General features: G+C 58.2%; 152 protein-coding genes and 1 tRNA gene (1 of these 153 running past the window's edge). 90 read left to right on the forward strand and 63 right to left on the reverse strand.

Annotation, left to right across the window (positions count from 1 at the left end; all coding sequences use genetic code 11):
* The 5 genes from J0X19_RS08870 to J0X19_RS08890 all read right to left on the reverse strand — a co-directional run.
* Positions 1–945, reverse strand: partial view of a glycosyltransferase family 2 protein gene (locus J0X19_RS08870; RefSeq protein WP_206983970.1) — the 5' portion only. It extends 36 nt beyond the left edge of the window; 945 of the gene's 981 nt are visible here — the first part of the coding sequence; it begins with the start codon at positions 943–945; the stop codon falls past the left edge of the window.
* A 223-nt stretch (positions 946–1,168) separates the two neighbouring features.
* The gene (locus J0X19_RS08875) at positions 1,169–2,470 is read right to left on the reverse strand and encodes an ABC transporter ATP-binding protein (protein WP_206983972.1); all 1,302 of its coding nucleotides are present in this window, start codon (positions 2,468–2,470) and stop codon (positions 1,169–1,171) included.
* 6 nt (positions 2,471–2,476) lie between these two features.
* Positions 2,477–3,295, reverse strand: a complete 819-nt coding sequence (locus tag J0X19_RS08880; protein WP_317194760.1) for an ABC transporter permease — start codon at positions 3,293–3,295, stop codon at positions 2,477–2,479.
* 192 nt (positions 3,296–3,487) lie between these two features.
* Positions 3,488–4,414 (reverse strand): glycosyltransferase family 2 protein, encoded by a 927-nt coding sequence (locus tag J0X19_RS08885; RefSeq protein ID WP_242582312.1) that lies wholly within the window; start codon positions 4,412–4,414, stop codon positions 3,488–3,490.
* A gap of 729 nt (positions 4,415–5,143) precedes the next feature.
* Positions 5,144–5,989 carry an SDR family oxidoreductase gene (locus J0X19_RS08890; protein ID WP_206983976.1) on the reverse strand — a complete coding sequence of 282 codons (846 nt, stop codon included), beginning with the start codon at positions 5,987–5,989 and terminating at the stop codon, positions 5,144–5,146.
* Positions 5,990–6,068: 79 nt separating this feature from the next.
* Between J0X19_RS08890 and J0X19_RS08895 the strand changes: the two genes are divergently transcribed.
* The 3 genes from J0X19_RS08895 to J0X19_RS08905 all read left to right on the forward strand — a co-directional run bounded on the left by J0X19_RS08895 (position 6,069) and on the right by J0X19_RS08905 (position 9,652).
* The gene (locus J0X19_RS08895; protein ID WP_206983978.1) at positions 6,069–6,479 is read left to right on the forward strand and encodes a winged helix-turn-helix transcriptional regulator; all 411 of its coding nucleotides are present in this window, start codon (positions 6,069–6,071) and stop codon (positions 6,477–6,479) included.
* Between the two features lie 228 nt (positions 6,480–6,707).
* Entirely contained in the window at positions 6,708–8,501 is a 1,794-nt protein-coding gene (locus J0X19_RS08900; protein WP_206983980.1) for an ABC transporter ATP-binding protein, read from the forward strand.
* A 188-nt stretch (positions 8,502–8,689) separates the two neighbouring features.
* On the forward strand, positions 8,690–9,652 hold the full coding sequence (locus J0X19_RS08905; RefSeq protein ID WP_206983981.1) for a M48 family metalloprotease: 963 nt from the start codon (positions 8,690–8,692) through the stop codon (positions 9,650–9,652).
* 78 nt (positions 9,653–9,730) lie between these two features.
* On the opposite strand, the gene J0X19_RS08910 is transcribed toward J0X19_RS08905, so the two are convergent.
* Complete coding sequence (locus J0X19_RS08910) at positions 9,731–11,287, reverse strand: DUF4394 domain-containing protein (protein ID WP_242582315.1); 1,557 nt, start codon at positions 11,285–11,287, stop codon at positions 9,731–9,733.
* A 538-nt stretch (positions 11,288–11,825) separates the two neighbouring features.
* On the opposite strand from J0X19_RS08910, the gene mutM reads away from it, so the two are divergent.
* Positions 11,826–12,653, forward strand: a complete 828-nt coding sequence (gene mutM / locus J0X19_RS08915; RefSeq protein ID WP_206983983.1) for a DNA-formamidopyrimidine glycosylase — start codon at positions 11,826–11,828, stop codon at positions 12,651–12,653.
* 280 nt (positions 12,654–12,933) lie between these two features.
* Here mutM and J0X19_RS08920 read toward each other — a convergent pair whose 3' ends face one another.
* The 5 genes from J0X19_RS08920 to J0X19_RS08940 all read right to left on the reverse strand — a co-directional run bounded on the left by J0X19_RS08920 (position 12,934) and on the right by J0X19_RS08940 (position 17,533).
* Positions 12,934–13,233 (reverse strand): hypothetical protein, encoded by a 300-nt coding sequence (locus J0X19_RS08920; protein WP_206983985.1) that lies wholly within the window; start codon positions 13,231–13,233, stop codon positions 12,934–12,936.
* A gap of 447 nt (positions 13,234–13,680) precedes the next feature.
* Positions 13,681–15,087 carry a radical SAM protein gene (locus J0X19_RS08925; RefSeq protein WP_206983987.1) on the reverse strand — a complete coding sequence of 469 codons (1,407 nt, stop codon included), beginning with the start codon at positions 15,085–15,087 and terminating at the stop codon, positions 13,681–13,683.
* A 35-nt stretch (positions 15,088–15,122) separates the two neighbouring features.
* On the reverse strand, positions 15,123–15,497 hold the full coding sequence (locus J0X19_RS08930) for a pentapeptide repeat-containing protein (protein WP_206983989.1): 375 nt from the start codon (positions 15,495–15,497) through the stop codon (positions 15,123–15,125).
* A gap of 6 nt (positions 15,498–15,503) precedes the next feature.
* Complete coding sequence (locus J0X19_RS08935) at positions 15,504–16,271, reverse strand: prolipoprotein diacylglyceryl transferase family protein (RefSeq protein WP_206983991.1); 768 nt, start codon at positions 16,269–16,271, stop codon at positions 15,504–15,506.
* 242 nt (positions 16,272–16,513) lie between these two features.
* Complete coding sequence (locus J0X19_RS08940) at positions 16,514–17,533, reverse strand: SDR family NAD(P)-dependent oxidoreductase (protein WP_206983993.1); 1,020 nt, start codon at positions 17,531–17,533, stop codon at positions 16,514–16,516.
* Positions 17,534–17,827: 294 nt separating this feature from the next.
* On the opposite strand from J0X19_RS08940, the gene J0X19_RS08945 reads away from it, so the two are divergent.
* The gene (locus J0X19_RS08945; protein WP_206983995.1) at positions 17,828–18,328 is read left to right on the forward strand and encodes a hypothetical protein; all 501 of its coding nucleotides are present in this window, start codon (positions 17,828–17,830) and stop codon (positions 18,326–18,328) included.
* Positions 18,329–18,429: 101 nt separating this feature from the next.
* On the opposite strand, the gene J0X19_RS08950 is transcribed toward J0X19_RS08945, so the two are convergent.
* Positions 18,430–19,197: a sulfite exporter TauE/SafE family protein gene (locus J0X19_RS08950; protein WP_206983997.1), complete on the reverse strand. Its 768-nt coding sequence runs from the start codon at positions 19,195–19,197 to the stop codon at positions 18,430–18,432.
* Positions 19,198–19,484: 287 nt separating this feature from the next.
* Between J0X19_RS08950 and J0X19_RS08955 the strand changes: the two genes are divergently transcribed.
* The 15 genes from J0X19_RS08955 to ureG all read left to right on the forward strand — a co-directional run bounded on the left by J0X19_RS08955 (position 19,485) and on the right by ureG (position 39,318).
* Positions 19,485–20,372, forward strand: a complete 888-nt coding sequence (locus tag J0X19_RS08955; protein WP_206983998.1) for an aldolase/citrate lyase family protein — start codon at positions 19,485–19,487, stop codon at positions 20,370–20,372.
* Positions 20,373–20,378: 6 nt separating this feature from the next.
* Positions 20,379–21,158, forward strand: a complete 780-nt coding sequence (locus tag J0X19_RS08960; protein WP_206983999.1) for an SGNH/GDSL hydrolase family protein — start codon at positions 20,379–20,381, stop codon at positions 21,156–21,158.
* Between the two features lie 55 nt (positions 21,159–21,213).
* A complete protein-coding gene (locus J0X19_RS08965; protein ID WP_242582319.1) occupies positions 21,214–22,782 on the forward strand; it encodes an MDR family MFS transporter in 1,569 nt (522 codons plus the stop codon).
* A gap of 349 nt (positions 22,783–23,131) precedes the next feature.
* Positions 23,132–25,768 carry a T9SS-dependent M36 family metallopeptidase gene (locus tag J0X19_RS08970; RefSeq protein ID WP_206984000.1) on the forward strand — a complete coding sequence of 879 codons (2,637 nt, stop codon included), beginning with the start codon at positions 23,132–23,134 and terminating at the stop codon, positions 25,766–25,768.
* A 345-nt stretch (positions 25,769–26,113) separates the two neighbouring features.
* Positions 26,114–27,166 (forward strand): LLM class flavin-dependent oxidoreductase, encoded by a 1,053-nt coding sequence (locus tag J0X19_RS08975; RefSeq protein ID WP_206984001.1) that lies wholly within the window; start codon positions 26,114–26,116, stop codon positions 27,164–27,166.
* 275 nt (positions 27,167–27,441) lie between these two features.
* Complete coding sequence (locus J0X19_RS08980) at positions 27,442–29,943, forward strand: TonB-dependent receptor (protein WP_317194761.1); 2,502 nt, start codon at positions 27,442–27,444, stop codon at positions 29,941–29,943.
* 142 nt (positions 29,944–30,085) lie between these two features.
* Entirely contained in the window at positions 30,086–31,393 is a 1,308-nt protein-coding gene (locus tag J0X19_RS08985) for a PepSY-associated TM helix domain-containing protein (RefSeq protein ID WP_206984003.1), read from the forward strand.
* A 205-nt stretch (positions 31,394–31,598) separates the two neighbouring features.
* A complete protein-coding gene (locus J0X19_RS08990; RefSeq protein WP_242582322.1) occupies positions 31,599–32,612 on the forward strand; it encodes a bile acid:sodium symporter family protein in 1,014 nt (337 codons plus the stop codon).
* Between the two features lie 209 nt (positions 32,613–32,821).
* Positions 32,822–33,268, forward strand: a complete 447-nt coding sequence (locus J0X19_RS08995; RefSeq protein ID WP_206984004.1) for an ankyrin repeat domain-containing protein — start codon at positions 32,822–32,824, stop codon at positions 33,266–33,268.
* Between the two features lie 280 nt (positions 33,269–33,548).
* On the forward strand, positions 33,549–34,148 hold the full coding sequence (locus J0X19_RS09000; protein ID WP_206984005.1) for a sulfite exporter TauE/SafE family protein: 600 nt from the start codon (positions 33,549–33,551) through the stop codon (positions 34,146–34,148).
* A gap of 160 nt (positions 34,149–34,308) precedes the next feature.
* Complete coding sequence (locus J0X19_RS09005; RefSeq protein WP_206984006.1) at positions 34,309–35,046, forward strand: urease subunit beta; 738 nt, start codon at positions 34,309–34,311, stop codon at positions 35,044–35,046.
* A gap of 5 nt (positions 35,047–35,051) precedes the next feature.
* Positions 35,052–35,792, forward strand: coding sequence for a Holliday junction resolvase-like protein (locus J0X19_RS09010; protein WP_206984007.1), 741 nt, complete (start codon positions 35,052–35,054; stop codon positions 35,790–35,792).
* A 50-nt stretch (positions 35,793–35,842) separates the two neighbouring features.
* A complete protein-coding gene (gene ureC / locus J0X19_RS09015; RefSeq protein WP_206984008.1) occupies positions 35,843–37,558 on the forward strand; it encodes an urease subunit alpha in 1,716 nt (571 codons plus the stop codon).
* Positions 37,559–37,722: 164 nt separating this feature from the next.
* A complete protein-coding gene (locus tag J0X19_RS09020; protein WP_206984009.1) occupies positions 37,723–38,394 on the forward strand; it encodes an urease accessory protein UreF in 672 nt (223 codons plus the stop codon).
* Positions 38,395–38,562: 168 nt separating this feature from the next.
* The gene (gene ureG / locus J0X19_RS09025; protein WP_242582325.1) at positions 38,563–39,318 is read left to right on the forward strand and encodes an urease accessory protein UreG; all 756 of its coding nucleotides are present in this window, start codon (positions 38,563–38,565) and stop codon (positions 39,316–39,318) included.
* A 98-nt stretch (positions 39,319–39,416) separates the two neighbouring features.
* Here ureG and J0X19_RS09030 read toward each other — a convergent pair whose 3' ends face one another.
* The gene (locus J0X19_RS09030) at positions 39,417–40,274 is read right to left on the reverse strand and encodes an urease accessory protein UreD (protein WP_206984010.1); all 858 of its coding nucleotides are present in this window, start codon (positions 40,272–40,274) and stop codon (positions 39,417–39,419) included.
* 203 nt (positions 40,275–40,477) lie between these two features.
* Here J0X19_RS09030 and J0X19_RS09035 point away from each other — a divergent pair, with 203 nt between their 5' ends.
* The 3 genes from J0X19_RS09035 (at position 40,478) to J0X19_RS09045 (ending at position 42,313) form a co-directional block, all read left to right on the forward strand.
* Positions 40,478–41,401 (forward strand): helix-turn-helix domain-containing protein, encoded by a 924-nt coding sequence (locus J0X19_RS09035; protein WP_206984011.1) that lies wholly within the window; start codon positions 40,478–40,480, stop codon positions 41,399–41,401.
* Between the two features lie 127 nt (positions 41,402–41,528).
* On the forward strand, positions 41,529–41,990 hold the full coding sequence (locus J0X19_RS09040; RefSeq protein ID WP_206984012.1) for a hypothetical protein: 462 nt from the start codon (positions 41,529–41,531) through the stop codon (positions 41,988–41,990).
* A gap of 8 nt (positions 41,991–41,998) precedes the next feature.
* Complete coding sequence (locus J0X19_RS09045; RefSeq protein WP_206984013.1) at positions 41,999–42,313, forward strand: DUF3817 domain-containing protein; 315 nt, start codon at positions 41,999–42,001, stop codon at positions 42,311–42,313.
* 148 nt (positions 42,314–42,461) lie between these two features.
* Here the strand turns inward: J0X19_RS09045 and J0X19_RS09050 are convergent, their stop codons facing one another.
* On the reverse strand, positions 42,462–43,166 hold the full coding sequence (locus tag J0X19_RS09050; protein ID WP_206984014.1) for a dienelactone hydrolase family protein: 705 nt from the start codon (positions 43,164–43,166) through the stop codon (positions 42,462–42,464).
* A gap of 305 nt (positions 43,167–43,471) precedes the next feature.
* Between J0X19_RS09050 and J0X19_RS09055 the strand changes: the two genes are divergently transcribed.
* From J0X19_RS09055 to J0X19_RS09075, 5 genes are all read left to right on the forward strand, one after another.
* The gene (locus J0X19_RS09055) at positions 43,472–43,783 is read left to right on the forward strand and encodes a hypothetical protein (RefSeq protein ID WP_206984015.1); all 312 of its coding nucleotides are present in this window, start codon (positions 43,472–43,474) and stop codon (positions 43,781–43,783) included.
* Positions 43,784–44,068: 285 nt separating this feature from the next.
* Positions 44,069–46,498, forward strand: a complete 2,430-nt coding sequence (locus J0X19_RS09060; RefSeq protein ID WP_206984016.1) for a TonB-dependent receptor — start codon at positions 44,069–44,071, stop codon at positions 46,496–46,498.
* Between the two features lie 190 nt (positions 46,499–46,688).
* The gene (locus J0X19_RS09065) at positions 46,689–47,396 is read left to right on the forward strand and encodes an ABC transporter ATP-binding protein (protein ID WP_206984017.1); all 708 of its coding nucleotides are present in this window, start codon (positions 46,689–46,691) and stop codon (positions 47,394–47,396) included.
* A 7-nt stretch (positions 47,397–47,403) separates the two neighbouring features.
* Positions 47,404–48,822, forward strand: coding sequence for an ABC transporter permease (locus tag J0X19_RS09070; protein ID WP_206984018.1), 1,419 nt, complete (start codon positions 47,404–47,406; stop codon positions 48,820–48,822).
* Between the two features lie 4 nt (positions 48,823–48,826).
* A complete protein-coding gene (locus J0X19_RS09075; RefSeq protein ID WP_206984019.1) occupies positions 48,827–50,209 on the forward strand; it encodes an ABC transporter permease in 1,383 nt (460 codons plus the stop codon).
* A gap of 40 nt (positions 50,210–50,249) precedes the next feature.
* On the opposite strand, the gene J0X19_RS09080 is transcribed toward J0X19_RS09075, so the two are convergent.
* Positions 50,250–52,916, reverse strand: coding sequence for an MGH1-like glycoside hydrolase domain-containing protein (locus J0X19_RS09080; protein WP_206984020.1), 2,667 nt, complete (start codon positions 52,914–52,916; stop codon positions 50,250–50,252).
* Positions 52,917–53,135: 219 nt separating this feature from the next.
* On the opposite strand from J0X19_RS09080, the gene J0X19_RS09085 reads away from it, so the two are divergent.
* Positions 53,136–53,693 carry a hypothetical protein gene (locus tag J0X19_RS09085; RefSeq protein ID WP_206984021.1) on the forward strand — a complete coding sequence of 186 codons (558 nt, stop codon included), beginning with the start codon at positions 53,136–53,138 and terminating at the stop codon, positions 53,691–53,693.
* A 29-nt stretch (positions 53,694–53,722) separates the two neighbouring features.
* Here J0X19_RS09085 and J0X19_RS09090 read toward each other — a convergent pair whose 3' ends face one another.
* From J0X19_RS09090 to ygiD, 3 genes are all read right to left on the reverse strand, one after another.
* On the reverse strand, positions 53,723–56,182 hold the full coding sequence (locus J0X19_RS09090; protein ID WP_206984022.1) for a M1 family aminopeptidase: 2,460 nt from the start codon (positions 56,180–56,182) through the stop codon (positions 53,723–53,725).
* Between the two features lie 201 nt (positions 56,183–56,383).
* Positions 56,384–62,287, reverse strand: coding sequence for an Ig-like domain-containing protein (locus tag J0X19_RS09095; RefSeq protein WP_206984023.1), 5,904 nt, complete (start codon positions 62,285–62,287; stop codon positions 56,384–56,386).
* Positions 62,288–62,902: 615 nt separating this feature from the next.
* A complete protein-coding gene (ygiD, locus tag J0X19_RS09100; RefSeq protein ID WP_206984024.1) occupies positions 62,903–63,802 on the reverse strand; it encodes a 4,5-DOPA-extradiol-dioxygenase in 900 nt (299 codons plus the stop codon).
* 330 nt (positions 63,803–64,132) lie between these two features.
* Between ygiD and J0X19_RS09105 the strand changes: the two genes are divergently transcribed.
* From J0X19_RS09105 to J0X19_RS09125, 5 genes are all read left to right on the forward strand, one after another.
* Positions 64,133–64,744: a hypothetical protein gene (locus J0X19_RS09105; RefSeq protein WP_206984025.1), complete on the forward strand. Its 612-nt coding sequence runs from the start codon at positions 64,133–64,135 to the stop codon at positions 64,742–64,744.
* Positions 64,745–64,807: 63 nt separating this feature from the next.
* The gene (locus J0X19_RS09110; protein WP_206984026.1) at positions 64,808–65,956 is read left to right on the forward strand and encodes an AAA family ATPase; all 1,149 of its coding nucleotides are present in this window, start codon (positions 64,808–64,810) and stop codon (positions 65,954–65,956) included.
* A complete protein-coding gene (locus J0X19_RS09115; protein WP_206984027.1) occupies positions 65,953–66,678 on the forward strand; it encodes a hypothetical protein in 726 nt (241 codons plus the stop codon). Before J0X19_RS09110 ends, J0X19_RS09115 begins: the two co-directional genes overlap by 4 nt.
* Positions 66,671–69,097 (forward strand): hypothetical protein, encoded by a 2,427-nt coding sequence (locus tag J0X19_RS09120; protein WP_206984028.1) that lies wholly within the window; start codon positions 66,671–66,673, stop codon positions 69,095–69,097. Before J0X19_RS09115 ends, J0X19_RS09120 begins: the two co-directional genes overlap by 8 nt.
* Position 69,098: 1 nt before the next feature.
* Positions 69,099–71,870 carry a hypothetical protein gene (locus J0X19_RS09125; RefSeq protein ID WP_206984029.1) on the forward strand — a complete coding sequence of 924 codons (2,772 nt, stop codon included), beginning with the start codon at positions 69,099–69,101 and terminating at the stop codon, positions 71,868–71,870.
* 78 nt (positions 71,871–71,948) lie between these two features.
* On the opposite strand, the gene J0X19_RS09130 is transcribed toward J0X19_RS09125, so the two are convergent.
* The 4 genes from J0X19_RS09130 to J0X19_RS09145 all read right to left on the reverse strand — a co-directional run bounded on the left by J0X19_RS09130 (position 71,949) and on the right by J0X19_RS09145 (position 76,769).
* A complete protein-coding gene (locus J0X19_RS09130; RefSeq protein WP_206984030.1) occupies positions 71,949–74,222 on the reverse strand; it encodes a xanthine dehydrogenase family protein molybdopterin-binding subunit in 2,274 nt (757 codons plus the stop codon).
* Positions 74,219–75,247 carry an FAD binding domain-containing protein gene (locus J0X19_RS09135; protein WP_206984031.1) on the reverse strand — a complete coding sequence of 343 codons (1,029 nt, stop codon included), beginning with the start codon at positions 75,245–75,247 and terminating at the stop codon, positions 74,219–74,221. The genes J0X19_RS09130 and J0X19_RS09135 overlap by 4 nt, the downstream gene beginning before the upstream one ends.
* Before the next feature lie 118 nt (positions 75,248–75,365).
* Positions 75,366–75,902, reverse strand: a complete 537-nt coding sequence (locus tag J0X19_RS09140; protein ID WP_206984032.1) for a (2Fe-2S)-binding protein — start codon at positions 75,900–75,902, stop codon at positions 75,366–75,368.
* Between the two features lie 285 nt (positions 75,903–76,187).
* Positions 76,188–76,769, reverse strand: a complete 582-nt coding sequence (locus J0X19_RS09145) for a Crp/Fnr family transcriptional regulator (RefSeq protein WP_206984033.1) — start codon at positions 76,767–76,769, stop codon at positions 76,188–76,190.
* Positions 76,770–77,149: 380 nt separating this feature from the next.
* On the opposite strand from J0X19_RS09145, the gene J0X19_RS09150 reads away from it, so the two are divergent.
* The gene (locus J0X19_RS09150; protein WP_206984034.1) at positions 77,150–77,821 is read left to right on the forward strand and encodes a HEAT repeat domain-containing protein; all 672 of its coding nucleotides are present in this window, start codon (positions 77,150–77,152) and stop codon (positions 77,819–77,821) included.
* Positions 77,822–77,935: 114 nt separating this feature from the next.
* On the opposite strand, the gene J0X19_RS09155 is transcribed toward J0X19_RS09150, so the two are convergent.
* The 4 genes from J0X19_RS09155 to dnaB form a co-directional block, all read right to left on the reverse strand.
* A complete protein-coding gene (locus J0X19_RS09155; protein ID WP_206984035.1) occupies positions 77,936–80,551 on the reverse strand; it encodes a TonB-dependent receptor in 2,616 nt (871 codons plus the stop codon).
* Positions 80,552–80,648: 97 nt separating this feature from the next.
* The gene (locus J0X19_RS09160) at positions 80,649–81,005 is read right to left on the reverse strand and encodes a winged helix-turn-helix domain-containing protein (protein WP_242582328.1); all 357 of its coding nucleotides are present in this window, start codon (positions 81,003–81,005) and stop codon (positions 80,649–80,651) included.
* A 31-nt stretch (positions 81,006–81,036) separates the two neighbouring features.
* On the reverse strand, positions 81,037–81,435 hold the full coding sequence (locus J0X19_RS09165; protein WP_206984036.1) for an NTF2 fold immunity protein: 399 nt from the start codon (positions 81,433–81,435) through the stop codon (positions 81,037–81,039).
* 59 nt (positions 81,436–81,494) lie between these two features.
* Complete coding sequence (gene dnaB, locus J0X19_RS09170) at positions 81,495–84,140, reverse strand: replicative DNA helicase (RefSeq protein WP_206984140.1); 2,646 nt, start codon at positions 84,138–84,140, stop codon at positions 81,495–81,497.
* 301 nt (positions 84,141–84,441) lie between these two features.
* Between dnaB and J0X19_RS09175 the strand changes: the two genes are divergently transcribed.
* Together J0X19_RS09175 and J0X19_RS09180 are read left to right on the forward strand one after the other, a co-directional pair.
* Complete coding sequence (locus J0X19_RS09175; protein ID WP_206984037.1) at positions 84,442–85,830, forward strand: UDP-N-acetylmuramate--L-alanine ligase; 1,389 nt, start codon at positions 84,442–84,444, stop codon at positions 85,828–85,830.
* Positions 85,831–85,940: 110 nt separating this feature from the next.
* The gene (locus J0X19_RS09180; protein ID WP_206984038.1) at positions 85,941–86,639 is read left to right on the forward strand and encodes an alpha/beta fold hydrolase; all 699 of its coding nucleotides are present in this window, start codon (positions 85,941–85,943) and stop codon (positions 86,637–86,639) included.
* Positions 86,640–86,827: 188 nt separating this feature from the next.
* On the opposite strand, the gene J0X19_RS09185 is transcribed toward J0X19_RS09180, so the two are convergent.
* Positions 86,828–87,391, reverse strand: coding sequence for a hypothetical protein (locus tag J0X19_RS09185; protein WP_206984039.1), 564 nt, complete (start codon positions 87,389–87,391; stop codon positions 86,828–86,830).
* A gap of 26 nt (positions 87,392–87,417) precedes the next feature.
* Positions 87,418–88,209, reverse strand: coding sequence for a M48 family metallopeptidase (locus J0X19_RS09190; RefSeq protein WP_206984040.1), 792 nt, complete (start codon positions 88,207–88,209; stop codon positions 87,418–87,420).
* 297 nt (positions 88,210–88,506) lie between these two features.
* Here J0X19_RS09190 and J0X19_RS09195 point away from each other — a divergent pair, with 297 nt between their 5' ends.
* From J0X19_RS09195 to J0X19_RS09240, 10 genes are all read left to right on the forward strand, one after another.
* Complete coding sequence (locus tag J0X19_RS09195) at positions 88,507–89,121, forward strand: fumarylacetoacetate hydrolase family protein (protein ID WP_206984041.1); 615 nt, start codon at positions 88,507–88,509, stop codon at positions 89,119–89,121.
* 217 nt (positions 89,122–89,338) lie between these two features.
* Positions 89,339–91,342, forward strand: a complete 2,004-nt coding sequence (locus tag J0X19_RS09200) for a M23 family metallopeptidase (protein ID WP_206984042.1) — start codon at positions 89,339–89,341, stop codon at positions 91,340–91,342.
* 86 nt (positions 91,343–91,428) lie between these two features.
* On the forward strand, positions 91,429–93,762 hold the full coding sequence (locus J0X19_RS09205; protein ID WP_206984043.1) for a S9 family peptidase: 2,334 nt from the start codon (positions 91,429–91,431) through the stop codon (positions 93,760–93,762).
* A gap of 120 nt (positions 93,763–93,882) precedes the next feature.
* The gene (locus tag J0X19_RS09210) at positions 93,883–94,458 is read left to right on the forward strand and encodes a lipocalin family protein (protein ID WP_206984044.1); all 576 of its coding nucleotides are present in this window, start codon (positions 93,883–93,885) and stop codon (positions 94,456–94,458) included.
* 452 nt (positions 94,459–94,910) lie between these two features.
* Entirely contained in the window at positions 94,911–98,144 is a 3,234-nt protein-coding gene (locus J0X19_RS09215) for a T9SS type B sorting domain-containing protein (RefSeq protein WP_206984045.1), read from the forward strand.
* Positions 98,145–98,188: 44 nt separating this feature from the next.
* Positions 98,189–99,160 carry a PorP/SprF family type IX secretion system membrane protein gene (locus tag J0X19_RS09220; RefSeq protein WP_206984046.1) on the forward strand — a complete coding sequence of 324 codons (972 nt, stop codon included), beginning with the start codon at positions 98,189–98,191 and terminating at the stop codon, positions 99,158–99,160.
* 96 nt (positions 99,161–99,256) lie between these two features.
* Positions 99,257–99,706, forward strand: coding sequence for a thioredoxin-dependent thiol peroxidase (gene bcp / locus J0X19_RS09225; protein WP_206984047.1), 450 nt, complete (start codon positions 99,257–99,259; stop codon positions 99,704–99,706).
* A gap of 166 nt (positions 99,707–99,872) precedes the next feature.
* Positions 99,873–101,276: a VWA domain-containing protein gene (locus J0X19_RS09230; RefSeq protein WP_206984048.1), complete on the forward strand. Its 1,404-nt coding sequence runs from the start codon at positions 99,873–99,875 to the stop codon at positions 101,274–101,276.
* Positions 101,273–102,007, forward strand: a complete 735-nt coding sequence (locus J0X19_RS09235) for a phytanoyl-CoA dioxygenase family protein (protein ID WP_206984049.1) — start codon at positions 101,273–101,275, stop codon at positions 102,005–102,007. Before J0X19_RS09230 ends, J0X19_RS09235 begins: the two co-directional genes overlap by 4 nt.
* 40 nt (positions 102,008–102,047) lie before the next feature.
* Positions 102,048–102,623 carry a hypothetical protein gene (locus J0X19_RS09240; protein ID WP_206984050.1) on the forward strand — a complete coding sequence of 192 codons (576 nt, stop codon included), beginning with the start codon at positions 102,048–102,050 and terminating at the stop codon, positions 102,621–102,623.
* A 155-nt stretch (positions 102,624–102,778) separates the two neighbouring features.
* On the opposite strand, the gene J0X19_RS09245 is transcribed toward J0X19_RS09240, so the two are convergent.
* Both J0X19_RS09245 and J0X19_RS09250 read right to left on the reverse strand, forming a co-directional pair.
* Positions 102,779–103,423 (reverse strand): zinc ribbon domain-containing protein, encoded by a 645-nt coding sequence (locus J0X19_RS09245; protein ID WP_206984051.1) that lies wholly within the window; start codon positions 103,421–103,423, stop codon positions 102,779–102,781.
* Positions 103,424–103,555: 132 nt separating this feature from the next.
* Entirely contained in the window at positions 103,556–105,841 is a 2,286-nt protein-coding gene (locus J0X19_RS09250) for a DUF5060 domain-containing protein (protein WP_206984052.1), read from the reverse strand.
* A 170-nt stretch (positions 105,842–106,011) separates the two neighbouring features.
* Between J0X19_RS09250 and J0X19_RS09255 the strand changes: the two genes are divergently transcribed.
* The gene (locus tag J0X19_RS09255; RefSeq protein ID WP_206984053.1) at positions 106,012–106,734 is read left to right on the forward strand and encodes a DUF481 domain-containing protein; all 723 of its coding nucleotides are present in this window, start codon (positions 106,012–106,014) and stop codon (positions 106,732–106,734) included.
* Between the two features lie 16 nt (positions 106,735–106,750).
* Here J0X19_RS09255 and J0X19_RS09260 read toward each other — a convergent pair whose 3' ends face one another.
* On the reverse strand, positions 106,751–107,254 hold the full coding sequence (locus tag J0X19_RS09260) for a DUF2628 domain-containing protein (RefSeq protein ID WP_206984054.1): 504 nt from the start codon (positions 107,252–107,254) through the stop codon (positions 106,751–106,753).
* A 162-nt stretch (positions 107,255–107,416) separates the two neighbouring features.
* Between J0X19_RS09260 and J0X19_RS09265 the strand changes: the two genes are divergently transcribed.
* From J0X19_RS09265 to J0X19_RS09280, 4 genes are all read left to right on the forward strand, one after another.
* Complete coding sequence (locus tag J0X19_RS09265; protein ID WP_206984055.1) at positions 107,417–107,959, forward strand: RNA polymerase sigma factor; 543 nt, start codon at positions 107,417–107,419, stop codon at positions 107,957–107,959.
* Positions 107,960–108,064: 105 nt separating this feature from the next.
* On the forward strand, positions 108,065–108,514 hold the full coding sequence (locus tag J0X19_RS09270; RefSeq protein WP_206984056.1) for a hypothetical protein: 450 nt from the start codon (positions 108,065–108,067) through the stop codon (positions 108,512–108,514).
* A gap of 73 nt (positions 108,515–108,587) precedes the next feature.
* Positions 108,588–109,025, forward strand: coding sequence for a Spy/CpxP family protein refolding chaperone (locus J0X19_RS09275; protein WP_206984057.1), 438 nt, complete (start codon positions 108,588–108,590; stop codon positions 109,023–109,025).
* A gap of 99 nt (positions 109,026–109,124) precedes the next feature.
* Positions 109,125–110,318 carry an aspartate aminotransferase family protein gene (locus tag J0X19_RS09280; protein WP_206984058.1) on the forward strand — a complete coding sequence of 398 codons (1,194 nt, stop codon included), beginning with the start codon at positions 109,125–109,127 and terminating at the stop codon, positions 110,316–110,318.
* Between the two features lie 99 nt (positions 110,319–110,417).
* Here the strand turns inward: J0X19_RS09280 and J0X19_RS09285 are convergent, their stop codons facing one another.
* A complete protein-coding gene (locus J0X19_RS09285; protein WP_317194762.1) occupies positions 110,418–110,819 on the reverse strand; it encodes a tellurite resistance TerB family protein in 402 nt (133 codons plus the stop codon).
* Between the two features lie 302 nt (positions 110,820–111,121).
* Between J0X19_RS09285 and pfkA the strand changes: the two genes are divergently transcribed.
* On the forward strand, positions 111,122–112,093 hold the full coding sequence (pfkA, locus tag J0X19_RS09290; protein ID WP_206984141.1) for a 6-phosphofructokinase: 972 nt from the start codon (positions 111,122–111,124) through the stop codon (positions 112,091–112,093).
* Positions 112,094–112,210: 117 nt separating this feature from the next.
* Entirely contained in the window at positions 112,211–112,849 is a 639-nt protein-coding gene (locus tag J0X19_RS09295) for a hypothetical protein (RefSeq protein WP_206984060.1), read from the forward strand.
* A gap of 93 nt (positions 112,850–112,942) precedes the next feature.
* Here J0X19_RS09295 and J0X19_RS09300 read toward each other — a convergent pair whose 3' ends face one another.
* The gene (locus J0X19_RS09300; RefSeq protein WP_206984061.1) at positions 112,943–113,956 is read right to left on the reverse strand and encodes a hypothetical protein; all 1,014 of its coding nucleotides are present in this window, start codon (positions 113,954–113,956) and stop codon (positions 112,943–112,945) included.
* 197 nt (positions 113,957–114,153) lie between these two features.
* On the opposite strand from J0X19_RS09300, the gene J0X19_RS09305 reads away from it, so the two are divergent.
* Positions 114,154–114,690 carry a TetR/AcrR family transcriptional regulator gene (locus tag J0X19_RS09305; RefSeq protein ID WP_206984062.1) on the forward strand — a complete coding sequence of 179 codons (537 nt, stop codon included), beginning with the start codon at positions 114,154–114,156 and terminating at the stop codon, positions 114,688–114,690.
* Positions 114,691–114,974: 284 nt separating this feature from the next.
* Here the strand turns inward: J0X19_RS09305 and miaA are convergent, their stop codons facing one another.
* Together miaA and J0X19_RS09315 are read right to left on the reverse strand one after the other, a co-directional pair.
* Positions 114,975–115,892, reverse strand: coding sequence for a tRNA (adenosine(37)-N6)-dimethylallyltransferase MiaA (gene miaA / locus J0X19_RS09310; RefSeq protein ID WP_394369101.1), 918 nt, complete (start codon positions 115,890–115,892; stop codon positions 114,975–114,977).
* A 68-nt stretch (positions 115,893–115,960) separates the two neighbouring features.
* Positions 115,961–117,091: a glycosyltransferase gene (locus J0X19_RS09315; RefSeq protein ID WP_206984063.1), complete on the reverse strand. Its 1,131-nt coding sequence runs from the start codon at positions 117,089–117,091 to the stop codon at positions 115,961–115,963.
* A 137-nt stretch (positions 117,092–117,228) separates the two neighbouring features.
* Between J0X19_RS09315 and J0X19_RS09320 the strand changes: the two genes are divergently transcribed.
* From J0X19_RS09320 to J0X19_RS09340, 5 genes are all read left to right on the forward strand, one after another.
* Complete coding sequence (locus J0X19_RS09320) at positions 117,229–121,272, forward strand: PAS domain S-box protein (protein ID WP_206984064.1); 4,044 nt, start codon at positions 117,229–117,231, stop codon at positions 121,270–121,272.
* A gap of 72 nt (positions 121,273–121,344) precedes the next feature.
* Positions 121,345–121,722, forward strand: a complete 378-nt coding sequence (locus J0X19_RS09325) for a response regulator (RefSeq protein ID WP_022824573.1) — start codon at positions 121,345–121,347, stop codon at positions 121,720–121,722.
* 111 nt (positions 121,723–121,833) lie between these two features.
* Positions 121,834–122,607, forward strand: a complete 774-nt coding sequence (locus J0X19_RS09330; protein ID WP_206984065.1) for an MBL fold metallo-hydrolase — start codon at positions 121,834–121,836, stop codon at positions 122,605–122,607.
* Positions 122,607–123,113, forward strand: coding sequence for a hypothetical protein (locus J0X19_RS09335; RefSeq protein WP_206984066.1), 507 nt, complete (start codon positions 122,607–122,609; stop codon positions 123,111–123,113). The genes J0X19_RS09330 and J0X19_RS09335 overlap by 1 nt, the downstream gene beginning before the upstream one ends.
* Before the next feature lie 23 nt (positions 123,114–123,136).
* Positions 123,137–124,726, forward strand: a complete 1,590-nt coding sequence (locus J0X19_RS09340; RefSeq protein WP_206984067.1) for an NFACT RNA binding domain-containing protein — start codon at positions 123,137–123,139, stop codon at positions 124,724–124,726.
* Positions 124,727–124,811: 85 nt separating this feature from the next.
* Here the strand turns inward: J0X19_RS09340 and J0X19_RS09345 are convergent.
* Positions 124,812–124,893, reverse strand: a tRNA-Leu gene (locus J0X19_RS09345).
* 271 nt (positions 124,894–125,164) lie between these two features.
* On the opposite strand from J0X19_RS09345, the gene J0X19_RS09350 reads away from it, so the two are divergent.
* The gene (locus J0X19_RS09350; protein ID WP_206984068.1) at positions 125,165–125,641 is read left to right on the forward strand and encodes a low affinity iron permease family protein; all 477 of its coding nucleotides are present in this window, start codon (positions 125,165–125,167) and stop codon (positions 125,639–125,641) included.
* A gap of 80 nt (positions 125,642–125,721) precedes the next feature.
* Here J0X19_RS09350 and J0X19_RS09355 read toward each other — a convergent pair whose 3' ends face one another.
* On the reverse strand, positions 125,722–126,411 hold the full coding sequence (locus tag J0X19_RS09355; protein WP_206984069.1) for a Dps family protein: 690 nt from the start codon (positions 126,409–126,411) through the stop codon (positions 125,722–125,724).
* 128 nt (positions 126,412–126,539) lie between these two features.
* On the opposite strand from J0X19_RS09355, the gene J0X19_RS09360 reads away from it, so the two are divergent.
* From J0X19_RS09360 to J0X19_RS09370, 3 genes are all read left to right on the forward strand, one after another.
* Positions 126,540–127,241: a VIT1/CCC1 transporter family protein gene (locus tag J0X19_RS09360; RefSeq protein ID WP_206984070.1), complete on the forward strand. Its 702-nt coding sequence runs from the start codon at positions 126,540–126,542 to the stop codon at positions 127,239–127,241.
* A gap of 81 nt (positions 127,242–127,322) precedes the next feature.
* Entirely contained in the window at positions 127,323–127,853 is a 531-nt protein-coding gene (locus J0X19_RS09365; protein ID WP_206984071.1) for an MOSC domain-containing protein, read from the forward strand.
* 153 nt (positions 127,854–128,006) lie between these two features.
* The gene (locus J0X19_RS09370; RefSeq protein WP_206984072.1) at positions 128,007–129,341 is read left to right on the forward strand and encodes a T9SS type A sorting domain-containing protein; all 1,335 of its coding nucleotides are present in this window, start codon (positions 128,007–128,009) and stop codon (positions 129,339–129,341) included.
* 56 nt (positions 129,342–129,397) lie between these two features.
* Here the strand turns inward: J0X19_RS09370 and J0X19_RS09375 are convergent, their stop codons facing one another.
* The 5 genes from J0X19_RS09375 to J0X19_RS09395 all read right to left on the reverse strand — a co-directional run bounded on the left by J0X19_RS09375 (position 129,398) and on the right by J0X19_RS09395 (position 137,113).
* Complete coding sequence (locus J0X19_RS09375) at positions 129,398–130,195, reverse strand: DUF2490 domain-containing protein (RefSeq protein WP_206984073.1); 798 nt, start codon at positions 130,193–130,195, stop codon at positions 129,398–129,400.
* 293 nt (positions 130,196–130,488) lie between these two features.
* Positions 130,489–131,892, reverse strand: a complete 1,404-nt coding sequence (locus tag J0X19_RS09380; protein WP_206984074.1) for an RtcB family protein — start codon at positions 131,890–131,892, stop codon at positions 130,489–130,491.
* A 1,192-nt stretch (positions 131,893–133,084) separates the two neighbouring features.
* Positions 133,085–133,930, reverse strand: coding sequence for a TIGR02452 family protein (locus tag J0X19_RS09385; RefSeq protein WP_206984075.1), 846 nt, complete (start codon positions 133,928–133,930; stop codon positions 133,085–133,087).
* A 186-nt stretch (positions 133,931–134,116) separates the two neighbouring features.
* Positions 134,117–135,643: a TROVE domain-containing protein gene (locus J0X19_RS09390; RefSeq protein WP_206984076.1), complete on the reverse strand. Its 1,527-nt coding sequence runs from the start codon at positions 135,641–135,643 to the stop codon at positions 134,117–134,119.
* Positions 135,644–135,799: 156 nt separating this feature from the next.
* On the reverse strand, positions 135,800–137,113 hold the full coding sequence (locus J0X19_RS09395; protein WP_206984077.1) for a PcfJ domain-containing protein: 1,314 nt from the start codon (positions 137,111–137,113) through the stop codon (positions 135,800–135,802).
* Between the two features lie 973 nt (positions 137,114–138,086).
* Here J0X19_RS09395 and J0X19_RS09400 point away from each other — a divergent pair.
* Together J0X19_RS09400 and J0X19_RS09405 are read left to right on the forward strand one after the other, a co-directional pair.
* Entirely contained in the window at positions 138,087–138,989 is a 903-nt protein-coding gene (locus tag J0X19_RS09400; protein WP_206984078.1) for a histone deacetylase family protein, read from the forward strand.
* A gap of 128 nt (positions 138,990–139,117) precedes the next feature.
* A complete protein-coding gene (locus tag J0X19_RS09405; protein WP_206984079.1) occupies positions 139,118–140,140 on the forward strand; it encodes a J domain-containing protein in 1,023 nt (340 codons plus the stop codon).
* A gap of 244 nt (positions 140,141–140,384) precedes the next feature.
* Here J0X19_RS09405 and J0X19_RS09410 read toward each other — a convergent pair whose 3' ends face one another.
* From J0X19_RS09410 to J0X19_RS09440, 7 genes are all read right to left on the reverse strand, one after another.
* Positions 140,385–141,383, reverse strand: a complete 999-nt coding sequence (locus tag J0X19_RS09410) for a pectinesterase family protein (RefSeq protein WP_206984080.1) — start codon at positions 141,381–141,383, stop codon at positions 140,385–140,387.
* Entirely contained in the window at positions 141,383–142,333 is a 951-nt protein-coding gene (locus J0X19_RS09415; protein WP_206984081.1) for a pectinesterase family protein, read from the reverse strand. The genes J0X19_RS09410 and J0X19_RS09415 overlap by 1 nt, the downstream gene beginning before the upstream one ends.
* Positions 142,330–143,163 carry a rhamnogalacturonan acetylesterase gene (locus J0X19_RS09420; protein WP_242582332.1) on the reverse strand — a complete coding sequence of 278 codons (834 nt, stop codon included), beginning with the start codon at positions 143,161–143,163 and terminating at the stop codon, positions 142,330–142,332. The genes J0X19_RS09415 and J0X19_RS09420 overlap by 4 nt, the downstream gene beginning before the upstream one ends.
* A 106-nt stretch (positions 143,164–143,269) precedes the next feature.
* Positions 143,270–144,052 carry a rhamnogalacturonan acetylesterase gene (locus J0X19_RS09425; protein WP_206984082.1) on the reverse strand — a complete coding sequence of 261 codons (783 nt, stop codon included), beginning with the start codon at positions 144,050–144,052 and terminating at the stop codon, positions 143,270–143,272.
* Between the two features lie 359 nt (positions 144,053–144,411).
* Positions 144,412–146,250 (reverse strand): RagB/SusD family nutrient uptake outer membrane protein, encoded by a 1,839-nt coding sequence (locus J0X19_RS09430; RefSeq protein ID WP_206984083.1) that lies wholly within the window; start codon positions 146,248–146,250, stop codon positions 144,412–144,414.
* 21 nt (positions 146,251–146,271) lie between these two features.
* Entirely contained in the window at positions 146,272–149,535 is a 3,264-nt protein-coding gene (locus tag J0X19_RS09435) for a SusC/RagA family TonB-linked outer membrane protein (protein ID WP_206984084.1), read from the reverse strand.
* 102 nt (positions 149,536–149,637) lie between these two features.
* Complete coding sequence (locus tag J0X19_RS09440) at positions 149,638–151,317, reverse strand: T9SS type A sorting domain-containing protein (protein ID WP_206984085.1); 1,680 nt, start codon at positions 151,315–151,317, stop codon at positions 149,638–149,640.
* Positions 151,318–152,030: 713 nt separating this feature from the next.
* Between J0X19_RS09440 and J0X19_RS09445 the strand changes: the two genes are divergently transcribed.
* Positions 152,031–153,581 (forward strand): glycoside hydrolase 43 family protein, encoded by a 1,551-nt coding sequence (locus J0X19_RS09445; protein ID WP_317194763.1) that lies wholly within the window; start codon positions 152,031–152,033, stop codon positions 153,579–153,581.
* Between the two features lie 20 nt (positions 153,582–153,601).
* On the opposite strand, the gene J0X19_RS09450 is transcribed toward J0X19_RS09445, so the two are convergent.
* Positions 153,602–154,663 (reverse strand): LacI family DNA-binding transcriptional regulator, encoded by a 1,062-nt coding sequence (locus J0X19_RS09450; RefSeq protein WP_206984086.1) that lies wholly within the window; start codon positions 154,661–154,663, stop codon positions 153,602–153,604.
* 319 nt (positions 154,664–154,982) lie between these two features.
* On the opposite strand from J0X19_RS09450, the gene J0X19_RS09455 reads away from it, so the two are divergent.
* The 5 genes from J0X19_RS09455 to purU all read left to right on the forward strand — a co-directional run bounded on the left by J0X19_RS09455 (position 154,983) and on the right by purU (position 164,318).
* Complete coding sequence (locus J0X19_RS09455; RefSeq protein ID WP_242582334.1) at positions 154,983–156,026, forward strand: N-acetylmuramoyl-L-alanine amidase family protein; 1,044 nt, start codon at positions 154,983–154,985, stop codon at positions 156,024–156,026.
* A gap of 127 nt (positions 156,027–156,153) precedes the next feature.
* On the forward strand, positions 156,154–159,549 hold the full coding sequence (locus tag J0X19_RS09460; RefSeq protein WP_206984087.1) for a DEAD/DEAH box helicase: 3,396 nt from the start codon (positions 156,154–156,156) through the stop codon (positions 159,547–159,549).
* Positions 159,550–160,071: 522 nt separating this feature from the next.
* Positions 160,072–161,295: a T9SS type A sorting domain-containing protein gene (locus J0X19_RS09465; RefSeq protein WP_206984088.1), complete on the forward strand. Its 1,224-nt coding sequence runs from the start codon at positions 160,072–160,074 to the stop codon at positions 161,293–161,295.
* Positions 161,296–161,566: 271 nt separating this feature from the next.
* A complete protein-coding gene (locus J0X19_RS09470) occupies positions 161,567–163,105 on the forward strand; it encodes a SulP family inorganic anion transporter (protein ID WP_206984089.1) in 1,539 nt (512 codons plus the stop codon).
* 364 nt (positions 163,106–163,469) lie between these two features.
* The gene (gene purU / locus J0X19_RS09475) at positions 163,470–164,318 is read left to right on the forward strand and encodes a formyltetrahydrofolate deformylase (protein ID WP_206984090.1); all 849 of its coding nucleotides are present in this window, start codon (positions 163,470–163,472) and stop codon (positions 164,316–164,318) included.
* 170 nt (positions 164,319–164,488) lie between these two features.
* Here purU and J0X19_RS09480 read toward each other — a convergent pair whose 3' ends face one another.
* The 3 genes from J0X19_RS09480 to uvrA form a co-directional block, all read right to left on the reverse strand.
* Positions 164,489–165,679: a PAS domain-containing sensor histidine kinase gene (locus J0X19_RS09480; protein ID WP_206984091.1), complete on the reverse strand. Its 1,191-nt coding sequence runs from the start codon at positions 165,677–165,679 to the stop codon at positions 164,489–164,491.
* A gap of 2 nt (positions 165,680–165,681) precedes the next feature.
* A complete protein-coding gene (locus J0X19_RS09485) occupies positions 165,682–166,488 on the reverse strand; it encodes an alpha/beta fold hydrolase (protein ID WP_206984092.1) in 807 nt (268 codons plus the stop codon).
* A 168-nt stretch (positions 166,489–166,656) separates the two neighbouring features.
* On the reverse strand, positions 166,657–169,206 hold the full coding sequence (uvrA, locus tag J0X19_RS09490) for an excinuclease ABC subunit UvrA (RefSeq protein WP_206984093.1): 2,550 nt from the start codon (positions 169,204–169,206) through the stop codon (positions 166,657–166,659).
* 134 nt (positions 169,207–169,340) lie between these two features.
* Here uvrA and J0X19_RS09495 point away from each other — a divergent pair, with 134 nt between their 5' ends.
* The 6 genes from J0X19_RS09495 to J0X19_RS25115 all read left to right on the forward strand — a co-directional run bounded on the left by J0X19_RS09495 (position 169,341) and on the right by J0X19_RS25115 (position 174,669).
* Entirely contained in the window at positions 169,341–170,018 is a 678-nt protein-coding gene (locus J0X19_RS09495) for a response regulator (protein ID WP_206984094.1), read from the forward strand.
* 190 nt (positions 170,019–170,208) lie between these two features.
* Complete coding sequence (locus J0X19_RS09500; protein ID WP_206984095.1) at positions 170,209–171,675, forward strand: sensor histidine kinase; 1,467 nt, start codon at positions 170,209–170,211, stop codon at positions 171,673–171,675.
* Between the two features lie 99 nt (positions 171,676–171,774).
* Complete coding sequence (locus J0X19_RS09505; protein ID WP_206984096.1) at positions 171,775–172,095, forward strand: hypothetical protein; 321 nt, start codon at positions 171,775–171,777, stop codon at positions 172,093–172,095.
* A 95-nt stretch (positions 172,096–172,190) separates the two neighbouring features.
* Positions 172,191–172,652 carry a PepSY-like domain-containing protein gene (locus tag J0X19_RS09510; RefSeq protein WP_206984097.1) on the forward strand — a complete coding sequence of 154 codons (462 nt, stop codon included), beginning with the start codon at positions 172,191–172,193 and terminating at the stop codon, positions 172,650–172,652.
* A gap of 351 nt (positions 172,653–173,003) precedes the next feature.
* Entirely contained in the window at positions 173,004–173,804 is an 801-nt protein-coding gene (locus J0X19_RS09515; RefSeq protein WP_206984098.1) for a phosphatase PAP2 family protein, read from the forward strand.
* Between the two features lie 109 nt (positions 173,805–173,913).
* Positions 173,914–174,669, forward strand: a complete 756-nt coding sequence (locus J0X19_RS25115; RefSeq protein WP_206984099.1) for a phosphatase PAP2 family protein — start codon at positions 173,914–173,916, stop codon at positions 174,667–174,669.
* A gap of 74 nt (positions 174,670–174,743) precedes the next feature.
* Here J0X19_RS25115 and msrB read toward each other — a convergent pair whose 3' ends face one another.
* The 6 genes from msrB to J0X19_RS09550 all read right to left on the reverse strand — a co-directional run bounded on the left by msrB (position 174,744) and on the right by J0X19_RS09550 (position 180,164).
* Complete coding sequence (msrB, locus tag J0X19_RS09525) at positions 174,744–175,205, reverse strand: peptide-methionine (R)-S-oxide reductase MsrB (RefSeq protein ID WP_206984100.1); 462 nt, start codon at positions 175,203–175,205, stop codon at positions 174,744–174,746.
* Positions 175,206–175,208: 3 nt separating this feature from the next.
* Positions 175,209–175,541 carry a hypothetical protein gene (locus tag J0X19_RS09530; protein ID WP_206984101.1) on the reverse strand — a complete coding sequence of 111 codons (333 nt, stop codon included), beginning with the start codon at positions 175,539–175,541 and terminating at the stop codon, positions 175,209–175,211.
* Positions 175,542–175,920: 379 nt separating this feature from the next.
* Positions 175,921–177,171 carry a 5-(carboxyamino)imidazole ribonucleotide synthase gene (locus tag J0X19_RS09535; RefSeq protein WP_206984102.1) on the reverse strand — a complete coding sequence of 417 codons (1,251 nt, stop codon included), beginning with the start codon at positions 177,169–177,171 and terminating at the stop codon, positions 175,921–175,923.
* The gene (gene purE, locus J0X19_RS09540) at positions 177,168–177,701 is read right to left on the reverse strand and encodes a 5-(carboxyamino)imidazole ribonucleotide mutase (protein WP_206984103.1); all 534 of its coding nucleotides are present in this window, start codon (positions 177,699–177,701) and stop codon (positions 177,168–177,170) included. The genes J0X19_RS09535 and purE overlap by 4 nt, the downstream gene beginning before the upstream one ends.
* Positions 177,702–177,830: 129 nt before the next feature.
* Complete coding sequence (locus tag J0X19_RS09545; RefSeq protein WP_206984104.1) at positions 177,831–179,108, reverse strand: dihydroorotase; 1,278 nt, start codon at positions 179,106–179,108, stop codon at positions 177,831–177,833.
* Positions 179,109–179,183: 75 nt separating this feature from the next.
* On the reverse strand, positions 179,184–180,164 hold the full coding sequence (locus J0X19_RS09550) for an aspartate carbamoyltransferase catalytic subunit (RefSeq protein ID WP_206984105.1): 981 nt from the start codon (positions 180,162–180,164) through the stop codon (positions 179,184–179,186).
* A 1,033-nt stretch (positions 180,165–181,197) separates the two neighbouring features.
* Here J0X19_RS09550 and J0X19_RS09555 point away from each other — a divergent pair.
* Together J0X19_RS09555 and J0X19_RS09560 are read left to right on the forward strand one after the other, a co-directional pair.
* A complete protein-coding gene (locus J0X19_RS09555; protein WP_206984106.1) occupies positions 181,198–181,524 on the forward strand; it encodes a hypothetical protein in 327 nt (108 codons plus the stop codon).
* 99 nt (positions 181,525–181,623) lie between these two features.
* Positions 181,624–182,502, forward strand: coding sequence for an SDR family oxidoreductase (locus J0X19_RS09560; RefSeq protein WP_206984107.1), 879 nt, complete (start codon positions 181,624–181,626; stop codon positions 182,500–182,502).
* A gap of 208 nt (positions 182,503–182,710) precedes the next feature.
* Here the strand turns inward: J0X19_RS09560 and J0X19_RS09565 are convergent, their stop codons facing one another.
* Entirely contained in the window at positions 182,711–182,953 is a 243-nt protein-coding gene (locus J0X19_RS09565; protein WP_206984108.1) for a hypothetical protein, read from the reverse strand.
* Between J0X19_RS09565 and J0X19_RS09570 the strand changes: the two genes are divergently transcribed.
* Positions 182,952–184,058, forward strand: coding sequence for an LruC domain-containing protein (locus tag J0X19_RS09570; RefSeq protein WP_206984109.1), 1,107 nt, complete (start codon positions 182,952–182,954; stop codon positions 184,056–184,058). The genes J0X19_RS09565 and J0X19_RS09570 overlap by 2 nt on opposite strands.
* A gap of 750 nt (positions 184,059–184,808) precedes the next feature.
* Positions 184,809–186,068: an LruC domain-containing protein gene (locus J0X19_RS09575; RefSeq protein ID WP_206984110.1), complete on the forward strand. Its 1,260-nt coding sequence runs from the start codon at positions 184,809–184,811 to the stop codon at positions 186,066–186,068.
* A 113-nt stretch (positions 186,069–186,181) separates the two neighbouring features.
* On the opposite strand, the gene J0X19_RS09580 is transcribed toward J0X19_RS09575, so the two are convergent.
* On the reverse strand, positions 186,182–186,718 hold the full coding sequence (locus J0X19_RS09580; RefSeq protein ID WP_206984111.1) for a YfiT family bacillithiol transferase: 537 nt from the start codon (positions 186,716–186,718) through the stop codon (positions 186,182–186,184).
* Between the two features lie 255 nt (positions 186,719–186,973).
* Between J0X19_RS09580 and J0X19_RS09585 the strand changes: the two genes are divergently transcribed.
* The 5 genes from J0X19_RS09585 to J0X19_RS09605 all read left to right on the forward strand — a co-directional run bounded on the left by J0X19_RS09585 (position 186,974) and on the right by J0X19_RS09605 (position 195,380).
* Positions 186,974–189,205 (forward strand): nidogen-like domain-containing protein, encoded by a 2,232-nt coding sequence (locus tag J0X19_RS09585; protein ID WP_206984112.1) that lies wholly within the window; start codon positions 186,974–186,976, stop codon positions 189,203–189,205.
* A 113-nt stretch (positions 189,206–189,318) separates the two neighbouring features.
* Entirely contained in the window at positions 189,319–191,220 is a 1,902-nt protein-coding gene (locus tag J0X19_RS09590) for a serine hydrolase domain-containing protein (RefSeq protein ID WP_206984113.1), read from the forward strand.
* A gap of 144 nt (positions 191,221–191,364) precedes the next feature.
* A complete protein-coding gene (locus tag J0X19_RS09595) occupies positions 191,365–192,777 on the forward strand; it encodes a TolB-like translocation protein (RefSeq protein ID WP_242582337.1) in 1,413 nt (470 codons plus the stop codon).
* Positions 192,778–193,116: 339 nt separating this feature from the next.
* Positions 193,117–194,340, forward strand: a complete 1,224-nt coding sequence (locus tag J0X19_RS09600; protein WP_206984114.1) for a multidrug effflux MFS transporter — start codon at positions 193,117–193,119, stop codon at positions 194,338–194,340.
* A gap of 158 nt (positions 194,341–194,498) precedes the next feature.
* Entirely contained in the window at positions 194,499–195,380 is an 882-nt protein-coding gene (locus J0X19_RS09605) for a 3-keto-disaccharide hydrolase (protein WP_206984115.1), read from the forward strand.
* Between the two features lie 201 nt (positions 195,381–195,581).
* Here the strand turns inward: J0X19_RS09605 and J0X19_RS09610 are convergent, their stop codons facing one another.
* The gene (locus J0X19_RS09610; RefSeq protein WP_206984116.1) at positions 195,582–196,904 is read right to left on the reverse strand and encodes a leucine-rich repeat-containing protein kinase family protein; all 1,323 of its coding nucleotides are present in this window, start codon (positions 196,902–196,904) and stop codon (positions 195,582–195,584) included.
* 113 nt (positions 196,905–197,017) lie between these two features.
* On the opposite strand from J0X19_RS09610, the gene J0X19_RS09615 reads away from it, so the two are divergent.
* Together J0X19_RS09615 and J0X19_RS09620 are read left to right on the forward strand one after the other, a co-directional pair.
* A complete protein-coding gene (locus J0X19_RS09615; protein WP_206984117.1) occupies positions 197,018–197,584 on the forward strand; it encodes a hypothetical protein in 567 nt (188 codons plus the stop codon).
* A gap of 75 nt (positions 197,585–197,659) precedes the next feature.
* Positions 197,660–199,894 (forward strand): M3 family metallopeptidase, encoded by a 2,235-nt coding sequence (locus tag J0X19_RS09620; protein ID WP_242582340.1) that lies wholly within the window; start codon positions 197,660–197,662, stop codon positions 199,892–199,894.
* A 216-nt stretch (positions 199,895–200,110) separates the two neighbouring features.
* Here the strand turns inward: J0X19_RS09620 and J0X19_RS09625 are convergent, their stop codons facing one another.
* Complete coding sequence (locus J0X19_RS09625) at positions 200,111–200,803, reverse strand: HAD family hydrolase (RefSeq protein WP_206984118.1); 693 nt, start codon at positions 200,801–200,803, stop codon at positions 200,111–200,113.
* A gap of 102 nt (positions 200,804–200,905) precedes the next feature.
* Between J0X19_RS09625 and J0X19_RS09630 the strand changes: the two genes are divergently transcribed.
* The coding region (locus J0X19_RS09630; protein ID WP_206984119.1) for a chloramphenicol acetyltransferase at positions 200,906–201,532 on the forward strand (627 nt) is incomplete at its 3' end.

Consider the following 201,532-nt stretch of genomic DNA (forward strand, 5'->3'; position numbering starts at 1 on the left):
ACCCAGTAGCGCTTGCCGCATGGCGGCTGCCGCAGCCAGAAGCACAGGGTGTCTTTTAACTAACTGCTTACCCATAGTTGCCAGAGGATGCAAAAGATACAGTAAGGCCAATAGTGGTTTTTCTGTTGTGAGCAACGCAAGTTCTGTGGAGGTAGCTCTTTTGGGGCTCACCAGAAGTCGGTGGTACAACTTGCGGCTGTAAAGTTCTTTCCACGCACGGCGCCCCTGTGAATACGCTTGCAACTCCGCGGCATTTTGCAGGTGCGGCCGTTGCCGGTCCAGCACGGTTAAAGCCGTGGACAACATCATAGCAATATCGTTCGACATATTAGTGTCGTGTTGCCGATAGGCGGCTAGCGGACGGGTATGATGGCTTACTGGATAGCGACGGGCAATTCGCAGGTACACGTCATAGTCTTCACACCCGCGCAGGCTCGAATCAAAGACCAATTCATTGAACACCCAGCGCCGATACATAACCGTTGCGTGCATACCAATGTAGTTAGTCAGCAGTAAGTGGGTGTAATGGTTTGTTGTCACCTCCCATCCCTCCTCTTGGCTATGCCCGTTGGCGGTAAATACCTTGGTGTAACCGCCTGATACAAAGGCCAAGGCAGGATTGGCTACTAAGTACTGTACGTTGTAGGCAAGGGCATCCGGTAAAAGCCAATCGTCGGCGTCTAAAAAGATCAGGCAAGAGCCTATGCTTTGCTTAATCCCGGTATTGCGGGCGGCCGATAGACCTTGGTTAACCTGGTAAATGTAGCGTACTCCGGAGTGCTTCGCCGCAATAATGCTGGTATCGTCGGTAGACCCATCATCAACCACAATAATTTCCACCGCGGGGTACTGCTGGTGCTGCGCACTGACAATAGCCTCCGATAGATATGCTCCATGATTATAACAGGTAATAATTACCGACACTAACGGAGGGGTAGCTACCATGGAGGAACTAGGCATAGTGGCGGGTACTAGCAGGCAAATAGTGGTGACAAACGGCTGTTCCGGACGCTATACCTCCTGACTAGTCCTTGAGCTTCTGGATCAAGCCCGTCTCTTACTACCAAGCTGGCTACAACAAAAATCTGTTCTTCCCGCGCTGCTTTCCACGCACGATTCATAACAACTGGAATGGCGTAGATACAGCCACTGTTGTGATGAAGGAAGCTCATAACCGGGCTTCGAGTTGCGAAAACTCAGTTTGGGTCAGGCGGAAAGGAAATACCGGGCGGACGGCCCCCCACCACTTGCCGAACCACTGAATTTCGCCCCGGTAATCTTCTAATTCAAAGGTGAGGCAGTGCTCGTAGTCAAAAAGGGAAGTGGTGGTGTCTTTGATGACATACAGGGAAATATAGTAAGCGCCATCGTTAAGGAAATTGCCGGGAATGGTACACTCTCCACTAACAATTCCCGCCTGGAACCGAGTCGCTGTCGAGGGTACATCAAAAATGCATTCGCCACCAGCAGAAAATAACACCATACTCGTACTAATTACGGTGTCGCTGGTAAAATTCCAGAATTGAAACTTGACTGTTAGCGGGGTACGAATATCCAAGGGGGCATCCGGCTGCACGAGTTGCGGAATCAACTCAACTTGCTTAAAGCGAATATGCTCGTTGCCAGGAGCCTGAGCTGGGTCGTTCCAGCTTTGCTTTGCATTGCTTTGCTGGGTGCTCACAAGATACTGATTGACAACCTGGCCTACTGTTCCTTGAGCTTTTAGCTGGCCTTGCTGCAGCCACAAGCCATGGTCGCAGAGGCTGGTGATGGCCGCCATGCTGTGGCTAACAAAAAGAATAGTACGGCCTTGGTTATGCGCCACCTCCCGCATCTTGCCTAAGCACTTCTTTTGGAACTCAGCATCTCCCACCGCTAGTACCTCGTCAATAATAAGGATGTCGGGCTCTAGGTGGGCTGCAACGGCAAAGGCCAGCCGCACATACATACCTGACGAATATCGTTTTACCGGCGTATCTAAAAAGTGTTCAACACCAGAGAAGGCAACAATCTCGTCAAACTTGGCCTGGACTTCTCTTTTGCTCATGCCCAGAATGTAGCCGCTCAAAAAGATATTTTCCCGGCCGGAGAGTTCCGGGTGAAATCCGGTACCTACTTCTAGCAAGCTGCTGACTTTACCCTTGCCCCGGATAATTCCGTGGGATGGGCGGATGATACGGGAAATGATTTTGAGCAGTGTGGATTTGCCGGCGCCGTTATTGCCGATGATGCCCCATACCTCGCCGCGTTTTACTTCAAAGTTTAGGTCTTGCAGTGCCCACAGCGCTTGGCTTTGGCCGGACTTGCCAGCTGATACGTGGGTACCAGGTAACTGAAAAAAAGGATCCTGCTGCTTGCGGACCGTCGTTGTCCACCAGCGCTGCAAGTCCTGAATGAGGTAGCCCGTGCCGATGGTACCCAGCCGGTACACTTTCGAGAGCTGCTCCACTTGAATTACGACTTCGGCCATGAGTGCTTACAAAATGTCAATCAGCTTGTCGCCCTGCTTATTGAAGATGAGTAGTGCGGCAAGCAGCAGAACGGAAGTGAACGTGAAGCAGTAAGCAAACTGAGGAACAGAAACCGTACCCTGCCCTAGTAGCGCGCGTCGGAACAACTCGAACAAAGGCGTCAGAGGGTTGAGTTGCACCAGCCACCGCCATTTCTCGGCTACGTAGCTAACAGGATAAATCACGGGAGTTAGGAACATAAACAACCGGATACCTAAGCTAAGCAGATGGCTCATATCCCGATACTTTGCCGTCATTACCGAGAAAAATAAGCCTAATGCTAAACTCAGAGCGCCCACCAGCAGAATGGCTACAGGAACCAGCAGCAGCCAGCGCCCGGAAGGCACAGCAACGTGGTGAAAGAGCACATAGTAGCCCAACACCAAAATCAGTAAGCCGAATTGAATTCCGAAATGAAACAAATACCCCCCAAGACGGGCCACCGGAATGATGAGGCGAGGAAAGTACACCTTACTAAACACCTGCGCATTATCTCGAAAAGTGGATGAGATGCCAGTGAAGGAGTCGTTGAAGAGGTTCCAGAGCACAATACCGGCTAGGTAAAAAAGCACCGGCGGTACTCCGCCAGTTGAGATGCCCACTACCTTGCCAAACACCACTACGTAGGTAACCAGTGTTAGTAAAGGCTGCAACAGTACCCAGAAAGGCCCGAGAATGGTTTGCTGGTAAACAAGCAAAAAGTCTCGGCGCACCAAGCCAATGGCTAAATGGCGGTAGGCCCATAAATCCTGAAAGCTAGTGCCCCACCAACTGGTTTTGTGCACGATTTCCCACTCCCATTCTTCTTTCGTTTCAGAAGAAGTGGTGGTAGAAGAGTCATCTTGAAGGTGAGAATAGAAGTTGGGTGGCAATAGCGGGGAAGTCAGATGATGGAGGATGCTGCGTAGAAAGCAGAGAATCGTAGTGCAATAGCAAATTCAGGGGGTGTGGCCGGGCCGTTGAGGCAGTTGCAGGGCTCAGAACTTAGATAAGTTGATGCCTAATTTATTAAGATAGAATTTAAGATAGAATTTGCTGAGCTCGTAATAAACACTGGGGTGCTGGCTTAGGCGCAATGATTGCCGCATCTGCCACCGCGCCAAAGACCAATCCTTGTATTGTTGCAACAAGCGGTACGCCTCGGTTATATTACTGTACGCATGGTGCTTTCTGGTTTGGGCAAAGATACTCTTTCGTTCTGCTGGGGGCAGGTGCTGTTGGATCCGCAAGATAACTTGCATCAAATCGGGTATCAGCAGGCCCGTTCGGGCTTTCTCGGAGGTAATGGAATCCGGCTGGCGGCGGTACTCAGCTAACACTTCGGGCACGTAGCCTACAGGATAGTAGCGTGCAATTCGAACCCACATTTCCCAGTCCTCTCCGTAGTTGGTGCCATAAAAACTCCCAAGCTTCTCGTACGCTTCCCGCCGCACAACCATGGCCGCGTACTGGGTTCGTTGGTAGAGTGCAATGCGAGGTAGCCAATCAGTTAGTATGCCGGCCGTAGCGGCTTCCAGCGGAGGAACATCCAGTTGCTCTCCGGCTTCATTGATGGAAGCATAATGCGTGAATACCGCACCGGCCTCAGGAGACAAAGTGAAAAGCTCGGTAATCTTCTCGTAGAAGCCAGGCAACACCCGATCATCGCCGTGTAGCAAATGCACGAAATGCCCTCTTGCTCGATTGATACAGGTTTCGAAATTACGCACGCTACCCACATTAACGGGCTGCCGAAAATACTGGACCCGTCCTGCCCCTAACGACGCCACCAAAGCAGCTACTTCTATGTCCGTGCTGGCGTCATCAACCACCTCAATCTGCATAACGGCCGTTCCCATGTCCTGAGCAAGGACACTTACAATTGCTTCTTTTAAATAAGCTGAACAGTTGTAAGCAGGAATCATTACTGACCACAAAGGCCTTACACTATCTTCGCTAAGGGGAGCAATAGGTGGCGGAGAGCTAGGTATCCGAGTATCGACTGATTCGTTGAACGATAACATGGTTAGAACCTTACTAAACCAAGCAATTAAAGCACAAGACACTATGCATATAAAGTGTACTTAATTGATTGATATTGATAGTCAATTCACTCGCAATAAATACAATTTTATGTTATTTTTATTATATTATATAAAATTATTTTCCACTGAATGCCAGCACATTATTCAGCATCACCTGGATTTTAGATAATAGTGGTAATCAGCTACCAGCTAGTTGCACGGTGTTTCACCGCGGTGCGCACTATTTAGCAGAGTCAAAAGCACTTGTATTGCAGCTAATACTCTCACAAAAGAGTTGTTTTTTGCCTGATTGCCGCCCTGCGTTCCTCGAATTCTCTGCGTCGTATATTGGCCGCTCTGCCCCAGGTGCATTAGGGGCTGGGCTGGCTCAAGAACCCGGCGCACCAGCGGTAACATCCCGCACCGTTGCTTCGTCTCCTAACTCAAGGCATACACCCAAACCAGACTCTCCGCTCAAGAGCAGTTGAGCTTAACTTTTGGCAGTTGGGTGCCTGCTGTTTGCTCCGAACTTGATTATGTTGGCTTGCGCGCTTATTTCTCACAGCTTAAAGCATAGTGCGGGAGTAGCCTGCTGAATTGGTCGAAGCATGCTACTCCCGCACTACTTTCTTACTTCAGGGCGGCGGCTACTGCCGTGGCCAATGGCGTGGTGGGGCGGCCAATTAGCTTCGAGAGCTGGTGGCTGTCGTCGAAGAGGGCACCTTCGGCGGCGTTGGCATCCCAGCCGGCCAGGCCGTGCGCGAAACCTGCGGGAATACCGAAACCAGCCAGTGCGGCGGCGTAGTCAGCTACGGGCAGGTCTTTGTAGGGAATGTCTTTGCCGGTTTGGCGCGAAATTTCAGCCGCCAGCTCGGTTAAGGTATACGACTCGTCGCCGGCCAGCTCGTAGGTCTTGCCTTCGTGGCCTTCGCCAGTTAGCACAGCCACGGCGGCATCAGCAAAATCGGCGCGGGTGGCCGACGAAATCTTGCCGTCTTTGGCGCTGCCGATGAACGCCCCACCAGCTACGGCGCCGTGCACCGAGCCCGTGTAATTCTCGGTGTACCAGCCGTTGCGCAGCAGCGTGTACGCCACGCCCGACGCCTTTACGTCGGCCTCCGTGGCGCGGTGTTCCTCGGCCAGGCTGAGCGGCGAATTGTCGGCGTGCAGCACGCTGGTATAGATGATGTGCTTCACCCCGGCCTTTTTGGCGGCTTCAATAACGTTGCGGTGCTGGGTGGCCCGCTGCCCCACTTCACTGGAAGAAATCAGCAGCAGCTTTTCAATGCCGGCCAGGGCCGTTTCCAGGGTTGCGGGAGTATTGTAATCGGCTTCACGGGCTTCCACGCCCAGGTCGGTGGCTTTGGTGGGGTTGCGAACCAGCGCAACAATCTGGTCGGCGGGTAGTTGGGCTTTCAGCTTTTCAATAACGAGGCGGCCCAGTTGGCCGGTGGCTCCGGTGATGGCAATTTTCATGATTTCGTTGGTTAAATGAGTGACACGACAAAAGTATGTGCTATACTTACATAAAGTAAGTACGTACAGAAAGGTAAGTATGAAAAAAGTTGAATTATCTTTACCGGCGGAGCCTCTTACGCTTTCCGACAAGCTGCGGCGTGGTGATTTATTATCGGCGGCCTGCCCTTCGCGCACCGTAATGAAGCACATTACCAGCCGCTGGGGGGTGCTGGTACTCATGGTGTTGGATGGTGAAACCCGCCGTTTCAGTGAGTTGCGCCGCCTGATTGACGGCGTGAGTGAGCGGATGCTGGCCCAAACGCTGCAATGGCTGGAAGCCGACGGCTTGGTGCGCCGCGTAGCCTACGAAGTGGTGCCGCCCCACGTCGAGTACAACCTGACGCCCCTCGGCCAGCAAGCCGCCCACAAAGTGCGCGACCTAGCCGATTGGGTGGAAAGCAGCATCCCGGAAGTAGTGCAGCATTGGAATAAAGCGTCGGCTAGCTAGCGTACGTAAGTGGGCCTCTACAGGACCGTCATGCTGAGCCTGCCGAAGCATGACGGTCTTTTTCTGCTGGCTGCCTCCTCAAGAGTACAGGACCTGACCATTCGCGCTACGGCTCTATACAGCTGGCTTAGTTTCCGGCTCCACTTACTTGCGTGGCATGCAGGGGCCGTGTCGTAGTGAAAACTTTACGGCATACTCGGCGCTTTCTGTACGAACCTTTCTCCTATCATGAAATTACTGTACAGCTACCTGCGCCATTATTGGGGCTTGCTGGTACTGGCGCTGCTGCTGGCCGCCATCAACCAGATTTTCTCGCTGCTCGACCCCTATATCCTGCGCAAAATCATCGACCAGTTTGTGACGCCGGCCGTACGCAAGGCCCAGCATCCCACGTTCTGGCAGTTCATTACCGGCGGGGCCGGCCTCCTGATTTTGCAGGCCCTGGGCGTGGCCATGGTGTCGCGCATTGCCAAAAACTTCCAGGACTACTACACCAACGTCATCACCCAGCGGCTGGGCGCGCAGCTGTATTCCGATGGGCTGCGGCACTCTCTGGAGCTGCCCTACCAAGTCTTTGAGGATCAGCGCTCCGGCGAAACCCTGGGCAAGCTTCAGAAAGTACGCACCGACGTGGAGAAGCTGATTCAGAGCTTCGTGAACATCCTGTTCATCTCGCTGGTGGGCATCATCTTCGTGACCTGGTACGCCATCAGCGTGTACTGGCCCATTGCGGTGGTGTACTTCCTCACCATCCCGATTTTGGGCACGCTGAGCTTGTTTCTGAGCAAGCGCATCAAAGTGATTCAGAAGACCATTGTGGCCGAAACCACGGCGCTGGCCGGTTCTACCACCGAAAGCCTGCGCAACATCGAGCTGATTAAGAGCCTCGGGCTGGCCCAGCAGGAAACCCAGCGCCTGAATACTACCACCGACAAGATTCTGAAGCTGGAGCTGAAAAAGGTGCGCTACCTCCGCTCCTTGTCGTTTGTGCAGGGCACCTTCGTGAATTTGATGCGCAACATCATTCTGATGATGCTGCTGTTTTTGGTGGTGCAGCGCATCATCAGCGTGGGCGAGTTCTTCTCGTTCTTTATTTACTCGTTTGCCATTTTCGGGCCATTGCAGGAAATGGGCACCATCATCAACGTGTACCGCGAAACCGAGGCGTCACTGGCCAACTACCAGCAGATTCTGGACACGCCCAAGGAAGTGAAGCCCGCGCACCCGCAGGTTATCAAGCAGATTGAAACCCTGGCCTTCGCCGATGTGCATTTCAAGCACCTTTCGGCCAGCAGTGCCGCGCTGGATGGCATCACCTTCGAAACTAAGCTTGGCGAAACCATTGCCTTCGTGGGGCCGTCGGGCTCGGGCAAAACCACGCTGGTGAAGCTACTGGTGGGCCTCTACCCGCCCGCCACCGGCCAGATTCTCTACAACAACATCTCCGGCACCGAAATCGACCTGGACACCCTGCGCGAGCAAATCGGCTTCGTCACCCAGGACACCCAGCTCTTTGCCGGCACCATCCGCGAAAACCTGCGGTTTGTGGCCCCCAACGCCACCGACGAGCAGTGCCTGCAAGCCCTGCGCCAAGCCGCCGCCGACTCGTTGCTGGCCCGCGCCCCGCAAGGCCTTGATACGGTGATTGGCGAGGGTGGCGTGAAGGTATCGGGTGGTGAAAAGCAGCGCCTGAGCATCGCCCGAGCCTTGCTGCGCAAACCCACGCTGCTGGTGTTCGACGAGGCCACGTCGGCGCTGGACTCCCTCACCGAAGAGGAAATCAGCCAGACCGTGCGGGAGCTTTCCGGCTCGCGCCAGCACATCACCATTCTGATTGCCCACCGCCTCAGCACCATCTTGCACGCCGATAAAATATTCGTGCTGGAGCGCGGCCACATTGCCGAGCAAGGCCGCCACGACGAGCTACTGGAGCAGAAAGGCCTGTACTACGCCATGTGGCGCCAGCAGATTGGTGAGCGGCCAGCCTCTTCTATTGCCCACAAGCAGTTGGCGCAGGCGTAATTCAGTCTTGAAAAATAAGACCGACATATAGAATGTCATGCTGAGCTTGCCGAAGCATCTCTCCCGCTTCGTTGCGCACGTCAGGGGCTAGTTTGGCAATAGAGATGCTTCGGCAAGCTCAGCATGACGTTCTACGTGATGCAGTTTATTATAGGGCACTAAAAACTGGCTGGCTGCGTTAGTATGGCATGATTCCTGAATTCACAGAATCACACCTCACCGCCACCTACATGACGTTTCAGCCTCGCTTTTTCCGCCATTTCGCCGGCTCTCTGCTGGCCGTGTGGCTGCTTCTGGCCGGTTCGGTCAGTGCCCAATCTTCCACCACTACCAAGCGCGACGTACTGCGCGAAATTACCGACGTAGTTGGCCTCAAGCCCCGCTTCGAGTTACAAGCCACCACTTCAGTGCAAAATGCTGCGGCTGTGGTGTATAGCGGCAAACGATTCCTGCTTTATAACCCCAGCTTCGTGGCCGAGGTGAACCGCGCCGGCCGCACCGACTGGGCCGGCATCAGCATTCTGGCGCACGAAATGGGCCACCACCTCAACGGCCATACCCTGAAAGCCGGCGGCTCCAACCCTACTGATGAACTGGAAGCCGACGAGTTTTCGGGCTTCGTACTGCGCAAAATGGGCGCCAGCTTAGCTGAGGCGCAAGCCGGCATGGCCGTGGTATCCGACGAGGAAGCCTCGCCTACCCACCCAGGCCGCACCACCCGCCTCAAAGCTATTAGCGAAGGATGGCAGCGGGCCAGCCAGCAAATTGTAGCCAGCAACCGCGCCACGGCCCCTTCGGCGGCGCCGGCAGTTGTAGCCGCCCGCCCTGCCGTAACCGCGCCGCGCCGGGCTACTACCGGGGCCGGGGCCCCGGTTATCATGGCCAGCAACGGGCAGATGAGCTTGGTAGGCAAAATCACCTTCCGCAATAAGCCCAACCAGCCGTTCTACCTCACCAACCGCCTCAGTGTCATTCGCCTGGACCACAACGAGCACACAGCCGAAGTGGTGGGCCGCATCACCCGCTCCAACAACGAGGATTTCCCTTATTTCTTGGTTGATGACCAGAATAACCGCCTGGTTATTGATGCCGACGGCGACATATTCGACAGCTACGGCCGCCAGGTAGCCAAGCTCTCCGACCCTTCGTAGCCGCTATTCTGCATGCCAACAAAAACAAACGCCCCCGGCTGGTCAGCCGGGGGCGTTTGTTTTCAGATAAAGCTACAATTAGAAACCTAGCCCTACCGCGAATCCGCTGGCGGGCGCCGGGAAGTCGCCTAGGGGAGTGGCCGCGCCGCTACTGGTGTTGATGCGGTAGAGCTTGGTGCCGCCACCGGAAGCAAGCAGGGCAAACGCCGTGTTGCTGGTGCCGCCAATGTCGAAGCCGGTAGCCGCTTCTACGTTCACGCCCAGGTTACCAACCTCCACCAGCGTCCCGTTATTAGGTGGGTTCTGGATGAAAAGCTTGTCGGAATTCACGTCGATGTCGAACAGTGTGGTGGTGGTAGTGCCCGCAAAATTGTTGGCGTAGGCAGCACCCGTTACGGCCGGAGCACCGGGGTTCAGAGCCGCGTCGACGAGGGTAACGCCATCAACCGGATTCACGCGCAGATTCTGGCCCGTGTTGCTTACAATTCTGATCCGGTCCACTACGGGGTTGAAATCGACCCCAAAGGACGAGCCCGCCAACAGCAGCGGCGTACCGGCGGCGCTCAGCGCCGCCACGAAAGCCGCCGCCCCCGACGAGGTATTGATGGTGTAGATGCGGCTGGCGCTGCTTACGGCGTAAAGCTGACCATTCACGGGCCGGAAATCAATACCTACCAGCGTTTCGCTGGCTTGCAGGCCCGTTATCGGCTTCGACACCGTAGCCGTAGGGTTGTCCAGGTTGAAAATCAGCAGCGCGTTGGTGGCCGTAACGGCGTACGCTACGGGCTGCGTAGGAATAGCAATACCCGTGTACGACAAATCTTTATCGTACTTGGCCAGGATGCGAGTGTCGCCGGTAGCCAGGTCGATGGTGAAGAGGGTCGGCTTTTTGTTGACTTCGAACAGCCCCAGGGCCGTATTGGTACCGGGGGCAATATCGAAGCCGCCTTCGCCGGTTACTTTCAGCTTCAGGTCGCCTACTTCCACCAGCGTGCCGTTGTTGGGTGGGTTCTGAACGTAAAGTTTTTGCCCAGCCACGTCGATGTCGTAGAGCGTGGTAGTGGTGGCGCCGGCCACGTTGTTGGTGTAGGCTACGGCGGCAATGCTGGCGCCGGCCGCGCCGTTGATAGACCCATCCACGGCGGCTACTGTCCCGGTTTCAGGATTCAGACGCAGGTTTTGGCCGGTGTTGGTTACCAACCGAATCCGGTCAACGGTGGGGTTGAAATCGAAGCCGGCAATGGCCCCCGATACGGCGGGGGTAAACGGCCCGGCTCCTACCGCGCGGGCCGCGCCCGTCTGGGGGTTAAGCACGTAGAGGCGGCTGGCACTACTTACGCCGTACAGCTGCCCGGTGGCCGGCCGGAAGTCGATGGACAGAATGGTTTCGCCGGCCTGCAAGCCCGTGATGGTCACGGTGCTGGCAGCCTGCTCGGTGCTGCCGGCCGCAAAAAAAGCCAGCTTACTGCCTCCCGCCAACGCGTAAAACGAGAAGGGTACGTCCCGCTGGTCGCTGCTGATGCTACTGCCCGGCGCACCCTGCGAATAGTCGTCCATCTCCTTTTCGCAGCCAGTCAGCGCGAAAAATACGGCGGCGAGTGCGGCGAGCTTACTCACGTAGAAAGTGGCTTTCATTTTTCCTATTTTTTATGGTGAAATAACATGAAGATGAAAGAGCTACGACGTGCCTTACCGCCTGGATTGCAGGCAATTTAAAACACCGGAATTCTGTTCAGACATTATCACAATCGTTTGCTTAAAACACAGTTTAGCACTTGCGTTAGCGCCCCCCAAACATGGCCATCCAAAGTGCTGCCCCGAGGTGAAGGTGCCATATCATCCGTCTTCCTGCGTGCGAATCTGTTCAATGACGAGACGCAGGATGTGGCGCTTTGTACCTTATTCCGGCCGTTTCCCCCACTGCAACCGCCCCACTTAGCTTCTTTATGCTGACCAAGGAAATTCCGCTGACCAGGCGCAATTTTCGGGCACGTAGCGGGCCAGCCGGTGGCCACCGAGCTAAGGCAAATTGGCGGCGCAGGCGTAGCAGCAAACCGAACATTTGGCATCTGCGGCAACTGAGACGGCTGAAAGTGTGTTACAAGCAGGTGGTGCGCTTCCGGGTGGAAGCCCCCACCCAATAGGCTGTTCTCCCGACCTTAATCATCCTTCCGTGCCCGAGCTACCCGAAGTTGAAACCTACCGCCGCTTCCTCAATGATGTTATTCTGCACCAAACGATTACCGCGTTTGAAGTGAAAGACGCGAAAGTCCTCGTCACCGACGAAGACACGCTGCGCAGGGCGCTGGTCGGCCACCGGGTAGCTGCTACGCACCGCCTCGGCAAAAACTGCTTCCTGGAACTCGACAGCGGCCAAGTGCTGGTGCTGCATTTCGGCATGACCGGCGACGTAGGCGCCTACCGCGACGAGCCCGACGCCCCCCGTTTCACCCGCGTGGCTTTCCACCTGGAGGATGGGCTGCGCGTGGCCTTCATCGACCCGCGCAAGTTCGGCCGTATCCGGCTGGTGGATAGTGTAGCCGATTACCAGAAAGCCAAGAAGCTCGGCCCTGATGCCCTCGACGTAACAGCCGAGCACCTGCAAGCCGTGTTGGGGCCCAAAAAGCAGATGATTAAGCCGCTGCTCCTCGACCAAGGCGTTACGGCGGGCCTCGGCAACTGGATTGTGGATGAGGTGCTGTTCCAAGCCAGGATTCACCCGGAGCGCCGGGCCCATACGCTAACTGCCAAGGAGTTTAAGGCCCTGCACGCGGCTATTCAGCTGGTGCTCACCACTGCCATTCAGCACGAGGCCACCTACCGGCACTTTCCCGCCTCTTTCCTCATCCACGCCCGCGAGTGGGACGACTCCGCCACGCCCGGCACCGATGCCCACACCTTCTGCCCTCGTCACCCCAAAACCCTGATTGAGAAAAGCTACGTGGGCGGCCGCGCCACCTACCACTGCCCCAAGTGCCAGCCCGCGCCCCCTCAGACTTAGCCGAAAGAGCCGGCAAAGCAAGCCCCAAAGCCGATGAGCAGTACCAGTAGAGCACTTAATCAGTATGCTTGCCGCATTCCAGGAGGATGATTGCCAGTCGCCAAAAGCGCGACAACAACCAGTTGTCCAACGATTGCCAGAGTCATTCCAAACGTAAAACCCAATGAGTCATGACGGTAGATGCACCGCACAGCAACTGCCAGTAGCAACAAAACGGTTAAATTGATGCCGATAATACGTGAAAAAGGCACCTTCATAAGTAAGCTCCAGCCGTAGCCGATTAGCGCATGTTGCCTAGGGCGCCGCTCAGCACAAACATGCCGCTGCACGCTCCAAAACCGATAATCAGTACCAGTAAAGCACTCAGGAAATAAGGCGCGGCGCTTTGCCCAACAGCAGCAGGCTTAAACAAATACGCTACACCTATAATCAGATTTACCCCGGCCTGTAGCAGGTAGCCGAATGCAAACAGCATGATACTACCACTATCGGTAACGGGTGCCAGCGCCCCCAGCACTACGGCGGCGAGGAGCAGGCCGAGCAGGTTGTTGCGGATGATGTGTTGAGTGGGCTTTTCCATTGGCAGCAGGTTATCGATTCCAATCAGTGCCTATTAACGTTGGCCGCACATACTCCAGCCTATCAGCAAGATAACCAAAACCACAAGTATGGCTATCATGCAGCCATTCAGCTTAGGCGGCTCACTCGGCGGTGGTAGTGGCTTCTGCACGAGAGGGGTTAGGGGACATGGAATTCAAATACGGTATAGGAAAGCTGCATAACCCGAATCCGACAATCAGAACCAGTAGAATACTTAAGACAAAAGCAGAGCGTGCTTTGGTTGTAATGCTAATCCCGAGCCCGAGAAAATTCAGAGACAATAGTATTCCTATTCCCTTGGCCATCGGTATAGCGAATAGCATATCTTCGTCGAAGCTTCTGGCCACCGGTGCTTGAGAGCGGCAATATGCTGTCCAACTCAGCAGAATCAACAGGTTAATCCCTACGATTATTCCCAGCGGGCTTTTCATACCAGGCCCGTCCGCTCGGCGCGCAGTTCCTCCAGCCGCGCCTGTTTCTCGGCGTCGCGGTAGAAGATGTTCATGGTTTCGAAGGGAATGATTTTCAAATCCTTGCTCACAATGTGGACGCACGACTTCTTCACGGCCCGCACGTCGAAATTGTGGGCGTCCATGAATTGCAGGATGATGATGCGGAACAGGTTGTCGTAGCCCAGGTTGGGGGCCGATACCTGGGGCAAGCAGCACAGCAGCTGGTTGATTTCCGGCACTACGGTATCCACGGTGTTGGCGGTGCTGAACAGCTTGAGCATGTGCTGGCGTAGGCGCGGGTCCCGCTCATACACGATGGTGTTGCCGCCGCTTTGCAGCAAATCGGCGGGGTCAACGTAACGGGTCAGCGGGAAGACCTCACCGTCGAGCTTGAGGGCGTAGGCCATGGCCAGCGCATCGGGGTTGCAGGGCACGGGCAGCAAGTCGGCGGCCGTGAACACCGGGCTTTGCGCTATAATGCCCTGGCGTACTTCGGTGAGCGAGAAGGAGTCGGTTTCGGGGTTGAAGTTGTCGAGGCGGCCGGCGGCCTGGGTGGGCTGAAACGTGACGCCGCGCACGCACCGCTGCTTCAGGGCGTAATCGATGATGGCGCCCATCTCGTCGTCGTTGAGGCCCTTTTGCAGGGTCACGACCAGCGTGGTGCTGAGGTTGTACTTGTTGAGGTTTTCGATGGCCTTTTGGCGCACCTCGCGCAAGTCGCGGCCGCGCATAGTGAGCAGCACGTTTTCACGGAACGAGTCGAACTGCAAATACACCTCGAATGCTCCCGAATAGGTGGCCAGCCGCGCCACAAAGGCTTCGTCTTTGGCCAGGCGCACGCCGTTGGTGTTCACCATCAGGTGCTTGATGGGCTTGCGCTTGCACATATCCAGAATCTCCCAGAACTGCGGGTGCAGCGTGGGCTCACCGCCGGAAATCTGCACCACGTCGGGCTCGCCTTCGTTGGCTACCACCAAATCCACCATGGCTTCCACTTCTTCCAGGGTGCGGTGCCGGCCGTGCGTGGGGCTGCTTTCGGCGTAGCAGGTGGGGCAGGTGAGGTTGCAGCGGTCGGTTATTTCCACTACCGTGAGGCAGCTGTGCTGCTCGTGGTCGGTGCAGAGGCCGCAGTCGTAGGGGCAGCCGTAGTGGGTGGCCATGTTGAAGCGGCGCGGCGTTTCGCTGGGCTTCACGTAGTTGCGGATGCTCTTGTAGTACTCAATGTCGGTGGCGATGCGCACCTTCTGGCGGCCGTGCTCGGGGCAGCGCTTGAGCATGTACACGTTGCCGTCTTCGAAGACGATTTTGGCCTCAATGCGGCGCAGGCATTCCGGGCAGAGGCTCAGCGTGAAATCGTAGTAGGTATAGGGACGTTCAGGCATGGGGTATTAGGATAGAATTGTTGAAGTTTGAAGAATTACTCTTCGTGGTCTTTAATCCATTCTTCGAAATGCTGCTGCGTTACATCCTGCCCGTAACAAGAGTTATTATCGAAGTAAATACCAGTTGTAATTGCTCGTGCGAATTGTGCGCTTTCAATGCATACATTTTCAAAATGGGCATTAGTCAAATTCGCTTCTCTGAAGTCGCAAGTTTTGATACCACCGTTTATAAAATGAGCATTAGACAAATTAGCCTTTCTAAAACTGATATATAAGGAGCATTTGTTAAAAACCACTCCTTCAAGATTTTGCTCCTCTAAACTTTCGTTTTCCATATCTAACCCTTCAAAATAGCGTTGGCCTCGATGATAGGCCTCCAAAATGGAGTTAGCCAAGTTTGTCTTGTTCATAAAGTATTATTTGTGTGAGGGAATAGAAGTATGATATAATTTTTGCCGCGTCCACACCCAAACATAATACCCCAGCCCCGCTACGCAAGCCCACTGAATAGCCGTGAGGCCCAGCCCCGGTAGCGGCGGCGTGGGCTTAATGAACTCCACCAGCAGCCGGAACAGCAGATACGCCGCCAGAAACAGCTGAAACCGCCGGCCATCTGGGAGCGGCTGGCGTCGTTCGAGGAGCCACAGCAGCAGCGCCAGCGCCGCCAGAAACAGGATTTCGTAGAGGTTGGTGGGGTGGCGCTGGATACCGTCGCCGAAGTTGATGCCCCAGGGCAGGGCGGTGGCGGTGCCGAAGGTGCCGTCTTCGAGGCCGCTGAGGTGGCAGCCGAGCCGCCCGATACCCAGGCCCAGGAGCAGCGGGAATACCATCAGGTCGCCGCTGGAGGCCGTTACGCCCAGGCGCTTCTTGGTTAGCTCCACGCCTACCAAGCCCCCCAGGAAGCCCCCGACGATGGTTTTGTTGGTGAAGTAGTACGGCCAGCCCCCGGGCGGATTCATCAGCAAGTCGGGGTGTTCCAGCAGCCCCAACAGGCGCGAACCGAGCAAGGCCCCGGCGGCCGCGCCCACGAAAATCCAGAGCCGGTGCTCGTCGGAAATGGGGTCGGGGGTGCGGGTGCGCAGGCGCTGGTAGAACCGGTAGCCCAGAGTGTAGGCCAGCACCTCGCACAGCAGATGCACCGGCAGAAAAAGCGGCCCTAGCGTAAGGTGGACGGGATAAGTCAAGGTTCGTTTTTTGTTGCTGGTTTTTTGTTTTTGGTGCCTGGCGTGTATTCGTATTAAGAAGCTGTCATTCCGACGCAGGAGGAATCTGGCTAAAGTCGTTGAACGATTACACTCAGATTCCTCCTGCGTCGGAATGACAGGCACCTGGCTGGTAAAAAGCAACGCCCCCACGAACTGCCAAGAAAAGCAGAACGCGGAGGCGTTGCAAACGAACAACAAAAAACCAACAACGAAAAACCAATCTACACCTGGTTGTTTTTCTTTTCGGCTTTGCGGGTGAGCGTGGTAAGCCAGGATTGGGTGATGGGCGATTCGCTTTCGTGGCCGTAGCGGCGGGCGTCGCCTTCCTTGCCGGTGGGGGCCGGCAGCGTGCGGTTCACCCAGCTCAGCATATCGGCGGTGGTGCCGGGCGCCAAGCCATGAATAGCCGACAACAGCTTGGCTGGCAGCCCAATAATAATTTCGGCGTCGCCGCGGCGGCTGGCGTTCCAGATCTGGCGGGCCGCCGACTCGGCGCTGACCGTGAAGGCCGGCAACGAATCGGCAATGGTGAACCAGGCGTACTCCTTAACGTGCTGCCCCTTGATGATGGCATTGCGCGGGCTACCGGTACGCAATAGGCCGGGGCACACCGTAGTTACCTGAATACCATACTGTAACAACTCGGAGCGGAAGCCTTCGGAAAGCCCCACCAAGGCAAACTTACTGGCCGAGTATGGGGCCAGATGGGGCACGGCTACCTTGCCGCCCACCGAGGCAATATTGATGATGCGGCCTTCCCGGCGGCGGCGCATATCGGGCAGCACGGCCTGCATGGCGTGCAGCGGCGCCCAGAAGTGCGTATCCATCGACTCTTCGTATTCGCGCAGCTCCATGTGGTCGAGGGGGCCGCCGGTGATGATGCCGGCGTTGTTGACCAGCACATCAATCGGGCCTAGCTTTTGCTGCACTTCCGCTACTAGGGTGCGCACGTCGGCGGGTTCCATCAGGTTGCGGGAAAGTGCCAGCACTTCGGCCCCGCCGCTGGCCAGCTCCTGCCGAGCGCGCTCCAGCTCGTCGGTGTCGCGGGCGCAGATGGCGACCTTGGCGCCTTCGGCTACGGCCTGGCGGGCCAGAATCAGGCCCAGGCCGCGCGAGCCGCCGGTAATCAGTACCACGCGGCCTTCCAGCGTGTAGGAGCCGCGGCGGTTGCTCCAGAGCGTGGCAGCGGCCAGCAGGGCGCCGGCACCGGCCACAGCCAGCCAATTATTTCGGTTTTTCATTGCAGTAGAAGTTGCGGATGTTCAGTTGCCGGACTACCAGCGCGCCTCGGGGCGGCATTGGCAGTGGCAGTTGCTGACTAGATACTTGTTGTGGGCGGAAGAGGTTGGGGTTGGGAGCCAACCAAGTTCTTGGCAACGGCGCGCAATACATCGGTAGCAGGAAACCAGAACTAGCTCCTGGCTCGTTATGCGCGCAGCTTTCACGAATTGGCATCATATTTACAAGCCGGTTGCCTGGCTTACGCTCCTGCCTTACCAGAAGCGCGGCTTTACTGGCTTATCTACTTTCTGCATATGAAAACCCCTTTCCTTGCGGCGCTGCTGTTACTGGCCGCCCCTACCCTGTTGCTGGCCCAGACTACCACCGCCAAGGTGAAAACGAAAACGCCCGTCGGTGCCACCACCAAAACCAAGACCACTCTACCCGCTGCGGCACCCGCCCAGCCCAAGGCCACCCCGCCCGAGGCGCAGGTGGAGGCCCGCGCCAACGCCCTCACCAGCAACATGCAGAAGGCCCTGGCGCTGAATCCTGATCAGACAGAGAAGGTGCGCCAAATCAACCTGGTGAGTGTGCGCGGCGTGGAATCGGCCCGCCTCAACTACCGCCAGGACGTGCGCAAGATGGCCGCCGTTATCGACGACATTGGGCAGGCCCGCCTGGCCACGCTGAAGAACGTGCTGACGCCCGCGCAATTCGACAAATACCAGCGCAAGCGCGAAGAGAAAATGGGCGTCCCCAATGCGCAGGGCGCCCAAGGAAACCCCGCCCCCGGCTTGCCTTCTCAGGGCGAGTAACTGGTGAAATAGTGAGGTGGTGCACTGGTGAGTTTGATTTTTCAACTGCGCAAATTGCGCCAATAGAACATCAAAACTCACCAGTTCACCACCTCACTATTTCACCGAAATGTTTCCCAAGCCAGCTTGAGGATAATGCCGCTGACGACGACCAGGAATAGGATGCGGACGAAGCCGGTGCCTTTTTTGAGGGCGTAGTTAGCGCCCAGCGTGGAGCCCAGGATGTTGCTGGCGGCCATCGGCAGGGCCACCATCCAGAGCACCTGGCCGGTGTAAGCGAAATACGCCAGCCCGGCCAGGTTGGTGGCTACGTTTACTAGCTTGGCTGAGGCCGAGGCCGTTAGGAAGTCGTAGCCGAACAGCCCCACGAACATGAACAGCAGGAAACTGCCCGTACCAGGACCGAAAAACCCGTCGTAGAAGCCGATAGCCGCGCCCATGATGATGGCCACCCACACCTCGCGGCGAGGCGTGAGGCGCGGGGCGTGGATGCTGCCCAGGTCTTTGCGCCAGAAGGTGTAGAGGGCAATAACGACCAGCAGCCCGAGCACCATGGGCCGCAGCAACTCCGGCGGAAACAAGCTGATAACCCGCGCCCCCAGAAACGCAAACACCCCGGCTACCGCCGCCGCCGTACCCACGGCCCGCCACTGAATGGGCACCTGCCCCGCGTAGCGCCGCAACGCCGCCGCCGTTCCCATCAACGACGAAGCTTTGCCGGTCCCGAAAATGGTGGGTACTGGCATGCCTTTCAGGAGCAGCAGCATGGCGGGTAGCTGAATCAGGCCGCCGCCGCCCACCATCGAATCAATAAAACCCGCCGCGAAGGCAACCAGGCACAGAACGGCAATAGTAGAAACTGTAATCACGGCGGCGAAAGTAGCAGGAAAACAAACCATCTGGCTTTCCCTTGCCTTTTGAGGCGCGTGAACAATAGGCGTTTTGCAATGCCCTACAAGCTGAAAAGCTGCCATTCTCAGGTTCCAGCTCCGCATGGCGGCTTGGCGGCTTGGTGCCTCTGCCATCCACGCATTCTGGCAACGGAGAGCCCAGTACTTTGCTTGAAAGCAGCTGCGCGCCACTTGGTTGTTTGGAGCTTGAGGATTTGCGTACCATCTTACCTGCCAGACCTCTAGCATTATAGCATCATACAACCGTGAAAGCTATCCGACCCTATCATTTCGCGCAGGTGCGGGCCAGTGGCTTTACTACTTACTACCAAGCCATTGTGGCGGCCAACGGCGTGGTCTGCTTTGATTTCGAGGACAGCGTACGGGCCGATACCAGTGAGGCGCACACTGTAGCCCTCAAGCAAGACCAGCGCCAGCAAGTCAGGCAGCTGCTGCAAACACCTGGGCTGGACTACGAGCGGCTGGCGCTACGCCTCAACGCGCCCGACACTCCCTATTACGCGGCCGATATTGCCGCTTTGCGCGGACTGCCAGGCCTGCACGCCGTATTTGTACCCAAGGTTGAACACCCCGCCGCCTTGCGCCAGGTGCTCCGCGAACTGCCCATGCCGGTGCGCCACCTGATTGCGGTAGTGGAAACCCAGGCGGGTTTCGAGGCGCTGCCTGAGCTGCTGGCCGACGCCGACCCACGGCTGGGGCTCGTCGCCTTCGGGCACTGTGACTACAACCTCAGCTTGGGGCACTTCCCGTTTTTCCACCAAGACTCCGAACAATATTGGGAATGGCTGGCGGAGCTGGATATGCACTTACACGCTGCAGGCAAGCAGCTTATCAACTCGCCGGTGCTGCAACTTGCCGATGCTGCCTATTTCGGGACGGTGCTGCACCGGCTGCGCTCCTACCCTAGCGCCACGGGCCAGATTACGTTGTGCTTAAGCCAAACGCTCAGCTGCCACGAACCGGGCCCCGCCGTATTGCCCGACCTACATCAGACACCCCGGCCAGAATGCGTTAGCCACATTACCCATCATTTCGAGCAGCAGCAGTCGGCGGGCCGCTTTTTTGCCGTTGATGCCAACCGCCGCCTCATCAGTCCGCACGAATACCAAGCCGCCCAGCGGTTTACCTCCTAACCGGCCATGCACATCACCATTGTAGGCGGCTGCTTTCCTGTCCAGTATAATATCGAGCCCGACCAGCTCTACCACCACACCTTGCGCAAGCTGCTGGCCACCCACTGCGCGGACCAATGGCCGGCGCTGGAAATTATTCGGTATGAGCGGTTTAGCACCTGCCTGGCCAAGCTGGCAGCGGCGCAGGCCCGACAGCCCACCCAGGTGGTACTCTTCCATCTACGGGCCGAGCCGGTGATGCGCCTCTCTAAGCTTTATTACCGCTTCCTCAACGACCAGAATCAGGTGCGCCACTCCCTCAACTTTTCATGGGGGCCGCACAGCAACCCCGAGCGCTACGACCTGCTAACCCGTTTAAGGCCGGCCCCGGCCCTGCCGCCCCCACCCGAAACGCGCCTGCACCGCTATTTCCGGCAGTTGAATCTGCGGCTAGGTGCCGCCGTGGGCAACCGCCGTCGGGCGCTACGCCAGTACCAAGAGTTAGTAGCAGCTGTAGTGGCTTTCTGCCAGCATGAAGGCATCCGGTTGCTGCTGGTAGGCCCCGTATCGAGGCCGTGCGCGCAGGTGGAGAATCGGTTGTCCTGGCAGTTGGATGCGCATTTCACTCGCTTTGCCCAGCAACACGGCCTCGATTACCTACCCACCTTGGGCGAGACGGATGCCACCGGGCAGCCGCTGTTTTTTTCCAATGGAATTCACGTTAGCCCGGCCGGACACCATCGGATAGGACACCTGCTCTACCAACGGTTACAGCCTGCTTCGGCGCCACCTTGCCAGAATAGCTAGCACCGCTAGCATCTTCGGGTGCTGGTTGCCGTACAGTCAGGCTCACATCCTGCTCATGACTTCAACCCTCACCCAGCGGCAAAAGATGCTCACGTTTGCCGGTATCCTGCTGGCTATGTTTCTGGGCTCCCTCGACCAAACCATTGTAAGCACCGCCCTCCCACGCATTGTAGCCGATTTGCACGGCCTCGACCGATTTACGTGGGTGGCTACGGCCTACCTGGTGGCCAGCACCGCGCTGGTGCCCATCTACGGTAAGCTGGCCGATATGTACTCGCGCCGCCGGATTGAGGTGGTGGCTGTTAGCGTGTTTCTGGTGGGCTCAATGCTGTGTGGGCTAGCTGGCGAATTTGGTACCCTGCCCCTGCTCGGCGACGGAATGACCCAGCTGATTGTGTTTCGGGCGGTGCAGGGCTTTGGCGGCGCGGGGCTGTTTGCTATGGCCTTCATCATCATTGCCGACCTGTTTCCGCCGGCCGAGCGGGGCAAGTACCAAGGCTTTGTGGGGGCGGTGTTTGGCACGTCGTCGGTGCTGGGGCCGTTTCTGGGGGGCTTCCTCACCGACCAAGGCACCAACCTGATTCCGGGGGTGGCGGGCTGGCGGCTGGTGTTCTACGTGAACCTGCCGCTGGGGCTGCTGGCGCTGTGGTTTATCCTGACCCAGATGCCCGCCCTCAAGCCCCGCACCACGCCCAAGCCGCTCGATGTGCTATCCATTGTGCTGTTGCTGCTGGGTTTGATTCCGCTGGTGGTGGGCTTGCAGCTCAACAAAGCCGAATACGGTTGGACCTCGCCGGTTACGCTGGGTTTGCTGGGCGGAGCGGTAGTTTCCCTAGTGCTTTTCGTGCGCCGCAGCCTCCGCTCCGACAACCCGATTCTGGATTTCAGCTTGTTTGAAAATCCGGTTTTTCGCTCGGCCAATGCAGCCCTGTTTCTGCTGGGTGGGGCGTTTCTGGGCATCATCATTTTCGAGCCGCTGTTTATGGTGAACGTGCTGGGTACCACGGCCACTAAAGCCGGCATCAGCTTGATTCCGTTGTCGATGGGGGTGGTAACGGGCTCGTTGCTGGCCGGCCAGATGGTGTCGCGCTTTGGGCACTACAAGCGCTGGATGCTAGGGGGCTTGGTGGTGCTGCTGGGCGGTTTATCGTTGCTGGCTTCTATGCCCATAACCGTTAGCTACGGGCAGGTGCTGTCGTATTTGCTGCTGTGCGGCCTGGGGCTGGGGCCCACTATGCCGCTGTATACGCTGGCTATTCAGAACGCCATTGAGCCCCACCTGATGGGGCAGGCTACCTCGGCCAGCCAGTTTTTCCGGCAGATTGGGGGCGCTGTTACGGCATCGGTGCTGGGCACGGTGCTTACCCTCACGCTGGCGGGCAGCTTGCCGGCGTCGGCAGTGGCGGGGGGCGATGCTGCACCGCCCGTTGTGGCCGAAGGCCCGGCCGTACCGGCCGCGGCAACGGGCGAGGTTTCTCCGGAGCTGAGAGCTGCCTTCTCGAAGGCTATTTCGCGCATCTACTTCCTCAACATTTTCCTGGTGGCCGGCGGCCTCATCATCACGCTGTTTGTGCCGGAGCGGCCCTTGCGCAAAAGCAACGAAGCCATTCCCCCAGTAGAATAAATCTGCCTCATTTCAGGCCGACTTGATTGGACCACTGGACTCAAGCAGAACCATAAAAGCAGCCGTTAACCTTATTTATTGCAATTAGCCTTCATCTGACTGCGGCATTCAGGTAGTAGCCTTTTAGCTGGTTGCACTTTAGCTATTTCATTTACTATTTATCATTATTTTGAAAACAATTCAATTATATAAGCATTTTATTAATATAAATTCAATAAAAACCACTTTTCCGATATATATAATTTTGTCATAACATCGGTTTACTGGTGGTTTTCAGAGCAGAGGACCTAGGTTTAGAAAGTGGCTTCCTGACAGCAGCCATTCCATTCTCTTCACCCTACTATCTTCTATGAAAACATCCTTTACGCCGACTATTTGTCGTCCTTTACTGGTGGCAGCGCTGCTGGCAGCGCCCGGCTTAGCCGCAGCCCAAACCACCCCGCTTACCACTGCCTTGCAGCAGCTCAGCAGTCGTTCTGCCAAGCTCGGCCTTACGGAAGCCGACGTGCTCAATCCGGCCGTTACCAGCTCCTATACCGAAGCCGATGCTGGGGTAACGCACGTGTACCTGCGCCAGCGCTACCAGGGCCTGGAGGTGTACGGCACCGAATCGGACCTGCACCTCGACCGTAGCCAGAAGGTGGTGAGCTTGCACAGCGCCTTTATTGCCAACGTAGCCAACGCTGGTCGGGCGGCGGCCACTACTCCCACCCTAACGCCCGTACAGGCCGTAGCGGCGGCGGCCCGCGCCCTCAACCTGCCCGCGCCCGGCAGCCTCAACGTGGTGAAAGACGGCACGCCCGCAGAAGGACTCACCTTCTCGGAAGGGGGCATTTCGCTCGACCCCATTCCCGTTAAGCTTATGTACCAGGCCCGCCCCAGCGGCGAATTGGTGCTGGTGTGGGACGTAACCATTGCGCCCAAAGCCAATGACCATTACTGGAATGCCCGGGTGGATGCGCGCACCGGCCAACTAGTGGACCGCACCGACCTGACGGTTTCCGAGCCCATCAGCTTTCTGGAACTAACCGAAAAAGCCCTAGCCACCGCCGCCTGGCCCCAGGCCACTCCTACTGGCACCACGGCCGTACCCAACAGCTACAACGTGCTACCCATCACGGTGGAGAGCCCCAACCACGGCAGCCGCCAGCTGGTGGTAAATCCCGCCGACGCTACGTATTCGCCGTTTGGCTGGCACGACACCAACGGCGTAACGGGTCCGGAGTATACCATCACCCGCGGCAACAACGTGCATGCCTACGAAGACCGCGCGGCCCGCAATGGCAACCCCATCGGCTACAGCCCCGATGGCGGCCCCGACCTGTCGTTTGACTTCCCGCTGGACCTGACCCTCTCGCCCCAGGCCAACCAGGATGCTGCCATCACCAACTTGTTCTACTGGAACAACCTGATGCACGACGTAATGGCCTATAAGGGCTTCAACGAAGTGAGCGGCAACTTCCAGGTGAAGAATTACTCCAACACCGGCCTCGGCAACGACGATGTGCGCGCCGAAGCGCAGGACGGCGGCGGCACCAACAACGCCAACTTCTCGACGCCCGTGGACGGCTCGCGCCCCCGCATGCAGATGTACCTCTGGCCCGGCATCATCCGCGCCACCCTCACCGTGGCGCAGCCTTCGCCGGTGGCCGGCAATTACGCGGGCGTAGCGGCGGGCTTCGGCAAGAAGCTTTCCTCGACTACGCCCGTTACCGGCAACCTGGTACTGGTGAATGATGCTGCGGCTACTTCGCTAGGCTGCACCGTGCCCTTTACCAACGCGGCAGCCATGACCGGCAATATTGCCGTGGTAGACCGGGGTTCCTGCGACTTCACGGCCAAGGTGCGCAACGCCCAAAACGCGGGAGCCAAGGCAGTCATCGTGGTGAACAATGTGGCCGGCGACCCGACCGTAATGGGCGGCACCGACACGGTAGGCGTGCGGATTCCGTCCATTATGATTTCACTGGCCGACGGTACCACGCTCAAAAACAACCTGAGTGGTGGCGCTACGCCAGCAGCTTCTTTGATTGGCCAGGTGCCGCCCCCCGACCGGGACGGTGATTATGACAACGGCGTAATTGCCCACGAATACGGCCACGGCATTTCCAACCGTCTCACCGGCGGCCCCGCTGTGGCAAACTGCCTCAACAACGCCGAGCAGATGGGCGAAGGCTGGAGCGACTTTTTCGGCCTCTGGATGACCACCAAGCCCGGCGACCAGGGCGCTACCCCCCGCGGCATTGGCACATACGTATCGTACCAGGCTACCACGGGCGCGGGCATCCGGCCCCAGCGCTACTCCACCGATTTCGCCATCAACAACCAGACCTACGCCATGATTGGCGTGGCTCCCTACACGGCCGTACACGCCGTGGGCTCGGTGTGGTGCGCCACCCTCTGGGATTTGAACTGGAAGCTGGTGGACCGCTACGGCTACAACCGCAACCTGAAAGCCACCACCGGCGGCAACAACATTGCGCTGAAGCTGGTGATGGATGGCTTGAAGCTGCAAAACTGCCGCCCTGGCTTCCTGGATGGCCGCGACGCTATTCTGCGCGCCGACTCCATCTACAACAACAAAGCCAACACTTACCTGATTTGGCAGGTGTTTGCGCGCCGCGGCATGGGTATCGATGCCGAGCAGGGCTCCAGCAACAGCCTCACCGACCAAGTAGCCGGCTACCTGATTCCGACCCGCGTACTGGCCAACCAGCCCCAGCAGGAGCGCGACCAGCTGCTCGACCTCTACCCCAACCCCGCCAGCAACGACCTGACCGTACGCCTGCCGGTAAGCAGCAAGTCGCCGGTGCAGGTAACGGTGCTGACGGTGCTGGGCAAAACGGTGCTAACGCAAGCCGTACGCTCCACCGAGTTGCAGCAAGGCCTGCACCTGAACACGGCCAGCCTCGCGCCCGGCCTCTACATCGTGCAGCTGCGCTCCGATGCCGGCAGCTTCACCAAGAAGGTGCTCATTCAGCACTAAGCTGACTGTTGCCTGCATCCGGCGTTCAACGCTAACCCCAAACCCCGGTAGGCCCACGCCTGCCGGGGTTTGTTTTTGGTTTTTGCTGAGTGACCACAGCCTGTCCTTCCGACATTCCACGCATCAAGTGGAGAGAGGAATCTGGCTAATGGCTAAAGCAGTTCAATAAGCCTACTCAGATTCCTCTCTCCACTTGATGCGTGGAATGCCGGAATGACAAGGCGTAGGCGAATAGCGCAAGAGGCGCTGTATTTAAGGTTAGCAAACCTCTTTTCCATTCGGGCTGTTGTAGCAGTTGCCGTGCGCCGTTGGGCCACGGTTTTCTTTGGCTTAACCTCTGGCATCATGTCCACTCCGAATAGATTACACCTCAGCGTCCTCGACCAGTCGCCGATACGGCAGGGCGGCTCGGCCCGGCAGGCGCTGCAAGAAACCATTGAGCTGGCCCGTCTGGCCGACCGGCTGGGCTACACCCGCTACTGGGTATCGGAGCACCACAACACCGGTACGCTGGCCGGCTCAGCTCCGGAAGTGCTGCTGGCCCGGCTGGGTGCCGAAACCACCCGCATCCGGCTGGGCTCGGGCGGCGTGATGCTGCCGCACTACTCGGCCTTGAAAGTGGCCGAGAACTTCCGCCTGCTCGAAGCCCTGTACCCCGGCCGCATCGACCTGGGCATTGGCCGCGCCCCCGGCACCGACCGGATTACGGCCCACGCTCTCAACCCGCACAACGCCTTCCGCGACGAAGACTTTGCCGAGCAGCTCATGGATCTGCGGGCCTTCCTGCGCGACGACGTAGTGCCCGATACCATCCATGCCAAAGTGAAAGCCGCGCCGTTTGTGGATACCGTGCCGGAGCTGTGGCTGCTAAGTTCCAGTGGCCAAAGCGGCTTGTTTGCGGCGCACGTAGGGGCGGCGTTTTCGTTTGCCCACTTCATCAACCCCAACAACGGCCCGGCCATGGTGAAGCTCTACAAAGAGCGGTTCAAACCCTCGCCGGAACTGGCCGTGCCGCAAGCCAACGTGGCCATTTTCGTGCTTTGCGCCGATACCGAAGCCAAGGCCAACGAGCTAGCCGACGCCTTGGCCTTGCAGATGCTGAAGCTGGAAACCGGCGACCGGACGCCCATCGGCCCCCTTGAAACCGTCCGCCGCTACCAGCAGCACTTAGAGCCCGACCTGCTAGCCCGCCTCGACTACCACCGGACCCGCATGGTTTCCGGCACTCCCGAGCAGGTGCGCGCACAGCTGGAAGAACTAGCCGCCGACTACGGCGTGGACGAGGTAACGGCCGTCACTATCACCCACGACTTCCAGGACCGGCTACGGTCTTACGAGCTGTTGGCCGAGGTATTCGAGCTGAACCCAGTGACGCAGATGCTGGCGCAGGCCGTATAGACCACCACGAGAGCGACAGAACATATTAAAGGGGCTGGCAGCTATCTGCCAGCCCCTTTGCGTTCTACAACACAATCATTAATTAGATTTAATTTAATTAATCTACTGTTTTGAATTCTTCTAAATAGAAGCGTGCTTTGCATTGTTTTTAATCAGTCTAAACAAGCCAAGTGCTTCGGTTTATGCCCCGACCTTCTCTACTCCTGCTTCTTTCGCTACCCATAAGCAGCTTTCTACAGGCTGCACCAGTACCCGTACTAGCTGGTTCATCCTTCGTGCTTGCTACCTCTGGCACCGATGATGTGGCGAAGCGCGGTTGGCTAACGGGCCAGGTGAAAGATGCCGCCGGCAAGCCAGTGGAAGGAGTTTCAGTAGCCTTGAAGGGCACCTCATACGGCGCCACCACCAACGCGGAGGGCACTTTCCGCCTAACGGCGCAGTCGGGTTCTTACGAGCTGGTAGTGAGCAGCATCGGGTACGTAACGCAGGAACTGCCGGTAACGGTAGTGGGCGGCGAAACCACCACGGTACCCACTTTCGCGCTGGCCGTAAGCAACCAGAACCTGTCGGAAGTAACCGTAACCGGCGCTAAGTCGTTGAACCAGCGTGCGGTGAGCGTGGGCAAGCTGCCCGTTGCCACGCTTGATTTGCCGCAGAGTGCCGTAACCGTGGAGCGGGAGGTGCTGGAGCAGCAGCAGGTGCTACGCCTCTCCGACGCGCTGGTAAACGTGAGTGGCCTGTACGTAACCAGCACCACCGGCGGCACGCAGGAAGAGCTGGGCAGCCGCGGTTTTGCGTACGGCTCAAACAACACCTTCAAGAACGGGGTCCGGTTCAACAACGGTGTAATGCCCGAAGCCAGCTCCCTGGAGCGCATGGAAGTGCTGAAAGGCAGCGCGGCCATCCTGTACGGCAACGTAGCGGCCGGTGGCGTATTGAACCTCGTTACCAAGAAGCCCCAGTTTGAGCAGGGCGGCTCGGTGGGGCTGCGCGTGGGCAGCTTCGGTTTCTGGAAGCCGACTGTGGACGTGTACGGCGCCGTTGGCAACAGCGAGAAAGTGGCTTTCCGTTTGAACGGCACCTACGAAAACGCCAACAGCTTCCGCGACGAAGTGAAATCCAACCGGGTGTATGTGAACCCGTCGTTGCTGTTTGAGCTGACGCCGAAAACCACCCTGATTCTGGAAGGCGACTACCTGCGCGACAACCGCACCCCCGACTTCGGGGTGGGTGCCATCGACTACAACATTCTGGAGTCCAGAACCCGGTTCCTGAACGTGCCCGGCGCCAACAACGCCACCCAGCAAACCAGTGCCACCGCCACCCTCAGCAGCCGCCTTTCCGACAAGTGGCAAATACGGGCCGTGGGCGCCTTCCAGCGCTACGACAACGAGCAGCGCACCGGCAACCGCCCTTCAACCATTCGCAACGGAGTGCTGTTGGGTACTCCTGCCGTACCCGCCACGCCTACCAGGCCTGCCATACCTGCCACTCCCAACCGTTACAAGGAAAGCCTGTACGGAAACTTTGGCCGTACGCTCAGCCGCACCGAAACGGCCGAGAACTATTACCTCGCCCAGCTCGACCTGACGGGGCAGTTTCGCACGGGCTTCCTCGGCCACACCGTATTAATTGGGGCTGACGCCGACCAATACAACACCCAGTTGCTGTCGTATGCGGCACAAGCATATGACTCTATCAACGTATTCGACCGGAGCCGGGTATTGAATCAGCCGGCCAACCGAGTAAGCGGCTTCGATGCTCTCTACCGCGCCACTCGTACGCTTAGCAACACCCGCCGGGCTGGCTTCTACGTGCAGGATTTGATGAGCATCAGTGAAAAAGTGAAGTTGCTGGCTGGCGTCCGGTGGAGCTACCAGGAAACGCCGAGCGACGTGTACACCTTTGCTCCTCCTACCGCCGCCGACCAAACCTTGCGCGTAACTGCTCAGAACCGGCGCTACGACAACGCCTTCTCGCCCCGCCTGGGTTTGGTGTATCAGCCTATCAAAACCACTTCGGTATTCGCCTCCTACTCCAATTCGTTCACGCCGCAGGGCAACACCGTCACCAACAACCAGGGCGGGGCTTTGCCTCCTTCCATCATCGACCAGTTCGAAGTCGGTATCAAAAACGACTTGTTTAAAGGTGCTTTGTCGGCCAACGTAACCGCCTACCGCATCGTGAACAGCAATCAAGCCCAGGTTATTCAGCCGAATTTCAACAACGACCCTACTCAACCCAACCCCAATTATAACGTCAACTTCCCGAACGCCCAGGAGCTGGCTGGTGAGGTAACCAGCAAAGGCGTGGAAGTGGATGTGCAAAGCAAGCCCATGATGGGCTGGACGTTCATCACGGGCTACAGCTACAACCACACGGCCTACACCAAGAGCAATATCTACGAAAACGGCAGCCGCCTGCGCTACAACCCCGCGCACACCGCCAACCTGAGCTTGTTCTACAACTTCAGCAACTCGTTCAGCGACAACACCTTCCTGCGCGGCCTGAACGCCGGGGTTACCGCTTACTACGTAGGCGACAAGCTGGCTGGCCGCAACACCCGCCTCACCGTAGCCAACGATGCCTTCCGCCTGATCAGCATCCCTGATTACGTGCTGTTCGATGCCTCGCTGGGCTACACCTACGAGCGGTTTTCGGTGCGCGTGAAGCTGGCTAACATCCTGAATGAGCTGAGCTACAACCTGCACGATGACAACAGCGTGAACCCCATTGCGCCCCGTAACTTTGCCGCCACGGCCAGCTACCGGTTTTAAATTTTAGTGCTTCGTGCCTGGTGCTTCGTGCTTAGGCTGTTCTGTTCTGGAAAATCAGAACAACAGCCTAAGCACGAAGCACATCCAGTTCAGGCAAGACGAGCAACCCAGGCACGAAGCACAACGCACTAATTATTTACATATGAAAGTCTTCTTCCGCCGCATTCACCTATACCTCGGGCTGGCTTCCGGGCTGCTCATTCTTGTGGTGTGCTTCACGGGTGGGATACTGGTTTTTGAAAAAGAGCTGGAACAGGCCTGGCATCCGGAACGCTACTTCGTGACGCCCGCTACCACGCCGCGCCTGTCGTTGGCCCAGCTCACCGATGCCGTAAAAGCCGCCAAGCCCAAAGGCAAAATCAGTGGCTTCAAAGTGTACTCCGACCCCACCCGCACCGTGGAAGTAAACCTGGCCGGCAACGACAAAGGCGGCCCGCAGGGTGGCCCTAGCGGCAAACCGAGTCAGCCAGAGCAGCGAGCCGAAAACCGTGGAGCAGAAGCCCGTGGGCCGCAGCGTGGCGGACCAGACCGTGCCGAAGCCCGTGGCCCAATGGGCGGTGGTGCGGGTGCCGGCGGCAAAAAAGGTGGTCCGGGTGGCCCCGGCGGCAAAGGCCGCAACGTGGGCCCGCGCCTCTTCGTGAATCCGTACACCGGGGCGGTTATCGACGAAATCAACCCGCGCGAAACCTTCTTTCACTTCATGGAAGAAATTCACCGCGGCTTGGTGGCCGGGCGCACCGGCAAGCTCATCATGGGCATCAACTCTATCGTGTTCCTGTTCATTTTGGGTACCGGCATCGTGCTGTGGTGGCCCACCGCCCGCAAGGCCCTCACGCAGCGCCTGAAAGTGAAATGGGGTAGCGGCTGGAAGCGCCTCAACCACGATTTCCACATCGTGCTGGGCTTCTACACCTCGATTTTCCTGCTGATTATGGCCCTGACCGGCGTCGGTATGTCTTTCGATTGGGTGGGCAACACCATCAATACGCTTACCCACTCGCCCAGGCAGCGGCCCGAGCCGCCAACCTCTACCGTCCCAACAACCGGCGGCGCAACGTTTGGGGCTGATGCCGCGCTGCAAGCCGCGCAACGCCAGATTCCGGCGGCCGAAAGCTACTCGGTGCAGGTGCCGAAAGAGCCCACGGGCAGCATTCAGGTGGGCATGCTCCGCCCCGATGCCCTCACCGAGCGCGCCACCGACGACGTGTACTTCGACCAGTATTCGGGCCAGGTGCTGCGCCAGACCACCTACGGGCAGCAGCCGGTGGGGCAGCGCATTCGGGGCCTGTTCAAGCCCGTTCATACCGGCGCTATTTTCGGCTGGCCCACCAAGGTACTGGCTTTCGTGATTGTGGTGCTGGGCTTCACGTTTCCCATCACCGGCACCATTCTGTGGTGGAACCGTACCCGCAAGGCCAAAAAGAAGCCCCGCAAGCTGGTGGCCGCGTAACCCACCGAACCCGAATCCGGCTACATCGTATTTTCAAGAAGCGTCAGGCTATTCCGGCCTGGCGCTTTTCTTTTGCGCTGAGTTTTTTGGTAGCGTGAAGCCCTTGCGTTGCACTCCTACGCGGCTGGTGTCTCAACCTTAAGGCGCAGCGCGGCGCGAAGCAAAGGCTTCGCGCTACACTTCTGCAACTTACTTTGTTTATGGTATGGCCGTTGTTTCCGAAAATCGTATGGTAGCCTTCCTGCGCCGCACCGGCCTGCTCGACTGGTTTCTGTTGGGTCTGGCGGGGGCCGTGCTGCTGGCGTACCTGCTGCCCGACCTGGGGAGCAAGGCCAGCCCCATCCCCTGGAAAGTGGTGACGACGGGTGGCGTGGCCCTGATTTTCTTCTTTTATGGCCTGCGGCTGAATCTGGATAAGATGAAGGCCGGGCTGCGCAACTGGCAGCTGCACACGGTGGTACAGCTTATCACGTTTGTGGCGTTTCCGTTGCTGGCGCTGCTGGTGCGGCCGTTTTTCGGCAGCGAAAAAGCTGACTTGCTGTGGCAGAGTATCTTCTTTCTCTGCACGCTGCCCAGCACGGTGTCTACGTCGGTGGTGATGGTGGGCATTGCGGGCGGCAATCTGCCCGCGGCCATTTTCAACGCCAGTATCAGCAGTCTCATCGGCATCTTCCTCACCCCCATCTGGACCAGCCTCATCCTGAACACCGGCACCGGCGGGAGCCGCCTCTGGCACCTGGCCCTCGACCTGACGTGGCAGGTGGTGCTGCCCGTAGTGGCGGGGGTGCTGCTTAACCGGCGCTTCGGAGGCTTCGCCGACCGCCACAAGCAAAAGCTGCGCGTCTTCGACCAGGTTATCATCCTCTGCATCGTTTTCACTTCCTTCTGCGAGTCGTTTGCCGAGGGCATTTTCCGCAGCTACGTACCCACCGACATAGTGCTACTGGGCCTGGGCATGGTGGCACTGTATTTCGTGATTTTCGGGTTGGTGTGGGGGCTGAGCCGGGTGCTGGGCTTCTCGCGCGAAGACCAGATTGTGGCGCTGTTCTGCGGTTCCAAGAAGTCGTTGGTACACGGCAGCGTTATGGCCAGTCTGCTGTTTCCGGCTACCGCCGCCACCGGGGCGCTGCTGTTGCCGCTCATGCTGTATCATGCGCTGCAAATCATTCTGGCCAGCGTAATGGCGCAGCGGATGGGCCGCCAAGGGGCATTGGTGTAGGTTGCAAGTAACTGCATCACGCGTAGCTACAGGCTTCTGGTACAAGCAGTCAACTACGTGCATAAATAAGATGAAACTAACTTACCGCTGCACTAAGCCCAACTGTGCATAATAAAGCAAAACCAGTATCACCTTAGCTCAATAGTGTTTTATTTAGCCGATATGTTATATTTGAGATTATTCTTTTGCACAAAAGCCCGTTTCTCGGCATGAAAAAACTTATTCTGTCTTTTGTTTTATTTCTAGGCTACACCACCCTTACACTTGCCCAAACCCCTACTCAAAAAGTGTATGCTGCGGTAGTAAAGAATCAACCGGCTGAGGTGGCGGCCCTGCTCAAAGCCGGCGCCGACCCCAACGCCCCGGTGGAAATGATGCCTGGTTTCCCTACCAGCTTCCTGATTCTGGCCGCCGGCCAAAGTCGCACCGAAATCGTGAAGGTGCTACTTCAAAACAAAGCCCTGGTCAACAAGCCCGACAGCTTCAACGCCACCGCTCTGATGGCCGCCGCTGGCGAAGGCAATGCCGAGCTGGTAGCCCTGCTGCTGGCCGCCGGCGCCGACCCCAAGCTCAAGGACAAAGACGGCAAAGATGCCCTGGCCAGCGCCAAGGAAAGCGGCAACGCCGACGTAGTGAAGTTGCTCCAGGGGAAATGAGTTGCGAGTTGTCAGTTGTGAGTTGCGAGTTACCACTTGCCAGTTAAGAGCCACTGACAACCGGCAACTGGTAACTCGCAACTGGCAACTGACAACTCGTAACTGAAAACAAAAGCAGCCCAACCGCAATGTTGGGCTGCTTTTGCGCTTTATTGGGGGCTTGCGCTTATCTTGCCCAACCTCGCTCTGGCAACGCACGCCCCGTTTGGCTACGCTGCCGCCTCCGCCCCACCCCGGATTCTCTGCCTGATACCAGCCCGCTACGCCAGCTTGCTTCTGCATGGAGAACCTCTTGCCTATTGTTTTTGCCTCGGTGGCCGGTGCAGGCCACGCCTTCGAGCCCGACCACCTACTGGCTGTCAGCAGCATGGTTTCCCGGCGCGACAGCACGGTGCTGGCCATGAAAGACGGCCTCTATTGGGGCCTGGGCCACACCACCATGATTGCGCTGGTCGGCTCCGTGATTCTGCTGAGCCGGGCCACGTTTCTGCAATCTGGCTACTTCGAGGCGGCGGTGGGTTTGATGCTGATTATCATGGGGTTGAGCCGACTGGCGGGCAAAGAGCCACTGGGCTTCAAACTTAAAACCACTTCCGAGCACCGCGTAGCGTACACCGTGGGCCTCATTCATGGCTTGGCGGGCAGTGGTGCGCTGGTTTTGCTGGTCATGACCGAAATCAGCAGTCCGCTGCTGGGCATCCTGTATCTGTTGGTGTTTGGGGTGGGCTCCATCCTGGGCATGTTTGGCGTGGCAGGCCTGCTCAGCATCCCCTACACGCCCCGCATGCGCCTAAGCCGCCGCATCCGGCTGGTTACCGGCGTGGTATCGTCGGTGGCCTGCATTGTGTATGGCGGCTATATGATTTACGTGAATGTTTGATCTTACAACGACGGACCTCACCCCCTAGCCCCCTCTCCAAAAGAGAGGGGGGACTAGTTTCTAATTCATAGCTTAGATTTTTTAACGTTTAGAGTTAGAATTAGTCCCCCCTCTCTTTTGGAGAGGGGGCTAGGGGGTGAGGTCCCCCACCAGAACAACTATGCATCTCTCGCCCAAAGACCTTGACAAGCTGGTGCTGCACCAGGCCGGCTTCGTGGCCCAGAAGCGCTACGCCCGCGGCCTCTTGCTCAACTACCCCGAAGCCGTAGCCCTCATTGCCACGCAGCTGCTGGAGTTTATCCGCGACGGGGAGCGGGTGGCCGTGCTCATGGACAAGGGCAAGCAGCTCTTGGGCCTGAACGACGTGCTGCCCGGCGTGGCCGACATGATTGCCGAAGTGCAGGTGGAAGGCACCTTCCCCGACGGCACCAAGCTGGTAACGGTGCACCACCCCGTCTGCCGCGAAACCGGCGACCCGGCCCTGGCCCTCTACGCCTCCGGCCTCACCCGCACCGCCGAGAAGCTGGTCGTCGACAACGTGCTGCACCCCAACCCCGGCGAGTACCTGCTGGCCTCAGCCGACATTACCCTGAACGCCGACCGCGCCACCGTGGAGCTGGACGTAACCAACATGGGCGACCGGCCGGTACAGGTCGGCTCGCACTACCCGTTCTTCGAAACCAACGCCGCCCTGCAATTCGACCGGGCGCTGGCTTACGGGTTCCGCCTCAACATCCCCGCCGGTACGGCCGTCCGCTTCGAGCCCGGCGAGCGGAAACGGGTGACGCTGGTAGCCCTGGCCGGTGAGCGTATCGTGTACGGCGGCAACGGCTGGATTGATGGGAAGCTGGATGAGGAAGGAAGGAAGGGGGCATTAATTTCAATAAACAACAAATAATTACAATGGAAACAAATATATTCTTACAATTTGCAGGCACAATAATTATAACCATACTATTTATACTCTATTATTTTAGAGGAAAAGAAATAGCCAATATAAAATCAAAAGAAGTTACTCTATTAAAATCAACGCAAATAGAACAGGAACGCCTCAAAAGAGAGTTACAAGCATTGCAACATAAAATTCAAGCAAGAGAAGATGTTTTTATTAGGGAAATGAAAATATCTGAGGATACTATGACAGAGAATTTTCGCTTAAAGGAAGACATACTTAGAAAAGACATAGAAAATATTCAACTCAAACTCAACGAATCATATAGTGCCGTACCCCTGTTAGCAAATAAGCAATTTGATGAATTTAAGAAATATGAGCTTAATAATCTCAGAACTATTTTGGCTGAATCAGCGAATAAATCCGCACTTTCTGATTTAGAAAATTGGAAAATCAAATACGAAACTTTTTACAGGCAAGATGCAATTAACAGAAGTCAAGCGGTGATTCTAGGCAAGGTAACAGAACATCTAGTCCCTTTTCAGAAAGATTTTCCTTTCAACCCAAAGGAAGCTAGATTCGTTGGCAGCCCAATTGATATAATAGTATTTGATGGAATTGATAATGAAGATATTGTCAATATCTATATACTTGAAATAAAAACTGGAAGCTCATCATTAAACAAACGGCAACGTTTAATTAGAGATGCTGTTATCAACAAAAGAGTACATTGGCGAGAATTAAATGTTTGAATTGCCAATATTTTGATTCAAAAAATACGAATTAGTCAACAAAGTCTAGTATGTCCCTTCCCATCAACCGGCAGGCGTACGCCGATATGTACGGCCCCACCACCGGCGACAAAGTGCGCCTCGGCGACACCGATTTGCTGATTGAAGTCGAGCAGGACTACACCGTGTACGGCGAGGAATGCAAGTTCGGGGGCGGCAAGGTGCTGCGCGACGGTATGGGCCAGGCCGCCGGTATTGCGCAAGCCGATGCCCTGGACTTGCTGATTACCAACGCGCTGGTCGTGGACTACACCGGCATCTACAAGGCGGATATCGGCATCAGGCACGGGCGGATTGTGGGCATTGGCAAGGCCGGCAACCCGCACATCATGCCCGGCGTCACGCCCGGTATGGTGGTGGGCGTCACCACCGAAGTTATTGCCGGCGAAGGCCAGATTCTGACGGCCGGGGCCATTGACTGCCACATTCACTTCATTAGCCCCCAGCAGATTCCGGAGGCGCTGGCTTCGGGTATTACTACCATGGTGGGCGGCGGCACGGGTCCGGCGGCGGGCACCACGGCTACCACCTGCACGCCGGGCGCGTTCTACCTGGAAATGATGCTGCGCGCCACCGAGGCGTACCCGCTGAACTTCGGCTTCCTGGGCAAAGGCAACACGTCGCGTCCGGAGGGTCTAGTTGAGCAGGTGGAAGCCGGCGCCCTGGGCTTCAAGCTGCACGAAGACTGGGGCACCACTCCCGCTGCCATCGACCAGTGCCTCACCATTGCCGAGCAGTACGACGTGCAGGTGTGCATCCACACCGATACGCTCAACGAAAGCGGCTTCGTGGAAACCAGCACGGCCGCCTTCAAGGGCCGCACCATTCACGCCTACCACACCGAAGGCGCCGGCGGCGGCCACGCCCCCGACATCATCAAAATCTGCGGCGAACCGAACGTCATTCCCTCGTCCACCAACCCCACGCGGCCCTTCACGGTCAACACCATCGATGAGCACCTGGACATGCTGATGGTGTGCCACCACCTCGACAGGAACATTCCCGAGGACGTGGCTTTTGCCGAAAGCCGCATCCGGGGCGAAACCATTGCTGCCGAAGATATTCTGCACGATATGGGCGCCTTGAGCATCATCAGCTCCGACTCGCAGGCCATGGGCCGGGTGGGCGAAGTGCTGACCCGCACCTGGCAAACCGCCCACAAAATGGCCCAGCAGCGCGGCCCCCTCCCCGAGGACGCCGGCCGCGGCCACCACAATTTCCGGGTGAAGCGCTACGTGGCCAAGTACACCATCAACCCCGCCCGCGCCCACGGTTTCGCCAACGAAATAGGCTCCGTGGAGCTGGGCAAGCTAGCTGACCTGGTGCTCTGGAAGCCGCAGTTTTTCGGTGCCCGCCCCGAGATGATTATCAAAGGCGGCGTGATTGTGCAGTCGCAGATGGGCGACGCCAACGCCTCCATCCCGACGCCCCAACCGGCCTTTTCGCGCCCCATGTTCGGCGCCCTGGGCTTGGCCATCGGTGCAACGTCGATGGTGTTTGTCTCGCAGGCTTCGGTGGCGCATGTGCAGGCCAACTACGGCCTCACCAAGCAGGTAGTGGCCGTGAAAGGCTGCCGCACCGTGAGCAAGAAAGACATGGCCCTCAACGACTACCTGCCCAACATCGAAGTGGACCCCGAAACCTACCGCGTGACGGTGGACGGCGTGCATCTGACCTGTGAGCCAGCTACCAAGCTGCCGCTGGCGCAGCTGTATAATTTGTTTTAGAAACTAGTTCCCCTCCTCAGATGAGGATGGGTAAGGGGTGGTTGACCAGTCGTTGAACGATCATTAGATCTGGTTTTCTAGTTCTAGTTTTTCAACCACCCCTAACCCCTCCTCATCTGAGGGGAATCTAGCTTTTAGCTATAACTCCCGTCATCTTTTTCCCCATGCAATTCGTCCGGCTGCTGCACCTTGTGGATTCTGCCTTGCCTACGGGCTCGTTTGCGTATTCGTATGGCTTGGAAAGCAGCTTCACGTTTGGGCTGGTGAAGACACCAGGAGACTTCCGCCAGCAGTTGTACACGTATTTGCAGCAGGCAGCCAGCCTGGAGCTGCCATTCATGCACTCCTGCTTTACGCTGCCGGAGCTAGGCGAGGAAATGCGGCAACTAGCCGAAGAATACGATGCGCAGCTGCTGGTACCGGCGCTGCACCGCGCCAGCATCACGCAGGGCAAAACCTGGCTGAAGCTACTTACCTCGTTTTACCCCGAGGCTCGGCTACCCGCGCTTAGCACTTGGTTTGCAGCGCAGAAGCTGCCGCTACATTTCACGCTCAGCTTCACGCTGGCGCTGAAACGGGCCGGCTTTGCCCTGGCTGATTTACAAGCCGTGTATCTGCACATAGCTTTGCGCGACCAACTCAGCGCCGCCATCCGGCTGGGTTTCCTGGGGCCGTTGGAAGGCCACCGCCTCCAGCACGATTTCTACGCGGTATTCGAGCATTTGCTGGCCGAACACGGCGGCAAGCCCTATCATGAAGCCGCCCGCTCGGCCTTCCTGCTGGATACCGCCCAACTATTGCACGAAGATATTTACTCGAAGCTGTTTCAGAACTGAGTAATGTGCTGATTAAACCGACACGTCATGCTGAGCTTGCCGAAGCATCTCGCGTGCTGAGGTTGCAATAGTAATCCTGTGTCAGCACGCGAGATGCTTCGCAAGCTCAGCATGACGTTCTATTTTGCAGCAATCATTTCACTCATTGAAAATTAGCACATCAATACCATGGCTTTTGCTGATAAACTCGCCCTCTTACTGCACGGTCACACGCACGAGGTAATGGAGTCGCCGGGCGACTTCACCGAGCGGGAAACGCGCCGGCTCCCCTCCTACCGCAACTTCCGCAAGCGCGCTTTCACGGTGGGTATTGGCGGGCCGGTGGGCACAGGCAAAACTGCGCTGCTCAAGGCGCTGTGTGAGCGGCTGCGCAATGAGTTCGAGCTGGGCGTGGTCACCAACGACATTTTCACCCGTGAAGACGCCGAGTTTCTGATTCGCAACAGTGCCCTGAGCGCCGACCGGATTGTGGGCGTGGAAACCGGCGGCTGCCCGCACGCCGCCATCCGGGAAGATATTTCCGTGAACATGGACGCCCTGGAAGCCCTCATGGTGCGCTTCCCCACCCTGGATTTGCTGTTCGTGGAAAGCGGCGGCGACAACCTGGCCGCCCACTTCAGCCGGGAGCTGGTCGACTATTCCATCTACGTTATCGACGTGTCGGGCGGCGACAAAATCCCGCGCAAAGGCGGCCCCGGCATCACCCAGTCGGACCTGCTGGTTATCAACAAAATCGACCTCAAAGACCTGATCCGGGCCGACCTGGGCGTGATGGAGCGCGACTCCCAGCGCATGCGCGGTGAAGGCCCGTTCCTCTTCGCCCGCGCCCTCGACGGCTTCGGCCTCGACGAAATCATCAGCCACATTCACGCTGCCAAAGCCCGCGCCTTTGCTTCCGTGAGCGAAGACCGGCGGCCGCGTTAGGCTGTAGCGCGAAGCCTTTGCTTCGCGTATCGTTGCTGTAGTATAACACCACCCGCCGGTTGTTCAACTGATACGTGAAGCAAAGACTTCGCGCAACGTTAATACTTGCGGGCCAGCGGGTTGTAGCTGAAGAAGGCTTCTTCGGCCAGCACGGCCAATAGCTGGGCGCACAGCGGCTGCAAGGCGTGGCGGCTGTGCGCGCTGGCCCGCAGCACGTACACCTCGGGCCGGACCTGCGCAACAGCTACCAGACAGTCGTGGCCGCTTAGGTCGAACTGGGGCGTGTCGGGCAGGGGCATGCGGAGCTGTTCGAGCAGCTGGGCCAGGCGGGTGAAACGGGGGTCGGTGGGGTTGCCCACCAGGTACAGCGAGAAGGTGGTTTGGTAGGCGCCGAAGTTGGCCGGCGACGTGGCAATGTGCTCGGTTGGGTGAAAACTAAACCGATCCAGCAACACCAGGCGGCCTTCACGGCGCACTTGCAGCTCCGAGAAAAACGAGTGAAACTCGAATTTTTCGCCGATATCCATCCGGCCGGAATGCAGCCAGTCCACTACCAGCAGCAACGAATTGGCGGCCAGGTTCCAGTGCTGAAGCTGGCGGTAGCGGCTGCCGGCCTGCGGTACTACGGGGTCGGGAAACACCACGGCCAGCGCATCATCGGCTAGCGTCCCCGCCACGTGCTGCTCGGCCACCTGCCCGTCAATCGACTTGAATATCTTGGTGTTCGACTGCGAACTGACGAACAGCCGCGTGCCCGCGCCCCCTGTGATACGCAGCCGGATAGTGTCGCCGGCTACCATGCCGCCGCCGTAGCTGGACAGCACCACGTGGCACGAGCCGACTGGCGCGGCAGGATTCAGAAGCTTGAGCGGCTGTAGGTTACGGCAGGTAATGAGGCGGTTGCGGCCCTGCACCTGCGCCACTTCCAGCTCACTCCAATCAGTAACAGAGGGCATTCAGCAGGCGTTAGGCTGCAATATAGCGGACGGACGGTTGCAGCTGGCCCGCTTGCAAACAGCTTCAGGCTTCGATAAGCTTACCGTTTCGCGGATTTCGTTGCGGGCGGCGGGTCATAAAATATAGCAGCTGGTTGCTCGTCTTTACCAAGGAAACTCCCTGCTGGCGCGGGCAAAGCCGACTGCCCGCGCTGTTCAATTCTATGCCAGCCTCTCCTTCCAAGCCCATTACCACTTACCAGACCAGCAACTTCCTGGAGCAGTTTATGCCGGATGCTTCGGCCTTCAAAAAGCTGCGCATGGAAGGGTCGGAGTGGTTTTTTATTGTGGCCGTGGAGCAGATGTACGCGCAATTCAAGCAAGCCATTCCCCCTTCGCGCTCTACGGCGCATAGTTTGCTCTACCTTACGTCGGGGGCCGCGCGCATGCGCATCGGCAACGAGCAGTACACCATTCGGCAGCACGAGCTACTCCTGGTACGGGCCGGGCAGCTCTATTCCTTTGAGCCCGGCGACGAGAATACCGGTTTTCTGATTCACTTCCGCCACGACATGCTGCGGGCCAAGCTCAACGCCACCGATACCCCGCTGGCTTTCGGGTTTCTGGAGTTTTGGGGCCGCCCGTTCATTGCACTCGATGCCGAAACGGCCGGCTTCGTGGAAGACGTGCTGCGGCGCCTGCTGGCCGAGTACAACGCCCGCGAGTTACAGTATCCCGATATTTTGCGGGCTTATCTGCTGGCGCTGCTGCACGAGCTGAACCGGGCGTACGTGGCTACTCCCGTGGCACCGCAGTCAACGGCGCTGGTTATTACCAATCGGTTCAAGCAGCTGGTAGCCACCTCTTTGAAATCGGCGCATTCTGTTCGTGACTATGCCAGTTTGCTGCACATCACGCCCAACCACCTCACCAAATCGGTGCGCAGCGTGACAGGAAAGGCGCCGGCGAAGTGGCTGGAGGAAAGTATCGTGCTGGAGGCTAAGGCCCTGCTTTTTCAGAGTACCCTGGCGGTGAGCGAAATAGCCCTGGAAGTGGGAGTAGCCGACCCATCTTACTTCAGCCGGCTGTTCAAGAAGCACACCGGAATGTCGCCGCTGGCGTTCCGCAGAATGATTGGAAAGTCCTGATTTCGGCTTTTTCTGTGCTAACGGCAGCTAGCAGCAGCCCCGACCTTTGTGGCTCCTAAGTGGCCAGCCCCACGTTTTGTGGGGCGGCCACTTCGGTTTTGCTACTCTTGTTACTGGCTGTTTTCCTGTGTACTCTACGTTGTTGTTTCTGCACTCATTGGGCCGGTGGGCGGTAGTGGGCGGGCTTGTGTACGGCATTGCCCGGGCTTACCGGGGCTGGCTCGGCAACCAGCCGTTCACGCCCCTCGATAACACCATCCGGCATACGGTGGCCACCATTGCGCACGTGCAATTGATGCTTGGCTACGCGCTGTATTTCGTGAGTCCGTTGCTGAAAACCTTTCACTTGCGGGATGCCGAGCACGACCCCGGTACGCTGTTTTTCGGTTTCCAGCACGTAGCCGCCATGACGGTAGCCATTGTGGTCCTCACCATCGGCGCGGCGCGGGCCAAACGCCAACCAACCAGCACCGCTCAATTCCGCACGATGGCGCTCTGGTTTACGGCTGCGCTGCTGCTGATTTTGCTGGCTATTCCGTGGCCCTTTTCGCCGCTTGCCAGCCGCCCCTACTTCCGATTCCCCTTTTAAGTTCACTGATGCTGAAAACCCCTATTGGCCGCCTCCGCCTACTTGGCCTGCTGGAAGGCCTTTCGCTCTTGTTGCTGGTTGGCGTAGCTGTGCCGCTCAAGTATCTGTCCCACGACCCAAGCCTGGTACGGGCCATCGGCCCCATTCACGGCTTGCTGTTCTTGCTTTTCGTGCTGAATACCTTGCGGGTAGGCGTCGAGTATCACTGGCGTTTCGCCACCACCACCTGGAAAGTGCTGCTCGCGTGCATTGTACCTTTCGGCACGTTCTACGTTGACCGCAAAATCCTGGCGCCCATGCAGAAAGACGGAATGAATTCTTAACCAGAAAACCTTGTGTAGCTACGCAACGCCCAAAAGCCTGCACAACAAAGCCGCCGGACTACAGCAGCGCTACCAGTGAGCGGTACTGTGGTCCGGCGGCTTTGCGTGAAACGGATGCCGCATTGCGTTGCTCGTTTCAGGAAGCAGCTTAACCCAGCTTTTCCTGGAAGAAGGTTAGCGTCATAGCCCAGGCTTCGGCGGCGGCCTGTGGGTGGTAGCTGGGCCGTTCGTCGCAGTGGAAACCGTGGTCGGCGTAGGAAATGACGGTGTTGATGTAAGGCTTGCCAGCGGCGTCTATGGCCTCGGTTACTTCCGTGATGTGCGCTTTGCTGATGTGCTGGTCGAGGCCACCCCAGAAGAACAGGTGCGGCGCGTGCAGGTCGGTGGCCCGGTTTTTCAGGTGCTGGGTGCCCCCGCCGTAGTACGACACGGCCGCCGCCAGCGGCAGCACCGCATTAGCCAGAAACGACACCCGCCCACCCAGGCAAAACCCGATGCTCCCAATTTTATCGGTCACGTTGTCCTGCGCTTGCAGCCACGCGTGGGCGGCCTGCAAGTCGGCCGTCAAGCCTTCGGGCGTAATGGCCTGAAAGTGCGGGGCGGCGCTGGGAAAGTCGCTGTAGGGAATTTCCAGGCCTGGCGCGGCGCTCCGGTGAAACAGCTCGGGCGCTATAACCACGTAGCCGGCCGCGGCCAGCCGGTCGGCCACGTTGCGGATGTGGCCGTTTACGCCAAAGGCTTCCTGCAACAAAATAATGCCGGGGTGCGGGCCGGGGCCGGCCGGGAAAGCAGTGTAGGCTTGCAGACTGGTGCCATCAGGGGCGTGCAGCGCAACAGCGTGGGGGTAGCTCATGGAGTTTATAGGGAGTGGTTGGTGTGCGGTAGCGGCTTGCTACTTACTACTTGTACCTCAGTAACCAACGTATTGGGCAGGTAGGTACGTCCTCCTCGGAAGCTGGCAGCCCGGTGTTTTGTTTTGCGGGCGGTTGGGGGCTGACACGAAAATTACCGTCGGAAAAGGCAAGGAGCATTCATTATTATGTTACGCCTTGTTAATGCAGCAATGCTGCATTAACAAGGATTGTTTCTACCTTTGCCGCTCATTGGCAGCAAGCAAGCGTGCAAAACTGGCGTAGAATTACAGCTTGGTGGTTTATTGTGTTGCTCGTCCGGGTGCTTACCCCGGAGGCGGCTATGCTGCGCCTGCACTTTCACCAGCACTCGGAAGATGCGCCACTTGCCGCGCCAACTGTGAAGGCAGGAACCAAAGCCGTTCTCTCGCCCAAGCACCAGCACTGCCACATTGAGCAGCTCTATGATTCGCCCTTCCAGCCAGCGGTACCACTGAGCCTGGAGCCCCCCGTGCAGCTGCTTGCCTACGCCGTGTACCGGCCGCAGGCTCCCGTTTGCCGCGCCTTCCATCTGCTTGATGGCGCCTCCCTGCGCGGCCCTCCCGCTCACCGTGCCTAAACGCTGATTTCACCGCCGCTAGTTGCGGCCGGGTTGGGTTTGCACTGTTCCGTAGTAGCTTCTGCGGGCACTTGCCAATGGTAAGCAGTACTTACCGGCTATGCTTTCTGCTGCTTCAATGAAGCCAGCTGAGCGCCCCTATTCACTTGTCGAGCAAGGCCTTGTGCCTCGCAGCTAGTGTAGCTGCACTGGGCTGCTGTGGGCTAGCCATAGCCTATTTCCCTTTTCTTCTGATTTATCCCGGCACGCGGCGCTGGCCGCCGTGGCCGGGTATGCCCCTTTTTCATGCACCGACTTCTAATGTGTCTGCTGCTGCTCTGGCCGTTGCTGGGAGCAGGACAATCGGCCATGGGCCACCTCGACGGCCACGTGAATGGCCCAGGCGGCCACGGCCTGGAGGGAGTTTCCATTTTGGAAACCACCGGCCGTTTTTCTGCTTTGAGTGGTTCCGATGGGCATTTTTCATTGGCCTTACCACTGGGCGAATACACGCTCGTGACGCGCAGCCTGAGCCACCAGGAGCAACGCCGCACGGTGGTACTCAGCGCCGAAACCCCCAATCTGAGTGTTGATTTCACCTTGCAGCCCGTCACTAATTCCTTGCAGGAAGTGGAAGTGCTGGGCCGCAAGGAAACCACCTACAAGAGCGACTACAGCTTTGTGGGCACCAAAACCGCCACGGCAGCCATCGACGTGCCGCAGTCGATTTCCACCGTCACCAAGGAGCTGATGGAGGACCGACAGGCGCTACGGCTCACGGAAGTGGTAAAGAACGTGGCAGGCGTTACGCAATACTCGCACTACGACGACCTCACGATTCGGGGCTTCCGCAACGGCTACGAAAGCGGCTTCCGGCTGCTGAACGGGCTCCGCTCGGGTTTCAGCTACGGCAACTCGTTTACGCAGGCACCCCTGACGGTGAACCTGGAGCGAGTGGAAGTGCTGAAAGGCCCCGGCGCGGCGCTATACGGCGACATCAACCCCGGTGGCACGGTGAATATGGTAACCAAAAAGCCGCTCGATGTGGCCCGGCAGGCCGTTACCTTTTCCACGGGCAGCTTCAACACCATGCGCACCACCGCCGACCTGACGGGCCCACTCAGTGAGCAGAAAAACGTACTCTACCGTTTCAACGCCGGCTTCGAGAAAACCAACACTTTCCGGGCCGGGAATGATACCCGCTCCCTGATGGTGGCGCCTACGGTCACCTTCCTGCCCACCGACAAAACCACCATCAATGCCGAGGCGGTGTACACCCACATTGATGGCTACCTAGACCGGGGCCTGCCCATCCGCGGGGGCGACTTATACGCCCTGCCCCGTTCCTTCACGCTAAGCCAGCCGAGCGACTATTTCCGCACCAGCACCTACTACTTCAACGCCTCGCTCAACCACAAATTCACGGAGTGGCTGTCGTTTAATGCCTCGTACCTCGACTTCACTTACCACGAAGACCTGAGTGAGCACCGCACCCTGAACACCTACGCTGACGCCCCGGCCAACACAGTGATGAACCTGCGCTACTTCGACCGCCGGGCGGAGGAATACACCAAGAATCTGGCTTCCTATTTTGTGCTGAACGTGGCCACCGGCCCGGTAACGCACAAAGTGGTGGCAGGCGTAGACTACATCCGCTACAACACGGACCCACAAAGTACCATGTTTGAGGCCCGGCAGAAGCTGGTGAACGGCGTAACCTCGCCGCTGACTTTCGACCTTAAAAACCCGGTGTACGAAATCCAGGACCCTACCAAGTACCTCCGCCGGCCGCTGCCCCAGTTCTTTGTTGATTACATCAACTCGGTGTACCATACTACCGGCCTCTACGTGCAGGACCAACTCGACGTGACAGCGCGCCTCGGGTTGCTGCTGGGGGCCCGCTACGAGCTGTTTACTGACGAGCGGGACTACGGCAATGGCAGCCAGAACATCCGGCAAAGCCGCCTGCTGCCCCGGGCCGGCCTCACCTACGCCCTGCGCGACAACCTGAATTACTTTGTTAGCTACAGCGCCGGTTTCCGGCCGCTCAAGCCCGAGTACATCCGCTTTCCGGAGCGCTACGGCCGTAGTGCCGCCTTCGACCCCGAAACCAGCTACCAACTGGAAACCGGCCTGAAGGGCGAGTTTTTCAACAAGGGTTTGCTGGGCACGGTGGCGGTGTACCAGATTGTGAAGCGCAACCAACTGGTTAATACCGGCTCACTCACGCCCGACGGCGCGCCGGTGTACCGGCAAAACGGGCAGGCCCGCTCCCGCGGAGCCGAACTGGAGCTGGTGGGCAACATCTCCACCACCCTGAGTGTCAATGCAAACTATGCCTTCAACCACTCCGAAGTGCTGGAGGCCGATTTGGCGGTGGAAAACGGACAGCCGCTGGCAAATGCCCCGAAGCACTCCGCCGGCCTCTGGACCAAGTACACCTTCGTGACGCCGGCTTTGCGAGGGTTAGGCGTAGCCGTGGGTGGCAACGCCGTGGGCCGGCGCCGCACCGAAAACCAAGTGGTGAACACCACAACCGGCGAGCTGTACTGGGCTTACTGGCCGAGCTACACCACGCTGGACGCGGCCCTATTCTACACCACCGGCAAGTTCAATTTCCATGTGAACGTCAACAACCTGCTCGACAAGTACTACTTCGTCGGCGGCTACGACTTCTTCCGGGCCAGCCCCGGCGCGCCGCGCAACTACATGGCCACGCTGGGCTACACGTTCTAGGCCGGCTTACCTGTGCGCCTCATCCTCTTAGTTCCCTCGCCGATAGGGAGAGGCGGAGCATACAGCAAGAGCCGCGGACAGCCGGCGCAACAAGCCGTCTGGCTCGGCTCCTCTTTTCGGCGAGGGGCCGTTCTGGCGAGGCCCTCGTCAGAACGGCAGCATCACACCTTCTTACCCTTGTTAACACTCAATGACTTACCTCTTAGAAGCCAAGCAACTGCGCAAGCAGTATGCCGATAAGTTGGCCCTGCGCGGACTGAACCTGCAAATTGCCCCCGGCGAAGTGTTTTGCTTGCTGGGCCAGAACGGCGCCGGCAAGTCCACTACCATCAACTTGTTTCTGGGATTTGTGCAGCCTACTTCGGGCGCGGCCTTTGTAAACGGCCTGGAAGTAGCCACCAACTCGCTGCAAATCAAGAAACACCTGGCCTATATTCCGGAAAACGTGATGCTGTATCCGCACCTGACGGGCCTGGAAAACCTGGCGCTGTTCAGCCGCCTGGCGGGCTTCCGGTACCCCGAAAGTGAGTTGCTTACTTACCTCACCGATGCCGGTTTGCCACCTGAAGCGGTACGGCGCCGGGTGGACACCTATTCCAAAGGCATGCGCCAGAAAGTGGGCATTGCCATTGCCGTAGCCAAACACGCCCAGGTGCTGCTGCTCGACGAGCCCACCTCCGGCCTCGACCCCAAGGCCAGCAACGAGTTTTCCGAGCTGCTGCGCCGCCTTAGCGGACAGGGCACGGCCGTGCTCATGGCCACCCACGACATCTTCCGGGCCAAGGAAGTGGGCACCCGCGTGGGCATCATGCGCGAAGGCGAGCTGGTGGACGTGCGCCCCACCGCCGCCCTGAATGCGCAAGAGCTGGAGCAGCTTTACCTCACCTACATGAACTAGCCCGCCCATGATACACAGTATTGCCCAGAAAGAATTTGTCAGCATTCTGCGCGACCGGCGGTTTGGGGTGCTGAGCGTGCTGGTTTTGGCCTTGTTGCTGGCCGCTACGCTGGTCGGGCGCGCGTCCTACCGCACGTTGCAGCAGGAACGGGTATTGGCCCAAAGTACCGTCAATGAGCAGTTTCGTAACCAGCCGGCCCGGCACCCGCACCGGGTAGCACACTACGGCTCGTTTGCCTTCCGCCCCAAATCGGGCCTGAGTTTGCTGGATTCCGGCGTAGACACCTTCACGGGCAGCGCCGTGTACCTGGAAGCCCACCAGCAGAACAGTGTCAATTTCAGCCAGGCCCAGCAGTCCGGCTCCCTGATTCGGTTTGGGGAAATGACGGTGGCTTTCGTGCTGCAACTACTAGTGCCGCTGCTCATCATCTTCCTGTGTTTCGGGGCCTTCACGCAAGAGCGCGAAACCGGTACCCTCAAGCTGCTACTCAGCCAAGGCCTAACCATGCGGCAAGTGGCCTGGGGTAAGGTGCGGGGCTACAGCCAAGCTGTAGCGCTGGTGGTGGCCCCGGCCCTGGCCCTAGCCGCAACACTGCTGTTTACGGGCGAGGAATTTGCTTCCGGTGCCGACCTGGCCGCACGCCTGACGCTGTTTGTGCTAGGCTACGCGGTGTATTTTTTCCTGTTCGTGGTAGGCAGCGTGGTGGTATCGGCCACCCAGGCCAGTTCGCGGGCCGCCCTGATTATGCTGCTGGGTTTCTGGATTGTGAGCGGCATTATTCTGCCCAAAGCCACGGCCAACCTAGGGGCTTCGCTGTACCCTACCATCACCAAAGCGCAGATGGACGCCGATGTGCACGAGCAGGCCCAGCACGGCATCAATGGCCACGATCCGCACGACAAGCGCGCCGAAGCGCTGAAAGCCAGCTTGCTGAAAAAGTACGGTGTCGATTCCGAGGAAAAGCTGCCCGTTAGTTTGGCGGGAGTGCAGATGGCGGCCGGTGAAGAGTACTCGGCCAAGGTATATCAGCAGCACTTTGCAGCCCTCAATGCCACCTACGAGCGCCAAAACCGCCTTTCCGACTGGGCGGGCCTGCTGAATCCCTACCAGGCCATCCGGCCGCTCTCTATGGGCCTGGCCGGCTCCGACTTCACCCATTACGTGCACTTTCAGCAAGCCGCCGAAGCTTACCGCTACGGCTTGGTACAGCGCCTCAACGGCTTGCAGGCCAGCATGGGACCCGGCGACAAAGAGCGCCGCCTTGATGCTCATACGTGGCACGAGCTGCCGGTTTTCAGCTACCAGACTCCGGCTCTGGCCTGGGCACTTCCACACCTGCTATTGCCCATGGGGGCCCTGCTGCTCTGGGCGGGGCTGCTGAGCTGGCTGGGCTTTCGCCTGATTGCTAACACCACTGTTGCTTAATACGATGCATTTATTCTGGATTTTGTTTTCCTACGAGTGGCGGCACTTCCGCGCCGCCAAGGGCCTGGTACTTATGTGTGGGCTGCTGCTGGTTTCCGGGCTGTATGGCATCTACTACGGCACCACCGAAATCGAGCGGCAGCGCCAGCACCTGGCAGCGCTGCCGGAACTCACGCGCCGCAACGTGGCCGAGCTGAAAGTGAAGTTTCCGGGTCCGGCCGATGCCGGCGACATTGGCTACTACCATACCGCCTTCGCCGTGCACCACCCCGACCCGTGGGCGGCCCTCTCCCTGGGCCTGCGCGACGTGAATCCCTCCTACGTGAAGCTGCGCCTGCTAGGCCTGCAAAACCAGCTATACGCTACCGATAACACCAACCCCATGAAGGTGCTCAGCGGCAACTTCGACCTGGCCTTTGTGCTGGTATACTTGTTTCCAATGCTCATCATCGCGCTTAGCTTCAACCTGTTATCCAGTGAGCGGGAAGAGGGAATTCTGGTGTTGCTGCTGGCCCAGCCGGTACGGCCAGCCACAGTGCTAGCGGCCAAGCTGGCTTTCCGGCTCACCTTAGTACTAGCCCTGGCGCTGCTACTCTCGGGGGTGGGCATGCTGTGGGCCGGGGTGCCGCTGGATGGCCGCATCGGCACCTGGCTGGCCCTAACGGTGCTGTATTGCCTGTTCTGGTTGGCGGTGGCTTTGGTTGTGGCGGCGCTGCAACGCCCCTCGGCCGTGAATGCCGTGGCCTTGCTGGGGGTGTGGCTGCTGTTGGTGGTGTTGGTGCCCAGCCTGCTGAACCTGGGCGTGGCCGCCGCCCGCCCCGTGCCCCAGGGCATCGAGCTGACCATCCGGCAGCGTGAGGAAATTCATGCTGGCTGGGACCGACCCAAAGCCCAGACCATGAACCGTTTCTTCGCGCTTTATCCGCAGTGGCGCGATACAGCCACCATCCGGGAGCGGTTTGTATGGCGCTGGTACTACGCCTTCCAACACCTCGGCGACGTAGCCGTGGCTCCGCAGGCCACCGCCTACGCACAGGGCCTGCAACAGCGCTACAACCTGGTGGAGCAGCTTAATCTGCTGTCCCCGGCCATCAACGTGCAAAGCAGCCTCAATGCCCTGGCCGCCACCGACCTGCCCAGCCACTTGGCGTTCCAGCGCAGTGCCACCCGCTACCACGATTCGCTGCGGGCCTTTTACTACCCGTTTCTGTTCCGCAAAGTGGAGTTCACCCACGCCGACTACGCCCAGGAACCCACCCACACCTTCACGAGCCACCCCGAGCTGGCTACCACCTACCGGGGCCTCCTGAAGCTGCTGCTGAGTGTGGCGGCGGTGTACGCGCTGGGCGCGCTACTGCTGCGGGTGCGTTCCATAAACCCACGTTGAGCGTAGCGCGCCCACTTCTTGGCAAGATACGTTTGGGGGCTTACTCTTGCGCTTGCGCCGCTATTTGCCCGCCAGGCACTACAGTGGACGCCTCACCTTGATGCAGCAGGCGCACCACCAGGCCGGTCCAGCCGGTTTGGTGGTTGGCCCCCAGGCCGTGGCCATTGTCGCCGTTGAAGTACTCGTGGAACAATAGGTTGTCCTGGAAGTGCGGGTCGGTTTGGAGCAGCTCGTAGTTGCCGAAGGCCGGCCGCCGTCCATCCGGGTCCTTAAGCAGCAGCCCCGCCAAACGCTGGGCCAGGGCATCGGCCACTTGCCTGAGGTTGAGCTGGTTGCCAGAGCCCGTCGGATATTCCACCAGCAGTGAATCGCCGTAGTAGAAGTGGAATTTCTGCAACGACTCGATGATGAGGTAGTTGATGGGAAACCAGATGGGCCCGCGCCAGTTGCTGTTGCCCCCGAACATGCTCGATTCGGCCTCGCCGGGCACGTAGCCCACCGAGAAATCATCTTCCTCGGTGCTGAACACGTACGGGTGCTCCAGGTGGTAGCGCGACATGCCCCGGACCCCGTGTTCAGCCAGAAACTCGGTTTCGTCGAGCATGCGGGTGAGGATACGGGTGAGGCGCTGGCGGCGCAGCAGCCCCACCATGTGGCGAGTGTTGCGGCCGGGCTCTTCCCAGCGGGCCACCAGCTGCGCCAGATACGGCCGGTTGGCCAGCAGCCAGGTGGCGCGGTTGGTAAATTCGGGCAGGCCATCCAGCACATCCTGCTCCACCACTTCCACCGCAAACAGCGGAATCAGGCCCACAATGGAGCGCACTTTGAGCTTGGTGCGCACGCCGTCGGGGGTGTGCAGCACGTCGTAGTAGAAGCCGTCTTCTTCGTCCCAGAGGTTGAACTGGCCGTCACCGCCACGGGTCATGGCATCGGCAATGTACAGGAAGTGCTCGAAGAACTTGCTGGCCATTTCCTGGTACACCGGGTTGGTTTGGGCCAGCTCCATGGCCATGCGCATCATGTTCAAGGCAAACATGGCCATCCAACTCGTACCGTCGCTCTGCTCGATGAAACCGCCAGTCGGCAGCGGCGCGCTTCTATCGAACACCCCAATGTTGTCGAGGCCCAGGAAGCCGCCCTCAAAGATGTTCCGCTCGCTCTTGTCTTTGCGGTTCACCCACCAGGCAAAGTTCAGGGCCAGCTTATGGAACATGGCTTCCAGAAACACCCGGTCGGCGGTGCCGGTGCGCTTTTTGTCCATCTGGTACACGCGCCAGGTGGCCCAGGCGTGCACCGGCGGGTTCACGTCGGAGAGGTTCCACTCGTAGGCGGGCAATTGGCCGTTGGGGTGCATGTACCAGTCGCGGGTGAAGAGGCGCAGCTGCTGCTTGGCAAACTCCGAGTCGAGCATGGCCAGCGGCAGGCAGTGAAACGCCAAATCCCAGGCTGCGTACCACGGATACTCCCACTTGTCGGGCATCGAGATAATGTCGGCGTTGTGGAGGTGGCGCCAGTTGCTGTTGCGGCCGGCGCGGCGGCGCGGCGAGGCCATATTGCCCACCGGGTCGCCGTCGAGCCAGCGGGCCACATCATAGTAGTAGAACTGCTTGCTCCAGAGCATGCCGGCAAACGCCTGGCGCTGCACATTGCGGGCGTCGGGGTCGGTCAGGTTTTCCTGAAGGCAGTCGTAGAACTCGTCGGCTTCCAGGCGGCGCGTGGCGAATAGGTCCTCGAAATCGGCGAAGGGTGCTTCGTGCGGCACGGCACTCAGGCGCAGGCGCACCACCCGCGGCACGTTGGGCGCCACCCGCAGCTTGTAGTGAGCGGCGGCTTTAGTGCCCTGTTGGTTGGCGCCGAGGGCAGTGGTGTTGCCACCCACCACGTAGTCGTTGATGCCGTCTTTGTAAGTGGCCGGGCCGTTGGGCAGGTGGCCGTAGAGCTTGGGGTTGGTGTCGTTTTCGCAGAACAGCAGGCGAGGCTGCTGGTCACAGTAGAGCTGGTAATTGCCTAGCGCTTCGTGCTCTATGCCTACGGTACCAGGGCCGGTTTTGTGCAGTTGCGGGCGGTAGTCATTGTGGCCCCAGCCCCAGGTGTTGCGGAACCAGAGCTGCGGCAGCAGGTGCAGCCGGGCCGTACGGGGGCCGCGGTTGTGCACCGTTATCTGAATGAGCAGGTCGTGGGGGCCGGCTTTGGCGTACTCCACCACCACGTCGAAGTAACGGCTGTCATTGAAGATGCCGGTATCGAGCAGTTCGAATTCGGGTTCCTGGCGGGTGCGGCTGGCATTTTCGACTACCAGTTCCTCGTACGGAAACTCTCCCTGCGGATACTTGTAGAGCATCTTCATGTAGGAGTGGGTGGGCGTGCTGTCAAGATAATAGTACAGCTCCTTCACGTCTTCGCCCCGGTTGCCCTGCCCATTGGTCAGGCCAAACAGGCGCTCCTTGATGATATGGTCCTGCCCGTTCCACATGCCCACCGAAAAGCACAGCAGCTGCTGGTCGTCGCTGATGCCGGCAATGCCTTCCTCGCCCCAGCGGTAAGCGTAGCTGCGGGCCATGTCGTGGGTGATGTAGTCCCAGGCGTTGCCGTCGGAGCTGTAGTCTTCCCGGACGGTGCCCCATTGGCGCTCCGTCAGGTAAGGCCCAAACTGTTTCCAGGCAGTTTTCTGCGTATTGGCTTCTTCTAAGCGTAGTTGTTCCTGCATGATACAATCGGGTCTTCCCGGCGCAAAGGTACGGCCCGCCGTGTAGTAAGGCCCGAACGGACCCGACAACGGGACTGGTAACAGAAGTAGGTGGGATTGTAGCGGAGGGGCAGTTCGGTTGCGCCGAATGAAGTTCTGCCCTACTGGTTTTTTAGAGAGAAGGTTGCTACCGTGGCGGTTACAGCTACCTTTAACCTCGCTGTGCTTAAACGTATTACTATGTCTTTCTTACTCCGATTAAAGCCCTGGCAGCTATTTTCTTTAACATTCGGATTACCGCTACTTTTTTCGCTTTGCGGCAATATGGCCCTATTCATGAAACCACCGCAGATGCCTATATTCATAGGCTGCTTCATTGCATCTGTGGCCCTATTTACTACTGGCTTATTTTGCTGGCTGTGGGCCTTAGGCACTCAGTTACCAACCCTTTTACCTAAATCGATGCTAGCAGCAAGCACCAAATTAAAAATAGGGCTTGTGCTGCCATCTTTTTATATCATAGCTGTTTTGGCCTTATTCGCAGCAGGTGTGTCCAAAGGTTTTTCGATTAGTCCGGCTATTCTATTATTTATACTTCCGTTGCATATGCTTTCTATGGCTGGCATTTTTTACAGCCTCTACTTTGTAGCGAAGACATTAAAAAGCGTAGAGTTACAACGTCCCGCCAGCCTTAGTGACTGCCTTGGCGAATTTTTTCTTCTTTGGTTCTTTCCCGTTGGCATTTGGCTGATTCAGCCACGTATTAATCGATTATTCGCACCAAGTCGAGCCAGCTAGCAATTGGTTTTCTTACCAAAAAGGTATTTCTACTTCGCCGCCTGAATTTCCGCTACGGCCTGGTCAACCAGCGTGGTGGTGTGCGCGGCCGTGGGGCGGGTTGTGTGCTGTTGCTGCACCTGCCGCAATAGCCCAATCAGTCGGTTGGCATCAACGTAGGGTTTGTAGCGCACAGTCAGGTCTTTGATGCGGGTGATGCCTTCGGTTAAGGCTGCGGGGTCGTTGAGGCGGCCCAGGAACTCCGCTACGCCGGGCAGCATCCCGAAGCGGCCGTTCGGGTCGGCGGCATCGTACTTGGCCAGCACCAGCGGCCATTGCGCGGGGCTGCCGGCGCGGCCATACACGCTCACCATGGCCACGGTTAAGGCGCCTTTGTTATCGGCCTCGAAAGCCGTGGTGCGGGCCAGGGCTTGCCGGGCATTTAGTTGCAGCAGCCCCTGAAGCGCCGCCCCCTGCACCCGGTACGATTTACTTTCCAGCGCCTGCTCGAACAGCTTGCTATAGCGTTTCTCCTTGAGCGTACCCAGCGCCGTGAGAGCAGCAGCCCGCACCGGCAGCGCCGAGTCGATGGCGGCCAGCCGGGCCAGAATGGGCGCGGCGGCGGTGCGCAGGGCGGGGTTTTGGAGGTCGAGCAGTTCAACAGCCATTTCGCGCAGGGCGGGCGAGGCGTCGGTGAGGCTGGCTACCAGAATTTGTTGGGCCTGCGGAGTAGCCAATTGCGTTTTGGCGGCGCTCAAGGCCTCGCGCCGGTCGAGGTAGTGCGGGGCGTGGCGGTACTGGTAGGCGAAGTCGGGCAGCGGCTTGTGGTCCTGCTTCTGCCACACCAAGGTCTTTTCGGCGTCCACGTTCACCAGGTCGGGCTTGCTGGCTAGTGGCATCCGAAAGGTTTGGGTGGCCTCGGTCATGGTTACGCGCTGGCGCTGGGGCTGGCCGTTCACGTAGTAGTCGATGGCAAACGGCAGCTGAAAAGGGTCGCCGGGCTGGGTTTGCTTCACCGTCACGGCCTGGGTCTTTTGGGCAGCATCCCAGCTGTAGTCAATCGTGACGACGGGGTGGCCAGCGCGGTAATACCACTGATTGAAAAACCAGTTTAAATCCTGCCCCGACGCCTCTTCCAGCGCCAGCCGCAGCTGGTGCGGCTCCCCTACCCCAAACGCATTCTGGGTCAGGTAGCGCCGCAGGCCCGCAAAAAACACGTCGTTGCCGAGGTAGGTGCGCAGCATGTTCAGGATGCTGCCGCCCTTCTGGTAGGTCACGTTATCAAACATGTCCTCCTTGTCGGCGTACTGGTAGCGCGCCAGGTGCTTGTCATGGCTGCCGGGGGTGCGCAGGTAGTTACGCAGGCTCCGGTCGGCCTGGGCGGCGCCGGCATCGGGGCCGTAGGCGTGTTCGGCCCACAGCACCTCGCTGAAGTTGGCAAACGACTCGTTCACGGTGAGGTTGCTCCAGCTTTCGGTGGTTACATAGTCGCCAAACCAGTGGTGAAACAGCTCGTGGGCCACTTCGCGCTCCACCAGCGTGTAGTCCCAGTCCAGTATCTCGCGGGCCGTGCCCTGGGCGTGCGGACCGAACAGCGAGGCCGTAGTATTTTCCATGGCTCCGGCTACGTAGTCGCGCACCACCACTTGGGCGTACTTGTTCCACGGATACTCCACGCCCAAGCGCTGTGAGAAGAACTCCAGCATGGCCGGCGTCTTACCGAAAATTGCCTGCGCCTGCCCGGCGTATTGGGGTTCCAGGTAGTAGCTCACTTCCTTACCGCGCCAGGTTTCCTTGTGGATTTTGAAGTCCCCGACGGCCATCATGAACAGATAGGGCGCGTGGGGCAAATCCATCTGCCAGGTGTCGGTGCGCAGACCCGCGCCGGCGGGCTTCTGGCTGACCAAGGCGCCGTTGCTGAGCGTGACGTACTTGCTGGGCACCGTCAGGCTGATTTCCGAAGTGGTTTTCTGGTTGGGCTTGTCGATGGTCGGAAACCAGGTGGAGTTGGATTCCGATTCGCCCTGGGTCCAGATTTGTACTGGTTTGCCCGCCACGGCGCTATCCGGGTTGATGAAGTACAGGCCCTTGGCTCCGCCGATGGCCTCACTGCCTTTTAGCTTCAGCTCGTCGGGCTTGGCCGTGTATTCGATGTAGAGGGTGTACGTGGTGCCCGGCGCCACCGTCTTGCCCAGATTGACGCGCAGGTTGGTTTGGTCGTAGTCGAATTTCAGGGCCTGCTGCTGCTCCCCGTTTAGTAGGGCTACGCGCTTGATGTCCATGCCTTTGGCATCAAGCCGCAACGAGTCAGTAGGATAGCCGTGGGGCTTGAGCGTCACCCATTCTTTGCCATAGAGGTAGCGTTTGGTGTAATCAAAGCGCACGTCCAGCTTGGTGTGCACCAGGTCGTTGATTTTGCGCGGAGTAGCGCGGTAATTGGTGGCCGGCGTTTGAGCCACGGCGAATGTGGCCCCAATCAGGCAGCCGGTAAGCAGGAGTATATGGCGCATAGCAGCAGCAAGGTATAACGCCTTGCGTCCTCCCAGATAGCAACGCCCTGGCAACAGTTGCCCGGCTCGCGCAAAATGACGGTCTTTATTAGAGTGCGGTATAGCTATGCCGGCCTTGGTGTAGTCCGATTTTGTACTAATTGAAAAAGCCGCCACCCATCTGGACAGCGGCTTTTCATATGGTTTGAAAGTACTGGCTACTTAGTTTTTCACGAAGCGGCGGGTTTGCTGGATGCCATTTTCGCCGGTTACTTTCAACAAGTAGGCGCCCAGCGGCAGCTTCGTTACGTCAAGCGTAGCGCCCAGGCTGCTGTCCAGCGCTTTGGTCAGGACCAGCGCGCCGGTGGTCGAGTAAACCGTTACCTGACCTTTTTGCACGGCGGCCGTTAGCGTGAGGTGCAGTAGGTCGGCGGCGGGGTTGGGGTAGAGCGTCAGCTCGGGCGCGGCAGTGCTCTGCCCGAAGCGCACTACCTGCACTGGCGTGTAGTTGACGGTGCCATCGAGGTCTACCTGCTTGAGGCGGTAGTAGAGCGTGCTGGCAACGGCAGCGGCCTTGGCATCGGTGAAGCTGTACTGCTGCCGGGTGTTGCTGGTGCCACGGCCAGCTACCGCACCTGCTTTCTGGAAGCTGCGGCCATCGGCGGAGCGCTCTACCTCGAACCCGGCATTGTCTTTCTCGGTGGCCGTGGCCCAGGTCAGCAGAGCATCGTTACCTTTTGCCACCGCCTCGAAGCTGGCCAAGGTAACCGGCAACGGACGGGCCCCGATAGTGAACGTCACGGGCTGGGTGGTTACGCCGCCAAACTCGTCGGTGGTGGCCACGGCTATGGTGTAGGTACCGGACGCCAGCAGCAACCGGTTGGCAACGGTTACGCGGCCAGTGGTGGCGTTGAGGATGGTACCGGCGGGCAGGGTATTGCTGCCCGAGGCCAGCGCCGCCGAGCGGATACCGTTGTCGGTAACTTCAGAAGCAGCGTTGTACTCGCCGCCGTTAGCGTCGAAGGCGCTGGTCAGCACGTCGCCGTTCTGGTACGGCACGGCGCCGCCTTTCACCGGACCAGCCGTAAACAAGGCCACGTTGTCTTGGCCAACTGGCAGCACGTAGGCAGTAGCGGCCGACGTAGCGGGCATGGCTGAGTTATCGGTGGCGGTGTAGGTGAAGTAGGCGTTGCCTATGAAGTTCTGGCCGTTGGTATTGAGCGGGTCAGCAGGGTTGCTGTACGGCCGGAAATAGAGCTTATCAGCATCGGTAGCGGTAATTACTTGCCCGGCACTTACGGCCGTGAAGCTTGCTCCATCGGCACTGAAATACAGATTGCCTTGCGTAGCGCCTGGCACCGATGCTACCGTGAACGAGGCAATAGAGCCATCGGCATCCTGGGCGCTCAGCGGCGACAGACGCAGGTACGAATCGGCGGTGTTACCGTCGGGAGCGGTGAGGCTATTTACGATGGTGTTGGCCACCGGCGTCAGGTTGGCGAGGTTGGTGGTATACGTCTGGGTATCGTCGGTGGCGCTTTGCGTTGAGGTGGTTGTGACGGTACCGGTTACGGGGTACGAGGCCATACCAGCCGGCGCCGGGAACGTAACGGTATACGCGGCCGAAGCGGCCTGACCGGCTTCCAGCGTACCAATGGCCGGGAACGTTACGGCACCAGTAGCTGGCACGTAGGTTCCGCCGCCCGATACGCTAACGGTAGCGGGATTGAGGTTGGCAGGAATCTGGGCCGAGAAAACCACCCCCTGCGCTGCCGAAGGGCCGTCGTTGAGGGCGCGTAGCAGGTAGGTAACCGGCTGTCCGGCCACCACCGAGCCCGTCAGCACCGAGGCTTGCGTGCTTGGCCCCCGCACGATGGAGCGCAGGTTCAGGGCCGGCGTTACGGTTACGCTCGACACGCTGGTGTTGTTGGTTGGTGTACCGTCGCTGTTGTCGGAATTCACGCTGGCTACGGCCGTCAACGGCCCCGTGCCGGGCGCTGTTACCATGATAGTATTGGTGAAGGCATTTGTGCTGCCCACGCCCTGCAAGGCATATTCCCAACTTACAATACCCGAGGCGGGGTCGTAGGTACCACCGTTGGAAACGGTTACGGAACCGGCCGCTAGCTGGGCTGGCAACGCTACGCGCTGCACTACGGTAGTGGCCGCCGCCGGGCCGCTGTTGGTGGTCGTGACGGTGAACGTAACTGGCTGCCCGGTTACCTGGCTCGTTACGTTGGCTTGCACAGTGGTAGCCATGTCTACGATAACCGCCCCCGAGCGCAACACACTGGTAGTGGTGGTAGCAGCGTTGTTGACGCGGTTCAGGTCGTTGGTGCCCGTAGTTACGCTGGCCACAGCCGTGGCCGTAATGGCCGCTACGTCGGGCGCGCTGAAGGTGATGGTGCTAATTGTAGCACCGCTGGCGCCTACTGGCACGTTGGTTTGGGTGGGCAGGGTCACGAGGCCATTGGCAGCATCATAGGCATTGGCAAGCACTGCACCGGCCGCGTCGCGCACTACTACGTTGGTCAGGTTCACGGGCAGATACACGCTTGTTGACACGCTGCTGGCCGGCGAGGTACCTGCGTTGCGAACATCAACCGAGTATACCACCGGCGTACCGTTCACGGCCGTGGCCGGCCCGGAAATACGAGCTACCACATCCGAGGCGGCGGTAGTAGCTACCGTAATGGTGCTGCTGTTATTGGCGGGAGTGTTGTCGGCCGAGGTGGTAGTGGCATAGCCAACCGCCGGGAAAGAAGTGGCCGGGGCATCAAACGACACCGTGTTGGTTACGGACTGGCCGGGAGTTAGCGAGCTAATCACCGGATACGCCAGCAGCGCTTGGTTGGGTTGTACATCCAGGGTCCCCACCGAAGTTGGTAGCGTGTTGTTGGTGTAGGTCAGGTTGGCTACGGCCGGCGGCATGCGCACAAACTGCTGCACGTTGGCGGCCGGCATCAGGCCTTTGTTGGTGGTGGTAATGGTGTACGTTACGCGCTGGCCGGCCGTAACGGTGGCCGGACCAGCTACCGTAGTTACCACGTCGGTGGTGGGGTTGACGGTTACCATGCTGGCAATATTGTTGTCGGCTGGTACGGGGTCGGGGGTGGCAGTGGTGGCGCTGGCATGGAGCAGCAGCGGCCCGAAACCCGGAGCGGGTAGTTGCACCGAGTTGGTGGCAGCAGCACCGCTGGCCAAGCTCAAAGGCGCGCTCCAGCTTACTACGCCGGTTGCTGGGTTGTAGGTACCACCGTTGGAAATGGTTAGGGTAGCAGGGTTCAAATCGGCGGGCAACGACAAACGCGGCTGTACCGCTGTAGCAGTACCGGGGCCGGCATTGCTGCTGGTCAGCGTCAGGGTTAGTGGCGCCCCGGCCGCAATATTTGCCACGGCATCTCCACTGCTGGTAGTGGTAAGCGTTGAGTACACGCTGGCCGCGGTGCCCGTGGCTGGGCTGAGCACAGTAGAAGCAGTAGCGCTGTTGTTGCCGGTTGACGTCTCCCCTGCCAAAGCTGGCACCGTAGCCGTAGCCGTAACCGTGCCGGCGGCGGCGTCCATCAAGCTGATGGTATTGTTACGGCTCTGGCCCGCTGGAATGTCTTGGGCCGGGAATGTTACAACGGTAGTATTGCTCCCACTGTTATACACTGCGGTTCCCATGTTGGAAATAAACAGCCCCTTCTGGTTGCCGGCCAACGACACCGTTTGTACCACTCCGGTAGCAGCGGCCGGGCCAGCATTGCGGGTAACCACGCTGAACGTAAACGGCGTACCAGCGCCAGCGGTGGCCGGGCTGCTGATGGTGGTACTCAAGTCGAAGGCCGAGCTGATGTTCACCGTTACAACTGCCGTATTATCGGCCGTATTCAAATCAGCAGTGCCAGCGGCCACAGCGGCGGTACCCGTGAAAGGACCATTGCCCGGCGCATTGAATGTGACGCTATTTGTGGCGCTACCGTTGCTCGCCAGCGAAGCTACTGTTGGGAAGGTAACCAGGCCCGTAGCCGCATCGTAGCTGCCCCCATTCGAGAAAGTAAGGGCGCCGTTGGAGCCCGTGCCGGTTAGGCCGGCGGGTAGTTGCACGGTTGGGGCCACGCCGTCAACTGAGATAGTACCGTTGTTGGTGGTTTGCACCGTGAAAGTTACCGGCTGCCCGGCGGCCACGGTGGCATTGTTGGCAGGCGCCGTTACACGCACGGCCAGGTCGGCGGTGGGTTGCTGCACGGTTACTACCAGGCTGGCGGGGTTGGTGGGCGCCCCGCTACCGTCCAGCACTACATACGACGTAACGGCGGTGCCTACAAAACCCGCTACGGGAGTGAACGTGACGCCCCCCGTGCTAGGGTTTACGGTAAACGTGCCCTGGTTGGCAAGGGTGCGGGTGCTCTGCGTTCCGGCCTGCGTGGGGTCAATATCAATAGAGCCGGGGTTGAACGAGTTGTTGCTGTCGGTATCCAAGTCGTTAGCCAGCACATTCACGGTAGCAGCTACCTCGCGGGTGGTGGTGGCGGCATCGGCAATAGCCGTTGGGGCCAGGTTGCACGAGCCGAAGTACACGTCGTCTACGGCCAGGTCGTTGCCGCCAATGGCGGTGCTCACGTTCCGGATTTCCAGCACTGCCTGGGTGTTATTGCCCGAGAACCACACGTCGGAGAAAGAGAACCACGTATCCGGCGACCGTTCGGCCTTGATCGTGCCCGATATCGATTCGCCGTTGATAACAAAACCCATTTCCGGAATACCATCCCCGGTAGTTGAGGCGGGTGGTGGCAGCAGGTTGTTGAAGAAGGCCGAGAACGTGTAATAGCGGTTCGGCTGCACGGTCACCGTCTGCGAGTAGAACGTGCGGATGGCCGATGCGCCGTTTACAATCAGGAAGTTATCATTGGCCACGCCTGCCGTGTGGCCCGTACCCTGGAAGTTGGGGTGGTAGGTGTTGGCATTGGAACCCACCGTGTAGGTCCCTTCCGGATACACCCCAGAGTTGGTATTGCCAGTATAGCCCGAGGCTACGTAGCGGTAAGTGGTGGAAAAGCCCGTGTTGCCGGCGTTGAAATCAGCATTGGCCAGCAGGTTGGAACCCGAAGCCGAAGTGCAAGCCGTGTTGGTGCTATACACGCGCAGGTTGACGGTAGCCGTGCTTGAGCACAACGACGTATTGCTCGTTGTGGAGTTGCAGACGCGGTATGTGAAGCTGTCGGGACCGGTGTAGTTGGTATTGGGTGAGTAGCGGTAAGTACCGTCTGGGTTGAACGTTACGCTACCACGCGTCGGGCTGGTCAGCAACGACGCCGTGAAAGGATTCTGCTCCTCATCATAATCATTGAGCACCACGTTGCCATTAACAGTGGTGTTGAGAGGCACGTCGCGCGAGTCGTTCTTGGCTACGGGCTGCACTTTGCACCACGTCATCTGGCTGATACCGATGGCCTGTTGGCTGGGATTTGCAATGGCTGTCCCGTTGCTATAGGTAACCACCAGCCGGGTTAAGGCCACCGGAAAGCTGACCGTCACCAGCCCGGTGTTGTTGCTGGTGTTGCTGATGTCGGCTGCGCCGGTTACCGTGTTGCCGGATACGGTTTGGTAGGTTGTGCTGTACGCGAAGCTGCTGGCAGGCAGGCTTACGAGGTTGCCATTCACATCATACCCATCCAGCCGCACCTCATCGATAAAGCCAGGCGTAGCTCCGGTGGCTTTGTCGATATCCTGTAGCGTGATAGTGTAATTATATAATGGCCGGCTGAAAGCGAAAGTGACGGAAGCACTTTTGGCGGCATTCGACGAATAGTCGGCAAACCATTCCAAGGTGTTGTAATCAAGCTGCCGGCTTTCGTCTCCGAGCCCCAATAAGCCGCCATACTGGCGCACTTGGAGGTAGCTGGCCGGGGAACTGGCAGAAGCACTGTAGCTTCCGGGCGTTACATCGGTTGGGGTGCCGCCAATGTTGCTACCGAGAGGGTTGGCCAGATTAGGAGCCGTTGTTACGTCCCAATCTTCGCCGTTTCGGCTCCCAAAATCCAGCGTGGTGGTAGCGCCAGCTGGGCATTGCGCCTGCACAACACCATGGGTAAGGGTTAACCACCCCAACAGCAGTAAGGATAGGCGTAAGGTTGTTTTCATAAGTGAAATGAATCGAGGAATTAACAATCCGGATAACCTGCTACTCACCAACCTCCTGCCCAAACAGTTCTTGCCTTCTCCGCATCAGACGCTCCTATTCACTTGATGAGTGCATAGGAGACAAGGTCATTGATTTTCACCCGCTACTCCTTCACGAAGATACTTTCACCTCAACTCAGTATCTTATTTTCATTCTATTCATCCCAAAATAGAGCACTTATTCTCAATATAGTTTTGCCATACTCAGCCTTCCCCATTTTTAGACATAATGAATACTTGAAGCATTTAGTTAATTTGTTATTTTTTATAATTATACAACTACAACAACTCGCCCGCCTTTATATCTCACCAACCATACATATAGCTATACAACAACTATTTGGCTTACATTCTTACCACCTTATATGTTTTCAAACACCACAGCTGCTCTGCAAAAGCATTCACAAGAAACCATTAGCTCATCTATAATATAACTATTACAATTTCCCTTTTTTAATTTTATTGAATACTCAAAAGCACTTCTATCCAACACGCTTTATCATACAACCTATAATCCACGAAAAACGCCAACCTGATCAGGTTGGCGTTGTACAATTTTTTATCCTATTACATATACTACCCCACTACAAAGGTGCGCATGCTCATCCCGCCGAAGCTTACTTCCTCATAGGCATGGTGAATAGCATCATCAGCCTCGGCTAGGGCCAGGCTGTAGAGCATTGGAATGTAGTGGTCGGGGGTGGGCACGGCCAGCGGGCCACTAGCGCCGGCTTGCTGGTAGTGTGCCAGTGCCAGCAAGTCGCGCTGGTCGATTTTCACTTTGGCCCACTCGTCAAATTCCTGTGCCCACGCGTAGGGGGTGGCGTCGTTCTGCATGAACTTGGGCATGCTCTGGCGCAGGTTGTGCACAATGTTGCCGCTGCCCAAAATCAGAACACCCCGGCGGCGCAGAAACTGAAGCTGCCGGGCCAGCTCGGCGTGAAAGGTCATTGGCTTATGGTAATCAATGCTCAGCTGAAACACCGGAATGTCGGCTTCCGGGAAGATGTGGTGCAGCACGGTCCAGGTACCGTGGTCGAGGCCCCACTCATCGGTGGGGTGCGCGTCGGGCAGGGCAGCCAGCACTTCCTGGGCTACGTCGGGGGCGCCGGGCGCGGGATACTGCATAGCAAACAGTTCCTGCGGGAAGCCCCCGAAGTCGTGGATGGTTTCGGGCCGCTCATTCACGGCCACAAAGGTGCCGCGCGTGAGCCAGTGCGCTGATACTACCAGCACCGCCCGCGGCGGCTGCACATTGCGGATGTCGCGGCCCAGTTGGTGCAGCGTCTGGGTGAACGGGTTGTCGGCCAGCGCGTTCATCGGGGAGCCGTGCCCCACAAAAAGCACGGGCATTTTGCTGGTTTTCTGGAAGCTACTGGCGGTTTTATGGAGGTCTTGCAGGGAGTTCATGGCAGAGGCGAAAGGCAGCACCGCTAGTGTCTTCAGGAAGTCTTTGCGGTGCATAGGGTTCATCATTTTTACTTAACAAAAATACCCCACCTACAGTAGCGGGGCCTTGATATAGGATAAGAAAGAAGAGTCATGCTTGCTTCACCACACCTAGAAAGCCTAGAACTCGTGGCCTACGGGGTGTTTGTTGCTGATGGTGAGCTAGTAGTTGTAGCTCACCAGATTTTGCACCTACTTATCCAGCCAAACACTTTCCTCTGAATGCGTAAAATCAGCTCTATCACCTACCTTTCTATTATTCAATTTCGCAACTTGCACAACAATACACCAGGCGACTATTGCTTAAGAAAATCCTGCAATCATCCCTTCTAAAAGCTAGCCTATCCTGTTCATGTAATGACTTTAGAGGAATTCCTACGCGCCCTGTTCACCACTGGCCAAGCTACCGTAGTTGGCCAACTCGACCCATTCACTCCGGCTGATCTGCATCAGGCAACCCTGTTGCTGCAAGAGGCTTATGCTGAAGATAAGCTGCACCTACCGCACACAGCGCCGCCCTTTTCAGCGGAGGCAGCGCTGTGGGCAGCCCAGGTATTATACCGCGCCGTTCAACTGACGCTCCTGCGCGACCTAGACGACACCGCTGTACGGGCTAGCTTAACCCACTACCCTAACCCAATTAATCCGGCTGTTGTGTATTCTGCCGACCTTACCCTGCGCTACTTGCCCGACTTGCTGCACCTAGCCAAAGGCTTGGCACCAGCCGATGTACTCGTGACGCGCCTGCGGGAACTGGCTCAGCACTGGCCTTTCTCGTTCGGTGGACCGGAGCCAGCCGCCCCGCAGCAACTTGAACCGGTGTTGGGCCATCCAGCCTTACGCGCTGCTTACGCTGACCGCATCATTGAAGCCCGAAACCTGGTACGCGCCCAACAGGCCGAAACGGCTATCCTGATTCGGGAGGCATTAGGCCATTATGCCGCCGAACTGTGGCCTGAGTTTAACTAGCTGACAGCTCCCACTGCTTAGCGCAGAAGTTGTTACCCCCTTACCTGTCTCTACTATACTTTAATGACTACCACTCCCCCAAACAACTGGCTCTTAGTTGATAAGCTGCATCAGGTAGCGCGCCACCTCAAGCGCACCTTTGTAGGCAAAGATGATATTATTGACCTCATGAGCATTTGCCTGGTAGGGCGCGAAAACCTGTTTTTGCTGGGACCTCCCGGTACCGCCAAAAGCGCCTTGGTTCGGGCGCTGGCCCGGCAGCTACAAGGCAATACTTTCGAGTACCTGCTTACGCGCTTCACGGAACCCAACGAATTATTCGGCCCTTTCGACATTCGAAAGCTGCGGGAAGGTGACCTGGTTACCAATACTGAGGGCATGCTTCCGGAAGCCAATTTCATTTTTCTAGACGAACTGCTGAACGCCAACAGCGCCATTCTCAACAGCTTGCTGATGGTGCTGAACGAGAAAGTATTCCGCCGGGGCCGCGAAACCCGCCCGCTGCCGGCCCTGATGATTGTGGGCGCTAGTAACCACCTGCCCGAAGACGAGGCGCTCCAAGCCCTCTTCGACCGGTTTCTGGTGCGCGCGCACTGCGACTACGTGGCCCCTGACCAGCTTACCCAAGTATTGGAAGCGGGCTGGACTCTGGAGCGCCCTTCGCCCACCGATCAGCCCGAAATTACGGCCGACGAAGTGTTCCAGCTCCAGGCCGCCTTGGCGACCGTCGATTTGCAGACCGTACGCCCAGCTTACGCTACTCTTATTGGCAAGCTGCGGCAGGCGGGCGTACCAGTTTCCGACCGCCGGGCCGTGAAGCTCCAACGCCTACTGGCAGCCAGTGCGTTGCTGTGCAAGCGCACCGAGGCTATTGCGTCGGATATGTGGGTGCTTCGCTACATCTGGGACACCGACGAGCAGCGGGAAGTGCTAGCTGGCATCGTCAACTCGGTGGTGGAAGCCGATGAGCACCCCCATCAGCACCCGCGCGCTTCACTGAGTGCGGCACCCAATGCCGACGATATTCTGCGGGAGGTAACTACGCTCACCGAGCAGTGGCATCACCCCGATACGTCGTTGGCTGACCGTGCAACCATCAAAGACCAGCTACGCTACTTGCAGGGCCGCTGCCAGTGGATCAGCAACGCCGTGCAGCGGGAGTACGTGCAACAACCCCTCGACAGCTTGTGGCAGCAAGTATTGCAGGCATGAAAGCACTCGAACGGCTGCTAGTACTAACTGAGCAGGATGGCCACACGCTAGGCACCGTCCGTACCCAGCCGGGGCTGCGGGTTGCCCAGACGGCAGGACAGATTTGGCTGCGCGGCTTGCCTGCCACTGGCGAGCTAGCCCTTGTGCTGCGGCAGTTGCCGGCAGTAAGCGGCTACAGCCTGAATGCGCAAAACCAGTTGTTTCCTTCGGGCAGCCAGACGCCGACCGGCTTGCTACCCGAGGTAACGTGGCAGCCCATCCTGGACTTTGTGCCGCTCGAAATTCCAGTGGCGGCCCTGCCCGGCCAGCTACCTACGCCCCACCACTGGCAACTGATTGCGGCTACGTACGCGCCGGCTGGCAGCGCCCTGCTTACTACCCTGCCTGCCTGGAAAGCATACGCTGACACAGCTCCCGAAATCCGGCTGCAACAACTGCGGTTTGCCGTATCGGCCACCAATGAGGTAGTAGTGCTGGGTACGCCGCTGCCCCCTATTCCGGGCCGGGAGTTGTGGTTGTGCGAGAGTCTGCTTTTACCGGCTGGCCTCGATTTTGAAACACCCTTACTCGCGCTCTTGCTCGCCCGAAAGCTCAACCCGCATAACGACGCGCTGCTTTTATTCTCGCCAACCGGCGAATGGGAACGAGTGGAAAGACGCTTCCTGTTGCCAGCTTCCCGAAGCGCGGTTCGTCTCACCCTTGGCAACCCAGCGCATGCGTGATACACCAGCCGCCAATATCACCCAGCAGGCTTTATCCTACTTTCAAAGCCCACAGCCTTATTTCTGGCACTGGGTTGAAAACGGAGAAGTAATTGAGTGGACTAACGGCACCACTATTTGCTACCGCGAAGAACTGGTGCAGTTGCTCTCCTATCTGGCCCCCGACGGGCTGCCCTCCCTGAGCACTCTGCTCTTGGTTTTGGCTGCGTGCAATGATGGATGGGGAGAGGCCGATGATCCTATGCGGGCAGTGTATAATCTACTCTATAACTCGCGCTTAAGCGGTACCCGCCAACAACCCGCTGAGTTGAAAGCGTTGGTTGATCAGGCTACCAGCTTTCTACAAGTAGTTGCCGCCCTGCCGCCTGAGCTTCGGAAAGGCCTTGGTAAGCGGCAGCTGCTTTTCGAGCTGTTTGCGCAGCAGTATCGGCCCTTACCAGGCCGCTGGGCGCAGGCGGTAGTAGACGAATGGGCCAGTGGCCGCCTGGATACCCAGCTGTTGGCATCGGGCCCAACCCTAACCAGCCAACGCTTAGAGGTAGACCTTTCCCTGCTTAGCCGAGCATACACGCGCTTTCCAACCACGGAAATCCTTGATTCAAAGCTATTCACTGGCCTAAATCAAGCGCCTGAACCACTAGAACTACTACCCCTGCCTGCTGCTCCTGAGGCAGCTGACGTGCTAAGTGAACTGGCCGCCGACCCCAAAACTGCTGGGCTGGCCCGGCTCACTCAACGGTTGGTGGCGTCTATTCGGATTCCGTTGCACGCCCAGGGCACCAGCGACCAGCCATTCGGAGGCGTGTCGGATGTAAGCAACCAAGGCAGCTTTGACCGGCTGCTGCTGAGTGAACTAGCGCAAGATGACCTGACCCTAACCGCCCGATTGGTAAACAATGAAGCCCTGTATCTGCGGCGCGAAGAGCCGCCCCACCAAGAGCAGCGGCAGCGCGCCCTCCTACTCGATACTACCCTGCGCATGTGGGGCATCCCGCGGGTGTTTGCGCTGGCGGCGGCATTGGTCTGTGCAATGCCGCGGCGGCAGTTGTTCACAGTATCAGCCTATGCGCTTGGGGGCCATCAGGTGCAGCCGCTCGACCTGACCACCAAAACCGGCGTTACGCAATCCCTGGCCCACCTCGACCCCGCCTTGCACTGCGGCGGTGCCTTACAGGAGTTTGTGCGCACATTACCCCCGGTTCCGCTCACCGAGGCGCTGCTTTTTACAACCGCCGAACAGGTACAACAGCCCGCTTTTGCATTGTTGCTTTCCGAACTGAAACCAGCTTTGCGCTTTTTGATAACCGTGGACCGCACCGGCGAGCTACAGTTGCACGAATTCACAAAAGCCGGCCGCATCCTGCTCAATACCACGCACCACGACCTCGACGAACTGTTGTTTGCCCCGTCCAACCTACCTCTTCGGCCGAGCAGCAACGAGCAACCTGCCTTTCTTGCTCAACATCCCGCTCCACTGTTTTTTCCCACTTTCGCCTACAATCCAGGTCCTCACAACACGATGCATCTTCCGGACATGGGCGTGGTGGCTGTGACGAGCTTGCAACGGATTCTGTATTGGCCCCACCGAACAGAGGGCGCCCGGGAACTACTATCCTTTGTCGAAGCCGGTAAGACAACCTTTGGGTTCAATGGCCACATGGTTTGCTTGCTGGTAAGCGACCAAGCCAAACGGCTGCTACGCTACTATCAGCTATTGCCGGAAGGCGAAATGCCGCTGACGATAGACTTGTCAACCGAAATCAAGGATGTGCAAAGCACGTTGGAAGTGCACTTCATTTGGCCGAACTTTTTGGTGCGGGTTGATGCTAATATTCGCCTGATTGATTGCCGAACCGGCGTTGTGGTGAAGCGCACCTACTTCGACCATACCAAGAAGCCTGACGTTTCATCCGAACGGTTTAATAACCAGCAGATAAAGCTGCACGTCAACAACGGCTACAATGTACTGCTGAGGGTCAACCGAATTAGTATAGACAACGAGGGAATTTTGACTGTTGGCGGGCATAGTTTGCGGCTTATCAACGAAGACCGGCTAAAGTTTACCAACAAAACCAAGGACAGTGTGGGGCACGAGGCAGCCCAGGCAGAATCCGACTCCTACTTTCTGCCATTCAACAAGCACGTAGCGTTTCGTCGCTTTGTGTGGCCCAATGGCAGCGAAGCGGTAGTAGATGGGCGTGGCCTATTGCACTTGCGCAGCACCGACGACAGCGTGCCAGAAATTACGCTGGTATTAGTGCTGGGGCAGGCTACGGCCGCCTGGGCCGCCGATGGCAAGCGGGCTGGGTCGTCGTACTTTATTGGAACTACACCAGCCAATTTTACGCCGTCCGATTTCTTGCCGGCCAATACATTCTATCAGCAGTATATTCAACAATTTATCAAACAGCTTCTCTGACATGCATCTGTCTCTTCACCAGTGTGCTACTGCCCAGCGGCAGGCCTGCGCTGCCTTTCTGCGCGGCTCCGATCCGGCGGCTTGGCTGCGCGAAATCGGGCGCTGGAATGTGGCACCAACGGAGCTGACCTGCTATGTGGTACCAGAGTCTATCCGGTCGGTGCAGGCGGCCGGGCTGCTGGTAACGGGCCCCGCCGGAGCCACCTGGGCTAATGACTGCCTGGAACCGTACGGCAAGGTAGCGGAACGGCTATACTTGCCCTTACACGCCCAGCTTTGGCCGGCTACCACCCCAGAGGAGTTGCGAAAGGCTTTGTTGTGGCCACAGCAGCTTTTCCATCCTTCCATTGGGTTGGTAGGTTTTGCTGATACCGATGCTATTGACTTAGCCGATTTGCTGGTTTACCCGCTGGCCCGCCCTACTGATTGGGCATGGGCGCGGGCGGGCTTGCCACGCCGGCCGGGGTTGCAGCACGTGCGGGCCGAAATTCCACCCGTAGCCGAAATGATGCAGTCGTTTCAGGAGTTGGTGGGCACAGAGCCACTGGCGCAGTTGCCAGGCCCCAAAACTAGCCAAGACGGCACCGCCCAAAACCTGCTTGACAAAATCAACCGCGGCTTGCTTAACGCTTCTTTGCCGGCGCTACAAGGGTTGCTAACCGGCGCAGCAGGCCTGGGCGCCGCATTGGGTGGTGTACTCTCCGTCCTACCAGGTCTGCCAGGCGGGGCCTCGGCGGGGCCGGGCAGCTCTGCTGGTCCAACTTGGGCGGCGCGCCTGGAAAACTGGATGCTTGGCCAACTCGCCGATCTGGAAAAGAAACGTGAAAGTGAGATTGAACGGCTGCTGAGATTATTTGCCGACAACCCCGAAGAAGCCCTGAAGTACGCTATTCCGCTAGGTAGCATGTACGAAAACCGGGGGGCAGCCACTCCGTCGGCGCTGCTGGGGCCGCGGTCCACCCTCTTCGACTTAAGCCGCTTAGGCGGTGGCGGCCGAGTGGACGCCTGGAATGTAGACGCTTACCGGGACCGGTTGCGCAAGCAGTATCAGAAAGCTGCCGAGCAAGAGGCCGCCGCTGGGCACTATAAAAAGGCAGCCTACATCTACGCCCATCTGCTTGGCAATTACTATCAGGCCGCAGTGGTGCTAGAGCAGGGCGGCTACTTCCGCGAGGCAGCCGCGCTTCACAAAGACCACCTCAACAACCGCATTGCCGCGGCTGAGTGCCTAGAGCGTGGTGGCTTGCTACTGGAAGCCATAGACCTTTATGTAGAGCTTGAGAAGCACGAAAAAGCGGGCGACCTATACCGCCGAATGCAGCAGGAGCCCCAGGCTACCGCGCAGTACGAGCAATGCGTGGAAGCTGCCCTGGCCACTCAGAACCACCCCGAAGCCGCGCGCCTGCTGCACAGCAAGTTAAACCGCCCCGACCGCGCCCTAACCACTTTGCTACAGGGGTGGCACAGCACTCACCGCCCAGATTTTTGCTTGCTGCAATACTTTGAATTGCTGGCCGACCTCGCCCGGCAAACGCTCAGCAGCCAAGTGCGGCCGTTGTTTGAGCAGCATACTCCCGCGCATAAACGGACGCAGTTACTGGAGGTACTGGCGACCGTCAACGAATCGTATCCTGACCCCGAGTTGCTGCATGCCTCCCGCGAGGTGGCCTACGAAATTATTAGCGCAGAGGCCAGCACCGGCGTGGTTACGCATCTGCCACTCCTCAAGAAGTTTCTCCCCAACGACCGGCTGGTAGCTTCTGACTGTGGCCGCTACGCCAACAGCCAACGCACTAGGGGCGCAGCTACACTACCAGCTACAGGAGCTTCAAACCTTGACGCAAGTATCCACTGGCACCAAGCCCTGAGCCACCGCACGCAATTTCTGGCGTTGGGCTTCCGGGATGGACATCTACACTTGGCGCGCGGCAACTGGTACGGCCACGTGGAGTACTACTCGTGGCCGAATAGCCTGAAGTTTGATGAACGCATCCGGTTGGTGGCCGATGCTAGTCTCAGCAATAAAATTCTACTCTTTCTTCCCGACAATGTCACAGTAGCCACCCAGCGCCTACCGAAAAACAAGTACTTCGCGGAAGAACTGACGGTGTACTGCCCCGAGCGGCTCCCGCCAAATACTATCGGGCTGGCAGTTTTGCCAGGTAGTGCTTTCCTAGCGCTGAGTGCCCGGCCCGATTGTTTGTATGCCTACCGATTAAACGATACCGTCAAGTATGAGCCTTTTGAGTTGCGCTTTAAGGACGAGAAGTATACTATTCCCTCATCATTGCTGGCTACTTCCTTTCTTCAGATACTCTACCGCAACGGCAGTTTTTATATCTCCGATGACGACCTATTACTAGAATTCACGCAAAGCAACGAACAGCTAGGTGAAGTACACTTAGCTTACAGTCCAATCTACTCCTCGACTGCGTCACCTTATGTGCACGATGTATTATTGGCAATAGCAACCTCATCTGGTACCTTCGTGTGGCGCCCAGGCCAATCGAAGCACTTACCAGAAGAGCCTTTGTTCGACGGAGAACAGGCACCCGTTGATGCCCAGTTTGTAGGTGCGGATTTTCTAGTTGTGGTGGAACAGCGGCAGGCCAGCCTGTACCAACTGAAAACGCCTGAAATAGTGTCGAAAGTCATCGAAGCTCCTGAAAACACCTTGTTTATTGCTATTCTGACCACTTCAAACCGTCATGAATTTGCATTGCTGAGCGCAAACGGTCAGATTTCCAAGCATCCGATTCCAATCAGTTCTTAGTTGCGCTTAAACAGGAAGCACAAAACGCCCCGAAACCAATTGGTTCCGGGGCGTTTTCATGCAACAGCAAGCCAATACTTACAGCAGCTTATCCATGTAGATGGGTAGCTCCCGCACGCGCTTGCCGGTGGCGTGGTACACGGCGTTGGTAATAGCGGCGGCTACCCCGAGCATCCCCACTTCACCAATGCCTTTCACGCCCAGCGGGTTCACCTTGTCGTCTTCCTCTTCCACGAAAATCACGTCGATGTCGTGGATGTCGGCATTGACGGGAATGTGGTATTCGGCGTAGTTGTGGTTCATGTAGCGGCCGAAGGTATGGTCCATTACGGTTTCCTCCATCAGGGCCATGCTGATACCCCATACCACCGAACCAAGCACCTGGCTACGAGCGGTTTTGGTGTTGAGGATGCGGCCGGCGGCCACGGCGTTTACCACCCGCGTCACGTGCACCGTGCCCAGGTCTTCGTCTACCCGCACCTCGGCAAATACGGCGTTGTGCGAGTGCATGGAATAGGGCTGCTGCTTGATCAGGTTGGGCATAGCCGACGTTTCCGCTTCCAGCTTTTCTTCGCCGCTGGCAGCCAGAATGTCCCGAACCACCACGGCCTCACTGGGGTTGGCGCTCAATCGAATCTGGCCATCAGCAAAGTGTACGTCGTCGATGCTGGCGCCTTTGAGGGGCGAGCCTTCCATCTTCTGGGCCAGTTTGAGCAGCTTCTCCCCTATGTCGGTGCACACGTTTTTCACGGCACTTCCCACCGAAGCGGCCGTCCAAGATCCACCCTGCACGGGCGCTTCCGGCATGTTGGTATCGCCAAGTTCGAACGTCACGGCCTCGATGGGCAAGCCCAGCGTTTCGGCCGCAATTTGGGTCATAATGGTGTAGGTACCGGTGCCGTTTTCGCCGGCAGCACTCTGCACCAGCAGCTTGCCATCGGCGGTGAAGGTGGCTTTGGCGGCGGCTTTCTGCATGGAAGCATCCCACACGCCCCCGGCCATTCCCCAGCCAATCAGCTGGTTGCCTTCGCGCATCGAGCGGGGCTCGGGGGTACGTTTGTCCCAACCGAAGCGAGTGGCACCCTCATGGTAGCACTCCCGCAGCTTTTTGCTGGAGAAGGGCTTCTTCATGTTCTGGTCCTGCTCGGCGTAGTTGCGGATGCGGAAATCCAGCGGATCGATGCCGGCGGCGTAGGCCATTTCGTCCATGGCCACTTCCAGCCCAAACGAGCCGGTAGCGGCCCCAGGAGCGCGCATGTCCAGCGGGGTGTACACGTCAAGCTCGGCCACCTGGTAACCCAGCTTCACGTTTTCGCACTGGTAGAGCATGCCCGACCAGTTCACCACGTTTTCGGTGTACTCCTCGAACCGTGAGGTTTCGTGCAGGGCGTGGTGGTGCAGGGCGGCCAGGGTGCCGTCGGGGTTGGTGCCCATTTTCAGGTATTGCAGCGTGTGGGGCCGGTGGCCGAAGCTGAACATCTGCTGGCGCGTGAGCGACACCCGCACCGATTGTTTCAGCTCCAGCGCCGCCAGCACCGCCAGAAACACCTGGTACTGCGGCCGCAGACCCGAACCGAAACCGCCACCCATGTAGTGGTTCACTACCCGTGCCTGGTCTTTGCTCAGCCCGAATATTTTGGTGATGTACTGCTGCACGTTGTACACGCCCTGCGTTTTGTCGTAGGCCGTGATTTTACCGTCCGGGTGGTACTCCACGGTGGTGGCAAACATCTCCATGGGGTTGTGATGCTGCGCGCCGTGAATGTACTCGCCTTCAATGCGGTGGGTGGCATTCTTAAGGGCGTCGTTGGGGTTGCCGCGGGGCGGGGGTGGCGGCATGAAGCCGGTTTTGCCACTGCCGGGCTCGTGGCCTTCGTCGCGCTTCAAGTCGATATTGGTATCGAACTTGTCTTCCGCGTACTCAATCTCCAGCACCGATGCGGCGTAGCGGGCCACCTCAAAGGTTTCGGCTACCACCAGCGCTACTGGCTGCATGTTGAACTTGATTTCGTTGTCGTGCAGGGGGCGGAATGGCGAGCCACCGGGGGCCACGTCGTCTTTGTAGCTCCGGTCGAACCAAGCCAGTGAGGGCACATTTTCGTGCGAGAAAATCTGCACAACGCCCGCCAGCGCCAGCACCGGCTCGGTGTTGATTTTGGTGATGCGGCCTTTGGTGATTGGGCTGGTTACCACGTAGCCATACAGCATGTCGGGCACGTTGAACTCCGCCGAATACTTGGCCGTGCCGGTTACTTTGGCGGGGCCTTCAACGCGGCTCGTGGGCTTGCCAATGTGGCTGGTATTGGAAGTACCGGCCTCCACAAGGCGCGGCGTAGTGATTAGTTGGCTCATGGATTGGAATTTAGAAACGCGTTGGCGTCGAGCGGCTGATTCATTTCGGTGGCTTGCTTGAGGGCGCGCACAACGGCCCGCTTGGCTAGCTCAATCTTGAAGTTGTTGGAGCCGTAGCCTTGCGCATCGCGCAGCAACGCCGTGGCGGCTTCCCGGAAATTGTCTTCAGTGGCCGTTGCGCCGCGTAGCGTTTCTTCTACCGCCACTACGCGCCACGGCTTATGCGCCACGCCGCCCAAGGCAATGCGGGCTTCTTTGATAACGTTGCCTTCCAGCTCCAGCCCTACCGCCACCGATACCACGGCAAAGGCGTAGCTGGTCCGGTCGCGCAGCTTCAGGTACGTGAAGTTTTTCTCGAAACCCTGAGCCGGCAAATCCAGCGCGGTAATCAACTCGCCGGTTTCCAGCGTGTTGTCGATTTCGGGATGGTCGCCGGGCAGGCGGTGGAAGTCGGCAAACGCAATGGTCCGCTCGCCCTGGGGGCCGCTCACGCGCACCGTGGCTTCCAGCGCAGCCAGCGCCACGGCCATATCCGAGGGGTAGGTGGCAATGCAATGCTCACTGGCCCCCAGAATAGCATGAATCCGGTTGAAGCCGTTGAGGGCGGAGCAGCCCGAGCCGGGCTCCCGCTTGTTGCAAGGAGTAGCGAGGTCGTAGAAATAGTAGCAACGGGTGCGCTGCATCAGGTTGCCGCCGTTAGTGGCCATGTTGCGCAGCTGCGGCGAGGCCCCGGCCAGAATCGTTTGGCTGAGCAGCGGGTAGCGTTTCTCTACCTCGGGGTGCCAGGCGGTATCGGCGTTGGTAGCCAGGGCGCCCAGCCGCAAACCGCCTTCCGGGTTGTTTTCGATGGTGGCCAGGTCAGAGAGCTTGTTGAGGCCGATGAGGCGCGTGGGACGCTCCACGTTTTCCTTCATCAAATCCAGCAAGTTGGTGCCACCCGCCACAAAGGCGGCCTTGGAGTTGGTGGACTTTTCGCGCACCGCCGCATCTACGGCCGTTGCGCTGGTATAAGTGAAACTGTTCATGAGGTGAGGAGGTGATATGGTGAAATAGTGAGTTTGACGAGCAAGTGGAGTTGGATCTAAGGTTCCGTTCAGGCTAGTGGCGCACTTGGGCCAGCCGAACGAGAAACTCACCAACTCACTATTTCACTATCTCACTCTGCTTGTCTACCACTTCTTTCACAGCGGCCAGAATGCCCACGTAGGCACCGCAACGGCAGATGTTGCCGCTCATCAGCTCCCGGATTTCGTCTTCGGTGTGGGCGCGGCCCTCGTTGAGCAGGCCCTGAGCCGAGCAGATCTGGCCGGGGGTGCAGTAGCCGCACTGGAAGGCGTCGTGGTCGATGAAAGCTTGCTGCAAGGGGCTTAGGCTCTCGGGCTGGCCGAGGCCTTCGATGGTGGTAATTTCGTTGCCTTCCTGCATCACGGCCAGCGTGAGGCAGCTGTTGATGCGCTTGCCGTTTACGAGCACCGTGCAAGACCCACACTGGCCATGGTCGCAGCCTTTTTTGGTGCCGGTGAGGTCGGCGTATTCGCGCAGGGCATCGAGCAGCGTGGTCCAGGGCGCTAGCTGCATGTGGCGTTGCACCCCGTTGATGGTGAGCGTAACGCTACCCGCCGACGGTGGCGCCGGCAACGAAGTAGCTCCGCCCGCAGTGTTGGTCGGTTGCTGTATCATAGAGAGGAATGGGGAGTTGAAAGATGATGGCGCCTGCTCAGATGCCCGTGCAGCTTAACAGTGGTAGGTACTTACGCCAGCGGCAAGGCTTGCGTTACCAATTCCCCAATATTTATACTATTTATAATCCTATATTACATTTCACCTGCCGTTACGGCTTAATCTCGCTTCTTTTAACGGATTAGCTATATCCATTCTAAATAAGCCCTGTTTGGCAGCAAGCTCGACACTAGGCTCTGTCTAATTTGCGTTATATTCTTTTGAATACAGCGCGTACACCATGCCCTAGTGCCGACGCGCCAACTCGCCCCGAATCCGACTCAACGATTCGGGCGTGATGCCCAGGTAAGCTGCTATGTAGCGTAGCGGCAGCCGCCGGGCCAGCGTGGGATATAGGTGCAGAAAATCCTGATAACGGGTTTCGGCTGGTTCGCTCAGCACCCCAATCAGCCGCCGCTGCATGGCCACCAAGCTGTTCTGAAGCAGCCGATAGAAAAACGCCTGAAACTCCGGCCCGAACGTTTGCAGGAGTGCGTAGAACTCCGCTCCAAACAGCAGTACGTCAGATGCTTCTATGGCGTCAATGGAGAATAAGGCCGGCTCGTGGCGCGTCAGGCTGTGCTGGTCGGAAATCCACCAGGTTTCAGGCGCAAATTGCAGGATATGCTCTTTCTGGCGCTCATCCGTCACGAAGCTGCGCAGACAGCCCTGCACCACAAACGCCCCGTAGCGGCTGGTTTCTCCCTGCCGCGTCAGCACCTCGTGCTTGGCCAGATGGCGCGGCGTGAACAGCGGTTCCAGCTCATTGAGTTGAGTTGCGGTGAGTTGCAGTTTGCCTTGGAAATACGTGTGAAGCGCGCTGGACATAAGCAGATTAAAATCAGATGCTAAAATCAGGTAAAAGGCGTTAGTATTACTGCTTCTATCTTCCAAGTCCTTTATTCTTTTCCGATGTTAAACTGGCAATTTAAATTCTGCTGCTTATGCACCTGCTTGCTGTTGCTGACAGCCTCTAGCGTTGCTCACGCCACCACATGGGATGAGCCCTGGCATGAACGGGTGGTAAAAGAGGCTGATTACTTTGTGTTGGCCCACGTGGTGGAATCTAATAGCAGAAGGCAACCCTTACTATTCTGCAAACCCTGGGTGGACCTGCTCTCACAGGCACCCTCGACCTTACCGATTTCTACCTATTAGATATATGCAGTACGTCGGGTGGTCATGGTCCAGAACTTCATTTAGGCAAGATGGATACAGCTTACTTCTTTTTAAAGAAGAACTCGGCTGGCAACTATAGCATAGCAACGCCTACCACAGGCTTCGCGCCTGTTTCAGGACGGAAAGTGGCGGCCACTTATAGACACAGCTACCACCGTGGCGTAGTGGAACGCTCCATTTATGAGTTGACTATGACAGCTATTTTTCAGCACAGCCACGGCCAGCCATATGCAACAGCTGCTGTACGCTCCTACATAAGTGAGCAATTAGCCCGCTCGCCTGCTCAGCTCAATGAAGAAGGAATGGCTGAGTTCTTTCGCCAGCACGCCGCCTTGGAAACCATCTATCATCTTGGGCTTACAGAATATTACGCAGCTATTTTACCTTTCCTACATAACACGGAGAACTTCCACGCACAAGTATCGGCCGCCCGTGCGCTAACAGCTAACAACAGCCCTGAAGCCAACACTCAACTGGTAGCACTGCTTAGCGACAAAAAAATGGGGGATTTCGCAAAGGTTATAGCCATTAAAACTTTAGTCGAGCATCAACCCAAAGCCCTGAAACCGGAGTTGCAGAAGCTAACTCGTAAAGCTTCAGAAGAGGAAGTTGGCTTCGGTGGCAATATCATGGACCCTAGAGTCTGCACGCACTTTCCCACCGTAAAAGCCGCCTTGACTGAGCTGGTTGCCAGTCTTTAGTTTCCAACCATTATCTAAAACGCCGCCCCTATTTAAGAACAGAGGCGGCGTTTCGCTTACTGTATTGGAGGCAGGAACCAACCATTGTGTTTCTATTTCCAGTGCAGCCTAACCCTACAGCCCGTACGTTACCTGCAAATAGTACAGCCCGCCCACGCTGGGGCCGCCGAGGTAGCTCACGTAGTAGTTGTTGAGTAAGTTGCTGGCCCCAAGCTTGAAGCGCAGATTGGGCGTGGGCACGGTGTAGCTGAGTTGGGCGTCGAGGGTGTGGTAGGCGGGCACGTAGCCATTCACCAGAAAGGTTTGGGAGTAGTAGCGGGCCTGCCAGCGGTAGTTCAGCCCGAAGCCGAAGTTCTGCACCACCTTCTCGTTGCCGACGCTCAGGTTGTAAGCCCAGCGCGGCGTGTTGAATCCATCTTCCAGTCCGTCGCCGGATTCTGTGCGGTCGAGGCGGGTGTAGGTGACGCCGGCGCCAGCCAGGTAGCCGCCCGCCACGTCGTAGCGCAACCCCAGGGAGCCGCCGTAGTTGTATACCTGGCTTTGGGAGTTGGTCCAGAGGCGGTAGCGGGCTTGGCCGGCGCGGGCATTGAGGGCAGTGGCAATGGTATTGAGGTCGGTGCCGGGGTTGAGTGGCTCGCCGGCGGCGTTGACAGGCACGTAGGCTTCCACCTGCGCAATAAAGTCGCGGTACGTGTTGTAGTAGAAATCCACGTCGGCCAGCAGCCGGCCATCGGACAGTAACGCTGCCTTGTAGCCCGCTTCCAACGAGTTGATGTGCTCCGGCTTGAGGTAGGTGTAGGGCGTCTTCACCAGTTGCCCCTGGTTGCTTGCAATGGCCTGGGCCAGGGTTTGGCCGTTGGTGTTCCGGTCACGCGTTACGGCCGCGTTGAAGCCATCAATAGAGCTGCGCAGGTAACTGTTCTCGAACACCCCATCCGACATCACCCTGAGTCCGCCAATGCGCTTCACCTGCCCGCTGTTCACGTTGGAAAAGCCTTCAAACAAGCTCGGAAACCGGTAGCCGCTCTGGTAGCTCACCCGGAAATTGTGCTGCCGCGTGGGCGAATACACCGCCGTAAAGCGCGGGTTGAACCGCATGCTGAAGTAGTCGTTCTTGTCGGCCCGCAACGTGGCCGTCAGCCGGATTCGCTCATCGAGCAGCCGGGCCCCGGCCTGCACGAAGCCGCCGGTTTTGCTGTAGGTGAGGTTGTCGCGGAGCGGGTCTTTGCCGCTTTCGGGGTTGATGAAGTAGTTGCCGTCGGGCTGGATGAGGTAGGTGCGGTGGTCGGCTCCCACCAGCACATCGTAGTTGGCCGGCAGTTGGGTACCACCCCGCCGCAGCGCCTCGGCCAGGTTTACCTGCCCTTCGGCGTGCACCAAATCGGCCTTCACGCGCAGGGCGGCCCCGGCATCCCAGTTGTTGATGTCGGCCAGCTCAGCCAGGCGCTGCTTGAACTCGGCCGTGCCGGGTTGCAAGCGGCCGGCATCGGCGGCGGCGCGGGCGGTGGCGTGGGCTTGCGCTACGGTCTGGCCGTTGGTGGTAGCGGCGTTCCAAGCGGTGCTGTACTCCCGGTTCCAGTCTGTATCGGCCTTGTAGCTACGGTCCAGGTTTTCGGCCGCGGAACGAAGGTTATAGCTCTTGCCGGTGTTTTCGGTGGTGAGGTAGGCACGGGCTTGTACCACTGGCGTAGTCAGCTGCAAGGCGTGCTGCTGGAGGTGGTAGTCTTCCAGCCGGAACCGGTTGGAGCGTTGGTACACGTTGTCGAGCACGGTGCCGCGGTAGGTGTAAGCCAGCTCGGCGCTGCCGCCCAGCTTGTAGTGCAGCGCCGCATCGTATTTGATGGTTTGCAGCTGGTAATCCACTACCTCCTGCTCGTTGTAGCCAGTGCGCGCTACTTGGTAGCTTTTGCCGCCCAGCGTGAGCGTACTGCGGTTGGATGATTCGTTGCCGTAGCGGTTCACTTGGTCGCGGGCGGGGTTTTCCGTACCGAACAAGCCGGTGGTGGCATTGCCGTTGGGGTTCAGCTCAGTTTGGTCGTTGGCAATCCAGTCGTAGCCGCGCAGGTAAGTACCGTTCACCTTAAAGGCCAGCTTGTGCGCCAGCACCTTGGCGTAACGCACACTGGTTTCCGAGAACAGCTTTGCGCTGCTGCTGGGGTCATGCAGGTGGTTGATGCCCACCTTCTGCTGTACGCTCAGCCCCTCACTCCGGAACGGGTTGCGGGTGCTGAAGTTGGCCAGCCCGTTGATGGCGTTCAGGCCGTACAGCGCCGCCGCCGTGCCCGGCACTATTTCCACCGAGCTGATATCCAGGTCACTCGGCCCCAATACGTTACCAATCGGGCCGCCAATGTGCGGAGCCTGGTTGTCGATGCCGTCCACGAGCTGCGCAAACCGCACGTTGGTGGTATTCGTGAAGCCCCGGGCGTTTATTACCTTGAAGCTGAGGCTGGGCGTAATCACCTGCACGCCTTTCAGGTGCTCAATGGCATCAAAAAACGACGGCGCCGGCGTGAGCCGCAACTGCCGCGCGCTGAGCTTCTCCACCGTCACCGGCGACTGTAAGAAGCTCTCCTCCACTTTGGAAGCTGCTACCACCACCTCCCCTAGCGTCACTTTCTGGCGGGTGGTATCAGCAGGTACCCGCTGCTGCGCCTGTGTGAGCATCGGCTTCGACAGGAAAGGCAGAAAAGGAAATAGAAGCAGGGCGCGGTGAGTAGAATTGGGCATACAAGTCGTTATATTCTTTCAAACATAACGCAGGCGCGAGCAAATTGTTGGTATTAGTATTTCAGACAGCTTTCTGGCTAGTGCTGAGTGTGAACTTTTACAGCAGCCGCGCCGCCTCAGCCCGCAGAAACGCCTGAAACCGCTCCTGCAACTCCCTGAACTCCTGAAGCAACTGTTGCCCCTCAGCGGTTACTTCGGCTCCCCCGCCCCGCTTGCCCCCGGCCTGCGTATTCACCACTGGCCTAGCCGACTGCGCGTTCAACGAACTTACCAGGTCCCAGGCCCGCTTGTACGACATGCCCATCTGCTGCGCCGCCTTGGAAATCGAGCCCTGCTCCTGAATCTGCGACAGTAATTCCAGCCGCCCAATGCCCATGTACCGGTCGTCGTCGGTTTCCACCCACAGGCGGCCGTTGAGGCGGAAATTCAGGTCGGGGCGAAGCAGGTTTTTCATGTGAGGCAAGTTGTTGAAAACTTTTGAACCGCTATTTCCCGTGCGTAATCCGGATAACCTTGCTGTTTCTTGCATCCATAATTAGAAGGAAAGTACCGCCTTCGTACCCTGCTGGCAACCTTCCGGCCAACACCCAATAGTTATCAATTAAGTGTACGGTGTAGGGCCGTTGGCTTTGAATGTTTTCCTTACCGTAAATATTGAATAGAATGGGTTCAGCAACTTGCACAGCTACAGTGCTGCTTCCAATCAGCATCTTCTGTGAAGACACCACATTGTGAAGTGTCGAATCTTTCAGAGCGGCTTGCAAAAGCTCTATAGCAGCTTTCTGACCAGATGCTGGCTCCTGCTTACTCTGAGCACAGCCAATAACGCTACACGACAAACTCAATAATAGCACTGGCAACAGCTGAATGTTTACCTTTTTCATACACCAGAATAGCAAAAAAGCGCCAGCCGCTGCCGACTGACGCTTTCAAAGCTGAAGATTTAAAACGGCGGCGGGCCGTCGTCGAAGTTGCTGCGGGGGAAGGGCTGGGCCGGCGGCGGACCGTCGTTGTTGATGCGGGAGCCAAGCCGGATGGTATTGGGGGCGAAGGCCGAGGGGTCTTCGTCGAAGGTGCTGCTGGGGAAGGCGCCGGTGTTGAAGCTGCCCGCGTCGCCGAAACCACCGGCCCCGTCGAGGTCGGCAAACTTGGTGAACTTACCGATGAACTTGAGCTGCACCGTTTCCAAGGACCCGTTCCGGTGCTTGGCAATGATTACTTCGCCGGTACCTTGGGTGGGGTTGCCCATTTCGTCCTCGGTAATCTTGTAGTACTCCGGCCGGTAGAGGAACACCACCATGTCGGCGTCCTGCTCGATAGAGCCCGATTCGCGCAGGTCACTTAGCTGCGGCTTCTTGTCACCGCCGCGGGTTTCCACCGAGCGGGAAAGCTGCGACAGGGCTAGTACCGGCACGTTCAACTCTTTGGCAATGCCTTTGAGTGCCCGCGAGATACTGGCAATTTCCTGCTCCCGGTTGCCGCCGCCTTTGCCGTCGGTGTTGCCGGTCATCAGCTGCAAGTAGTCGATGATAATCATCGAAATATCGTGGTGCGCTTTCAGGCGGCGGCATTTGGTGCGCAGCTCCCGGATGCTCAGGCCCGGCGTATCGTCAATGTAAATCGGGGCCGACGACAAGGCCGAAATCTTGTGGTTGAGCTGGGCCCACTCATAGTCGGCGAGGTTGCCTTTCTTGATTTTCTCGGAATCCAGCTCGGCCTCGGCCGAAATCAAACGATTCACGAGCTGCAACGACGACATTTCCAGCGAGAAGATGGCCACCGGCTTCTTGAACTCCACCGCCGCGTTGCGCATCGCCGATACTACGAATGCCGTGTTATGCGTCACGGTCATGTCCTGCAACAAAAACAGCCGGTTACCGTCGATTTCGAAACCGTAATAGTCGTCTACCTTATCAAACTCCACCGAAATGCCGGTCTGGCGCCAATCGACCGGCGAAGCCCAGGGCTGCGCTTTTTTGCGGGCCACCCGCACCGGCACCCGGTTGATGTCGCCGTACAGGCGTACCCGCCATACTTCGCTCTCGTAGCCGATGCTGGAAATGGTGGCTTTTTTCTTGGTAAGTGAAGTGCGAAAACCTAACGAATCACCCAGGAACTTGATTTGGCGAGCTAGCCGCTGGTTTTTCTGGGTGATTTCGTAGCCGTTGGAAACCGGGTCCAAGTGCCCGTCGCTGTCGATGAGGCCGGCCAGCAACCGCAGGCGGTTTTCCGTAGAGTTGATGGCGTAGGCGCGGGGAATGTGCTTGTTGCCCAGCACTCCCAGTTGCCGCAGCTCGTCTTGCAAAGAGTACTCGGCAATGCTGCCGCCCTGCCGGCCGCGGGTAATGCCGTAGCTGTTGCAGCGGTTTTCCACTATGCCCACCGTTACCTGCATGTCCAGCGTGGCGGCGTATTCATGCAGGTAATCAATAATTTCCTGATCCTGACCGGTAATGCGGCAATTATCGGAAGCCCCGTCGCCGAGCCATACGCCCAGGAAGTAAGGGTCTACGGGCAGTTCCTGCGCGGCAAACTCCACGGGCACTTTGTAGCCTTTGTAGTTGGAGCGGAACTTCGGCCCTTTAGCCAGATAATCCTTCACGGTGATGTTGAGCACGTCGCCGTGGCGGTGCGGGCCCTCGGTGCGGCTGCGCTTCAGGGAGAGAATATGGCTCTCGTTCACGCGGTAGTCGTCGCCCTTGTTCTGGCGTATCCAGTACATGTTTTCCCGGCCCCGCGCAATACTCAGCACCCGGCGCGGCGTGGAATCGTCGCCCATCAGCAGGTCGCCGGCCTGCACGTCTTCCACGTTGCGCAGGTCACCGTCGAACATCAGCACTTTTGTACCCTTGCCGAGACACTTACCCATGCCGGGGCGCGCGGCAATAATCACAAGGTCAGAGGGTTGCCAACCCGAGGTAACCCGGTCCAGAGCCGAGAAGCCCGAGGGTACGCCGGTGAGGCCGTCTTTCTGATTTTTCTTTTCTTCCAGCTCTTTGATGGCTTTACCCATCAGGCTGCGCATGTCGTCGAAGTTCTTGCGAATGTTCGACTCCGATACTTCAAACAGCGCCTGCTCGGTGTTGTCGAGCAAGTTGAACACGTCGGTGGTATCCTCGAAAGCGTCGCGCTGAATGGTGCTGGCAATATTGATTAGCTCGCGCTTGATGGCGTTTTCGGTGATGATGCGGGCGTGGTACTCCACGTTGGCCGCCGAGTTGACCTTGAACGTGAGGTTGGCCACGTAATGCGCCCCGCCGGCGGCTTCCAGCTCGCCCATCTCGCGCAGTTCGTGCGTGACCGTCAGAATGTCAATCGGCTCCGATTTGTCGAACAGATTGAGGATGGCTTTGAAGATGCGCTGGTGCCCATCCTTGTAAAAGCTCCGCTCCTTGAGAATATCGATTACAGTGGTAAGGGCGTCTTTTTCGAGCATGAGCGCGCCCAATACTGCCGCTTCCAGCTCTAGTGCCTGCGGCGGTAGCTTACCAGCCGGGCCACCCGCAGGAACCACCGCCGGGCGGCTGTTCCAGGCGGCTTTAGCGCGCGAGGCTGATAGTTTCAAACGGTCATCCATCCGGTCATTCATCACGTGGGTCGGTACTACAAGGTAAGCAGGTTCGGGCAGTTTTTAAGTTGCGCTACTCAGGATTCGCGTTCCTAATAACTCCACTTCTCACCCAATATTTTTCAAGGGGGCACAAAGCTAACGGCTGCGCCCTACAATCCGGAAGCAGGCCGAAAGGTTTCTTTTGGTTGACTGATTGATTGGTGACAGGTCGATTGGTGATGGTTGATTGGCACACTAAAAAGCGACAATCAACACATCACCAATCAACAATCAGCACATCAATGTACCTTTGCCGCCCGCTTTCCTTCCTTCTGCCTGAATGACTGTCTCTCCGACCTCCTCCCTCCAGCGCCTCCACCTGATTGCCGTCGGCGGAAGCATTATGCACAACCTGGCCCTGGCCTTGCTCAAAAGGGGGGCTCAGGTCACGGGCTCCGACGACGAGATATTTGAGCCCGCCAAAAGCCGGCTACAGGCGGCCGGGTTGCTACCCGCGCAGGAGGGTTGGTTTCCCGAGAAAATCACCGCCGACCTCGACGCCGTGATTGTAGGCATGCACGCCCGCCCCGACAACCCCGAGTTGCTACGGGCGCAGGAATTAGGGCTGCGGGTGTACTCATTCCCGGAGTTTATTTACGAGGCCTCCCGCGACAAGCAGCGGGTGGTAATTGGCGGCTCACACGGCAAAACCAGCATCACCTCCCTGATTTTGCACGTATTGCGCCACCACGGCCGCACGTTTGACTACGCCGTGGGAGCCCAGCTGGAAGGCTTTGATTTGATGGTGCAGCTCACGGAGGATGCCCCCATCATCATCATTGAAGGCGACGAGTACCTATCCTCCCCCATCGACCGGCGGCCGAAGTTCCACTTGTACCAGCACCACATTGGCGTGATTTCCGGCATCAGCTGGGACCATATCAACGTGTTTCCGACCGAGGAAATCTACCGGGAGCAGTTCAAGATTTTTGCCGAGATGACGCCCAAAGCTGGTACCCTCATCTACGACCAAGACGACGAGCAGGTGCAGCTGGTAACTGTGCCCAGCCACCCCGATGTGGAATACATCGGCTACGGTCCGCACGAGCACGTTATCAAGGATGGCAACACGTTTCTGCTGAACAAGAAAGACGAGAAAGTACCCGTGCAGGTGTTTGGCGAGCATAATCTGCGCAATATTTCGGCGGCCAAAGAGGTCTGCAAACAGCTCGGTATCAAGAGCAAGTCGTTTTATGAGGCGCTGGCTACGTTTAAGGGCGCAGCACGGCGGCTAGAAAAGGTAGCCGAAGGAGCGGGCTCGGTGGTGTACAAGGACTTTGCCCACGCACCCAGCAAGCTGAAGGCCACGGCCACAGCCTTCAAGAAGCAATTTCCGAAGCGCCGGCTGGTGGCTTGCCTGGAGCTGCACACGTTCAGCAGCCTCAACCCGGCCTTCCTGCCGCAATACGCGCATACGTTCGATGCCCCCGACGTAGCCGTGGTGTATTTCAACCCGCAGGTACTGGAGCACAAGCGCCTCGCGCCGTTGGCCCCCGAGCAAGTGGCCCAAGCTTTCGGCCGCCCCGATTTGCAGGTGTTCACCGACAGCAAGCAGCTAGCGGAGTTTCTGCATCAGCAGAACTGGCAGGACGCCAACCTGTTGATGATGTCGTCGGGCACGTTCGATGGCCTAGATTTGAAACAGCTAGCCGCTGAAGTGGTGCAATAGCGTATTAGTGCCTATTGCTTGGTGCGTAGTGCTCAGGCTGTTCTTTTGAACACTCATCACAATGACCTACGCACTAGGCACTGATACATCAGGCACTGAGAATCAATCATATGAAACAATCTTTGCTCCTGCTGCACGGCGCACTAGCGTCGGAAGCCCAGCTGAAGCCGTTGGCGCGTGAGTTATCGGCGTTTTACCACGTTCACACGTTTTCGTTCAGCGGGCACGCGGGCCAGCCGTTGGATGCCGCTACGTTTTCGATGGTGGGCTTTGCCGAGCAAGTGACGCAGTTTATTGAAGAGAAAGGCCTGACGTCGGTGCATGTGTTTGGGTACAGCATGGGCGGCTACGCGGCGCTGGTGGCGGCGCTGGCGGCGCCTACTATCATCCGGAGCGTTACTACCCTGGGCACCAAGCTCGACTGGTCGCCGGCCACGGCCGCGCTGGAAAGCCGCTTTCTTGACCCCGACAAAATGCGCGCGAAAGTACCCGAGTTTGCTGCTCATTTAGAGAAGCTGCACGCTCCTACGCCTCTGCCCGAGTTGCTGGCGGCTACGGCGGCAATGTTGCGCGGCCTCGGTTCCCGGCCGCTGCTCACCACCGCCAACTTGGCTACGCTCAATACTCCCGTGCAAATAATGGTGGGCGAGCTAGACAAAACGACCGGCGTAGATGCCGCGCGCCACTTCGCCGACTACATGCCCCATGCCACCTTCGAGATACTCATGAACACGCCGCACCCGTTGGAGCGCGTAAATCCAGATTTGCTGGTGAGCCGCATTGCCCGCTTCATCGAAACAGCGGCATGAAGCACCGGCACTTGCCTGATTTGAACTTGCAACAATAAAAAAAGCCCGCCTGATGGCGGGCTTTTTTTATTCCTCAGGCTGGGGAGGCTTAGGTGCCAACTCAGGTTTCGGTCGGCGCCGGTCGGTGGTGAGCAGCAGGGCCACTGCCGTGAGCGAAAGGCGCATAATCCATTTACGACTCAGCATATCTAGCGCGAAAAGAGTGTATTGCCTTCCTGTATTCGTAGGTCGCAGCTGCTGCCGCCGGTGTTTTCCTCGCAGGTGGTACCCACAATGTCGTTGCTCTCGAAATTGAAAAAGCAGAACGTACAACCCACTCCCGTAATGATGTAACGCGAGGCATTCGACCGCACGGAAAGCTCTTTGTCGGAAACTAGCGTCAGGGGAATGGCCATGCCGCGGAACATGCCGTTGCGTAAGCCCAAGCCCACCAAATAATACGATGCGGGGTCCTTGGGGTCGCCTTGTACTTTGCGCACCATGGTTTTGTCGATGGCAGTACCGTCGCCGAACTGCCGGTTGAAAGCCAGCGCCAGCTGCTCGCGGGGCACCAAGTACTTGATGAGGCCTTTCTCACCTACCGAAGCCACTACCTTGCTGACGGCCTCCTGTTTACGGCTGCCCATGTCGCTCTTATCGGGCGACGTGAATTCGGGAATACCTTTTTTGGAAGTTTCACAGGCCGATAAGCCCGTAATCACCAGAGCGGTAGCCACTAGCAGGCGCGAGCAAAAGCGCAGAGAATTTTTCATACCGAAAGGTAGCACGCGACGCTGAGTTATGGCTTATAGTATTTGCGCGCTTCCGGCAATTCGCGCTGAATTGCCGCTACCCGAGTGCCATTGGAGGGGTGAGTTGAAAGAAATTCCGGTGGCGAAGCCGTGCCTTCCCGGGCATCCATGCGCTGCCAGAAATCCACTGCCTTATCAGGATTGTAACCAGCCATAGCCATGAAAATCAGGCCCAGATGGTCGGCTTCCGATTCTTGGCTGCGGCCGTATTTCAGCAGCCCCAGTTGCGAGCCTAAGCCCACCGCTTGCAAAAACACATTTTGGCTAAGCGTGGGCGTCTGCCCTACAGCCGTTGACACCACGCCGCCTACGGTTTGCGCCGCTTGCTGCTGGCTGGCCCGCTCCGAGCTGTGGCGCGCTACAGCGTGTGCAATTTCGTGGCCCATCACTACGGCCAGGCCGGTTTCGTCTTGGGTAATGGGCAAGATACCGGTGTACACGGCCACTTTGCCGCCGGGCATACACCAAGCGTTTTCCTGCTTGTCGTCAATCAGGTTGAACTCCCAGGCATACCCTTCCAGCTGGCTGGACTGGTTTTGCTGGCGGAAATAGGTTTCCACGGCCTGCTGAATGCGTTGGCCCACCCGCTTGACCATGGCGGCCTGCGTGCCACTGGTAATTACCTTGCTGGAAGCCAGCACTTTCTGGTACTCGGTAACCGCCATGGCGTTCATCTCGGCATCGGAAACCAGGCTCAGCTGGCGGCGGCCGGTGATGGGAACAGTGGTGCAGCCAGCAGCTACAAGCAAGCAGCTAGCTAAGGCAAGTTTCTTAAGCATGGTAAGTGACGTTGGAGAGAAAAGATGGGAGCGGAACTACGGCAAGAGCGGCAGCGCGGAGCCTGCCCGCACGGCCCCTATCTATACGATACGAGGCAGGAAAAATGTTTGCGGCCATTGTTTTAAGCGGCTGATAAGCGAGTATTCTGGTAGTTTTTCGTTTCCGGGCCGCGAATTAAGCGCTAATTTTGGCTATCCTGCCCACGCATTGGGGCGCCGTACTCTGGCACGCAGGTAGCCGGTTCGTCGCCCAGTATCCGTCTGCTTACCTGGCCACCCAGCCGCTACTTTCTTTTTATGAAAATCCTCTGCATCGGCCGCAACTACGCCGACCATATTGCCGAATTACAAAACGAAACGCCCGACGCACCCGTCATCTTCGCCAAGCCCGACACGGCGTTGCTTCAACGCAACCAGCCGTTTTTCTACCCCGATTTCTCGCAGGACATTCACCACGAAATCGAGCTGGTGCTGCGCATCTGCAAGAACGGCAAGAACATCGAGCCCAAGTTTGCCCACACCTATTATGATGCCATCGGGCTGGGCATCGACTTTACGGCCCGCGACCTGCAAAGCAAGCTGAAAGGCAAAGGCTTGCCGTGGGAGCTGGCCAAGGGTTTCGATGGCTCGGCGCCGCTCGGCGAAACGTTCAAGCCCGTCAGCGACTTTCCCGACCTCAAGGACATCAACTTCCGGCTGGAAGTGAACGGCGAAGTGCGCCAGCAAGGCAACTCCAGTTTGATGATGCATGATTTCGGCGCCATCATCAGCTACATTTCCAAGTTCATCACCCTGAAAATGGGCGACTTAATCTTCACGGGCACCCCCAGTGGCGTAGGCCCCGTGCAGATTGGCGACCAACTCACAGGCTACATCGGTGACGAAAAAATGCTGGACCTGGCTGTGAAATAGCAGCCGATACTAGGCCAGTTTGTTGCGTATCGTTGATTTTTCTGACTGCCAAGACGCACAATTGGCCTTGTCCGTCGTTTGGCAGTGGCACCGCGGCCGGTTCCGTGAATTTTGGCACGCAGTTGCTTTTATACTTTCCTGTAAATACCCGCGAAGTTCTTCGGTGGGCGCTAGCAATAGCGCCTAGCTGCGGGTTTCGTGGTAGTTGATTTTGCGAATGCCCGATGTGTTGAATGCGCCCTCGCGGCGGCTGTTGAGTGTGGCCCTGCTTCCGCTGTTATTATTGGTCCTGGGGTTGCAGCCGGCTTCCTGCGGCGGCCAGGAAACCGATTCGCTCAGCCAGAACCCACCATCCCCCGCCGGCCCGCGGCCCGTTGTGCCCGATGGCTACTTCTTGTTTCCTATCAAGCCCGGCAAGCCCAACTTCCTGACCGGCAGCATGGGCGAGCTGCGCCCCAACCACTTCCACGGCGGCCTCGACATCAAAACCGATGGCCGGGTGGATTTGCCGGTGTATGCTGCCGCCGACGGCTACATTTCGCGGCTCAAGCAAAGCAGCTACGGCTACGGCAACGTGCTCTACATCACCCACCCCAACGGGCTGACCACGGTGTACGGCCACCTCAACCACTTCAAAGGTGCTTCCGCCGACGAGTTGTTGCGCCAGCAATACACCAAGCAGACTTACGAGCTAGAGCTGTTTTTCGACAAGAATCAGTTTCCGGTGAAGCGCGGCGACGTGGTGGCTCTATCCGGCAACACCGGCGGCTCAGCGGGACCACACCTGCACTGGGAAGTGCGCGACGCCAAAGACAACCAGCTGAACCCCTTGCAGTTCGGGGGGTTCTCGGAAATTCAGGACCACGTGGCGCCGCAGTTGCAGGCGTTTGCAGTGGAAGCGCTGAGCATTGAAGCGCGGGTGCTGGGCAAATTCGGCAAGTCGGTGTTTGTGCCGAAAGTGCCAGCTTTGCCCAACGGCGGCGGCAACGTGTGGGCTGATACCATTCCAGCTTTCGGCACGGTGGGGTTCTTGGTGCAGGCTTTCGACCGGTTCGATGGAGCCTGGAACAAAAACGGGCTGCAACGGGTGGAAGTGCGCGTGAACGGCCTTCCGATTTACAAGCACGTCGTGGACGATATTCCGTTTCCGGAAGGCTCGCGCCAAATCAACCGCCACACCGATTACGAGTGGCGCTTCACGCAGGGCCGACTGTTCGAGAAACTGTTCGTGGACGATGGCAACGACCTAACCATTTATACCGCTGGCCCCGCCAAAGGCCGCTTGCGGGTGGAAGATGGCAAGCTCTACGCCGTGGAAATCCTGCTCGCCGACTCGTACGGCAACACCACGCCGCTGCGGTTTGTGCTGCGCGGGCAGCAGCCAGTGTACTACAAAACCCGCTCGGCGGCAGTCAAGAAGCCTACGCTGCGCTACGATATTAGCCGCAACCTGCTGGTAGCCACCGCCGCCGACCCCGACACAGCCGCTACCGGCGGCCCGCTCACGCTGTTCAAAGGCAACCGCCGCCTCACGCTGCGTCCCAGCTACACCATACTCAGCGAGAACACCTACCTCTACGACCTGCGCGCCGGCCTCCCCGACTCCATGCAGTTCGGCGGTATCACCCGCCGCTTCGACCGGCAGGCGCTTATCCCGTCAGGCCAGGATTTTGCCTTCACTACCAGCCACTTGCAACTAGGCTTCGGCCGCGAAACGCTGTTCGATACGCTGTATGTGCAAACGGGCTATAAGGCCGGCGTTTGGACCGTGCACCTGCCCCGTACTCCTTTATATAAGCCTTTACGCCTCACGCTAAAGCCCGAAACTGATGTAGCCGACAAAGAGCGCACCGCCATTTACAGCGTCACGGCCAACGGGGGCCGCGCGTACGTGGGCGGCAAATGGGACGGCAACACCATTTCGGCGCCTATCAAGGCCTTTGGGCAGTTCAAGCTATACACCGACGTAACGCCCCCTTCGGCGCGGCTGCTGCGCAAAGGCCCGGGCGGGGTGGCGTTCAAGGTCGGCGACGATATGTCGGGGCTGGCTAGCTACAAGCTGGAAGTGAACGGGCAGTTTCACCTGCTGCGCTTCGAGCACAAAAACGCCCTGCTTTTTTCGGAATCAACCGACAAGGTTGGGCCTCCACTGCGCGGCCCGGCTACTCTGTATCTGCGTGACCAAGCTGGCAACGAGGCGGCTATTCATGTGGTGCTGTAACAAGGACTTACCGCTGCATATTGTGGCGTAATTCGTAGTATCGTCCGCCCAACTCTTTGACTTTTAGCCGGCTTCTCGCCACCTCTATGCACAAGTTCTTACTGGCCTTTGCTGCTACGGCCTCTTTTGTTTCAGTGGCCACGGCCCAGCAGCCGCCTGTTCTTACCACTCAGGATTACGCCCGCGCCGAACAATTCATGGGCTACAACACCCAGGCGCTAGTAGACGGCAGCGCCGGCCAGCCCCATTGGCTGAACAACGACCGGTTTTGGTACCGCGTGCTGACAGCGCGGGGCAGTGAGTTTGTACTAGTGGACCCGGCCCGCAAAACCCGCACCGCCGCATTCGACCACAGCCGGTTAGCGGCGGCTTTATCGGCAGCCAGCGGCAAAACCTACGAGGCCAGTCGGCTCCCGTTTCGCAGCTTCATGTTTTCGCCCGATGAGAAGACAATTTTCTTTGAGGCTAACGGCAAAAACTGGCAATACAGCCTGGCCAGCAACCAAGTAACGGCCAATACTACGCCGGCCCCTGCCGCTACTCCCAACGCCGACAACGAAATCGTGTCGCCCGATGGGCAGTTGGCGGCCTACATTCAGGAGTACAATCTGTGGGTGCGCAACACCAGCACCAACCAGAAAACCCAGCTCACCACCGACGGCGTACTGAACTACGGTTACGCCACCGACAACGCCGGCTGGAAGTCCAGCAGCCGGCCCGTGCTGCGTTGGTCGCCCGATTCGCGCAAGATTGCCACGTTCCGGCAGGACCAGCGCAACGTGAGCGACATGTACCTGGTAACCACCAACATCGGCAAGCCCACCCTGAAGGCGTGGAAATACCCCTTGCCCGGCGACCAAGACATCATCACCATCGAGCGGGTGATTGTGGAAGTGAACAGCCCGAAAGTGGTGCGCCTGCAAACCCCACCCGACCCACACCGCGGCACCCTCTCCGACGATATTTCCAGCAGCGGCACGTTTGATGATGTAGACTGGAGCCCTAATGCCGACCAGCTAGCCTTTGTTTCGACTTCGCGCGACCATAAAAAGGAGCAGCTGCGCATAGCCGACGCCACCACCGGTGCCGTGCGGGACGTGTTTTCGGAAACGGTAGCCACCCAGTACGAGTCGGGCCAGGACGCTATCAACTGGCGCTATCTGCCCAAAACCAAAGAGGTTATCTGGTACTCGGAGCGCGACAATTGGGGTCACCTCTACCTCTATGATGCCGCTACCGGCAAGCTCAAGCAGCAGATTACCAAGGGTAATTTTGTGGTCACGCAGCTGCTGGAAGTGGACGAACAAAAGCGCCAACTGTATTTTTTGGCAGGCGGGCGCGAGCCAGGCAACCCGTATTTCAGCTATCTGTACCGGATTGGGATGGATGGCAAGAACCTGAAATTGCTCACCCCAGAAGCCGGCAACCACCAAGTGATGCTGGCTCCCTCGGGCCGCTACTTCCTCGACAGCTACTCACAGCCCGACCGGCCCGGTGCCACCGTGCTGCGCTCCATGGACGGCAAGCTGGTTTCGACGCTAGAGAAAACCGACGTTTCCCGCCTTGCGGCCACCGGCTGGAAGGCTCCTACGCCCATTACGGTGAAAGCCCAGGACGGCCAAACTGACCTCTACGGGTTGATGTTCACGCCTACCACCCTCGACCCGGCTCGTAAGTATCCGGTTATCAATTACATCTATCCGGGGCCGCAGGGTGGCAGCGTAGGTAGCTGGTCGTTTTCGGCGGCGCGCGGCGACCATCAGGCTTTGGCTGAGCTGGGTTTTGTGGTGGTGCTGATTGAAGGTACCTGCAATCCGCTGCGTTCCAAGAGTTACCACGATGCCTGCTACGGCAACATGGCCGAAAACACCCTCTCCGACCAGGTGGCCGGCATGCGGCAACTGGCTCAGAAGTATCCGTACATCGACTTAAGCCGGGCTGGTATCTGGGGGCACTCGGGCGGCGGCTATGCCACGGCCGCGGCCATGTTCCGCTACCCCGATTTTTTTAAAGTCGGCATTTCTGAGTCGGGCAACCACGAAAACCGCAACTACGAAGACGACTGGGCGGAGCGCTACATCGGCCTGCTTAAAACCAACCCCGACGGCACCACCAACTACGACAACCAGGCCAACGCCGCCTTTGCCAGCAACCTGAAAGGCAAGCTCATGCTGGCGCACGGCCTGATGGACAACAACGTGCCGCCCTACAACACCTTCCTGGTAGTGGAAGCCCTCACCAAAGCCAACAAAAGCTACGACCTGGTGGTATTCCCGAATGCTACGCACGGCTTTGGGGCCTACTCGCCCTACATGACGCGCCGCCGCTGGGACTATTTTGTGCAGCACTTAGCCGGTGCCGTACCGCCGCACGACTACGAAATGAAGTCCAAGACGGACCCACGTAATTCACTGCAGTAAGTGGCGCAGAAAGGAGCTTGCTTTACGCGCCGGATGGAGGCCCTATAGATGAGAAGCTGACAGACTTACATCCTCCGGCCCCGGTCACGCGTAAAGCAAGCTCCTCTTTACTTTTCTGCAATGCCCAACGTCATCAAAACCCGCAAGCCTGTTCTATTTGCTACGGCCGTGGCAGCCGTAGCCACTGGCTTAACTGCCTACGGTTATTTGCGCCGCAAACTGTACGCGCCGCTGGCTACAGTACCGTACGTAGACCTGCACAAGTACAGTGGCTTATGGTACGAGGTAGCCCGGTTGCCCGCTCGCTTCGAGAAAGGCTGCCAGCACGTTACCGCCGAGTACAAACTGCGTTCCGATGGTAAAGTGAGCGTGCTCAACACCTGCCATCAAGAAGGAATCAACGGGCCAGTTGAAACGGCTAAAGGTGTGGCCCGCGCCGTAGATGGCACTAATGCCAAACTGAAAGTCAGATTTTTCTGGCCTTTCGAGGGCGACTATTGGATACTGGACCTCGACTATTCCGACTACCGCTACGCCTTGGTAGGCACCCCAAGCCGGGAAAACCTGTGGATACTAAGCCGCACCCCGCACCTAAAGCGGAATCTTCGTGACATGCTAGTAGGCAAAGCGCACGAGTTGGGCTTCCCGGTTGATAAACTGCTTTTCACTCCCCAGCCTGTAGTTGATAAGCCTTAAGCTCTTTTGTATTTTCAGCTTTTTCCTGATTCCCAACAGCAGGCGGTAATAGCGCCTGTTGTTGGGTTTTTATTTTATCAATCAATACGATTTATTATAAAATTCCGTTTTTATTGCATTTTAAACTTCCATCAAACAAATAGCGTAGTTCATTTCAAGCTATTCAACTTATGTGTTTGCTGTTATGCGTGTTATCCAAGCCTCTGATTATACTTTTCTTGTACATATAATTATGAAAAGCTATTCTTAGATCAATTATAACAATTGCTTAGCGTCAGCACAATATGTAATTAAAACAGTATTTCAGGCTTTAAAATCCTTATTTTATTGCAGTTGCCAGAGAAACTATTAGCACGTATTTTTACGTGCAACGATATTTCCACTATTGCCTTTTACCTTGATTGCCTCTTGGGCAGCGTGTAGCTCCTTAATCAATCCTACACCCTTATGCCATGACTATACTCCTACTGAGCCAGATAAAGTCCTTTTTACACGGCCCCTTGGCAGCTTTCTGCTATTGCGGTGATGATGTACGCCCGTGGTACAAGAGACTTATTTTTCTGGCTTTGCTATGGAGCGGTTTATCGGGGTTGAGTGGTGTGGCGGTAGCGCAGTCCAACCGGTTTGTAACCCGTAACGACTTCAACCAGGTACAGAAGAACACGGCTAAATCGGGCAACGTTATTCTCAACGACAGCAACCCCGATAACCTGCCTAATGCAGCCTTTATAGTTACGCTAGGTACCAGCCCGGTTAACGGGACACTCACCAGCATCAACCCCGACGGCAGCTACGTATATACGCCTAACCCAGGGTACCTAGGATCTGACAGCTTTACCTACAGCATCTGCCAGCCGGGGGCCTTCCCAGCCTGTTCCAACACCTCAACTGTAACCCTCAACGTGTACGACCCCACCGTGGTATGCACGCTGGGAACCGGGCAGAACTTGTTGAACAACCCCAGCTTCACGCAGGGTAACACTGGCTTTTCCACCAGCTACGATTTTGTTGCCACTCCTAGCTCCGTCCCAAGCCTCTACCAGGAAGGCACTTACGCCATAGGTACTAACTCCACTACTTACCACAATAATTTCATAGGTACCGGCCGCACCGGGCCCACCGACAAATTTATGATGGTGAACGGGGCAGCGCGCTTGGAGGGAGTGTATTCGCAAACGATAACCGTACTGCCTAACCGGTACTATTCGTTTTCGGCTTATGCGGCTAGCCTCAACAACGGCATTCCGGCGCAGTTGGGCCTGGTAGTTGATGGCAAATCCACGTCGGTAGTAACCACGCTGCCCACCACGCCAGGGCAATACGTACAGTTTTCGGACCTGTACTTCTCGGGACCCGGCCCGGCCAGCGGCTTCCCCATAACCATTGAAATTCGGGACGTTAACAAGGTGGCCGTGGGCAACGACTTTGGTCTCGACGATGTGTACTTCGGCTCGTGCAGCGCCTTCTTATTGGCCGATACCAAAACCACAACCCCCGTTCCCGACATAGCAGTACCGGCCGCCATTCTGCCGCTGAGTGCCACCATCAACGTGGGTGGTAGCGTGGGCGTGACGGTGGCTTCGTTCGTGGTGCAGAGCTTACCGGCCAGTGGTGTCCTGCGCTACAACGGGGTTCCGGTAACCGAAAATCAGGTGATTCCGGTGGCTAGCGTTGGCAGCCTCAGCAGCGGTGGTAGCCTCACCTACACCCCGGTAGGGGGCTGCACCGGCACCACCACCACATTCACCTACACTGCTCTGGACAGTGACGGTACCGGCTCTGAAAATATTGCCACTTATACCATTCCGGTTACCCCCATTGCTACTCCTACCATCCGAATGGCCGCTACCGGACCGGTTTGCCCTGGTACGCAGGTGCCATTGCGTGCGGGTTCCCGGCCAGGGTTTCTGTTTACGTGGTACAATGGTGCAACCATAGTGAACGGGGCCGGCTCTGTGCTCAATGATAGTGTGTTTGTGGCCTCTGCTGCCGGTACATATACTGTTAAAATTCAGTGGGCAAACTGCTCCACTACTTCCAATGGCGTTAATCTGACAGTTCTGCCTCCGCTTACGGCTGGCACTGTTGGAACCAACCAAACGGTTTGTGCCGACGTGGCACCGGCACTGCTTAGCAGCACCGCAGGAGCTGGCGGTGGTACGGGCAACTATTCTTACCAGTGGGAGTCGTCGGGCAACAATACCACCTGGAGCGCTATTGCAGGCGCAACGGGCGCCGACTATGCACCGGGAATCTTGGCCGCTACCACGTATTTCCGGCGGCAAGTAACGTCGGGCACTGGCTCCTGTGCTACTGCTTACGCCAACACGGTGGTTGTGAACGTACTCCCCGCCGTAACTCCGGGCAGCATCGGTGGCAATCAAACTATCTGTGCGGCCTCAGTTCCGGCGGCTTTCACCAGTACGGCTGGCGCTGGTGGAGGTACCGGCTCCTGCCTGTATCAGTGGGAATCATCGGTTGACAATATCACCTGGAACCCCATTGCTGGTGCAACGGCGGCCACCTACGCTCCGGGCCCACTCACCACTACCACGCATTTTCGGCGGCAAGCCACTTCCACTGCGGGCACTTGCCAAGCAGCTGTATCCAACCCCGTAATAGTGCGTGTGCAAGCGCCACTGACGGTTGGCGTAGCCTTGGCGGCCCCCCCAGCCCAGTGCGCCGGCACGGCCCTCACCTTCACCCCCACCCTCACTAACGCGGGCTCAACCCCAACGTACTCCTGGTTTGTAAACAACGCGCCAGTAGCCAGCACCCCCACTTATACCAGCAGCACCCTGGCCAACGGCGACCAGGTGCGGGTGGAAATAACTCCAACCGTTGGGTTTTGCGCCACCGGCACGGCTGCCGCTACGGCCACCGTTGTGCTTACCCCTTCTCTGCTTCCCACCCTCACCATCGAGAGCCAGCAGGAGATGCCCGTGTGCCCCGGTACGTCGCTCACTTTCTTGGTTGCTCAGTCTATGAATACGGGGACGGCACCGCAGTACCAGTGGCAGGTAGATGGCGCTGACGTAGCCGGTGCTACGGGCGCAACCTTCACCAGCAGCACCCTGCGCGACGGTCAGCAGGTGACGTTGAAGCTACGCACTACCACCAATTGCAATCAGCCGGCCGCGGCAGCCTCTAACTCGGTGAAGGTGACTATCAGCCAATTGGCGAAAGTGAATGCCGGGCCGGACAAAGAAATCGAAGAAGGCCAGGAAGTGGTGCTGCAAGGCTCAATTGATGGCAATTACCCGGTAACCTGGAGCCCCGCCCAGGGCCTGACTTTCGTGAACGGCAACCGCCTCCAGCCTATTGCGGCGCCCACCACCACCACCACATACACGCTGTCGGCGGGGCCTAGCGGCTGCCAAAATGTGAGCCAAGTGACCGTGAAAGTGAAGAAGCGCCCGCTCATCCGCATTCCTAACGCCTTCAGTCCCAACGGCGACGGCCAGGATGACACCTGGGAAATCGACCGGATTGGCGACTTCACCGGCAACGCCGTGACGGTGTTCAACCGCTGGGGCAATCAGGTGTTCAAAACCACCAATTACAGCCGCACCAACGAGTGGAACGGCCAAATCAATGGGCAGCCGGCACCGCTGGGCACTTACTACTATGTCATTACGCTGGGCAAAGGCCAAACCTACAGCGGCTCACTTACAGTGGTTTACTAGCTGAGCCACTTAGTTTTTTCTATTCGTTGGTAGCAGGGTTCTATATGAAAAGATTTCTACAGCACTTGGTCTTTATTGGTATGCTGACCGGCTTTGCAGCCCGGCCCGCTCAAGCGCAGCAGCAGGCTCAATACAGCCAATACATGAACAACAACTACATACTCAACCCCGCCGTGGCGGGTACCGAAGATGTAATTGATGTCAAACTTAGCTACCGTACCCAATGGACCGGGCTGGAAGGTGCCCCCAAGACCTACTATGCCAGTGCCCACTCCTCGTTGGGCCGGCAGCAGAAATCCAAGCAGAATATGCACGGCTGGCGGCGGGGGTTTCACGCGCTGGGCACCATGCTCTACAACGACGTGACTGGGCCCACCAGCCGAGCTGGTATCTACGGCTCTTACGCCTACAACATTGCCTTAACCCGCACGCTGCGGGCCGCACTTGGCGTTTCGGCCGGCATGCAGCAATTCGCTATTGATGGGCAGCAGCTTCGATTTCATGACCCCAACAACCACCCCGGCAGCCAGGCTGCACGAGTGCCGGATGCCACGGTGGGCTTGTGGGTGTATAGCCCCACTTTTTACGTGGGAGCCTCGGCCGCGCAACTGCTCGGTAACCAGTTGGATTTCTCGTATGCCCAAGTCAACCGTTTGGCCCCCGGCAACGCCCTAAAACGCCACTATTTCGTTACGGGTGGCCTGCGGGTGCCCCTAAGTTCCGATTGGGTACTGGTGCCTTCCGTTTTGGTGAAATCGGTACGCCCGGCGCCCATTTCTATCGACTTGAATGCCAAGCTGAAGTACCGCGACCTTATCTGGGCAGGTGGTTCGCTTCGCGCTTTCGATGCCGTAGTGGCGTTGGTAGGGCTCAACCTCAACGAGTACACTAGCCTGAGCTATTCCTATGATGCGGGCACTTCGAAGCTGGCGGGCTACCACTGGGGCAGCCACGAAGTGCTGCTGGGGCTGCGGCTGAAGAAAACGCAAGTGGTCTGCCCACAACGGTTTTGGTAAGGGCAACGCTGGCTCCGTAATGCGGCGCTGCGGGCGGTGGCACTTCACACCGGATAACGGTTAACTTCGCGCCACCCGTTACACTGAACTTTCTTTATGGCACTCCCTCAAGCTGGCGACACCGCCCCCGACTTCACCGCCCAGGACCAAAACGGCACCTCGCACACCCTCGCCAACTACCGCGGCCGCCGGGTAGCCCTGTATTTCTACCCCAAAGACGACACCTCCGGCTGCACCGCGCAGGCCTGCGACCTGCGCGACAACTACCAGAGCCTGTTGGCCGCCGGCATCCAAGTACTCGGCGTCAGCATCGACAGCGAAAAGTCGCACCAGAAATTCGCCACCAAGTACGACCTGCCGTTTCCGCTGCTCGTCGATGAAGACAAGAAAATAGTGCAGGACTACGGCGTATGGCAGGAAAAATCAATGTACGGCCGCAAATACATGGGCACCATGCGCTACACTTTCCTGATTGATACAGAAGGCAAAATAGAGCGGGTGATTACCAAGGTGGATACAAAAAACCACGCAGCTCAACTATTATAAGTTGACTGAAAAGCCCACAACTATCAATTCCTGGTTTGCGGAGGCCAACTACCCCTCTGGCAACATACAAAGCCCTGCTAGCTGAGCGTTGAATACCTGATTTAAAACTCAATTCAGTAGCTGGTTCTGCCAACGTAAGGCAGAACTAAGGTAAGATTTATTGCATATGCGTCGTCTGGCGGTGGTTTTGTGTTGGATTGTTGGGATGGTCGTTGGGCTGGCCAGCCCCGTGTACGCTCAAAATGCAGCACCCGAAAAGCCTCGCGTCACCCGGATTCTGTTTCTGCTGGATGCTTCGGGCTCAATGTTGGCACCCTGGGAAGGCCAGGCTCGCATGGATGTAGCCAAGAGCTTGCTGGCCAAGATGGTGGACTCATTAAATGCCTACCCCAACCTAGAATTGGGGCTGCGCGCTTACGGCCACTTGCACGACAAGTCGGAAAACAACTGCGAAGACTCCAAGCTGGAAGTGCCTTTTGCGCCCAAAAACGCAGCGGCCATCAAAAACCGGCTGAAAACTATTGTGCCGCAGGGCAATACGCCCATTACGTATTCGCTACTACAATCGGCCGGCGACTTCCCCACCGACAAAACGGCACGTAACGTCCTGATTCTGATAACCGACGGGCTGGAATCTTGCAAAGGCGACCCGTGCGCTACCTCGGTGGCGTTGCAGCGCAAGCGGGTGTTTCTGAAGCCATTTGTTATCGGGATTGGCGCCGAACGGGAGTTTGGCAAGCAACTCGAATGCCTGGGCCACTACTACAATGCGGCTGATGTGAAGACCTTCCGCACGATTCTCAACGATGTAGTAGCCCAGACGCTGGCTAAAACCACCGTGGCCATCAACCTGACCGATGAAGCTGGTAAGCCCGTGGAATCGAACGTGAACATGACGTTCATCAACAACATCACCGCCCAGCCCGAGTACAACTACGTGCACTACCGCGACGCGCAAGGCAAACCCGATGCCCTCGACATCGACGCGCTTCAGAGCTACGACTTAGTTATCAATACGGTGCCTCCGGTACGACAGGAAAACTTACAGATTCGGCCTGGCAAAGCCAACGTGCTGACGTACAAAACGCCCCAGGGTACGCTGTGGCTGCAAAGCCCCAATCTAACGGCCAACCCATACGGTACGGTGCAGGCTGTAATCCGGCAGGCCGGCAAAGACAATACCCTGCTGGCGCTGCCTTTTGGGGCGCGGCAGAAGCTCCTGGCTGGCAACTACGAAGTGGAACTTCTAACGCTCCCGCGCCAAATCCGACGTATCAGCGTCAAGCAAGGCCAGGAAACGACGGTTACGTACGCTGCTCCTGGTATCCTCAACATTATTTCCGACTTGAAAGGCTACGGCAGCATCTACCGCCTCAACGACGACGAAAGCCAAACGTGGGTGTACAACCTGCCCGATGGCGGCAGCAGCAAAGTAAATATTGCCATGCAACCCGGAGCGTATCGGCTGATATTCCGCACCAAAAACGCCATCGGCAGCAAGTTCACCGACGTGCGCAACTTCACCATCCGAAGCGGCCAAACCAGCTCGGTCAGCATTTTCGGAAAATGAATTACGAAATGCAGCAGGCTGTGCAAGACCTGCAAGAAAACGGCCACGCCACCCTACCCGGCATTCTTTCCGCTTCAGAAATATCAACTATCCTAAACACGGTGCAGACCGCCGAAATAGCGTCTCCCAACTTTCGTCGCAGCCAGGATATATTTGCTATTCGCAATCTACTGGGAGAACTTCCGGCGCTACGAGAGCAACTGCTCACTCCGGCTGTGCGCCAGTTGCTGGCAGTGCTTTTTCCGGACGCCACACCGCACCTAACGAAGGCCATTTATTTCGATAAGCCAGCCGGCTCTAATTGGCTGGTGGCTTGGCATCAGGACGTGATGATAGCCGTAAATCAGCGGCTGGACTTGCCCGGCTACGGTCCTTGGGCCTGCAAGCAAGGTGAAGTAACGGTGTTGCCGCCGCGCCAGATTTTGGAAAGCATCATCACCATTCGGCTACACCTCGACGATTGCGACGCCAGCAATGGGGCGCTGAGGGTAGTACCCGGCTCCCATCGGCACGGCGTAGTTGCCAACAACGATTTGCCGGCTTACACTCCGCAGGCCGTAACCTGTGCCGTGCCGGCCGGCGGCGCCATGCTGATGCAGCCCCTCACGCTGCACGCCTCCAACCGCAGCACCAGCCCCCGTCCACGCCGCGTGATCCACCTAGAGTTTAGTGCCGCTGAATTACCAGCCGGATTGGATTGGCGGGAGCGGATGACCACCCACATACAATAGTTTCTAGCGGCGGCGCACTCCCTTCTCAGCCTCAATATCTATGCAGAAAGTATTCAGTTTCCTCGAGAAGTCATCAGTTATTTTAGCTGGTATAGGATTGATGTTCAATCTCTTGCTCTGGAAAGGGGGAGACTTTATGCTGATAATAAGCCTGACGTTTTTAAGCGTTATTTACTTCTTCGGAAGCTATTTCCAACGGGCAATGCCGGTGCGCCATGGGCAGGACATTACCACAACTTCTGCAACCACAGCACTACTAAAGATTTTTATTGGAATAGCCTTTTCAACGATGATAGTAGGGTTGCTATTCAAGCTGCTTTTCTGGAAAGGCTCATTCGTGATGCTGACCGCAAGTATCGTTGCGACTGCATGCATCCTGTTATGGGCATTAGTTACCTCGAAGAGTCTTACTAAGCCCTCAGAAACCGCCGTTTTTCGCCGAAGTGGAATTATTCTGAGCTTGGGTATTGCCGACTTGCTAATCAGCTCATCTACTATCTACGGCATCTTTCACCGCAATGACCCGCAGCTAGTAGAAAAATGGACTCGCATGTCGCAACATCCTGAAAATGCTGCTTATAAAGCGGATTTCGATGCGTATCGGCGTCACCAATAGTCTGCGCTGAAGCTACAGTGGCCGTAACCGAGACGGTAATGGCTCACCGCAAGTAAATTTCAGCTTTGCCACAAACCGAACCGCCCCCGGCTACCTAGTTGGCAGCCGGGGGCGGTTTATTGCACTCTAAACTTAGGACTAGTACACCTGGAACGCTACTGCTTGCTACCGCACTCGGCGCAGAACCGTTGCTCGCCTTTCATCGTGGCGCCACAGTCCGAACAAAACTTTTCCTTGGCCTGCGCCAGTGCCGCATTAGGTGTACCGCACTGTGGGCAGAATTTCTGGGTGGGGTTGAGTTTGGTGTTGCAGCTTTGGCACTGCACTATGCCGCCTCGGTTCAAAAAGTCCAGCTCTTTGGTGTAGTCTTGGGCGCGGGTCTTGGTGTAGATCTGCTCTCGGCCGGCTTGGGCCTGCTGAGCAGCCAACTCTTCATGCTCGTCGGGGGCGCAGTCTTCACAAAGGCCGGCCTTTCCGTTCCAACACACATCGGGGCATACCCAATGGCCGCAGCGAGTACACTGCTTGAAGTGTTGCTTGCCTTCCTGCACGGCGGTGTCCAACGCCGCGTCGTGGGCTTTCCCCCCGATGGCGCGCTGCACGTGGTAGGCCGCGTTGCCTGCCTCGTTGAACATGCCCCCGAAAAGGCTACCAGCAGCGCGCATCAGTTCGCCTGCAATGCCAACAGCATTCGGCTGGAAGCGAGACATGTGACCGTTGCGGCACTTGTCGCAATAGAATTTGAACTGGAAGCCTTTATCAGTTGATAAGTCGTCGTGGTTGGCGACAAACTGAATCATGTTGCTCATAGTCGGATTGGTGGAAGGTGACGCCTAAAAGTAACATATCTGATTATTAAGCTAAGCTAATAATCAAACAAGCGCCTTTACCACGGCATCCTCACCACTACAAGTGCTCTGCTAGTGTCCCGTTCACCGTTTGCGTGGCGTTGGTCGGGCAGCTGGTGTAGGGGCGTTTTTACGGACGGGCGGTTTCGCCTTCACAGGAGCGTTGGGAGTTGTAGCCTTCGGTGCAACTGTTGGTGGCGCCGAATCGGGGAGCCAAATGGCTTTGAAGCCATAATCCGGCGCGAATGGTCCTTTCCCCAGAGGCCGCAGGGGCGGCACCGTAAACGTCAGCTTGCCGTCGGCAGCCCGCACCTCGGTGGTAAACTCCCTGATGATGCCGCCCTGCTCGTCCTTGCCGTCGCGGGTAATATCATAGAACGGATACGTACTGAAAAACTCCAGCCGGTAGCGGCCGGGGCGCTCCACGTTCAGAATAGTAGCCTGCTTACCAACAAGCGCCGGAACACTGTCGCGCGTAGTAGGTTGGTTATCATTAAGATCGGCACATTCCGGCGCGCTGGATGGACCGGATGAATGGGGCAGCTTGTACCAATAGTTGTGTCGGTTATGCACCCAGCCTACTATGCGGCTCGTGGCTCGCAACGCAAACACTTCCACCGCCTCGTCGGAAGTGGTAACTCCGGAAGGCAGCAGATCGGGGTCTGTGCCGTTTTCCTTGTTTACAGTCCACAAAGGAATGCAATTACCAGGCGTAGTAGGTGTGTGTACGGCATCTTTAGGCCCTACAGTACCAGGACACTGGCTGGCAATGGGCTCGTAGGACATATCAAAAATGGAGTCGCCGGCCAGAAACTTCTGCAAGGGGCGCAGGTAGTGGTATTGCCCCCCGTAGCACAGCCCAAACACTTGGTTGGCCCACCAATATAGCGCTGCCCCCCCCGAGCCGTTGAAGGTAGAAGACCATAGCGTGTTGTGCAGTTCGTTGAGGTCGTGGAAGAGCAGCCCCGGCGGATAGCGCTTGGCTGTGAAGTTGGAAACACCCGACCAACACGCATTCTGTATCAACCCAAATTCGGCCAATTGATATGGCTTGCCGGGAAATAGCTTCGCTGCCCGCCGGGCCAGGAAGGCGCGTTGGTGCTCCACGTTTAAGTCGGAACTATAGAAGTGGTCCTGCACAAAATCAACCTGCGGCGACCGGTAAAGCGAGGCAGCCGTATCGGAGGTAATAAAATTACTAAAAGCGAAACTAGTATTGATGGTATACAGGTGTTGTGGCGCTAAGCTGCGGGCATACCCCAGCATTTCATCAGTCCAGCGGCGCACGTTGCGGAAATTATCCTTGTCCCAGAACTGATGGTCTTTGATGCCGGCCCCGAAAAGGTCGGCTTCTCCCATCAGCTCGGCCGCAAATAAAGCAGGCGAATAGCCCCAGCGGGCCATGACGTAGCGGATGCGCTGTCGTAACAACTGCCGGCTCACGGAGTCAGTGAAAAACGCTTCTGTAGTAGCATCAGGTGGCAGCAGCTTGCGGTAGGGGTGCTGCTGCCAGGCGCGCCCGAACTCTTCGGAGTTGAACAGCTCGTCTTGGGTCATGAGGGTAAGCTGCACGTATACCCGCCGTTGCGCCGCGTATTCCATCACGGCATCCAGGTCATAGGCGCGGTTCTGGCGCACGTCGTAGCGGCCTGCCGGACCATCCGGACCTTCGATGCCAAAGTGAGAATGGGTCATCAGGACCCGGACGAAGTTGCCCCCGCTCTCGGCAATGCGGGTTATACCCACGTAGGCGTCGCGGTATGGAAGACGGTTATAATCGGTGAGCACCCACGTGCCGGTGATATTCATGCCCAGCGGAAAGAACAGGCGGCCATCGGCAAACGCAAAGTTGCGGCCGTTACGGTGCACAGCTACGTTGCCGGGGTGGGTGGAAGATGCTACGTTTACGAATGTGCGAGGCCCGAACACGGTGGAGTCGTTGTGAGTCACCACCACCCGGTAGCTCCAACGCCCGGCTGTAGGCGGCGCAAACCGAACCCGCCACGGCAGACGCGTGGCCACGCGGGTCAGATACTTCGGGTTTTCGGGGCATTTAGTGCAATACAGGCAGGTATCGGTGGGACTGGCGCGGGGGAAGGGCGCGCAGGTGGTGCACCGTTTGAAATCCTGATACCAAAAGCCCGGCACCCGGTACACACTATCCTGCGGCGACACAAACTCCGCCCACACGGTAATTTCGGTGGGGTCGTAGGGGTTGCGGATGGGCGGCGTTTCCAGGGCCAAACCCAGTTCCAGCTTCTGGTAGCGCGTTGGAGCAGCAGTACCTATCTGGCGGAACTCCCGAATCCGGATGGCCCAGGCTGAGGGTAATAAGAGAATTGAAAACAGCAGTACGAGCAGAAAACGCATAAACGGCAACACCTGAATCATGGCCTAAACAACGTAGAAATCGACCAGGTAGATAACATTGTCGAAAACTAAACCGCCCTTTTTTTGCAGATTTCAGCAGTTTCGTGATGTTGCTCAGGCTCTTCCCAATCCGTGTTGCTAGTTTTGAGGCTCAACTTCCTCTGCTCGAATTGCCTTTCTCACTGCTTCTTGCCGCCTTCCTGCTGCTAGCCACCTGTACACAAGCGCAACGCCCCGACACTACCATCATCCGATATAATGGACTGCTAACAGGCCAATATACCTCGGGCGGCGTCAACCGCATGTTGCTTACCACCACGCATTCCGTTACGTTTCTACGCGGCTTGCACTTTGGAGCGCCCGTAAACGGCAGTTTTTCTTACGGCCGACAGGATAACCTACTGAAAGAGCGGGAGTTTCTCTTTAATGCCACGCCTTATTACTGGCTGGGCCACTTTCGGGCCTACGGCATTGGGGGCTACGAGCGGAGCAACCTGCGCGGCATTGATAACAGGATTCAGTTGGGACTCGGGCCGGGGTGGGCTTTCTACACCGATTCGCTGGGGCGGGAAGTATCGGCTAGCAACCTGTTTATCCGGGAGGCCACGTACTTTCAGGATGGCAGCCAGCGCATCGTGTCGCGCAGCTCGTTGCGGCTGAAACTGGTGTACTCCAAGGGCGTGTTTTCCTTGAATTCCACTACGTTCTACCAGCCCAACATGCGCAACTTCGACGACTACCGCGTTAACCAGCTTTCCACGTTGGCGCTACGCTTCACGCCGCGCTTTGCCATTACCGCCAACTATACCTACACCTTTGAGAGCCGCGTACTGGAAGGCAAACCCACCGACAACACCAATTTGACGGTGGGCGTGGCGTTTAGTACGAAGTAGGAAAAACTGCTTGTAGCTACAACGTTGGCTGTTCGCTCAGCCATTTGAGCAGCCATACATAAGCTCCCACCAGTGATATACTCACGGGTAGAAACCACCAGCTTACGCTCCCTGCCTGGCGCAGCCGGACTAAGGTTTCCTCCTTGGGCAGTTGCTGGCGCAACACCTTACCAATCTTGCGCTCAGCATCCCATAAGTAGATGGCGTTGCCAAATAACCCGAGCAACGAAGCGTGTATAAGATTAATCACGATAGTGGTGCCCTGACCTCTGTCATCTCCCAGTACGGCTTGCTCAATGGAAACCTCCACAAATAGCACGACCAAAAGTAGAAACAGCACGAAGTACATGCGACGGTAAGCCAGCCAGAAAACACCCGCGAAAAAGGCAGATATATTGAAATTCAGAATTTTACCTTGCCGACGCAGTTGCCACAACTGTATGTAATACTCGGCGTTTTTTCCAAAAAACACCCACGCGTGTTCGTCCTCAATTTCAATAGGAATGCTGCGGTTAGCCATGCGAAGCAGGAAAAATATCAGTATAAAATAGAAGCAAAGTTATATGTACCTATGAATATGCAATACTGCGTGCGACTTTCTTTTTTCCCGCATTACATTAAACCCTGCCCCACTCGGCTCCTCTAACCCGCTACAACCGCCGCTCTAACCTACCTTGCCTGCTTGGAAGACCAGGATATCCTTGCCAAGTTCCGTGACCCGGCCGCGCGCAACGTGGCCTTCAACCAGTTGGTGCGTAAGTACCAAACCAAGGTGTACTGGCACGTGCGCAAGATGGTAATCGACCACAACGATGCCGACGACCTCACGCAGGACGTGTTTGTGAAGGTGTGGAAGCACTTGGAGAATTTTCGGCAGGATGCCTCGCTCTATACCTGGATTTACCGCATTGCCACCAACGAATGCCTGAGCTTTCTGGCCAGCAAGCGGCGCAAGTTTTTTCTACCCCTCAACGACGTGGGAGCCGAGCTGGCAGCTAAAGTGGAAGCCGACCCCAGCTTGGCCGGCGACGACGTGGAGCTGCGCCTGCAAAAAGCCATTCTCACCCTGCCCGACAAGCAGCGGCTGGTATTCAACCTGCGCTACTACGACGAAATGCCGTACGAGCAGATGGCCGAAGTAACCGGTACCAGCGTGGGCGCCCTTAAAGCCTCGTACCACCACGCCGCCAAAAAGATTGAACACTACATCAATGGTACCGATTAGGGCAGCTTTCACCTGTAAGCCCGTTGCACAAGCTGAAAAGTCCGTTTCATTTAAAAAAATCCGTGATTCATTAAACCATTCGGGCCTGATTCCTTCTAAAGCACTATGAAAACCCCTTTTCGTCTGGATGAGCACCCGCGCCGGCCGCAGCCGCTGGCCCCGCCCCCAGACCAGTATTTCCATCAGCTTCCGCTACGCGTGATGCAGCGGGTGCAAGCGCCGGAGCCTACGCCTGGTTTCAGCTGGCTGAGCGCACTGCCGGCCCCGTTGCGGATGGCTTTGGCTACCAGCGTGGTGCTGGGTGCTTTCGTGGGCTCGTTCTGGCTCAGCGAATCAGCACTGGCCCCGGCGGCTACTGCTCCTGACACCTTAGCCGCCGTGCCCCGCCACGAAATGGTGGAGTATCTGCTGGCTAGTGAGCAGCGCCTCAGCCTCACCGACCTAGCTGAACTGCCGGCCGTGGAGCGGATACTACCTGAAACTTACCTGCAAGCCTCCCCCGACGAGGTGCAGGAAGTGCTGGATGCGCAGCCGACCGAGGACACGTATCTATAAATCAATCTTGCCCTTGCCTTACACAAGCTCCCCCATGAAATATTTATTCCGTAGCTTATTGCTACTGTGGCTATTGGCTGCAATTCCTGCCGTGGCGCAGCCGGGCGCTGGTGGCCGCCAGGGCCGTATGAGCCAGCTGGAAAACGCCAAGATTGCCTATATCACCGAGAAAATTTCGTTGACCCAGGACCAGGCACAGCGCTTCTGGCCCGTTTATAACGAATTCACGGCCAAGCGCCGCGACTTGAACCGGCGTATGCGCGAAACCCGCACCAACGACCCCGATGCCCTTTCCGAAGCGCAGGTAAAAGAGAGCCTTACGCAGGCACTGGCCTTGCGCCAGCAGGAAGTGAACTTGGAAAAAGAGTACTTCGATAAGTTTCAGAAAGTGCTCAATATCCGGCAAGTAGGCAAGCTCTACCAGGCCGAGCGGCAGTTCACCAAGGAAGTAATCAGGCGAGTAGCCGACCACCGTGGTGGGCCACCAACCACCCCTGGTACTTCCGACTAAATGAAGAAAGGCTGCCTAGGCAGCCTTTCTTCATTTAGCTACCACGGCCGCCTAGCCTGGTGGCACCACCGCCCGCGCGGGCTGCCGTATCTTTGCCGCATGCTTACCCCTCGCCAGCTTTTTCTGCGCTATCAAGCGCAAACCTCCGACTTCCCCCTGTTGCTTGAAATTGAGCGGGCCGAAGGAGTATACATGTACGGCCCCGAAGGCCAGCGTTACCTCGACCTTATTTCCGGCATCGGCGTCAGCAATGTTGGCCACCGGCACCCGCGCGTCATCGAAGCCATTCAGAACCAGCTTGATAAGTACCTGCACCTGATGGTGTACGGCGAGTTGGTGCAGGCCCCGCCGGCGCTGCTGGCTCAGGCCCTACATGAAACCCTGCCCGCCCACCTCGACAGCGTGTACTTCACCAACTCTGGCACCGAGGCTATTGAAGGCGCGCTCAAATTGGCCAAGCGCCACACCGGCCGCACCGGCCTCGTGTCGTGCCTGAATGCCTACCACGGCTCCACCCACGGAGCCCTGAGCATCACTGGCTCCGAGGGGTTCAAGAACAGCTACCGCCCTTTGCTGCCCGATGTGCGCCATATCCGCTACAATGAACTGAACGACTTGTCCCTCATTGACGAGCACACGGCAGCCGTAGTAATTGAAACGGTGCAGGGCGAAGCGGGCGTACGGGTTGCGGAACCGGACTACCTGCCGGCCCTGCGCCAGCGCTGCCAGGAGGTGGGCGCGCTGTTGATTCTCGATGAAATTCAGTGCGGATTTGGGCGCACGGGCACGTTCTGGGCGTTCGAGCAGTTCGGGGTGCAGCCGGATATTCTGGTATGCGCCAAAGGGATGGGAGGCGGTATGCCCATTGGGGCCTTCATTTCCAGCCAGGAAATCATGAGCGGCTTCAAAACCAACCCCATTCTGGGACACTGCACCACGTTTGGCGGCCACCCAGTGTCGTGCGCGGCGTCGTTGGCTACGTTGCGGGCTATTCAGGAAGAAAATATGCTGGCGGGCGTCGCCGAAAAGGCGGCGCGTTTCCGGCGGCAGCTGGTGCACCCGGCCATCCGGGCCATCCGGGGTTGCGGCTTGCTGATGGCCGTGGAATTCGAGTCGTTCGAGGTGCTAAAGCCCATTATCGACCGGGCGCTTTTCCACGAAGGCATCCTGACCGACTGGTTCCTGTTCTGCGACAATTCGTTGCGCCTGGCCCCGCCCCTCCTCATCACCGACGACGAAATAGACGAAGCTTGCGCGGCGGTGTTGCGGGCAGTGGCATTTGTGTGCGGGTAGCCAACTGTAACCAGCAAAATGGCCAAACCCCGCCCGGAGCAGCGCATGGCGCTTTCCCGGCGGGGTCTTGCTTGAAAGTGGTAGCAAACGGCTGTTCGGTTAGCCGCAGCTTTTTCTTAGGAAAGCCTGAATGTCAGCCTTGATGTCTTCGCGCTCCATGCCATCTTTCACTCCCTGCGAAATATTTTTAACTAGCAGCCCCACAATATCTTTGCGGAAACCTAGCTTTTCGGCCATAATCGTGCAGAAATCCATTTCGCTGTCGTCCACAATACCATCGGCCAGCATCATGTCCACCATGTCAAATATCTGGTCGAATCGTTCGGAATCGTTGTCAGGAACTATGAGCTGGTTTAGGTTGCTGTTGGCGACAATAGAGCGCACTTGGTCGGCCCGAATGCCATTGCGCTTGCCTACTGTTACAATAAAGCTCATTTCCCGCTCGTCAAGATGACCGTCTGCTTTGGCCAAGGCAGCCAAGTTCTGGATGTGGCTTTTCACTTTCCGAGTTTGCTCATTCTCAAAAAAACCGAACATAATGGGGGGACTATGGTAAGGAGCGGGAAAAAGGACGAGGGCAAATTGTCGGCTGAAAATTCAGCCGGGGGACGGAAGATAAACGTCTGCGGAATGGTTTGCAACTGATCTGCTTACGCAATTAATACAAAATAGTCTCATTTAAGCTAGGAAACTTAACACGACTCTGTTGGAAACTCAGCGACAGTTTGCCAACGATTTCTCACCTTTGCCCGTTCCGCGGCCTAGCTATTTCACTAGGCGCATTCTGAAGCATAAGAGTTATGATGAAACGCATTGCAGTTTTCACCAGCGGCGGCGACTCGCCGGGTATGAACGCCTGCATCCGAGCCGTGGTTCGTACGGCAGTTTACCACGGCATTGAAGTGTACGGTATCATGCGCGGCTACAGCGGCATGATCAAAGGAGAGTTTGTCCGGCTGGATTCGGCCTCGGTGGCCAACACCATCCAGAAGGGTGGCACCATTCTGAAGTCGGCACGCAGCCAGAAATTCCTAACCAAGGAAGGACGCCAACAGGCTTTCGACCAGTTGGTTAACAACGGAATCGAAGGCTTGGTAGCCATTGGCGGCAACGGTACGTTTACCGGCGCCACCATTTTCGAGCAGGAGTTTGGCATCCCTACTGTGGGTGCCCCCGGCACCATCGACAACGACTTGTACGGCACCGATTACACCATCGGCTACGACACGGCCGTGAATACCGCCCTAGAGGCCATCGACAAAATCCGGGACACGGCCGACTCGCACGACCGGTGCTTTTTCGTGGAAGTAATGGGGCGCGACTCAGGCTACATTGCCATTCCGTGCGCTATTGGCGGCGGGGCCGAAATTGTGATGGTACCGGAAACTCAAATGTCAACCGAGTCGGTAATTGAAACATTGCAGTCGAGCTGGCAGCGTTCCAAAACTTCGTTTATTGTAATTGTGGCCGAAGGCGAAGTGGAAGGCAACGCCCAGATTGTGGCCCAGCGCGTGAAAGAAGCTATTCCGCAACTTGATACCCGCGTGACGGTTATCGGCCACATTCAGCGCGGCGGCTCCCCGTCGGCCGCCGACCGGATGCTGGCCTCGCAAATCGGTATTGCCGCCGTGGAAGGCTTGCTCAACGGCATGCGCAACGTTATGGCTGGCATCGTGAACCGCCAACTGGTGTACACGCCCTTCAACGACACAATTCACAAGAAAAAACTCATCAACCAGAGCTTTATGCGCATGGTAGAGATTCTGAGTGTGTAAGGCTCCCGTAAATAAAAGAGGGTCGGGAACCAACCATTGCGCTGGTTCCCGACCCTCTTTTGCGCCCTTACTTGTGTGAGGTAGCCATCCTCTCTCCCACTCTCTTCTCTTGCTCGTATGCTTCGTTCCGTACGCTTCCTGCCTTCTGCGCTTGTTCTGCTGACCATTAGGCTGGCGGCCGCTCAGGCGCAAACCGTATCCGCCGCCGCTACCCACCGCCCGGCGCTAGTGCGCCTAGGCTTGGGCAGCAGCCTCAACGGCTCCGGCGACTATGGCGTAACCAAGCTGCATGTGGAGTATGCGCCAGAGTTTGGCCGGCATTTGCGGCTGGGCTCCCGGCTGGCTTTGCTGAGCGGCTCTGAACTATATGAGTTTGGCCGAGGCTACACCGCACCGCAATCCTATCGGGCTGTGAATGTGGAGCAGGAAGCGTACTGGCTGCCGTTTGGAGTGAATAAAGCCGTAGAATTCAGCGTAGGCGTGGGCGCCTTTGGTGGATATGGAAGCCAGAAAGGGGTTACCGGCGGTGGCTTGCGGTTTATCGACGCCAACGGCACCCCCCAACCGGAGCCCGTTCTCGACTACGTAGCTTTACGCGAAAGGGGGTTCCATATCGGCTACCTTGCTTCGCTCAACTTGGATGTGGCGTTGAACCAAGAACGCACCTGGCGGGTAGGAGGTCGAGTGGCGCTACAGCACGGTACTCGCGCTATTACGTTACCGGGTGCTCAACTCGTGTTCAGCCGGGCGCTGTAACTGACAAGTACAACAAGCCAGTTACAGCGCCCGGCTGAACACGAGTTGCGTTAGGTGAAGTCCACCAGGACCGTAGCCGTATGGGGGCAATGCCTACTCCGGCGCTACGGCTAACGTCAGGAGCTGACCGCCAATTTGCTGAAAACGGGCCAGATACGTACGTGGCTCCAGCAGTTGGTAGGGGAAGTACAACCCGGCCGGAACCGCGGGCTGGCCGTCGAGGCCGAGCAGCCGCTCCAGTAGCAACACAACGCCGAGAGCCGTGAGCGGCATTTGTCCCTGCGGGTGCACTACCGCGTGCCGGGTACGGAGCGGCTGACCCGCGTGGTCTTTCCCAGCGAGTTCGATGAGGATTTCCGTGGACATCGGCTGGCCCTGGCGGCGGGTGGAACTGATGCCAAACGCCAGCTTGAACTGCACGTTCGGCGCGCCGGTGGCCGCGGCCAGGCCGAGCACGTCGTAAACAGAGAAGATATCCGCTTGCTGCTCGGTATCATCTACGGCCCGAAAGGTGGTTTTGGCCTCATCAACCACTTGCCAGACAAAGGCCCCGTCGCGCCGGACCAGCGCCGCGGGCATGGTCTTGGTTTGGCGCTCGAAGTCCACGAAACCGGCTGGGCCCGTAACGTCTTGCTCGTCGAGCAGCGCCCCAATCGTAATATCGTGGACCCGGCCAAATGCCTGGGCGAATTCCAGCGTGGGGATAGTAGTAGCGCCAACCAGCCATTCCGTACCCAGGACAACCGGGGCCGCTTGCGGCTGGTGCATATAAGTTGCTACCTCGGGACCCATCTCGAAGATGCCCGCTGAAATGCTTAGGTGCGGGATGCCGCGCGCTTGGGCAAACCGAAGCGTAGCAAGTCGGGGGTCGGTAAACAAAACCACCACGGCACTCACGGGGCGTTGCCCTAGGCCTAAGTCGTCGGCAGCCAGATCGAGCGCAACACCTTCGGCGCTGGGTATCTGGGCGGCCACTGCCTGCGCTTTAGCCAGGTCGCGGCCGCCTAGCAGCAAAGGCACCTCAGGATGGGCATCGTGTAGGAAACGGGCTGCCCAACTGCCAACAACCCCAGAGCCACCAACCAGAAGAATGGGAGAGTGTGTCATAAACGCAAATGATAAATGGTATGTTTGACAAAGATAACCTACTATCAGTAAGTTACCAAGAGTAAGTTACTGATAGTAGGTTGAATTATGAAAAATGACAGCAGCCTGTAGCTATGAACCATTCTCCAGATTCAGAAGAGCCCAAGCGCGCAGCTAGCAGGTTATCAAAAACCGAGCGCCGGCGTCAGCTGCTTGCTATGGCCCTTGTTATCATTCGAGAAGAGGGTGCTGACCGCCTCACCTTGGGTCACTTAGCCACCCGAGCCGGTGTTTCGAAGCCCATTGCGTACGAACACTTCACCACTCGCTCGGGGTTGTTGACCGCGCTTTATAAGCTACTGGACGAGCAGCACGTGCAGGCTCTTCAGGAAGCACTGACGAGTACCCACCGGACTATGCAAGACACAGCCGACGTACTCGCCACCGCCTATGTGCGCTGTTCGCTCGATATGGGGGGAGAATGGCACGCCGTACGGGCAGCTTTGGCGGGCAATGAGGAAATGGGCGTGGTGCAGCAGGAGTTACTGGCTGGTTACGTTCAGCTGTTTCATGCCACCCTGGCTCCCCACAGCTCGTTGCCTCCGGCGGCGCTTTATCGGTGCTGCGTGGGGCTGGTTGGCGCCGGGGAGGCCCTCTCCGTACTGATGCTGAGCGGGCAGTGCAGTGAGTTGGAAGCGGCCTCCACTTTTTCCTCTCTGATTCAGGGCAGCCTCTCATCTCCGCCTCACAGGTAGTTCAGGCGCCGCGTCCACCTAGCTAGCATGGGTGTACTTAACTATCCTGACCAGAGCCCAGCCGCAAGCTGGCGCACTGGCAACATCACCAGCGCTTTTCAGCAATTAGCCACGTAAGCTCAAGTCTTACAGTTTGCTGAGCCCAGTTGTTCACTATCAACTAATAATGTACGGTGCAGCACAATGCGGTGCATGCGTGCTTGTTGCCTTGATAGAGCATGCGCCCGTGCGCCCGTGTTACCCGGCGCGTAACCTGGGTTCAGTCGGGCTCTGTAAGCTGCCTGCTAGTTTAGTTCTAGCCACTGATACTCGGTGTCACGGCGGAGCCAGGTGAGCTGGCGTTTGGCGTAGCGGCGGGTATTGCGCTTGAGCAGCCGTACGGCTTCCGGCCAGTCGTGCAGCCCGTCGAGGTAGCCGAAGATTTCCTGGTAGCCCACCGTTTGCAGCGCGTTGTGGTGCCGATACGGTAGCAATGCCTTCACCTCGGCCAGTAAGCCCGCTTCCAGCATTTGGTCTACCCGCTGGTCGATGCGCTGGTAGAGGGTTTCCCGCTCCCGCGTAAGGGCCAGCTTCAGCACCCGAAACGGCCGATTGGTAGCCGAGCGTCCGGTATGGAAACTGGAAAACGGCTGCCCCGTGGCGCGGCACACCTCCACGGCCCGCAGCACCCGTTGCGGATTCTGTTTGTCGATGCGGCCGTAGGCTACCGGGTCGAGGCGGGCCAACTCTGCAACCAGTGGCTCCAGGCCGTGCGCGGCCAGTTCTTGTTGCAACTGGATGCGCAGGTCGGGGTCGGTGGCGGGCAACTCATCGAGGCCATCGGTAACGGCTTGCAGATACAGGCCCGAGCCACCGGTAAGCACCACCACTTGGTGCCGCCGAAACAAGGTTTCCAGCAGAGCCAGGCACTCCACTTCATAGCGGCCGGCGTTGTAGTCCTCGGTGATGCTGTGCGAATCGATAAAGTGGTGCGGCACACCCTGCATTTCCGCCGGCGTGGGCTTGGCCGTGCCGATGCTCATTTCCCGGAAAAACTGCCGCGAATCGGCCGACACCACTTCCGTTTGGAAATACTGGGCCAACTGTACGCAAAGCGCCGTTTTGCCCACGGCCGTAGGGCCCGCCACTACCAGTAGCGTTGGTTGAGTGGGCTGCTTAGCCAGTTCGGCTTCCAGCAAGGCAGTGAGGTGAAGAGGTAACAATGGCGCAAGTGAAGTATAGAGACAACAAAAGTACTACTGTTGCGGGGGCACGGTGAGTTCGAGCAGGATCAGGCTTCCCGGCTTTCAACTACTCGTGCATACAAAGCCAGCAGGCGCTTTTCCTCGTGCTGCCAGCTGACCAAGTGGCGGGCACGGCGGCAGTTTTCGGCGAGCTGCTGGTACCGGGCGGGGTCGTCGCGGAGGAGGCGGTTGAGGGTGGTGGCCAGGGTGGTGGGGGCTAGGTCGGGCACCGTTTCGGCTACGTCGTACTGGTCGTTGAGGGCGCGGTACTCCGGAAAATCCACCACCACCTGCGGAATACCAGCGTGCAGGTAGTCGAAAAACTTGTTGGCCAACGAGTAGTAATAGCTCAGCCCCTGGTTTTCGAGCAGCATGATACCAATGGCCGCGTGGCGCGTCACCTCGCGCAGCGCATCGGGCAGCACGAACCCCCGAAACTCCACCTGCCCACTAGCCAGCAACCCCCGTTCCGCCGCCCGTGCCCGCAACGCCTCCGACAGGTCGCCTTCGCCGCACAACACCAGCCGGCCGGCCACTTGCGGCATGGCATCCAGCAAGGCTTCTAGCCCGCGCCCGGCATTCAAAGCGCCCTGATATAGAATGTAGCTACCAGTTGGGGCTGCCCGCGGCGCCGGGGGCAACTCACTTTCCGTCAGGCGGCTGATGTTGCGAATTACCTCGAACGGCCGGTTGTACCGCTGCTCGAACACCTGTGCCAAAGCCGGTCCGACTGTGTAGGCCAGGGCCGCCCGCGGCACAATAAAGGCTTCTACCCGCCGCCACAAACGCTGTACTGCTGGCCGGGCTACCACTTCGGGCACTTCCGTAAACAGCTCGTGCGCATCGTAGATGAACGGCTGCCCGCCCAGCTGTGCCCGCAGCCACACCGGCAGCGCCGTATCCAGGTCGATGGCGCACCACGCCGTAGCCCGTTGTGCCAACAGGTACAGGAAAAGGCGCAGGTTGAACTCCAAGTAAAATAGCTTGCCGCGCTGAAACCAACAGCGCAAGCGGTGCTGTTGATACGGTTGCGGCGTAAGTGGCCGCGAGTTTTCCCACTGTCGCCCTACCAAACACACCTCGTACCCAGCCTCGGCCAAGCTACCACAAATGCGCTGCATGCGCTGGTCATAGTTCAGGTCGGTGGTAACGGTAAAGAACAGACGGGGAGTACTCATACGGCGAGCCACTTCCCATTCCAACGATAACCTGGAAGGGAAAAAGCGGCAGTTTGGGATATTTTCGTCAAATTTAGGGGTTAAACCCGACCCCGGTGGGGGTTCTGGTTTGCTCCTGTTTCAGCCCCCTGTTTCTGATGCCTCATTCTGCTGCCTCGCCGTCCACTGCTGCCGTGGCCCCGCCGACAGATTTTTACCGTGCCCTGTTTGAAGACGCCTACGATGCCCAGCTGCTGTATAACGAGCAGGGCCTTCTAGTTGACTGCAACAAGGCCATCCTGAATCTGCTCGGCGTAAGCCGCCCCGATTTGCAGACCAACGGCCTGATGGCCTTGACTATATCCTCCTCTTCCGGTGGTGAGTGGCGCAGTGATGCTGCCTTGCGTGAGGCTATTCGGCACACGGCCCGCACCGGCACCGATGCCTCGCAGCCCTGGCAGGCGCGCCGGCCCAATCAGCGCCCGCTCAGCGCCCAGCTTATCCTGCGCCGCCTGACGTTCCCGAACGGCTTGGTGCGAGTGCAGCTGATTCTGCGCGAAGCTATTCCTGCCACTCAGGACCAACCGCTGGATGTAAAACAGCTGGTCCTTGACCGCACCCAGGAGCAAGTTCGCGACTTGCTTTCCCGGACCACGCTCAGCTATGTGCTCATTGATCGGCTCGGGAACATTGTTGACGTCAACGATTTTTTCCTGGAATTTACGGGGTATAACCGCGAAGAAATTATCGGCCGGCCGTACCACGCCACGTTCTCACCGCCTGCCGAGCGCGACGTAAGGATGCAATCTTATTTGACGTGCATCCAGGAGGAACGGCTTCAGGAGTTCTACGAACGGTCGTTGCTTACCAAAAACGGGCAGGCCCGCATGGTGTACTGGCACGCCGAGTTTTCGCGGGATGCCACTGGGGCCGTTACCGGCATTTTTGTAGTAGGCCGCGACTTCACCGAGCGGCACGTAGCCGCGCGCGCCCTCACCGACAACCGCAACCGCCTCCAAGATTTCCTCGACAATGCTCACGACCTTATTCAGAACCTGAGCATCGACAACCGGCTGTTGTTTGTCAATAAAGCCTGGAAAGAAAAACTCGGGTACGAAGACGAGGATTTGCCCAACCTCACCCTCTCCGACGTGGTGCATCCCTATTACAAGGCCAAGCTGCTTTATCAGCTGCGCAACCTGTATAAGGGTGAGAAAGTGAACAAACTGGAAACCGTATTTCTTACCAAAACGGGCAAACCGGTTCACCTCATCGGCTCTATTTCCTGCTCCTGGCAAGACAACGAGCCGGTCAGCACCCGCGCCATTCTGCACGACATTACGGACCGTATCAAGGCCGAGCGGTTGCAGAAGGTGTACTACAGCATTGCCAACCTGGCTATCAGCTCCAAAGACTTGCACTCGCTCTACGGCGCTATTCACCGGGAGCTGAGCAAGATTATTGAAACCAACAACTTCTACATTGCCCTCTGCGACGAAGCTCGCACGCAGTTGCAATTCGCGTACTACGTTGATCAGAATACGCCCGGTGAGGTAGCCGCCGCGTCGCGGCCGTTTTCGTCGGGCATGTCGGAGTACATCATCCGGACTGGCCGGCCGCAGTATTTGTTGCGGCACGAGTTGGAAGAGCTTATTACCAGCGGCACTATTACCGCCTACGGCCTAATGCCGGAGGTGATGCTCTGCTCGCCGCTGAGCATTGGCGAGCGGATTATTGGGGTGATTGCCGTGCAGGACTACCACAAGGCCGACGCATACGCGCCTACCGATCTGGAGATTCTGCACTTCATTTCCAACCAAGTGGCGCTGGCCATTGAGCGCAAGCGCAACGAAGTACAGATTCAGAAGCAGAACGCGCGCCTGAACGCCATCTTCGAAAGCGGTTCACACTTGATGTGGTCTGTGGATACGCATTCGCGCCTGACTTCCTTCAACCGCAATTACGCGGCCTACTTCCTGCGCCGCAACGGCGTGTATCCGGCCCCTAACGTGAATTTGTTCCAGGCCGACCTGGCCATGATGGAAGAGGATGCCCGCGAGTTGTTTGTAGAGAACTACCGCAAGGCGTTTCAGGGCCACGCACAGCGCTTCGAGGTGCGCCTGCGCGACGCCCGCAGTGCCGACTCGTGGCGTGAAATCTTTCTCAACCCTATCTATCTCGACGACGGTTCGTTTGAGGAAATTTCGGGCATTGCCCACGACATCACCGACAAGAAACGCTCCCAGTTGGAGCTGGCTGCACAGGAAGAGAAGTTCCGGGCCATTTTCGAGTCGTTCCAGGATGTGTACTACCGTACCGACGATCAAGGCATCCTGACGCTGGTTAGCCCCTCGGTGCTGGACGTGCTGGGTTACGAGCCGGATGAGGTAATTGGCACTCCTATTTCCAAGTACTACATCCACTCCGATGAGCGCGACAATCTGCTGCGCGTGATTCAGACGGAGGGCGACGCCCGCAACTTCCCGATTGAAATGCGCCACAAAAAGGGGCATATCGTGAGTATGCTGGTGAATGCTCGACTAGTAACGGGTGGAATAACCGGCACCGAAGGCATTGCGCGCGACATTACTAGTCTCAACCAGATGCAGATTGACCTGCGTCGGGCCAAGGACGAGGCCGAGACGGCGCTGGAAGCCAAAACGCTGTTCCTGGCCAACATGAGCCACGAGTTGCGGACGCCAATGAACGGCATCATTGGCATGATTGATCTGCTGCACCAAACCGTGAACAGCGAGGAGCAGGAAGAGTACGTAGATACGCTACGCAAGTCCAGTGACGCGCTGCTGGCGATTCTCAACGATATTCTCGACCTCTCCAAGATTCAGGCCGGCAAGCTTCAGCTCAACGAAGAGGGCATGGACCTGCACTACACGCTGGAGAAAATTCACTCGCTCTTCGCCAACCGGGCCCAGCAGAAGCGCCTTACCTTCACTTACCACATTGCGCCCAACACGCCGCGCTTCATTGTCACGGACGAAACCCGGCTGCTCCAGATTCTGAGCAACCTCACGTCCAACGCCATCAAGTTCACGTCGCAGGGTACGGTCAGCATCATCGTCTCGACGGACCGGCGCGAGGGCGACGAGTACCGGTTGCGCATTGCGGTGCAGGACTCGGGCATTGGTATTTCCATGGAAAATGCCAAGCTGCTGTTCACCAACTTCACCCAGCTCGATACCACGCCCACCAAGGCGTTTGGCGGCACGGGCCTGGGCTTGGCCATCAGCAAGCAGCTGGCCGAGCTGCTGGGCGGTGAAATTGGGGTGCTTTCCAACGAAGGCGACGGTAGCACATTCTGGTTCACTATCCGTTGTGCTACTGCGCACAATGAAACCGAAATTGTGCAGGAGCGGCTGGCCTCGCGCGAGCGGGCTCCCGACATCAGCCGTTTCGATACTTCTCCGCGCGTGCTGCTCGTCGATGACAACCCCATCAACCTGAAGGTAGCCATCCGGCTGCTCGACAAGTTGGGTTGCGAAGTGGCTGTGGCCGACAACGGGTTCGAGGCCATCAGCAAGGCTACTGCGCCGGGTGCCGAGTTCGACCTGATCTTCATGGACATTCAGATGCCGGAAATGGATGGCGTGGCTGCTATGCAGGAAATCCGGCGCCGTATGGGGGGCGCGTGCCCGCCCGTAGTAGCCATGACGGCCTACTCTATGAAAGAAGATGCCGAGCGGTTTGTGCGCGAAGGCATGGACGACTACGTTTCGAAACCGGTGAAAAGCCAGGACCTGCACTCGGTGCTGCGGCGCTGGGTAGCAGCTGGCCCGGCCGTGAACCGCTCCACCTATACCACTGAAGCAGTGGAAGCCGAGCCTACTGCCACTCCCGAGGTACCCTTCATCGACCCCGAAGTAATAGAGCAGCTCCGGCAGTTGGGTGGGGCAGAGTTTGCGGCCCAACTCTATGAAGATTTCGAGGTGGAAGCCGGACAATTATTCATTGATGCCCAAACCTTAGTTGACAGCGGGCAGTACGAACAGATTTTACCACATTTGCACCAACTAAAAGGAACTGGCTTTACTTTAGGCCTGACTTTGCTGGCTGAATGTGCGAAAGAGCTTGAACATGACCTGAAAAAAGGAGACACCAGCAATACCGTGCGGGATTTCCAGAAACTGATTGATTACTTCACCCAGTTCAAAACCATATACCCCGGCTTAACGAGTGACAAATAAGTTGCCGGCCGACGGTACGCTTTCCAACCTAGCTTTTAACCAGACCCTCTAAAATCTTACTTTCTCTCTTCCATGAGCGACGCGAAAACAATACTGATTGCCGAAGACAGCTCCGTTATTCTGAATTTGACCAAGAAAATTCTAGAGCTCCAAAAATACCGCATCGTGTCAGCTAAGAACGGAGGTGAAGTTCTTAAGCAGGTGGAAAGCCAGCCTATTGATTGCGTATTGATGGACATCAACATTCCGGTAAAAGACGGCATGGAGTGCACGCGCGAAATTCGGGCTCATCAGGACGAGCGGATTTCCAAAATTCCAATTATTGCCATCACCGGCAACGCCAACAACTACTCAATGGAGCAGTTCCGCGAAGCCGGCGTAACCGACTACTTGCCCAAGCCTCTCGACTTCGACGCCCTGGTGCGCGTAGTGAAGCAGTATGTGGGATAGATTTTTAATTAATAATTAGGAATTAAGAATTAAGAATTGGGGTACCACCTTAATTCTTGCTTTTCTCAGGCAATTCTTAATTATTAATTCCTAATTATTAATTAAAACGAAGTGACAATTACCTTCTTAGGCACGGGCACGTCGCAGGGCGTGCCCGTGATTGGGTGCCACTGCGCCGTGTGCCGTTCCCTAGATTACCGCGACAAGCGGCTGCGGGTATCGGTGCACTTGGCAACGCAGGGCAAAAGTATTGTTATTGATTCGGGGCCGGATTTTCGGCAGCAGGTGCTGCGCGAAGGAATTGAGCAGTTGGATGCGTTGGTGTTCACGCACGAGCACAAAGACCATACGGCCGGCATGGACGACATCCGGGCCTACAATTTCAAGCAGCAGCAGGACATGCCGGTGTACGCGGAGCCGCGCGTGTTGGAGCAACTGAAGCGGGAGTACGCCTACATTTTTGCCGAGCACAAGTACCCCGGTGTTCCGCAGGTCCAAACCATTCCCATCCTCGACGATACCACCGTCTTCGACGTGCAGGGCGTACCGTTCCAACCAATTCGGGCGCTGCATTACAAGCTGCCGGTGCTGGGCTTTCGGGTAGGTGGCTTCACCTACGTAACGGATGCTAATTACCTGGGGCCGGAAGCCCTAGAACAGATGCGGGGCTCGGAAATCATTGTACTGAATGCTTTGCGCCATGAGCCGCACATTTCGCACTTCTCCTTGCAGGAAGCCATAGCCGTACTGGAAGATTTGGCGCCGCGCCGTGCCTACCTCACCCACATCAGCCATTTGCTGGGCCGCCACCGCGAGGTAGAAGCCACCCTGCCGGACTTTATCCGGCTGGCGTATGACGGGCTGCGGGTGGAAATTTCATCTTAATGCGCCTCTACCCTGATATCACAGAGCAGTTTTACTCGCCCTTTGCACCAACTGAGACTTTACAGCGCATAGAAGCAAATCTGGCACCTAGCTTCTCATGGCGCGACCTTTTTAAAAGTAGGTCGCCTGCACCGTTTCAAGGCGCAGTACATTTCGATTCCTTTGAAATACAGCGTGTAATTAGCTACCGTAATTCATGGTTGCCACAAATTAAAGGCAGGGTAAAACTCGCACAAGATGGGCAAGGCAGCATCGTTACAGTGCGGCACAAGTTGCATTTATTTGTATTAGTGTTCAGCAGTATCTGGCTGCTTGGAGTGGGTGTAGCTACAATCAGTGCACTTTGGAGTTGCTGGGCCACAGGTATTTTCACCTTCGCGAAACTGATTCCGATGCTTATGTTGAGTTTTGGTCTGACGCTATTCACTGTTCCTTTCTGGCTTGAAGTACGTCAATCGAGGCCTCTACTTATAAGGATTTTGGAGCTTAAGGAAACAGGTATATAGCCTAGTTTTCAAAGCATTTCTTCATGCACAACAATTACTACTTCCTGCGCCAGTTGGCGCCAGCACTTACCCAACAACTAGCTGGCTATAAAGTAGTGACGTGCTTTTCGCAGGAGAAAGACGAGTTGGTGGTTGGGCTGACCAACGGTATGGCGAATTTCTGGCTACGGGCGCAGTTGTCGGCTACGTTTACAGCGCTGGCCCTGCCCGAAACCTTCCATCGGGCCCGCACCAACTCCGTGGATTTGCTGCCGGACTTATTGGGGCAAGAAATGGCAGCAGTAAGCGCCCTGCCCAACGACCGGGTGCTGCAACTGCGCTTCCAAAGCGGGGCCACCCTGCTGTTGAAGCTGTATGGCCCCCGCCCCAACGCCATTTTCCGGCTTTCTGATGCTGCCCCTGCTGAGCTGTTTCATCAGCGCTACACCGCTGATGCCAACATTCAGCCCTGGACTTCTCACGCTCATTCCCGCCCGGAAAGGGAGACGGAACCGGAAAATGAGATTCCAACTAATCCCCTCAAGCGCTACCCCGCCCTTTCCGACTTGCCCGCTCGCTACCTGCGGGCCCACGGCTACGACCCGGCTCCGCTAGACAAAAAGGAGCAGCTGGTACGCGAGGTGCTACACCGCCTGGAAAACCCTACCGAATTTTATCTGACCGTAGTGGATGGGCGTATGCGCCTAAGTTTGCTGCCGATAGGTGATGTGGAGCGCACCCTCCCCCCCGACCCTGTTGCAGCGTTGCGTACGTTCGTCCCGCTAACCCTAGGCCGCCGTGCCCACGAAAACGAGTTGCGGCAGGTTCGGCAGGGGCTTGAGCGCCGGGCCGAGGAATCTACTACCAGTGCCAGCATGGCCCGTACTCGGCTGCACGCCTTGGAACACACGGCCGGCTACCGCCAAACCGCCGACCTCATCATGGCGCATCTCAGCCAAATTCCGGCTGGGGCCGCCAGCGTGGAAGTAATGGATTTCTACCAAGACAACCAACTGCGCACCATCAAGCTCAAGCCTACCGAAACGCCCCAGCGCACCGCCCAAAACCTGTACCGCAAGGCCAAAAACCAACAAATTGAAACGCGCCAGCTGGCCGAACGAATTGAGCGGCGCGAAACCGAAGCCATGTGGTGCTTAGAGCGCCTGGAGGAACTAGATACCCTACCAGCCGACTTGAAAGTACTCCGTGCCTGGCGCAAGCAACACCAGTTGGAGCCCGAAACCAAAGCCAAAGCTGCCCAGGAATTGCCGTTTAAGGTATTTGAGGACAGCGGCTTCACAATCCTGGTGGGCCGCAACGCCCAGAACAACGACCTGCTCACGCAACGCTACGCCCACAAAGACGATTTGTGGCTACATGCCAAAGACGTAAGTGGTTCGCACGTGGTTATCCGGCACCGGGCGGGTCAGCCAACACCCGAACCCGTGATAGAACGGGCGGCTCAGTTGGCAGCCTGGTACTCCCGTCGCCAAAACGACTCGCTGTGTCCGGTTACCGTGACGCCCAAAAAGTTTGTGCGCAAGCCCAAAGGTGCCCTACCCGGCCAGGTGCTGGTAGAGCGCGAGAAGGTAGTATTGGTAGTGCCTGCCAATCCCTTCGAGCGGGTTGCCTAACAGGTTTCAGGAAGCATCTAGCCAAGTGGAATAACAGCAAAGAGCCCGATTCCGGTGTACCGAAATCGGGCTCTTTGGATTGGAGTGCGCGCGGGGAGATTCGAACTCCCACACCCGAAGGCACCACCCCCTCAAGATGGCGTGTCTACCAGTTTCACCACGTGCGCAGAGACGGCAAGCACTCCTGACTGTATATAAAAAGCCGAAGCCTTTTCGCTTTACTGAGGCGGTAAAGCGAGGGCAAAAGTAGGGACTTCCACCGGGTGGTGCAAGTATGAAACAGTATTTTTTGCGTCGTCAGGCTGCTTATTAGCCCGTTGGTAGCGTTATACACTCAGGTTCAGGCAAAACCGCCTCACGCAAATTTCACAATCAGGACCGTACTTCATAACCTATAGGCTACAATGGCGTCCTTAAACTCGGTCTTTCCCCTTTTCCATGCCCGTTCCCCTTCCTACCGATTCGGCTCGTTCCAATCTATTTGCTCGCTTTGCAGAGCGGGTTACTGCTTGGTCAGGCTCGACGTTGGTCTTTTGTATGGCGCTGGGCACTGTGCTTACTTGGGCCCTCACCGGACCCATGTTTCACTACTCGGAAACCTGGCAATTGGTCATCAATACTGGCACAACCATCGTTACGTTTCTGATGGTTTTCCTGATTCAGCGCGCTCAGAACAAGGATTCGTTGGTGCTCCACCTAAAGCTCAACGAGCTACTGGCGGCCCATAAAGGAGCCAGCAACCGCCTTATTAATGCCCAGGATTTTTCAGAAAACGAGATTCACCTCTTGCATCGTTACTTTGACGTGTTAGCTGAAATGGCCCGCAAAGACCACGACCTAGGCCGCACGCACAGCGTGGAGGAAGCCGAGGATAACCACGTTGCGAAAAAGCAGGCCCATCATAAGCCACGGTAGGTATTCAGAAATCAGGCAACAAAAAAACAGCCTGACTTTCCAAGAAAGCCAGGCTGCTTATTACGGGTTTGCGCGCTATGCTACTCGGCGCGAACCAATGGCGAATCGACTACGTGCTCCGACACGAACCATACTTGCAGTTCGTTGGTGCGCATTACGTCGCTTACTACCACGTCGTTGGTGCCATCGTCGCCAGACTCATCGGCTTGCTTGGCGTAGTCGTGGCAGTTTTTGAGGATGATTTGGTGGGCTTCCAGTAGGCGAGACACTTGTACGGGAGCTTCTTCCCGGTCGCGGGGAGGGCGCGGAATGCTAGTCAGCTCGGCCACGTCGTGGGCCATAGCTACGGCCACACCACCCAAAATCTGAATACGCTCAGCAATAGTGTCTACTAGGCCGCTTTGCTCTTCGTAGTGCTTGTCGTAAAGCAAATGCAACTGGTAGAAAGTTGGCCCTACCACCTGCCAGTGGTGCTTCTTATACAGGTCACGCAACGTGATGGTGTCGGCGAGCAGCTGGTTGAGGTTGTTTACGCTTTGCTGACGGGCTTTAGTGTCGAGGCCGATGGGCAGGCGCTGCGACACAGTTCCATATTTTTGGAGTGGGGCGGGCGCATCAAATTGCTGATTCAGTACGGGCTGCACGCTGGGAGTGGCATGCCCATTTGATGAGGCCTGACCGTTTGACGAAGCTGCCTTTTTGCTGGCAGCAGATGGTTTTGGAGTTGCTACTGGAGCAGCAGAATCTTTTTTGGCGGGAGCTTTAGCCATGGTATTGGAAGAGAAAAAAAAGATAGTCGGAGGAATGTGGTGCTGGATGGTTGTTTGCAACCGGCCAGCCTATTGCATGTACGCACAAAAAGGCTACGGGTTAATATAGAAGCGCTATTTCCTTCCGCATGGCACACACGCATCCACACCCCGAGAACCACCTGACTAGCTCTGCTATGCTACAGGATATTGTGATTGGCCTTTCCGATGGCCTAACGGTGCCGTTTGCGTTGGCGGCGGGCCTAAGTGGCGCCGTCTCCTCGTCGAATCTGGTGATTACGGCGGGGCTGGCTGAAATTGTGGCAGGCTCTATAGCCATGGGGCTGGGCGGCTACCTAGCGGGCCGCACCGAAGTAGAGCATTACGACGCGGAGCTGGCCCGCGAATACCGGGAGGTGCAGGAAGTACCACACATAGAGCGGGCCGAGGTGGATGAGTTGCTGGCAGAAATTGGCCTTTCGGCCGCTACCCGCAAGCTAGCCGTAGCGGAGCTCACTGCCGACCCCGACCAGTGGGTGCGCTTCATGATGAAGTACGAACTGGGGCTAGAGCAGCCCGATCCGAAGCAGGCCCCTAAAAGTGCGGCCACTATTAGCATTGCTTACGCCTTGGGTGGGTTAATTCCGCTTAGTGCCTACTTTCTCACTGCCACGCCCACGCAGGGCCTCCTATGGTCGGCGGTTATCACGCTGGTGTGTTTGCTGCTATTTGGCTACCTGAAAAGCCGCCTGACGGGGCAACCGCCCCTGTGGGGTGCCTTGAAAATGGCTGGTACCGGTGCATTAGCTGCCGCGGCGGCTTTCTGGGTGGCTAAGCTTATTGCATCCTAAACACCAAACTGAGTATACCTCGGCTAAGGCGGCTTTTGCTTCCTGTTCTTCGTAACTCCTACCAACCTAACCATCAACCTGATGCCTTTCCCCTTCTTCGGCGACGACAAATCGACGGTTGCCAAGCTCCTAAGCACTCTCCCCCAAATTGGCCGCCTGGAATGGATTGGCTTACGGCCCGCCCGCCGCGAGGCAATGCTAGCCGTACCCGAAGCCACTGTGGAAACCGACCGGCATCTGCAAGGCGACCATGCCCGCCCCAAAACCGGCGGCAAGCGCCAGATAACCCTGATTCAGCACGAGCACTTAGCAGCCGTAGCGGGCTACTTGGGTTTGGATGCCCCCGTCGACCCAGGCCGCCTGCGCCGCAACCTAGTGGTGAGCGGCCTGAATTTGCTAGCCCTTAAGAACCGGCAGGTCCGCATCGGCGACGACGTGCTGCTGGAAATTACCGGTGAGTGCCACCCTTGCTCCCGCATGGAAGAGGAACTAGGGCCCGGCGGCTACAACGCCATGCGCGGCCACGGTGGCCTCACGGCCCGCATCCTGCAAGGCGGCACCATCCGCATCGGCGACGCCGTGGTAGTGAGTGGCGAACTGACGACAAAGTGAGCGGCTGTGTCCGTTATCTTATGTGGATATGACATCAGTAAAGCAGCCCCGCTTCATAGTGGAGTTCTATCCTATTATACATGTCTATTGTAAAATATACTAGTAACTCATTTTATTATATACCTTGCTTAAACACTTATAAATCACGCTACAATGAAACATTATCTATTCTTATTCGCGCTTGTCTGCTTTGCGTTTGGTGTTAATGTACCCCCTATATACGGCCAGTCGCCTTGGGTAGCCCCTCAGAATGGACCTAACTTTGTTTGGGGAGGAAATTACTTTAACACAATAATTTCAAGTCCACAGCCTAATATGCTTGCTGGTAGAGTTTATTTCTTTGCGTCACGAGCAGGCTCGAATTGCAATGCATTTGTAACTACCGACAATGGCATAACATGGCAACAACAGGTTATTGCAAGCACCGTCAGAGTGCTGCCAGGATTTAGTGAGGTAGGCACCTATGCAGTTGATATGTTCATGTTGGATGGCCAGCATATGTGGTTGCTGTCTCGGGATGCTGCTACTAACGCACAAAGCCTTTTACGCACTACCACAGGCCTTGCTGGTTTGGTTGCGCTGCCCAACCCGCCACCTGCCTCATTCAGTCATATTCACTTTTTCAACCCAAACGTAGGGCTTGCCCTGGCAAATGCGCCTTTGAGAATTTTCAGGACAGTTGATGGAGGAAGCACTTGGAACCTACTACCTAATGTAACGCTCACAGGCTCTCTTGCATTATACCCTTTCACTACCTTTCAAGGTGCGTCGAACACGGTTTGGATATTCACTGATAATGCCATGTTACGCACCACTGATGCCGGCTTAACATGGACCACCGCCACTATTCCCAATGGTTTTCAAACCGTGGCATTTGAGAATACGCTACAGGGGCTTGGCTATACGGACGCGAGTGTTCGGGAATTATTCCGCACCACCGACGGTGGCCTAACTTGGACCCGCGTACCCAACGGTAGTCAACCTACATCGACTTCTATCACAGCCATGCCAAACCAGCCTGGCACCTACCTGAGAGTTGGTTATACTGGCATTTTCGCCCTCACACGAGATGGTGGTAACACCTGGCAGACCATGTCTACAGATGGCAGCAATTTTTATATGGTAGCAGCCAGTAGCCCCTCCCATATCTGGGCTGGCAGTTATGAATGGGGTTCTTCGTCCCGTCCCGGCCCACCATTGCTGCGTTACGTCGGCACTGCATTAGCCACAAAAAAATCGGCCACTCCGGCACTATCCATCCTCGTTTACCCTAATCCGAGCACCGGTTTGGTGCAATTAGCCGGCCCCCTAACCGGAAAAGAAACAGCACGCGTATACGACGTCGCTGGCCAGCTCTGCCAGCAAGGATTTGTTTCGGATGCACAGCGCACGCTGGATTTGTCGGCGCAAGCTCCAGGGCTATACTTGCTGAAGCTGACAGCTCCCGACGGCACAATAAGAACTCAGCGCCTCAGTAAGCTTCCTTAAGCTCTTTGCTTTTGGTTTGTAACCTGCTGATTTGATGCGTTTGCAACGATAGTCATTTAGTCCTGCTGCGACGGGAGTTTCTCAACGGCTGGCAGCGTGGTGGACGGCCGGATGATGCGGTAGGTGAAAGCCATGACGATGTTATTTTTGGCAGCGGTGTTTTGCAGAATAAACTGCCCCTGCCGGGCCGTATAATTGTAGTTGGCTTGGTTCACGTAGCCGAGCTGCACCGCCACGTGTGAGCTTATCTGGCACCCAACACCCCCGTACACGCGGTTACGCTCAAATACCGGGCCTTTGGGGTTCAGGAATATTTCGTCGTAGGCGGCCAGAAAGACGGTGCCGGCGGTAATGGTTTTTTTGTTGAGGGGCAGAAAGGCGTTGAGACGGTAGCGGAACCGTTGCCGAAAGCCGGTGCTGTCGTCGCGGAAGTTGAACCAGCGCTGCTCGATGCGGTAGCGGTGCTCCAGCTTCAGCCGCTTCGAGTACTGCGTCAGGGTGAGTTGTTCCCAGAGGCGTCTTTCGGTGTTGAGCGGCGGGGCATCCAGGTTGCGGTAGTCGGAGGTGGAGTAGCGGCCGCCGGCTATGGTCACCGTGAAGTTCGGGTCGATGTCGTAGCTGCCACCCGCCTTCAATTCGTTGTAGAAATACTGCTTAAACAGGCCGTTGGTACGCGCCTGCACCTCCGCAAAACCGCCAAACTTGTGGGTGGCGTTGCCGGGCAGCTGCACCGTGCCAATAAACCAGGTTCCCCAGGGCTGCACGGGGTTGGCTGGCGTCTGGGCTAGGGCCGGGCAACAGGTGGCAGTCAGCAGGGCCGTGGCAGCGCCTACAGCAGGGTAAAGTAGTTTCATGTGGTGCGCAGGCAGATGAATGAGGGCGGACAAACGAGTGGCTTGCTTTTCAGCTCCGGCCCGGCAGGTATCACCACCTAAAAGCGCAGTCCTTTGCAGCGAATGCCATGTGTTTGTGGCCGTAAATATACCAGCGAAAATACCCGCGCTGCCACGGCCGGCCAGCTACCAGTGGCAACTAACCGAAAAAGCCCGTTCCGACATGGTCGGAACGGGCTTTTATAATGGTGCGTAGCGTGCGGCTTGCTGGTGTAGCAGCCGGTTGAATTACTCACCACTCAGCCGAAAAGGCGTTACGCGCCGCCTTCCATGCGCACGATGCGCGGCGTGAACGAGCCCAGTACATCTACCAAGTCGGTTTGGCTGGCCATAACGGCCCGGATGTCTTTGTAGGCTTGCGGAGCTTCATCGAGGCCGCCGCCAATCAGCTCAACGGCGTGCTGCTTGAGGTAGCGCTTCACCTCGGCTTCGCCCAGTTCCTGCTTGGCCCGCGTCCGGGACATAGCCCGGCCCGCCCCGTGCGAAGCCGACGCCAACGAGGCCGCGTTGCCCCGGCCGCGCACGATGAAGCCGGGGGCCGTCATCGAGCCGGGGATGATGCCGAGCACTCCTTCGCCGGCCGGCGTAGCGCCCTTGCGGTGCACGATTACCTCACGGCCATCAGCCAGGCGCTCTTTCCAGGCGAAGTTGTGGTGGTTTTCCACTTTGGCTAAGGGCCGCTCGCCGAGGGCTTTGGCCAGGCGCTGATGAATCTGGTGGTGGCAGGCCGAAGCGTAGTCACCGGCCAGGTTCATAGCCGCCCAGTACTCCTGGCCCGCTTCGCTGTCCAGCGACAACCAGGCCAGGTGCTGGGCTTCCGAAGGCAGCTGGCACACGTCTTTGGCGAGCTTGGTGTAATGGTTGGCCACGCTGGCCCCCAGGCCTCGGGAGCCGGAGTGCGACAGAAGCCCCAGGTACTCCCCCACCGGCACGCCTAGCTCGTTGGCGGGGTCGGTGATGTTCACAATCCCCCACTCCACAAAGTGGTTACCGCCGCCCGAGGTGCCGATTTGTTCAGCTGCCGTGGCTTGCTTGTTGCGCAGGAACCCGATGTCCGTAAACTCGGCACGGTCGAGTACGGCATGGTCGAGCTTCTGGCCGCGTTGGAAGCCTTGCTTGTTGCCGAAGCGGGTGTTGTCGAGGAGGAGCTTGCGCAGTTCCTGTACCCGCTGCTCCAGGTGCTTGGGCGGCAGGGTAAACACAGATAGCGCCATGCGGCAGCCAATGTCCCCCCCCACGGCGTAGGGAATTACGGCGTTATCGGTGGCCAGCACGCCCCCGATGGGCAGGCCGTAGCCGTGGTGGGCGTCGGGCATGAGGGCGCCGGCCACGGTTACGGGCAGCTTCATGGCCGTTTCCATCTGGTGGATGGCCCCGTGCTCGATGTATTCGGCCCCGAAGACGGCGTATTCTTTGCGCTCGGCAAGGGCAATATGGCGGCTGGGCGGGGGCAGCAATGCGGCGGCCGTGTGGCTCCAGTCGAGGTCGGTGAGGAAGTTGTTGGGAGTGGTCAGGAGGCGCTGCAACAGCGCCAGCTGGTCGGTTTGCGAGAGTTTTTTGAGGTGCTTGCGCTGCAATTGCGCCAGCGCCAGTCCAATGGCCCGGCCTTCCGGAAAGCCAAGCTGCCGAAGGTCGTTGCCGCGTAATAAATTGCCCATATAGAGGTTTCTTTTTTTGTTGTTCAATTTTCGATTGGGCTTTGCGTTCCAATCATTCTGTTTTCTTCTAAGCTCCGGAGCAACAGACAGCCCGCGCAACGGGCCCATGGGGCCGACGTGACAGATCGGAGTAGCGCGCACCTACGGCATCCGAAGCAAGGAAGAAGGATTTGGGGAGGGTGAAAAACGGTTAGCCGCTTTGGTTTTCAGACGAAGTAAGGCTACCCTACGACACCTCCCGTTCTTCCATATTATTGACAGGGCAACAGGCCGCAAAGCCTTCTGTATATGTGCTCTAACCCCTGAGCTACTGCCTTTTGGCAGGTGGGATTCGAACCCACGACCCCATAGCCCCAAGCGAAGTAAGGCTTTGCTACGGCACCTGTCAGATACTGTTAATAGCGGGGCAAAACCCAGCAGGCGGCTTTGTTTGATTGGTGCTTTCAGCCACTCAGCCACTCGTTGCAAGCAAAGAGGCAGGATTCGAACCTGCGGAGCCCGGTTGGGCTCGACAATTGAAGGAACGCCTACCTACGGCACCCGCTACGGTGACACGGTTTTCAGTGACTTTCAAACGGGGCAACAGGGCGCCAGCCACCATATCCTGCTCTACCAGCTGAGCTACAGCTGCCTTGGGGCAGCCGGTGGGACTCGAACCCACGACCTGGGCATTAAAGATGCGAAGTAAGGCTGGCTTACGGCACCCGTTTGAAAGTCAACGAGAAAAGCCTGCTGGGGCGACGGGCAATGAATACTTTGCTCTACCAGTGAGCTACAGGCCCATTAGAATTGAAAGTGTGGGCCTGATAAGAATCGAACTTATTACCGAAGTACGTCTCATTTACGGCACCCAGCAGGGTGGTTTCGCAGCTGGGTCCACCAACTTCGGGGCAACAGGCGGCTGGCGTATGTTTCAACCCAATGCCGTAGCAGGGGCGCAGGATTCGAACCCGAGGTACTCTATTTGGAATACAGCACCTAAACTAACCACGAAGTAACGCCCGCCTACGACACCCGAAGTGGTGGCTCAGCTGTTTGGAACGGCGAGCCGAAGCCTGTTGCCTCGGCTGGCTGCCGTTCCGGCGGGCGGCTGCCAATGTGGTCAGTCGCCAACCCAATTATAATAACGCAAGAATTTACATGATTATTGAGTGTTTTGTGAAATAAATGTTTTTATTGACTTCTGTTGAGGTTACAAGGCTATTCGTGGCGCCGCTGTTAATGCCTTTTCAAATGCGCTGAGCGTTTTATGAGGCGGCTTTGGGTCGAATATGGCGAAATCGATTCGCCGGAAACGGCCGCGGCTACCAGGTTCTGCTAGTGCCTCGGCAAACAGGTTGGCTATCTGCTGCGGGTCGTTTTGGAATACGCCGCAGCCCCAGGCCCCCAGTACCAGCACGTCGCACTTGTGGGTGGCCGCTATAGCCAGCACTTGCCGGATGCGCCGCTGCATGGTGGGTACCAGTTCGGGCAGCAGCTCGGGGTTGTTCCGATTCAGGGCTCCGGCATTAACGGCTGGCGAGGTGACGAAATCTACCAGCACTGGCTGAGGCAGCCAATTGCCAGCATCGTCGCGGAAAACGGGCACGCCCGGCGAATAGATGGCATAGTCGCTGTAGAGGCCGGTGCGGGCAGTGCGCGTGTTGTGGCTGTACATTTCCTGAAACTGCACCAAGCACGGATACAGCCCCGAGGAACGCGCCAGGCTTTCTTCCTGCGCCTGACTGCCACTCAAAAACCCACCCCCTGGGTTGCGGGCCGAAGCAAAGTTCAGGCAGCCTACTCGCTCAAACTCCGCGGCAAGCTTGGTTACGGCTTCCAATGTAGTAGCCTGGTACACCCGGATTTCGGCGGGTGGGCCGGCGGGCGTTTCAGGTACCTGAAGCAGTTGCGGCACGTCGGCGGGCCGGTACAGCACACTGCCTTGTTCGGCCGCTTGTTGCAGGGCGGTTAGCGCTTGGTGGGCGCCGGCCGAGTTGCTGTAGCTGCCTTGCTGCAGCGCAGCCAGCGTTTCGCGGGCTATCTGTTGGCGGTTCATGACAGAGGAAGTGAAATTTCGGGCAGTAACCCGGGAGTGGCGGCAGCTTGTACTGGGTCGGATGCCACTCCCGGGGCCGCATGAGGTTAAGTAGTAGGTGATAAGTAGTTGGATAAAGGACAAACAACCTATTCTTATAAAATCAGACAGTTCACATCCTATTCCCAACTACTTACTACTGAGTGCTTAAAAGGTGATGGACTCGATTTCCGTGAGGGCGGAGCCGCCGTTGTCGAGGGCTTCCAGCACGCTGAAAATCTTGTCGGACCAACCGGCAATCAGGGCCACACCGTCTGCGGCGCGTACGTCGAGCGGGGCGGTGCCGTGGCCGGCGAGGTCGAAGAGGTACAGGCGGGCCTGGGGCGCCACCGTGCGGCGGTACTCCGCCCACTCGCGGGCCACGGTGGTGCCGTTGAGGTGGGTGTTCCAGAGCTGGCAGTCGGTGAAAATCATCACCTTATCCACCACTTCCCGGCGCCGCCGCAAATCCTCGATAACGAGGTAGCCGTTGGTGCTGTAGCCCACTTCCCCTTCGCGGCGGTAGAACTCGTCTACGTTGCCGAGTACGGGGCCGCGGGGCAAGCTGATACGCTTCCAAATGTTGCCAAACATACCAGCCGTGACGTGCTGGCAGCGGCTTTGCAGCAACATCCCCAGCACCAAACCCACGTCGTAGAGCTGCACTTTGCTGCGCGCCGATACCGGCTGCTGCATCGAGCCCGACACGTCGCAGGCCACTACCACGCGGGTTTCGGGGCCGAAGCCGCGCAGGTTGGCGGCACTGTGCGCAATGGCATCTTCCAAAGCTGCCAGCACCGCCGACACGTGGCCGTTCTGCAAGGCTTTCACCTCACGGTAAGCGGCCAGGTAGCGGAACGGCAACTGCTTGCTGCGCGCCACCGCCGTACGGTCGGCCAACGTAGCGCACACCTCCACCACGGCCTCCGCCGATACCCCGGCTTCGAGGATGTTGCGCAGGTTGCGCAGCAAGGCCATGTAGCCAACCTTGCCGCTGGCAATCAGCGTTTCCCACTTCTCCCGGAAAGCCGCCGCGCGCTCCGCTGGTGTAGCATAGGCAGTTTGTCCGAGCGCCGACAACTCGGTTTCCCAGGTGTAAGGCGTGGGCAAGGTACCGGCCGCTAATTGGTCGAAGAGCACTTGCTGGGACTCGTTGCGGGGCGTGGGGTGCACCAGGAACAAAGCGTCGCGCAGACGCACGGCCCCGGCCCGGTCGTACTTGGCCAGCTGGTAGCCGTCGAAACGGTTGAAGCTGATGGCCAGGCCTTTTTGGAGCTGCTTGGAGAGGCGGTTGAGGGTTTTCACCCCGGTCCGCTGGTTCACCTGGGCGTAGCAGGCCAGCAGCTCCGTAATTTCGTCGGGCCGCTGCACAATGCGGGCCACCAGGCGGCTCACCAGGTTGTCGCCGCGGTGCAGGCGGGCCAGCTCCACGGCCAGTACCAGGGGCACCGAGCGCAAGTGCATCTGCTCCCGTGCGTACACGGCTAGCTGGGCCACAAACGTGGGGTCGTTGCGGGCCACCAATTCGCGCAGGCGAGTCAGGCGGGTGTCGGCTTGCTCGTAGAACTGGTCGCTGAGGGAGGCCGTAGCCACGGCGGCGTACAGCTCCAACGGAGGCGTGAGCGTGAAGGCAGCGGCGCCTTCGTGGTTCACGGTGTCGGGCTGGGTTTTGCGGAAAGTAAAGTTGAAGCGCATGATATGAATTGCTGTATTGTTGAATTGTTGGTTGTTAGCGCAGAAGCTACAGGACACGTGTTCTGCGACGAGTAAAGTGTGTTTCTACTCTACGCGTTGGCGCATACGGTACAGTGCCTACTACTCGCTCCGCTCGTCGCGGAATGGACTTCCGCGCTACGCTTCACACCAGCCAAGCAAGTGCTTGGGAATCAGCAGGCAGTTATCGGCGGCCCAGCGCTGTATCCAGGCGCTTTCCTCGTCGTTGGGGCGGCGGTTGAACAGCCCGCGGGCCTGTACGATGGTGCGGTTGGCCTGCACTTCCAGCGTCACGGTGCGGGTATCATTGAGGGTTAGCGAAAAGATGGCGCTACGCCCCCGCCGGCAGGAGTCGAGGTAAGAAGCCACGCAGTGCCGCAGGGTGCGGCCCTCATCGAGCAGGTCGCCGTAGGTGCGCAATTGGGTGATGCGCACCGAGCACTTGCCGCCGCCAGAAAAGTCTGGTATCGGCATTGGCTCCCAAGTGGAACCGAGCGTCAGGCTGGCTTCCGGCGTCCGATGCGAAGCTTGGGTTAGCTGGCGGTGCCACTGCGCCGTTTGCGTCAGTACACCATTCATCGAGCGGCCCTTCAGCGAGAAGCCCGGCTGGGCCGGTTCGCCATTCACGCCCACCGTGCGCTTCTGGTGAATCCAGTCGCACACGGGCCCAAGCTGGTAGGGGTCAACCATGGGGGCGGCGGCAAAGAAGTCCACCACCCGCAGCCAGAACTCGTCGTCGCGCCCCAGATACCGGCTCAGGCGAGAGTCGAGCACCGGGCCTAGCCAGGCTAGCTGGTCGCGGGCGGCGAGCTGGGCATAGCGCAATGCGTACAGAAACGGATAGCCAGCCGGAGCTAGGCGCAGGTGGTGCTCCACCTTGCGGCTAAGCGGCCCTGGCAGCCCCCGAAAGGTGCGCAGTGCCCCACCCCGCCCCAAATGCACGGTTAGTTCGGCAATGTTGAGGCCATCGTGCAGGCGACCAGCCGTCCAGGAGTTGATTACCCAGGCCGGTACGTCGCCATACTGGTCGAAAAGGTGGCGCACCAGGCTTTCCAGCTGCCGGAAGGGATTGCGGCTGCGGGGTTGCCAGTCGGCTAGCTCCCGGCAACGCTGGGGCAGCCACCGGGCCACCACCGCCAAGGCCGAAGCCACTTCAGGGCGCCAGAGTAGCTCGGTGCGCTTGGTGGCCAAGCTACGCAACAGCCTGGCGCACTGGTTGCGGTGCGCCGCTTGCTGCTCATGGATGCAGTGCTCGTAAAACTGCGCCAGCGCCGAATTCTCGCCTAACTGGGCTTGGATGACGGGCAGCGGACCGTAGAGCGAAAACAGATAATCTACTTGGCGAGAAAGCGGCCAGCGGCGCCAGTCGAGGCGCTTGGCCGCGGAAAGTACTATGCGCGCTTGCTGGGCTTGCCAGACGGCGTGGGGTAAGGGTTTGAGGCGGTTGGACATCGGAGTGGTTTCCCTTCACGAGGGCGGTTACCGATTGAAAAATCAGACTGAGAACTGGGCCCGCAAGCAGGCACACTGAGTGAAATCCGGAAGCTTTCGTACATAGCAGAAGTTGCAAAGAGTAGCGAGTGAAAAATCATATTTTTTTACGACTAGTAATTATTATTTTTAATTATTTGGCATCGAAAACACATACCTCTTCCACGTCGCGTGAAATTAATTTTCAGCGAATAAATAATATGAAAAAGCCCGACTTCTGAGAGAAGCCGGGCTTTTTCACGAATCAGTCACGTAGTATTTATCTACGCGGATTGTTCGATAAAAAATCCCGGCCATACCAATCCCATTCGCGGCTACTGCGCCGTTTGCTGAGTGGTTGATATAGGAAGCTATCTGCTGGCAGATGCATGACCGAAGGATATAAGAGGCTTAAAAACAAACCACCCGAACCTTCTGGGTTCGGGTGGCGGAAGTGTCAGAGGAAATCTGCTACTACTTAGCTACACCGAACCAGGCATGAACCCGCTGGCTCTATACCGTCTTGCTTGCTGATGTAATTGAAGTGGCGTAGCATGGTTTGTTGTGTTTGGTGTGACAAATATGGAAGGAGTTTTTCTATCCACCAAAATACATTCAAAAATATTTTAATTATTTTTTATTTAGAATTAATCAAGCTCTGAAAATCCAGCCAAATAAATAATACCCTTAGAAAAATATTGTATTCCACAGCCTACCAATTTGTAGTGTATTCACAAATAGTAAACGTGTTCTGCGCTGGACATTGCGGCTTCGTGCACAGTGCATGTAGAGACGCATACTTGCGTTTTATCGGCCGCACCAGGTAGGTATCCGTTCAACGACGAGACGCAAGTATGCGTCTCTACAACCGTTCTACATCGTTCACGAAACTGCAATAACGTACGATACAGTATCCCTTTCCTCCGTACTCTTATCGTATCTGCTCCCCATCTGCATGCCTCGCCTTGCCACTTCCGAACGTTACAGCATCAGCTTACCGAATGGCCACCGCTTCCCGATTGCCAAGTACGAACTGATTCGGGAGCAACTGTTGTGGCAGGGCATTGCGCCGGCGGAGGATTTCTACGACCCGGGGCTGGCCAGTGAAGATGATATTCTGCGCGTGCATTCGGTGGAGTACTGGCACAAGGTGCGCGACCTGCGCCTGTCGGCGGGCGAGGTGCGGCGGCTGGGCTTGCCGCAAAGCCCGGAACTGGTGCGCCGGTCGTTGAGCAGTGTGGCCGGCACGGTGCAGTCGGCGAGGCAGGCACTACTGAGTGGGATTGGGATGAGCCTGGCGGGCGGTACGCACCACGCGTTCCGGGACCGGGGCGAGGGGTTTTGCGTGCTCAATGATATTGCCGTAGCCGCCATGCACCTGTTGCACCACGGGCTGGCCCGGCAGATTCTGGTGGTTGACCTGGATGTGCACCAGGGCGACGGCACGGCCAGTATTTTCCGGGACGAGCCACGGGTATTCACGTTTTCGATGCACGCCGGCGCCAACTACCCGTTGCGCAAAGAGCAGTCGGATCGGGATGTGGCGCTGGAGTTGGGTACCGATGATGCCACGTACTTAGGCATTCTGCACGCCAACTTGCCGGAGCTGCTGGCTCGGGTGCAGCCTGATTTTATTTTCTTTCAGGCCGGCGTGGATGTGCTGGCTACCGACAAGCTCGGCAAACTGGCCCTCACCCCCGAAGGCTGCCGCCAGCGCGACGCATACGTACTAGGCATGTGCCACGAACACCAGCTGCCGGTGGCCGTGAGTATGGGCGGCGGCTACTCCGAGCGGCTCTCCGACATTGTAGACGCGCACTGCAATACGTTCCGGGTGGCGTATGAAGTGTTTGGGTGAAGCTGATAAGGTAGCGCGAAGCCGTTGCTTCGCGTATGTGTTGCTGACTCTCGAGCCATTTCAACGCCAACCGTGCGACACCACGCGAAGCAACAGCTTCGCGCTACGATAGAATTTACCTTTGCCCGATGAATCTGCATAACCCCGCTACCGATTTACCTGCCGCCAACTCCTTGCCTACCCTGGCCCCGGCCGAAGCGCCGGGCACACCGGCCCAACTAGCGTTTCGGGAGGCGGTGCAGCAGGTGGAGGGGTTGCGCCAGCGGCTGCGCGACTTACAAGTAGAGCAGGGCGAAGCCCGGCGGCGCTACTGGCAGCAGGTGGGCCCCGGTGCGCGGGCAGTGGTGGAAGCGCGGCGGGCACTGTTTGCGCCGCTGGAAAACGCTTTGCTCCTCCCCTATTTCAGCCGGGCCGAGGAACGCCAAATCACGGAGTTTATCCTGGGCAATGCCCGGGCGCTGCACAATCGGTTTGGGGAAGACACGGCGGAAATCGTGCTGAAATATGCCCCCCGCCGCCAGGCAACAGTGGAAACAGAAGATGCTACCGCCGACGAGAAACCTGCTGCCTTCGTACCCGACCTCAACTCCGACCTGCCGCCGCACGAGCAGGCGGCGGCCCATGCCCGCGCCCGGCGCAAAACCAAGGCCCAAAAAACCCAGGAAATTGCCGCTAAGGCTGCCAAGGAAGAACAGCAGAAACTGCTATCCAATACCAAAACGCTCTACCGCCAGCTAGCCCGCACGCACCACCCCGACCTGGAGCGCGACCCGGAAACTCAGGCCCACAAAACGGTCCTGATGCAGCGCATCACCGAGGCCTACGAAGCCAATGACCTCTACACGCTGCTCCAGCTGCTCTCCGAATCGGGGCCCGCCGCCAGCGCCGACGACGACGTGCTAGCCCGCTATACGCAGGCCCTGCAGCAGCAGCAAATCGAGCTAAAGCAGCAACTCAACGAGCTGAAGTACGGCGACACTGGCTTCAGTGGCAGCACCGGCAAAAAGCGCGAAATCGAGTTGCGGGAGCTGAAACGCCACCTGCGCGCCGAGGCGGAATATCTGGAGCACATCTTCCGCTTGATTCAGGAGCCCGTAGGCCTGCGGGAGGTACTGCGCGAGCTATCCGCCGCCGGCCACGACACGGTGTAAGCCGCCCATAATTCATCCTCTACCTAAATAAGCCCTGTCATTCCGACGCAGGAGGAATCTGAATCCACTCGTTCAACATCTTGAACTCAGATTCCTCCTGCGTCGGAATGACAGAATAGTAGATAAATGGTTTTCTGGAACGACGTGCCGCGTAGCGGTGCCAGAATCGTTCTGGCACCGCCAAAGCGGGCACGTTTTCTACAAACCTAGCGCCGCTACGCGGCCGCTCTACCATTTCAGGCAATTATTTCGTGGGGTTCCAGTTGCCGAATATGGTGCTGAGCGTGTATTGCTTGGCTTCCTTGACCGTGAGCTGGCGGGACCAGGCCACGCGGCCTTTGGCGTTGGCGCCCGGCCCGGTTGATTGATACTCGGCGTAGGTGGCGGTTTTCTCGGTTTCGGGCTGGTTCCAGTTGTGCCAGCCTTCGGGCCGGATGTGGGCACCCATTTCGGTGTTGAGGAACACGGTGCGGGCGTGCGGGCGCCATGGCCGGCCCAGGTACACCTGCTTGGCTTCGGGAGCCGCCGTGAGCTGGCAGTTCAGGAACACCAAGCCAAACAACTGCCGGGGCGTGGTGGACGCCGCCGTAATGTAGGAGTCGCTCTTGCTGAAAATGGTACAGTGGTCGAAGACGGCGGTGCTGGCCCCGAAGATAAAGTCGGTGGTGCCTTCGATGTGGCAGTTCTGGTAGTACTGGCGGCTGTTTTCGATGGCCAGAAATAGCGTATCCTGGTTGCCCAGCATGCGGCAGTTCCGGAACACGGCCCGGTCGCCTTCCACGTGCAGGGCCACCGCCTGCCCCACCCGGCCAGCCGAGTTTTCGAAGGTGATATTCTCGGCCGAAAAGTCGTTGCCCTGCACCCGCACCGTGGAGGACGTGTAGGTGCTGTGCTTTTCGGCGTCGCCGGAGTAGTCGCCGTAGGTGATAATCACTCCGTCGCGGCTTTCGCCCAGCAAGGCAATGTGGGTTTTCTGGGAGGGTATTACCAGCTTCTCGCGGTACGTGCCGTTTTTGATGAAGATGGTGGCTTGCACCTGCATAAAGTCGCGCACGGCCATGACGGCCTCCTGAATGGTGCGGTAGTCGCCGGAGCCATCAGCGGCTACCACCAGCCGCACGGTTTGGTTGAAGGACGGCGGGGTGGCGGGCTTAGCGGGGGCCGGGGCGGCGGTTTGCGCATACACAGTTGACGTGGCCAATAGCAGGCTACCCGCCAGTATCGTTCTTTTGAAAAGCGTCATTAGTCTTGGTTGGGGTTCCAGTGCCGAAGCACCGTATCGAGGGTGTATTGTTTCGCTTCCTGCTCGGTGAGTTGGTGGGACCAGGGCACGCGCTGCTTGGGTTGAGCGCCTTTGCCTTTATTGCCAAACTCGGCGTAGTAGGCGGTTTGCTTGTTGCTGTCTTTGCCCCAATGGTCCCAGCCGGCGGGGTTGATGTGCGGGCCTAGCTCGCAATACAGGAACACCGTTTTGGCGTAGGGTCGCCAGGGCCGGCCGAGGTAAAAGCTGCCGGCCGGCGCGTCGCCCGTAATTTTGCAGCGGTTGAACACGTAGCCGTAGCGGGTGCTGTCGGGGGTGGAGGCAGCCGTAACGTAGCCGTTCTGCTTGCAGAAAATGGTGCAGTTCTCGAACCAGGCCGTGCTGCTCCCGAAAATGAAATCCACGGTGCCCTCGATGTAGCAGTCCTGGTAATACTGCCGGCTGCCGTAGCCGTAGGTGTAGAGCGTATCCTGAAATCCTAGGAAGCGGCAGTTTTTGAAGCGCGCTTTGTCGCCGGCCACCCACACGGCCACCGCCTGCCCCACGGGCCCCGAGGAGTTCTGGAAGGTGAGGTTCTCGGCCGAAAAATCGGTGCCGTAGATGTATATGCTCGACGAGCCCGAGGTGCCTTTGTCTTCGCCGAAGATGTTCTTTTTCTGGTTGTAGTCGTCGTAGGTGAGCACCGTTTTGGTGAGGTCCTCGCCGATGAGATGCACCAGGTTTTTCGAGCCCGCCAGCACCAGCTTCTCCTTGTACACGCCCTTCTTGATGAAGATGGTGGTGACTTTCTTGCGGAAATCGGGCACGGCGTTGAAGGCTTCCTGCACGGTGCGGTAGGTGCCGCTGCCGTCCTGCGCTACTACAAAGTCGTAGGCAAAAGCCGGGCGGATCAGCAGCCAAGTCAGACAAATAAGGGTAAAAAAATGCTTCATGGAGTGGTAGGCTGGGCGTCTTTGGTGGTTGAAGTGGGCGGTACGGCGTTTTTGGCGGTGGGCTTGGCTAGGTGGTCTGCCAGACCCGGCAGCCGCTGCGCCACCACCTCCTGCACAACCAGCTGCGCCATCTTGCGGGCGCCCAATTCGCTGAAATGGGTGTTGTCGTTGCGGCCGTAGGGGTAGTTGGGATGGTCGCCGGGGGCTAGTTGCAGAAACAGAAGCTTGCTGGGCTCCTCACCGAACTGTTGCACCAATTCCCGGCTGGTTTTGTCGAGGTCAATCAGCGGCACTTTGTAGGTGTTGGCTATTTCACTAGTAGCCGCCGAGTACGCCACGTGCGTTTCCTCCTGCTGGCCGTTTTTGAAGCGCCGGCGCGTAACGGGCGTAATCAGCACCGGGTACGCCTTTTTGCGGCGCGTCTCAGTCACGAACTTGATTAGGTTCTTGCGGTAATCGGCGGGCGAGGTGTACCGGTCGGGGTAGTTTTCGGCTTCGTCGTTGTGCCCGAACTGAATCATGACGTAGTCCTGCGGCTGCAAGGCGTCCACAATGGGCTGCCAGCGGTTTTCGGCCAGAAACGTGCGCGTGCTGCGGCCATTCTGGGCGCGGTTATCTACCACTACGGCGGCGGTGTCGAAAAACGTGGCCAGCGGCATACCCCAGCCGGTTTCGGGGAACACCTGCCCTACTTTCTGCGCAATGGTAGAGTCGCCGATAAGGTAGAGCCGAGTTTTCCGGGGTGGCGCCGGTGCCGTAAAAGCCAGCAGCACTGCAAGCAGCGCCAGCCCCAGGCTGTATTTAAGGTGCAGCATAACAGGCGTTTTCATAGGCATTGGATAAGGAGTCTGCTCTGTAAGTCATTTGTCATGCTGAGCTTGCCGAAGCATGACCGCCTTTTTAGATTCGGATGCTTTCAATAACGAGCCGACAAGGTTAGCGGGCCTGGGCATCCACGGTTTTAGCCGCCGCCCGCTTTACAATGCGGTTAGCCAATTCCAGCTTGAGGCCACGAATATCGGCCAGCACGATTTCCGCCATTTTGCGGGCGCCCAGCTCGTTGAAGTGGGTGTTGTCTTCCTTGCCATCGGGGTAGTTGGGATGCTCGCCGGGCGTGAGTTGGTTGAAAAGCAGCTTGGAATTCTCGACGCCCATTTGCTGCAACAGGGCCTGGCTTTCCCGGTCGAAGTCGATGAGGGCCACTTGCTGTTCCTGGGCGGTTTTGCGCACGATTTCCGAGTACACGTCGTGGGTGCCTTCCACCTTGCCCGCGGCATCAAACTTGCGGCGCGCAACGGGCGTGAGCAGCACCGGCGTAGCTTTTTTCGCGCGGGTTTCGGTGATGAAGCGAATCAGGTAGTTCTTATAATCCGCCTCCGGGGTGTAGCTGCGCTTGGTGGGCACCTCGTCGTTGTGGCCGAACTGGATGAACACGTAGTCGCCTTCCTCGAGGGCCGCCGCCACGGGTTGCCAGCGGTTTTCGGCCACGAAGCTTTTGGTGCTGCGGCCGTTCTGGGCGCGGTTGTCCACGGTTACGGTCTCATCGAAAAAGTACGCAAACGGCATTCCCCACCCCGTTTCCGGATAGTTCTTCACCTCTTTTATCGACATGGTGGAGTCGCCGATAAGGTAGACGGTGATTTTGGCCGGCGGCGCGCTGAAGGCCATGAGGCACAGAACGATAAAGGCCGTGGCCAGTCGTAGCAAAAAGTTATTCATACCAGTAGCGTCGAGCTTATGCAAGGGCAAACGGCCCATGTTACTTCTTTTCTTTAATAAAGCCCATTTTCCAGCAGCCACTCCTCGCATAGCGTAGTCCACGGGGTGGCCGAGCCAGGATTGTTGCGCACATGCCGGGCGTACCTACCTGCGCACTCCGCTCGTTCTCGGTTTTGTCGTAAACCTTACTTGTTTGCGTAGGGAAGTCCTACACGGCTTCTCATTCGTAAGCGTTGGAGCGGCTAGCTGGCAATCAAAAAACGGGGGCAGTTCCGTGAAATGCCGGGTGGCATCCAACGAAACTGCCCCAGACGGTGCTCCGGATTCCCACGGCCGTTGCACACCGCCCTGTTTTTCAGCTAGTAACCGAAATTCTGCTTGAGGTTGGGGTTGGTATCCACCACGCTTTGCGGGAAAGCCAGCAGCTCGTCGCCGGTGTTCGGTACGTAGTTGGCGGCCAGCAGCTCGATAAAGGTGGACGTGCCGGTGAGGGCCTGCCGCCAGTTGAAGCGGGTAGCTACTACGGCCGGCGAAGTGCCCGGAATCGTGTAGGTGGTTGCGGTAAGGGTAGTTGGGCGGTAGAGCGACCGAGCATAGCGCAACTGGTCGTTCACGGCGTAGCCATACACGTAGAGCGGAACATTGGCATAGGCGCCGGTACCGTTGCGCATCTCCGTCAGCTGGGCTTTGGCTTCGGCAATCTTGGCGCCCAATAGGTTCCAGCGAATCAGGTCGTACTTCCGGATACCTTCGCCGCCAAACTCCAGCAGGCGCTCTTTCACCAAGGCATTGAAGAAGGTTTCCTTGGTGCCTACCTGCGTAGCGGGCAACGCCACGTAGCGCGCGGCCGGATACGCCCGGCGGCGCACTTCTTCCAGCGCCTGCACCGGCGTAATGCCATTGTAGGCTACGCCGGGGCCGGCCAGCTCGTTCTGGGCCTCAGCAAACATCAACAGCACATCAGCAAAGCGGATAATCGGCCAGTTCAAGCCCAGCGTTTGCGACGAGCCGGTGAGCAGCGGCACCCGCCAGTCGCGGCGGAATTTGCCGTCGCGCAGGGCGTTGAGCGTGGTGCTGGTTTGGGTGTTGGGCGTGGTGGCCACGGTCTGATACAGCGTCACGGTCACGTCGCGGCGGGTGTCCACCGAGTCGAAGGCGTAGAAGTAGTTGGGGTTGATGGTGTACGAGCCGCCGCCCTGGCCCCAGCGCGAGGCCACATCCAGGCGCGGGCCGTTGTTGTAGCCGAGCTTGCTGTCGGAGGCTGCCGAGCCCGAGCCCATAGCCACTTCAAACATGATTTCGCCGTACTGCGTGTCGAAACGCAGCTCGTTGATGTTGCGCCATACGGCCTCGTAGCTGGGGTTGAGCGTGTGCTGGCTGCGGTTACGCAGCAGCGTGTCGGACTCGGCCCGGGCCATGGTGTAGTACGTCAGGTAGTCGTTGGGGCGCTCCATTCGGCCGGTGCTGGCGTTGGAGCGCCAGCCCGCGCGGGCCAGCGCAATACGGGCCCGCATGGCTTTGGCCGCCCCTTTCGTAAACCGCTCGTAGGCATTGGCATCCGACTCGCGGCGCCACGGCAGCAGCCGCGAGGCCAGCGCCAGATCGTCCAGAATTCGGTCGTAGATGATGTTGCGGTCGGTTTGCGGCAGGTTTAGGTCGGCGTAGGCCGACGAGGGCTCGAACTGCGCTGGCACGTCGCCCCAGTTGCGCACAATTTCCATGTAGTACAACGCCCGCAACGCCAGCACCTCGCCGTGCATGCGGCGCAGCGCCTTCTGCTCGGTTGCGGTGCCGGTGTTGTAGAGAGCCATCTGCGGAATGTTTTTGATGCAGATGTTGGCCCGCTCCACTCCCAAGTACAGGGTCGTGAAGGGCGCAATCAGCTCGGTGGTGCCCGGCGTTACACGGTAGCGGTTGATGTCGCGGCTGCCGCCGTCGGCCGCGCCGGCCCGGTTCTGGCCTTCGTCGGTGTCGGAGGGGTAGCCGGTGGAGAGCCGTACGCCGTAGCCGTTGTCGCCGGAAAGCGGATCGTAGGCACCAATAACGGCACTGTTGGCGTTGGCTACGTTGTTGAATACGTCCTCGGAAATGTAGGCCGAATCGGGGCTTACATCAAGGTAGTCTTTGCAGGAATAAGTGGCCGTGAGGGAGGCAACTAGTGCCACGGCCAGCGCGGGCCGGAAAAAGGAGCGTTTCATGGTCGGTATCGAGTGGGAATTTTAGAGGGAAAGGTTCACGCCGAACAGGAAGGCCCGGCTGCGCGGATAGGCGGCATAATCAACGCCCGGCGTGAGCGGAGTGCCGCGGCGGGTATTTACCTCGGGGTCGTAGCCGGAGTAATTGGTGAACGTATACAGGTTGTTGCCCGTGACGTAGAAGCGTACCGTGTTGAGCTTGATGCGCTGCGTCAGGGCTTTCGGAATGGTATAGCCGATGGTGATGTTGTTGATGCGCAGGAACGAACCGTCTTCAATAGCCCAGGAGTGCAGCAAATACCGGCCACGGGTAGGACGCCAGATTTTCGTGTTTTCGTTGAGGGCGGCCAGGGCGGTTGGCTCGGTTACGAGGTTGCCTTCGGTGTCAATGGTTTTCCACCGGTCCCGCATAATGCCCAGCACGTTCTGGTTGGCGTTGTAGCCGCTGGTGAAATCAATCTTGTTGGCGTTGTAGATGTCGTTGCCGTACACAAAGTTCACAAACACGCTGGCATCAAAACCTTTGTAAGCAAACTGCTGGTTGAGGCCGCCGGTGAATTTGGGGTTGGCGTTGCCAATCACCGTCCGGTCGTTGGTATCCACCACTCCGTCGCCGTTGAGGTCCTTGAATTTGATGGCGCCAGGCGTTGGCTGAATCACGCCGGCCACGGAAGTACCGGTGTTGTCGGCTACTACCCCGTTGTTGCTGGGCACGCCAGCCTTCAACACGTAGTTCCAGGTGCCGGTAGCGGTTTGCGTGGCGTCGAAGTCTTCCACTTTATACCAGCCGTCGGTTACGTAGCCATACATCAGGCCCACGGCCCGGCCCGGCGTCACGTAGTAGTCGGTGCCGGTGTCGGAGGTCCAGCCGGAGTTGATACCGGGCAGGTAGGGCTGGCCGCCCAGGCTTTCCACCCGGTTGCTATTGAACGACATGTTGTAGTTGGCCGTCCAGGTGAAAGCAGGCGTTTGAATAACCGTGCCGCTGAGTTGCAGCTCAATCCCACGGTTCGAGGTTTCGCCGATGTTGCGCAGCTGGGTGTTGTAGCCCGAGGTAACGGGCACCGGCTGCGCAATCAGCAGGTCGTACGTGGTATTGTAGTAAGCGTCGGCTGTGAACTGAAACCGGTTGTTGAGCAAGCTCAGGTCGAGGCCCAGGTTGCGCGACTGGGTGGTTTCCCACTTCAAGTTGGGATTAGCCAGCGCCGTAGTAGCCAAACCAGGAGTGCGGCCACCTTCCAGCGCGTACTCCACCCCGTTGGATACAAAAGTTTCGCGGAACAAGTTGTTGGCAATTCGGTTGTTGCCGGCCAAGCCGTAGCTCAGGCGCAGCTTCAGGTCTGATACCACCGTGAGGGGTTCCATGAACTTCTCGCGCGAGATGCGCCACGCCACGGCGGCGGCCGGGAAGTAGCCCACCCGCTGCCCCTGCCGGAACTTCGAGGAGCCATCTACCCGCATAGTGCCCGTGAACAGGTACCGGTCGTTGTAGGAGTAGTTCACCCGCGTAAAGCCCGACAGAATGCGGTTCGGGTCTTCGTTGGTGGTGGGCGAGGGTTGAATGAAGCCCGAAGGTGCCTGGGCCTGGTTGAAGTTGGCCAGCGCCTTTTCAGGCTCGATGTCGGTGGGCAGGTAGAACGTGGAAATGTTCAGCGAGTTATTCAGCGTCTGGTACACCTCGTGGCCCAGCAGCGCGTCAAACGTGTGCTTGCCTTTGGCGGGCATGGTATAGCTCAGCACGTTGGAGTTGTTGAGCGTAAGCTGGGTGCCCGTGTTGATAGACGCCGTGGGCTGGTTGCCGTTCTGGCGGGCCACCCCAGTCACTTTGCTGTTAAACGCCTCGGCGCGGGTGGTGCGGTAGTCCACCCCGAACGTGGAGCGGATACTCAGGCTTTTGGTGAAGTTGAAGTTGGCGTAGGCGCTGGAGTTGGCCAACCGCTGCCGGTCGCGCCGGTATTCGGCGGTGGCCAGCACAATTGGGTTGATGAGGCCGGTATTGCCACCGCTCAGGATGTAATATTCTTCGTCTTCCTGCGTGGGGTCGAGCACGATGCCCGTGCCCAGGTTCTCGGTGAAGGGCCGGTACTGCACCGTATTGCGCAGCCGCGACGAGCTGGACAACCCGCCGCTGGCCGTGCCTGCGCCTTCCACCACTTGGTCGTTGAGGCGCACGTTGAAGCCGATGCGCAGCTTGTCAGTGGCTTTGTTGTCGAGGCGGAAGTTGAGGAGCTTGCGCCGGAAGTCGGAGGCCAGCTGAATGCCTTGCTCCCGGTTGGTGGTTAAGCTCAGCGAGTACACCGTGCCTTTGCCGCCGCCCGATACCGTGAGGTTGTGGGTTTGCTGGAAGGCTTCGCGCCCAAACACTTCCTCCTGCCAATCAGTGAAAGGCGACTGCCGGGCCCGCGCCAGCGTATCGCTCAGGTAGTTGCGCGACCCGTAGGCACCACGGAAGTTGGCCAAATCGTTGCGCACGGCCCGCTCGTATTGCAGGTCGATGAACTCGCCGGGCTTGAGCACATCCAGCTTTTTCACCAGCTGCCGCACTCCGGCAAAACCGTTGTAGGTGATGACCGTGCGGCCCTCAATACCGTTTTTGGTGGTGATAATCACGACGCCATTGGCGCCACGGGCACCATAAATGGCCGTGGCAGCCGCATCCTTCAGCACGTCCACCGACTGAATATCCTGGGGCGAAATAACCGACAGCGCATTTTCCAACTGCACCCCATCCACTACGTACAGCGGCGAGTTGTCCTGGGTGATAGAGCCGCCACCCCGCACCCGAATGCGCACATCGGCACCCGGCGTACCTTCCGAGGAAGTGAGCTGCACCCCTGCCAGCCGCCCGGTCAGGGCCTCGGCCGCCGAGTTGACGGGAATATCCTTGATTTGCTGGGCATTAACCGACGAAATGGAGCCCACCACATCATCCCGCTTCACAGCCTGGAACCCGATAACCACCACGTCGTCGAGGGTTTTGTTGTCGGGCGCCATCTTCACCTGGATGCTGGTCTGGCCTTTGTCTACGGCCACGTCCTGCGAGATGAACCCGATGGAGCTGATGCGCAGCACTACGTCGCCGGTGGTGCTAGCCGGCAGCGTCAAACTAAAACGGCCTTCGGCATCGGTGCTGGCGCCCAGCGTGGTGCCTTTTACCACTATCGTTGCGCCGGGTAGGGTTTCGCTACGCTCCGTGGAAGTAACGGTGCCCTGAATGACCCGGGCTTGCTGCGCTAGCACGGCGGTACTGCACAGGGGGAGCCCCAGCAGAAGTAAACGTTTTTTCATTGCGTTAGGAAGGAATGGTGGGAAATTTAGAAGCTAGAGCAGAGCCGACAGCCACTCGAAACCACTGCCGTGGCCCGCTGTTACTGCCGTAGGGCAGGAGCGTTAGTTGCGCATGACCTTGGCCGACAACTCGCCGGCCTCACCCGAGTAGCGGATGAAATAGTTGCCGCGCATCAGTTGGTGCAGCGCAACGGAGGTTTCGGTGGTACCAGCCGCAATGAGCAGCGTAGCCACCCGCCGGCCATCGAAAGCAAACACCTCAGCCTGAGCTGGTTGCCGGCTGACCGGATGCGTAAGGGTTAGCTGGGTTTGGGCCGGGTTGGGGTACACTCCCAGGCGAAGTGCTTTGGTGGGCGGTTTGGTGCCCATGACCACCGCCGCAAGGCCGTTGAGGTAGTTTTCGAGGTTGGTATAGCCGTTAGGCGCAAGGCCTTGCCGGTCGGCGGCATTGGTGGGGTTCAGGCCGTGGCTGGTTTCCCAGGCGTCGGGCATGCCATCCTGGTCGGTATCGGGGGGGGCGGCTCCGCAGGTAAGCGCCGGCCATGCCCCCTGCGACGTGCTGTATGGCGTGCCATGCGGGTAGCCGCCCTGCACGTCAATCACGCGGCCCGTGCGGTTGCGCACGTTGTTTACAATGCGTTGGTCGAGCGTATCACGCGCCGGCAGTACGCAACCGGCGTTGTTGAGCACTGCTTCGTAGGCATCGGTGGCGGTTTGGGTGGGCACCGCAATTACGCTGAACGGCGTCGAGGCTTTTGATTGCACCGTGTCGGCTGGGGTGCCGCCGGCCATGGCAATGCCGCGCCAGTTGCGGGTAGTTACGGCCGCCGAGCCATCCACGTAATTGCCCGCCAGGTACACTTGGGGGTAAGGCAGCGTGGCCGAAATGCTGGGGTTCATAATCATCTGGCGCCGGGGTACGCCGCTGGTACTGGCCGTTTGGGTATTGGGGCCATACTTGTAATAGTTGTTCACCACGTTGTAGTAGCCCCCTTCGCCCCCATTGGTGCTGTACGACACCCAGTTGTAGATAACGTTGTTGCGGAAGTCGCACTTCTCGGCGCCCTGCACGGCTGGCGTCAGGCCCCCGCTACCCGAAAAACGGGGCATGCGGCCTTTGCAATGCGCAATCAGGTTGTGGTGAAACGAGCCATTGCGGGAACCCCACACCCCACCGTAGCCGTGCTCCTCGAAATCGGTATCTCCGGTTTCAAAATGGTAGGAGTAGTTGAGCGGCTCACTGATCAGGTTCCATTGCAACGTGGTGCTGTCGCCTTGGTAAAACGAGAAGGCCTCGTCGGTGCTCCAGCTCATCGAGCAGTGGTCGATGATGGTTTTGGTGTTGAAGCGGCCCCCAAACGCGTCGTCGTCGCCGCTGCCGTTCACCATGCCCCCGTTCTGGTACCGGTCGCCGAGGCGGAAGCGCATAAACCGCACGATGACGTTGTTGCCATTCACGGTTACTTCCTGGTCGGCTAGGCAGATTCCCGCGCCGGGGGCAGTTTGCCCGGCAAGGGTGGTATTGGCCGGAATGCGCAGGCCGGAAGTCAAATGAATAGTGCCACACACCCGAAATACAACGGTCCGGTGCGGGGCCGCCGTTGCTGGCTGGCTTAGCGCGTACCGTAGGGTGCCAGGCGTGTTGGTATCGGCTAGGCTTGTTACGGCAAACACCACAGTTGGTACCGCCGTTGTCCCGCGCCCACCCGACGTGTACTTGCCCGCTCCCTCCGCTCCCGGAAAAGCTACCAGCCGCTGGCCATAGCCAGGCAGGCTACTCATTGCCATACAGCTGAGCGTAGCACCAGCCCAAACAGCTAACGACGGCAACCCACTGAGTGCACTGCGGTACCTGTTTGACATAAACTTGAGGAAGATGGGATAGACGAAATAACAGGCTCTAATACCACGAGCCTTAGCCAAGCGGGTAGGAAAGGTGAATAATACTCTTCTACGAATCAAGCATAATGGCGAAATAAGTACCGGGAACGTTTCCGGGAACGTTGTCACTCGATTCAACCACTGTATTGGCACCTACCTCTTACCCTAAACTTCCTGAAAAAACCCTTTAAAATTCAGCTTAAGAACCAGGAGCACATTATCATCAAATGCCCATCACAGCCTACACTAACCTCATTTTCTGAATCTTACATCATCATTAATACTACTCTTTGCTCTTCCTGCCTCAAGCCATGAAATGCAGCATGCCAGTTCTGGCTAATCGGTGGAGTAAGCGTTAAAAGTTAATCTTTGCGAGTAGGTTGGCAACGTTTCCAAATAGTACATATCAGGAAATCAGTCTTACTTTACCGCCGAAATACCCTACTTTTTCGTCTTCGAAATCTCCTTAATTCTGTTGCATGAGGTCCACTTTATTGATGCGTATTGGCAGGCAGATAAGTACTATAGCCAGATGTTCTTGGCAGGCAGCGGCGCTTGTACTGCTCTTCGGCAACCACCCAACCCAAGCGCAAACTCCAACTGCTTTGTCGAAAGTGTGGGTACCAGACTTGGGCAACGGAACCTACAAGAATCCAGTGCTCTACGCCGATTACTCCGACCCTGATGTGGTGCGCGTAGGTTCTGATTTCTACCTCACTTCTTCCAGCTTCAACGCCGTGCCGGGCTTGCAGATTCTGCATTCCAAGGACTTGGTCAATTGGACTATTATTGGGGCGGTATTCCAGCAGCAGCCGCCGTTGGCGCGCTACCGGGAGCTACAGCACGGCAATGGCGTGTGGGCCCCGGCCATTCGCTACCACAACAAAGAATTCTACATTTATTACCCCGATCCGGACCTGGGTATTTTCGTGACGAAAGCCAAAAATCCGGCCGGGCCGTGGTCGGCGCCGGTGTGCATCAAGGAAGCTAAGGGCTGGATTGATCCGTGTCCGCTTTGGGACGAAAACGGCAAGGCCTACCTGGTACACGGCTTTGCCGGGTCGCGGGCCGGTATCAAAACGATACTGGCTGTGTCGCCGATGGCACCGGATGGCCTCAGCCTCACCGGCGACGATGCGCTGGTTTTTGATGGCCACGCCGCCCACCCCACCCTGGAAGGCCCTAAGTTTTATAAGCGCAACGGGTACTACTATATTTTTGCGCCGGCCGGCGGGGTGCCCACCGGCTGGCAGTTGGTGCTACGCTCCAAAAACGTGTACGGCCCCTACGAAGAGCGCATTGTGATGGACCAGGGCAAAACGCCTGTTAATGGGCCGCACCAGGGTGCTTGGGTGGATACCGATACGGGCGAAGACTGGTTTCTGCATTTCCAGGATCAGGGGCCGTATGGGCGCGTTGTGCATTTGCAGCCGATGACGTGGAAGAACGACTGGCCCGTGATTGGCGAAGACCCCGATGGCGACGGCAAAGGCCAGCCGGTGCTCACCTACCGCAAGCCGCGCATCAAGGCCAAAGCCCAACCCGTAGCCACGCCCGCCACTTCCGACGAGTTTTCGGATACCAGCTTAGGCTTACAATGGCAGTGGCACGCCAACCCCCAGGACTATTGGGCCTACCTGAACGGGCCGCAGGGCTACTTGCGGATGTACTCGGTGATGCTGCCCGAAAACTTCAAAAACTACTGGCAGGTCCCGAACCTACTGCTCCAAAAGCTGCCCGCCGACGTGTTTACGGCCACCACTAAACTTACTTTCAGCCCCCGGATAGAAGGCGAGAAAGTGGGACTAATGATGATGGGCCTCGACTACGCGTACATAGCAATTACCAATGCAGGAGGCAAGCTCCAACTCAGTGAAACGGTTTGCCAGAATGCCGACAAGCTGGCACCCGAAACCACCACGGCCCCGGTTGAAATACCGGCCGCGCAGGCAAAACAGCCGCTGTATCTGCGGGTAGCCGTGAAGCCAGGCGCCAAATGCCAGTTCAGCTACAGCCTCGATGGCCAGAATTTCCAGCCCTTGGGCACCGAGTTTCAGGCGCGGGAAGGCAAATGGATTGGGGCTAAAGTGGGCTTGTTCTGCTCACGCACGACCAAGTTCAACGATTCCGGCAATGCCGATATCGACTGGTTCCGGTTGGAATAGCCAGGCGTGCCTGGGGCCGGCTACCGGGTTAGCCGCAGCGCCTGGTGCGCGACCCGGCCATATTGTGACGAGTCGCGCACCAGCACTTTGGGCTTGAGCACAATGCGCTGGCCCACGTAATTGTCTGTGCGCTTCAACATTTGCAGGAAAAGCTTCACGGCCGTTTCGCCCATGTGCCGCGCCTGCTGATCGACGGACGTTAGCTGGGGCTTCACCATGGTTGTGAACGGCTCGTTGCTGAACCCAGCCACGGCCATATCCTCGGGCACCCGAATCTGGTGGGCTTCCAGCACCTGCAATACGCCGCCAGCCGGAAAATCGTAGGCTGCAAACACGGCATCGGGTAGCTCGGGCAGCTGAAGCAGTTGCTCCATGGCCGCCGCCCCGGCCGCCATATCCGATTCGGTTAGCTGCACTACCAGGTGTGGTTCGTAGGGCAGGCCGTGGGCCAGTAGCGCCTCCCGGTAGGCCCGATGCCGCTGAAACGTGGTATTCAGCAGCGGCGGGCCCGCTAGGTGAGCAATTCGGCGGCAGCCCTGCGCCAGCAGATGCTCCATCACCTGGTACGCGCCCCGGTAATCGTCCAGCACCACGCCGCACACCTGAGGAATGTCGGGCATCCGGTCGAAAAACACCAAGGGCACCCCCTGCTGGCGCACCTTCTCGAAGTGCCCGAACGTGTGCGTTGTGGCCGATATGGATACCAACACGCCATCTACCTGCGCCTTCAGCAGGGCATCAATCTGCTTTTCCTCTCTGGTTACTTCTTCATTGGATTGGCAAATCATAACGTTGAAGCCGGCCTCACTGGCTAGGTCTTCAATTCCATGAACCACCTCGGGAAAGAAAGCCCCGTTGATGTGCGGCACTACCACTCCCAGCATGTTGCTCCGGCCACTTCGGAGAGCTGCCGCCAAGGTATTGGTCTGAAAATCGAGCCGCCGGGCCAGCTCCCATACCTGCGCTTTGGTGGTTTCACTAACGTCGGGGGCGTTGTTGAGCGCCCGCGAAATAGTGGATACGGACACTCCCAATTCCTGCGCGAGGTCGGCAATCGACAGACGTTTCTTTGCCTTGGCCATGTGATGAACGGGAGGTGCTGGGCGGTAAAATGGAAGCGTGAACTTAGGCTAAAACTCGTCTGCAAGGTATCTGGTTCTGCACATTCCCTGCTGAAACGGGCACGCTGAGGCAGATAACGACCTGAAAAACGGGGCGCGTGACAAGTAGCCGGCAGCCTCTGAAGCTGCGTTGGAAACCGTCCTTTGCTTAGCGTCGAGCAGCGGCCTTGCTTGTCCCTACTTCGTGTGATGGTACTATTTAAGGTGCAGAGCCGCTCGTTTTTTTGTACTCTTGCCGTATAGAATAGCTTTTTGCACTTCCTCTACCCGTTTCTTGCTTTTGCGTACTGCTGTCCTCTCCCTCCTGCTTCTACTGGCTTCTGCCCTTGCGTTTAGCCAAGCCACATACCGGCGAGTAGTAGCGCGGCGCGGCGACAATACCTACACGCTTTTGCGCCGCCACGGCTTGGCGCCGGCCACGTACCAACGAGCATTTCTGGCCCTCAACCGGGCCACCCTCGGCAAAAACAAAACCTTGGTGGCCGGCCGCCAGTACCGGCTGCCGCCGCTGGTGCGCCGCCCGGTGGCCGCCGTGCGCCCCATCAAGCCGCGCACCACGGGCAAGACTGCCGCCGTCCCGAAGAAAGTGGTATTGCCCTTAACCAGTTTTTTCGGCAAAAACTACGGGGCGGTGCCTTCTGATGGGTTGCTGCGGGGCGCGGTATTCTACCTCTCCTCGGGCCACGGCGGCCCCGACCCCGGCGCCATGGGCAAGTACGGCAGCCACACCTTGGCCGAGGATGAGTATGCTTATGACGTAACGCTGCGGCTGGCGCGGGTGCTGTACATGCACGGCGCGCTGGTGTACCTCATCATCCGGGACCCCAACGACGGTATCCGCGACCAAGCCGTGCTACTACCTGATTACGACGAGGTTACTTATCCCAGCCAGCCGATTCCGCGCAACCAGCTGGCCCGGTTGCGCCAGCGTATCAACGCCGTGAATGCGCTCTACCCCAGGCACAAAGGTGCGTACCAGCGCTTCCTAGGGCTGCACGTGGATAGCCGCAGCGAAGGCAAGAATATTGATGTGTTTTTTTACCACAATTCCAGCAGCGCGGTAGGCAAACGGCTGGCCCAGAACATTCATAGGATGTTTACGGCCCGCTACAAGCGCGCCCAGCCCAACCGCCCGTATTCGGGCACGGTGTCGGCGCGCAATACGCTGTTTGTGGTGCGCAACAGCCGGGCCCCGGCCGTATTTATGGAGCTAGGCAACATCCGCAATGCCAAAGACCAACGCCGCTTCCTGATACCCGACAACCGGCAGGCCATGGCCAACTGGATGTACGAGGGCATTCTGGCTGACTACCGGAGCCGGTAATAGTGGTGGGTAGCTTAGCTTCGCGTATCCTTGAATGACGGCCGGGGTTTGCTTAGCAAGCAGCACGGATGCACAAAGCACGAGCTTCGTGCATCCGCCTGTATCTTGCTCAGCTGAACGCCCGTGTATGCCTCAATTGCCCAATACCATATCCCCCGACCTACCAGAAGACGAACCACAACCTCAGCCCTATCTGCTGGCGGGAGCTTCGGTAGCTACGCTAAGCAGCGCCGATGTTCTGCGGCACTGCCCGGCGCAATTTGTGACGCCGGTCCGGGCGCTGACGGCCATCCAGCCCGACACGATTACGCTGAGCTACGGCCGGTTTACCAGTTCCATACCCGTGCCGGGTGAAAACGAATTTCCAACGGTGACGGTGGAGCAGCTGGTTCAGGGCGTGCTATTGACCTGCCCTTGTTCGGCACCCAAAACCAGCTTGTGCGAGCATCAGGCGCAGGTATTGCTTGATATTCTGCGGCGGCCAGAACTGCGCGTATTCTTCGATGCCCGGCAGCGGCGGGAGTTGCTGCAAGCCACCGCCCGCGAATACGGCCTGGAAGCTGCGCCCAATCTGGATGACTATTTCGAGCTGACGTATGCCCGGCCCTCGGTGCTCGTGACGCCGCGGCAGGCGGGGCTGCTTGCCCTCACGGCCACCACCAAGCAGGAGTTGGTCGGGCAGCTGGCCCCGCAGCGGCGCACTGTGGGCTCAGACACTGAAAACCAGCACATTATTGTTTTCAGCAAGCACAAATACTACGGCCACCTGACGGTGCAGCTAGCTGAAGCTACCCGCACGGCCGCCGGCAAGCTCAAGAACCCCATTACCCTGCTCAACCCGCTAGACAATATCTGGCAGCTTGATGATGCGGCCGAGTTGAAGTTCTATACTGGCGTGGCCCGCTTCCAGAACAACTACGACGATACTCGTTCCACGGCGTCGGTGGAGGCGTTACGGGCCATCCTGCACAACCCCGCTAGCCTGCCGTATTTCGCCCATATGCCGGCCGTGTCGGATAAGCTGACGGCGGCGGCCCTTGCGCCGCTCACGGTGCGCACCGCCCCCGCCGATTTACGCTTGCAAGTGAACCTGAAAGGCGAGTTCTACGAAGTGGCCGGCCACCTGCTGCTCCACGACCAGCCCGTGGAGCTGAAGACCCTGGCGGTGCGCTACGAGTATTTTGTGGCCGCCAACGAGGCGCTGTATCTGATTGAGGACCTGGAAGTATGGCGGGTTATCGAGTTTTTCAAGCAGCGCAACAACACCCTGCTGATTCACCAAAGTAAGTTCGAGGAGTTTCGGCAAGACGTGCTGGCCCACCTGGAAAACCGGGTCCACGTCAGCTACTCCTACGCCCGGCCGGCCACCCCGCAGCAGCTTGCCAGCAGCGGCTACCACCAGCCCCCGGAGCGGCTGCTCTACCTCTCCGATGCCGGCCAGCAAGTGGAGCTGCTGCCCGTGATGCGCTACGGCCCCCAGGAAGTCTCGATTCTGAGCCGGCGGCAGCTGCTGGGCACCGATGAGCTGGGCCGGACCTTTGCGCTGGAGCGCGACGACACGGCGGAGCTACGGTTTCTGGGGGCGTTGCTGCGCCAGCGGCCCGAGTTTCAAGAGCAGCTGCGGCAAGACTACCTGTACGTGCCGAAAACGCAGTTTCTCGACGAAGAATGGTTTCTGGCGGCGTTTGAGGATTGGCGGCAGGAGCAGATTACCGTACTGGGCTTCAACCAGCTCAAAAACAACACCCTGAACCCCCACCGGGCGCGCATTTCGGTGCGCGTAACCGGCGAAACCAACTGGTTTGATACCCAGCTGCGGGTGCGGTTCGGTAAGCAGCAGGCGTCGTTGTGGCAGGTGCATCAGGCTATCCGCAACAAGAGCCGCTACGTGCGCCTCGATGACGGTACGCGCGGGATTCTGCCCCAGGAGTGGCTCGACAAGTTCACCCGCTACTTTGCGGCGGGCACGGTGGTTGACGACAAAATCCGCACGCCGAGCGTGAGCTTCACTACCATTCAGGAACTCTACGACCCCGAAGCCCTGGCCGCCAGCGCCCAGGAGCGCCTGGCCACTTATCAGGCCGCCGTAGCCGATTTTACCGGCATTATGCCGGTGGCAGTACCGCCCGAGCTGCGCACCACCCTGCGCGACTACCAGCAACAGGGCCTGAACTGGCTGAATTTCCTGGACACGTTCAACTTCGGTGGCTGTCTGGCCGATGATATGGGCCTGGGCAAAACCGTGCAGGTGCTGGCGTTCATCCTCTTGCAGCGCGTGAAAGGCCACGCCGCCGCCAACCTGGTAGTGGTGCCCACTTCCCTGGTGTTCAACTGGCAGGCCGAGGTGCAGAAGTTTGCGCCCACCTTGCGCGTGCACGTGCTGCACGGCACCACCCGCCGCCTGGGCGCCCACGGGTTCGACGGCTTCGACGTTGTGCTAACCACCTACAACACCGTGGTATCCGATATTCGGCAGCTCAGGGAATACACGTTCAACTACGTGTTTCTGGACGAGTCGCAGGCCATCAAAAACCCGGATTCGCAACGCTACAAGGCGGCTTGTTTGCTGCAAGCCCGCAACCGGGTGGCACTCACGGGTACGCCGGTGGAGAACAATACCTTCGACTTGTACGGGCAGCTTTCCTTTGCCTGCCCCGGCTTGCTGGGCAGCCGGCAGCACTTCACCGACCTCTTCGGCTCGCCCATCGACAAGTTCAAGGACGACCGGAAGGCGCGGGCCTTGCAACGCAAAATCAGCCCGTTTGTACTGCGCCGCACCAAAACGCAGGTGGCTCGCGAGCTGCCCGCCAAAACCGAGATGGTGCTGTACTGTGAAATGGGCGCCGAGCAGCGCCAGGTGTACGAGGCTTGCCGCAAGGAATTCCACGACATGCTGCTGGGCTTGCGCGACGACCTGCCTGGCAAAGACAGCATGCACATCCTGCAAGGCCTCACCAAGCTGCGCCAGATCTGCAACTCCCCCGCCCTGCTTCCCGATGAGGAAAGCTACGGCCAGCAATCGGCCAAGCTGGAGGCGCTGCTAGAGGAAATCCGCAACCGGGCGCCGCAGCACAAAATCCTGGTTTTCTCGCAGTTCGTAACCATGCTCGACCTCATTAAGCGGGAGCTGCACGCCGCTGGTATTGCCTTCGAGTACCTGACCGGCCAAACCAGAAACCGCGCCGCCGCTGTCAATAACTTTCAGCAGAACGACGCGGTCCGGGTGTTTCTGGTGAGTTTGAAAGCCGGCGGCACCGGCCTCAACCTCACCCAGGCCGATTACGTGTACCTCGTGGACCCGTGGTGGAACCCGGCCGTGGAAAACCAGGCCATCGACCGGAGCCACCGCATCGGCCAAACCAAGAACGTGGTAGCCGTGCGCCTCATCTGCCCCGATACCATCGAAGAGAAAATCATGAAGCTGCAAGACGCCAAGCGCGAGCTGGCGCAGGACCTGATTAAAACTGACGTAGCGTTTGTGAAGTCCTTGACCCAGCAGGAGTTGCTCGACTTGCTGAGCTAGGCAAATACATTCTATAGCGCGCTACTCTTTTTCGCTCAACGGCTCCTACACCAGCCCGTAGGCCGGCGGGGCTAAATCAGGCTGTCGGTGAAAACGCCGGTATCAGGGCCGTATTCCACAACGCGGGTGGCGCTGTTGAAGAACAGGGGTACCGCGTAACCTTATCCGTCAGCTCGCGGAAGCTGGGTATGAGGGCGCCAACCGTGGCCGGGTTACAGAAAAACTCTCCAATGAAAGAAGACAGGGGCCGCATGGGTGGTGCCAAGCTACTATGTGCGCCCAGTTACGGCACCCTGCTGAGCTTACCACCAGACTAGCCGAAAACCAATCCAGGAGCCAGACGTAACATCAAGGAAACTATATATTTTATTCACTAAAGGTCAACCGGTTATGTCACAGGCAAACCACTTTCCACGTGAATAAAATTTGTAGTCGACGCAACGCTCTGATTCGTCTGTTGGTCATGCCCCAGTAAGCGGGGCAAGGGCCTCGCTCCATCAACCTTGGCTTATCCCACTCACCATGAAAAAGCTGCTACTGCTCCTGTATGTTTTGCTGGGTGTTTCCGCCGCCACGCAGGCCCAAACCGCTCCTTTCACCATCACGCAGGCAAATTTTCCAGCTTACCCGAACGTGCTGGAACGCTACCTACCGGTTCATCGGCGCCAGCTGACCTCGTTTACGGTGCCGCGGCCGGGCGCCAACCAGTTGTGGAACTACGGCAACCTGGTAGCCGATTCGGCGGTGCTGGAAAACACCTACCAGACGCCCTCAGCAGCCAGTCCTTTTCCTGCTGCTACGCGCAGCTACGCCACCACCCAGCGCACCACCCAGCAATACGCGGTGGCGGTGTATGGGCTTTGGGCGGGTTTTGCCGGGCAGCAGTATGAAGCCCTTACGCCTGCGGGCCTGCAACGCCTGGGCTACACGCTTCAGGTGCAGCAATGGCGCATCCGCAACGCCGCCGATACCACCGCCAACGACTTTCTGCGTTTGCCGGCTCAAACGGTAGCCTACCAGGGCAGTGCCTATCGGCTGCAATTTCCGGTGAGCGGTATCAGAACGGCGGCGTACCGGGCCGAGGTGCAGCTGCAAGCCACCGTGCGGCAGCTGGGCCTAAATGCGGCGCCGGTTCGGCTGGTGCGCTCTTTCACGCAGCTTGATTCGGTGGCGGGTTTCGGTACCATGCAGCTTCCGGCCCCGGCAGGCGGGCAGGCGTCGTTTCCGGCCATTATGGTGTACACGGTGCTGCGTGAAACCGACAGCCTGTATGTGGGCAACCAGCCAGCCCCGACGTTGTTGTTGCGCACGTTGGGCATACAGCAGGGTGAGCAGCGGCAGATTCTACAAACGGTTTTCTACCGTGAAAACTCGTCGCAGCCGGCGTTGCAGCTCTACCACGGCAACTCGTTTCAGGTGGTGCGGCCGTTCTTTGGCATCTGGTTTTCCGCCGAGCCCAGCCTCAATTCCATTGTGGCCAGCTCCCGTAGCAGCCAGGCACTAACGGGTGCGTTACGCGCCTACCCCAACCCGGTGGTGAGCGGCGAGTTTACGGTGGAACTGCCCGGCAGCGCGCAGCCCCTGCAACTCGCCGTGCGCGACCTGGTGGGCCGGCAGGTTGCCCGTGCCACTACTACGCCCGGCCGTGCCACCACGGCCCTGCGCGGCCTGCCCGCGGGCACCTACCTCGTGGAAGCCACCGCGCCGGACGGACGACGTGGCACCGTGCGGGTGCAGGTGCCATAACCGTTTGTTTTCCGCTCTACTAGTATTTCAGGCGGGCTATTATCTTCCCAAGAAGGCAGTAGCCAACCTGAAATACTGTGGCCGGGTGAAAGGCTAAGGCCATTTTTCAGGCTGTTTTGGTGCTCGGCTGCGTACCTTTGCGGCTGCTTATGCATCCAAACGCTTCTTCTGTTTTCAAGCTCACCCCACCCTGAGGACTGGCTCGTTTGCCCATTGCCGCTGCTTCCTGCCGGAAGTGTGCGGCTTTTCTTTTGCCTTCACTCAGTGTGTTATGTTTCAAGTTCTGCCGTATCTGGCGCAGTATAAAGTCAACGTTAAAAACGAAATTCTCGCCGGCCTGACTACGGCGCTGGCCCTGGTACCGGAGGTGGTAGCTTTTGCGCTGCTGGCCCACATCAGCCCGCTGGTAGGCATCGGCTCGGCTTTCATTATCTGCCTTATCACCAGCGTATTTGGGGGCCGACCGGGCATGATTTCGGGGGCGGCCGGCTCGGTGGCGGTGGTGATTGTGAGCCTAGTGGTGCAGCACGGCGTGGAATACCTGTTTGCCGCTGTGGCTCTGATGGGTGTTATTCAGGTGATGATTGGGCTGCTGCGCTTCGGCAAGTTTATTCGGTTGGTACCGCAGCCGGTGGTGTATGGCTTCGTGAATGGGCTGGCGGTTATCATCTTCATGGCCCAACTGGAGCAGTTTAAGGTGCGCGACGCAACCGGCGCCGAACAGTGGCTGACGGGTACGCCGCTGCTGCTGATGCTGGGGCTGGTGGCGCTTACCATGGCCATTGTGTACTTCCTGCCCAAGCTCACCAAGGCGGTACCCGCTTCGCTCACGGCCATTGTGGTGGTATCGGCGCTGGTGATTCTGGGTGGGCTCAACACCAAGTCGGTGGGCGACATTGCCTCCATTGCGGGCGGGTTGCCGCAGTTTCATGTGCCGCAGGTGCCGCTGGCGTGGCACACCCTGGCCGTGGTGTTTCCCTATGCCGTTATCATGGCGCTGGTGGGCCTCACTGAAAGCCTGCTGACCCTCACGGTGGTAGATGAAATGACCGATACCCGCGGGCACGGCAACCAAGACTGCGTGGCGCAGGGCCTAGCTAACATCACCTCCGGCCTTTTTGGTGGGATGGGCGGCTGCGCGATGATCGGCCAAACGATGGTCAACTTGGAATCCAGGGGGCGCGGGCGGCTCTCGGGGGTGGTAGCGGCGGTGGCGCTGGCGCTGTTTGTGGTGGCCGGTTCCGGCCTGATTGAGCGGCTGCCGCTGGCGGCGCTGGTGGGCGTGATGTTTATGGTGGTGCTTGGCACCTTTGAGTGGGCCAGCTTACGCATTCTGCGCCGCATGCCGCTTACTGACGTGCTGGTGATGCTGCTGGTAACGCTGGTAACGGCTGTTTCGCAGAACCTGGCGCTGGCGGTACTGCTGGGTGTGGTGGTATCGGCGCTGGCCTTTGCCTGGGAGAATGCCAAGCGCATCCGGGCCCGCAAGTACGTGGATGCCGCTGGCGCCAAGCACTACGAAATCTACGGGCCGCTGTTCTTCGGCTCGGTGCAGGCCTTCACCGACAAGTTCGAGGTGCAAGCCGACCCCACCAACGTAGTAATAGACTTCCGGGAAAGCCGCGTGGCCGATATGTCGGGCATTGATGCGCTGCACAAGCTCACCGAACGGTACCAGCGCCTGGGCAAAACCCTGCACCTGCGCCACCTCAGCCCCGACTGCCGCCAACTGCTGCAAAACGCCGGGGCCCTCATCGAAGTCAACATCCTCGAAGACCCCGAGTACCGCGTTGCCACCGACGCGGGGTAAAGTGGTTGAAGGGGCCTCACCCCCGGCCCCCTCTCCTAAGGGAGAGGGGGAGCCTGACGATTCTCAGCGCAGCCGCTTCGGCTAGCGCCTCAGCAACTGCTACCGAATTCGGTAATGAGCAGGAGTTATGAAATACAATTGTCCGCTCCTGATACTCTTTTAAATCAACCACACTCGCCATACTCTAGTTGGTAGCCGTTCCGGAGGCGTGAGCCGACGGGGCGGCGCTGCTTCGGCTGGCTCCCCCTCTCCCTTAGGAGAGGGGGCCGGGGGGTGAGGCCCCGCTGAAACGATATTCACTTAAACAACTCCACGTACCACTTGCTGGCACCTATTTTTGCGCGGTAGCCTCCCCTAGCCTCTTATGCCTGCTGACTTAACTTCTCATTTCCTTTTGATTCGCTGCCCCGATGAGCGGGGGCTGATTCATAGTATTACGGGGGTGCTGTTCGGGCACGGCCTCAACATCGTCCGCAACGACGAATTTGTGGAGCGGCAGGACAACTACTTTTTCATGCGCACCGAGTTTGCCGGCGAGTTTGAATCCGAAACGCTGCTGCAAGAGTTACGCGCGGCCCTGCCTGCGGCCGCCGAAATCCGGCTGGCCGACAACCGCCGCAAAAACATTGTGCTGCTGGTTACCAAAGAGCACCACTGCCTGAGCGAGTTGCTGGTACGGCACGCCTTTGGCGAGCTGAACGCGCACATCATGGCCGTAATCAGTAACTACGAGGTGCTCGGCGACCTGACCCGGCAGTTTGGGGTGCCGTTCCACTGCATCAGCCACGAAGGCAAAACCCGTGAGGCGCACGAAACGGAAATCAGTGCGCTGCTCGACCAGTACCAGCCCGAGTTTGTGGTGCTGGCCAAGTACATGCGCATTCTGTCGGCGGAGTTTGTGGCGCCGTATGCCAACCGGCTGGTCAACATTCACCACTCGTTTTTGCCGGCTTTCGTAGGGGCCAGCCCCTACGCGCAAGCGTATGAGCGGGGTGTAAAAATCATTGGGGCCACGGCGCATTTCGTGAACGAGCAGCTCGACCAGGGGCCCATCATCGGCCAAAGCATCATCCCCATCGACCACACCCACAGCGCCAGCGAAATGGCCCAAGCCGGCCGCGACGTAGAGAAAATAGTGCTGGCCCGCGCCCTCCGGCTCATCTTCACCGAGCGGGTGTTCGTGCACCGCAACAAAACCATCATCTTTGATTGAGTACTGAGTAGTGGGTAGTGAGTAGTGGGTAGTGGGTACGTATTTGCAGCTTCAGTTTTCAGGGCCTGCTTCGACAAGTGGACTTAGACCAAGCATGATAAAAACTGTGTTTTTATAAAATTCCAAACACACTCACAGTACTCACTACCCAATAACTCACTACTCACTACTTATCGAGGTAGGAAGATGCGGAACGTGGTGCCCTGTCCTACTTTGCTCTCCACTGCCACCCGCCCGCCGGCTTGGCGCACCAGCCTGTTAACCAGGTACAGCCCCATGCCGGAGCCCGCCACCTCGGGGTGAAACCGACGGAACAGCTGAAACAGCTCTGGCCCGTGACGCTCCAGATTGATGCCGCGGCCGTTGTCTTGCACGCTTAGCACCGGCGCGCCGTCTACTAGCGCCGTGCTTACCCGGATATGCGCCGGCCGGCTGGGGTCGGCGTATTTGAGGGCGTTGCTGAGCAGGTTGAACAGCATACTGTGCAAGCTGGGCCGCGCCAGTTGCAGCGTGGGGATGGCCGAGAAATCCAGCGTGAACGTGGCCGGTGGGTCAATGCCCGGCAGGCTCCGGATTATTTCTTCGGTAATCGGCTGGAGGGCCACTGCCTCGTTGGGCACCTGTTCCAGTTCCCGCTGCTGCTGCACCACTGCCGTTAGCCCGCCAATCGTATCCAGAATCTGCTGCAAAGCTTCCTCAAACATCAGCACCATGCTGGTGGCGGCGGGGTCGTGGAAAGTGGCGCTGTGCTTGAGCTCGGTGAACAGCCCGGCCATGTTGTCGATGGGCTGGCGCAGATCGTGGGAGGCGGTGTACACAAAGCTGTCCAGGTCGGCGTTGATGCGGGTGAGCTGCTCGTTTTTGCGTTGCAGTTGCTCATTGGCTTTCGCTAGCTGCTCGCGCTGCTGCTCGGCGTGGTCTTTAGCCCGCAGCAATTCGGCCTCGTACTTGCGGCGCTCGGTGATGTCGAACAACGTTACGCGGACTACCAACGGCTGCTGGTCGGCGTCGCGCAGCAGGGCGCAGTTCATCAGCACAGGCAGCGTGGTTCGGTCTTTGCGCCGCAGCAGGTAGCTGATTTCGCGCACCTGCCCTTGCAGCAGCAGCAAGGGCACGCAATGAGTTTCGTAGTGCAGGCGCCCGCCAATGGTGAACAGGTCTTGTAGCGCCATGTGCGCCACCAACTCGTTGCGTGTGTAGCCAAGCAAATCGAGCAACGTTTGGTTGACTTTGATTAGCGTACCATCAGGCAGGCAGGAGCAGTAGCCGCAGGGCGCGTGCTCGTAAAATTCGTCGAGGTTTTCCTGGGTCAGGCGCAGGTCTAGCTCGGGTAGTTGCTCATCGTCAGCGGCATCACTCATGGCTATGGCGTTGGCGTAGAACGAAGAAACTGTTGGATAGCGGCAATAGTAGCCTGGGGCACACTCAGATGCGGGCAATGGCCCGACGTATCCAGCACCACCAGCTCACTATCAGGCATATAACGGTGCATATACGTGCCTACAGCTAGCGGGGCAATTACATCGTAGGCGCACTGCAAAATCAGGCTGGGCGTGCGTACCAACAGCAAATCAGCCCGGTTATCACCTAGGAAGGTGACGCGGGCAAAATGCTGGGCAATGGCTGGATCGGTGCTACAGAAACTAGTGTTTAGCTCGGTAGTAAGTTCCGACCGGCTAGGCTGGCCCATCACTACGGGGGTGAAAGCGCCCGACCAGCCCAGGTAGTTGTTGCCCATGTCTTCGAGTAGGTCGTTGATGTCGACAGGCTCGAAACCGCCGGTGTAGCCGACGTCGTTGAGGTAACGGGGCGAAGGCGCTACCAGCACCAATTGCGCTACCCGCGTGGGCTCTTCAATAGCGGCCAGCATGGCAATAATGGCTCCTACCGAATGGCCTACCAGCACCACGTCGTGCAAATCCAGCGCGCCAAGCACTTGCAGCACATCCTCGGCATGGGCGTCCAACGAACTGTAATGCGCAGGGTCGTAAGCGGCTAGGTTGGACCGCCCGGCACCCACCAAATCAAGCAGCACCACCCGGTAGTCGGCAGCGAAAACGGGGGCCACCAACCGCCACATCTGTTGGTTGCAGCCGAAACCATGCACGAACACCATAGCCTGCTTTCCTTCTCCCGAGACGGTAACATTGTTACGCTTTAAAACATCCATAACAGCCTGCTCATCAATCAACAGTGATAGAAATCAGCCGAGTAAGCTCCACCTTACCAAAGCGCTAAGGTAGGGCTTACCACGTACTGCACGCGCTTACACGGCCTGTATTCTGATTGTACACCTGCCTTTTCAAGGGGCTTTCCCTAGCTCGACAATACAAGCTGCCTACTGCTTGCCCGCCAAGAACCGCCGCAGATGCGGAGCCGTGCGGCTGCCCTTCGCCTGGGCTACCTCAGCGGGCGGACCGGCCACTACCACTTGGCCGCCTTCGTCGCCGGCACCGGGGCCCATGTCCAGCACGTAATCGGAGTGGTCCACTACGCGCATGTCGTGCTCCACTACAATGACCGTGTTGCCGGCTTCCACCAGGCCGTTGAGCTGAGTCAGGAGCTTTTCCACGTCGGAGGGGTGCAGGCCGGTGGTGGGCTCGTCGAGCACGTAGAGGGAGTTGCCGCGCTGAGTGCGTTGCAGCTCGGTGGCCAGCTTGATGCGCTGGGCCTCCCCGCCCGACAACTCGGTGGCGGGCTGGCCGAGGCGCAGGTAGCCAAGGCCGACTTCGCGCAGCACCGTGAGGGCACGGTGCACCAGCGGCTCGTCGCTGAAGAACTCCCAGGCGGCGTCCACGGTCAAACCCAGCACCTCGGCAATGTTCTTGTCGCGGTACGTGACTTCCAGGGTTTTGGCGTTGTAGCGGGCCCCGTGACACACCGGGCAGGGCGCGTACACGCTCGGCAGAAACAGCAGCTCCACCATCACAAAACCCTCGCCCTGGCAGTTCTCGCAACGGCCTTTGGCCACGTTGAACGAGAACCGGCCGGCATCATAGCGGCGCTTTTTGGCTTCGGGTGTGGCTGCAAACAGCTTGCGCACGTGGTCGAAGAGGCCGGTGTACGTGGCCATGTTGGAGCGTGGTGTGCGGCCAATCGGCTTCTGGTCTACGCGCACTAGCCGCTTGATGTGCTCCATGCCTGCTACAATGCGGCCGCCGGTTTCGGGCGCGGCGGCTTGTTCTAGGGGGTCGGTGCCTTCTTCCTCTTCGGCAGCTACTTCTAGGCCCAACTGCCCGGCTACCAACTCCACCAACACCTGACTCACGAGGCTGGATTTGCCCGACCCCGACACGCCCGTAACGGTGGTGAACACGCCCAGCGGAAATTGCACAGCCAGGTTTTGCAAGTTGTTGCGCGTGACGCCCGCCAGTTGCAGCCAGCCGCTCGGCGTGCGGGGCTCCCGCGTTTCTTCGGCGGCAGTGGCAAACAAGTAGCGGCGCGTTTGCGACGCTTCCACGTCTACCAGGCCGGCGGGCGAGCCGCTGTATAGGATTTCGCCGCCCTGCTCGCCGGCCGCCGGCCCCACGTCTACCAGCCAATCGGCCTGCCGCACCACATCCAAGTTATGCTCCACTACGAATAGGGAGTTGCCGGCTTGCTTCAGCGCGGCCAGCGCCGACAGCAAGGCTTCGGTATCAGAAGGATGCAGCCCCGCGGAAGGCTCATCCAACACGTACACTACCCCAAACAGGTTGGAATATAGCTGAGTAGCCAGTCGCAGCCGTTGCAGCTCCCCCGGCGACAAGGTGGGCGTGCTGCGTTCCAACGACAGGTAGCCTAAGCCTAAATCCAGCAACACTTCCAGCCGGGCGCACAAGTCGGCGGCAATGCGCTGAGCTACAATAGCTTGTTCGGGGTGGTCGGCGTCGTGCTGCTGGCGGCCGGTGGTGGCGCTGTCGGCATAAGGTTTCAGCAGGGCCGCCACGCGTTTGAGGGGCTGCTGCGAGAAATCGGCAATGTCGAGGCCCGCAAATTTCACCGACAACGACTCGGGCCGCAGGCGCTTGCCGTGGCACATGGGGCACTCGGTGCTGAGCATGTACTGCAAGGCCCGCTTCTTCATCAGCGGGCTCTGGGTGGTGGCGAAGGTGTGGAGCACGTGCCGTTTCACGCCCGTAAACGTACCCATGTAGTTGGGCGGCTCCTTGCGCTTGAGGGCGCGCTTGGTTTCCTCGGGCGAATAGCCGGGGTACACGGGCACCACCGGCTGCTCCTCAGTGAACAGAATCCAGTCCCGGTCCTGCTGGGGCAAGTCGCGCCAGGGCGTGTCCACGTCGTAGCCCAGGGTCACGAGGATGTCGCGCTGGTTTTGGCCGCCCCAGGCTTGCGGCCAGGCGGCAATGGCCCGCTCCCGGATGGTGAGCGAGGGGTCGGGCACCATGGTTTGCTCGGTTACTTCGTAGATGCGGCCCAGGCCGTGGCAGGTGGGGCAGGCGCCTTCGGGCGTGTTCGGCGAAAAGGCTTCGGCGTAGATGATGCCTTGCCCCGCCGGGTACTCGCCGGCCCGCGAGTAGAGCATGCGCACCAGGTTGGAGAGCGTGGTAACCGAGCCCACCGACGAGCGGGTAGTGGGCGTGCCGCGCTGCTGCTGCAAGGCCACGGCCGGCGGCAACCCGTCAATAGTGTCCACTTCGGGCACCGACATCTGGTGAAACAGCCGCCGCGCATACGGCGACACCGATTCCAGGTAGCGCCGCTGGGCCTCGGCGTACAGCGTGCCAAAAGCCAACGACGACTTGCCAGAGCCCGACACGCCAGTGAATACCACCAGCGCATCCCGCGGAATGTCCACGTCGATGTTCTTGAGGTTGTGCTCCCGCGCCCCCCGGACGCGCACGAAACCGGGGAAATTCTGTTGGGAAGTGGGGTGCGAATTTTTTGCCATGGCAGGGAAGCGTATCAGGTAACAGCTGCCGGCTATACGCAGGCAAACTGAAACCTGCCGAACGGCTTTTTGGCGTGGTAATGAAACCTCAACAGCAGTTTGCGGTATTCTTTACTTCCATCTTATTCTTTGCCATGCGCTTACTACTGGTCGAGGACGAACCCAAACTGGCGTCGTTCATCCAAAAAGGCTTCCAAAACGAAGGCTACGAGCTTGACGTGGCCTACGACGGACGCATGGGCCAGTCGTTGTTTCGGAAGAACGAGTACGACCTAGTGATACTCGACGTGAACCTACCCTACATCAACGGCTTCGAGCTGTGCCGGCTGATTCGGGTGGACCACCCGCGCATGCCGGTGCTGCTGCTCACCGCCCTCGACAGCCTCGAAGACAAGGTGGAAGGCTTCGAAGCGGGCACCGACGACTACCTGGTGAAGCCGTTCAAGTTTCAGGAGCTGCTGCTGCGTACCCGCGCCCTCATCAAGCGCAGCTCCGATTCCACATCGGTGAAGCGGGTGTTGCAGCTCGCCGACCTAGAGCTGAACCTGGAAGCCAAAACCGTGAGCCGGGCCGGCCAGCGCATTGATTTGACCACCAAGGAGTACGCGTTGCTGGAATACCTGCTCACCCACCAAGGCAAGGTGATAAGCCGGGTAGATATCAGCGAGAAAGTGTGGGAGCTGGGCTTCGACACCAACACCAACGTCATCGACGTGTACATCAGCCACCTCCGCAAAAAACTCGACAAAGGCCACGACCCAAAACTCATTCACACCATAGTAGGCATGGGCTACGTAATGCGGGCCGATTGAACGGCACTCTCAACAGGTTCGCACCCTACTCCCCCCTCTCTCGAACGTCATGCAGAGGCGCAGCCGAAGCATCTCGCGTGCTGACGTTGCCAAACTAACCGTCATGCTGAGCGCAGCCGAAGCATCTCTCCCGCTTCGTTCTCATAGCGGGAGTTAGTTTGGCGGGAGAGATGCTTCGGCTGCGCTCAGCATGACGGTTAGTTTATATCAATACCAGGATGCGGCACTGCTCCAGCTAGACCAGCAGAACATCAAACTCACCACTTCACCATTTCACCTCATGCTGGTTCGGAACAGGCTGATTTTGCGGTTTATGGTGCTGGTGACTACCATTCAGCTCTGCCTGACGGCCTTTATTTACTACTACAGCGACCAAGCGCGCCGCTCACGCTTCTATCACCGCCTGGAAACCCGCGCCCGGCAGTCGGCCAGTTTGCTGATTCATCGGCTGGATTTGAACCCGAAAGTGCTGGGCAACTTCCGCAAGGAAGATTTGCTGACCATGCACAACGGCCGCATCAGCATTTACGATGGGCAGCAAAAACTGCGGTTTCACATTCAGCAGCACGACACCGAGCCACTGCGCCAGCGCGACGCTGAGTTGATGCCTCGTATTACTGCTCGCAAGCCAGCGCGCTTTCGGGTGGGCGAGGTGGAAACCCTGGGCGTGCTGGTACGCCACCACGGGCAGCGGTACTGGCTGTTTATGGCCGGGCGCGACTACTACGGCGGGCTAGAATTTGCCACGCTCCGCCTGATTTTGGTGGTGGGCAACCTGGGGGCTATGGTGCTGATTACACTGGCCGCTGGCCTGTTTGCTGACCGGTCGTTGAAGCCGCTGGCGCGCATGGTGACGGAGGTGGACAGCATCCGGGCGCCGCACCTGAACCGGCGAGTGAACGAAGGCAACGGGCGCGACGAAATTGCCCGATTGGCCATCACCTTCAACCGCATGTTGGGCGGGCTGGAACGGGCTTTCGAGACGCAGAAAAGCTTTTTCGCCCACGCCTCGCACGAGTTGCGCACGCCCCTGGCCAACCTGCTTGCCACCCTGGAAACATCCGCCGCCTACGATACCAGCCTGCCCGAAACCAAGCGCAGCATCGACTCGGCGCTGGAAGAAACGCAGGCCATCATCGAGCTAACCAACGGCCTGCTGGCCCTGGCCAAAGCCGAAGATGCCACGTTTCGGCGCACCCAGGTGGCCTTGGATGAATGCGTGGTTCAGGCCATTGCGGCGGGTTCCAGCAAGTATCCGGGGCGGGCCATTCAGCTGGAAGTAGGCGAGTGGCCGGAAGCCGCCGAAGACCTGTTTGCGGTGCTCGGCAACGAGCAGTTACTTGCCACGGCCATCTTCAACCTGCTCGATAACGCCTGCAAATACAGCACCCAAGCCGTGGTGGTATCGTTGCGCTACGCCACGGCCCGCACGGTGCAGCTAACCGTAGCCGACACCGGCATTGGCATGGTGCCCCACGAGGTGGAACGCGTGCGGGAGCCTTTGTACCGGGCCGAAAACGGCCAAACCGCACCCGGCTACGGCCTCGGGCTGGCCATCACCGACCGGATAATCAGGGCCCACGGCGGCAGCCTGAGCATAGCGTCGGTGCTGGGCGAGGGCACCACGTCCACGATGCTGTTGCCGGCGGTGGTGTAACACCGGGCCGTACGGCCGAGCTTTCATGTCTTTTAACATAGCGTTCAGACGGTTTTAATGTTGACGACGGTTGTTTGCACCGTATTCAACACCAACCGCATGCCCACGTCTTCCCGCTTTTCCTTGCTCAATTGGCTGCTAGCGGGCATCATGGGTTTGTCGTTGGCGCTCAACGCCTACCTGCTCACGCCCCATTACTCCACGCCTGGCAGCCGGTGGCTGATTGGCATTGCCGACGACATGTGGGACGAGGATGACGACGACGACACCGACAACTACCGTGAATCGAGGGCGGCGCTGGCCGACGAGCTGCGCCGCACCCGCTTGCAGCTGGAATACTGCCGCGACAGTTGCCAGGCGGTAAGCACGGCCACGCCCGCGCCAACAGCGGTTCCGCTTATTACGCCGGCCGCTCCCTAACCTTGTTTTTTTGCTTGCAGAACCTGCTACGGTAGGCTCTGTGAAGCTGTACTTACCACCTGAAAACAAACTTTTCTCACTTAACCCAACACCCCATGAAACTCTCCAGACACCTGCTGTTGCTGCCCGGCCTGTTGCTCCTCGCCTGTAACAAAGACGACTCCGACGATGTGAAGCCCAATGAGGTGCCCGAAGTAGTGAAAACCAGCTTCGCTACGCGCTTCACCACGGTTACCAACCTGGAATGGGAGAAAAAAGGCGACGACTACGAAGCCGAGTTCGACGTGAATACCGTGGACTATAAGGCGCTGCTGAACCCGAGCGGCACTATCCTCAAATACAAGTACGACATTCCGACTGCCGAGCTGCCCGCCGCCGTGCAAGCCACCATCACCCAGAAATACGCCGGCATGCGCATCGACGAAGCCGAGAAGCTGTTTCAGGGCACCGAAGAAACCACTTTCTACCAAGTTGACCTCGACAGCAACGGCCAGGACAAAGACGTGGTATTCTCGGCCGATGGCCAGGAAGTAACCACCCCCGCTTACTGGGACTAGTTTTTAGTTGCCGCCCGCTTACAACAAATGCCTGGAAATCAATTTTCAGGCATTTGTTGTACCCGGCAGCGTAGCGCGAAAATCTGTTTCGCGACGAGCAACGCGAGTATCCGGCACTGCACGCGTGGAAGCTCGCGTTGCTCGTCGTTGCGAAACGGATTTATGTGCGAGAATCCACTGACACCACTAAATCAGCAACTCTATATTCAACTCATACTCAGGCATGAGCCCGCACAAGAAACCAGCAGCGCACAGCAAATCAGAACAGCAATTGAATGGCGTAAAACGGTGGCTTCGGCAGGTGAAGGGGGGTGTGGGCTACTCGGACTGCTATTGGCCGGGCCCGCGTGCATGGCCCAGCAAACACCAGTGGCCACTGCGCCACGGCTCGACTCCTTGCTGGCCCGCGGGCGGGTGGCGTACGGCACAGTGAGCGGGCGGGTGAACCAGTTTCGGCAGCTACCCACGGTGCAACGGCTGGCGCTGCCGGCCCTGCTGATTGGCTCCGGGGCACTGCTGCGGCATGAAGTGGAAGTATTCGACCTGGAAATAGAAGCCGACGAATCGGTGCGGGCCGGGGCGCGGGAGCACCTCTCATGGGTGCGCACCCACATCGACGACCAGTTGCGGCACGTGCCGGCCTACGCCACGCTAGGTCTGAGTTTGGCTGGCGTGAAGGGGCAGCACGGCACCGTGGAGCAAGCGGTACTGTTCGGCCTGATTTACCACCTCAACAATGGCCTAACCAGCAACCTTAAGCGGCTCACGAAAGTGGAGCGCCCCTACGGTAACGATTTTTCCTCGTTCCCGAGCAGCCACACCAGCGCCGCCTTTGCCGCGGCCCGCTTCATGCACAAGGAGTATGGCAGCCAGAGCGTTTGGTACAGCGTGGGCGCGTATTCGGTAGCCACCGCTACTGGGGCGCTGCGCATTGCCAAAGACAACCACTGGCTGTCGGATGTGCTGGCGGGGGCCGGCGTGGGGGTATTGTCTACGGAGTTGGTGTACTGGGCCTATCCCACCCTGCGCCGTACGGCTGCCTCGTTGTGGCACCGCCCCGGCACCCACTCCGCTACTCGCAGCACCACCCTGCTGATGCCGTTTTACAACCAAGGCGCGTTGGGCGCTACCGTGGTCCTGAGTTTCCGCTGATTCGCTTGTCTCGTCGTTTTTCCACTTTCATTTTATGCGCTCTTATTTGCTCCAACGGGTTGTTGCACTTCTGTTGTTTACCGGGTCATTAGCCCCTGTCTATGCGCAGGTGCCTGCCAACCCCACTACCCCGCCGCCCGTGGATACGGATACGTTGCGCAAGTTTGAAAACCCCAACGGGGTACCCGTTAAGGCTCCGCAGCCCTGGTACAAAGGCAAGCTGGTGAAAGCCACGATTGTGCCGGCCCTCATGATTGGCTACGGCATCAGCACCATCAACAACAACGGCTTCTACAGCAGCTACGACGCCCGGCGCGACATCCAGAAGCAGTTTCCCAACTTCCGCACCCGCGTGGATGACATCCTGATTGTGGCCCCGTATTTCGAGCTGGCGGCCGTCTCGCTGGCCGGGGTGGAGTCGCGCAACGACCGGATCAACACGCTGCTGCTCATCGGCAAGGCCGAGGCCCTCATGCTCAGCAGCGTGTTCCTGACCAAGCGCCTGACCAACGTGGCCCGCCCCGACGCCTCCGACCGGCTTTCCTTCCCCTCGGGCCACACGGCGCAGGCGTTTCTGGCCGCCAGCATCGTGCACGCCGAGCTGCGCGACAAAAGCCAGTGGTACGGGGTGGGGGCCTACGGTATTGCCACCAGCGTGGCAGCGCTGCGCATGCTCAACAACAAGCACTGGCAGAGCGACGTGGTGGCTGGCGCGGGCTTCGGCATCTTGTCGGCGCACCTGGCGTATCTGTCGCACCGCAACCGTTGGGGCCGCAAGCCCCGCTTGCTGGAAGGCACCAGCTTCTCGCCCCTGTACTACCAAGGCGCCACCGGCCTCACCTTCACCTGGCGCCCCACCAAGTGAGTTGCTAGTTGTGAGTTGTCGGTTGTCAGTTCGTTCTACTTTCAAGAACCGGCAACTCGCAACTGGCAACCCACTTAGCGGGCGTCCGTTGGTGGAGGCAGTTGCCGGATGCTCTCGGAATTGATGCAGTACCGTAGGCCGCCGGGTGCGGGTCCGTCGGGGAAAACGTGGCCCAGGTGGCCGCCGCACACGTTGCAGCGCACTTCTACGCGCTGCATGTGGTGGCTGTCGTCGAAAAAGTAGCTGATGGCACTGCGGGTTAGCGGCTGGGTGAAGCTGGGCCAGCCCGATATGGCGTGGTACTTGGTAGTGGAGTCGAACAGCGGGCTGTTGCACCCGGCGCAAACGTACACTCCCGGCTCGTAGGAGCGGCAGTAGGCATTGCGGTACGGCGGCTCGGTGTGCTGCTGGCGCAACACCCGGAACTGCGCCGGCGTGAGTTGGGCGGCCCATTCCTGGTCGGTCAGGTTCACGCGCCGGGGCGGCTCGGGGTTGCTGTAGCGGGCATACGTCAGCACATCAATCCAGCGGAGCATACCTCACGGGTTCATCAGCAAGTACAGCAGGTTGTGGTACACAATGCCTTGCTCACCGTCGTGGATACCGTCGAGGCCGGCGTCTTCCATCAGGTCTTCCACTTCGGCGTAATCGTCGAGAAACTCTTGCTCCACCTCATCCGGTTGGCCGTCGTCAACCAGCGTGTGGGTGAGGTAGCGGCGGCGCGCTTCCAGCGTGATGAACAGCTTGCGGCGGCGCGTTTGGGCCACCAGCAGCGCGGCATACTGCTCGATGTCGCCATCGGGCGTGTGAACGTAGACAACGGTTTTTTCCGCGTCGGGGGTGTGCAGCAGAAAGGTTTCGGGGTCTATCATGGTGCAGTATACGGCAGCGGCGGCCAGCAAGGAAGTTTCTATACTTCCTACCCCGGTTTTTCTTTCGCCCGCTGGTCAGGCAAAACCGCTATGCTCGCCTATACCGCTCCCCACGTTTCCACTCCCTTACCTAAAGAGTAAGCTCGCTCGGCAGTGGCCCGTTTCGTTCGTGGAAGCTGTACTGTAGCTGACTCGAGTGGGGAGCCAGCCCGCGCAACGTCTTCAAGCGCTTAGCGTGGTTGTAAGCCAGCAGCAAGGCTTGCAGTTCTCGTTGAACTCGTTGGTGGTCTGAGAATTTAAGCGCTGCACGGTGGTTTCCTTAACAGAAGTAAGTGCCCATTGGCATCTGGTTGACTTGGTCATGTTGAGACGATAACACCTAAATGTCTCCTAGTCCCGGCAAGCCGAGCAAATCAGCGGCGCGGCGCGCCACGGTTGTAATACTGGCCACGTCCGGGCCGGTGATGGTCAGATGGCCCATCTTGCGGCCGGGGCGCGCCTGCAACTTGCCGTATAGGTGCAGGTGCGTGCCCGGTAAGCTCAGTACGGAGCGCCAGTTTGGCTCTTGTAGTTGGCCGCTGGCGTCAAACCACACATCACCCAGCAGATTGAGCATAATGGCCGGGGAATGCTGGCGCGGCTGCGGCAAGGGCAAACCCGCCATGGCATACACCTGCAAGTCAAACTGCGACGCGTCGCAGGCGTCTATAGTATAGTGGCCGCTATTGTGCGGGCGCGGGGCCATTTCGTTGACCACCAGGCCTCCATGCTCGGTACCGTCGTCCACCACAAAAAACTCCACGCACAGCACCCCCACGTAGTTCAGATGCTGCGCTATGGCCACGGCCGCGTCGCGGGCCCTATCGGCCAGGGCGGACGGCATGTTTCCTTCGTAGGCGTGGGTCACGGCCAAAATACCCTCAACGTGCACGTTGCGCTGCGGAGCGAAGCTGACGACTTGCCCATCCCAGCCGCGCGCTACCAGCACCGAGCACTCGGCGGTGAGCGGCAGCATCTTTTCCAGCACGCAGGCCACGCCACCCAGCTCCGTCCAGGCGGTGGCCAGCTCATCGGCGGTCTTAACGCGGACTTGGCCCTTGCCGTCGTAGCCCATGCGCGCGGTTTTCAGGATGCCGGGCAGCAAATCCGCCCGGTTTCTCTGCACGCCCTGTAATTGGGCATCCGTTTCAATTACCGCATAGGGCGCGCAGGTTACTCCTGATACATCGGCGCAGGCAGTGAAGTGGGCTTTTTCCTCGATGCGGTTTTGCGCAATGCCCACCACGGCCGCGCCCGGTGCTACGGGTCGGGTCTGCGCCAGGGTTTGCAGGGTCTGGGCTGGCACATTTTCAAACTCGGTGGTAATGGCCTGGCACAACTGGGCTAGTTCAGCCAGCCCGGCCGGGTCGTCGTAGCTAGTCTGGATGTGGTGGTGACTTACCAGTCCGGCCGGGCTTTGCGCGTCGGGTTCCAGCACGGCGGTGAAGTATCCTAAGCGCTGGGCAGCATGCACAAACATTCGGCCCAGCTGGCCGCCACCCAATACGCCTAGGGTGGCCCGCTGGCCCGCGGCGTCCACGCTGCCCGGGAAAATCGGGGTCATGTTTTTAATATCAATTACCTCGTTCATACTGGCAACGTCATGGCGCGGGCGGCTTCGGTTTGTTCCACGCGAAACGCTTGTAGCTTGGCAGCCAAATCCGCATCATGCAGGGCTAGCAGGCTGACGGCAAACAGCGCGGCATTGGCCGCCCCGGCCGTACCAATAGCAAACGTGGCCACCGGTATTCCTTTGGGCATCTGCACGATGCTGTGCAACGAATCTACCCCCTGCAAATGGCGGCTGGCCACCGGCACCCCTAGCACAGGCACTATGGTTTTGGCAGCTAGCATGCCTGGCAAGTGGGCGGCCCCACCCGCGCCGGCAATGATGGCCTGCAAGCCGCGCGGGCCGGCTTGTTCGGCGTAAGCAAACAAATCGTCGGGCATGCGGTGGGCCGATACCACGCGCGCTTCGTGGGCCACGCTAAACTGCGCGAGAATCTGCACGGCATGCTGCATGGTGTCCCAGTCGCTGCTGGAGCCCATAACCACGCCGACTACGGGCTTGCCCGAGACGGTGCTGGGGCTTGGGGCGTCGGATGTTGAAAGGGTACTCATAGGAAACAAATTGAAAAAGAACGTCATGCTTAATCTGGCGTCCGCTTGCCGAAGCGTCTCTCCCACTTCGGCAAACGGGCGCCAGATTAAGCATGACAAACGACTAGTATCTAGGTAAGCTTTACCTAATTAGCGCTCCAGTAGGATTTCCGAACCCAGAATCACTAGGTCTACCCGGCCTTTCAACGTTTGGTCGATGAAGGGCGTGTTCTGGGATTTGGATTTCATGAACTCCCGCGTGAAGGTCGTTTCCGCTTCGGTATCGAACAAGACGCACTCGGCTTGCTGACCGACTTCGATGGTGGGTACCGGCAAACCCATCAGGCGGCGGGGCTCCGCGGAATAGCGCTTCACCACCAGGTCCCACCCGAATTTACCGGGCTCGACAAAGTGGTGGTAGAGCGACACCAGGGCCGTATCGAGGCCGGTGATGCCGTTGGGCGCGCTAATGAAATCCTGGGCTTTTTCGAACGGCGTATGCGGGGCGTGGTCGGTGGCAATGAGGTCGAATACGCCTTCTTTGAGGCCTTCGAGCAGCGCGTCGCAATCGGCCTGGGTGCGCAGCGGCGGGTTCATTTTGTAGTTGGTGTCGTAGTCGCCGATGTGCTCGTCGGTGAACAGCAGGTGGTGCGGGGCCACTTCCGCCGTCACCTTCACATCACCGCGCGATTTCCACCAGCGAATAGTTTCCATGCCCTCCTTGCTGGACACGTGCTGGATGTGCACATGCGCACCCGCCGCCCGGGCCAAGCGAATGTCCCGGTCGATAATGATTTCCTCCGCGCAGGCCGGCGAACCTTTGATGCCCAGGCGGTAGCTCATCACGCCTTCGTTGAGGGCGCGCGGCCCGGCCAGCTCCGGCACCTCGCAGTGGCTGGCGAAAAACATCCCAAACTCGGTGGCGTACTGCATGGCCCGCAGCAGCACCGCCGGGTCGTTGGTGGTGTCGCCGTCGTCGGTGAGCATGGTCACGCCAAGGCGGTGCATGCCCTCGATTTCCGCTAGCTCTTTGCCTTCGCGGTTTTTGGTAACGCAGCCAGAGGTGTACACCGGAATGCGCGCCCGGTGCTTGGCATTTTCCAGCACCGTAGCTACCACGGCCGCCGAGTCGATGGCCGGGCGGGTATTGGGCATCATCACCACGCCGGTAACGCCGCCGTTGATGGCCGCTTCGCTCCCCGTAGTAATGGTTTCCTTGTTTTCAAACCCAGGGGCGCGGAAATGAACGTGCGCATCAAACATGCCCGGCATCAGCACCCGGCCCCGCGCGTCGATAACGCGGGCCCCTTTGGGAGCAGTCAGGTTGCTGCCGATTTCCTGAATTTTCCCTTCGACAATCAGGACATCGCCCTCGAGCAGCACAGGTGAATTTTCAGAGGCAATGCGGGCGTTTTGAAGGAGAAGCATGAGGTGATACTTGCTGTAACCCGGCAAGGGGTATGAAAGAGGTAAAAGTAAAGAGTCAGCCGCCGCGTCCGGCAATTAGGGCATAATCACCGGCGAGCTGGTTTTCTGCCGCGCAGCATACGCTTCCTGCTTCGGAAACTCCCCGCCCGGCGTGAGCCAGTCGAGCACGGCCATGCGGATGGAAATACCGTTTTCGACTTGGTTGGTAATCAGGCTGCGCTCGTAGTCCATCACGGCGTCGCACAGCTCCACTCCTCGGTTCACGGGGCCGGGGTGCATGATGTAGAGGCCCCGGTCGCGGATTTCGGCCAGCCGGGCAGTGGTGATACCGTACACCCGGTGATATTCGCGGACGCTGGGGAAAAACTGCACGTCCTGGCGTTCCATCTGCACGCGGAGCAAATACACCACGTCGGGCGCCCAAGCCATGGCCGCCTCGTAATCGGTGAAGCGGGGTATGCTTTCCGGGACGTATTTGGGCACCAGCGAGCCAGGGCCGAGGTACGCCACCTCGATGCCCAGCTTTTGCAGCAGCGTGCTGGTAGAGCGCGCGACGCGGGAGTGCAGAATGTCGCCGATGATGAGGACCCTTTTGCCCCGGGGGTCGGGAAATTTCTCCCGGATGGTGAAGGCGTCCAGCAAGGCCTGGGTCGGGTGCTCGTGCGCTCCGTCGCCGGCATTGATAACCGAAGCCGTGGTTTGGCGGGCAATCATGCCGGGCAGGCCGGGGTGGCTATGGCGCACCACGATGTAGTCGGTGCGCATGGCCTGTAGCGTCTCGATGGTCTCGCGCACCGACTCACCCTTGGTGATGGAAGAGTGAGCGACGTCGAAATTCGTTACCTCGGCCGAGAGGCGTTTGGCCGCTACCTCGAAGGAAGAGTGCGTGCGGGTGCTAGCCTCGTAGAACAGCATGAGCACGGACTTGCCCTCGAGAGCAGGAATTTTTTTCACCGAGTGGGTGAACAGTTTTTTAAACGACGTGGATTGGTCGAGCAGGAACTCGATTTCCTCACGGTGAAGGGATGCAATGTCGAGCAGGTCTTTACGTGCCATACCAGAGTTGAGGAGAATGAGGTTGTCTAGCTAAAACGGACAGTATGAAGCCTTATCTGCCACTCGCCACGACGGGGAAACTGGCTATCGGTGTGGGCCGAGGCGATGGTGGCAGCCGCCACGGTTGGCGGCGGGAAGGTTGGGGTCCGTGAGAGGTAGTAATTGGCTGTGGGGCAGCAGCCAACGAACTCAACGGACATAAAAAAACCGTTTCAGAATCCGAAACGGTGGCGGGGCAACACTCAGAAAAAACAATAGAAACACCAAAGGCGAAATCGGAAAAACCGATGGTGGCGAAGACCTTCCGGCTCACTCGCGGTTCCTTACCGAGTAGGGTCCCGCGCTTCATCAACATGTTTTTTGGTTGAAGCATGCTGCAAAATTACGGCATTGTTAAGCCTGGCAATCTATCGGCAAGATTAATTTTTTTCCGCACTGCTTTTCTTGAATTTCATTTTCAACCTAACGAGCTAAACCACGCACGTTTCGTTGTTCTTTTCTCCATCAAAAAAAATTATGGCTTGCGCCCTCAATTGCTTTGCAAGCACAATCCATCTTAACTTTAGCTCTTTATTCCGCAGTTTCAGCCGGCAAGCCACTATTTTCCGTTGTTGAACGGCCTGTAAAGCCCCCCATCTGTTTGTAGTATTGGCAGTGAGCCAGCCTTCACCGGCCGCTGCCTGTGCGGGCTGGCGGCGGGGACTTTCAGGGAAGTTGATTTCCCCAGTACGTACGGGGTTTAGAGCGTGAAGCCAGCCTTTGGCAGGCACGTCGGCTACAACGGATACCAACCGATGCCGCTTCGCTCGGCACCATGGCTTGGGCTTGGCATAGCAGAGCAGTGGTTGCCGCTCACGCAACGCGGCTTCGTGCCGGTGGCTCGCTACGGAGCGTAACCAACTCCAGGCTCGTATTCGCCGCCTTGGCTCAGCGCGCAGGCGCAGTACGTCATCTGGCCACTACACTAGCCAAGCCCCAAGAATTATTGGCTGCTTAACCCACGACACGGAGTAGCCGCGCAGCGGTGCTGGGTGTGGGAAAACAACTAAGCAGATGGGCAAAGCCGCACCAAGGCGACAAAAATGCCGGGAAATCTGTCGCCACAATGCGGCTTTACCGTGCGGGCAATGGATTCTTTACTACGAACCTGTTTAAGAAGTTGCTGGACCGTCATGCTGAGCTTGCCGAAGCATCTCTACCGCTTCGTTGCAACGGTTCAGACAAAGCGGTAGAGATGCTTCGGCAAGCTCAGCATGACCCCACTTTATGTTTTTCAGACTTCCTAAACAGCTTCTACTACAAACCTGCCGCCGTTGCGCAACTTGAACTGCTTATACTCTTCGGGCTCCTTTTGCGGTGAGACAAGAAAACAGCCCAACAACTTTCCGTTCTTTTCTGACCTTCCGGCCGGTTTTCCGTATCCAAGCTAGCAACTATTCTTTTTTCACTACCACCAGCTATGAACACCGAACAAAACGAACCACGCCCAACCAATAGCGAAATCAACCCGAAACCAACCGCTTATCCTACCAGCGAGGAAAGCATGGACAAGCAGCCCGACTGGGATATGTCGAGCTACCAGCCGGCGGGCAAACTGAAAGGCAAAGTGGCCCTCATCACCGGCGGCGACTCCGGCATTGGGCGGGCCGTGGCGCTGGCTTTTGCCATGGAAGGCGCCGATGTGGCCGTTATCTACCAAACCAACGCCGAAGACGCGGCCGTAGTCGGCCGGGCCGTAGAGGCGCAGGGCCGCAAGTTCTTGGCCATTCAGTGCGACGTGCGCTCGTCGGATGCCTGCCGGGCGGCCGTGGTGCGCACCAACGAGGAGTTGGGGGGCTTCAATATTCTGGTTAATAATGCGGCTTACCAGATGGGCTACGAGCATTTCGAGAGCATTCCTGAAGAAAACATCCACCGCACCTTTGATACCAACATCAAAGGCTACCTGTTTATGGCGCAGGCGGCCATTCCATTTCTCAAGGAAGGCGACTCCATCATCAATACGGGCAGCATTGTGGGGCTGGTGGGCAACCCGCACCAGATTGACTACGCCTGCACCAAGGGCGCCATTCACACGTTCACGAAGAGTTTAGCTGCCTACCTGGGCGAAAAGAAAATCCGGGTGAATGCCGTGCTACCTGGTCCTATCTGGACGCCCCTTATTCCGGGCACCATGCTCAAGGAAGACCTCAAGAAGTTCGGCGACTCCACCATGCTGGGCCGGCCCGGCCAACCCGAGGAACTGGCACCAGCCTATGTGTACTTTGCCTCACAGGATGGCAGCTACTCTACGGGTAGCTTGCTGGAAGTAACTGGCGGCATGCCGAAAGGCAGCTAACTCTATTGTATAAAGCGAAACTACTTGCTAGCCCTTCCTTCCCTTGTGGCAGGAAGGGCTTTTTGCGTCTTTGAACCAAATAATACAGTAACAAGCAGACTCTAGACGGCTGCAATCATCTTGTATATATATGATAAACTAAATTTTATTTAAACTAGTTTTATTTGATTTTTAGTGAAATTAATTTACATTTATTATGTAAATGTTGCTAAAAAAGCACCGTTACATTCGCACTTTCTTTTTCCAAAAAACCCACAAAATCTTCACCTATGAACGCGCACTGGTTACCCCCAAAGTTTAAAACACTGCTTTCTGCTTTGTGCATTTCCTTGGCTTTCCAAAGCTGTAATAAGGAAGCGGAATCGGTACTTCCAAGCCAAGCCAACTCAGCTGATGCTACCACAGCGCCAGCCACCTGCACATCGGTTTGCCTGGTAGCCGGGCGCACCATGTACGCCGGCACCGTGGACGTGGCACTGGATGCCAACTTCCTTTACGTGACGTATAACATCACGGCGCCAAACGTTTATCTGCTGGAAACCCACCTTGATGTTTTCGACAACATTACCGCATTTCGGAATGCCAAGAAGCTAAGCGGTGGCGGGGCTATTCCGGGCAAGTTTGCCTACAAAGCGTCGTTTAGCGCGGGCGCCCGGAAAACTTCCTACACGGCTACCATTCCGCGTTCCGTGGTTGATGGCCTGCCCAGAGACTGTTTCTTTATTGCTTCGCACGCAGCTCTTTCCAACGGCGAAACTGCCTGGGGTGGCCTTTGCAGCGAATCAGGCAATGGGGTTTCGCTGAACAATGCCGCCCAATTTCCGGGCGCCAACTGGAGTACGTACTTCGAGTTCTGTAAGAGTGGCTGCAACGGCCCGGTTGATTTCACCTACGCTTGGGAGGACTTGCGCAACACTGGCAACGACGCTGACTACAACGACTTGGTTATCAAGTCGGACGTAACCAAAACCAGCAACATGATGCAAATCAAGTTCACGGCCGCAGCCCGGGGTGCCGGCTACGACCATGCGTTCAAATTCAACATTCCTAAAACCGGTATTCCGCAGGGTAGCGCAGGCATTTTCGGGGCCAGCAGCGTACAGGACATGGGTACTTATTTCACCGTTACGGTGTTTCCAAGCACAAAAACGGCCCTGCCTAGCGCGGGCTCTTCGGGCTTTGCCAATACGGTACCGTCCGAGCCTTGCGTTGCGCCCAACGAGCACACCGTAACCATTGCCATTGACGGTTCTTTCCCCTACAACGCGGCCCGGCCCTACGAACCGTTTATTTCGGTATATACTTCCGGCATGGCCAGCGGCACTCCGGCCTACGACCTGAATGTGTACGGTGTATCCACTCCGGCCGACACCTGGACCGACACCGATGGTGATGTGTATCCAAACGGCATCCTGATTCCGTCGGACTGGAAGTGGCCTCTGGAAAACGTGCGGATTACAGCCGCTTATCCTAATTTCCGTAGCATTACCGATGGTTTCAACCCCAACTGGGCTAATACGGCTCCTACTACTGGTACATTCAGTAGCTGTAATTAACGCGGCATTTACTTAGCCAACCAACTGTTTGCAGCCCCCCGAAACTAGGTTTCGGGGGGCTGTTTGTTTGTAGCTGCTCTGTAGCCTCGGATGCTTACTAAACCTGCTTACCATAGGTACGTCAACTGGTCAGCCTGCAAGCCATTGGGGGCTCAATCCTGCCCTGTAAGCAACAAGTAGCCATTGCTGGGCTCTTCCCCAGCCCACCTACTAATTGGGAAAGCAAATAATGCCCTAGGCCCACCCAACCAGTTGGCAAATGCCAGTCCTTACCTACCAATCCGCCATACATTAAGGACTCTTGTCACTTGCTCAAATCCTCAAAACCAGCTTGGCTGTACGCATCTAAATATAAGTTACTTTGAATTGAATTATATCATTTTAAGCTCATCTTTAGCAACGCCTTTTTTTATTAAACTATAGATAACTCATTGATCTTTTACGTGATGCAAAAAACTAACATTCTGTTTCTTCTATAATAAAAATAGGTCAATTCCAATAAAATGTTTAATTGCATTAGAATATAACAAGTTAAAATTTAATTATAAATTAATTATATGATTATCAGTACATTATGGCTATATAAATAAAATAATTTCAATTAAATTTTTTGGTATGTACCAACATATTTACATTTGCTATACGAATGGTACTACAAAACGGCTACCATTTTCATGCATCAGCTTCTTACCAACACACCAACCCCCAACAAAACTTAATTTTGCCATGAAGAACTGGCTACTCCGCTCAATGAAAGCTGTTGTTGCAGCCTCATTTCTCTCCCTCACTTTTCAAAGTTGCACAAAAGAGGTAGACGACGTAAACCCCAAGCTCAGCGCTAGTACGTCTTCCACTGACTCTTACACCACACTACCAGCAACCTGCAAATCAGTTTGCCTAGTGAACAGCCAGCGCCAGTACATCGGCTCGGTAGATGCTGCTCTCGATAACAACTACCTCTACGTAACCTACAAAATCACCAAGCCCAACGTTTACTTGCTCGAAACCAACCTGGACGTGTTCCGGGATTGCGCGCAATTGGTTAGAAGCTGGAAGATTGGTCTTTTCGGCATCATGCCCGACCGTTTTGCTTACCAGGCCTGCTTCCGTGCCACTGACCGCCGCACCACCTACACTGCCCGCATCCCCCGCTCGGCCGTGGATTGCCTGAACATCGACTTGGTTTCTATTGCCGCTAATGCGGAGCTCACCAACTGCGGCGTAGCTTGGGGCACGGAGTGCGACGGTACCAGCAACTGCGTTTCCATCAACAGCGCCACCCGTTTCCCTGGCCTGTACGGTGGCAGCTTCTTCCAACTCAACAAAACCGAGTGTGCTGATCCTATCGACTTCACTTACGCTTGGGAAGACTTGCGCAATGAGGGCAACGACGCCGACTACAACGACCTGGTTATCAAGTCGGCGGTAACCAAGCGGACCGCCACCATGGACATCACCTTCACTGCTTCGGCTCGCGGTGCTGGCTACGACCACGCTTTCAAGTTCAACCTGCCTAAGACGGGGGTAACCAGCATTACGGGTGCCGCCAACGTGCAAGACAACGGTACTTTCTACACGGTTACGGTGTTCCCGAGCACCAAAACTGCTCTGCCAAGCAGCGGTACTTCCGGCTTCGCCAATACGGTGGCTTCGGAGCTATGCGTGACGCCAGCTACCCGTACCGTAACGGTTAACATCAACAATTCCTTCCGCTACAACGCTGCCCGTCCCTACGAGCCCTTCATTTCGGTGTACACTTCCGGCACGGCCAGCGGCACTCCTAACTACGACCTCGGCATCTACGACCTCGCCACCAACACCGGCGATACCTGGACCGACGCCGCAGGCAAAGTATTCCCTAATGGCATCCTGATTCCAGCCGACTGGAAGTGGCCTCTGGAAAACGTGCAGATTTCGGCGGTGTACCCCACTTTCACCAGCCTGCCAAACTTCACGCCGACTTGGGCTAACACGGCTCCTGCCGCTGGCACGTTCAGCACCTGCAACTAACTTAGCATCCGGGTAGCCTTACCCCCGATGACTACCAGCAACCCTCCGAAACGATGTTTCGGAGGGTTGTTTTTATTATGGGTCTTACTGCTTGTATCCGTTGAACTTGCCAGCTATTCCGTCCGGCTTAGCAGTTCGATGTGCGCCAAATGGTGGCGGCCGTGCCAGCTATATTGTACCAGGGCTTGGTCGAGGGTGTAATCTTGCTGGTAGAGCGGGTGGTGAAACGTGCGCTGCCATTGTTCGTCGGTTAGGTGCCAGAGCAGCGTCACCCAGCGCGTGTGTAGGGCCTCCAACAGCGCCAACGACACCGTGACGGGCGTGGCGGCTACATCGGGCAACGCGGCCCAGGCGTTCATATCGAACGGCCGGATGGTGGGGTGGTCTTCGGTGAGAGCCAGGCGAAAGCGCATATAAAAGTTCAGGTGTACATCGGCTACGTGGTGCAGCACCTGGCGGCCGGTCCAGCCGCCGGGGCGGTAGGCGTTTTCCAGGCGCACTCCGCCGGCCTGGCGCGCCGCGGCTGTGAGTTGGGCGGGCAGCGCGGCCAGCTGTTCGATATATACCGTTCGCTCGGCAGCAGTTAGGGGGTTTTCGGGTAGCGTGGGGCGCCCAATGGGGTATTGCAGGTCAAGTGGGTTGGTTTCCATGGTTGCTGAACAGAGCAACAGCAAGTGAAGTTGGCGGCACCACAGGCACTGTTACTGGAATGCCGGCTGGGTTCGGGCAGGCTAAGCTAGAGGCCTTAGCAGTGCTTTTGCACCGCCATCTTGAAAAGACAATTCCCTTCAAATTCAGTACTGGCACTGTACTACGGACTTGCCTTAAGCTATAGGTTCACTATCTGAATTGCCTCTCCTGCCAGGAGACCAATAATGCCCCTTTCCAACCTAACCCCAATTCCTATGCGACACCTTATTACTCGTTTGCTACTACGCAGTACCGTATTACTGCTGCTACTATTTGCCGCCCTACCAGGCATTGGGCAGGTAGTCACTGACCCCTCCAATACGCAGGGCTACGACCAAGCCAAGCTGTTGCGAGCTGCCGCGGCTAGCAACAACCGCCCCGTGGCTGAGCCAAAAAAAGCAAAGAGCAGCGCCATCAATCCGCGAACAAACAGCTCCCAAGCGGCCGTAGAGTCTGATTGCTTTATTCCGCGCGACAATTCTTACACGGCTATTCCTCGCAACGATGATGGCTCTTTCGGGCCCATTGCCCTGCCGTTTACGTTCAACTTGTATGGCAGCTCCTACACCCAGGTCTGGATCAATACCAATGGTAACCTGACGTTTACTGGTGCTTACGCTGCGTACAACGCGTCGGGTTTTCCGTTTGATCTGCCGATGGTTGCCCCTTTCTGGGGGGATGTGGACACGCGCAATACGGCCAGTGGGGTCATCTACTACAAGCTGAGTGCCACCAACCTGATTGTGACTTGGGAGAATGTTGGGTACTTCAGCTCCCAGGCCGATAAAACCAACACGTTTCAAACCATCATTGGCTCTTCCACCGATGCATTGCTTGGGCCGGGCCAGAACGTGAGCTTCCGCTACGGCGATATGCAATGGACCACCGGCTCTGCCTCGGGCGGTATTAATGGCTTTGGGGGCACGCCGGCTACGGTGGGCGTTAACCAGGGCAACGGCGTAGATTTCGTGCAGGTTGGCCGCTTCAACCTTGACAATGCAGCTTACGACGGACCGGGTGGGGCCAATGATGGCATCAACTACCTTGATGGACAGTGCTATGGCTTCAACGTAACCAATGTGGGCAACATCCCGCCCTCCGTTAGTAATCTGCCCCTCAACAATACGGTGACGGTAGCTCAGGGGCAAACCGTTACGGTTAACCCACAGTTTCTGGCGCCCGAAGTGAATCAGACGGTAACCGTAGCGGTAAATACCGGGGGCTTGTGCAACACCACCGCAACAACAACCAATGGAGCTACAGCCAGCGCTACTATCTCCATTACAGGAGCGGCCTGCAACGTAGGCACTCATTCTATTGTGCTGACGGCCACCGACAACGGCACCCCCGTTGGAACAACTACCGCCACCCTAACCGTTATTGTGACGCCGGCGGCTACCTGTAACCTGCAATTGACAACTTCCGTGACCAACGCTGGCTGCGGCGCCTTGGGGGCCATCAATCTGACAGTAGCAAACGGCACGGCCCCGTACACCTACGCCTGGACCGGCCCGAACGGCTTCACGGCCAGCACCGAGGATATCAGCGGGCTAGCCGCCGGTACTTACTCTGTAACCGTAACTGATGCAGCGCAGTGTTCGGCTACCACCACGGCCACCGTCACTAGCACCGGCACCGATACCACCCCGCCTTCCATCCTAGCGGCAGGCTTCATCACGGCCATTGAAAGCGACGGCACGCGCACGATACATGCGGCCGACGTAGACTGGGGCAGCACGGATGCGTGCAGCGGCATTGCCTCGATGACCATCAGCCCTAGCACCTTCACCTGCGCCAACGTAGGCCCCAACCAAGTCACGCTGACCGTAACCGACAACGCCGGCAACTCAGCCAGTGAAACCGTAACCGTGATTATTGTTGATAACTCGGCACCGGTGGTGATGGCCGCCGGCTTCCAGACCACCCTAGTCAACGGCACGCGTACCATTCAGGCCATCGACATTGACTACGGCAGCTACGACAACTGCGGCTCTATTGCCTCGATGACCATTGACCGCAACACCTTCACTTGCGCCAACGTGGGCCCCAACCAAGTAACGCTCACGGTGACCGACAACAACGGCAACGTCTCGACCCAGACCGTCACGGTACTTATCACGGCAGATGCCACCTGCACTCCGCCTGCCCGGCCAAGCAACAGCGGCAGCTCGGCAGTAGACGCGCAGGCCTCCCAATTGGAGGTCTATCCGAACCCAGCTACCGACCGCACGACGTTAACCTTCCAAGCGAAGCAGGCCGGTGCCGCACAGGTTCTGGTGTACAATTCGTTGGGGCGGCTGGTAGCCACGGTCTACGACGGACCAGTGCAGGCCAAGCAGCAGTATAGCTTCTCGCTGGAAAGCCAGAAGCTGCCGGCCGGGGTCTACTCCTGCCAGTTGCGCACGGCCGGCCATACCCAGCTCACACGCCTTATGGTTGTGAAGTAGAAGCCCTACCGAAAACAAGAAGCCTGCTGACTCACACACGAGCCAGCAGGCTTCTTGTTTTTAGGCACTATTGGCGTAGCATTATTACACAATCTATATTTCCATATTAAAGCATGCAGTCCTTACATATCCTCTTAATGGTTATTCTGAAAAAGCTACTCCTGCTCTTACCGCTATTGGTAGGCTTGGCTGTTCCTACAGTCCACGCCCAACGCCAACCCGTTACTACCGTGGCGCAGCTCACCGATTCCATTCAGCGCATCATGGCCAAGGAACACATGCCGGGCGTACTGCTCACGCTGGTCGCCCACGATTCGGTGCTGTTTGAAGGCGGGCTGGGGCTGGCTGATGTGGAAAACAAGCAACCCGTCACGGCGCACACGCTGTTTCGGGTGGGCTCGGTAACCAAGATGTTTGTGGCCGTGGGGCTGCTGCAACTCGTGGAACAAGGCAAGCTGCACCTCAACGACGAAGTGCGTAAGCTGGCCCCAGAAATTACCATCGACAATCCCTGGGAAGCTACCGACCCGGTGCGGGTGGTACACCTGCTGGAGCACACCGCCGGCTTCGACGACATGCACCTCAACCACGTGTATAACTCCACCCCCACCGACCCGCGCGGCACGGCGGCCGTGCAGGTATTCCGCCGGGAACTGCGCTGCCGCTGGCGGCCAGGGGAGCGGATGTCGTACTCCAACCCCGGCTATCTGCTGGCGGGCTACCTGCTGGAAAAGCTCAGCCGCCAACCCTACGAGCAATACCTAGCCCAGCACCTGTTGCGCCCCCTGGGTATGCCCGATGCCACCGCCGACCTGCGCCCCGCCACCAACCCCAAGCTGGCCCGCGGCTATGCCTACGACGCAGGCCACTACCGCCGCCTCACGCTGCTGCCTATCTATGCCGGGCCGGCTGGCTCCATGAGTGCCTCGGCCGCCGACCTCACCCGCTGGGTGCAGTTCTTCCTGCATGATTTCCGGGCGCCCGATGGCACACAGTTGCTTCAGCCAGCCTCCTTGCGCGAAATGGAAACCGTCCACAGTCCGCTCGAAGCCCGCGCCGGCTTGCTTTCCGGCTACGGCCTTGCCAACCAGACGATGAATTGGAAAGGCAAAGCTTCGTTTCGGGGGCATGGGGGCGGCATTGATGGGTTCCGCTCCACCGTGGCGTACAACCGGGAATTGGGCGTGGGTTACGCGCTGTCCAACAACGGCGACCAAGGCACCAGCAGCATCGACAAGGTGGTGCGGGAGTTTTTGCTGCGCCAAGCGCCTACCCCGGCACCTGCCCCGGTCGTTGCGCTGGATGTGGCCGCCGTAACCCCTTACCTCGGCCACTACGAAAACGCCGCGCCGCGCAACCAGCTTTTCGGCCTCGGCGACTACCTGCTCGGCGACCAGCACCTCACTCAAAACGGGCAGTTTCTGCTGTTGCAGCCGCTCGTTGGCTCCCCCGATACGCTGCTGCCTACCGGCCCACTTACGTTCCGGCGGCCCGGTCAGCGGCAGGCCACCGTTGTCCTCACCCAAGACCGTGACAACCACCGCACCCTCGTTACGGCCGACAGCTATTTGCTGGAAGCCAGCAGCGCATGGTGGTGGCTGCGGCCCGCCCTGTTTGGCCTCAGTTTGCTCCTGATTGTTACGGCCAGCGTAGCCGGGCTGATCTGGCTGATTTTTGCCTTACGCCGCCAAACGCCCCGCACCCAGGTGCTACCCCGGCTGCTGCCGCTGCTGGCTGCCGTTGTTTTGGTGGTTACCGTGGTGGCCTTCGTTGCTCTAGCCAGCCAGGTCTGGGACAGTGGCCACTTCAACTTCAAAACGGTGCTGCTGGGGGTGGGGCCGGTGCTTTTCGGGTTGCTTATCCTGGCCGGACTGGCCCTTACCGTGCGGCATTTTCGTCAGTTTCGTAGCCGCGTGGTGGCGTGGTACCTGCTGCTCACCTATGGCGCCCTGGGCTGGCTAGCCTTTGCGCTGGCCTCTTACGGTTGGATGAGTTTGCAACTGTGGGCTGTGTAAGAAATACTGTTTATCAGCCTTCTTGCCTTGCAGAGTACGAAGCGCAATATACCCCCTCGCAGGAGGGTGCAGGATGGGAACGGCGGGTTTACTGGCGTCTTTGGATACTCCATAAGCTACGCACGCCTCTTCCCAACCCCACCCATGAAAACATCCTGCTCGTTGCTGCTGGCGGCCCTGAGTGCTGCTTTACTGACCGCACCCGCGCAAGCCCAGATTGGCCGCCGGTTTCCCTCGGAGCGCAAAGTGGTGAAGGACCCCGTAACCGGCACGCCCCTTACCTTCCTAACCAGCACCCCTGCCGGCGACTCCAAGATTTATCAAACCCATACCCAATGGACTTCTGATGGGCAGTGGCTGATTTTCCGCTCGGGCCGGGTGCCCGGCGAGGCCATGGCGGTAAACGAGAAAACCGGCGAGATGGTGCAGGTGACGGAAGGTGGCTACACGGGCATGCTCAACATTGCGCGCAAGTCGATGAAGCTCTACTTCATGCGCAACGCCGACTCGGCCCCCAAAGACGCCAAACCCACCGACGCGCCCCGCAACGTGCAGATTGTGGAGGTGGACCTTGCGCGGCTTTTCGCCGATAGCAAAGCCGGTAAGCTGCAACCAGCCGCCGTGTACCAGCGAGTATGCGGCACACCTCCACCCGAGTTGGGGGCCGGCGGCGACATGGCCCTCGACGCCAACGAAGACGTGGTGTACTTCCGGGTGGGCAAAGCCGAAGCGGCCAAACATTTAGCCCCCGACACCAAGATTGCCGAATCGTTTGGGCCGCGCAAAATGGGCGCGGGTCCGGCCGGACTGGCCAGCATGAACATCAAAACTGGCGCCATCAAGCACGTTGTATCAGTGCCGTTCCAGATTGGGCACGTGCAAACCAACCCCTGGGTGCCCGGCGAAATCGTGTTCTGCTGGGAGACCGGCGGGAAGTCGCCGCAACGGACCTGGACGGTGCTGGCCGATGGCTCTGGGCTGCGCCCGCTCTACCCCGAGGCCGACTACGAATGGGTGACGCACGAGGCCGTTATTGCGCCCGATGAAGTGGCCATTGCCATTATGGGGCACCGCAAAGTCAACTTCACCAAGAGCGCCGGCAGCGGCCTGGTTACGGCCAGCACCGCCCCCGCCACCACCCCCGACCAGGTGAACCCCGGCCAGGAAGTGGGCTGGGGGGAGGCCGGTACCCGCGAAAAGCCCACCGGCCTGGGCATCGTGAACCTACGCACCCGCGAGATGACTATTGCCGGCCAGACGCCCAGCGGCAGCGGCCTCTGGCACGTACACGGCTCCGCCGATGGCCGCTGGGTGGTAGGCGACGACTTCTCGCGTAGCGTGTACCTGATTGACCGGCACACCCACGAAATGCTGCTGCTTTCCACCGGCCACAAAACCACCGCCGCCGACCACCCACACCCCACCTTCAGCCCCGACGGTACCCGCATCCAGATTCAGTCGGCCATGCTCTCCGCCGACAACCGCGCCATGAACATCTGCATTGTGCCCGTGCCGGAAGCCTGGCTGAAACGCAAATACCCCGAAAAAGCGAAGTAGCTCCGCCTTTATCCACTGGCCCCGCCCCGGCTGCCTAGCGTAGTTGGGGCGGCTTGCTTATATGCCGAGCCGGCTTGCTGGTAGCCTAAGAGACGGGGAGTTAGATATGGTCAGTTGAACAGGAACCTGTGGCTCGGCATTGCGTACCTTTGCGGGCTCGTACTGCGGCCGCTCCAACTGGGAGTTCAGCGCGCCCCCCTCACCTATCCCACCCTCCATTTCAGATACTCCCACTCTGCCTGCTTGTCGGGCAGCGGCTTGGCGGCACCTGTTATTGCTCTTTTTCAGTACCTTGCGGCGCTTGTGTTCCTGGCGGAAGTCGGGTTTTCAGTTGATTCCATGTCCAAGCAGAAGTATTTTTTCCTGATCCTGATTCTGGGTAGCCTCACGGCGCTCGGGCCGTTTTCCATTGATATGTATCTGCCGGGCTTTCCGGCCATTGCCAAAGACCTGAACACCACGGCGGCGAAAGTGGCGCTTTCCCTATCGAGCTTTTTTATTGGCATTTCGGCGGGGCAGCTGCTGTATGGGCCGCTGCTGGATCGGTTCGGCCGCAAAAAGCCGCTCTACGCGGGACTGGCGCTGTACATAGCCGCCTCCGCGGGCTGCGCCGCCATTCATACCATCGACGGGCTGATTGCGCTGCGCTTCGTGCAGGCCGTGGGCAGCTGCGCGGCGGGGGTGGCCTCGGTGGCCATGGTCCGCGACTTGTTTCCAGTGAAAGACAGCGCCAAGGTGTTTGCCTTGCTGATGCTGGTGGTGGGCCTTTCCCCAATGGTGGCCCCTACGGTAGGCAGCTACTTCACCGAAGCTTTCGGCTGGCCGAGCGTGTTTCTGACCTTGGGCGTGATGGGCGCCCTTATGCTGGTGGCCTGCGTGCTCTGGCTACCCGATACCTACACCCCCGACACGACTTTGTCGCTCAAGCCGCTCCCGATTCTTACCAATTTCTGGTCGGTGCTGCGCGAGCCGCAGTTCTATACCTACACGTTTGCGGGCGCAATGGCGTTCTGCGGCCTGTTCGCCTACGTCGCCGATTCGCCGCTGGTGTTCATGGATATCTTCAAGGTGAGCACCAAAAACTACGGCTGGATTTTCGCCTTTCTCTCGATTGGGCTTATCGGTTCCAGTCAGGTCAACAGCTACCTGCTGCGCCGCTTCCAGAGCGAGCAGCTGGTATTTTGGGCCCTGGTGTGCCAGGTACTCACGGCCTTGGTATTTCTGCTGCTCACTGTCAACGGCTGGATCGGGCTCGGCGGGACCATTGCGCTGCTGTTCGTGTTTCTGTGCTGCCTGGGGTTCAGCAGCCCCAATACCTCGGCCCTGTCGTTGGCGCCGTTTACGCGCAACGCGGGTAGCGCCTCGGCGCTGCTGGGCGCCATCCGGATGAGCATGGGCGCCCTGGCTTCCATGGGCGTGAGCGTGTTCAGCAACCACACCGCCGTCCCCATGGTGGCCATCATGACAGTTACTTCGGTGCTGGCCCTGCTGATTCTGGTGCTGGGCCGCCAGACCATTCGGGTGCAGGTGGCCGTTTCGGATATGCTGGAGCCGGTGCACTAGCCCGTAACCAACGAAGGGGGTAGCGCGAAGCCTTGGCTTCGCGTTTGGTTCTGCTAGTCTGTTCTCTTGTCCGACGCGAAGCCAAGGCTTTGCGCTACTCTTGGGTGGCGTGGCAGGTTGAAATCAGTAGCTTTGGTTTCCTACCTACCCTACTACGTATGAGAACCGCTACTATCCTGGCGCTGGCCACCACGCTGCTATTCACCTCTACCGCCTCCAAAGCGCCCGACGGCTGGGAGCCGCTGCTCGATAAGAAGCTGAGCAAGTGGCGCAACTACGAAAGCTACCGCCACCAAAACGGCTACAAAGGCCAGCAACCCACCGACGCCCAGGGCAAGCCGCTAGCCCCCATCGGCTACGACAAAAACGAAGCGAATGTATTCTCGGTGGTGATGCAGGAGGGTGAGCCGGTGCTGCGCATCAGCGGCGAGATATACGGCTGCGTGTTCACCAAGCAAGACTACAGCAATTACCGCCTCAAGCTGAAAGTGAAGTGGGGCTCCAAAAAGTGGATACCCCGCCTCAACGAGCCCCTCGACAGCGGCATCCTCTACAACAGCCAGGGCGAAGCCGGAGTGGACTATTGGCGCAGCTGGATGCTCAGCCAGGAATTCCAGGTGTCGGAATACGCCGCCGGCAACGCCATGGGTGACTTCTGGTGCATCGCCAATTCCTCGGCCGACATCCGGGCCACGAAAGCGCCGGGGCAAGCGGCTTTCAAGTACGACCCCAAGGCCGCCCCCGTGAAAATGGGCAACGGCGGCGCTAACTTCTGCCAGGCCGCCGCCAACTACGAAGTCCCCAACGGCCAATGGAACGAGCTGGAGCTGATTAACGTCAACGGCAAAAGCGTGCACATCGTGAACGGCCACGTGGTACTGGCCGTAGACAACTCGCGCTACGTGGCCAACGGGCAGCCCCAGCCCCTCACGCACGGCAAAATCCAGCTGCAAAGCGAAGCCGCTGAAGTATTCTACAAAAGCATCTTAATCAAGCCCCTCGACAGTATGCCAACCGAATACGCCCAGTATTTCCAGTAGAACCCAAAACCAGAACGATGTAGAGACGCGACACTTCGCGTCTCGGCGTTGCTGATGTTGTTTAACCCATCATGCTGAGCGCAGTCGAAGCATCTCGCGTGCTGATGCATGATTACTATTGCAACGTCAGCACGCGAGATGCTTCGGCAAGCTCAGCATGACGTTCTTCTTACTCGCTATTAACAAAACCCAAAGCGGGCGTTATTGCAAGCCGGCCAACACCTGTTGAATCTCAAAGAACAAGGGCCGCTTCACTACTTCTGGCTGTTCGCATTGCTGCTGCAAGTGGCGGAGGGCCTGCACCGTGGCGGAAGTGGCGGGTGCGGCGCAGTGCATCAGCAAATCGTCGAGCAGGCAGGCAAAGGCCCGCGCTTCCAGGCGTTGCAGGGCCAGGGCAGTTTTGGGCTCGTTGGGGTTGAAGAAGCAGGCCGCCCCGAAGTCGCCGAGCAGGCACTCGCCGGTGCTGGTGTAGAGGATGTTGTGGGCGTACAGGTCGCCGTGCATGATGCGGTGGGCGTGCAGGTGCTGCGCCACGCTGGCCATGCTGCGGGCAATGCGCAGCACCACATCCAGCGAGAAACTGGTGGTGGCGGCGTACACGTCGCGGGTGCAGGAGGCCAGGCTGGGCGGGCCGGCGAGGTTGCCGAATTCCGGCGCTATCAAGTCCAGCACCAAGCCTTCCACTCCGGTTGGATGCCCGCTAATGCGGCCTTCCACCCCAATCAGGTTGGGGTGCTGACCGGCGCTGAGGCAAGCAGCCATTTCGCTGGCGGGTAGTCCGTCGCTGGTGCGGGCGCCTTTGAACAGCTTCACGGCCACCGGCAGCGCGGGGGCGTTGGGTTGCTGCCACTGCGCCCGGTAAATCACGCCCGAGGCGCCTTCGCCCAGCTGCTGCTGCATGGTTAGCTGGTCCCAGGCAATGCGGCGGGCGGGCGTAGCCGCCACGGCCGCTGCTTCGGCGGGGTCACTGAACGGGTTGCCGGCATACGCCAGCCACGCCAGCCGCGGCATAGTCAGCAGCCACTGGGGTAGCTCCTGGAGCTGGTTGTCGGCAATGCGCAGCAGCTCCAGCTTGGTGCAGTTGGCCAGGGTTTCGGGCAGGTGGCGGAGCTGGTTGCCGGCCAGCATCAGCTTCTGCATCTCGGTGCAATTGCCCAGCTCGGCGGGCACTTCACTCAGCTGGTTGTCGGTGAGAATCAGCCAGCGGAGCTTCGGCGACAGTGCGGCGGCGGGCAGCGTGTGAATCTGGTTGGCCTTCAAACCGACCATGCTCAGCTGTTGGCACTCACCCAGCACCTCAGGCACGGCAGTAAACTGGTTGTCGGAGCAGAACAACACGCGCAGCTTGTGCAGCCGGGGCAAATCGGCGGGCAAGGCGGAAAGCGCGTTACCCGACAGATTGAGGACTTCCAGCGAATCGGCCAAGTCGAAGATTTCCGTAGGAAACTCGGTCAGGCCGCAGGATAAATCGAGGCGTTGGATGCCGGCCAGCTGCCCGGCGCGGAGTTGTTCAAGCGTGTGCATGCGGCAAAGGTAGGCGCAGCAACAACGGGAGTCGAAAATGGCAGACCTTATCTTCAGGAAGCCGCATCAATTATACATTCGCTTTTTCCTTCGCACCTCCTTATCTATAAAGCATGAACTATAATTTCTACGCCAGCCAAGACGACAAACTTGCTCTCCTTCAATACTTGTTTAATGAGACTGATCTACACTTATATGATTCATACTCAGCTTATGGAGAGGAAGTGTCCGAGTATTCTTGTCTTGAAGAAATTACCAGCAAGTTCGATTTAGATAGTGGCAGCCAATCTGCTGTCATGTTCCAACTTTGGTCTCCGTTGTTTTCAGGTGCTATTCACTGCGAAAGAATAAACCTTGATCCTGATTACTGCCAAGGGCATACTTTCCGCTACCGAACCAGCGGAAGAGGGTTGATCCAATTATATCTCGGCGGTAGAAACAGCCAAGGGTTACACTATTCACACCTTGGACACTACAGTGAAAAAGGAGCAGCAGCCTGGGAGTCTGTTAGCCCCAGCCTAGGCAGGACGAGTCTGTGGAACTGGCAAGTCATAAACTCTACCTCCCGTAAACTCAAATACCTGCTTCATAACAAGTGGGCCGTAGAGAAACGCGGGAGCATAGGTATCCTTCCGGGTGCTGCTGCACTTGAACAACAGGGGGTGTTGCTGAAACTATGAAGAATCAGCTATAACCCAAGCAAACCATCTTGGCTGTTATCTTCATGTTTGCATTTGTCTTATTTTCCTTTGTGCATGGCTTACTTCTCTCCTGCTGCTGGCCGAACGTTTCTGGCCTCCACTCTGCTCACGCTTAGCTTCACTGCCTACATGAATCCCACGTCCAGCCTGGCCCAGGCGGCCCCTGGCACCACTATACCAACTCCCGCCAATCCCCTCCTTGCCCCTTGGGCCGGCCCGTACGGCGGCTTTCCGGCTTTCGACAAGGTGCAGGTCAACCAGTTCAAGCCGGCTCTGGAAGCGGCTATGGCGGAGAACCTGAAGGAAATCCAAACCATTGCCAGTAACCCCCAGCCGGCCACGTTCGAGAATACTATTGCCGCCCTGGAGCGGGCCGGCAACACGCTGGAGCAGGTGCAAACGGTGTACGGCATCTGGTCGGGTTCTTTGAGCAGCCCCGAAATGCAGGCCATCCAGCGCGAAATGGCCCCGCGCATGGCCGCTTTCGGCGACCAGATAACGCAGAACACCGCCCTATTTAAGCGCATCGAAACGGTGTACAACTCGCCCGACAAGCAGAAGCTGACGCCCGAGCAGCAGCGCCTCACCTATGTGCGCTACAACGCCTTTGTGCGGGCTGGGGCCAAGCTCGATGCCACCGCCAAAAAGCGCCTCTCGGCCATCAACCAGCAGCTGGCGGGCCTGTTCACCAAGTTCAGCCAGAACGTGCTAGCCGACGAAACCGACTCGGTGCTGGTGCTGAAAACGCCTGCTGACCTTGGCGGCTTATCGGCGGGCCTGCGCGACGATGCGGCCAGCGCGGCTACCACCCGCAAGATTACGGCGCCCGGCGTCATCACCAACACCCGCTCGTCGGTGGAGCCGTTCCTGACCTACTCCGACCAGCGCAAGCTGCGCGAGAAGGCCTGGCGCATGTTCTACAACCGCGGCGACAACGGCGGCGCCCACGACAACAACGCCCTCATCACCGAGATTCTGCAACTGCGCGCCGAGCGGGCCAAGCTGCTGGGCTATAAAACCCACGCCCACCTGCGCCTCGACAACACCATGGCCAAAACGCCCGAAGCCGCCATGCAGCTCATGGAACAGGTGTGGGCGCCAGCCGTGGCCCGCGTGAAAGAGGAAGTGGCCGATATGCAGGCCCTGGCTAAAAAGGAAGGTGCCCCCGCCGACTTCAAAATCGAGCCCTGGGACTACCGCTACTACGCCGAGAAAGTGCGCAAAGCCCGCTACGACCTCGACCAGAACGAGGTACAGCAGTATTTGCAACTCGATAAGATGCGCGAAGGCATGTTCTGGGTGGCCGGCGAGCTGTTCAACTTCACCTTCGTGCCCGTTACTGATGTGCCTGTGTACCACCCCGATGTGAAGGTGTGGGAGGTGAAAGACAAAACCAGCGGCAAGCACGTGGGTTTGTGGTACTTCGACCCGTACGCGCGGCCCGGCAAACGCTCCGGCGCCTGGATGAACGCCTACCGCAACCAAGAACGCATGGGCGGCAAGGAAGTCACGACCATCGTATCCAACAACTCCAACTTCGTGAAAGGCAAGGACGGCGCGCCCACCCTCATTTCCTGGACCGACGCCACCACCCTGTTCCACGAGTTCGGCCACGCCCTGCACGGCCTATCCTCCAACGTGACGTACCCCACCCTCTCGGGTACCAGCGTGGTGCGCGACTACGTGGAGTTCCCGTCGCAGGTGCTGGAAAACTGGCTGCCCACGCCGCAGGTGTTGCAGCGCTTTGCCTTGCACTACCAAACCGGCAAGCCTATTCCGCAGGCCCTCGTCGACCGTATCGAGAAGGCCTCCACCTTCAACCAGGGCTTCGAAACCACCGAGTTTCTGGCCAGTGCCCTCATTGATATGAAGCTGCACCTGGCCGGCGACCAGAAGATTGATGCCGACCAGTTCGAGCGCGAAACCCTGGCCCAACTAGGAATGCCCCGTGAGATTGTGATGCGCCACCGCACGCCGCAGTTCAGCCACGTTTTCTCGTCCGATGGCTACTCGGCTGGCTACTACAGCTACCTGTGGTCGGTGGTGCTGGCCTCCGATGCGTACGGCGCCTTCACCGAAGCCGGCGGACCCTACGACAAAGCCGTGGGCCAGCGCCTAACCAAGTACATCTTCTCGGTCGGCAACACCGTGGACCCCGCCGACGCTTACCGCAGCTTCCGCGGCCGCGACCCAAAAATTGACGCGCTGATGCGCGAACGGGGCTTCCCAATGGCTGGGTCAAAGGCAGCCAAACCGCCAGTTAAGAAACCCGCCGGCAAGAAAAGCTAAGCGCTACATTTCAGGTATCGTGCTACCTAAAAAACAAAAGCAGCCTCGGATACCGAGGCTGCTTTTGTTTACAGCGTATTTGATGGAACGATGTAGAGACGCGACACTTCGCGTCTCGTCGTTGCTGAGGTTGTTTAGTTAGCCTGCTAAACCTAACGGCGCGGACTACGAGACGCGAAGTGTCGCGTCTCTACAGCGTTCTTGTGCAGCATACTCCTACAGGTACCGCAGCACCTCATCCAGCGAGGCTACTTGGTGGAAGGACACGCCGGCTAGCTCGTCTTCGGGTACTTGCTCGTAAATCCAGGTGGTGTAGAACGGGACGTGGATGGCTTGAGCGCCTAGCTTGGCTACGGGCAGAACATCAGATTTGAGCGAGTTACCAATCATCACGAAATCTGCGGGTTGCACTTGGTAGCGGGTCAGGATGCGCTGGTAGGTGGCCTCGTTCTTTTCGCTCACAATTTCCACGTATTCGAAATAGTCGCCGAGGCCGGAGCGGGCCAACTTGCTTTCCTGGTCGAACAGGTCGCCTTTGGTGAGCAGCATCAGGGGCACGCCGCGGTCCTTTAGCTCACTAAGCACTGCTTCTACGTGCGGCAGCGGCTCGATGGTGAAGCTGAGCAGGCGCTTGCCGCAGTCGAGGATTTGCTGAATTTCGGTGCCCGTTACGCGGCCCTCGGTTAGCTGAATCACAGTTTCAATCATGCAGAGCATGAACGACTTGGCGCCGTAGCCGAACAGGTGCATGTTTTGGCGGTGCGTCTGGTTGAACGCCGCCGACAGCGTTTCGGCATCTGCGTAGTGGGTCAGCACGGCGGACAGGTCGGCTTCGGCCTGGTCGAAGTGGGGCTGATTGGGCCAGAGCGTATCGTCGGCGTCGAAGGCAATAAGCTGGGGAGTCGGCATGGATATAGAGGCAAATACAAGGCCCGAGGCAGCGTCACCCGGTGGGCACAGCCGCTAGGCCGGGGCGAAAAAGAGCCGGCAAAGTTACCGAACTTGCGGGCCATGAAGCAGCAAATCGACCTTACGACCTGGCCCCGCCGGGAGCATTTCACGTTCTTTTCCGCCTTCGACGAGCCGTTTTTCGGCTTGGTGGCCGAGGTGGATTGCACCCAGGCCCAAGCCACGGCCAAACGGCTGGGCGTGTCGTTTTTCCTGTATTATCTGCACTGCGCGCTGCAAGCCGCCAATGAAGTAGAGGCGTTCCGCTACCGCATTGAGCAAGGCCAGGTGTACCTCTACGACCGAATTCACGCCTCGGCCACCATCGGCCGCCCCGACCGCACGTTCAGCTTCTCGTTCATCGAGCAGCAGGATAATTTGTTTGATTTCATAGCCGGTGCCAACGCGGAAATAGAAGCCATCCAACAAGCCACCGGCCTGCGCCTCACCGAGCAAACCGGCCGGCCCGATGTCATCCATTTCTCGGCCATTCCGTGGGTGCGCTTCACCGGCCTCACCCACGCCCGCAGCTTCCAGCACCCCGACAGTTCCCCCAAAATTTCCGTCGGCCAGACCTACCTCGATGGCGCGGTTCTACGCATGCCCGTATCCGTAAACCTGCACCACGGCCTCGGCGACGGGTACCACATGGGCTTGTTCCTGGAGGCTTTTCAGCAGCTGCTGGGGGTG

Origin of the sequence: Hymenobacter telluris, from assembly GCF_017313265.1 — a bacterium.
GTDB lineage: Bacteria > Bacteroidota > Bacteroidia > Cytophagales > Hymenobacteraceae > Hymenobacter > Hymenobacter telluris.

What these genes read in the sequence shown, in the direction of transcription:
- J0X19_RS09305 (WP_206984062.1), top strand. Translation starts at nt 114,154, where the DNA reads ATGGCCCTTGTTATCATTCGAGAAGAGGGTGCTGACCGCCTCACCTTG.
- J0X19_RS09600 (WP_206984114.1), top strand. Translation starts at nt 193,117, where the DNA reads ATGTCCAAGCAGAAGTATTTTTTCCTGATCCTGATTCTGGGTAGCCTC.
- J0X19_RS09315 (WP_206984063.1), bottom strand. Translation starts at nt 117,091, where the DNA reads ATGAGTACTCCCCGTCTGTTCTTTACCGTTACCACCGACCTGAACTAT.
- J0X19_RS09060 (WP_206984016.1), top strand. Translation starts at nt 44,069, where the DNA reads ATGCACCGACTTCTAATGTGTCTGCTGCTGCTCTGGCCGTTGCTGGGA.
- J0X19_RS09535 (WP_206984102.1), bottom strand. Translation starts at nt 177,171, where the DNA reads ATGAACGAGGTAATTGATATTAAAAACATGACCCCGATTTTCCCGGGC.
- J0X19_RS09485 (WP_206984092.1), bottom strand. Translation starts at nt 166,488, where the DNA reads ATGGATGTTTTAAAGCGTAACAATGTTACCGTCTCGGGAGAAGGAAAG.
- msrB (WP_206984100.1), bottom strand. Translation starts at nt 175,205, where the DNA reads ATGCTCCGCTGGATTGATGTGCTGACGTATGCCCGCTACAGCAACCCC.
- J0X19_RS09450 (WP_206984086.1), bottom strand. Translation starts at nt 154,663, where the DNA reads ATGGCCAAGGCAAAGAAACGTCTGTCGATTGCCGACCTCGCGCAGGAA.
- J0X19_RS09260 (WP_206984054.1), bottom strand. Translation starts at nt 107,254, where the DNA reads ATGGCTAACCGCAGCATTCCTATTGAAATTGAGGACGAACACGCGTGG.
- dnaB (WP_206984140.1), bottom strand. Translation starts at nt 84,140, where the DNA reads ATGAATGACCGGATGGATGACCGTTTGAAACTATCAGCCTCGCGCGCT.
- J0X19_RS09580 (WP_206984111.1), bottom strand. Translation starts at nt 186,718, where the DNA reads ATGGAAACCAACCCACTTGACCTGCAATACCCCATTGGGCGCCCCACG.
- J0X19_RS08945 (WP_206983995.1), top strand. Translation starts at nt 17,828, where the DNA reads ATGAAAACCCCTTTCCTTGCGGCGCTGCTGTTACTGGCCGCCCCTACC.
- J0X19_RS09145 (WP_206984033.1), bottom strand. Translation starts at nt 76,769, where the DNA reads ATGTCCAGCGCGCTTCACACGTATTTCCAAGGCAAACTGCAACTCACC.
- J0X19_RS09165 (WP_206984036.1), bottom strand. Translation starts at nt 81,435, where the DNA reads ATGAAAAAGGTAAACATTCAGCTGTTGCCAGTGCTATTATTGAGTTTG.
- J0X19_RS09575 (WP_206984110.1), top strand. Translation starts at nt 184,809, where the DNA reads ATGAAAGCTGTTGTTGCAGCCTCATTTCTCTCCCTCACTTTTCAAAGT.
- J0X19_RS08985 (WP_206984003.1), top strand. Translation starts at nt 30,086, where the DNA reads ATGAAAGTCTTCTTCCGCCGCATTCACCTATACCTCGGGCTGGCTTCC.
- J0X19_RS08905 (WP_206983981.1), top strand. Translation starts at nt 8,690, where the DNA reads ATGATTCCTGAATTCACAGAATCACACCTCACCGCCACCTACATGACG.
- J0X19_RS09005 (WP_206984006.1), top strand. Translation starts at nt 34,309, where the DNA reads ATGCATCTCTCGCCCAAAGACCTTGACAAGCTGGTGCTGCACCAGGCC.
- J0X19_RS08995 (WP_206984004.1), top strand. Translation starts at nt 32,822, where the DNA reads ATGAAAAAACTTATTCTGTCTTTTGTTTTATTTCTAGGCTACACCACC.
- J0X19_RS09410 (WP_206984080.1), bottom strand. Translation starts at nt 141,383, where the DNA reads ATGACGCTTTTCAAAAGAACGATACTGGCGGGTAGCCTGCTATTGGCC.
- J0X19_RS09610 (WP_206984116.1), bottom strand. Translation starts at nt 196,904, where the DNA reads ATGCACACGCTTGAACAACTCCGCGCCGGGCAGCTGGCCGGCATCCAA.
- J0X19_RS09180 (WP_206984038.1), top strand. Translation starts at nt 85,941, where the DNA reads ATGAAACAATCTTTGCTCCTGCTGCACGGCGCACTAGCGTCGGAAGCC.
- J0X19_RS09390 (WP_206984076.1), bottom strand. Translation starts at nt 135,643, where the DNA reads ATGCGCTTCAACTTTACTTTCCGCAAAACCCAGCCCGACACCGTGAAC.
- ureC (WP_206984008.1), top strand. Translation starts at nt 35,843, where the DNA reads ATGTCCCTTCCCATCAACCGGCAGGCGTACGCCGATATGTACGGCCCC.
- J0X19_RS09295 (WP_206984060.1), top strand. Translation starts at nt 112,211, where the DNA reads ATGCTTCGTTCCGTACGCTTCCTGCCTTCTGCGCTTGTTCTGCTGACC.
- J0X19_RS09415 (WP_206984081.1), bottom strand. Translation starts at nt 142,333, where the DNA reads ATGAAGCATTTTTTTACCCTTATTTGTCTGACTTGGCTGCTGATCCGC.
- J0X19_RS09380 (WP_206984074.1), bottom strand. Translation starts at nt 131,892, where the DNA reads ATGGGCAATTTATTACGCGGCAACGACCTTCGGCAGCTTGGCTTTCCG.
- J0X19_RS09050 (WP_206984014.1), bottom strand. Translation starts at nt 43,166, where the DNA reads ATGAGCTACCCCCACGCTGTTGCGCTGCACGCCCCTGATGGCACCAGT.
- J0X19_RS09085 (WP_206984021.1), top strand. Translation starts at nt 53,136, where the DNA reads ATGTCTTTCTTACTCCGATTAAAGCCCTGGCAGCTATTTTCTTTAACA.
- J0X19_RS08960 (WP_206983999.1), top strand. Translation starts at nt 20,379, where the DNA reads ATGCACATCACCATTGTAGGCGGCTGCTTTCCTGTCCAGTATAATATC.
- J0X19_RS09550 (WP_206984105.1), bottom strand. Translation starts at nt 180,164, where the DNA reads ATGGCACGTAAAGACCTGCTCGACATTGCATCCCTTCACCGTGAGGAA.
- J0X19_RS09530 (WP_206984101.1), bottom strand. Translation starts at nt 175,541, where the DNA reads ATGATAGACCCCGAAACCTTTCTGCTGCACACCCCCGACGCGGAAAAA.
- J0X19_RS08900 (WP_206983980.1), top strand. Translation starts at nt 6,708, where the DNA reads ATGAAATTACTGTACAGCTACCTGCGCCATTATTGGGGCTTGCTGGTA.
- J0X19_RS09515 (WP_206984098.1), top strand. Translation starts at nt 173,004, where the DNA reads ATGGCCCAGCAAACACCAGTGGCCACTGCGCCACGGCTCGACTCCTTG.
- J0X19_RS09375 (WP_206984073.1), bottom strand. Translation starts at nt 130,195, where the DNA reads ATGAAACTACTTTACCCTGCTGTAGGCGCTGCCACGGCCCTGCTGACT.
- J0X19_RS09595 (WP_242582337.1), top strand. Translation starts at nt 191,365, where the DNA reads ATGAAAACATCCTGCTCGTTGCTGCTGGCGGCCCTGAGTGCTGCTTTA.
- J0X19_RS09320 (WP_206984064.1), top strand. Translation starts at nt 117,229, where the DNA reads ATGCCTCATTCTGCTGCCTCGCCGTCCACTGCTGCCGTGGCCCCGCCG.
- J0X19_RS09585 (WP_206984112.1), top strand. Translation starts at nt 186,974, where the DNA reads ATGCGACACCTTATTACTCGTTTGCTACTACGCAGTACCGTATTACTG.
- J0X19_RS09495 (WP_206984094.1), top strand. Translation starts at nt 169,341, where the DNA reads ATGCGCTTACTACTGGTCGAGGACGAACCCAAACTGGCGTCGTTCATC.
- J0X19_RS09190 (WP_206984040.1), bottom strand. Translation starts at nt 88,209, where the DNA reads ATGCTTAAGAAACTTGCCTTAGCTAGCTGCTTGCTTGTAGCTGCTGGC.
- J0X19_RS08895 (WP_206983978.1), top strand. Translation starts at nt 6,069, where the DNA reads ATGAAAAAAGTTGAATTATCTTTACCGGCGGAGCCTCTTACGCTTTCC.
- J0X19_RS08885 (WP_242582312.1), bottom strand. Translation starts at nt 4,414, where the DNA reads ATGATTCCTGCTTACAACTGTTCAGCTTATTTAAAAGAAGCAATTGTA.
- J0X19_RS09175 (WP_206984037.1), top strand. Translation starts at nt 84,442, where the DNA reads ATGACTGTCTCTCCGACCTCCTCCCTCCAGCGCCTCCACCTGATTGCC.
- J0X19_RS09565 (WP_206984108.1), bottom strand. Translation starts at nt 182,953, where the DNA reads ATGGTGCGCCCGGCTACCAGGCAAACCGATGTGCAGGTGGCTGGCGCT.
- J0X19_RS09360 (WP_206984070.1), top strand. Translation starts at nt 126,540, where the DNA reads ATGGCACACACGCATCCACACCCCGAGAACCACCTGACTAGCTCTGCT.
- J0X19_RS09065 (WP_206984017.1), top strand. Translation starts at nt 46,689, where the DNA reads ATGACTTACCTCTTAGAAGCCAAGCAACTGCGCAAGCAGTATGCCGAT.
- J0X19_RS08940 (WP_206983993.1), bottom strand. Translation starts at nt 17,533, where the DNA reads ATGAAAAACCGAAATAATTGGCTGGCTGTGGCCGGTGCCGGCGCCCTG.
- J0X19_RS09505 (WP_206984096.1), top strand. Translation starts at nt 171,775, where the DNA reads ATGCCCACGTCTTCCCGCTTTTCCTTGCTCAATTGGCTGCTAGCGGGC.
- J0X19_RS09435 (WP_206984084.1), bottom strand. Translation starts at nt 149,535, where the DNA reads ATGAAAAAACGTTTACTTCTGCTGGGGCTCCCCCTGTGCAGTACCGCC.
- J0X19_RS09195 (WP_206984041.1), top strand. Translation starts at nt 88,507, where the DNA reads ATGAAAATCCTCTGCATCGGCCGCAACTACGCCGACCATATTGCCGAA.
- J0X19_RS09245 (WP_206984051.1), bottom strand. Translation starts at nt 103,423, where the DNA reads ATGATTCAGTTTGTCGCCAACCACGACGACTTATCAACTGATAAAGGC.
- J0X19_RS09125 (WP_206984029.1), top strand. Translation starts at nt 69,099, where the DNA reads ATGCATCTGTCTCTTCACCAGTGTGCTACTGCCCAGCGGCAGGCCTGC.
- J0X19_RS09200 (WP_206984042.1), top strand. Translation starts at nt 89,339, where the DNA reads ATGCCCGATGTGTTGAATGCGCCCTCGCGGCGGCTGTTGAGTGTGGCC.
- J0X19_RS09140 (WP_206984032.1), bottom strand. Translation starts at nt 75,902, where the DNA reads ATGATACAGCAACCGACCAACACTGCGGGCGGAGCTACTTCGTTGCCG.
- J0X19_RS09465 (WP_206984088.1), top strand. Translation starts at nt 160,072, where the DNA reads ATGAAAAAGCTGCTACTGCTCCTGTATGTTTTGCTGGGTGTTTCCGCC.
- J0X19_RS09625 (WP_206984118.1), bottom strand. Translation starts at nt 200,803, where the DNA reads ATGCCGACTCCCCAGCTTATTGCCTTCGACGCCGACGATACGCTCTGG.
- J0X19_RS09185 (WP_206984039.1), bottom strand. Translation starts at nt 87,391, where the DNA reads ATGAAAAATTCTCTGCGCTTTTGCTCGCGCCTGCTAGTGGCTACCGCT.
- J0X19_RS09395 (WP_206984077.1), bottom strand. Translation starts at nt 137,113, where the DNA reads ATGTCCAACCGCCTCAAACCCTTACCCCACGCCGTCTGGCAAGCCCAG.
- J0X19_RS09620 (WP_242582340.1), top strand. Translation starts at nt 197,660, where the DNA reads ATGGCTTACTTCTCTCCTGCTGCTGGCCGAACGTTTCTGGCCTCCACT.
- J0X19_RS09500 (WP_206984095.1), top strand. Translation starts at nt 170,209, where the DNA reads ATGACGGTTAGTTTATATCAATACCAGGATGCGGCACTGCTCCAGCTA.
- ygiD (WP_206984024.1), bottom strand. Translation starts at nt 63,802, where the DNA reads ATGATGAACCCTATGCACCGCAAAGACTTCCTGAAGACACTAGCGGTG.
- J0X19_RS09270 (WP_206984056.1), top strand. Translation starts at nt 108,065, where the DNA reads ATGAAAACCCCTTTTCGTCTGGATGAGCACCCGCGCCGGCCGCAGCCG.
- J0X19_RS08965 (WP_242582319.1), top strand. Translation starts at nt 21,214, where the DNA reads ATGACTTCAACCCTCACCCAGCGGCAAAAGATGCTCACGTTTGCCGGT.
- J0X19_RS09035 (WP_206984011.1), top strand. Translation starts at nt 40,478, where the DNA reads ATGCCAGCCTCTCCTTCCAAGCCCATTACCACTTACCAGACCAGCAAC.
- J0X19_RS09480 (WP_206984091.1), bottom strand. Translation starts at nt 165,679, where the DNA reads ATGAGTGATGCCGCTGACGATGAGCAACTACCCGAGCTAGACCTGCGC.
- J0X19_RS09220 (WP_206984046.1), top strand. Translation starts at nt 98,189, where the DNA reads ATGAAAAGATTTCTACAGCACTTGGTCTTTATTGGTATGCTGACCGGC.
- J0X19_RS09605 (WP_206984115.1), top strand. Translation starts at nt 194,499, where the DNA reads ATGAGAACCGCTACTATCCTGGCGCTGGCCACCACGCTGCTATTCACC.
- purU (WP_206984090.1), top strand. Translation starts at nt 163,470, where the DNA reads ATGCCTGCTGACTTAACTTCTCATTTCCTTTTGATTCGCTGCCCCGAT.
- J0X19_RS09160 (WP_242582328.1), bottom strand. Translation starts at nt 81,005, where the DNA reads ATGAAAAACCTGCTTCGCCCCGACCTGAATTTCCGCCTCAACGGCCGC.
- J0X19_RS09000 (WP_206984005.1), top strand. Translation starts at nt 33,549, where the DNA reads ATGGAGAACCTCTTGCCTATTGTTTTTGCCTCGGTGGCCGGTGCAGGC.
- purE (WP_206984103.1), bottom strand. Translation starts at nt 177,701, where the DNA reads ATGAGTACCCTTTCAACATCCGACGCCCCAAGCCCCAGCACCGTCTCG.
- J0X19_RS09570 (WP_206984109.1), top strand. Translation starts at nt 182,952, where the DNA reads ATGTACGCCGGCACCGTGGACGTGGCACTGGATGCCAACTTCCTTTAC.
- J0X19_RS09135 (WP_206984031.1), bottom strand. Translation starts at nt 75,247, where the DNA reads ATGAACAGTTTCACTTATACCAGCGCAACGGCCGTAGATGCGGCGGTG.
- J0X19_RS09030 (WP_206984010.1), bottom strand. Translation starts at nt 40,274, where the DNA reads ATGCCCTCTGTTACTGATTGGAGTGAGCTGGAAGTGGCGCAGGTGCAG.
- J0X19_RS09560 (WP_206984107.1), top strand. Translation starts at nt 181,624, where the DNA reads ATGAACACCGAACAAAACGAACCACGCCCAACCAATAGCGAAATCAAC.
- J0X19_RS09325 (WP_022824573.1), top strand. Translation starts at nt 121,345, where the DNA reads ATGAGCGACGCGAAAACAATACTGATTGCCGAAGACAGCTCCGTTATT.
- J0X19_RS08970 (WP_206984000.1), top strand. Translation starts at nt 23,132, where the DNA reads ATGAAAACATCCTTTACGCCGACTATTTGTCGTCCTTTACTGGTGGCA.
- J0X19_RS08925 (WP_206983987.1), bottom strand. Translation starts at nt 15,087, where the DNA reads ATGCCTGAACGTCCCTATACCTACTACGATTTCACGCTGAGCCTCTGC.
- J0X19_RS09545 (WP_206984104.1), bottom strand. Translation starts at nt 179,108, where the DNA reads ATGCTTCTCCTTCAAAACGCCCGCATTGCCTCTGAAAATTCACCTGTG.
- J0X19_RS09045 (WP_206984013.1), top strand. Translation starts at nt 41,999, where the DNA reads ATGCTGAAAACCCCTATTGGCCGCCTCCGCCTACTTGGCCTGCTGGAA.
- J0X19_RS09120 (WP_206984028.1), top strand. Translation starts at nt 66,671, where the DNA reads ATGCGTGATACACCAGCCGCCAATATCACCCAGCAGGCTTTATCCTAC.
- J0X19_RS08910 (WP_242582315.1), bottom strand. Translation starts at nt 11,287, where the DNA reads ATGAAAGCCACTTTCTACGTGAGTAAGCTCGCCGCACTCGCCGCCGTA.
- J0X19_RS08875 (WP_206983972.1), bottom strand. Translation starts at nt 2,470, where the DNA reads ATGGCCGAAGTCGTAATTCAAGTGGAGCAGCTCTCGAAAGTGTACCGG.
- J0X19_RS09355 (WP_206984069.1), bottom strand. Translation starts at nt 126,411, where the DNA reads ATGGCTAAAGCTCCCGCCAAAAAAGATTCTGCTGCTCCAGTAGCAACT.
- J0X19_RS09300 (WP_206984061.1), bottom strand. Translation starts at nt 113,956, where the DNA reads ATGACACACTCTCCCATTCTTCTGGTTGGTGGCTCTGGGGTTGTTGGC.
- J0X19_RS09590 (WP_206984113.1), top strand. Translation starts at nt 189,319, where the DNA reads ATGCAGTCCTTACATATCCTCTTAATGGTTATTCTGAAAAAGCTACTC.
- J0X19_RS08920 (WP_206983985.1), bottom strand. Translation starts at nt 13,233, where the DNA reads ATGGAAAAGCCCACTCAACACATCATCCGCAACAACCTGCTCGGCCTG.
- J0X19_RS09405 (WP_206984079.1), top strand. Translation starts at nt 139,118, where the DNA reads ATGAATCTGCATAACCCCGCTACCGATTTACCTGCCGCCAACTCCTTG.
- J0X19_RS09420 (WP_242582332.1), bottom strand. Translation starts at nt 143,163, where the DNA reads ATGAAAACGCCTGTTATGCTGCACCTTAAATACAGCCTGGGGCTGGCG.
- J0X19_RS09090 (WP_206984022.1), bottom strand. Translation starts at nt 56,182, where the DNA reads ATGCGCCATATACTCCTGCTTACCGGCTGCCTGATTGGGGCCACATTC.
- J0X19_RS09105 (WP_206984025.1), top strand. Translation starts at nt 64,133, where the DNA reads ATGACTTTAGAGGAATTCCTACGCGCCCTGTTCACCACTGGCCAAGCT.
- J0X19_RS09335 (WP_206984066.1), top strand. Translation starts at nt 122,607, where the DNA reads ATGCGCCTCTACCCTGATATCACAGAGCAGTTTTACTCGCCCTTTGCA.
- J0X19_RS09240 (WP_206984050.1), top strand. Translation starts at nt 102,048, where the DNA reads ATGCAGAAAGTATTCAGTTTCCTCGAGAAGTCATCAGTTATTTTAGCT.
- J0X19_RS08890 (WP_206983976.1), bottom strand. Translation starts at nt 5,989, where the DNA reads ATGAAAATTGCCATCACCGGAGCCACCGGCCAACTGGGCCGCCTCGTT.
- J0X19_RS09425 (WP_206984082.1), bottom strand. Translation starts at nt 144,052, where the DNA reads ATGAATAACTTTTTGCTACGACTGGCCACGGCCTTTATCGTTCTGTGC.
- J0X19_RS09115 (WP_206984027.1), top strand. Translation starts at nt 65,953, where the DNA reads ATGAAAGCACTCGAACGGCTGCTAGTACTAACTGAGCAGGATGGCCAC.
- J0X19_RS09365 (WP_206984071.1), top strand. Translation starts at nt 127,323, where the DNA reads ATGCCTTTCCCCTTCTTCGGCGACGACAAATCGACGGTTGCCAAGCTC.
- J0X19_RS09070 (WP_206984018.1), top strand. Translation starts at nt 47,404, where the DNA reads ATGATACACAGTATTGCCCAGAAAGAATTTGTCAGCATTCTGCGCGAC.
- J0X19_RS09235 (WP_206984049.1), top strand. Translation starts at nt 101,273, where the DNA reads ATGAATTACGAAATGCAGCAGGCTGTGCAAGACCTGCAAGAAAACGGC.
- J0X19_RS09350 (WP_206984068.1), top strand. Translation starts at nt 125,165, where the DNA reads ATGCCCGTTCCCCTTCCTACCGATTCGGCTCGTTCCAATCTATTTGCT.
- J0X19_RS09460 (WP_206984087.1), top strand. Translation starts at nt 156,154, where the DNA reads ATGCCTCAATTGCCCAATACCATATCCCCCGACCTACCAGAAGACGAA.
- J0X19_RS09470 (WP_206984089.1), top strand. Translation starts at nt 161,567, where the DNA reads ATGTTTCAAGTTCTGCCGTATCTGGCGCAGTATAAAGTCAACGTTAAA.
- ureG (WP_242582325.1), top strand. Translation starts at nt 38,563, where the DNA reads ATGGCTTTTGCTGATAAACTCGCCCTCTTACTGCACGGTCACACGCAC.
- J0X19_RS09095 (WP_206984023.1), bottom strand. Translation starts at nt 62,287, where the DNA reads ATGAAAACAACCTTACGCCTATCCTTACTGCTGTTGGGGTGGTTAACC.
- J0X19_RS08975 (WP_206984001.1), top strand. Translation starts at nt 26,114, where the DNA reads ATGTCCACTCCGAATAGATTACACCTCAGCGTCCTCGACCAGTCGCCG.
- pfkA (WP_206984141.1), top strand. Translation starts at nt 111,122, where the DNA reads ATGAAACGCATTGCAGTTTTCACCAGCGGCGGCGACTCGCCGGGTATG.
- J0X19_RS09110 (WP_206984026.1), top strand. Translation starts at nt 64,808, where the DNA reads ATGACTACCACTCCCCCAAACAACTGGCTCTTAGTTGATAAGCTGCAT.
- J0X19_RS09370 (WP_206984072.1), top strand. Translation starts at nt 128,007, where the DNA reads ATGAAACATTATCTATTCTTATTCGCGCTTGTCTGCTTTGCGTTTGGT.
- J0X19_RS09205 (WP_206984043.1), top strand. Translation starts at nt 91,429, where the DNA reads ATGCACAAGTTCTTACTGGCCTTTGCTGCTACGGCCTCTTTTGTTTCA.
- J0X19_RS09615 (WP_206984117.1), top strand. Translation starts at nt 197,018, where the DNA reads ATGAACTATAATTTCTACGCCAGCCAAGACGACAAACTTGCTCTCCTT.
- J0X19_RS09510 (WP_206984097.1), top strand. Translation starts at nt 172,191, where the DNA reads ATGAAACTCTCCAGACACCTGCTGTTGCTGCCCGGCCTGTTGCTCCTC.
- J0X19_RS09385 (WP_206984075.1), bottom strand. Translation starts at nt 133,930, where the DNA reads ATGAACCGCCAACAGATAGCCCGCGAAACGCTGGCTGCGCTGCAGCAA.
- bcp (WP_206984047.1), top strand. Translation starts at nt 99,257, where the DNA reads ATGGCACTCCCTCAAGCTGGCGACACCGCCCCCGACTTCACCGCCCAG.
- J0X19_RS09155 (WP_206984035.1), bottom strand. Translation starts at nt 80,551, where the DNA reads ATGCCCAATTCTACTCACCGCGCCCTGCTTCTATTTCCTTTTCTGCCT.
- J0X19_RS09250 (WP_206984052.1), bottom strand. Translation starts at nt 105,841, where the DNA reads ATGCGTTTTCTGCTCGTACTGCTGTTTTCAATTCTCTTATTACCCTCA.
- J0X19_RS09080 (WP_206984020.1), bottom strand. Translation starts at nt 52,916, where the DNA reads ATGCAGGAACAACTACGCTTAGAAGAAGCCAATACGCAGAAAACTGCC.
- J0X19_RS09010 (WP_206984007.1), top strand. Translation starts at nt 35,052, where the DNA reads ATGGAAACAAATATATTCTTACAATTTGCAGGCACAATAATTATAACC.
- J0X19_RS09215 (WP_206984045.1), top strand. Translation starts at nt 94,911, where the DNA reads ATGACTATACTCCTACTGAGCCAGATAAAGTCCTTTTTACACGGCCCC.
- J0X19_RS09430 (WP_206984083.1), bottom strand. Translation starts at nt 146,250, where the DNA reads ATGAAACGCTCCTTTTTCCGGCCCGCGCTGGCCGTGGCACTAGTTGCC.
- J0X19_RS09130 (WP_206984030.1), bottom strand. Translation starts at nt 74,222, where the DNA reads ATGAGCCAACTAATCACTACGCCGCGCCTTGTGGAGGCCGGTACTTCC.
- J0X19_RS08990 (WP_242582322.1), top strand. Translation starts at nt 31,599, where the DNA reads ATGGCCGTTGTTTCCGAAAATCGTATGGTAGCCTTCCTGCGCCGCACC.
- J0X19_RS09230 (WP_206984048.1), top strand. Translation starts at nt 99,873, where the DNA reads ATGCGTCGTCTGGCGGTGGTTTTGTGTTGGATTGTTGGGATGGTCGTT.
- uvrA (WP_206984093.1), bottom strand. Translation starts at nt 169,206, where the DNA reads ATGGCAAAAAATTCGCACCCCACTTCCCAACAGAATTTCCCCGGTTTC.
- J0X19_RS09280 (WP_206984058.1), top strand. Translation starts at nt 109,125, where the DNA reads ATGCTTACCCCTCGCCAGCTTTTTCTGCGCTATCAAGCGCAAACCTCC.
- J0X19_RS09075 (WP_206984019.1), top strand. Translation starts at nt 48,827, where the DNA reads ATGCATTTATTCTGGATTTTGTTTTCCTACGAGTGGCGGCACTTCCGC.
- J0X19_RS09340 (WP_206984067.1), top strand. Translation starts at nt 123,137, where the DNA reads ATGCACAACAATTACTACTTCCTGCGCCAGTTGGCGCCAGCACTTACC.
- J0X19_RS09150 (WP_206984034.1), top strand. Translation starts at nt 77,150, where the DNA reads ATGGATACAGCTTACTTCTTTTTAAAGAAGAACTCGGCTGGCAACTAT.
- J0X19_RS09400 (WP_206984078.1), top strand. Translation starts at nt 138,087, where the DNA reads ATGCCTCGCCTTGCCACTTCCGAACGTTACAGCATCAGCTTACCGAAT.
- J0X19_RS08930 (WP_206983989.1), bottom strand. Translation starts at nt 15,497, where the DNA reads ATGAACAAGACAAACTTGGCTAACTCCATTTTGGAGGCCTATCATCGA.
- J0X19_RS09440 (WP_206984085.1), bottom strand. Translation starts at nt 151,317, where the DNA reads ATGAGTAGCCTGCCTGGCTATGGCCAGCGGCTGGTAGCTTTTCCGGGA.
- J0X19_RS09210 (WP_206984044.1), top strand. Translation starts at nt 93,883, where the DNA reads ATGCCCAACGTCATCAAAACCCGCAAGCCTGTTCTATTTGCTACGGCC.
- J0X19_RS09020 (WP_206984009.1), top strand. Translation starts at nt 37,723, where the DNA reads ATGCAATTCGTCCGGCTGCTGCACCTTGTGGATTCTGCCTTGCCTACG.